At 61.6% G+C, this 230,686-nt stretch carries 200 protein-coding genes and 12 pseudogenes (2 of these 212 running past the window's edge); 81 read left to right on the top strand and 131 right to left on the bottom strand.

The genetic code is table 11. The features are described 5' to 3' along the window. Together BCA01S_RS05655 and fnr are read left to right on the top strand one after the other, a co-directional pair. Window positions 1–32, top strand: the final stretch of a protein-coding gene (locus tag BCA01S_RS05655; protein WP_027776099.1) for a response regulator. The gene continues 400 nt to the left of window position 1, outside the view; the window shows 32 of its 432 coding nt (coding positions 401–432); its start codon lies off the left edge, out of view; its stop codon occupies window positions 30–32. Further along, complete coding sequence (fnr, locus tag BCA01S_RS05660; protein ID WP_027776100.1) at window positions 25–813, top strand: fumarate/nitrate reduction transcriptional regulator Fnr; 789 nt, start codon at window positions 25–27, stop codon at window positions 811–813. The genes BCA01S_RS05655 and fnr overlap by 8 nt, the downstream gene beginning before the upstream one ends. On the opposite strand, the gene BCA01S_RS05665 is transcribed toward fnr, so the two are convergent. Further along, window positions 800–1,792, bottom strand: a complete 993-nt coding sequence (locus tag BCA01S_RS05665; RefSeq protein WP_027776101.1) for a zinc-dependent alcohol dehydrogenase family protein — start codon at window positions 1,790–1,792, stop codon at window positions 800–802. The two genes, fnr and BCA01S_RS05665, sit on opposite strands and share 14 nt — an antisense overlap. Window positions 1,793–1,852: 60 nt before the next feature. Further along, a pseudogene (locus BCA01S_RS36905) lies at window positions 1,853–2,044 on the bottom strand (DUF1488 family protein); the annotation flags it as partial. Window positions 2,045–2,190: 146 nt separating this feature from the next. Between BCA01S_RS36905 and BCA01S_RS05675 the strand changes: the two are divergent. Then, window positions 2,191–2,526 carry a c-type cytochrome gene (locus tag BCA01S_RS05675; protein ID WP_027776102.1) on the top strand — a complete coding sequence of 112 codons (336 nt, stop codon included), beginning with the start codon at window positions 2,191–2,193 and terminating at the stop codon, window positions 2,524–2,526. A 67-nt stretch (window positions 2,527–2,593) separates the two neighbouring features. Continuing rightward, window positions 2,594–2,968, top strand: coding sequence for a DUF3564 domain-containing protein (locus tag BCA01S_RS05680; protein ID WP_027776103.1), 375 nt, complete (start codon window positions 2,594–2,596; stop codon window positions 2,966–2,968). A 66-nt stretch (window positions 2,969–3,034) separates the two neighbouring features. Here the strand turns inward: BCA01S_RS05680 and BCA01S_RS36910 are convergent, their stop codons facing one another. The 3 genes and pseudogenes from BCA01S_RS36910 to BCA01S_RS05690 form a co-directional block, all read right to left on the bottom strand. Beyond that, window positions 3,035–3,181, bottom strand: a complete 147-nt coding sequence (locus tag BCA01S_RS36910; RefSeq protein ID WP_156955034.1) for a DUF2964 family protein — start codon at window positions 3,179–3,181, stop codon at window positions 3,035–3,037. Window positions 3,182–3,199: 18 nt separating this feature from the next. Further along, window positions 3,200–3,256, bottom strand: a pseudogene (locus BCA01S_RS39610) (type II toxin-antitoxin system YoeB family toxin); the annotation flags it as partial. 328 nt (window positions 3,257–3,584) lie between these two features. Beyond that, entirely contained in the window at window positions 3,585–4,544 is a 960-nt protein-coding gene (locus BCA01S_RS05690; protein ID WP_027776104.1) for a LysR family transcriptional regulator, read from the bottom strand. A 129-nt stretch (window positions 4,545–4,673) separates the two neighbouring features. Between BCA01S_RS05690 and BCA01S_RS05695 the strand changes: the two genes are divergently transcribed. Then, complete coding sequence (locus BCA01S_RS05695; RefSeq protein ID WP_027776105.1) at window positions 4,674–5,840, top strand: mandelate racemase/muconate lactonizing enzyme family protein; 1,167 nt, start codon at window positions 4,674–4,676, stop codon at window positions 5,838–5,840. Window positions 5,841–6,017: 177 nt separating this feature from the next. Continuing rightward, a complete protein-coding gene (gene dctA, locus BCA01S_RS05700) occupies window positions 6,018–7,382 on the top strand; it encodes a C4-dicarboxylate transporter DctA (RefSeq protein ID WP_027776106.1) in 1,365 nt (454 codons plus the stop codon). A 141-nt stretch (window positions 7,383–7,523) separates the two neighbouring features. On the opposite strand, the gene BCA01S_RS34510 is transcribed toward dctA, so the two are convergent. The 17 genes from BCA01S_RS34510 to BCA01S_RS34535 form a co-directional block, all read right to left on the bottom strand. Further along, entirely contained in the window at window positions 7,524–9,668 is a 2,145-nt protein-coding gene (locus BCA01S_RS34510) for a response regulator (RefSeq protein ID WP_042318003.1), read from the bottom strand. Between the two features lie 9 nt (window positions 9,669–9,677). After that, on the bottom strand, window positions 9,678–15,734 hold the full coding sequence (locus BCA01S_RS05710) for a hybrid sensor histidine kinase/response regulator (protein ID WP_027776107.1): 6,057 nt from the start codon (window positions 15,732–15,734) through the stop codon (window positions 9,678–9,680). Window positions 15,735–15,843: 109 nt separating this feature from the next. Beyond that, the gene (locus tag BCA01S_RS37850) at window positions 15,844–16,155 is read right to left on the bottom strand and encodes a DUF4142 domain-containing protein (protein WP_244145958.1); all 312 of its coding nucleotides are present in this window, start codon (window positions 16,153–16,155) and stop codon (window positions 15,844–15,846) included. Further along, window positions 16,152–16,502, bottom strand: a complete 351-nt coding sequence (locus BCA01S_RS34515; protein WP_156955027.1) for a hypothetical protein — start codon at window positions 16,500–16,502, stop codon at window positions 16,152–16,154. The genes BCA01S_RS37850 and BCA01S_RS34515 overlap by 4 nt, the downstream gene beginning before the upstream one ends. Before the next feature lie 272 nt (window positions 16,503–16,774). Then, window positions 16,775–17,533 carry a DUF3280 domain-containing protein gene (locus tag BCA01S_RS34520; RefSeq protein WP_341807722.1) on the bottom strand — a complete coding sequence of 253 codons (759 nt, stop codon included), beginning with the start codon at window positions 17,531–17,533 and terminating at the stop codon, window positions 16,775–16,777. Window positions 17,534–17,744: 211 nt separating this feature from the next. Further along, window positions 17,745–19,043 (bottom strand): TAXI family TRAP transporter solute-binding subunit, encoded by a 1,299-nt coding sequence (locus BCA01S_RS05725; RefSeq protein ID WP_027776109.1) that lies wholly within the window; start codon window positions 19,041–19,043, stop codon window positions 17,745–17,747. Between the two features lie 192 nt (window positions 19,044–19,235). Next, window positions 19,236–19,829 carry a PqiC family protein gene (locus tag BCA01S_RS05730; RefSeq protein WP_027776110.1) on the bottom strand — a complete coding sequence of 198 codons (594 nt, stop codon included), beginning with the start codon at window positions 19,827–19,829 and terminating at the stop codon, window positions 19,236–19,238. Beyond that, entirely contained in the window at window positions 19,826–21,445 is a 1,620-nt protein-coding gene (locus BCA01S_RS05735; protein WP_027776111.1) for a PqiB family protein, read from the bottom strand. Before BCA01S_RS05735 ends, BCA01S_RS05730 begins: the two co-directional genes overlap by 4 nt. Continuing rightward, a complete protein-coding gene (locus tag BCA01S_RS05740) occupies window positions 21,438–22,703 on the bottom strand; it encodes a paraquat-inducible protein A (protein ID WP_027776112.1) in 1,266 nt (421 codons plus the stop codon). Before BCA01S_RS05740 ends, BCA01S_RS05735 begins: the two co-directional genes overlap by 8 nt. Next, window positions 22,700–24,199 (bottom strand): efflux transporter outer membrane subunit, encoded by a 1,500-nt coding sequence (locus BCA01S_RS05745; RefSeq protein WP_042318005.1) that lies wholly within the window; start codon window positions 24,197–24,199, stop codon window positions 22,700–22,702. Before BCA01S_RS05745 ends, BCA01S_RS05740 begins: the two co-directional genes overlap by 4 nt. 1 nt (window position 24,200) lies before the next feature. Further along, entirely contained in the window at window positions 24,201–27,434 is a 3,234-nt protein-coding gene (locus tag BCA01S_RS05750; protein WP_027776114.1) for an efflux RND transporter permease subunit, read from the bottom strand. Window positions 27,435–27,447: 13 nt separating this feature from the next. Then, complete coding sequence (locus BCA01S_RS34525) at window positions 27,448–28,689, bottom strand: efflux RND transporter periplasmic adaptor subunit (protein WP_042318008.1); 1,242 nt, start codon at window positions 28,687–28,689, stop codon at window positions 27,448–27,450. A gap of 17 nt (window positions 28,690–28,706) precedes the next feature. Beyond that, window positions 28,707–28,901 carry a glycine zipper family protein gene (locus BCA01S_RS38945; protein WP_244145960.1) on the bottom strand — a complete coding sequence of 65 codons (195 nt, stop codon included), beginning with the start codon at window positions 28,899–28,901 and terminating at the stop codon, window positions 28,707–28,709. 219 nt (window positions 28,902–29,120) lie between these two features. Beyond that, on the bottom strand, window positions 29,121–29,693 hold the full coding sequence (locus BCA01S_RS05765) for a lipid-binding SYLF domain-containing protein (RefSeq protein WP_027776116.1): 573 nt from the start codon (window positions 29,691–29,693) through the stop codon (window positions 29,121–29,123). Between the two features lie 153 nt (window positions 29,694–29,846). Next, the gene (locus BCA01S_RS05770; protein WP_027776117.1) at window positions 29,847–30,233 is read right to left on the bottom strand and encodes a response regulator transcription factor; all 387 of its coding nucleotides are present in this window, start codon (window positions 30,231–30,233) and stop codon (window positions 29,847–29,849) included. Between the two features lie 160 nt (window positions 30,234–30,393). Further along, window positions 30,394–31,029: a response regulator transcription factor gene (locus BCA01S_RS05775; protein ID WP_027776118.1), complete on the bottom strand. Its 636-nt coding sequence runs from the start codon at window positions 31,027–31,029 to the stop codon at window positions 30,394–30,396. Next, complete coding sequence (locus BCA01S_RS34535; RefSeq protein ID WP_084166773.1) at window positions 31,026–32,582, bottom strand: sensor histidine kinase; 1,557 nt, start codon at window positions 32,580–32,582, stop codon at window positions 31,026–31,028. Before BCA01S_RS34535 ends, BCA01S_RS05775 begins: the two co-directional genes overlap by 4 nt. A 91-nt stretch (window positions 32,583–32,673) precedes the next feature. Here BCA01S_RS34535 and BCA01S_RS37855 point away from each other — a divergent pair, with 91 nt between their 5' ends. The 6 genes and pseudogenes from BCA01S_RS37855 to BCA01S_RS34545 all read left to right on the top strand — a co-directional run. Next, complete coding sequence (locus BCA01S_RS37855) at window positions 32,674–32,865, top strand: hypothetical protein (RefSeq protein WP_110403727.1); 192 nt, start codon at window positions 32,674–32,676, stop codon at window positions 32,863–32,865. 416 nt (window positions 32,866–33,281) lie between these two features. Continuing rightward, window positions 33,282–34,032, top strand: a pseudogene (locus tag BCA01S_RS39615) (patatin-like phospholipase family protein); the annotation flags it as partial. A 299-nt stretch (window positions 34,033–34,331) separates the two neighbouring features. Further along, entirely contained in the window at window positions 34,332–34,628 is a 297-nt protein-coding gene (locus BCA01S_RS05795; protein ID WP_027776120.1) for a hypothetical protein, read from the top strand. A gap of 46 nt (window positions 34,629–34,674) precedes the next feature. Continuing rightward, entirely contained in the window at window positions 34,675–35,547 is an 873-nt protein-coding gene (locus BCA01S_RS05800; RefSeq protein WP_027776121.1) for a DUF2092 domain-containing protein, read from the top strand. Between the two features lie 11 nt (window positions 35,548–35,558). After that, a complete protein-coding gene (locus BCA01S_RS05805; protein WP_027776122.1) occupies window positions 35,559–36,344 on the top strand; it encodes a hypothetical protein in 786 nt (261 codons plus the stop codon). 71 nt (window positions 36,345–36,415) lie between these two features. Beyond that, a pseudogene (locus BCA01S_RS34545) lies at window positions 36,416–36,976 on the top strand (IS3 family transposase); the annotation flags it as partial. A 97-nt stretch (window positions 36,977–37,073) separates the two neighbouring features. Here the strand turns inward: BCA01S_RS34545 and BCA01S_RS05815 are convergent. From BCA01S_RS05815 to BCA01S_RS05830, 3 genes are all read right to left on the bottom strand, one after another. Further along, a complete protein-coding gene (locus BCA01S_RS05815) occupies window positions 37,074–37,958 on the bottom strand; it encodes a 4-hydroxy-tetrahydrodipicolinate synthase family protein (RefSeq protein ID WP_027776123.1) in 885 nt (294 codons plus the stop codon). Between the two features lie 727 nt (window positions 37,959–38,685). Beyond that, window positions 38,686–38,940, bottom strand: coding sequence for a hypothetical protein (locus BCA01S_RS05825; RefSeq protein WP_244145961.1), 255 nt, complete (start codon window positions 38,938–38,940; stop codon window positions 38,686–38,688). Window positions 38,941–39,401: 461 nt separating this feature from the next. Further along, window positions 39,402–40,643, bottom strand: coding sequence for a hypothetical protein (locus BCA01S_RS05830; protein ID WP_027776126.1), 1,242 nt, complete (start codon window positions 40,641–40,643; stop codon window positions 39,402–39,404). Window positions 40,644–40,926: 283 nt separating this feature from the next. Between BCA01S_RS05830 and BCA01S_RS38960 the strand changes: the two genes are divergently transcribed. Then, window positions 40,927–41,385 (top strand): response regulator, encoded by a 459-nt coding sequence (locus BCA01S_RS38960; protein WP_027776127.1) that lies wholly within the window; start codon window positions 40,927–40,929, stop codon window positions 41,383–41,385. After that, window positions 41,282–41,698: pseudogene (locus BCA01S_RS36925) on the top strand (lysine decarboxylase); the annotation flags it as partial. The gene BCA01S_RS38960 and the pseudogene BCA01S_RS36925, both read left to right, overlap by 104 nt. A 58-nt stretch (window positions 41,699–41,756) precedes the next feature. Here the strand turns inward: BCA01S_RS36925 and BCA01S_RS34550 are convergent. The 11 genes and pseudogenes from BCA01S_RS34550 to BCA01S_RS37870 all read right to left on the bottom strand — a co-directional run bounded on the left by BCA01S_RS34550 (window position 41,757) and on the right by BCA01S_RS37870 (window position 52,938). Continuing rightward, entirely contained in the window at window positions 41,757–43,517 is a 1,761-nt protein-coding gene (locus BCA01S_RS34550) for a SulP family inorganic anion transporter (RefSeq protein WP_084166777.1), read from the bottom strand. A gap of 245 nt (window positions 43,518–43,762) precedes the next feature. Further along, window positions 43,763–44,509 carry a potassium channel family protein gene (locus tag BCA01S_RS34555; protein ID WP_244145962.1) on the bottom strand — a complete coding sequence of 249 codons (747 nt, stop codon included), beginning with the start codon at window positions 44,507–44,509 and terminating at the stop codon, window positions 43,763–43,765. A 296-nt stretch (window positions 44,510–44,805) separates the two neighbouring features. Beyond that, complete coding sequence (gene ppk2, locus BCA01S_RS05855; RefSeq protein ID WP_042318014.1) at window positions 44,806–45,627, bottom strand: polyphosphate kinase 2; 822 nt, start codon at window positions 45,625–45,627, stop codon at window positions 44,806–44,808. A 396-nt stretch (window positions 45,628–46,023) separates the two neighbouring features. Further along, window positions 46,024–46,347 carry a hypothetical protein gene (locus BCA01S_RS36465; RefSeq protein ID WP_027776130.1) on the bottom strand — a complete coding sequence of 108 codons (324 nt, stop codon included), beginning with the start codon at window positions 46,345–46,347 and terminating at the stop codon, window positions 46,024–46,026. A gap of 211 nt (window positions 46,348–46,558) precedes the next feature. Beyond that, window positions 46,559–46,813 (bottom strand): RNA-binding protein, encoded by a 255-nt coding sequence (locus BCA01S_RS05870; protein WP_027776131.1) that lies wholly within the window; start codon window positions 46,811–46,813, stop codon window positions 46,559–46,561. A 23-nt stretch (window positions 46,814–46,836) separates the two neighbouring features. Next, a complete protein-coding gene (gene fabI, locus BCA01S_RS05875) occupies window positions 46,837–47,628 on the bottom strand; it encodes an enoyl-ACP reductase FabI (protein ID WP_027776132.1) in 792 nt (263 codons plus the stop codon). A 12-nt stretch (window positions 47,629–47,640) separates the two neighbouring features. Further along, window positions 47,641–48,819 carry an acetate/propionate family kinase gene (locus BCA01S_RS05880; RefSeq protein WP_027776133.1) on the bottom strand — a complete coding sequence of 393 codons (1,179 nt, stop codon included), beginning with the start codon at window positions 48,817–48,819 and terminating at the stop codon, window positions 47,641–47,643. Between the two features lie 4 nt (window positions 48,820–48,823). Further along, window positions 48,824–49,870, bottom strand: coding sequence for a phosphate acetyltransferase (locus tag BCA01S_RS05885; RefSeq protein ID WP_425176143.1), 1,047 nt, complete (start codon window positions 49,868–49,870; stop codon window positions 48,824–48,826). Then, window positions 49,795–52,112 (bottom strand): annotated as a pseudogene (locus BCA01S_RS34565) (DUF3141 domain-containing protein). The gene BCA01S_RS05885 and the pseudogene BCA01S_RS34565 overlap by 76 nt, the downstream one beginning before the upstream one ends. Before the next feature lie 173 nt (window positions 52,113–52,285). After that, window positions 52,286–52,498 carry a hypothetical protein gene (locus BCA01S_RS05895; RefSeq protein WP_027776135.1) on the bottom strand — a complete coding sequence of 71 codons (213 nt, stop codon included), beginning with the start codon at window positions 52,496–52,498 and terminating at the stop codon, window positions 52,286–52,288. Window positions 52,499–52,743: 245 nt separating this feature from the next. Continuing rightward, window positions 52,744–52,938: a hypothetical protein gene (locus tag BCA01S_RS37870; RefSeq protein ID WP_156955028.1), complete on the bottom strand. Its 195-nt coding sequence runs from the start codon at window positions 52,936–52,938 to the stop codon at window positions 52,744–52,746. Between BCA01S_RS37870 and BCA01S_RS05900 the strand changes: the two genes are divergently transcribed. The 5 genes from BCA01S_RS05900 (at window position 52,937) to BCA01S_RS05920 (ending at window position 55,835) form a co-directional block, all read left to right on the top strand. After that, entirely contained in the window at window positions 52,937–54,070 is a 1,134-nt protein-coding gene (locus tag BCA01S_RS05900) for a sensor histidine kinase (RefSeq protein WP_027776136.1), read from the top strand. The genes BCA01S_RS37870 and BCA01S_RS05900 overlap by 2 nt on opposite strands. A gap of 117 nt (window positions 54,071–54,187) precedes the next feature. Beyond that, entirely contained in the window at window positions 54,188–54,367 is a 180-nt protein-coding gene (locus tag BCA01S_RS37875; protein ID WP_156955029.1) for a hypothetical protein, read from the top strand. Window positions 54,368–54,598: 231 nt separating this feature from the next. Beyond that, a complete protein-coding gene (locus BCA01S_RS37880; RefSeq protein WP_027776137.1) occupies window positions 54,599–54,784 on the top strand; it encodes a hypothetical protein in 186 nt (61 codons plus the stop codon). 278 nt (window positions 54,785–55,062) lie between these two features. Beyond that, window positions 55,063–55,476 carry a type II toxin-antitoxin system HicB family antitoxin gene (locus BCA01S_RS05915; RefSeq protein WP_027776138.1) on the top strand — a complete coding sequence of 138 codons (414 nt, stop codon included), beginning with the start codon at window positions 55,063–55,065 and terminating at the stop codon, window positions 55,474–55,476. Window positions 55,477–55,637: 161 nt separating this feature from the next. Next, the gene (locus tag BCA01S_RS05920) at window positions 55,638–55,835 is read left to right on the top strand and encodes a hypothetical protein (protein ID WP_027776139.1); all 198 of its coding nucleotides are present in this window, start codon (window positions 55,638–55,640) and stop codon (window positions 55,833–55,835) included. A gap of 574 nt (window positions 55,836–56,409) precedes the next feature. Here the strand turns inward: BCA01S_RS05920 and BCA01S_RS38965 are convergent. The 5 genes from BCA01S_RS38965 to BCA01S_RS05945 form a co-directional block, all read right to left on the bottom strand. Beyond that, on the bottom strand, window positions 56,410–56,616 hold the full coding sequence (locus tag BCA01S_RS38965) for a hypothetical protein (RefSeq protein ID WP_027776140.1): 207 nt from the start codon (window positions 56,614–56,616) through the stop codon (window positions 56,410–56,412). A gap of 54 nt (window positions 56,617–56,670) precedes the next feature. Further along, complete coding sequence (locus BCA01S_RS38430) at window positions 56,671–56,826, bottom strand: hypothetical protein (protein ID WP_167455765.1); 156 nt, start codon at window positions 56,824–56,826, stop codon at window positions 56,671–56,673. 287 nt (window positions 56,827–57,113) lie between these two features. After that, window positions 57,114–57,401 (bottom strand): DUF1488 family protein, encoded by a 288-nt coding sequence (locus BCA01S_RS05935; RefSeq protein WP_084166780.1) that lies wholly within the window; start codon window positions 57,399–57,401, stop codon window positions 57,114–57,116. A gap of 478 nt (window positions 57,402–57,879) precedes the next feature. Beyond that, window positions 57,880–58,416, bottom strand: coding sequence for a DUF1003 domain-containing protein (locus BCA01S_RS05940; protein ID WP_244217830.1), 537 nt, complete (start codon window positions 58,414–58,416; stop codon window positions 57,880–57,882). A gap of 196 nt (window positions 58,417–58,612) precedes the next feature. Continuing rightward, on the bottom strand, window positions 58,613–59,656 hold the full coding sequence (locus BCA01S_RS05945) for a zinc-dependent alcohol dehydrogenase family protein (RefSeq protein WP_027776143.1): 1,044 nt from the start codon (window positions 59,654–59,656) through the stop codon (window positions 58,613–58,615). 323 nt (window positions 59,657–59,979) lie between these two features. Here BCA01S_RS05945 and BCA01S_RS05950 point away from each other — a divergent pair, with 323 nt between their 5' ends. Continuing rightward, complete coding sequence (locus tag BCA01S_RS05950) at window positions 59,980–60,699, top strand: Crp/Fnr family transcriptional regulator (protein ID WP_027776144.1); 720 nt, start codon at window positions 59,980–59,982, stop codon at window positions 60,697–60,699. Window positions 60,700–60,754: 55 nt separating this feature from the next. On the opposite strand, the gene BCA01S_RS05955 is transcribed toward BCA01S_RS05950, so the two are convergent. The 3 genes from BCA01S_RS05955 to acs all read right to left on the bottom strand — a co-directional run bounded on the left by BCA01S_RS05955 (window position 60,755) and on the right by acs (window position 63,856). Beyond that, window positions 60,755–61,171: a phasin family protein gene (locus tag BCA01S_RS05955; protein ID WP_027776145.1), complete on the bottom strand. Its 417-nt coding sequence runs from the start codon at window positions 61,169–61,171 to the stop codon at window positions 60,755–60,757. A 63-nt stretch (window positions 61,172–61,234) separates the two neighbouring features. After that, window positions 61,235–61,834: an acetate uptake transporter gene (locus BCA01S_RS05960; RefSeq protein WP_174447013.1), complete on the bottom strand. Its 600-nt coding sequence runs from the start codon at window positions 61,832–61,834 to the stop codon at window positions 61,235–61,237. A gap of 48 nt (window positions 61,835–61,882) precedes the next feature. Beyond that, a complete protein-coding gene (acs, locus tag BCA01S_RS05965; protein WP_027776147.1) occupies window positions 61,883–63,856 on the bottom strand; it encodes an acetate--CoA ligase in 1,974 nt (657 codons plus the stop codon). Window positions 63,857–65,220: 1,364 nt separating this feature from the next. Here acs and BCA01S_RS39620 point away from each other — a divergent pair. Continuing rightward, a pseudogene (locus tag BCA01S_RS39620) lies at window positions 65,221–65,412 on the top strand (hypothetical protein); the annotation flags it as partial. A gap of 31 nt (window positions 65,413–65,443) precedes the next feature. On the opposite strand, the gene phaP reads toward BCA01S_RS39620, so the two are convergent. Further along, entirely contained in the window at window positions 65,444–65,947 is a 504-nt protein-coding gene (phaP, locus tag BCA01S_RS34575) for a TIGR01841 family phasin (RefSeq protein ID WP_052369416.1), read from the bottom strand. 645 nt (window positions 65,948–66,592) lie between these two features. Between phaP and BCA01S_RS36470 the strand changes: the two genes are divergently transcribed. After that, complete coding sequence (locus BCA01S_RS36470) at window positions 66,593–67,339, top strand: CBS domain-containing protein (protein ID WP_208459219.1); 747 nt, start codon at window positions 66,593–66,595, stop codon at window positions 67,337–67,339. A gap of 208 nt (window positions 67,340–67,547) precedes the next feature. Here the strand turns inward: BCA01S_RS36470 and BCA01S_RS34585 are convergent, their stop codons facing one another. Next, complete coding sequence (locus BCA01S_RS34585; RefSeq protein ID WP_052369420.1) at window positions 67,548–72,131, bottom strand: ATP-binding protein; 4,584 nt, start codon at window positions 72,129–72,131, stop codon at window positions 67,548–67,550. Window positions 72,132–72,528: 397 nt separating this feature from the next. Further along, window positions 72,529–73,018, bottom strand: a pseudogene (locus tag BCA01S_RS37885) (ESPR-type extended signal peptide-containing protein); the annotation flags it as partial. A gap of 93 nt (window positions 73,019–73,111) precedes the next feature. On the opposite strand from BCA01S_RS37885, the gene BCA01S_RS39625 reads away from it, so the two are divergent. Then, window positions 73,112–73,681, top strand: a complete 570-nt coding sequence (locus BCA01S_RS39625; protein ID WP_052369425.1) for a hypothetical protein — start codon at window positions 73,112–73,114, stop codon at window positions 73,679–73,681. 6 nt (window positions 73,682–73,687) lie between these two features. On the opposite strand, the gene BCA01S_RS34595 is transcribed toward BCA01S_RS39625, so the two are convergent. The 3 genes from BCA01S_RS34595 to BCA01S_RS06015 all read right to left on the bottom strand — a co-directional run bounded on the left by BCA01S_RS34595 (window position 73,688) and on the right by BCA01S_RS06015 (window position 77,130). Continuing rightward, the gene (locus BCA01S_RS34595; protein ID WP_084166786.1) at window positions 73,688–75,157 is read right to left on the bottom strand and encodes a DUF1254 domain-containing protein; all 1,470 of its coding nucleotides are present in this window, start codon (window positions 75,155–75,157) and stop codon (window positions 73,688–73,690) included. A gap of 28 nt (window positions 75,158–75,185) precedes the next feature. Beyond that, the gene (locus BCA01S_RS34600) at window positions 75,186–75,965 is read right to left on the bottom strand and encodes a hypothetical protein (protein WP_146221162.1); all 780 of its coding nucleotides are present in this window, start codon (window positions 75,963–75,965) and stop codon (window positions 75,186–75,188) included. Between the two features lie 103 nt (window positions 75,966–76,068). Further along, window positions 76,069–77,130 carry a DUF1254 domain-containing protein gene (locus BCA01S_RS06015; protein WP_084166788.1) on the bottom strand — a complete coding sequence of 354 codons (1,062 nt, stop codon included), beginning with the start codon at window positions 77,128–77,130 and terminating at the stop codon, window positions 76,069–76,071. Window positions 77,131–78,452: 1,322 nt separating this feature from the next. Between BCA01S_RS06015 and BCA01S_RS34605 the strand changes: the two are divergent. Next, a pseudogene (locus BCA01S_RS34605) lies at window positions 78,453–78,821 on the top strand (LysR substrate-binding domain-containing protein); the annotation flags it as partial. Window positions 78,822–78,849: 28 nt separating this feature from the next. On the opposite strand, the gene BCA01S_RS06025 reads toward BCA01S_RS34605, so the two are convergent. Further along, complete coding sequence (locus BCA01S_RS06025; RefSeq protein ID WP_027776151.1) at window positions 78,850–79,725, bottom strand: aldo/keto reductase family oxidoreductase; 876 nt, start codon at window positions 79,723–79,725, stop codon at window positions 78,850–78,852. 102 nt (window positions 79,726–79,827) lie between these two features. On the opposite strand from BCA01S_RS06025, the gene BCA01S_RS06030 reads away from it, so the two are divergent. Together BCA01S_RS06030 and BCA01S_RS06035 are read left to right on the top strand one after the other, a co-directional pair. Further along, the gene (locus BCA01S_RS06030) at window positions 79,828–80,724 is read left to right on the top strand and encodes a LysR family transcriptional regulator (protein WP_027776152.1); all 897 of its coding nucleotides are present in this window, start codon (window positions 79,828–79,830) and stop codon (window positions 80,722–80,724) included. Window positions 80,725–80,827: 103 nt separating this feature from the next. Continuing rightward, window positions 80,828–82,057, top strand: coding sequence for a sensor histidine kinase (locus tag BCA01S_RS06035; protein WP_027776153.1), 1,230 nt, complete (start codon window positions 80,828–80,830; stop codon window positions 82,055–82,057). 23 nt (window positions 82,058–82,080) lie between these two features. On the opposite strand, the gene BCA01S_RS06040 is transcribed toward BCA01S_RS06035, so the two are convergent. Together BCA01S_RS06040 and BCA01S_RS06045 are read right to left on the bottom strand one after the other, a co-directional pair. Then, entirely contained in the window at window positions 82,081–82,320 is a 240-nt protein-coding gene (locus tag BCA01S_RS06040) for a hypothetical protein (RefSeq protein ID WP_244145963.1), read from the bottom strand. A gap of 201 nt (window positions 82,321–82,521) precedes the next feature. Then, a complete protein-coding gene (locus BCA01S_RS06045; RefSeq protein WP_027776155.1) occupies window positions 82,522–83,580 on the bottom strand; it encodes a hypothetical protein in 1,059 nt (352 codons plus the stop codon). 505 nt (window positions 83,581–84,085) lie between these two features. On the opposite strand from BCA01S_RS06045, the gene BCA01S_RS06050 reads away from it, so the two are divergent. After that, a complete protein-coding gene (locus tag BCA01S_RS06050) occupies window positions 84,086–84,463 on the top strand; it encodes a DUF2917 domain-containing protein (RefSeq protein ID WP_027776156.1) in 378 nt (125 codons plus the stop codon). A gap of 116 nt (window positions 84,464–84,579) precedes the next feature. Here BCA01S_RS06050 and BCA01S_RS06060 read toward each other — a convergent pair whose 3' ends face one another. The 9 genes from BCA01S_RS06060 to BCA01S_RS06105 all read right to left on the bottom strand — a co-directional run bounded on the left by BCA01S_RS06060 (window position 84,580) and on the right by BCA01S_RS06105 (window position 93,930). After that, window positions 84,580–85,176 (bottom strand): hypothetical protein, encoded by a 597-nt coding sequence (locus BCA01S_RS06060; protein ID WP_027776157.1) that lies wholly within the window; start codon window positions 85,174–85,176, stop codon window positions 84,580–84,582. 247 nt (window positions 85,177–85,423) lie between these two features. After that, on the bottom strand, window positions 85,424–86,626 hold the full coding sequence (gene pcaF, locus BCA01S_RS06070; protein WP_027776158.1) for a 3-oxoadipyl-CoA thiolase: 1,203 nt from the start codon (window positions 86,624–86,626) through the stop codon (window positions 85,424–85,426). A gap of 366 nt (window positions 86,627–86,992) precedes the next feature. Next, a complete protein-coding gene (gene denD, locus BCA01S_RS06075; RefSeq protein WP_027776159.1) occupies window positions 86,993–87,973 on the bottom strand; it encodes a D-erythronate dehydrogenase in 981 nt (326 codons plus the stop codon). A 28-nt stretch (window positions 87,974–88,001) separates the two neighbouring features. Then, window positions 88,002–88,787 (bottom strand): 2-oxo-tetronate isomerase, encoded by a 786-nt coding sequence (otnI, locus tag BCA01S_RS06080; protein WP_027776160.1) that lies wholly within the window; start codon window positions 88,785–88,787, stop codon window positions 88,002–88,004. A gap of 78 nt (window positions 88,788–88,865) precedes the next feature. Continuing rightward, on the bottom strand, window positions 88,866–90,200 hold the full coding sequence (locus BCA01S_RS06085; protein ID WP_027776161.1) for an MFS transporter: 1,335 nt from the start codon (window positions 90,198–90,200) through the stop codon (window positions 88,866–88,868). Window positions 90,201–90,265: 65 nt separating this feature from the next. Continuing rightward, complete coding sequence (gene otnC, locus BCA01S_RS06090; protein ID WP_027776162.1) at window positions 90,266–90,928, bottom strand: 3-oxo-tetronate 4-phosphate decarboxylase; 663 nt, start codon at window positions 90,926–90,928, stop codon at window positions 90,266–90,268. Beyond that, window positions 90,925–92,235, bottom strand: a complete 1,311-nt coding sequence (gene otnK / locus BCA01S_RS06095) for a 3-oxo-tetronate kinase (RefSeq protein ID WP_027776163.1) — start codon at window positions 92,233–92,235, stop codon at window positions 90,925–90,927. Before otnK ends, otnC begins: the two co-directional genes overlap by 4 nt. 13 nt (window positions 92,236–92,248) lie before the next feature. Beyond that, window positions 92,249–93,139, bottom strand: a complete 891-nt coding sequence (gene ltnD / locus BCA01S_RS06100) for an L-threonate dehydrogenase (RefSeq protein WP_027776164.1) — start codon at window positions 93,137–93,139, stop codon at window positions 92,249–92,251. Between the two features lie 86 nt (window positions 93,140–93,225). Next, the gene (locus BCA01S_RS06105) at window positions 93,226–93,930 is read right to left on the bottom strand and encodes a FadR/GntR family transcriptional regulator (protein ID WP_020066540.1); all 705 of its coding nucleotides are present in this window, start codon (window positions 93,928–93,930) and stop codon (window positions 93,226–93,228) included. A gap of 217 nt (window positions 93,931–94,147) precedes the next feature. On the opposite strand from BCA01S_RS06105, the gene BCA01S_RS06110 reads away from it, so the two are divergent. After that, complete coding sequence (locus BCA01S_RS06110; RefSeq protein WP_027776165.1) at window positions 94,148–94,972, top strand: IclR family transcriptional regulator; 825 nt, start codon at window positions 94,148–94,150, stop codon at window positions 94,970–94,972. Between the two features lie 59 nt (window positions 94,973–95,031). Here BCA01S_RS06110 and BCA01S_RS06115 read toward each other — a convergent pair whose 3' ends face one another. The 6 genes from BCA01S_RS06115 to manD form a co-directional block, all read right to left on the bottom strand. Beyond that, complete coding sequence (locus BCA01S_RS06115) at window positions 95,032–96,222, bottom strand: M20 aminoacylase family protein (protein WP_027776166.1); 1,191 nt, start codon at window positions 96,220–96,222, stop codon at window positions 95,032–95,034. Window positions 96,223–96,319: 97 nt separating this feature from the next. Beyond that, window positions 96,320–96,871 carry a phosphonate metabolism protein/1,5-bisphosphokinase (PRPP-forming) PhnN gene (gene phnN, locus BCA01S_RS06120; protein WP_027776167.1) on the bottom strand — a complete coding sequence of 184 codons (552 nt, stop codon included), beginning with the start codon at window positions 96,869–96,871 and terminating at the stop codon, window positions 96,320–96,322. 80 nt (window positions 96,872–96,951) lie between these two features. Further along, window positions 96,952–97,794 carry a GntR family transcriptional regulator gene (locus tag BCA01S_RS06125; protein WP_027776168.1) on the bottom strand — a complete coding sequence of 281 codons (843 nt, stop codon included), beginning with the start codon at window positions 97,792–97,794 and terminating at the stop codon, window positions 96,952–96,954. 104 nt (window positions 97,795–97,898) lie between these two features. Further along, window positions 97,899–99,191, bottom strand: a complete 1,293-nt coding sequence (locus tag BCA01S_RS06130; RefSeq protein ID WP_027776169.1) for an MFS transporter — start codon at window positions 99,189–99,191, stop codon at window positions 97,899–97,901. Between the two features lie 105 nt (window positions 99,192–99,296). After that, window positions 99,297–100,343, bottom strand: coding sequence for an L-idonate 5-dehydrogenase (locus BCA01S_RS06135; RefSeq protein ID WP_027776170.1), 1,047 nt, complete (start codon window positions 100,341–100,343; stop codon window positions 99,297–99,299). A 103-nt stretch (window positions 100,344–100,446) separates the two neighbouring features. Beyond that, window positions 100,447–101,655, bottom strand: coding sequence for a D-mannonate dehydratase ManD (gene manD / locus BCA01S_RS06140; protein ID WP_027776171.1), 1,209 nt, complete (start codon window positions 101,653–101,655; stop codon window positions 100,447–100,449). A gap of 238 nt (window positions 101,656–101,893) precedes the next feature. Between manD and BCA01S_RS06145 the strand changes: the two genes are divergently transcribed. Beyond that, window positions 101,894–103,390, top strand: coding sequence for a mannitol dehydrogenase family protein (locus BCA01S_RS06145; RefSeq protein ID WP_027776172.1), 1,497 nt, complete (start codon window positions 101,894–101,896; stop codon window positions 103,388–103,390). A gap of 46 nt (window positions 103,391–103,436) precedes the next feature. Here the strand turns inward: BCA01S_RS06145 and BCA01S_RS06150 are convergent, their stop codons facing one another. Both BCA01S_RS06150 and BCA01S_RS06155 read right to left on the bottom strand, forming a co-directional pair. Next, window positions 103,437–105,236, bottom strand: a complete 1,800-nt coding sequence (locus BCA01S_RS06150) for a diguanylate cyclase domain-containing protein (RefSeq protein WP_027776173.1) — start codon at window positions 105,234–105,236, stop codon at window positions 103,437–103,439. Beyond that, the gene (locus tag BCA01S_RS06155; RefSeq protein ID WP_027776174.1) at window positions 105,236–106,381 is read right to left on the bottom strand and encodes an extracellular solute-binding protein; all 1,146 of its coding nucleotides are present in this window, start codon (window positions 106,379–106,381) and stop codon (window positions 105,236–105,238) included. The genes BCA01S_RS06150 and BCA01S_RS06155 overlap by 1 nt, the downstream gene beginning before the upstream one ends. A 604-nt stretch (window positions 106,382–106,985) precedes the next feature. On the opposite strand from BCA01S_RS06155, the gene BCA01S_RS06160 reads away from it, so the two are divergent. Both BCA01S_RS06160 and BCA01S_RS06165 read left to right on the top strand, forming a co-directional pair. Then, window positions 106,986–107,768 carry an ABC transporter substrate-binding protein gene (locus BCA01S_RS06160; RefSeq protein ID WP_020066551.1) on the top strand — a complete coding sequence of 261 codons (783 nt, stop codon included), beginning with the start codon at window positions 106,986–106,988 and terminating at the stop codon, window positions 107,766–107,768. Between the two features lie 252 nt (window positions 107,769–108,020). After that, window positions 108,021–109,136, top strand: a complete 1,116-nt coding sequence (locus tag BCA01S_RS06165; RefSeq protein ID WP_027776175.1) for a succinylglutamate desuccinylase/aspartoacylase family protein — start codon at window positions 108,021–108,023, stop codon at window positions 109,134–109,136. Between the two features lie 25 nt (window positions 109,137–109,161). Here the strand turns inward: BCA01S_RS06165 and BCA01S_RS06170 are convergent, their stop codons facing one another. Continuing rightward, window positions 109,162–109,977 carry a MetQ/NlpA family ABC transporter substrate-binding protein gene (locus BCA01S_RS06170; RefSeq protein ID WP_042318147.1) on the bottom strand — a complete coding sequence of 272 codons (816 nt, stop codon included), beginning with the start codon at window positions 109,975–109,977 and terminating at the stop codon, window positions 109,162–109,164. A 272-nt stretch (window positions 109,978–110,249) separates the two neighbouring features. On the opposite strand from BCA01S_RS06170, the gene BCA01S_RS06175 reads away from it, so the two are divergent. From BCA01S_RS06175 to arsH, 6 genes are all read left to right on the top strand, one after another. Continuing rightward, window positions 110,250–111,413 (top strand): porin, encoded by a 1,164-nt coding sequence (locus BCA01S_RS06175; protein ID WP_020066554.1) that lies wholly within the window; start codon window positions 110,250–110,252, stop codon window positions 111,411–111,413. 295 nt (window positions 111,414–111,708) lie between these two features. After that, a complete protein-coding gene (locus tag BCA01S_RS06180) occupies window positions 111,709–112,041 on the top strand; it encodes an ArsR/SmtB family transcription factor (RefSeq protein ID WP_027776177.1) in 333 nt (110 codons plus the stop codon). Next, entirely contained in the window at window positions 112,038–112,205 is a 168-nt protein-coding gene (locus BCA01S_RS37895) for a hypothetical protein (protein WP_156955030.1), read from the top strand. Before BCA01S_RS06180 ends, BCA01S_RS37895 begins: the two co-directional genes overlap by 4 nt. Next, complete coding sequence (arsB, locus tag BCA01S_RS06190) at window positions 112,202–113,272, top strand: ACR3 family arsenite efflux transporter (protein ID WP_027776178.1); 1,071 nt, start codon at window positions 112,202–112,204, stop codon at window positions 113,270–113,272. Before BCA01S_RS37895 ends, arsB begins: the two co-directional genes overlap by 4 nt. Before the next feature lie 9 nt (window positions 113,273–113,281). Next, a complete protein-coding gene (arsC, locus tag BCA01S_RS36940; protein WP_084166792.1) occupies window positions 113,282–114,109 on the top strand; it encodes an arsenate reductase (glutaredoxin) in 828 nt (275 codons plus the stop codon). Between the two features lie 12 nt (window positions 114,110–114,121). Beyond that, complete coding sequence (gene arsH / locus BCA01S_RS06205) at window positions 114,122–114,886, top strand: arsenical resistance protein ArsH (protein ID WP_027776179.1); 765 nt, start codon at window positions 114,122–114,124, stop codon at window positions 114,884–114,886. A 63-nt stretch (window positions 114,887–114,949) separates the two neighbouring features. Here the strand turns inward: arsH and BCA01S_RS06210 are convergent, their stop codons facing one another. Then, a complete protein-coding gene (locus tag BCA01S_RS06210; RefSeq protein WP_027776180.1) occupies window positions 114,950–115,738 on the bottom strand; it encodes a COG4705 family protein in 789 nt (262 codons plus the stop codon). A gap of 198 nt (window positions 115,739–115,936) precedes the next feature. Between BCA01S_RS06210 and BCA01S_RS06215 the strand changes: the two genes are divergently transcribed. Then, the gene (locus BCA01S_RS06215) at window positions 115,937–116,263 is read left to right on the top strand and encodes a DUF4148 domain-containing protein (protein WP_027776181.1); all 327 of its coding nucleotides are present in this window, start codon (window positions 115,937–115,939) and stop codon (window positions 116,261–116,263) included. A 39-nt stretch (window positions 116,264–116,302) separates the two neighbouring features. Here the strand turns inward: BCA01S_RS06215 and BCA01S_RS06220 are convergent, their stop codons facing one another. Both BCA01S_RS06220 and BCA01S_RS06225 read right to left on the bottom strand, forming a co-directional pair. Next, on the bottom strand, window positions 116,303–116,686 hold the full coding sequence (locus BCA01S_RS06220) for a VOC family protein (RefSeq protein WP_027776182.1): 384 nt from the start codon (window positions 116,684–116,686) through the stop codon (window positions 116,303–116,305). Between the two features lie 52 nt (window positions 116,687–116,738). Then, on the bottom strand, window positions 116,739–117,659 hold the full coding sequence (locus BCA01S_RS06225; protein ID WP_027776183.1) for a LysR family transcriptional regulator: 921 nt from the start codon (window positions 117,657–117,659) through the stop codon (window positions 116,739–116,741). Between the two features lie 109 nt (window positions 117,660–117,768). Here BCA01S_RS06225 and BCA01S_RS06230 point away from each other — a divergent pair, with 109 nt between their 5' ends. The 7 genes from BCA01S_RS06230 (at window position 117,769) to BCA01S_RS06265 (ending at window position 125,128) form a co-directional block, all read left to right on the top strand. Continuing rightward, a complete protein-coding gene (locus BCA01S_RS06230; protein ID WP_027776184.1) occupies window positions 117,769–118,863 on the top strand; it encodes a tartrate dehydrogenase in 1,095 nt (364 codons plus the stop codon). A gap of 163 nt (window positions 118,864–119,026) precedes the next feature. Continuing rightward, complete coding sequence (locus BCA01S_RS06235) at window positions 119,027–120,337, top strand: MFS transporter (RefSeq protein WP_027776185.1); 1,311 nt, start codon at window positions 119,027–119,029, stop codon at window positions 120,335–120,337. A gap of 87 nt (window positions 120,338–120,424) precedes the next feature. Then, complete coding sequence (locus BCA01S_RS06240; protein ID WP_027776186.1) at window positions 120,425–120,958, top strand: DUF4142 domain-containing protein; 534 nt, start codon at window positions 120,425–120,427, stop codon at window positions 120,956–120,958. After that, a complete protein-coding gene (locus BCA01S_RS06245) occupies window positions 120,951–121,301 on the top strand; it encodes a cupredoxin domain-containing protein (protein WP_027776187.1) in 351 nt (116 codons plus the stop codon). Before BCA01S_RS06240 ends, BCA01S_RS06245 begins: the two co-directional genes overlap by 8 nt. Window positions 121,302–121,314: 13 nt before the next feature. Continuing rightward, the gene (locus BCA01S_RS06250) at window positions 121,315–122,025 is read left to right on the top strand and encodes an RNA polymerase sigma factor (protein ID WP_027776188.1); all 711 of its coding nucleotides are present in this window, start codon (window positions 121,315–121,317) and stop codon (window positions 122,023–122,025) included. A 235-nt stretch (window positions 122,026–122,260) separates the two neighbouring features. Continuing rightward, window positions 122,261–123,271, top strand: coding sequence for an ABC transporter substrate-binding protein (locus BCA01S_RS06255; protein WP_042318028.1), 1,011 nt, complete (start codon window positions 122,261–122,263; stop codon window positions 123,269–123,271). 150 nt (window positions 123,272–123,421) lie between these two features. Further along, window positions 123,422–125,128: a GMC family oxidoreductase gene (locus BCA01S_RS06265; protein WP_027776190.1), complete on the top strand. Its 1,707-nt coding sequence runs from the start codon at window positions 123,422–123,424 to the stop codon at window positions 125,126–125,128. Here the strand turns inward: BCA01S_RS06265 and BCA01S_RS06270 are convergent. The 6 genes from BCA01S_RS06270 to BCA01S_RS06295 all read right to left on the bottom strand — a co-directional run bounded on the left by BCA01S_RS06270 (window position 125,125) and on the right by BCA01S_RS06295 (window position 131,484). Beyond that, window positions 125,125–126,552, bottom strand: coding sequence for an aldehyde dehydrogenase family protein (locus BCA01S_RS06270; protein ID WP_027776191.1), 1,428 nt, complete (start codon window positions 126,550–126,552; stop codon window positions 125,125–125,127). The genes BCA01S_RS06265 and BCA01S_RS06270 overlap by 4 nt on opposite strands. 29 nt (window positions 126,553–126,581) lie before the next feature. Beyond that, window positions 126,582–127,376: an ABC transporter permease gene (locus BCA01S_RS06275; RefSeq protein ID WP_027776192.1), complete on the bottom strand. Its 795-nt coding sequence runs from the start codon at window positions 127,374–127,376 to the stop codon at window positions 126,582–126,584. Next, a complete protein-coding gene (locus BCA01S_RS06280; protein WP_042318030.1) occupies window positions 127,373–128,284 on the bottom strand; it encodes an ABC transporter permease in 912 nt (303 codons plus the stop codon). The genes BCA01S_RS06275 and BCA01S_RS06280 overlap by 4 nt, the downstream gene beginning before the upstream one ends. Next, the gene (locus tag BCA01S_RS06285) at window positions 128,281–129,630 is read right to left on the bottom strand and encodes an NAD(P)/FAD-dependent oxidoreductase (protein ID WP_027776194.1); all 1,350 of its coding nucleotides are present in this window, start codon (window positions 129,628–129,630) and stop codon (window positions 128,281–128,283) included. The genes BCA01S_RS06280 and BCA01S_RS06285 overlap by 4 nt, the downstream gene beginning before the upstream one ends. A gap of 3 nt (window positions 129,631–129,633) precedes the next feature. Next, a complete protein-coding gene (locus tag BCA01S_RS06290; RefSeq protein WP_027776195.1) occupies window positions 129,634–130,344 on the bottom strand; it encodes an HAD-IA family hydrolase in 711 nt (236 codons plus the stop codon). 63 nt (window positions 130,345–130,407) lie between these two features. Continuing rightward, window positions 130,408–131,484 carry an ABC transporter ATP-binding protein gene (locus tag BCA01S_RS06295; protein WP_027776196.1) on the bottom strand — a complete coding sequence of 359 codons (1,077 nt, stop codon included), beginning with the start codon at window positions 131,482–131,484 and terminating at the stop codon, window positions 130,408–130,410. Between the two features lie 100 nt (window positions 131,485–131,584). Between BCA01S_RS06295 and BCA01S_RS06300 the strand changes: the two genes are divergently transcribed. Further along, window positions 131,585–132,556 carry a LysR family transcriptional regulator gene (locus BCA01S_RS06300; RefSeq protein WP_027776197.1) on the top strand — a complete coding sequence of 324 codons (972 nt, stop codon included), beginning with the start codon at window positions 131,585–131,587 and terminating at the stop codon, window positions 132,554–132,556. 135 nt (window positions 132,557–132,691) lie between these two features. Here the strand turns inward: BCA01S_RS06300 and BCA01S_RS06305 are convergent, their stop codons facing one another. The 9 genes from BCA01S_RS06305 to BCA01S_RS06345 all read right to left on the bottom strand — a co-directional run bounded on the left by BCA01S_RS06305 (window position 132,692) and on the right by BCA01S_RS06345 (window position 140,824). Then, window positions 132,692–133,018: a hypothetical protein gene (locus BCA01S_RS06305; RefSeq protein ID WP_027776198.1), complete on the bottom strand. Its 327-nt coding sequence runs from the start codon at window positions 133,016–133,018 to the stop codon at window positions 132,692–132,694. Window positions 133,019–133,111: 93 nt separating this feature from the next. Further along, on the bottom strand, window positions 133,112–134,671 hold the full coding sequence (locus BCA01S_RS06310; RefSeq protein ID WP_027776199.1) for a DHA2 family efflux MFS transporter permease subunit: 1,560 nt from the start codon (window positions 134,669–134,671) through the stop codon (window positions 133,112–133,114). Window positions 134,672–134,748: 77 nt separating this feature from the next. After that, window positions 134,749–135,990 (bottom strand): HlyD family secretion protein, encoded by a 1,242-nt coding sequence (locus tag BCA01S_RS06315; RefSeq protein WP_027776200.1) that lies wholly within the window; start codon window positions 135,988–135,990, stop codon window positions 134,749–134,751. A gap of 36 nt (window positions 135,991–136,026) precedes the next feature. Then, the gene (locus BCA01S_RS34615; protein ID WP_042318033.1) at window positions 136,027–137,553 is read right to left on the bottom strand and encodes an efflux transporter outer membrane subunit; all 1,527 of its coding nucleotides are present in this window, start codon (window positions 137,551–137,553) and stop codon (window positions 136,027–136,029) included. Between the two features lie 52 nt (window positions 137,554–137,605). Further along, a complete protein-coding gene (locus BCA01S_RS06325) occupies window positions 137,606–138,043 on the bottom strand; it encodes a MarR family winged helix-turn-helix transcriptional regulator (protein ID WP_027776201.1) in 438 nt (145 codons plus the stop codon). A 191-nt stretch (window positions 138,044–138,234) separates the two neighbouring features. After that, window positions 138,235–138,522, bottom strand: coding sequence for a DUF1330 domain-containing protein (locus tag BCA01S_RS06330; protein WP_027776202.1), 288 nt, complete (start codon window positions 138,520–138,522; stop codon window positions 138,235–138,237). A 164-nt stretch (window positions 138,523–138,686) separates the two neighbouring features. Then, on the bottom strand, window positions 138,687–139,235 hold the full coding sequence (locus BCA01S_RS06335; RefSeq protein ID WP_027776203.1) for an RNA polymerase sigma factor: 549 nt from the start codon (window positions 139,233–139,235) through the stop codon (window positions 138,687–138,689). Window positions 139,236–139,365: 130 nt separating this feature from the next. After that, on the bottom strand, window positions 139,366–140,136 hold the full coding sequence (locus BCA01S_RS06340; RefSeq protein WP_084166794.1) for an HD domain-containing protein: 771 nt from the start codon (window positions 140,134–140,136) through the stop codon (window positions 139,366–139,368). A 31-nt stretch (window positions 140,137–140,167) separates the two neighbouring features. Further along, window positions 140,168–140,824, bottom strand: coding sequence for an HD domain-containing protein (locus BCA01S_RS06345; protein WP_027776205.1), 657 nt, complete (start codon window positions 140,822–140,824; stop codon window positions 140,168–140,170). Window positions 140,825–141,018: 194 nt separating this feature from the next. Here BCA01S_RS06345 and pdxR point away from each other — a divergent pair, with 194 nt between their 5' ends. The 3 genes from pdxR to BCA01S_RS06360 all read left to right on the top strand — a co-directional run bounded on the left by pdxR (window position 141,019) and on the right by BCA01S_RS06360 (window position 143,446). Then, on the top strand, window positions 141,019–142,431 hold the full coding sequence (pdxR, locus tag BCA01S_RS06350; protein WP_027776206.1) for a MocR-like pyridoxine biosynthesis transcription factor PdxR: 1,413 nt from the start codon (window positions 141,019–141,021) through the stop codon (window positions 142,429–142,431). Between the two features lie 119 nt (window positions 142,432–142,550). After that, a complete protein-coding gene (locus BCA01S_RS06355) occupies window positions 142,551–142,967 on the top strand; it encodes a cupin domain-containing protein (protein ID WP_027776207.1) in 417 nt (138 codons plus the stop codon). A gap of 23 nt (window positions 142,968–142,990) precedes the next feature. Then, window positions 142,991–143,446, top strand: coding sequence for a carboxymuconolactone decarboxylase family protein (locus BCA01S_RS06360; RefSeq protein ID WP_027776208.1), 456 nt, complete (start codon window positions 142,991–142,993; stop codon window positions 143,444–143,446). 39 nt (window positions 143,447–143,485) lie between these two features. Here the strand turns inward: BCA01S_RS06360 and BCA01S_RS06365 are convergent, their stop codons facing one another. Both BCA01S_RS06365 and BCA01S_RS06370 read right to left on the bottom strand, forming a co-directional pair. After that, the gene (locus tag BCA01S_RS06365; RefSeq protein WP_027776209.1) at window positions 143,486–144,193 is read right to left on the bottom strand and encodes a pirin family protein; all 708 of its coding nucleotides are present in this window, start codon (window positions 144,191–144,193) and stop codon (window positions 143,486–143,488) included. 93 nt (window positions 144,194–144,286) lie between these two features. Continuing rightward, complete coding sequence (locus BCA01S_RS06370; protein WP_027776210.1) at window positions 144,287–145,051, bottom strand: SDR family NAD(P)-dependent oxidoreductase; 765 nt, start codon at window positions 145,049–145,051, stop codon at window positions 144,287–144,289. A 154-nt stretch (window positions 145,052–145,205) separates the two neighbouring features. Here BCA01S_RS06370 and BCA01S_RS06375 point away from each other — a divergent pair, with 154 nt between their 5' ends. Beyond that, complete coding sequence (locus BCA01S_RS06375) at window positions 145,206–146,123, top strand: LysR family transcriptional regulator (RefSeq protein ID WP_027776211.1); 918 nt, start codon at window positions 145,206–145,208, stop codon at window positions 146,121–146,123. Between the two features lie 147 nt (window positions 146,124–146,270). Beyond that, window positions 146,271–147,608 carry an MFS transporter gene (locus tag BCA01S_RS06380; protein WP_027776212.1) on the top strand — a complete coding sequence of 446 codons (1,338 nt, stop codon included), beginning with the start codon at window positions 146,271–146,273 and terminating at the stop codon, window positions 147,606–147,608. Window positions 147,609–147,732: 124 nt separating this feature from the next. Here BCA01S_RS06380 and BCA01S_RS06385 read toward each other — a convergent pair whose 3' ends face one another. Next, entirely contained in the window at window positions 147,733–150,666 is a 2,934-nt protein-coding gene (locus BCA01S_RS06385; protein WP_027776213.1) for a bifunctional diguanylate cyclase/phosphodiesterase, read from the bottom strand. Window positions 150,667–150,995: 329 nt separating this feature from the next. On the opposite strand from BCA01S_RS06385, the pseudogene BCA01S_RS34620 reads away from it, so the two are divergent. From BCA01S_RS34620 to dsdA, 4 genes and pseudogenes are all read left to right on the top strand, one after another. Beyond that, window positions 150,996–152,233 (top strand): annotated as a pseudogene (locus BCA01S_RS34620) (MFS transporter). A 61-nt stretch (window positions 152,234–152,294) separates the two neighbouring features. Continuing rightward, window positions 152,295–153,221 (top strand): LysR substrate-binding domain-containing protein, encoded by a 927-nt coding sequence (locus BCA01S_RS06395; RefSeq protein WP_027776214.1) that lies wholly within the window; start codon window positions 152,295–152,297, stop codon window positions 153,219–153,221. Window positions 153,222–153,310: 89 nt separating this feature from the next. Next, window positions 153,311–154,852: an amidase gene (locus BCA01S_RS06400; protein ID WP_027776215.1), complete on the top strand. Its 1,542-nt coding sequence runs from the start codon at window positions 153,311–153,313 to the stop codon at window positions 154,850–154,852. Between the two features lie 6 nt (window positions 154,853–154,858). Further along, complete coding sequence (dsdA, locus tag BCA01S_RS06405; RefSeq protein ID WP_042318038.1) at window positions 154,859–156,220, top strand: D-serine ammonia-lyase; 1,362 nt, start codon at window positions 154,859–154,861, stop codon at window positions 156,218–156,220. A gap of 346 nt (window positions 156,221–156,566) precedes the next feature. Here dsdA and BCA01S_RS06410 read toward each other — a convergent pair whose 3' ends face one another. After that, entirely contained in the window at window positions 156,567–157,571 is a 1,005-nt protein-coding gene (locus tag BCA01S_RS06410; protein WP_027776217.1) for a LacI family DNA-binding transcriptional regulator, read from the bottom strand. A 214-nt stretch (window positions 157,572–157,785) separates the two neighbouring features. Between BCA01S_RS06410 and BCA01S_RS06415 the strand changes: the two genes are divergently transcribed. From BCA01S_RS06415 to BCA01S_RS06440, 6 genes are all read left to right on the top strand, one after another. Next, the gene (locus tag BCA01S_RS06415; protein ID WP_027776218.1) at window positions 157,786–158,931 is read left to right on the top strand and encodes an ABC transporter ATP-binding protein; all 1,146 of its coding nucleotides are present in this window, start codon (window positions 157,786–157,788) and stop codon (window positions 158,929–158,931) included. A gap of 136 nt (window positions 158,932–159,067) precedes the next feature. Further along, window positions 159,068–160,351, top strand: a complete 1,284-nt coding sequence (locus tag BCA01S_RS06420) for an ABC transporter substrate-binding protein (protein ID WP_020067662.1) — start codon at window positions 159,068–159,070, stop codon at window positions 160,349–160,351. Between the two features lie 138 nt (window positions 160,352–160,489). After that, window positions 160,490–161,392 carry a carbohydrate ABC transporter permease gene (locus BCA01S_RS06425; RefSeq protein WP_027776220.1) on the top strand — a complete coding sequence of 301 codons (903 nt, stop codon included), beginning with the start codon at window positions 160,490–160,492 and terminating at the stop codon, window positions 161,390–161,392. Between the two features lie 38 nt (window positions 161,393–161,430). Then, the gene (locus BCA01S_RS06430; protein ID WP_027776221.1) at window positions 161,431–162,282 is read left to right on the top strand and encodes a carbohydrate ABC transporter permease; all 852 of its coding nucleotides are present in this window, start codon (window positions 161,431–161,433) and stop codon (window positions 162,280–162,282) included. A gap of 68 nt (window positions 162,283–162,350) precedes the next feature. Next, a complete protein-coding gene (locus BCA01S_RS06435; RefSeq protein WP_027776222.1) occupies window positions 162,351–164,324 on the top strand; it encodes a beta-galactosidase in 1,974 nt (657 codons plus the stop codon). Beyond that, entirely contained in the window at window positions 164,321–166,840 is a 2,520-nt protein-coding gene (locus BCA01S_RS06440; RefSeq protein ID WP_027776223.1) for a beta-galactosidase, read from the top strand. Before BCA01S_RS06435 ends, BCA01S_RS06440 begins: the two co-directional genes overlap by 4 nt. Before the next feature lie 31 nt (window positions 166,841–166,871). Here BCA01S_RS06440 and BCA01S_RS38980 read toward each other — a convergent pair whose 3' ends face one another. Further along, a complete protein-coding gene (locus BCA01S_RS38980; protein WP_027776224.1) occupies window positions 166,872–167,132 on the bottom strand; it encodes a hypothetical protein in 261 nt (86 codons plus the stop codon). 439 nt (window positions 167,133–167,571) lie between these two features. After that, window positions 167,572–169,032, bottom strand: coding sequence for an efflux transporter outer membrane subunit (locus tag BCA01S_RS06450; protein ID WP_027776225.1), 1,461 nt, complete (start codon window positions 169,030–169,032; stop codon window positions 167,572–167,574). A 76-nt stretch (window positions 169,033–169,108) separates the two neighbouring features. On the opposite strand from BCA01S_RS06450, the gene BCA01S_RS06455 reads away from it, so the two are divergent. From BCA01S_RS06455 to BCA01S_RS34625, 5 genes and pseudogenes are all read left to right on the top strand, one after another. Beyond that, entirely contained in the window at window positions 169,109–169,729 is a 621-nt protein-coding gene (locus tag BCA01S_RS06455; protein ID WP_027776226.1) for a TetR/AcrR family transcriptional regulator, read from the top strand. Window positions 169,730–169,812: 83 nt separating this feature from the next. Beyond that, window positions 169,813–170,928: an efflux RND transporter periplasmic adaptor subunit gene (locus BCA01S_RS06460; protein WP_027776227.1), complete on the top strand. Its 1,116-nt coding sequence runs from the start codon at window positions 169,813–169,815 to the stop codon at window positions 170,926–170,928. Continuing rightward, window positions 170,925–174,062 carry an efflux RND transporter permease subunit gene (locus tag BCA01S_RS06465; protein ID WP_027776228.1) on the top strand — a complete coding sequence of 1,046 codons (3,138 nt, stop codon included), beginning with the start codon at window positions 170,925–170,927 and terminating at the stop codon, window positions 174,060–174,062. Before BCA01S_RS06460 ends, BCA01S_RS06465 begins: the two co-directional genes overlap by 4 nt. Before the next feature lie 30 nt (window positions 174,063–174,092). Next, window positions 174,093–174,173 (top strand): annotated as a pseudogene (locus tag BCA01S_RS38985) (oxidoreductase); the annotation flags it as partial. A gap of 94 nt (window positions 174,174–174,267) precedes the next feature. Beyond that, window positions 174,268–174,684, top strand: coding sequence for a MarR family winged helix-turn-helix transcriptional regulator (locus BCA01S_RS34625; RefSeq protein ID WP_244145965.1), 417 nt, complete (start codon window positions 174,268–174,270; stop codon window positions 174,682–174,684). 470 nt (window positions 174,685–175,154) lie between these two features. Here BCA01S_RS34625 and BCA01S_RS06475 read toward each other — a convergent pair whose 3' ends face one another. Genes BCA01S_RS06475 through BCA01S_RS06525 form a run of 11 tightly spaced genes read right to left on the bottom strand, consistent with a single transcriptional unit; the run spans window position 175,155 to window position 185,715 of the window. Further along, window positions 175,155–176,063 carry an aldo/keto reductase gene (locus tag BCA01S_RS06475; RefSeq protein WP_042318042.1) on the bottom strand — a complete coding sequence of 303 codons (909 nt, stop codon included), beginning with the start codon at window positions 176,061–176,063 and terminating at the stop codon, window positions 175,155–175,157. After that, window positions 176,060–177,676 (bottom strand): acyl CoA:acetate/3-ketoacid CoA transferase, encoded by a 1,617-nt coding sequence (locus BCA01S_RS06480; RefSeq protein ID WP_027776230.1) that lies wholly within the window; start codon window positions 177,674–177,676, stop codon window positions 176,060–176,062. The genes BCA01S_RS06475 and BCA01S_RS06480 overlap by 4 nt, the downstream gene beginning before the upstream one ends. Before the next feature lie 51 nt (window positions 177,677–177,727). Continuing rightward, window positions 177,728–178,189 carry a MaoC family dehydratase gene (locus BCA01S_RS06485; RefSeq protein ID WP_020067565.1) on the bottom strand — a complete coding sequence of 154 codons (462 nt, stop codon included), beginning with the start codon at window positions 178,187–178,189 and terminating at the stop codon, window positions 177,728–177,730. 12 nt (window positions 178,190–178,201) lie between these two features. Beyond that, window positions 178,202–179,065, bottom strand: a complete 864-nt coding sequence (locus BCA01S_RS06490; RefSeq protein WP_027776231.1) for a sugar phosphate isomerase/epimerase family protein — start codon at window positions 179,063–179,065, stop codon at window positions 178,202–178,204. 14 nt (window positions 179,066–179,079) lie between these two features. After that, entirely contained in the window at window positions 179,080–179,565 is a 486-nt protein-coding gene (locus tag BCA01S_RS06495) for a MaoC/PaaZ C-terminal domain-containing protein (RefSeq protein ID WP_027776232.1), read from the bottom strand. Between the two features lie 36 nt (window positions 179,566–179,601). Next, entirely contained in the window at window positions 179,602–180,393 is a 792-nt protein-coding gene (locus BCA01S_RS06500) for an IclR family transcriptional regulator (protein ID WP_027776233.1), read from the bottom strand. Window positions 180,394–180,443: 50 nt separating this feature from the next. Next, a complete protein-coding gene (locus tag BCA01S_RS06505) occupies window positions 180,444–181,256 on the bottom strand; it encodes a shikimate dehydrogenase family protein (protein ID WP_027776234.1) in 813 nt (270 codons plus the stop codon). Further along, window positions 181,253–182,089 carry a fumarylacetoacetate hydrolase family protein gene (locus BCA01S_RS06510; RefSeq protein WP_027776235.1) on the bottom strand — a complete coding sequence of 279 codons (837 nt, stop codon included), beginning with the start codon at window positions 182,087–182,089 and terminating at the stop codon, window positions 181,253–181,255. The genes BCA01S_RS06505 and BCA01S_RS06510 overlap by 4 nt, the downstream gene beginning before the upstream one ends. A gap of 21 nt (window positions 182,090–182,110) precedes the next feature. Further along, window positions 182,111–182,782, bottom strand: a complete 672-nt coding sequence (locus BCA01S_RS06515) for a DUF4286 family protein (protein ID WP_027776236.1) — start codon at window positions 182,780–182,782, stop codon at window positions 182,111–182,113. Continuing rightward, complete coding sequence (locus BCA01S_RS06520) at window positions 182,769–184,091, bottom strand: MFS transporter (protein ID WP_027776237.1); 1,323 nt, start codon at window positions 184,089–184,091, stop codon at window positions 182,769–182,771. The genes BCA01S_RS06515 and BCA01S_RS06520 overlap by 14 nt, the downstream gene beginning before the upstream one ends. A gap of 22 nt (window positions 184,092–184,113) precedes the next feature. Beyond that, the gene (locus BCA01S_RS06525) at window positions 184,114–185,715 is read right to left on the bottom strand and encodes an acyl CoA:acetate/3-ketoacid CoA transferase (protein ID WP_027776238.1); all 1,602 of its coding nucleotides are present in this window, start codon (window positions 185,713–185,715) and stop codon (window positions 184,114–184,116) included. Between the two features lie 280 nt (window positions 185,716–185,995). On the opposite strand from BCA01S_RS06525, the gene BCA01S_RS06530 reads away from it, so the two are divergent. Together BCA01S_RS06530 and BCA01S_RS06535 are read left to right on the top strand one after the other, a co-directional pair. Beyond that, the gene (locus tag BCA01S_RS06530; RefSeq protein ID WP_027776239.1) at window positions 185,996–187,183 is read left to right on the top strand and encodes a porin; all 1,188 of its coding nucleotides are present in this window, start codon (window positions 185,996–185,998) and stop codon (window positions 187,181–187,183) included. 170 nt (window positions 187,184–187,353) lie between these two features. Beyond that, window positions 187,354–188,367 carry a Gfo/Idh/MocA family protein gene (locus BCA01S_RS06535; RefSeq protein WP_042318047.1) on the top strand — a complete coding sequence of 338 codons (1,014 nt, stop codon included), beginning with the start codon at window positions 187,354–187,356 and terminating at the stop codon, window positions 188,365–188,367. A gap of 407 nt (window positions 188,368–188,774) precedes the next feature. On the opposite strand, the gene BCA01S_RS06540 is transcribed toward BCA01S_RS06535, so the two are convergent. Next, entirely contained in the window at window positions 188,775–189,611 is an 837-nt protein-coding gene (locus tag BCA01S_RS06540) for a substrate-binding domain-containing protein (protein ID WP_244145966.1), read from the bottom strand. Between the two features lie 354 nt (window positions 189,612–189,965). On the opposite strand from BCA01S_RS06540, the gene BCA01S_RS06550 reads away from it, so the two are divergent. From BCA01S_RS06550 to BCA01S_RS36945, 3 genes and pseudogenes are all read left to right on the top strand, one after another. Continuing rightward, the gene (locus BCA01S_RS06550; RefSeq protein WP_027776242.1) at window positions 189,966–191,045 is read left to right on the top strand and encodes a M4 family metallopeptidase; all 1,080 of its coding nucleotides are present in this window, start codon (window positions 189,966–189,968) and stop codon (window positions 191,043–191,045) included. 100 nt (window positions 191,046–191,145) lie between these two features. Continuing rightward, on the top strand, window positions 191,146–191,451 hold the full coding sequence (locus BCA01S_RS06555; RefSeq protein ID WP_027776243.1) for a protealysin inhibitor emfourin: 306 nt from the start codon (window positions 191,146–191,148) through the stop codon (window positions 191,449–191,451). Between the two features lie 428 nt (window positions 191,452–191,879). After that, window positions 191,880–192,211 (top strand): annotated as a pseudogene (locus BCA01S_RS36945) (transposase); the annotation flags it as partial. 200 nt (window positions 192,212–192,411) lie between these two features. Here the strand turns inward: BCA01S_RS36945 and BCA01S_RS34630 are convergent. Then, a complete protein-coding gene (locus BCA01S_RS34630) occupies window positions 192,412–192,630 on the bottom strand; it encodes a hypothetical protein (RefSeq protein WP_341807723.1) in 219 nt (72 codons plus the stop codon). A 412-nt stretch (window positions 192,631–193,042) separates the two neighbouring features. Here BCA01S_RS34630 and BCA01S_RS06575 point away from each other — a divergent pair, with 412 nt between their 5' ends. After that, window positions 193,043–194,221 carry a porin gene (locus BCA01S_RS06575; RefSeq protein WP_027776246.1) on the top strand — a complete coding sequence of 393 codons (1,179 nt, stop codon included), beginning with the start codon at window positions 193,043–193,045 and terminating at the stop codon, window positions 194,219–194,221. Between the two features lie 182 nt (window positions 194,222–194,403). On the opposite strand, the gene BCA01S_RS06580 is transcribed toward BCA01S_RS06575, so the two are convergent. Continuing rightward, on the bottom strand, window positions 194,404–194,868 hold the full coding sequence (locus BCA01S_RS06580; RefSeq protein ID WP_027776247.1) for a hypothetical protein: 465 nt from the start codon (window positions 194,866–194,868) through the stop codon (window positions 194,404–194,406). A 1,076-nt stretch (window positions 194,869–195,944) separates the two neighbouring features. Beyond that, a complete protein-coding gene (locus BCA01S_RS37910; protein ID WP_027776248.1) occupies window positions 195,945–196,691 on the bottom strand; it encodes a hypothetical protein in 747 nt (248 codons plus the stop codon). A 1,306-nt stretch (window positions 196,692–197,997) separates the two neighbouring features. On the opposite strand from BCA01S_RS37910, the gene BCA01S_RS06595 reads away from it, so the two are divergent. Continuing rightward, on the top strand, window positions 197,998–198,564 hold the full coding sequence (locus tag BCA01S_RS06595) for a YSC84-related protein (protein WP_042318050.1): 567 nt from the start codon (window positions 197,998–198,000) through the stop codon (window positions 198,562–198,564). 547 nt (window positions 198,565–199,111) lie between these two features. Continuing rightward, window positions 199,112–199,738 carry a LysE family translocator gene (locus BCA01S_RS06600; RefSeq protein ID WP_020066606.1) on the top strand — a complete coding sequence of 209 codons (627 nt, stop codon included), beginning with the start codon at window positions 199,112–199,114 and terminating at the stop codon, window positions 199,736–199,738. Between the two features lie 38 nt (window positions 199,739–199,776). On the opposite strand, the gene BCA01S_RS06605 is transcribed toward BCA01S_RS06600, so the two are convergent. Next, window positions 199,777–201,192 (bottom strand): aminotransferase-like domain-containing protein, encoded by a 1,416-nt coding sequence (locus BCA01S_RS06605; protein WP_027776250.1) that lies wholly within the window; start codon window positions 201,190–201,192, stop codon window positions 199,777–199,779. A 292-nt stretch (window positions 201,193–201,484) separates the two neighbouring features. Between BCA01S_RS06605 and aptA the strand changes: the two genes are divergently transcribed. Then, window positions 201,485–202,813, top strand: a complete 1,329-nt coding sequence (aptA, locus tag BCA01S_RS06610) for an omega-aminotransferase AptA (protein WP_027776251.1) — start codon at window positions 201,485–201,487, stop codon at window positions 202,811–202,813. Between the two features lie 15 nt (window positions 202,814–202,828). Here aptA and BCA01S_RS06615 read toward each other — a convergent pair whose 3' ends face one another. Further along, window positions 202,829–203,353 (bottom strand): DUF6496 domain-containing protein, encoded by a 525-nt coding sequence (locus tag BCA01S_RS06615; protein ID WP_027776252.1) that lies wholly within the window; start codon window positions 203,351–203,353, stop codon window positions 202,829–202,831. Between the two features lie 149 nt (window positions 203,354–203,502). Here BCA01S_RS06615 and BCA01S_RS06620 point away from each other — a divergent pair, with 149 nt between their 5' ends. Beyond that, a complete protein-coding gene (locus BCA01S_RS06620; protein ID WP_006049586.1) occupies window positions 203,503–203,754 on the top strand; it encodes a hypothetical protein in 252 nt (83 codons plus the stop codon). 131 nt (window positions 203,755–203,885) lie between these two features. Here the strand turns inward: BCA01S_RS06620 and BCA01S_RS06625 are convergent, their stop codons facing one another. The 11 genes from BCA01S_RS06625 to BCA01S_RS06675 form a co-directional block, all read right to left on the bottom strand. After that, window positions 203,886–205,094, bottom strand: a complete 1,209-nt coding sequence (locus BCA01S_RS06625; protein ID WP_027776253.1) for an ABC transporter substrate-binding protein — start codon at window positions 205,092–205,094, stop codon at window positions 203,886–203,888. Between the two features lie 101 nt (window positions 205,095–205,195). Further along, window positions 205,196–208,819 carry a molybdopterin cofactor-binding domain-containing protein gene (locus BCA01S_RS06630; protein WP_027776254.1) on the bottom strand — a complete coding sequence of 1,208 codons (3,624 nt, stop codon included), beginning with the start codon at window positions 208,817–208,819 and terminating at the stop codon, window positions 205,196–205,198. After that, window positions 208,816–209,322, bottom strand: a complete 507-nt coding sequence (locus BCA01S_RS06635) for a (2Fe-2S)-binding protein (RefSeq protein WP_027776255.1) — start codon at window positions 209,320–209,322, stop codon at window positions 208,816–208,818. The genes BCA01S_RS06630 and BCA01S_RS06635 overlap by 4 nt, the downstream gene beginning before the upstream one ends. A 31-nt stretch (window positions 209,323–209,353) precedes the next feature. Further along, window positions 209,354–210,553: an amidohydrolase family protein gene (locus BCA01S_RS06640; RefSeq protein WP_020066614.1), complete on the bottom strand. Its 1,200-nt coding sequence runs from the start codon at window positions 210,551–210,553 to the stop codon at window positions 209,354–209,356. Between the two features lie 41 nt (window positions 210,554–210,594). Further along, on the bottom strand, window positions 210,595–211,308 hold the full coding sequence (locus tag BCA01S_RS06645) for an ABC transporter ATP-binding protein (RefSeq protein ID WP_027776256.1): 714 nt from the start codon (window positions 211,306–211,308) through the stop codon (window positions 210,595–210,597). After that, entirely contained in the window at window positions 211,305–212,114 is an 810-nt protein-coding gene (locus BCA01S_RS06650) for an ABC transporter ATP-binding protein (protein WP_027776257.1), read from the bottom strand. The genes BCA01S_RS06645 and BCA01S_RS06650 overlap by 4 nt, the downstream gene beginning before the upstream one ends. Next, window positions 212,111–214,051, bottom strand: a complete 1,941-nt coding sequence (locus BCA01S_RS06655; protein WP_027776258.1) for an ABC transporter permease — start codon at window positions 214,049–214,051, stop codon at window positions 212,111–212,113. The genes BCA01S_RS06650 and BCA01S_RS06655 overlap by 4 nt, the downstream gene beginning before the upstream one ends. 174 nt (window positions 214,052–214,225) lie before the next feature. Then, on the bottom strand, window positions 214,226–214,810 hold the full coding sequence (locus BCA01S_RS06660; protein ID WP_027776259.1) for an amino acid synthesis family protein: 585 nt from the start codon (window positions 214,808–214,810) through the stop codon (window positions 214,226–214,228). 71 nt (window positions 214,811–214,881) lie between these two features. Next, entirely contained in the window at window positions 214,882–215,472 is a 591-nt protein-coding gene (locus tag BCA01S_RS06665) for an amino acid synthesis family protein (protein ID WP_027776260.1), read from the bottom strand. Further along, complete coding sequence (locus tag BCA01S_RS06670; protein WP_027776261.1) at window positions 215,448–216,389, bottom strand: UPF0280 family protein; 942 nt, start codon at window positions 216,387–216,389, stop codon at window positions 215,448–215,450. The genes BCA01S_RS06665 and BCA01S_RS06670 overlap by 25 nt, the downstream gene beginning before the upstream one ends. Window positions 216,390–216,410: 21 nt before the next feature. Continuing rightward, window positions 216,411–217,994, bottom strand: coding sequence for a hypothetical protein (locus BCA01S_RS06675; protein WP_027776262.1), 1,584 nt, complete (start codon window positions 217,992–217,994; stop codon window positions 216,411–216,413). A 410-nt stretch (window positions 217,995–218,404) separates the two neighbouring features. Here BCA01S_RS06675 and BCA01S_RS06680 point away from each other — a divergent pair, with 410 nt between their 5' ends. Continuing rightward, a complete protein-coding gene (locus BCA01S_RS06680; RefSeq protein WP_027776263.1) occupies window positions 218,405–219,154 on the top strand; it encodes a TetR family transcriptional regulator in 750 nt (249 codons plus the stop codon). Window positions 219,155–219,213: 59 nt separating this feature from the next. Here BCA01S_RS06680 and pcaC read toward each other — a convergent pair whose 3' ends face one another. From pcaC to BCA01S_RS06705, 5 genes are all read right to left on the bottom strand, one after another. Further along, complete coding sequence (gene pcaC / locus BCA01S_RS06685; protein WP_027776264.1) at window positions 219,214–219,606, bottom strand: 4-carboxymuconolactone decarboxylase; 393 nt, start codon at window positions 219,604–219,606, stop codon at window positions 219,214–219,216. Further along, window positions 219,603–220,394, bottom strand: coding sequence for a 3-oxoadipate enol-lactonase (pcaD, locus tag BCA01S_RS06690; RefSeq protein WP_027776265.1), 792 nt, complete (start codon window positions 220,392–220,394; stop codon window positions 219,603–219,605). Before pcaD ends, pcaC begins: the two co-directional genes overlap by 4 nt. Before the next feature lie 5 nt (window positions 220,395–220,399). After that, window positions 220,400–221,779, bottom strand: a complete 1,380-nt coding sequence (locus tag BCA01S_RS06695; protein ID WP_027776266.1) for a 3-carboxy-cis,cis-muconate cycloisomerase — start codon at window positions 221,777–221,779, stop codon at window positions 220,400–220,402. Between the two features lie 123 nt (window positions 221,780–221,902). Beyond that, on the bottom strand, window positions 221,903–222,562 hold the full coding sequence (locus BCA01S_RS06700; protein ID WP_027776267.1) for a 3-oxoacid CoA-transferase subunit B: 660 nt from the start codon (window positions 222,560–222,562) through the stop codon (window positions 221,903–221,905). Between the two features lie 13 nt (window positions 222,563–222,575). Next, window positions 222,576–223,283: a 3-oxoacid CoA-transferase subunit A gene (locus BCA01S_RS06705; protein ID WP_020066627.1), complete on the bottom strand. Its 708-nt coding sequence runs from the start codon at window positions 223,281–223,283 to the stop codon at window positions 222,576–222,578. 438 nt (window positions 223,284–223,721) lie between these two features. Here BCA01S_RS06705 and BCA01S_RS06710 point away from each other — a divergent pair, with 438 nt between their 5' ends. Together BCA01S_RS06710 and folE are read left to right on the top strand one after the other, a co-directional pair. Continuing rightward, window positions 223,722–224,651, top strand: a complete 930-nt coding sequence (locus tag BCA01S_RS06710) for a LysR family transcriptional regulator (protein ID WP_027776268.1) — start codon at window positions 223,722–223,724, stop codon at window positions 224,649–224,651. 126 nt (window positions 224,652–224,777) lie between these two features. Next, window positions 224,778–225,416: a GTP cyclohydrolase I FolE gene (gene folE / locus BCA01S_RS06715; protein WP_027776269.1), complete on the top strand. Its 639-nt coding sequence runs from the start codon at window positions 224,778–224,780 to the stop codon at window positions 225,414–225,416. A 39-nt stretch (window positions 225,417–225,455) separates the two neighbouring features. On the opposite strand, the gene BCA01S_RS06720 is transcribed toward folE, so the two are convergent. After that, window positions 225,456–226,364: a DMT family transporter gene (locus BCA01S_RS06720; RefSeq protein ID WP_027776270.1), complete on the bottom strand. Its 909-nt coding sequence runs from the start codon at window positions 226,362–226,364 to the stop codon at window positions 225,456–225,458. A gap of 228 nt (window positions 226,365–226,592) precedes the next feature. Between BCA01S_RS06720 and BCA01S_RS06725 the strand changes: the two genes are divergently transcribed. Beyond that, entirely contained in the window at window positions 226,593–227,657 is a 1,065-nt protein-coding gene (locus BCA01S_RS06725) for a VTT domain-containing protein (RefSeq protein WP_027776271.1), read from the top strand. 66 nt (window positions 227,658–227,723) lie between these two features. Here BCA01S_RS06725 and BCA01S_RS06730 read toward each other — a convergent pair whose 3' ends face one another. Further along, complete coding sequence (locus tag BCA01S_RS06730) at window positions 227,724–229,316, bottom strand: GGDEF domain-containing protein (RefSeq protein WP_052369435.1); 1,593 nt, start codon at window positions 229,314–229,316, stop codon at window positions 227,724–227,726. A gap of 69 nt (window positions 229,317–229,385) precedes the next feature. Then, on the bottom strand, window positions 229,386–230,267 hold the full coding sequence (locus tag BCA01S_RS06735; RefSeq protein WP_027776273.1) for a CHAD domain-containing protein: 882 nt from the start codon (window positions 230,265–230,267) through the stop codon (window positions 229,386–229,388). 215 nt (window positions 230,268–230,482) lie between these two features. On the opposite strand from BCA01S_RS06735, the gene BCA01S_RS06740 reads away from it, so the two are divergent. Next, window positions 230,483–230,686, top strand: the start of a protein-coding gene (locus BCA01S_RS06740; protein ID WP_027776274.1) for an inorganic phosphate transporter. The gene runs 1,383 nt beyond the window's last position; the window shows 204 of its 1,587 coding nt (coding positions 1–204); it begins with the start codon at window positions 230,483–230,485; its stop codon lies beyond the right edge, outside the window.

Below are 230,686 nucleotides of genomic sequence, written 5' to 3' on the forward strand. Positions count from 1 at the left end.
CCCCTCTTCAATCAGGAGCAAATCATGTCTGACGTTGCCTCTTATCCGGCCAGCTCCCGCACATTCGTCCCACTGCACGTTGCACCGACGCCGGAACAGGGACGCACCACAGACCGCGCGACGCGCAAGGACGCGATGCGCTGCTCGTCGTGTTCGATGCGTGCGATGTGCATGCCGCAAGGCCTGACGCCCGAGGAGTTGCAGAGAATCGAAGCGCTGATCTGTCCGTCGCGCACTATCAGGCAGGGTGAAACAATTTTCCGCGCGAACGATTTGTTTGAGAGCATTTATACGGTGCGAGCGGGGTCGTTCAAGACCGTCGTCATGCACCGCGACGGCCGGGAGCATGTGACGGGCTTTCATCTCGCCGGCGATTGCCTCGGGTTCGACGGCGTGTGCTCCGGTCACCATAGCTGCGATGCGGTAGCGCTCGAGGACAGCAAGGTGTGCATCATTCCGTTTCATCTGCTAGAGACGATGTGCCGCGAAGTTAAGGCCGTTCAACAGCACGTGCACCGTATGATGGGCAGCGAGATCGTGCGCGAATCGTCGCAGATGATGCTGCTTGGCACGATGTCGGCGGAACAGCGCGTGGCTACGTTCCTGCTGAATCTGTCGGAGCGCCTTAGAATGCGCGGCTATTCGCCGGCCGAATTCCATCTGCGCATGACGCGCGAGGAAATTGGCAGCTATCTGGGGATCAAGCTCGAAACGGTGAGCCGGATGCTGTCCCGCTTTCAGCGCGATGGACTACTCGACGCGCACGGCAAGGACATCCGGATTCTCGATCACGACGGCCTTATCCGGGTTTGACGGCGAGCACCGCTGCGCCCGTCAGGCGGCCGTCGCGCAGGTCGGCGAGCGCGCGATTTGCGTCCTCCAACGCATAAGTCGTAGTTTCAAGCGTGAGCCGCGTCTCGCTCGCAATGCGCATGAAAGCCAGCCCATCGTCGCGGGTCAGGTTCGCGACCGAAACAAGGCGCCGTTCGCCCCATAGAAACGAATACGGAAACGACGGAATGTCGCTCATGTGGATTCCGCCACAAACTACTACACCGCCTTTCACGACTGCGCGCAAAGCCTGTGGAACGAGCGCGCCGACCGGGGCGAACAGCAACGCCGCATCGAGTTCGTCGGGCGGCGCCTCGTTGCTGTCACCAGCCCACGCCGCACCTATCCGTAGCGCGAGTTGCTGCGCCGCCTGATCGCCGGGCCGCGTGAATGCATAGACCGTGCGCCGTTGATGACGCGCCACTTGAGCGACGATATGCGCCGCGGCACCGAAACCGTAAATACCGATGCGCCGTGCGTCGCCCGCCATGCTCAAGGTGCGGTAGCCGATGAGACCTGCGCATAGCAGCGGCGCCGCTTCGATATCGGAGTACTGTACTGGCAGATGAAAGCAGTAGCGGCTGTCTGCAACTGTGCGTTCAGCGTAACCGCCGTCGATCGTATAACCGGTGAAACGGGCCTCGTCGCAGAGATTTTCCCGTGCCGAAAGGCAGTAGCGGCAGTGGCGGCATGTGTAACCTACCCACGGCACCCCCACGCGATCTCCGACAGCGAAACCCGTCACGCCGGCGCCCACTTCCGCCACCGTGCCGACGATTTCATGACCGGGAATAACAGGCCGCTTAGGACGATCGAGCTCGCGATCGACCAGATGAAGATCGGTGCGGCACACGCCGCACGCGTGAATATCGATCAGTACTTCTCCAATACCGGGCGTAGGATCCGGCACATCCTCTTCACGTAGGATCGGTGAGTCACCATCGAAAACCATTGCGCGCATAGGAACTCCCTTTGGTCAGTACCGAAACTTTGCCGCCCCAAAACAATAGACTTGTGGGTTTCAGTCACAAAAGCGGAAGTAACCACTGTGTAAGAGCATCGGCTTTGCGCCAATCTCGTTGAGCAGATTGCTTGCCGCTTGTTCAATGCGACGCCGATTCAATTCAAACGCAGCGAGCAGATCTTCTTCGCCCAGTGAAGCGGGTCCCAAGCGCAAATCTTCACGACAGCTACGTGATTGTATGGCGTATGCAGTCTCATCGCCGTGTGCCTGTCATCAGCATAGGATCTACGCGCTGCCGGTCAAATTCACACGTCTTACTCCGGTTGATCGAAGTCAACGGCGAAGCAGCGGCCGACCTTACACTGATCTCATTCCTTCGCACAGGAGCGCGCGCCATGAATGCCATATTCCGTCGCTGCCGCCTCGCATGTACCGCGTTTGTGCTGGTCGCTGCCGCCGTGCAGGCCGAGCCGGAGCCGGCCGCGCTGGTCGATCAGCACCACTGCATGTTTTGCCACACACGTGACGCGCCGTTCCTCGCGCCGTCGTTCGAGCAGATCGCCGCTCGCTACCGCGACGTTCCAAACGCGCAACTCATGCTTGAGCACAAGCTACGGTTAGGTGGCAAGGCGCATTGGGGCGACATGGCGATGCCGTTGCCAGCCGATCGTGGCGGGCCTATATCGGCAAAAGATGCACACACGCTGGTGCAATGGGTACTCAGTCAATGACCGCCCTGCGGAAACCACGGTTCCCGTAGTCCGGGTCAGTTGACGGCAGTTACGTTCGGAGATTGTCATGCGCCTCACAGTTCATCTCGACACATTCAATTGCGCCCATCCGATGGCTTTTGCGATCCTCTGGCTCGATGAAGATACGCGGCGATGGTCGCGCGAGGGTCACCTCGGGCTGGAACTGCCGGAATGGGGTTCGTTGCACATGGATTGCGGCAATACGCTCGTATGCGGCCTCAACGACGCCACACCGCTGTGCGTTCTCGAAGGGTTGGACCTCAACGGTTGCGACGGTCCCTTTGAAGGCGAAACCGGTCGGGCACAATGGTGCGCGAAGCGCGGCCGCGCGCTGATGACTGGGCACTGGCATGTCCAATGCATCGATCGCGAGCAGGCGCCACCCGAGCATGGCCTCTTCGCTGGTGGCGACGAAACTTGAACCGCTCGCGCGGTGACCGCTCGACAAGCGGCTGTCGATCAGCGAGCGGTCGGTAGCTCCCCGCGGTCAGATATCGGCGTCGCGCGTGGGATTGAGCAACTGCACAAAACACGCAACGCCGCCGACCACAGCAAAAACGCCATAGCGAAACACGGACGGCTCGTCGAAGAGCAAGCCCCGGATTGATGCCCCGTACCCGGCCGCTCGCAACAATGCAGTACGTCTATCCTGGGACCAAAAACCACTTAGGTTTTCCTTCAGCGGCTCCGGCTTACCGATGCCTTCGAACGATAGCGCTGCACGTCTTTGATAAGTTGATTAGTCTGCCTTCCTGTCCGGTAGCTTTGCTGAAGCCGGCGCTTGAATCTTGCGGCGCCCTTTGCCGGCTCGCATGCTGCGCCTATCAGACCGGATACGGGCCAGGAGCCGCCGGTCGAGGTCGCCCCCAATCGGATAGCCACGGTCTCGCCCGCCATCGCTCAATGGCCGGTTTCCGACGAGCGAATTGCCGGTGCTACTGCTTCAATCCGGCCATCAAGAGTCTTTCGAGGGGGGGCGACGCGAATGGCCGCAAGCCATACGTATAACGGACCGTCGCGCATACTGCGAGGAACGGTTATGACTTGCGGGGCGCTCTCTTTTTTTTAGCGTAAATCACAGCGCCTGTTTCAACCGGGATGAACGGCGCCTGAAAATGGTTGATCAGAAAATCAATGAAGGCTCGCGCGCGTGCCGTCTGGTTTCGCTGACTGGGATAGTAGACAAACAGGTCGGCGGACGGCAGTAATGTATCCGGCAACACCAGTTTCAACCGGCCGCTCTGAAGGTACTTAGCCAGATCCCATTCGGAACGGATCAATATCCCGTGCCCGTCGAGCGCCCAGCGCAGCGCGATATCGCCATCGTTGCTGGAAAGCGCGCCTTTTACTTTCAGCGCTTCGGTGTGATCGCCCTGTATGTACCTCCAGACGCCGTAGGCGTCGTCGTTCTGGCGATGAATGATGCAGCGGTGCCGAACCAGGTCCTCTACGCGCTCCGGTGTCCCGAAACGCTCAAGGTACTTTGGAGACGCGCAGAGGAAACGACGGTTGCTCATGATGCGCCGGGCACTAAGCCGGCTGTCGGGAAGCTCGCCGAAACGGATTGCCATATCGAACGCTTCCTCGACCAGATCGATGGGCCGGTCAGTCACTTCAAACTGGATTTCGACATTGGCATACCGCTTTGCGAAGTCAGACACCAGCGGCGCGATGGTCGTGCGTCCGAAGCCGAGCGTTGCGTTGATCCGTAAAAGGCCATGAGGGTCCGAGCTAGCCCCAGATATTTCGTCTTCCATCTGCCGGACCTGTCCGACGATTTGCGTCGCGTAGCGAAGGTAGGTCTCGCCTTCGGGCGTGAGGCTGACACTTCGCGTGGTCCTGTTGACCAACCGCGCCCCTAGCCGCTGTTCGATCATCCCGAGGCGTTTGGTCGCCGCAGGCGGGGTGAGATCGAGCGCACGCGCCGCTCGCGACATGCTTTTTAGTCTGGCGAGGAGGATGAAAAATTCGAAATCGGATGCCGCGTAAGTTGCCATCTCGATTGTTCACCGAAAGTAAAAAATGAAATGAATCCAAGCGAATTCTAACGCCTCATTTCGCGGATAACCTAGCTTCCATTGCAGCCAGACGCATGCAATGCGTGCCCAAATTCAGGAGACCGTGTCATGAGAATCGTTGAAATCCGCGAAAAGACCATTCCGATTAGCTCCCCGATCCGCAATGCCTACATTGACTTCAGCAAGATGACGCTGAGTCTCGTCGCCGTGGTGACGGATGTCATCCGGGACGGAAAACCGGTAGTCGGTTACGGCTTCAATTCGAACGGCCGCTATGGCCAGGGCAAGCTGATGCGCGAACGTTTCATTCCGCGCATTCTCGAAGCCGATCCCGCCATGCTCGTGAACGACGCCGGCGACAACCTCGATCCGCACAAGATCTGGGCGACCATGTTCACGAACGAGAAGCCGGGTGGTCACGGCGAGCGCTCGGTCGCAATCGGCACGATCGACATGGCAATCTGGGATGCGGTGGCGAAGATCGAAGGCAAGCCGCTGTTCCAGTTGCTGGCTGACCGTTACGGTAACGGCCAACCAGATCGCAAGATTTTCGTGTACGCGGCGGGTGGTTACTACTACCCGGGGCAGGATCACGAAAAGCTGAAAGACGAAATGCGCAGCTACATCGATCGCGGCTATACGGTCGTGAAGAAGAAGATCGGCGGCGCTTCGCTCGACGAAGACCTGCGCCGCATCGATTCAATTCTAAGCGTGCTGGGCGACGGACAGAAGCTTGCCGTCGACGCCAACGGCCGCTTCGACCTCGACACGGCAATCCAGTATGCAAAAGCGCTCTCGCAATACGATCTGTTCTGGTACGAAGAACCCGGCGACCCGCTCGACTACGAATTGCAGGCAACGCTGCGCAACTATTACGACAAACCGATGGCGACCGGCGAAGATCTTTTCTCGATGCAGGATGCGCGCAACCTGATCCGCTACGGCGGCATGCGCCCGGATCGTGACTGGTTGCAATTCGACTGCGCGCTGAGCTATGGCCTGGTCGAATATCTGCGCACGCTCGATATGTTGCATCAACACGGCTGGTCGGCCAGCCGCTGCATTCCGCACGGTGGCCACCAGATGTCGCTGAATATCGCGGCCGGCCTCGGTTTGGGCGGCAACGAATCCTATCCGGATCTGTTCCAGCCGTTCGGCGGATTCCCCGACGGCGTGGAGGTGGAAAACGGCTACATCACGATGCCTGATCTGCCCGGCATCGGCTTCGAAGGAAAGGCCGATCTCTACGCCGAAATGCAAAAGCTGTCCGCATAAGCCACTAACAGGCTAACTCGCGGCAAAACGCGCCGACAACACAGTCGGCGTGGCGTTCATAAAAATAGGCATAGGGAACGCAGGCGAAATCGGTTCGCACACTCCGCGGCGGTAACCAACGCTGTCGAGTGTACGAACCTGACTTTCATTAAAAGACGCCACGCATAGGAGACAGTCATGCGGGTTTCAAAGATCGGAAAATCTCTTTCCAGGCTTTACGTTCAGGTCCTGATAGGTATTATCGCCGGCATCCTCGTCGGCCACTTCTATCCTGACATCGGTTCTCAACTCAAACCGCTCGGCGATCTCTTCGTCAAACTGATCAGGATGCTGCTTGCCCCGATCATTTTCGCCTCTGTAGTGGTCGGTATTGCGCGAATGACTGACCTTCATGAGGCAGGCCGGGTCGGCGTCAAGGCAGTCGTTTACTTCGAAGTCGCATCGACGATTGCGCTGGTAGTGGGTCTCGTCGTCGTAAACATCGTCAGGCCCGGCAGTGGAATGAACATTGATCCCGCTCATATCGACAGCTCATCCATTGCTACATACACCCACTCGGCAAGTCAGCATGGAGTGCTCGAGTTCTTCATGAGCATCGTTCCGAACAGCATTGTCGGAGCATTTGCGAATGGAGATATCTTGCCGATCATCTTCTTCTCGGTGCTGCTTGCAATCGCGTTCGCCAAGCTTGGCCCCCGCACGGCGCCGTTCGTCGACATGCTCGACATGTTCCTTCACGGCATGTTTGGGGTTGTTCGGATCGTCATGTATGTGGCCCCAATCGGCGCCTTTGGGGGCATGGCATTCACCATTGCCAAATACGGGATCGGCACGCTGGCGTCGTTCGGGCAATTGATGGCTTGCCTCTATCTGACGTGTGTCATCTTCGTGGTTGTATTCCTTGGACTTGTGATGCGGCTGAGCGGGCTGTCGCTGTGGAAGTTCCTCCGCTACATCAAGGACGAAATTTTTATTACCCTCGGTACAGCTTCAACGGAAGCGGTCCTGCCGCAAATGCTCATCAAGATGGAGAAGCTCGGGTGCTCACGACCTGTCGTCGGGATGGTGTTGCCTACCGGTTACACCTTCAATGCCGATGGTACGGCGATCTACCTGACCATGGCCGCGCTGTTCATAGCTCAGGCGATGAACATCCACCTGACGATCTGGGACCAGGTGCTGCTGCTTGGCGTGATGTTGCTGACGTCCAAGGGATCTGCCGGTGTAGCAGGAGCGGGATTCGTCGCGCTGGCGGCAACGCTGGCCACCATGCACAAAATCCCTGTGTCCGGACTGGTGCTATTGCTCGGCGTTGACCGTTTCCTCAATGAGGCACGTGCAGTTACGAACCTGATCGGCAATGGCGTCGCGACCATCGTGGTAGCCCGATGGGAAGGGGCACTTGATATGAACAAGGCCCGCGCGATGCTCGATCGCACCGATACGAGCATTGACGCGCTGCAGTCGTTCGATGTGGCACCGACTGCTCCCACGCCTGCGAACGACGTCACACCTCGCCGGACAGGATCGACTACGAGTTAGTTTCTGCCGGGACTTTTTTTCCGCAGGTGCATTCATTGCCCGCGGCTGCGCTAGGTTCTGCCCTGGCGCCGAGCTCTCGGGTGCAGAAGCGGAATGCTATGGCATCGATCGTCGCGATCCCGGCAATCCGATATTCCGCCTCTAGCTAACCGCGACACCGTCGGGACCGCGTCGCTTGTCTGACATTGAAATGGAGTCGAGTAGCGCGGAAGGGTCGGCGGGTTTCACCAGATAATGGTCGACGCCGGCCTCGGTCGCCCGGCGGATATGTTCTTCTTGCCCATAACCGCTCAGCGCCACGATCAGACACTGTCCGCAGGCTGGATCCTGCCGCAATCGCCGGGCGACCTCATGGCCGCTCATGCCCGGCAGACCGATATCGAGGATGACCACGTCGGGTCGCATTTCGGCCGCGAGGCGCAAGGCTGACTCACCGTCACCCGTGCATTTCACGACGTACCCATGGATGGTGAGCAGCGCCTCAAGGCTTTCTGCCGATGCAACGAGGTCGTCCACGATGAGTACGCGCATCGCCGGCTTGCGGTGAAGATGCAAGACCGGGGCAAGCGTCGCGGGGCTGCGCTCGACCACGGTCGCCGGCAGGCGAATCACGAATTCTGCCCCCTTGCCGCGGCCCCCGCTCCTGCATTCGACCGATCCGTGGTGCAACTCCGTGAGATGGCGCACAAGTGTCAGGCCGATGCCGAGGCCGCCTTGCGGCCGGTGCAATGACGTATCGGCCTGAGCGAACAGCTCAAACACATGGGGGACGAAATCGGGGTCAATGCCTTCTCCGTCGTCGGAGACCGTAATCGACGCAATACCGTCGGCGAAACGTGTGGTGAGGGTAATGTGACCGCCTTGCGGGGTGAACTTCGACGCGTTGTTCAACAGGTTCGACACAACCTGTGCAAGCCGCACGACATCGCCGTCGACGACCGCGTTGGCCGCGCCCTCGTCGCAGTTCAGCGTTTGCGCCCGTCGGATGAAATGAGGACGGCTGGTTTCAACCGCCCGGCCGATCACCGTGGATAGGGATACCGTTTCCGTCCGCAAAACAACCGCCCCTCTCGCAATACGGGATACGTCCAGTAGGTCTTCTATGATCCGCACCATATGCTCGACTTGGGTACCGACGATCTCGCCCGCCCAACGAAGCACATCGGTATCGCCCGCCTGCGCGCTGCGCATCACCGCGGCTGCGTTCGCAATCGGTGCGAGCGGATTGCGCAACTCGTGGGCCAGCATCGCCAGGAATTCATCCTTGCGGCGATTGCCGTCCTGAATGGCGGAGAAAAGCAGTGCATTTTCCAATGCAATCGCCGCCCTGCTGACGAACTCCCGGCTGAGCAGAGTCTGCTCGTCCGGAATGGGATTCGCATACGAGCAAAGCAGGATCACCCCCTTCTGGTTGCCGGTGAGCATCGGAAACGCGGTGACGCTCTGCACGCCGAGCGCCGGCGCCTCCACAGCGGCGGTCTCGGTGAAACAGTCATTCGGCTCGACGCCGTCGTCCCCGCTACCGCCATGCATCAGCCGTTGGACAAAGCGGTTCACTGCCGGAAATGCCACGGACAGGGTTGCAGCCTGGAACTCGGCCAGATCCGGCGCATCCTCTCCGTCGCGCCGCGCCGAGCGCGACGCGACGCTGGTGGCGATCGCGCCAATGCCTACGACCGCGACGAATGCGATATCGGCCAGTTCGGCCGACGCGAGTTCGACGATGCGCTGAAGCGTCGCATCGAGTTCGAGCGAACGGGTCAATACGTGGCTCGCGTTGGCAAGAAAGTGGGCACGTTGTCGCGCTCGCTCCGCTAACATGCGACCCGCCTCGGCAAGCAAAAACGCCTCGCGTTCCGCTGCACGCGTCAGAAGTTCATTGTGCATGCGGTGCATTTCGACAAACACCTTGACCTTGGAGCGCAATATCTCCGGGACGACCGGCGACAAAATGTAATCGACAGCGCCCAGCGAATAGCCCCGCTTCATTTCCTCCTCGTCGATATATGCGGTGACGAAAATGATTGGCGTATTGGTGGTCCGCCGGTACGCACGCAACAGCGAAGCCGTTTCAAGTCCATCCATGCCGGGCATGTTCACGTCGAGAAGAATGACGGCGAAGGTCTGCTCCAGCACGGCTTTCAGCGCCTCGCGCCCCGATCCGACGGCGATGACGTTCTGCCCGAGTTCCTCAAGAATCGTACGCATGACCACGTGCTTTTCCGGCAAATCGTCAACCACCAGAATGTTGACGGGTTGCCGCGGGTCGGAGACGGAGATGTCCATGCCTGTCTCCTAGCGGTGCAGCCACGCGTGCAGCACGGCAAGCAGATCTTCCCGGTTGACCGGCTTCGAAAGATAGTCCCACGCGCCCGCTTCGATGCAACGCTCGCGGTCGCCTTTCATCGCCTTCGCCGTGACTGCGATGATAGGCAGGGTACGCCCGACCGGCCGCTTGCGGATTTCCCTTGTCGTCGTAAGACCATCCATCTCCGGCATCATGATGTCCATCAGCACGATATCGATCTCCGGATCCGTCTCGACCAGCTTTATCGCGTCATGGCCATTGTCCGCCCAGACGTGGCGCATTCCGTGGTCTTCAAGGACCGTTGCGAGCGCGAAAATGTTGCGCATATCGTCATCGACGATCAACGCCTTGCGTCCGGTCAGATCGGCGTCCGAGCGGTGCAAATCGTCGATGAGTTCACGTGCCTGATCGGACAAACGTTTCGGACTCAGGTGCAGCGACGCGGCAGCCGAGTCCAGCAGACGGCTCATGTCCGACGCCACGTAGCTGACGAAGCGTTCGCCGGCTCGAATGCCTTGCGCGGGCATATCCCCGTCAGGGGCATAGACGATCACAGGCAGCGGTGCAAAGGGGCTGCGCTTACCGAGCGCGGCCTCTATTTCATGGGGGCTTTTCTCCATCATCTCAGGCCCGACGATTACCGCAAAAAGATCTTCCTCGGCCAGCGCCTGGGTCAGTTGTTCGCCTGTCGCAGCGAAACTCAACACGACGCGGTCGCTCGGCAGCAATTGCGTCAATTGCTCGCGGTCGGGCCCTTCGGGCAGCGCGATCAGAACCTTGCGCTCCATTCTGTCGACGTAGCCCGCGATTGCCCGCAGCGCGTCGTCCAGGACTTCGCGCGACTGGATTGGTTTGGCCACGAAGGCGAACGCGCCAGCCTGCAAAGCGCGGTCGCGCGACTCGTCCGTCGAGATCACGCAGACGGCCATATGCCGGGTCGCCATATCGTGCTTGAGCCGGGCAAGCACCCGCCAACCGTCCATGTCCGGCAAAAACAGATCGAGCGTGACGACGTCCGGTTTGAACTGATCGGCGAGCGTCAAAGCAGCGGCGCCGAGCGGCGTGACGAGTCCCTTGAAGCCATGCTCGCGGGCCGCGTCGAGCAGGAAATGCGCGAAGGCAAGATCGTTTTCGACGATCAACAACACCCGCTCTCCGGGCACGATGTTCAAACGGTCGTCATCGGACGTCTGGGACAGTTCGCTCGTCTCGCTGACTACCGTGCTGACGAACTCCTGGGCAGCGAGGGCGTCCGTCCGCTCCGCTGCATCGATGGCAGCGGCCGGTTCGCGATCGAGCGTCGCCCCGCCCGTGTCCTCCCCGGTCACGGCGGCGCTTCGGCGCGCGACCCAGCCTGTCTCTCCTGACAAGGGGAGATATAGCGTGAACGTGCTCCCTTTGTTCGGCGAGCTCACGAGGCGGATCTCGCCGCCCAACAGCTTCGACAACTCACGACTGATGGCAAGACCCAGACCGGTCCCGCCATATTTACGGCTCGTGCTGCCGTCGGCCTGCTGGAACGCTTCGAAGATGATCTGCTGTTTGTCCGCCGAAATACCGATCCCGGTATCGGATACCGAGAACGCGATGACGTCCTGCGCCCGGTTAAGTCCTTCGTTATCCGCGCTCCAACCGCCGAACACTTCTTCGATGGACAGCGTGACATGCCCGTGGTGCGTGAACTTGAACGCATTCGACAACAGGTTCTTCAGAATCTGCTGCAGCCGCTTAAGATCGGTGTGAATCGACGCAGGAAGACGGGCGCCCGCATGGATGACAAAATCGACGCTGCGTGATTCCGCGACGTGCCGGAAGGTACGCTCGACGTAGGACGTGAGGTCCGCGAGCCGATGTGCGGCGAAATCCATCACGACGGTACCGGACTCGATCTTCGACAGGTCGAGGATGTCGTTGATCAACATCAGCAGATCGTTGCCGGACGAATGAATCGTTCTCGAGAACTCGATCTGCCTGGTCGAAAGATTGCCTTCCGGGTTCTTGCACAACTGGTCAGAAAGAATGAGCAGGCTATTGAGCGGCGTGCGCAGTTCGTGGGACATGTTGGCAAGGAATTCCGACTTGTACTTCGAGGTCAGCGCGAGCTGTTTCGCCTTTTCTTCCAGTGCTTGACGGGCCTGCTCGACTTCGGCGTTCTTGCGCTCGACTTCCTGATTCTGGTGCGCAAGAAGCCGTGCCTTTTCCTGCAGTTCCTGATTGGTCTGCTGCAGTTCCTCCTGACGGCTTTGCAGTTCGTGCGCGAGGGACTGCGACTGCTTGAGCAGATCTTCCGTCCGTGTATTAGCCTCGATCGTGTTGATGACAATGCCGATACTTTCGGTCAGCTGATCGAGGAACGCCAGGTGAGTCGGATTGAACCGTTCGACTGACGCCAGCTCGATGACGCCTTTGACCTGCCCTTCGAAGATGATCGGCAGGACCAGTACGTTATGCGGGACGACGCTGATCAGCCCGGACGTGATCCGGAAACTGTCGACGGCGGACGGCTCAAGCAGAATCTTGCGCCGCTCGACCGCGCATTGGCCGAGAAGTCCCTCGCCGAGTTGCACACGCTTGCCGTGCGACGGGTGTCCACTCGATGCATAACTCGCCATCAGGCGCAAGGCCGTTGCATCAGCGGTGGTGTCGAGCACGAAAAACTCCGCCTGCTGAACGCCGACCACAGGCGCGAGCTCGGACAGAATGAGTTGCCCGACCGCAACGAGGTCTTTCTGTCCCTGCAGCATCCGGCTGAACTTGGCGAGGTTGGTCTTGAGCCAGTCCTGCTCGGTATTGACCTGGGTCGTATCCTTCAGGTTGCGGATCATCTCGTTGATCGTATCCTTGAGCGCCGCGACCTCACCCAATGCCTCGACGGTAATCGATCGTGTCAGATCACCTTGGGTGACGGCTGTTGCCACCTCCGCGATCGCTCGCACCTGCGTGGTCAGGTTGGCGGCGAGCTGGTTGACGTTCTCGGTCAACCCCTTCCATGTGCCAGAGGCGCCAGGCACCTTGGCCTGACCACCGAGCTTCCCTTCCACGCCGACTTCACGCGCAACGGTCGTCACCTGATCGGCGAAGGTCGCGAGCGTATCGGTCATGCTGTTGATCGTGTCTGCGAGCGCTGCGATTTCACCTTTCGCCTCGACCGTCAGCTTGCGCGCCAGGTCGCCGTTCGCGACGGCTGTCACGACCTTGGCGATGCCGCGCACCTGGCTCGTCAGATTGCCCGCCATGAAGTTGACGTTGTCCGTCAGATCCTTCCACGTGCCCGCCACACCCTGCACGTCGGCCTGGCCGCCCAGCTTGCCTTCGGTGCCCACTTCGCGTGCGACGCGGGTGACTTCGGAGGCAAACGAACGCAACTGGTCCACCATCGTATTGATGGTGTTCTTCAGTTCCAGGATTTCGCCTTTGACGTCGACCGTGATTTTTTTCGAAAGATCACCGGCCGCCACGGCTTTGGTCACGTCCGCGATGTTGCGGACCTGACTCGTCAGGTTGCCCGCCATGAAATTGACGTTGTCTGTCAGGTCCTTCCAGGTACCCGCCACGCCCTGCACGTCCGCCTGCCCGCCGAGCTTGCCCAGCGTGCCGACTTCCCGCGCGACCCGGGTCACTTCCGATGCGAAGGAACTAAGCTGGTCCACCATCGTATTGATGGTGTTCTTCAGTTCGAGGATTTCGCCCTTGACATCCACCGTGATCTTTTTCGAAAGGTCGCCCGCCGCCACGGCTTTCGTCACGTCCGCGATGTTGCGGACCTGACTGGTCAGATTGCCGGCCATGAAGTTCACGTTATCGGTCAGGTCCTTCCACGTGCCGGCCACGCCTTGCACGTCCGCCTGGCCGCCCAGCTTGCCTTCGGTACCGACCTCGCGTGCCACCCGCGTGACTTCAGACGCGAAGGAGCGCAACTGGTCCACCATCGTGTTGATGGTGTTCTTCAGTTCGAGAATTTCGCCCTTGACGTCGACGGTAATCTTCTTTGAGAGATCGCCCGCCGCCACCGCAGTGGTCACGTCCGCGATATTGCGGACCTGAGCCGTGAGGTTACTGCCCATCGAATTGACCGAATCGGTCAGATCCTTCCATGTCCCAGCGACACCTTGCACATCCGCCTGACCGCCAAGCTTGCCCTCGGTACCCACTTCACGCGCAACGCGGGTGACCTCCGATGCGAAAGAACTGAGCTGGTCCACCATTGTATTGATGGTGTTCTTGAGTTCCAGAATCTCGCCCTTTACGTCCACCGTGATCTTCTTCGACAGGTCACCTGCGGCGACCGCCGTCGTCACCTCGGCAATATTGCGCACCTGGGCGGTCAGGTTACTCCCCATCGAGTTGACCGAATCCGTGAGGTCCTTCCAGGTGCCGGCGACACCCTGCACATCGGCCTGGCCCCCAAGTTTCCCTTCAGTACCGACTTCCCGCGCGACCCGCGTCACTTCGGAAGCGAAGGAGCGCAACTGGTCCACCATCGTGTTGATGGTGTTCTTCAGTTCGAGAATTTCGCCCTTGACGTCGACCGTGATCTTCTTCGAAAGATCGCCTGCCGCCACCGCCGTGGTCACGTCTGCAATGTTGCGCACCTGCGCCGTCAGGTTGCCGCCCATCGAGTTCACGGAGTCGGTCAGATCCTTCCATGTGCCGGCCACGCCTTGCACGTCCGCCTGGCCGCCAAGCTTGCCTTCCGTACCGACTTCCCGCGCGACGCGTGTAACTTCGGATGCGAACGAGCGCAACTGATCCACCATGGTGTTAATGGTGTTCTTCAGTTCGAGGATCTCACCTTTGACGTCTACGGTGATTTTCTTGGAGAGGTCACCAGCCGCGACCGCCTTGGTCACCTCCGCGATGTTGCGCACCTGACTGGTCAGGTTGCCGGCCATGAAGTTGACGTTATCGGTCAGGTCTTTCCATGTGCCCGCCACGCCCTGCACATCAGCCTGGCCGCCAAGCTTGCCCTCTGTGCCGACCTCGCGTGCCACCCGCGTGACTTCAGATGCAAACGAGCGCAACTGGTCCACCATCGTGTTGATGGTGTTCTTCAGTTCGAGAATTTCGCCCTTGACGTCGACCGTGATTTTCTTGGAGAGGTCACCGGCCGCAACCGCTTTGGTCACCTCCGCGATGTTGCGCACCTGGCTGGTCAGATTGCCCGCCATTGAATTGACAGAGTCGGTCAGGTCTTTCCAGGTTCCCGCGACGCCTTGCACGTCGGCCTGCCCGCCGAGCTTCCCTTCAGTGCCGACCTCGCGTGCGACGCGCGTGACTTCCGCGGCAAAGGTGCCGAGTTGCTCGACCATCGTATTGATGGTCTTCGCGGTTCGAAGAAACTCCCCCTGCAGCGCCCTGCCCTCTGCCTCGAGCGCCATGCTCTTCGAAAGATCGCCCTGTGCGACTGCGCCGATCACGCGCGCGACTTCACTCGTCGGGTGGACCAGGTCTGCAATCAGGGAATTGATCGCCTCTATCGAGTCTCCCCAGAATCCGCGGGCGTAGGGAAGTGCCGCACGCTCCTTCAGGCGTCCTTCCTTGCCGACCACCCTGCTAAGGCGGCCGAGCTCTTCCGACATCCCGACGTTCTGCTCAACGACATCGTTGAATACGTGAGACACCTTGCCATGCATGCCGGTCCAGTCGGGCGGCAACGACGCCACCTCGCCTTTCTGCAATGCCGTAAGTCCGGCCAGGATGGCCTTTGTGCATTCGTGTCCGGCTTTCGCACTCTCGAAGAGAGCGTTGACATGAGTCGCACTGTCAAGCCACGCGCCTGCGAGCGATTCACAGTTGACGGCTGCGCCCTGAGCGTCCGCCCCGATGCCGGGTAAACGCTGTGACATCCGCCCGAGGTCGTGCGTGATATGTGCCGTCTGTACCGCCAGCGCGTTGAATTCGGACGCGACCTTGCCCTGTTCGCCCAGCCAGTTATCAGGCAGACGAAAGGACGTGTCGCCTCGGCGCAGCGCGCTAAGAGCGCTCGCGATAAGCGCGTACGGATCATGGGATTGTTGCGACGATTCGACCGCGAACGTGTCCATGCGTTCCTCAACTGTCGTTATATAAGCAAATTTATTATTCGTACGCCTTGTCGAACTCGCGAGCTTCGACTGCGTTGAGCTTCGCAAGCTGGTCGTAGCTGGTGCTGCGTCAGCGCATCGCTAATCCAACTTCGTTGTCGAGTCTCCGCGAGTCTTTTTGCATCAATCCGGCGGTTTCCAGGTTGGCCTGTCCGTGCTCGTCAACCATGCGACTCGCGCAAAATTGTACGCTTCTCGACTGCGTTCTGCGCACGGCTATCTGGCCGGCCGCGATTTCCGCCTGGTCGCCACAAGGAGGATGCCGACGATTTGTGCATCCGTCAGACGCGCCTTCTGGGCAGATTGATAGTCTTACGAATGCGAAGTGCCGGTTCCTGTACCGGCGCTTGAAGATGCGCCCATGAATAGCCTGTTCCTTCATGGTCCGCCGAACCGCTCGGCGACGCCATTGGTCTCGCGTTCGGCGACGAAGGCGTAGCTCGGCGTGATGCCCCAGAACCTGATCTGATCGCGAAAGTCCTCTGCGACGTTTTGCGAGCCGTGATCCATTCTTGGCGACAATCCGCGGCCCGCGTCGGCGACTACCGAGCCAAACTCGCCCAGCAGCGCGTGGGAGATCGGCTCGAGGGTAGCGAAGCGGTCACCGATTGTCGCGGCATGGATGCCGGTGCACATGCCATCACAGTGGTCAACGCTCGAGAAAATCCATACCATGCCGTCGTCCACAGTAATCAACCGGAGCGACATATCAGATGATTCGGATTCCATTACATACTGTGCCGAATCCGCGATAAAGGACACGATGCGCAACTTGTGTCACGAGGGCAAGCCATGGTGTTACGCAAACATAGCGACGGCAGTTCGGTGCCTGCAGGCCTCCGTAGGCAGTGCGAAGGTCTTGGTACGCCTTATCTGATCGAGATCGATAACGCCGACGCCCTCCGTCTCGCTCGTCACGTTAGCGGTCGGCGCCGCAGCCAGCTGCCAGACTCGCGCTGAGCGTCGTTACCGATGCGAGCGCCAAATGCGCCGCCGCTTTATCAGCGAGTGGCGTTGGCGTCGTCGGCAAGACGATCGACCAGCGCCTTGACGCCGCGACGCCACGACAGATCCGTGTTACCGCGAATATCCACAGAACGCTGGAACACGGCGATCCCGGTCGTGACATCCTCCACGCGCAAGTTAATGTTGATGATCAGGTTGCTGACCTTCTGCACCCAGCACACGCCGATGCGCTCAACACCCAGCTTGCGGCCGACCTGCAGTTCGCAACCGTTACAGCTGTTCATGTCTTGCGTCGCCGTGAGCTGCGCGATCATGCTGCTCGCCGGCGCGTTGTCTGCCACATGAAATAACTGGCGGTCGCGCAACTGGGCACGCAGATCGTCGCTGATCAAGCCGATGCGAGTTTGCTGGGTACGGTTGGTATCGGCGTCGTTGTAGGAAGCGTTATCGTCGATTAGGGTGCAGTCCATGATGGCGATGGATCGCGCCGCGACCACCTGCGAACTCACAGTGGCAAGTACCAGACACAGCACAAGATTGAAAAGAAGATGCGATGAGCGCCCCGCCCGGGCGTGAGGCAAAACCCTTCGTAACTGCAGCATGACTGAATATCTCCCATGAGCCGATTGTCCCGCGGTGAATACGGATCTGCAGGGCATGGTGGTCGAACGCACGCAAGGACCACGCCCGGAATGGGGATAGGCAGTCAAGCTGGCGCTGACCGAAGGTGTCGGCGTTTCGGAGACGGCACGACGACCGAAATCCGGATAGCTGAGAAGATTCAGGCTCGTCATCGACGCGCCCTTTCCGAAGCGGGGGCCGGCGAATTTCGTCGAATTCGTCCTTTCCGTATTTGCTGAACCGCATGGATGAACCGACTACCGAGCCCCGAGCCGGATCGCACGGGCAGTTCTTATCCCGGCGAGGTGCGCCGACCGAATCTTTCGCCACATGTTGCGGGCCAGTTTTCTACTGGGGACCAACGGATGCTGCGCTCAGACTCCCCTATTCCTTCATCCTTCCGGCCACCTGGCCAATCCGGTCCCGCACGATACCAATCGCCAGCTTAAGCGCGTAAAGATCCGGGAAATAGCGCTGGGAAATCCGCATGCGGCATGCATGCGCGTCAATGTTCTCGATTTCGTCGCGCCATTGCGCGAGCTGTGCCGCGGTCGGCTGCGAGGTTCGCCATATTTCATCTTCCAGCGATTTGATTGCCCGATAGCAGACCACGAGCCGGTTCTTGAACCGCGCTTCGACCATGGCCGGCAACGCCTGTAGCAGACCGATTAGCAAGGCCGCAAAGGGAACGAGGATCAGCAGGCGCCGCTCGATAAAGCTGGCCAGCCAGAATGGCAGGTAGCGCTGCAGAAAGGGGCGGCCGGATTTGAAGAAGCGCGTGCTTTCGTCGGAGATCGGAAATTCTTCGGTGTCCAGGTTCGGAAACCTGCCCAGCGGCGTGAAGTAGTCTTCGCCGCCATGGACGATTCTGGCCGCATCCAGCAACAGGTAAACGAGCGCAGGATGCATCGTGTCTTTGGCCACGAGCAGAGCCGTGGCGGCCAGCAGGGTGACATCATCCGGAGGACGATCGTTGGCGATACTGGTCGAGGCACGCGGGAAAATGATCTTGGAGAGAGACGGGAATTTCTGCACCAGCGCATCAGCCTGGGCAAAACTCATCAGCTTGAGATCGCTATTCAGTAGCGTCGTCTGCATCGGCGCATCGGGCCTGCCGATAAAGAAAGCAGCATCCAGCTGGCCGTTTTCGAGGCCTTTATATGCTCGGGCTGCATCCATTTGAAGCAGTGCGGCGTTGTCGCCGGTGACGCCGCTGTAGGCGAGCAATAGCCGGGAGACGTTGAGCAGGCCACTGCCGGGAACACCGATGGAAATTCTTTTGCCACGCAGCTGTACCAGCCGGTTGATGGTGGCATCGCCACGATAGAACACCCAGATCGGTTCATAAGACACCGCAGCGATGGTCTGCAGATGGTCGCTCTCTTTCGGGCTGATGGTGCCTGACTGGATAAAGCCCGCTTCGTACGCGCTGTGGGGATCCCTCAGCCGCTGATAATTTTCGACCGACCCGGAAGAACTGCGGATATCGAGCGTGATGCCGTCGCGCTTGAGGACCTGCGCATAGCGATCCGCAAAGCCTCGATAAATGCCCCTGTCAGCACCAGTTGTGATGACGATCGTGCGCTGGAAGGCGGGCTTCAGTACGGCCGCCAGCCCCCAACCCAGCACGGCCAGCAGCAGTACCGCCGAGATGACGAGAAGCCGCCGGCGCCCCGGTGTCATTGGGGTGTTCTGGCTTCGATATACTGCCGGATGCTGCCTGGGCATGGTTCGGTCTCGCTCGTCGGACCCGTCGGACCCCGCAAATGCGTTCCCGCCCGCCGCCACCTCCAGGACAAGGGCGGCCGCAACCAATGCACCATGAAAGCATCTCCTCCGTCTCCAGCGTTCCCACAGGAGCCCTCCGTTCAGCCGTCAGTCAACGGCGGTCGGCGGATGGATGCTGGCCGCGATCGCGCGGCTCACGGTGGCGAGCGCCCTGCTCCAGGCCACCACCACTGCGTCATAGCCCGCACCTGCGCAGGGCTCGCTCGCGATGGTGCGGCCGGTTATCGGCGGCGCTTTGCCGGGTGGCAGCACCGACCACAAGACATCGACAGTGGCGGTATCGCCGAGCGAGGCGTCGAAGCGCTGGACGTCGACTCGCACTCGCCAGGCCACCGCTGCATCTCCACCCATCGGCGCAGTTGACACAAGAGGGCTGTTCAGCAACTGCGAGAGATTCGCGACCATGACGCGCGGAATCTGGCTCTTCAGCGGCTCGGCCCATCGAGCGAATTCGTCGATCGTCACATGGTTCGTGCCGGCGCGAACCACGATCTGCGGCCGGTCGACGAGTTCAGGCACGGCGATCGTGCCGATCACGACGACGACGGGCGCACCTTGACTGACGCTCTGGCGCGGCGCCTCCGCACTCAACGTGTAGAAGTCCGACTTGGGCGAGCCGGCGCAACCGGCGAGCGTCGCCATCGTCAGCGCAACGGCAAGGGATAGTGACAGGCCCTTCACTTTTTATCCTCCAGCTTGCCGCGAATGAGTGCCTCCGGATGGCGCTCCAGATAGTCCGCCAGCGTGCGGAAAGCAGCCGCCGTGCGCGCCAGTTCGTTCATGGCGTCCGAGGTGTTCTGCGCCAGCGCGGAATCGGGCTGTAGAGCACCGTTCGCGGAATTCAGCGCCGCCTGTGCGGCGACGAGTGTGTCCCGCGCCTGCGGCACCACGTCGGTGCGCAACTGCTTGAGGAGCGTATCCGCATCGGCTAGCGTCTTTTGCGCGTCCTTCCCGATCCCCCCGAATGGGATCTGGTTGAGCTTGGCGAGGAGATTCGTCACCGATTCCTGCATGGACTGCAGGCCGCCAGGTATGGTTGGCCACTCGGGCGGCGTGGTGGTCCAGTCGACCTTCGCTTTCGGCGCGTTCGGGAAAAATTCGAGCGCCACGTAGAGTTGCCCGGTCAACAGGTTCCCGGTGCGCAATTGCGCACGCAAGCCATGGTCGACCAGCGTTTGCGCAAGTCGCTGACGATCGTCGGTGATCCTGCCGCCAGCCCCGCCCTTGACATAGCGCGAAGTGAAGCGCTCAGGGAAGAGGCGTATCTCGACCGGGATGCTGAACTGCTTCGTGACGGGATCAAACCGCGTATTGATCGCTGCGACCTCACCCACCACGATTCCGAGAAAATCGACGGGCGCGCCGACCACCAGCCCCCGCACTGACTCCCTGAACACCAGCATATAGTTGTCGACGATCCGATCGTGGCGCTTAAACGCCTCCGCGCGATCGTGGAACAGCACAAACTCCGCATTCGCGTCGGCTTCAGATTCATCGGCCGTTTCATCGGGCGTCTGGAATGCGAGCCCGCCGATCAGTATCGCCACCAGCGATTCCGTATTGACCTTGACACCCGTCGTATCGAGCGACACGTCCAGACCGCTCGCCTGCCAGAACCGTGTATCCGGCTTCACAAACTTCTCGTAAGGGGCGTTGACGAAGGCATGCAACGTCACGCCCTTGCCGCTTTCGTCCAGTTGGTACGACGTGACCTGTCCGACTTGCAGCCGTCTGTAGTAGATGGGCGAGCCGACATCGAGCGAGCCCATGTCCGCGCCTTTCAATATGAACTCGCGACCCGGCACGCCGCTCGCGAACACGGGCGGTGACTCCAGGCCTGTGTATTCGCGCCTCGGTTTCGTCGAAGTGCCCACGTCCATGCCGATGAAGGAACCTGACAGCAAGGTGCCGATGCCCGAAACCGTGCCGCCAGAAATACGCGGACGTACGACCCAGAATCGCGTATCGTCTACCAGCAGCTTTGAGGCATCTTTGGACAGTTCGGCCGTGGCGATCACGCGGCGGTGGTCGCCCGACAACGTGACGCTCTTGACCACCCCGATGTCGACGTTCTTGAACTTGATCTTGGTCTTGCCCGCATCGAGCCCCTCGCCGGTGTCGAAGGTGATGGCGACTGTCGGGCCCTGTTCGAGGATCGTCTTCACCGCGAGCCAGCCGCCAATCAGAATGGCGATGAGCGGCACCAGCCACACGATCTGCATCCGCCAGCGTGAGCGCGAAGTGGCAATAGCTTCGGGAACGTCCGGTGACCCTTGTTGACCGGGAGGTTTAGCCATGATTTGACTCGTTCGCGTCCCAGATGAGGCGCGGGTCGAACGACATGGCCGCGAACATCGTCAACACCACCACCGCGCCGAAGGCAACCGCTGCCGGTCCCGCCTGGATGGTCGCGAGTGCATTGAACTGGACGAGCGCGACAAGAATGGTGATCACATAGATATCGAGCATCGACCACCGCCCGACGAGTTCCACCACACGATAGATGCGCGTTCTCTGCTGCAATAGCGCGACTGAGCGCCGCTGCGTCGAGATGACGAGGAACATGATCGCGAGGATCTTCAGCATCGGGACTGCGATGCTCGCGATGAACACGATAATGGCTAAAGGCCACGAGCCGGATGTCCAGAGGTACACCACGCCGCTCAGAATCGTGTCTTTCTCCGAGCCGAACAGCGAACTGGTGTTCATCACAGGCAGCATGTTCGCCGGGATATACAGCACCATCGCAGCAATCAGGAACGCCCACGTACGGGCAAAGCTCGCCGGTTTGCGTTCATGAAGATGCGCGCCGCAGCGCGGACAACTCGCTTCGTGGACGTGCGGGCCCGTTTTCGTCAGCAGCCCGCAGCTGTGACAGGTCATCAGGCCGCTGGCCATTGCCGTGCGTGCGGACGCCGCGGCGAGTTCTTCCGGGCCCGGCGCACTGCGGGAGTGGCCGCCTATGCGCTGCCAGAGCTCGTGCGGGTCGAACGCAGCGCTGGCAGCCGCGAGCAGCAGCATGAGCGCGGCGAACGTCCAGAGCGCGACGCCCGGCACGACGCTGGCGATATGCGCCAGCTTGACCAGCGCGACCAGCATCCCGAGGATCAGCACCTCCGTCATGCCCCACGGCCGCGCAAGATGCAGCATGCGAAAGACGATGTCGGCCCGATATGGAAGGCGCCGAAGCCGCAGCGGAACCAGCAGGTACGCTATCGCGGACATCTGCATGAGCGGCATGAGGAATGTCGTCACGAACACCAGCCCCGCGATCGGCCACATGCCGTCCGTGTACAGCGCGCGCACCGCGCCCAGCAAGGTGGTCTGGACGAGATCGCCGTTGACCGACAGGCCGACGATCGGATACGCGTTGCCGATCACGAACAGCACGATGCACGTGAGCGTATAGGCTAGCGCACGATCGAGGCTGTCCGGATGATGGCGGTACAGTTCGGCACCGCAGCGGCAGCAGCGCAGCACGCCTTCGCCTGTCAACGGCGCTTCCCGTTGCAGAAGGTCGCATTCGTGACAGGCAATGAGGCGCCCGGTGTTCATTGCGGCGGCTCCGTCGCGGCCTGTTCGGCAGCGGGCGCCGCAGGGCCATGCTGCATCACCCGCCCCGTCATGCGTTCCGCTTCGACGACCCAGCCGCCGCCCATCGCCTTGTAGAGGCTGATCAGCGAGTTGAATACCAGTCCGTTGGTCTGCGTGTAGCTCAGCTGCGCGTTGAAGAGGCTGCGCTCGGCGTCCAGCACTTCGATGTAGCTCGTATAGCCGCCCTCGTAGCGCAACCGCGCGAGCCGCGAATAGGTTCGCAATGCGTCGACCTGACGGCCTTGCACAACAAGTTGTTCGCGCGACTTCTGAAGCGCGATCAATGCGTCATCGACTTCCTGGAACGCGACCTGAATAGATTGCTGATACTGGAACAACGCCTGTTGCTGCTGCGCTTCCGCCTGGCTCACCTGACCGCTGATGCTGCCCGCGGTAAAGATCGGCACGGTCAGCGAGCCAGCGTACGACCAGATCCGCGCCGGTCCGGTGAACAGGTTCGAGAACTGGCCGCTTGCCGTTCCGAACAGGCCCGTCAGTGAAATCGTCGGGAAGTAAAGTGCGCGCGCGGCACCGATCAGCGCATTTGCGGCGATCAGGTTCTGCTCGGCCTGACGCAGATCGGGGCGGCGCTGCAGCAGATCGGAAGGCAGGCCCGCCGGCACCGGCGGCACCTCGAGTTCAGTCAGTTCGCGGCCCCGCAGGATCGGACCGGGATTGTGGCCAAGCAGAACGGAGAGCGAGTCTTCCTGCTGGGCGATCTGCGTCTCGATCTGCGGAATGGTCGCGAGCGATGCCTCGTATTCCGACTCGCTCTGCGCGAGTTCCATCTGCGACACATCGCCGCCTGCAAACCTCGCCTGAAACACCTTGACCGAACCCGCACGGCTTTCGGTCGTCGCCTTCGCAATCGACAGTTGCTGGTCGAGGTCGCGCAAGTTGATGTACGCGGAGGCGACCGACGCCACCAGCGACAGGATGGTCGCGCGGCGCCCCTCTTCACTTGCCAGCAGGCTTGCCCGCGCGGACTCGGTCTGCCGCCGCACCTTGCCGAAGAAATCGATCTCCCACGAGGCCATCAACGGTGCCTGAAACTCGTTGAACACGGGGCTGACGCCGGGTGGCAACGTCGGCACCCCAGCGACCGACACACGCTGACGGGACGCGTCGAAGCCCGCGTTGATCTGCGGAAACAATGCCGAGCGCGTCGTGACGAACTGGCCGAGAAACTGGTCGACGCGCGCGGCGGCAATTTTCACGTCGTTGTTGTCCGCCAGCGCGGCGGCAATCAGATCGTTCAGGACGGGATCCTTGAACTGCTCCCACCACATCGCGTTGGCCACCTCGGCGGCCTCGGTGGTTTGGAAGCGGAAGGTTGCCGGCGTCGGCACCGTGGGCCGCACGTAGTCCGGGCCGAGCAGACACCCGCTCAATGCAAGCCCTAGCACCGACAGCAGCAGTGCGGACAGCGGACGCAGAAGGAATGTGAAGCCGCGCATATCAGTCGGCCTCATGCGGGGCGGACGGTTTGGTGGTGGGCGCGCCCGGGCCGGGATGCACGGCGGGCGGCGGCCCATCGCCTGCGGCTCCGCCGCTCGGATCGGGTGTCTGCTTGCTGCTGCTCTTTTCCGACATCGTCTCGAGGACGTAGAAAAACATCGGAATGAAGAACACGGCGATCACCGTCGCACCGAGCATCCCGCCGATCACGCCGGTGCCGATCGAATGGCGGCTGTTGGCCGACGCTCCCGTGGCAATAGCAAGCGGGACGCACCCCAGGATAAAAGCAAGCGACGTCATCACGATCGGCCGCAGCCGCTCGGTCGCCGCCGTGACGGCGGAGTCGTAGACGGATGACCCCGTCTCCCGGTTCAGCACCGCAAACTCGAAGATCAGGATTGCGTTCTTCGCGGCGAGGGCGACCAGCATCGTCAGTCCGATCTGGAAGTACACGTCGTTCTCGAGTCCGCGCAGCACGATCGCGAGCAGCGCGCCGAAGAGGGCAAACGGCACGGCCATCAGCACGCCGACCGGCAGGCTCCATTTCTCGTATTGCGCGGCGAGAATCAGGAAGACCATGATGAGACCGAACACGAACACGAGGCTCGACGTGCCGCCCGACTGCTTCGCCTCGTAGGCCTCGCCGCTCCAGCCGATACCGTAATCCGACGTCGTCACCTCACCCGCAACCTCCTCCAGCGCCTGGATGACCTGCCCCGAGCTGTAGCCCGGCGCGCCGTTGGCCGTGATCTTGACTGCGGGAAAATTGTTGAAGCGCGTGATGAGATCGGGGCCCGTCACGTACTGAGAGGTCACCACAGCCTTGAGCGGCACCATGCTGTTGTTCTTGCTGCGCACGTAGAGCTGGTTCAGATCCTGCGGCGTCAACCGGTACGCTGGTTCAGCCTGGAGGATGACCTGCCACAGGCGGCTCGACCGGTTGAACTGCGATACGTATAGCGAGCCGAACATGGTTTGCATCGCGCTATACACTTCCTCGACGGGAACGCCGAGCGTCTCCGACTTGTCCCGGTCGACGTTGGCGAGCAATTGCTGCGACGACGCATTGAAGGTCGATGTCACGCGCGCGAGTTCAGGGCGTTTTTTTGCCTTTTCCAGAAAGTTGTTCACCACATCCGCCAGTTGCGCGATGGTGCCGTCGCCCTTGCTCTGAATCCACATCTCCGTGCCGCCGGTCGTGCCGAGCCCCGGTATCGACGGCGGATTCACGGGCAGGATGATGCCCTCCTTCACTTTCGACAGGTTCTCGTACGCGCCGATCAGCACCGCCCGCGCGTTCTGCGTGCGGATGTTGGACCACTTGTAGCGTTCGTCGAAACTCTTGAAGCCGATGAAGAACGTGCTCGCGTTGTTCTTGTTCTGGCTGTCGAGCAGGCTGTAACCATCGACGATCGTCACGCTGCCCACGGCCTCCTGCTTCATGAAGTAGTCGGTGACGTGCTGCGAAACGTCTCCTGTGCGATCGAGGCTTGCTGCGTCCGGCATGATGACCGCGCCGAGCAGATAGCCCTGGTCTTCGGGCGGCAGAAACGAAGTCGGTACCGAGCGCATCATGACGACCGCGAGCGCGATCATCCCCGCAAACAGCAGCAGTCCCACGACGAACCGCTTGATGACCAGCTTGACCGCGCGCGTATAGCTGTTCGTCATCCTCTCGAAGTTCCTGTCGAACCACTTGAAGAAGCCACGCTTTTCGTGATGGCCCGGCTTGAGCAGCAAGGCGGCCAGCGCCGGCGACAGCGTCAGTGCGACCAGGCCCGAGAACACCACCGAGATCGCAATCGTGATCGCGAACTGCTTGTACAACTGGCCAGTGATGCCGCCAAGGAACGCCACAGGGACAAACACCGCGCACAGCACGAGCACGATCGCGATGACCGGGCCGGAAACTTCGTCCATCGCCCGCTTGGCGGCGTCTTTTGGACTCAGCTTGTGCACGCTCATGTTGCGCTCGACGTTCTCTATCACGACGATTGCGTCATCCACGACGATGCCGATGGCGAGCACCATGCCGAATAACGTCAGCATGTTGATCGAGAAGCCGAGTGCGAGCATGCCCATGAAGGTGCCGACAATCGACACGGGCACCGCCAGCACCGGAATCAGCGTCGCCCGCAGGCTCTGCAGGAACGCGAACACGACAATCACGACCAGCACCAGCGCTTCGAAGAAGGTGTGCACCACATCGGAAATCGACGCGCGGGTGAACTCGGTCGTGTCCATCGCGATGCTGTATTCGAGCCCCTCCGGGAACGTCTTCTTCATCTCGGCGAGCGTTGCGCGCACCTGTTTCGACACGTCAAGCGCGTTCGCGCCAGGCTGCTGGTACACCGCCATGACCGTCGCCGGTTTGCCCTGATAGCGGCTGCGAATCGAATAGTCTTTCTGGCCGAGAGCCGCGTAGCCGATGTCCTTGAGACGCACGATCGCCGCGTCGCCGTTGGCCGCGCGAATGATGATGTTGTCGAAGTCGGAAGGTTCGTTCAGACGGCCGGTCGTCGTGACCGCGAACGACTGCTCGACGGGCGCACCGGTCGGCGACTGCCCGAGACGGCCGACAGCGAACTGCTGGTTCTGGTTGGCGACGGCTTTCTGCACGTCGCCTGCCGTGATGCCCAGTTGCGCCATGCGATCGGGCTTCAGCCATATTCGCATCGCGTAGTCGGGCGTCCCGAAGATGGCCGATTGATTGGCGCCCGGAATACGCTTTAACGCATCGAGTACGTAAATGTTCGCGTAGTTGGCGATGTACGTGGCGTCGTAGCGGTCGGTCGGCGAATAGATCGCGATCACCATCATGAACGCCGACGATTTCTTCTGCACCTGGATGCCTTGCGCCTGCACCGATTGCGGCAACTGCGGCAACGCGAGGTTCACGCGGTTTTGCACATCGACCTGCGCGAGTTCCGGGTTGGTGCCGATCTGGAAGTACGCATTGACGGTCAGGTTGCCGGTCGATGAACTCGACGAGCTCATGTAAATCATGTTGTCGGCGCCGTTGACCTGCTGCTCGATCGGCGCGGCCACATTGTTGGCGACCACGTCGGCGCTGGCGCCTGGATACGTTGCGGAGATCGTGATCTGCGGCGGCGTGATGTCCGGATACTGCGCGATCGGCAAATTAAACATCGCTACGGCGCCGCCAAGCGTGATGACAATCGATATCACCGACGCAAAGATCGGACGGTCGATGCAGAAATGGGAGAGATTCATTTCGCTGGCCCGCTCACTTCGAAGCCATCGTTTTGGATGGACCGGCCTTCGAACCGTTGCTGTCATCTGCCGGCGCGTCGTTTGCCGCACCCGGTGTGGGCGAAGCGACGATCTTCAACGGCGTATCGGCCACCACGCGGATCGCACCATCGACCACGACGCGCTCGCCAGGTTTCAGTCCTTGCGTAATGAACCAGTCGTCGCCGTGCCATTCGCCGGCTTCCACCACCCGCTGATGCGCCTTCGAGTTGTCGTCGAGGACCCACACGAAGTGACTCTTGGAGCCCTGCAAGACCGCGCGCTGCGGCACGAGAATCGCGTTCGGGCGCGTTGCGCCGGATACGCGCGCGCGCACGAACTGGCCGGGGCGCAGACTGCCCTTGGTGTTGGCAAACGACGCGCGGACAAGGAACGTACCCGTTTCCGTGCTGAACGCCGGATTGGTAAAGTTGATATGGCCCTGGACGGGGAACTCGCTGCCGTCGGCCAGCAAGACCGTCACGATGAAGTCGTCATTCACCGGAAATCGCAGACGCCCCTTGGCAATCTCGTCGCGGTATCTGAGCAACTCGTTCTCGGAGATGCTGAAGTTCACCCACATCGGATCAAGCTGATATACATACGTCAGCAAGCCGCCGGGTCCGGCCGTCACGTAGCTGCCGTCCTGCTGTCTCGCGAAGCTCGACAAACCGTTGAGCGGCGATTTGATCGTCGTGTAGCCGAGGTTCAGCTCTGCCGTCTGCACCTGCCCCTGGGCGGCGATCACGGCAGCTTCCGCGCTCTTTTCGTTGCCGGTCGCGTCGTCCAGATCCTTCTTGCTCAACGCGTTCTGCGCAGCAAGGGGTATCACACGGGCAAGGTTGGCCTTCGTCACATAGAGCCTCGCCTGCTGCTGCGCAAGTTGGCCCTTCGCGGTCTGCAGCGCCGCTTCGAACGGCTTGGGATCCATCAGGAAGAGCGTCTGCCCTGTATGCACCAGTTGCCCTTCCGTATACACACGCTTGTCGAGAAAACCGTCGACGCGCGCGCGAATCTCAACTTCGCGCGAACTCTGCGTTTGCGCAGTGAACTCGAAGTCGACTGGCGTATCGTGCGGCTCGACCTTCATCACGGTGACTTCAGCCGCTCCAGCCTGCGGCGGCGGAGCCGGCTTGTGGCATGCCACGCAGAGCGTCAGTGTGGTGAAGACCAGCACTCGCCGCAGATCGCGCACTGTCCACCGTTGAAGGAAAGCATCAAGCGTTGCGTGTCTCATCGGATCACCCGTCGCAGCTACATGGCGGTGCAAGCACCGAACAGCACCAGGGCGTCTTCACGGTTCACGAGCGTCACGCCTATCGTGCCGTCCACCCTGTCAAGCACGATCGTCGAGGCGACGACCGCGCCAACCGCCGCGCCCTTTCCCGCATCGCCCGCAATCGCACCAATGGCAGCACCACCCGCTGCCCCACGTGCTGCGCCCCTCACCCGCTCACCTAGGGCGGCGCGCCCGGTTGCGTTGAAGCCTGCTGCGCGAGCGCGACCGGGTCGACACCCGTGGTCTGCTTTGCCCACGTTTGACATCGCAAGCCCGAGGGAGACTCGCATCAGAGGTTGCACGGTGAAACGTCTCCTCAACAATCCGGATCCGGCACCGACTCACGCCAATCCGACGCTGACGTGAGAAGGCGTCGTGAAGTCACGGACTCATGGTTTGATCCTGGTGATCTTCTGGCCTTGCACGCCCATTCCCGCCATCAGGCCCTCCTGGCCAAAGATGAACGCGTAGACATCGGATTGCAACGTGGTCGTCGTCATAGACTTCGCCTTACCTTCGTCCATGACAACGACACTCGGCCCCATACCGACGGACCACCCGTCGCTGCTGTTCAGATAGTTGAGCGCTGCCGGCGTCATCAGGAAAAACGCCTGATGGAAGGTCTGTGCCCCAGCCTGCAGGCCGTATGACAATGCCGTGGCGTTGTAATAGCCAAGCACCTTGCCGTCCGGGCCGAACATCACGCCGTCCCCACCCTGCGCTCCGACGAGAAAGCCCGCCTTCACGATCTCCGGAAACACGAGGACAGCAGTGGCCTTGGTCGCCAGTTCCCCCGCCTTTGGCGTTGTCGCAACCAGCGTCCGATACGCATCACGTGCTTTCTGTTCCAGCTCAGGACGCGATGACCCGGACGACGTGGAGCTGGATGGGCCCATGCTCGAACAGGCGACTGCCGCGAGCAGGACTGGAATCATTGCCATCAGGCGGACAAACTTGAACATGATAGGACGCTCCATTCAAAAGGAGTCACTGCGTTATCGAGTCCCCTGAGCGGCGTGCGCCGCGCTTCAGGTATCCTCAGTATGGGTAGGGGAACTGATCGAGACAATAGAACTTTGGGGTAATAGCGGGTTGTTGCGCTTTGTGCGCGGGTGTCACGACGACTCTCCGCCTTCAAGGGCAGCGCGCACCGTCCGCACGAACAGCTCATCGTTGAAGGGCTTGCGGAGATAGGCCACAGCACCACCTGCAAACGCCTGCTCGCACACGCTGACGTCGTCGTGGGCTGTGATGAAAATGACAGGCAAGCCGCTCCCGGACAGGCGCCGCTGGACCTCGAGCCCACTAAGCCCAGGCATTTGCACATCGAGAATGACACAGTCAGGGCGATATGACGGCACGGACGCCATCATGTCGAGGAACCCATCGCCGCTTGCGAACGTGTCGGCGGCGATCCCGATTGAGCGCAGAAGTCTCTTGATCGCTCGGCTCACCGATTCATCATCATCAACGACGACAACGAATGGTTTGAGTTTTTCCATTGCACCTAGTCCGGTGTCCGGGATGCATGGTAACTGCACTCCCCGAACCATAGACTACGAGCCTGGAGGACAAGCCGATAGTGGACCTTGGTGCAATGCGGATGTCCCAACATCCGCAACGTGTGCGAGCGGCCGGCCGTTCGGGCCGGCTTGCAGCCGCCTAGCGCTGCGCGCGCGATTGCGCGACGCCAGAAAGACCAATTTTGTCGGCGATACGAATGAGCTGGGCGAGCGAGGTGGCTTCCATCTTGGCCATTACGCGTTTGCGATGAGCCTTGATCGTCTGTTCAACCGTCCCCAGTTCACTAGCCACCTGCTTGTTCAGAAGACCGGTCACGACCAGTGCCATCACTTCGCGCTCGCGTGGAGTCAGGCGCTCGACGCGAGCGCGCAGCGCGTCGAGTTCACGCCGGATCGTGCGCGCTTGCACTGCACGCTCGAGCGCCTGCGCAATCGCCCCCAGCAGGTCAGTATCGGACACGGGTTTCGACAGAAAATCGGTGGCCCCGGCTTTCATCGCGCCCACGCCCATCGCGATGTCGCCGTGTCCCGTGATAAAAATTATTGGCAGCGCGGTATCGAGTTCGCGCGCCAGTTCCAGCCCGCTCACCTCCGGCAACTGGATATCCAGCACGAGGCATGCGGGGCACGCATCGACCGGCATCCTGTCGAGAAACGCGCGTGCCGAACCGAATGTTTCCACCCGATAACCCGCTGACCGAATCAAGCGCGCCAGCGCGCGGCACACGGAGTCGTCGTCGTCGACGACGAATACAAGCGAAGCGGAATCTGTCATGGTCTCTGTCGCGACTCATCCTGGTCCGTCGCATCCCCAACTGGCAATGCAACAAAGAATGTCGCGCCTCGGTCGATGTTGTTTTCGGCCCAGAGTCGCCCATGGTGCATGCCGACGATGGTGCGGCTAATCGACAATCCCAAACCGAGTCCCTGGGGTTTTGACGTAAAGAATGGCTTGAATATCTTGTCCAGCTTGTCGGCAGGCAGTCCATGACCATGATCGGTGATGGCGATGCAAACCATACTCCTGCTCTCGCGCATCAGCTTCACCGAGACCACGCGATCGACGGCCGGCACATCCTTCATCGCGTCGAATGCGTTAAGGAGAAGATTGAGCATGACCTGCTGCAACTGGACCTTGTCGCCATGCACGGGCGGGACATCGCCCTCGATGTCGAGCGCCACGCTCGTGCCACGCACGATCGCATCGCTGCGCACCAGCATGACCACGTCGCGGACAATGCCCGCGAGGTCGAGCGATACCACTTCCAGATCGCCTTTCTTGACGACCGCACGAAGGCGCCGGATCACTTCGCTTGCCCGAAAGTCATCCTGCACAATGTCATTCAGGATCTCTCGTACCTCGGCCAGATCGATGCGGTCGGCCACGAGAAAGCGTTGCGCGGCCTGCACATTGCTGAGGATCGCGGTAAGCGGCTGGTTCAGCTCATGTGCTAACGACGACGCAAGCTGGCCCACCGTCGATATACGGGTCAGATGCGCAAGATCGCGACGGATGCGCTCCAGTTCGTGCCGCTCGGTTCTGTCAATCATGAATGCGAGCGTGACGTTTTCGTCACCGAAGTGAAACGCGTTGAGACCGATCTCCACCTGAAATTCCGTGCCGTTGTTGCGCCGCGCCGACAACTCGTGCAATGGTGTTCTGTCGTCACACTCCTGCGCGGCAAACATCCCGGCCTTATCGCGAACGTGACTACCGAAATGCAGCGCAGGCACGAGCAATTCGACAGGCTTCCCGATCAGTTCGTCGCATTCGTATCCAAACAGCCTGGCGGTTTGCGGATTGACCATCAACATCTGGCCTCGCTCGCCGAGCATCAGAATCGACATAGGCAGCAGCGCGAGCGCGTCGCGAAAGTACGAATCGCCGCTTGCTCTATCCGGAGCGCTGGCATGTGCATGGTTCAATGCCCCTGTTCGCGCGCCACTTTCATGCCGCTGGCGGCGAACTGAGCGGACGGAAGCGGCCGCATGCACTCTCTCCAGCATTGGACGCTCCGAGCGTGATGCGCTTTGAGCGGCGTCCGGCGCAAGCGGGCTTCCCTTCATCCGATGTTTGCCCAAGCGTCCTTCTCCTGACGCCCCCCCTCGCAACACCCCATCGGGCGGACCTGCTCCTGCAGACGGTATGGAAGTCTGCGCACGGCTTGCACGAAGACGGGTCATCGCTCGCCCTACATAATCCGGCGGACCTGGCGGATTAATACTTGAAATGGCTGACGCCAATCGCCGTTGCCGGGTAAACATCATCAGGAGCCAAAGAATAATGGCAGTTTCCAGAACGATGATCGCTAGCATAACGATGCCCATTGCGGCATTCCTCTCAAGGGCTCAAGCCTGGAGATGGGCTGATGAAAATGCACGCTCACAAATTTCACGGCGGATAGCGCGGCTACGTGATGTGAAACTGTTCAGAGGACTGTTGTTCGCCTTCTCGCGGCATTTTCACGCGGTGCTCTTTTCCGGCTATCGGTGCGTCATCGTACTGCTCGGCACTGGCCATACAGTGGATCGACCGGCACAAGACTACCTGCAGGCGTGGTCAGCCGACCAGTCAGGTAACTACTACACGCGAATGCTTATCGACCAGTAATTTATCGTAGTCGTGATGCACGCAATTGTAAATATCGAGTTCGTGCATTTTTCACTCTTCGCAATGCGAAGAGGATGTGCGGAACGCGGAACGTCCCGGGTTAAACCGAAGGCCAATTGTTCAGGCCGTGCAGCGCATGTAGTCTGAAACACGTGCGATTCGAACGGCAAGGCCTTGTATCGTCCCGGCGTATTTCGCGTTACTGATAAAACCTGTGTGAGTGGGAGTGGAGAATTCACTTGCGCATGGCAAACTGGGCGTCCTCTATCGCTCATTGCGAATCAAATCTGCTCTCACATGCCCGATTGCGCACAGTTGTGCACACGCACCTCCAACCTGGGACCGTCATGGCAAAGGCCTACCCAGTTGTACCTTCACTCGCGGCCTCGAACTGGGGCAAGTTCGACCATACCGTCATGGTCTTTCAGGGATCAGGCGCTTTGGGCGCGTACCAGGCGGGCATCTATGCGGGCCTCGCCGAGGCTGGCGTCGCTCCGGACTGGATCGCGGGCGTTTCGATCGGGGCGATCAATGCCGCGCTTATCGCAGGCAATCCGCCTGAGCGTCGCGTCGCGCGATTGCGCGAGTTCCCGGGCTTTTTACACCCCGGCTAACAGCGCCGTTTACCGCGAGCGAAGATCACCTGAACACGTTAAGCCTTTATGAAATTGATCGACTTCGATCTGATCAACAGCGAAGCCGTGCGCCTTTCACTGGGCACTGTTGACGTGCGCTCTGGCAACCCGGTCTATTTCGACAACGGCAAATCCCAGGATTGAGCCCGAGCACGCGATGGCGAGTGGTGCGCTGCCGCCTGGCTTCCCGCTGTGCAGGTCGACGGCGAGTGATACCGGGGTTGGCGGCATCTCGTGCAACACGCCGCTCTGGTATGCGGTGGACGAGGACTATCGAGTGAGTGCGTTGATCCTCCAGGTTGACGTATTCAGCGGCGCGGGCGAGTCGCCCAATACACCCACAGAAGCGCAGGAACGCACAAAGGACATTCAGTACGCGAGTAAAACACGTTTCGACACAACCTGTGTCAGCGCGATCGAAGCGCTCCGCAATTCGCTGCGCTGGGTTCTTGATAAGCTGCCACCTTCGCTTCAGGCCGACCCGCATGTGCAGAAACTCAGCGCGATCAGCACGCGAGGCGCGGTCGCCCTTGGGTATCAACGCGACGTCGCAACGCTTCCCGTGCAATGCCCACTTCGCCGAATGCACCGAACCGAACGGGGACGTTCGGGCACATCTGGCGATGCAGCGGGTTCCGCACACACATTAGACCAAGGTTCAATATCGGTGTCCGCACCGGTCCCCTATTCTCTCTCTTGGGGCAGGTGCGTTTGATTGCCCTTTCAGGACTCGGTCTGCGGAAATCAGGAGCCAGGTCATTGTTACGGTAGCGGTGATCACGACACTTCTCCTCGCTGATGACCGTTTGATGGCTATGTGAGGGCGATGTAATGAACAGGCGTCTCTTATGGTTTGCGATCGCACCGGCGCTGATGTTCGCGGGTACGGCCGCTGCGCAATACCCGGTTTTGGATATGGTTGCCGGCAAACTCGTTCAAAAGTATCAGCAATCGTCGTGCGAGCAGTTATGGCAGGAGAGAGCCCAGCAAAAAGGCCGGCCCAAGCCGGAGAAGGAGCAGCAGGCCGTAGAACTGCTGCGTAACGATCCGCAGATGCGCGCCGCGTTCATCGACAAGGTGGCGGCTCCGATTGCCAGCAAGATGTTCGAGTGCGGCATGATCCCGTGATCGTCTCCCGGTGTATCGCTTAACCGGACTACTCATCGAGGCCGCGATGATCTACGCGAAATTCTTGCGCTGCGTAACCCTCGCCGCGCTTGGCCTATCCCTGATCGCGAGCGGCCACGCCCAGCAGCCACAGAAAACACAACACACGGCTAAGGCAGCGGCCAGGCCCCCGAAGGCTGCCGCGCCGGCGTTCCAGCCAGGACTCGAACCGCGTGCGATCGACGTCCTCAAAGCGACGTGCGCCCGTCTGGCCGCCGCGCAATCGATGGCATTCACGGCAGTAGTCTCCTATGAGAGTCCGAGCCGCCTCGGTCCTCCCCTCGTCTATTCGACCAAATCGGAGGTGACGCTGCAGCGGCCGGACAAGCTCAAGGTCATCACCTTGGGCGACGGGCCGCCCTCGGAGTTCTATTACGACGGCAAGGCGATGATGGCGTTCGATCCGGCGGACAACCTGGTCGCCGTCGCGGACGCGCCACCGACTATCGACGCCGCGCTACAGGTCGCCTACGATTCCGCCGCGATCTATTTCCCGTTTACCGATGTGATCGTCGCAGATCCCTATAAGGACATTGCCGATGGACTGAAGGTCGCTTTCTATATCGGTCAATCGCGCGTGGTCGGCGATACGACGACGGACATGGTCGCGTATATCACCGGGGACGTGTTCGTGCAGATCTGGATCGGCACGCAGGACAAACTGCCGCGGCGCATCTTCGCCGTCTACCTTAACGACCGGACCAGGCTGCGTCATGTGCTGGAACTGTCCAATTGGCAACTTGATGCGGCGGTTCCCGCAGATGCCTTTACTTCGCCCAAAGCGGCCGGCGCCGCGCACATTGTGTTCGCGCGTCCGGACGCCAGCGACGGGCCTGGAATGAAGTCGCCGCCGAAAATGAAGCCGCCTGGGACTCAATGAGGAGACGCATCATGAAGTCCGTCGTCATCCGTCTCATGAGTGTGCTTATTCCAGCGTTCGCAGCGGGCCATGCCGATGCGTGGTCTCATGCGAACTATCGCGGAGGCAGCACATCGCACGCGCCCGGTTCGGATTCCACGACCCGCAGCAACGCATGGGGCGGCAGCGAAACGCACACATATGGGCAAGGCACGACTGCAACCGGTCGCTATGGCGATACTGCAACCCATCAGGAAGGGTCGGGGCAAACGACAGCTACCAATCGTTACGGCGGGAGTGCGACCCATACGTACGGTCAGGGCACCACCGCCACCAACGCTTATGGCGGCACAGCGACCCACGCAACTGGATCCGGCTATACGACGTACACGAACTCATCGGGCGCGACGGCATATCACAGCGCCTACTACGGTGGGAGATATCCTGCGTACCATCCACCGGTTGTCGTGAATAACTACGGGTCCGGCTGCTACAACTGCGGCGGCTGGTCCACTGCAGGCGCAGCCGCCGCAGGCGCTGTAGTCGGTGTAGCCGCCGGCGCGGCCATTGCTTCAGCCAACACGGCAGCCGCTACATCGAACGCATACTACGCCGGTGTGGCAGCCGGCAGCGCGTACAACGCCGCTCCCGTTGGCGGGACGACGTTCGCGATGGGCGCCGTCTACGCGGCCTTGCCCGCTGGCTGCATCTCGCCCAATGTTCAGGGCGGCACCTATTACCTGTGCGGCAATACGTGGTTTAAACCATCTTACGGTGCGAATGGCGTCTACTACCGTGTGATACCGGCGCCTGGGTAGGAGTTCCGGTGTGGACTTGAAACACTCGTATGGCGGAGTACCGGTCAAGTAGCGAACGCATCTTTAGGCCAATGCGCGCGGTGAAGTACGGCGTGATTGAACAGATGCGACAGGACTATCCGGTGCCACCGATGTGCCGCTTGTTAGGTGTTTCGGTTAGCGGTTATTACGCATGGCGCAAACGCACGCCCTCCAACCGGGCACGGCAGGAGGCCTGACTGGAAACGGAGGTTCTCGCTGCCCATCAGCGTACGCGGGAAAGCTGCGGCCCAGAGCCGCTGCAAAGGGATCTCTAACGGCACGTCGTTTGTGTCGGCATACACCGGATAAAACGGTTGCGCAGAAAGCTCGGCCTGGGGTGCAGGCAGAAGCGTAAGTTCAAGGCCACCACTAATTCAAAGCATGATTTGCCCGTTTCGCCGAACCTGCTGAACCAGCAATTCTCAGTGTCAGCGCCCGATCAGGCCTGGTGTGGCGACATCACGTACATCGCGACCGACGAAGGATGGTTATATCTTGCCGGCCTGAAGGACCTGTACAGCGGCGAAATCGTTGGCTATGCGATGAGCGAACGCATGACGAAAGACCTGGTGATGCAGGTGCTGTTTCGCGCCGTCTCAAGCCGACGTCCGAAGCCCGCAAGAGCGCAGTAAGTATGCTGACGCAGGGAATGCGATCGATTGGGGCAACATGGCATCCGCGTCAATGTACACGAAGAACTGGAATGCGCTAGTTCATCATCCCTGCGAATTCGGCTCGCAAATCCTGCAGTCTGTCGCGTGCGGTGCTCAAACGATCGACAAGCTGCGCCGACGCACGCGGGATCGGCATGCGTGTTTCGTCGCTAAGCGGATGATCAAAAGCCAGCATGGCTTTGATTGCGGACGGATTGGGCGCGGCGAACAGCAAGCGCAACACTGGCAGTAAGCGCGTGAACAGATTGCGCGCGTCCACCTCTCGTTCAGCGCCGAGAAGCTGCTGGTACGCGAGCAGCAGATCCGCGCAGACGTGGGCGCTGGCCAGAATGCCGCCGGTTCCGCCGTGGTGCAGGCAATCGTCCAAGGCTTCGTCCGTTCCGCACAGGACGTCAATGGGCAGCGCGCTCAACTTGTCGAAATGTGCTTTAACGCATTCCTTGATAGCGATTATGTTGCCGCACTCGACGAGGCGCGCGACCGTATCCGGCGCAATTGCCACGCCGGTTCGGCACGGCACGTCGTACAAGACGATGGGACGCTCGGTTGCAAGAGCAGCCTGTTCGAAGTGCCACTGCACGCCGGCCTGATCTGGACAGACGTATGACGGCGCGGAGACCAGATAGCCCGCGCAGTCCCAACGCTCATAGCGCTGAATATCGCGCAGGACCTCGCGCGTATTCGATCCGCCGACGCCGATCAGCAATGGGAAACGCGAACCGGTCACTTCGGTTAGAGCCTGCAATACGGTGAGGCGCTCGGCTTCCGTTAGCAGCGCGGCTTCGCCCGTCGTACTTAACGCGACGATGCCGCTGATCTCTGTGCGCGAGTAGTAATCCGCCAAACGCTGCAACGAGTCGATATCGAGTTCGCCGTTATGCAGCGGTGTAACGATGGGCAACCAGATACCAGAGAACATGCTTAGCGCCCCTTTGCTGCCGCACTGCGGCGCTTCAATGGGCCGATCGTCGCGGCGGATAGAGTCGAGATCAGCGTGTGCAGCGTGAAGTCGATGTCGTCAGGTGCGATGTCGAGGTGCACGCGTATCTCCTGGCGAACCGCTTCTGTGGCAACGACATAGACACCAAGGGGTGAATGAAGCAGGACCCGAAGCTGGGTAGCGGGAAGTTCGCATGACCGGTGAGGCAGGACCACCTGTAAGCGGACGCGCGTCGTGGGAAAGGGAATGACGTTGTTGCGTTGGGCGTGGGGTCCGCTGAACGGCCGCAACGGTAAGCTGCTGATTGATTGTGTGATAGCCATGTAATGTGGCGTTCGTCGACGCCATGTTGATCAGGACGGTTTTAGATTAGACGTCCGCATGTAAACGCGGTGCAAAAATTAAAGTGTTCGGCGGAAAAATCGTATGGCACCCTTGCCGTGAGATTGCTCGTCTCAATCCGAAACGCGCATGAGAAAAGGCAAGTCACATGACTTGCCCTTCGTAATCGCACAGTCGTGATTTGGCGGTTTAAACGCACGCGGCCGGTACCTTTCGAGGCCGGTGAACAGGGTCAATAAATTGCTTATCCAGCCTGCCGAGGCCAGAAGGTAAGCCCTGACTGCACCATGCAGCGGCTGAGCCAGGCTGCTAGCGGGCAGTCGTCCCCAATGCATGCGATCCGTTCGACCATGCCGGACATCAATTAGTCGCGCGGACGCGGGATCATGGTGGATTGCGCGCGGCCGAGCGTCGCGCGATCGAGCTTGACGGTCAGGAGGTCGATCACATCTGCGAGCGTGCGTGAGGTGACTTCCACGCGGAAGGTTACGCACTGGCAGTGTTGGTCGATGGTGACGACATAGAGACGCAGGTCGTCCCCGAACGCAGCATGCAGCGTGCGCCGTCCGTCGGCGGACGACGTCCCGGGCACGGTGACGTCAATAACGATGAGCGGCACGACAGTAGGCGTATGGGGAGCCGTGCGCGGCGCGTGTGAGATGCGCGACCTGCGAGTGACGGAGACATCGGACGTAGCGGCGGACGGGACCATAGGGTTACGCCGGCTCGGCGGCGCGGGTTGTTGGTACCCGTCCACTGTAACGACGCGAGTCTCAATGTCGCGTAAAAGCTGCCGCTCGGCGAATCAAAACCACGTTAACTTCGCGCTGCGGCTTGAAAGACCTTCGCGCGCCCGATGCACATGTCCCGCACACGTGCATCGGCTATTGAGGGCAATAAGAATTGGAGAGACCGTTAAAGGCCTGGGGCGCGTCGCTCCCTACCGCCTCCACCGATTCCGACCGACCTCACTTCCAGGGCAATCGCAATCGGGAGAAAGACAAGATGTACATTCACTATCATGTTTGGCCCCCTTGATTCCGGGGGCTGGTCACCGGATCCCCGCTGACCGCCGGCTTGTTAGAACACCAAACCGAATAATCTTTTCAGCAACTCCTCGACAGACATCATGGTGAGCGCTAACGGCACGATGGGCAGAAGAACGGCAGCGGCGAGCCGTAGAATTGCGTCCTTCGTGATGGGCGCAATTCGCATGGTTTTGACGACGTCAAAGCTGTTCGCAAGGTCAGCCAGCGACTGGATATCTGCGCTGCCAACTAGCGGTTCGTCCTTCGATCCACCATTTCGTAGCCACTTTTCATCGAATTCGCGCACGTAGCGCTGGGCCAGAGAGCCATATTCGCCCAGCCCTGTGCGTTTGGCACTCGCGAGTTGAGGGGCAAAAACCAGCAGCGGTCCAAAGACTATACAGAGAAGAAACAGAACCATCGCCCCAGTCTCCACCTTGAATTCGGTGAACGCTGCGCCCGTAAACAGGATTCGATTTGCGAATTGCGCTGCCAACATGGCACCGTGCGCTACCAGCAGGACGGTGAACGCATAGACCGTGTTTGCCAGGAATCCGAGTCCCCCGACCCGGTCGGGGTGGGTCGGGACGAGGCTGAGCTTGATACGTGAGACCTTCCAGAGAAACCGGGTCCAGACGAACAACCGGAAATACCAGCGAAGCAGCAGAAACTGGAAGATTGGAAGGCTCACGTAGCCGTACCACATTCCGGCGAGCGATAACTTGAGATCGTCCTGCGAGGCCGTCGCATACCAGGTGCTCGCGTGGAGTGCGGTGTAGTGGCGCCAGATGACAAGAACGCCGATGCCATAGACGAATGCAAGCATCAGTACCTCGGCAAGTATGGAATTGCGCAGGCGGAATGCCGACCTGATTGCCTCATCGAACCGTGCCGACGACGCTTCGGGAATAATTTTCCGGTCGATGAATGCTCGTGCAATGGGGCGGAGCCTCCGATGGACGACAAGCTCGGCGATTATCAATAGCGGTACTGCGACAAGGAGCCTGATATGGACTTCGAAGTCGTACAGGAACGGCACGGCGATGCTCCGGTCCAGCAGATGCCCTTCAAGCGCGGCAAGCGCAGCGAGAGGCACCCACGTCAGCAGCGCGATGACGGCGATACGCTGACGTATCAGATCCAGCGTATCGTTGGCCATGTGCGCGCGACAGAGCAGCTGGAAGAAGGGACCCCCAAGGACTACCGAAAAATCATCGCTATCCTTGAGAATCTCTTCGGCGGACGGTGCTGCAGTGACTGTCGCCCGCTGATGTACGTCCAGATTGCCAGACATTTTCACTTCCTCGCTGGTCGCTCGTGAGCCGACCATGTCGGCGGGTGGCATAAAGACCCGTCGTCGCATACAGGTAGCCGGAGCCCTATTGTCGGGAGAACCCGCTTCGAAAGCACATACGAGAGTTACCGCAGTCGCAAGGATGACGAGTTCATGACAGAAGAGTAGGAGCAGGCTGAGAACCGAAATTGATCTGAGTCATGGCGGCGCCTTTCTCGGCGGCGAACAAATCCGCACTGACCATGGCTTTTCAGGCGACTCGGACGTTCCTGCGGCGTTATCGATGCCGAAAGCCGACGGTCGCCTCGCGTTGATTGCTCATCGAATACGGTGCAGGGACGACGTTAATCCAGGCGGTCTGAAGGTAATTGCGGCTAGCGACTTTACGGACGGTGCTGCACGGATCGTTTCGCATCCGGAGATCGGCGTGATCGTCATGAACCACAGCACGATCGCGCAAATCCCCTCCGATGACATGGTGCGAGCCGTGAAGCGCTTCCGCGGTCGCTATCCCGGCGTCGGCATCTTTCTCGACTCGTCAATCGATGTGCTGGAGACCGTGCCGGTCGAACTCGTCGCGCAATTCACCGGCTTCATTTACAAGCTTGAGGACACCGCCGCGTTTATTGCGGGCGTTTCGCTCGGACTTATCGGTGTCCGTGCCGGAGCTCGGATCGCTGCTCGAACACACGAGCGTCGTAGGCGAGGCGGAGAGAGAAGCCGCGCTCAACTTCGGAGCTGATCGCACCTACTTCGTTACCAACGGTACTTCCACTTCGAACAACATGGTATGGCACGGCTGTGTGTCGCGCGGCGACGTGGTAATAGTCGACCGCAATTGCCACAAATCTATACTGCATTCACTGATCATGACCGGAGCGGTACCGGTGTATTTCCGCCCAACGAGAAATCCGTACGGCATCATTGGTCCGATACCCGCGGCTGAGTTCACCGTGGAAGCCGTCCAGAAGAAAATCGACGAGTCGCCGCTGATCGCCGACAAAAAGAGCAAGCCGCGGCTGGCCGTCGTAACCAATTCGACACACGACGGCCTCTGTTCCCATCGGCGTCGTGCATCAAGCAAACCGAATTTTGCTGGGCCGGCTATTTAAATCAGCAGCGTAGACCGAGATGTGGCGGACTTTTTACGAAACCCGGCCGCCCCTGCGCATGGCCCCTGGGTGGTTGCTGCTTCTGCCATGCCGCGACCGCCCGATCGAGATTGAAGAACATCCGCTCGCGCCCAAGCGTCTCGCCGAGCGGTGAACGCTGCACCATCCTCAGTACGCCCGGGTTGAGACCCACGAGCCATAGCGTTATGCCCCGCTTGCGCAGCTCTTTTTCCGCTTCCGTCAGCATTTTGAGCGCTGTGTACTCGAGATCGAACACGGCGCGCAGATGGAGCACGACGATCTGGGGATGAGTCTGCGCGATCAGCGTGCGAATCTTCTCGCCGACGCGCTCGGCGTTGGCAAAAAAAATGGGGCCTTCCGGCCTCAACAACAGGAGGTCGGGAAAAGCCTCATCGTCGGGGTGCTCCGCGGACACAGGGCGGAACACGTTCGTGCCAAGCTTCCTGCGCAGTACATATACCGGTGGATCGGACGTCTGGTGAGCAAGCGCAAGGAGCGACACGACAATAGCGACGAGGATGCCCAGCAGGGTGCCGAACAGCACGACGCCTGAGGCTGCAACCAGCGCCCACACGAACTCTGTGCGTCGCACAGCGACAATCGCGCGAAATTCCGCGGGCTTGATCAGGCCGATCGAATAGACGATAACAACCGCCGCCAGTGTGGCCTGCGGCATCAGTCCGATGAAGGGCGCAAGCAGCAGCATCGTGCCCAGCGTGACGGCAGCCGTGACCAGTTCGGCAAGCTGGCTGCGGGCACCCGAGAGACGGTTCACGGCTGTCTGCGTCGTCCCTCCGCCCGCCGGCATGGAGCCCAGCAGCGCGCCTCCCACATTGGCAAGACCGATCGCCAGCAACTCCCGATTCGCCTGTGGCTTAGGTTCCCCTCTTTCAACGAATGCCCGTCCGGAGGCGATAGTTTCGGTAAAGCTCATCAGGGCAATGCCTGCGGCAACTGGCCCAAGCGACGTGACAAGCGAAAGGTCCGGCATCGTGACGGAAGGGAAGCCCGTCGGCACATGGCCGACAATGTCGACCCCGTGAGACTGCAGGCCGAGCAGGCTCATGCCGCCGATCCCGCAGGCCACCGCGATCAGCGGCGCGGGTGCCCGTGGAACGAAATGCTCGATTGCCACCAGAATGCCCACCGTAATCGCACCCACAGCGACTGTCGCCGCTGACGCGTGTGGAATACCCGTGACGATGGCCAGCACGTTGTGGAAAAACGAACCCTTGAGAAAGTGAATGCCGAGCAGCTTCGGCAACTGATCCAGCATGATGACGACCGCGACACCGGCCTTGAATCCGGTCAGCACAGGATCCGAAATGAAGTTGGCAACGAATCCCAACCGCAGGAGCGCGGCGAGTGTGAGGATGGCCCCGACCAGTAACGTCAGCGTTGCAGAAGCTGTCAGCAGGTCTGCGGTCCCTGCGTTCGGGACCACCCGGGAGAGGGCCGCTGCGGTGAGGATGGCGATCGTTGCGCTGGTGCTGACGCTAAGTGGCCGCGACGATCCCAGGAACGCGTAGATCACCATCGGAAGGAAGGCCGTATACAGCCCGACCTGCACGGGCAGCCCAGCGACAGTCGCGTATGCCAGGGCCTTCGGAAGAACGACCGCCGCAGCGGTCACGCCGGCAACGATGTCCGGCTTGATCCACTCTTTCTGATAATCGCGGACCCACTCCAACACCGGAATGTGAAAGCCGCCAGTGGAATGCGCTGATGAATCGTGTCCCATAATAGTCGCCCAGATTCCCATCGTCATCAAATCCTCAGGCCCCCATATGCTTGCGCGAATCCGGTGCCGGAGGAGACCATGCCATCGTCGATAGAGGGAGCAAGAGAATCACGGCGAACGTTCGGGCACATAGCGCGAACGTCCGCTACCCCCAAAGCCGTGAGGCCAGACGGTGCCGCAGGTGTGCGACCGTACCGGTATGGGCGGCGGACCAGCGGCGGATTGCGCCTGCCGAGCACCCGGCTTCATGTCCGTTGCGCCCACAGCGCATCGATCTGCCCGACCATGGCACGCGCGACGATGTCGTTCTCGTCGATAACCGTCGTTGCGCCAGCCTTCTCGAGCAACATTCTGCGCAGATCGCTCTCACCCGACACCACGATCCGCAGCCCGGGATTGAGCGTGTGCGCCACCAGCGTGATCTCCAGATTGCTGTTCGCATTGCTACCCGTCACAAACAGCGCACTGGCGGTATCCAGTCTGGCACGCTCGAGTACATCGTCGAACGAGCTGAGATCGCCCAGGATGACCATGTATCCCAGTCCGGATGCTTTTTCGGCATGCTTTACGTCGGTTTCCAGCACGAGCACGCTCGCTCCCGCATCTCGAAGATGGGCGGCGACCAGCTGGCCGACCGAGCCAAACGGGCAGACCGCGACGTGGGCGCTCAGCGTTTCCAGCTTATTCTCCATGGCCCTGTTCTCCCAGAAGACCATCACGTCATCGCCCGATAGCATCCCCGTCAACTGGCTCAACGCGTAGCCTGCAACCACCATCGTTGCAAGTATGGCGCCCAGCATGAATATCTTCTGGTCGGCGTTAAACTCCGAGAAGTCGCCCAAGGTCGAGACAAGATTGACCGCGTCCCACACGGCCGTGAACATCTTCGTGCTCAAAGGCGCATCCGAGTGGTCGAGCAGCCCAATCCCCAGCGCCGATCCCAGCAGCACCAGAAGCAACAGGCCAACCCGAAATGCGCGCGGCGCCGCCATTCCTTGATACGCAGCCCGCCAAGCCGCGGCTCTTCGATCCGGTACATCTCCATCGTTCCTCGAATCCGCTCTTCATCCGCAGTTCGAACCATTCTGGGCTAGCACGATCGCACGACATGCTCGGCAGCCGCCACGCTTCCCCGATTACATCATGTCACTCGGGCACGCTTGCAGAATTGGACTTTGGTTCCGCGTGTCGAAGTCGCAGGAACAAAAAGGAGCATCCGCGCTCGTCAGTGCCGTTCTCAGCCAGCGCTGCGCAATCCTTTTGCCTGTCAGACGCAATGCGGCATTGCTCAGAATTTCTCGGGCACATACCTGAAACAATGCTCCGATTCGCGATACGCCCCCGCCTTCTGTCGTTGAGGCAACGACACCTTCGTCCGCGGCACAGCGACGTACGGCACCTTGCTGAGCAAATGGCTGATGACGTTGAGGTGCGCTCGCTTCTTGTTGTCGGCCCGTGCGACATACCACGGTGAGAACTCCGTATCGGTCATACCGAGCATGTCGTCGCGCGCCCGCGAATAGTCGTACCATCGGCGATAGGACTCGAGATCCATCGGCGAAAGTTTCCAGATTTTGCGCTCATCGTGAATCCGCGCTTCGAGCCTGCGCGTCTGCTCTTTGGCGCTGACTTCGAGCCAGTATTTGAGGAGGATGACTCCAGAGTCTATGACGGCCCGCTCGACGAGCGGCGTCGCGAAAAGGAACTCCTGCACCTGGCGGTCCGTGCAGAAACCCATCACGCGCTCGACGCCCGCGCGGTTGTACCAGCTACGGTCGAAGATCACGACCTCGCCGGCCGCCGGCAGGTGCGGAAGATAGCGCTGCATGTACATCTGGCTCTTCTCGCGGTCAGTCGGCGCGGGCAGCGCGATGACCCGGAAAATGCGTGGGCTCACGCGATCGGTGATCGCCTTGATCATTCCGCCCTTGCCCGCGCCGTCGCGCCCCTCGAATACGATGCAGATCTTCGCGCCGCTCTGCACGACCCATTCCTGCATTTTGACCAGTTCGACATGGAGACGACACAGTTCCTTCAAATACGCCTTGTTGCCGAGCTTGCCCACGGGCTTCGAATCGCTGTTCTTCATTTCCTTCGGAGTTTCGGACATTGCTCCTCCCTGAAAATGCGCGTTGGCACACCTCACGCGAGCAAGGTATTGCACTTCAAATTTGATCGCGCCCGCCTATCCCGCGCATCCGCGCACCCGATAGCAGTCTCATCGTCTTTGAGCTAGCAGGTCGTGCGACCGGTGCCGGCGACGACGTCACCGGCGTACTCACCGAGGTAGCAAAACCGCATCGGAAGGCCCCGGCGCCAGGTTCTGATGACGCTCGCCGCGTGACTGCACCGGCCCTCGAAAGTGATCGACAGCGCATTCGGCCTGCTTACGACGCGCGGCGGATCTAGTGTGCGCAATCAGGCTTCCTCTCCAACTTTCCGTCCGTTTAACTACAGGCTGTCACATGATCCAATTGAACGATTGATACAAATCAAGCAATTCAAACTATTTAGACCTACACATTGTGACCGTGGCCGGCTGAACCGTGCACTTCCGAATTCCATGCAGCGCGCTGAAATTCACGGTGGTTCGCTGCACGTCGGTGCGCGCGGCCGAGCCATGTTGCTGAACGCCGATTGTCAGCCGCTCGGTCATCGCCATGCCGAGCACGGCAAAGACCTCGTTTGCCAGAGGGTTGACGGCGAAGTGCGCACGCAGTTCGCTCGAATGACTCAACGCCCGCGGCACGTCTTCCGGGGTGGCGAAAAACGCCTGGATATGCGGGTCCGTCGCCCAGGCCGATGCGCTCGCCTCGCGAGCCTGCGGCATATCGCTCACCGATGCCCCGACATAGGCGAGCGAAGTCCTGACCGAGGCGTAAGACGCTCCTGATAGCGCTACGCGAGCCTCAACTGCGGACTCAATCTTGCTATGCGCTCAATGGCGTCACTCGCCTGTCCGGAACCCGGGGCGCTCTTCTCCGATGCGCCCTCGCGACCAAACAGCCTGTCCAGAATGCTCATGGATGCCTCCTTGAGGCTCAATCTTGCCTTTCCGGCAGGATCTGCGCACTGATCGTGTGGTCCTTCCAGAACATGTTGTGAATCCTCGAACGAAGCAGGTTCAGCGCCTCAGACGAGAGGTCGCTGAACCTGACCAGCGCGATGGGTTGTCCGCTTCCCGCGGGCACGCGCTCGATAGAATCGAACTGAGGGAATCCGTATCTCTGCAGGAACTCGTCGAGTTCCTCGTCAGACACGGTTTCTTCGACATTACCAAGTAAAAGTTGAGTCATGGTGTTTCCTTTCCGAAGCCATGTCAGGCCATGATGTTGACGCCCCCGTCGACATACAGCGTTTCGCCCGAAACCCGTCGCGCGTAGGGGGTGGCGAGAAACGCGCAGGTGTAGCCGACGTCCATGATGTCGACCAGCTCGCCGAGCGGCGCGCGTTCGGCCGCCTCGTTGAGCAGCAGGTCGAAGTTCTTGAGGCCGGAAGCCGCCCGCGTCTTGAGCGGACCCGGCGAAATCGCATGCACGCGAATGCCCTTCGGGCCAAGCTCGTAAGCGAGATAGCGCGCACAGGCTTCGAGCGCGGCCTTTACCGGCCCCATCACGCTATAGTTCGGCACGACCTTGTTCGCGCCGTAGTAGCTCATCGTGAGCAATGTGCCGCCTTTGTCCATCAGCGGCGCGGCAAGCGCCGCCATGCGCACGAACGAATGACACGAAATGTCCATCGCGCGCGCAAAGCCCTCGCCGGAGCAACGCAACAGTCCGCCTTGCAGATCGTCTTTCGGCGCCCATGCAATGGAGTGCAGCAGGACGTCGAGACGTCCCCAGCGCTGCTGGATCTGCTCGAATACCGCCTCCAGCTGCGCCGCGTCGCCGACGTCGAGCGGCAGGAACAACTCTGCTTCAAGCTCGCTCGCCAACGGCTCGACATAAGGCCGGGTCTTTTCCGTCGCGTAGGTGATGGCCAGATCCGCACCAAGCTCGCGAAACGCTTTCGCGCAACCGTATGCAATCGAGTGTTCGTTGGCAATGCCGGTGATCAGCGCTTTCATGCCCGCAAGTACCGGACGTGATCGATCAGTGCCTTCGGGTGACATGGCATTTCTCCTTCATTCGAGGACCGCACGCGTATGGCGCGCGATCGTCAGCTCTTCATTGGTCGGGATAACCCACGCCGCTATCCGGCTCGACGCGGTGGTGATGAGGGGACCGCCCTTGGCGTTCGCTTCGGCGTCGATCTCCGCGCCGAGCCACGCCGCGTGCCGCACAACGCCCTCGCGGATCGCCGCCGCATGCTCGCCGATTCCCGCCGTGAAAACGAGCGCTTCGATGCCCTCCATGGCCGCGACAAGCGAGCCGAGTTCGCGCGCTATGCGGTAGATATAGAGTTCAATGGCAAAACGGGCGTGAGGATCGTCGCTCGCGAGCAGCGTGCGCATGTCACTCGATACGCCGGACACGCCGAGCAACCCCGAACGGCGATAGATCAGATCCTCGACGGCACGCGCGTCCATGCCGAGTTCTTCCATCAGGTAGAGCACCACGCCCGGGTCCAGGTTGCCGCAGCGCGTGCCCATGGGCAATCCGTCGACGGCCGTGAAGCCCATCGTGCTAGCCACGCTCTTGCCCGCGACGAGCGCGCACATGCTCGCGCCATTGCCAAGGTGCGCGACGACAGTGCGTCCGCTGGCTGCTTTCGTATCGACGTCAGGCAGCACGCTCGCGATGTACTCGTAGGACAGCCCATGAAAGCCGTAGCGGCGCACGCCCCGGCTGGTGATCGACGCAGGCAGCGCGAACGCCTGTGCCACCTCGGGTTGGGTGCGATGGAAAGCCGTGTCGAAGCACGCCACCTGCGGCACGTCCGGTTGCATCTCTTCGAGGATGCGGATGGGCTTCAGGTTGTGCGGCTGATGCAGCGGCGCAAGCGGCGTGAGCTTCGCCAGCTCGTCCACTACCGCGGGCGTGACTCGCACCGGACCGCTGAAGCGCTGGCCGCCGTGCACGACGCGATGGCCGACCGCGACGAGTTCGTGTCCTTCGCGGTGCTCGCTCAGGAACGCAGCGATGTGCTCAAGGCCTTCGCGATGATCCAGCTCGCCGCCGTCGCTCCATTCCCTCGCATGCTCCTCGCCGTGACCGTCGACGGCTTCGAACCGTGCGCTTGCCGTGTACAGGCCGCCGACCTGCCCATGCACGACCAGTTCGAGCGCGTCGCCCTGCTCTTCGAATGCGGAAAACTTGATGCTCGACGAGCCGGCATTCAATACCAGAATCACGTCTGCCATGACGTCACCCGACGATCTTTGCGGCGTCGCGCCGCGCAATCGCGACGAGCACCGCCACCGCGCACGACGCGAGCCGCGTAACGAGCGAATCGGCGCGGCTCGTCAGGATGATCGGCACGCGCGCGCCCAGCACGATGCCGGCCGCGTCCGCGCCCGCCAGGAACGAGAGACTCTTGGCGAGCATGTTGCCCGCTTCGAGGTCCGGCACCATCAGGACGTTGGCGCGCCCGGCGACGGGCGAATCGATCTGCTTGATGCGCGCCGCCTCGGGGTCGATGGCGTTATCGAGTGCAAGTGGGCCGTCGACGAGCGCTCCCGTGATCTGCCGCCGGTCCACCATCTTGCACAGCGCGGCGGCTTCGATCGTCGAAGGCACTTTCGGATTGACGGTCTCCATCGCCGAAAGGATCGCTACCCTTACCTCCGGAAACTGAAGCGCGTGCGCAAGGTCGATCGCGTTTTGCAGGATGTCGACCTTTTCCTCCAGCGTCGGCGCGATGTTCACGGCGGCGTCGGTTACGATCAGCGCGTCCGCGTGGGCGGGCACGTCCATCACGAAGCAGTGGCTGACGCGCCGGCCGGTGCGCAACCCCGCATCGCGCCGGACGACCTCGGCCATGAGCTCGTCGGTGTGAAGGCTGCCTTTCATCAGCGCCTCGGCCTTGCCTTCGCGCACTAGCTGCGTGGCCGCGGCTGCCGAGGCCTCGCTGAACGGCGCGTCCACGATCTGATAGTCGCTGATCGAAAGCCTGCACTCGGCGGCAAGCGATTCGATGCGAGTGCGCGGCCCGACGAGGATCGGCACGATCAGGCCGCTGCGCGCCGCTTCCACCGCGCCTTGCAGCGAACTCCTGTCACAAGGGTGAACCACGGCCGTGGGCATCGGCGCCAGCGCCTGACAGTGGGCAATGAGCTGGCGATACTTCGCGTGTCTGGGTTCCACGAATGATTCCTCAATGGAAAAGATGGGCACGCTCATGACAGAGCATCCGCGGGCCGCACTGCGGGAGCAGCGCCGAGCACCGCGCGAATGCGTTGCAACGCGTCCCATTGCTGCGCGGTCGGCGGCACTCTTTGCACGCGCGTGTCGGCCAGCAGACCGTCCAGCAAAGTGAGCAGCCGCTTTCGGTCTTCCGGTTTGGCGAGAAGAGCGGGAAGCGTCGCGATGGCCTGTTGCGGTTCGAAAGTCGCGATGAGTTCCTGTTCGCCGCGAACGCGCCGCCACTGATCGGGGGGCAAGCTCGGCAGATACTCGGCGTAGGCTTCAACCAGTTCGCGCCGCGTCGCAAGCCGGGCAAGCGGCAACGGCTCGCCGCTGCGCCCAAGCAGGAACGCCGCGCGGGCGACGGCTTCGTCGTAGCCGCCCTGCGCGATCGACGCCAATGCCTCCTTCACGAAAGGCAGTTCGCGCGGGTCGGTAGCCGTGGACACGGCAATCTCGCGACTGCGATACCGTTCCGCGAAATGGAGCAGAAAGGGCGCGGTGTAGAGGTTAAAGAACAGCGACTCGGCGCCGGCGTCGCGCATCGCCCGATAGTGGTCGAGCGAGGCGCTGACGATCTCCGAGCCGCGATGTTCGAGCGCGCGCCAGGGCGCGATATCGTCGGCATGCTGCCGGTTCGCTTTGACCGCTTCAGCCGCCGGGCGCAGCCAGGCAAGCCATGGATTCAGATCCGAAAAGGCCCAGCGCTGAAATCGTAACGGATGAAATTGGCGCAGGCATCGCGCGGTGGTCTCGTTCGACATCCACTGAACGTAGGGCTGCATGAACAATTCATAAGCGCGCTGGTTGAATTCGGAAAGCTCGGCAACGGCCTCGAACGGCTTTTCGTCCTCGCGCTTGAACCGGTTGAAATGCTGTGCGATCTCTTCGAGACGATGCTCGACGAATGTCACCTCGTAAGCGACCTTCCCGTCTGCGCCGTTCACCTCGTCGATCAACATCGCGTAGAGGCCCGGCGCGAGCGTCTCGATCATTTCGAGCACGTTGACGATCTGCGCATGCTGCTTCTTCGCCACCTTGCCCGACACGAAAACGCCAAGATGGCCGGCATCCTGGTCCATCAGTCCGATGATGACCTGGCCGCGCGCCTTGATTTCCTCGGTGCTGCCATAGAGATCGGTCACCCAGTTGAAGGCCTGCTGCGGCGGCGTGATGTTATCGACCATCGAGGCGAACAGGATGATCGGCGAGCGGATATCGCGCAGGTCGAACGCCTTGCCCGAAACGCCGCTCACTTCGCCCGACCAGAGCTTGTTGCCGATGAACAGATTGCGCGTGATCCACTCGATCTCTTCGCGGTTCATCAGGTAGTAGCCGCCCCACCAGCGCTCGAACTCCAGAAAGCGTGGCGGCTCCGTGTCGATGTTGTCGTACACGTGGTAGTACTTGTCCCACAATGTGTTGGCTGGGTTCAGGTACTCAAAGTTCTGCACGAGATAGGCGCCGTCGAACTTGCCGTTGCCGAGATCGGACGAAAACGACGCAAGCCAGGTGCCGCCCAATATCCCGCCCGCATAGCGCATCGGATTGTCGCCTGCGCCATCGCTCCACGCGCCACTCCAGTACGACATCGGCGCGCCGTTGATGACGACGGGACCCGTATCCTCCGCCGACGAACTAGCGAGCATCATCGCGGCCCAGCCGCCCTGGCAGTTGCCGATGATGGCCGGTTTCGCGCTGTCGGGATGCAGCGCACGTACTTTCTTGACGAACTCCTGTTCGGCGGCGCACACGTCGAGCAGCGTCTGACCGGGTTCGGGGTTCTGGAAGAACACGACGAAGTACACGGGGTGGCCTGCACGCAGCGCGACGCCGACCTGCGAATCGTCTCTAAAGCCGCCAATGCCCGGACCGTGGCCGGCGCGCGGGTCGATGATCAGATAAGGCCGCTTTTTCGCGTCGACGATCACGCCTTCGGGCGGCTTGATATACAGCAGCGCGTAATTGACGGGGCGCGGGAAGTGCCTCGCGTCGAGCACGATGTCGTAGTCGAAATGGAGCGCGGGAGTTCCTGTGAAGCGCGTTCGACGTATTGCGTTCCGCGCTCGCGCATCGTGTCCCAGAACAGCAGCGAGCGCTGCGCGACGTCGATCGCGTAATGCCATGCGCTCAAGGGGTTGAGTTCCGCCGCGAATGGGGCAGCGCTCTGATCGCTGCGGGGGGCGCCATCGACGGCTGCGCGCAACCGTCTCCCGTATTGCTCCATTGCGTTCTGCGTACGCTTTTGCAGCACATACGCGACCTTCCCGGCAATTTCCTGACTGCGCGCCAGTTGCGTGGCTGCGTCCATGACACCGTCCTCCATTGCTACATTGATTGAGCCGCGCTAGCGGCTGCCCCGCGGCTGCTGGCGGGCTCGATAATTCGTGCGCGCACCGATAACGCATGCAACTCGTGCAGCGTACGCGTGCGGGTTTGCCCTGTTGTGACCTAGATCAATCATGCGGCTGCCGATAGACGAGGTCAGAATGCCGCACCAATGCGGTGCCTTCTAACGGGGCGCGGCCAGGCCTCAGAGCCCGCTTTGAAAAACTCCGCAGCGTGGTCAATCGACAGTGCCCGTCCGATGTACGCCAGACGAACCTCCGCAGCCGTATCCGCGGTCTCGAACCCTTCCAGCAGACGAACGAGCCGCCCGGCCTTGAGGTCCTGCTCGACGAAAGTGATGGGCAGCACGCCGGCACCAAATCCCTCGAGCAGTATTTCGCGGTTGAAAGGAGGGTTGTTCGAGGTGATCTCATGGTTGATCGCGAACTCGACCTCTTAGTGGATATTCACTGCCTGCCGAGATCGACTGTACGCGAGCCTTTGAGCAGCGCCCACTTCGCCACCGCCATCGCGCCTCGTCCTCCTCAGTCGCAGCATTGCGTCGGAACGCCCTGACGAGCCGTACGGCAGCGTACCGACAACGACGCGCATTGTCAGGACAATCGTCGAGCGTTTTGGCTGATGCCGGCGCGTGTGATTCCAAGGGCCGCGGCAAACGCTGCGGCTTCTTTTTCTGTGAGGAATCGCGAGCGATGCAACAAAAACATATCGCCAAACGCTAACGCGCCTGACAACGTCGGCGTGCCATGTCGTAAACGCCGGGCTAAGGCGATCTGGGGGCGTTTCATGATGCACGTTTTTCTCGCAAACAATCGCGATGCGTTGATAGAACGGTGCCGCGCGAAGGTGGCGCAGAGGCCGGCGCGTCAAGCTACCGCGCAACAACTGCAAAATGGCATCCCGCTTTTCCTGGATCAGCTCATCAGGACCCTCAGGGCCGAGCAGACGTCGCAGCCCATGGACAGTCGCAAGATTTCGGGTCCCTCGGGCGGAGGAGCGTCCCAATCTGAAATTGGTAAGTCAGCGGCAGAGCACGGACGGACGTTACTGACACTCGGCTTCTCGGTCGATCAGGTCGTTCACGACTACGGTGACCTGTGCCAGGCGATTACGGACCTCGCGTTTGAGCGCGATGCCCCATTTCTGACCGACGAATTTCGCACTCTCAACCGATGCCTGGACAATGCCATTGCCGATGCGGTTACTGAATTCAGTTACCAGCGCGACTTTGCTATTGCGGATCGTCAGGCTATCGAAATGCATCAACGGCTCGGGTCCTTCGCGCACGAACTGCGTAACTTCCTGCAAACCGCAACACTGGCATTCACAGCCGCAAAAACCGGAAATCTGAACCTCTCCGGAGCTACTGGCGCAGTTCTGGAGCGAAGCCTGGACGGATTGCGCGATCTGATCAGTCACTCGCTGGACGAGGTTCGTAAGGCAAGCGGGATTTCAGGGCAATCCGGACTGTTCTCCGTCACTGATTTCATAGCTGAAGTGAAGTATGCCGCTGACCTTGCGGCCCAGATTCGCGGTTGCGTGCTGACAGTTTCGGCGGTGGACGCGCGGCTTGCCATTAGCGGAGACCGTGATCAGCTCTATTCGGCATTAGGAAACCTGCTGCAAAACGCCTTTAAATTCACGCATCCTCACACAGAGGTGACGTTGGAAGCCTATGCGCTATCTGACCGCATCCTGATCGACGTGAAGGATCATTGCGGTGGTCTGCCGCCCGGAGATGCAGAAAGAATGTTTGTGCCGTTTACGCAGAACAGCGAGGACAGGACAGGCTTGGGACTAGGTCTTTCCATATCGCGGCGTAACGTGGAAGCAAATGCGGGTACTCTCAGCGTCCGCGACGTGCCGGGCGTCGGCTGCGTCTTCACCATTACACTACCGCGATTCGCTTTGGGGGGGTGATGAGTATGTCCACCTGTTGTTCGCCAGACAAGAATCGCGGGAAAGCGGCAGACTGACAGGCGCCCAGGACTTTGAATCTTTGAATTGCTGTGCGTTAATGCGATGTACGGCACATGAATGGAACCTGCGGCCGCGGCGCGTCTCCTCGTTGCTCGCGAATTCGATGTGCGCCGGATTCGATCACCCTTTCGTGAAGCCGGCTTCAATGCCGATCATTTCGCTGCCATCAACGTCGAGCTCGCCTCGTTCGATTGTGCCGCTTCGCTGATCGCCACAACTCGAAAAACGTGCCGCTGACTTCAGCGCTTCGAGCCAGAAAGATTTTTTCAACACAATCCGTCGATCAACGGATTAACAGCGCTTCCAGAATCCGGCGACGTTGCGTTGGACCCGCGCAGTAACGCGGCTGTTACCGAGACAGCGAAGCACGTGCATGACCAATAGAACGCGACAGCTCCGTGTTGTTCTCGCGGACGCTGTCTTTAACCCAATGCGCCCTGCAATCGGCTGCGTGATGCGGGCACGGGCATGAAGCAGGAAGCCGTCAAGCTCGCGCCGGCACTCGCACCCCGTAGTGATGCGCGGCTCGCGTGCAAGCACGAAAACGATGCCCTGCATGAGCAGGTCGTCTCGGCGATGCTGGCACGACGCGAGCTTTCCCATTCACTACGTTACGATTTAGTTTGCTTTTCGACGGCCTTGAGCGCATGGTGAAAAGATCCAGATGTACCTGACCGCCCCTTTTCGCATCCGGACAGGTATCGGTTCGTGACGGTCAGTATCGCGCAAGGAGCGCACTGTCATGACCATCCCCACTATCGAATACAGAGGGTACGAGCTACGTGCTTACTCTCACCAGGTATTACCCCTGCATCGTGATCCGTTGCCAAAGGATCCAGGCAGTTCTCATCGTTCGTACTGGTAGACACCATTCCGTCCAGCGAAGTCAAGGCCCGGCGCTTGAGTCGGCCCGCAACTGAGGGGGGCAGGTCATGCAATATCCGCTTTATGTGCACCGTGATGGATTTGCCGGCTTTCACGCCAGTTTTCCCGATCTTCCTAGAGCGGTTGCGCGCGGCCATTCGTTCGATGAACTCAAACGCAACGCGCAAGAGGTTGTCGAACTGATGTATGACCGCAGCGAGCAACTCATACCCGCTCCCACCTGCAGCACATCGGAATTGCAATCGCTCGACATGGACGATGGGCAAGGGATCTGGATGTTCATCGAAATCAATCTGACGCGGGTTACCTCGAAAGCCGTGAGCGTTCAATTCAGTCTGCCCGAGAGTCTGATGCAGAGAGTAGATGCTGCAACAAAAGAGCGGCACTCGACGCGCTCTACGTTCTTTACGCTGGCTGCTGTGCACGAACTTGGAAACCTGGTTGAAGGGCAATTGCCCTAGACGCCAGTTTCCGGTGGCTATTCGCGGACGGCTCACATGCCGCGCCACGAGCGCGTCAGTATTCGAAATCCGACCTCACGATATGTCGCGTGGTCCCGGCTATCGGGGACAGCGCCAACCGCCTGTTGGCGAATCAGTTTTTTCCATAGCAGGAGTGCATCATGATTGATGACCAGGTAAATGCCGAAGAACTGGCAGAAAGCAGGAAACAGAGAGAGGCCGCGGCGAATGCGACGGATGATGGCATGCCGGTGGCCCCCGAAGATGAAAAGCAGATCGTCGACGGGACTGGGTACAGACGGCCGAAGCAATGGGTCAGGCATGCAAGGAAATTGCTGGGCGTGAGGCCGCGCGCGTGAAGCCACCAATGGCTCGTGCGACAAATTCGGGGCGCTCCACATGTCAGCCCGGCCGATACAGAGCTGATCGCAGACACCGAATCACCTTTCAAGGATCCTGATGTCGCGCTACCAATTCGAAGGAGACCTGACGCATCTTGAGCGGATCATTCCGTTACTTGTGCATGGAAATCCCCTCGCGCTATCGTACTGGCGGCGTCGGGTTTCGTCGCTATCGCCGCAGCAAGGTCTGCTTCCTGACGGAACCAGGCGCGTAATCCGACTGCTTAACATATTCGATGAAGTCGAGCGCGCATTGATGTCAGGCAAGGCCACAGTTCGACGGTCAGCAGGATGAACTGCGACGAGTTCACGTCCCGGTCACAGCCTCTTCAAACCCGGCAACAGGCGCTCGACTTCCCGCTTCATCGCGGTGCAGCGTTCCAGACATGCCTAAGGTAGCGGGATGCTGCGGTGACGCCTTTCAAGACCGCGTAGATGCGTTGCGTCCCATGGTGCGGGAGGGGCGGAGTGGAGTCTGCTCACGATGGCGAGCGAAGTGAATTTCCGCCTGCATCGCATCGGCGAGGCCCCATCACTCCTTTCCCCCACCGTTGATCCCGCTTCCACTTCGCCATACCTGCTTTCCCCGCTCGGAGAGCTCGCCGCAACTATGCGCCGCGTCGGCCTCCGTCCCTTCTATCGCCATTTCGCCGCCGGCCTGTTCCTGTGCCCTTTGCTTCTGCCTGTGCCGCGCTGCCACGGCTTCATCGTGCGACCTGCCTGCGTAATTCATGGTCATTTCGCCACTCCTCTAAAAAGTAGTCTTTGCAACGTGCCATCTGCCAAGCGCGTGTCATTTCTGCAGCGACAATCCCAGTTGCTTGCGTAGCCTGTCCAATACATGGTTGTCAGCCATCCAACGGATTTCCCGCTTGCGCAGGACGCTGCGCCTGTACCGCCGCAGCGACACGCTGAACATCAGCGCCAGCCCGATCACGATTCCCCACATTGCGTACGTCATATCGTCCTTTTCAATCTTTTCTCGCCTTACATCAGGCCACAGACCGCGCGATAGAGAAATGCCGCGCGCGCGGCCCAGCAGACGCTGCCGTTGTGGCACCGCCTGACCAAAGGCCGGATTCAGGGTTCCTTGCTCTTAGATGCAGCACAGGCGACGGTGGCACTTCTGATCGCTGTCCGAAGCCAGACGGCATTGCCCCCGTTAAAAGGTGTACAGGGCGCTCCACGAGGCCGGGAACTGACAGATCAGGAAGCATTGTCGCGGCAGAGCGGTACTCATGAAATCGAATACCGATTCTGTGGCCCGGCGACATACTGCTTGTTGGCGAGTTCGAGAACCTTTTCACGGAACTCGTCGAAGGCGCCAAGCACCGAGCGCTCGTCGGTTCCAAGACCAGGCTGCAGATTTCTGAGCAACGCGTCGTCGACCATGAAGGTGATTTCACGCGAATTGTCATACCCCCAGAAACACACGCAATGTCGGGAGGTATCGTAGCTACGGCTGGGGTTGGGAAAATTAAGCACCGCGATCAGCTTTTCTCGTACACGGCCGAGTAGCGCCACTTAGTGGCGTTGGAGTCAATCGTGGCGTAACTGGCGCGTCTTTTCTCCGCTCTCGCAGCGTCCGCAGTGACGAGTATGTGGGCACGTGCCCTGCGTTCTACGGCGTCTGGACCCTCGCTGCGAATTGCATCCGGCCTACGTTTAATTTGCGATTGCATGATAGCGTCCTGAAACTGTAGGCCACGAATGGGCGGCCCGTCTCCCCACTGTATACCCTTTAGCTCGCAATAACGTCTTTATCTACCTGGACTGGTCGACGTTCAGTTTTCGGTTATGCAGGCGCTGATGCCTGGACGGCGACAAATACCGTAGACCGGAAGAATTTTTCAGGAGCTCCTCGAATGGTTGTGCGGACCAAACACTTGATGCATGACTAATTCGCTTAATATGGCGCGGTCTCCGCAGGCGCAATGGTTTTTCGAAAATGCACTCTACGAGCGTTACGCAAAAGCCCTAGACCACATCACGGCGTCAAATCTCACTGCACGAGCTTCGCGTGTAACTCGGCCGTCAGTACTTCGACCCGCTGAATTAACTTTTGAGCAAGCTCCGTTAGCTCCGTATTTCGCTGCAGCAACTCCATCATTTGTGCTGCGTTCTGGCCCGCGATTTCCTGCCGCTGTTCGTTCGCGACGGCAAGCGCCTCCCTGTGTTGTGCGTCAGCCTCGGCATGCACGGTATCGCGCGCAGCTTGTCGCGTCTGGGCCAGCAAGATGAGCGGCGCTGCATACGCCGCCTGGAGACTAAATGCCAGATTCAGCAGAATAAATGGATAGACGTCAAACTTCGTAACGCCGAATACGTTGATGCTGATCCATATAACGACGATAGCGGTCTGCGCGCCAAGAAAAAGAGGCGTTCCAAAAAAACGCGCAAACGCTTCTGCCTTGAGCGCGAATGTGTCATTTCCAAACGTTGAAGCGAGGTGCGCATGAGGACGATGGAAGCGGAAGTGATCAACTGTCGGATTATCGAGCGCAGCGGTAGCGGAATCGAGCTTTATGGTTTCCATCATCCCCTCCAGTGCCTGATCATGGCGGCAAGCCGCCAGTCAGGAATGCGGCACGAGACGCGAAGCGGATGCGAGGCGAAGGACATAGCGAAACTCGTCACCGCACGTTCGTTCTAGTCAAGCATGAAGCGTGGCAACAGATCGAGATGACTGCTCGTTCCGGCTTGGCGTGAACCTGGATCTACGTTTTGTATATTAGTCACCCGGACGCCTCGATGATGACCTTTAGCGCATGGGAATCGGCAGCGTGGCTGAAGGTATCGTAGGCGTTCATGATGTCGCCGAGGCGAAAGCGGTGGGTGATCAGTTTGCCGGGCTCGAGCCGGCCCGAGCGCACCGTCCTGAGCAGCATCGGCATACTGACGGTATCAACAAGGCGCGTCGTGATCGTGATGTTGCGGTCCCAGAGCGCTTCGAGATGCAGGTCCGCCTTGACCCCGTGTACGCCGACGTTCGCAATCGTGCCGCCGGCCGCCACGATCGACTGGCACAGCTCGAACGTCTCCGGCACCCCCACCGCCTCGATCGCGCAATCGACGCCTGCGCCATCGGTCAGCTTCATGATCTCAGGGACGGCCTCCGCGCGCCCGATATCGATACACGCCGTCGCGCCAAATTTGCGCGCGACTTCGAGGCGGTTCGCGTCGCGGTCGATCATTACGATCTGAGCGGGCGAGTAGAACTGCGCTGTCAAAAGCGCGGCGAGGCCGATCGGTCCCGCGCCGACAATCGCCACGGTCGAGCCGGGCTGCACCTTGCCATTCAGCACGCCGCACTCGAAGCCAGTTGGCAGGATGTCCGAGAGCATGACCAGCGCTTCCTCGTCGAAGCCAGCGGTAATCGGATACAGACTCGTTTCGGCGTGGGGAATGCGCACGTATTCGGCTTGCGTGCCGTCGATCTTGTTGCCAAGTATCCAGCCGCCCGTTGCGCAGTGAGAATACATGCCGCGCCGGCAGAACTCACATTTTCCGCACGACGAAATGCACGAGATCAGCACATGATCGCCGGGCTTGAACGACGACACCGCCGCGCCCGCGCGCTCGATCACGCCGACGCCTTCGTGCCCGAGGATGCGGCCTGGTCCGCAGGTGGGGACGTCGCCCTTGAGGATATGCAGGTCGGTGCCGCAGATCGTGGTGCGTATGACCCTCACGATGGCGTCAGTCGAGGCGGCGAGTTCCGGCATCGGCCGCTCGTCGAGCGACTTCGTGCCGGGTCCGTGATATATGAGTGCCTTCATCGAAACCCTCCCTTTACGCGGTTGCTTGATCGCCGATGATCGGAACTCGCGCGGGGTGCCTCCTGCCGACCAACCACATGGTACGCATGACCTTTTTTCCTCACGCCTGAAGGCCATCGCATACCTTCGCGCCCACATGACGTCGCCACGGTTCCGCGCGATCGCTAACCACCCTGGTCCTTGTCGTACGATCCATGTACGTAACCGGGTCGTCGAATGGCTGGGTGAATACGGCCAGGCCCGCCCCGCTTGCGTCGTCGTGTCGCCCCGCGGCACGCGGAGACTATACTTTGAGAGCAATTCCGGCAATTGGAGGACCTGCTGTGCCTGACGATCCACGCTTCAACGAAAACCATCTGCTTTCAGTTTTGCCAGAAGACGAAAGGGCCCGCCTTGCGCCGCATCTGGTCGCGATCGATATGACATTGGGGCAGGTCGTGTACGAATCGGGCGACCGCCAGCACTTCGTTTATTTCCCTACGACTTCCATCGTATCCTTGCTCTACGTGATGGAAGATGGCGCGTCCGCCGAGATCGCGATCGTCGGCAATGAGGGAGTCATCGGCATCGCGCTGTTTATGGGCGGAGAAACGACGCCAAGCCGCGCAATCGTGCAAAGCGCTGGGGCGGCTTTCCGGTTAGACGCACGGATCCTGAAACAGGAATTCGGCCGCGCCGGCCCTGTGCAAAGGCTATTGTTGCGCTATACACAGGCCTTGATCACCCAAATGGCTCAGACCGCTGTATGCAACAGGCACCATTCGATAGACCAGCAACTGTGCCGGTGGCTGTTGCTCAGCATGGACCGCCTGCCGTCCAACGAACTGAAGATGACGCAAGAGCTGATTGCGAACATGCTCGGCGTGCGGCGTTCCGGTGTGACGGAGGCAGCGCTGAAGCTTCAGGACGCCGGGCTGATTCGCTATAGTCATGGACACATCCAGGTGCTTGACCGACCAGGGCTCGAAAAACGCGTGTGTGAGTGTTATCGCGTCGTGAAGCGCGAGTTCGACCGTCTGCTGCCCGATTTGAAGGCCATATAAATCGGCTCTAACGGGCGGCGCATCTCCGCCCTGCCCGATCTGAAGCCCCTGTCGCCTACGTGCGGTTCGACTGCGCCTTAAGCTCCCGCATCGTCTGTTCGGCGCGCTTGCTGATCGCCGCCAACGCTTCCGTCTGCGACTTCTGTGCCATCTCGGCAAGCTCGCGCATGTTCTCAAACGCCGTCTTCAGCGCTTGCTGAACGAAGTCTCTCCGTTGTGCCATCGACTCCATCGGATTCTCGCCGCTCATCCGACCCGCTGTGGCCTGGATCTCGCGCGCGCTCGCATTAAGCATTTCCGTTTGCTTTCGAACTAGTGCCTGCATTCCTTCATACGCGAGCGTGTTGGCCTCCGCGAGAGCTTCGACGTCCTTTCGCCGCGCTTCCAGCAACGACGTCATATCGACGCCGGGCAATTTGAAGCTCTCCAGCATCTTGCTGAAATCCGTGATCTGGGGAAAAGGTGTTGCCATGGTGACTCTCCTATCGACATACTCGTGAACAACCAGTAACGAGGCACTTTCCGGCACTGTCCGCTACAGAGTAACCGCGTGCCGGCTGAACGTCCTCGCCTCACCGATCGGAAGCACCTTCCGCTGATATACTTCGTTGATGACATCGGCGCCAGACAGATAGAACGCGAGCACGGCTGTGAGCAGCCCTCCGTATCCGCCCGCCATGCGAAGCGCTAATGAGCCCGTCCATTCGCCGCCGGCGAGCAGGAGGAACGTTATCCACAACGCGAGAAAGATGAATTGGAGTACGCGCGGCGAGCGGAACGTGGCGAGCCACATGTAGAACGTGAAGACGCCCCAAAGGAACAGATACCAGCCAATGAAGGCAGCAGGCACCTTGCCATGAAAGAACACGATAAACAAAGCAAGAGACCACCAGAACGCCCCATAGCTCAGGAACGCCGTCGCACCGAACGTATTGCCTCTCGGCAGTTCCATCACGCCTGCGATCGCTTGCGCGGTGCCGCCGTACGCGAGCGCGCAGGCCAACACGAGGCCCATCGAATCGCCCGAAAACCAGCCCGCGTTAATCATGCTCAGCAGCCAGGTGGTCAGCGCGAATCCCGCTAGCCCAAGCGGTGCCGGGTTCGCCAGTTTCATTTGAATCGATGCGGTACTCATGCTCTGCTCCTGAAGGTATTGCGTACGCCGCGACGAACGCTCCCGCGCTCAACGAAGCTGGTCCAGAATGGCGGGATTTTCGAGCGTCGACACATCCTGTGTGATCTCCTCGCCCGCTGCAAGCGAGCGAAGCAAGCGGCGCATGATCTTGCCCGAACGAGTTTTCGGCAAGTTCTCGCCGAAACGGATCTCCTTGGGCTTCGCGATCGGCCCGATTTCCTTGCCGACCCATGCGCGCAATTCATTCGCGATTTTTTCCGCTGCGTCGCCTTCCGGACGCGGGCCTTTGAGCACTACAAACGCCACCACCACTTCCCCGGTTGTCTCGTCCGCACGGCCGACGACAGCCGCCTCCGCCACCATCGCGTTGGCTACCAGCGCCGACTCGATCTCCATCGTGCCGAGCCGGTGGCCGGACACGTTTAGCACATCGTCGATGCGACCGGTGATCGTGAAGTAGCCGGTCTCCTTGTCACGGATCGCGCCGTCACCGGCGAGGTACAGCTTGCCGCCGAGATCTTCGGGAAAATAGCCCTTTTTGAAGCGCGCCGGGTCGTGCCAGACCGTGCGCAGCATCGAGGGCCAGGGGCGCTTGATGACCAGAATCCCGCCCTGCCCGTTCGGCACGTCCTGCCCGGTTTCGTCGACGACGGCCGCCAGGATGCCCGGCAGCGGCAGCGTGCACGACCCAGGCACGAGTGACGTCGCGCCCGGCAGCGGCGTGATCATGTGGCCGCCGGTTTCCGTCTGCCACCATGTGTCGATGACGGGACAGCGCCCGGCGCCGACGTTCTCGTAGTACCACATCCATGCTGCTGGATTGATCGGCTCACCGACCGTCCCGATGATCCGCAGCGTCGAGAGATCGAAGCTCTTGGGATGGACCGACGGATCTGCGTCCGACACCTTGATCAGCGAGCGAATTGCCGTCGGCGCGGTGTAGAAGGTTGTGACCTTGTGCCGGGCGATCATGTCCCAGAAGCGGCCTGCGTTAGGATAGGTCGGCACACCTTCGAACACGACCTGCGTCGCGCCGATCGCGGTCGGGCCATAGGCGATGTAGCTGTGCCCAGTGATCCAGCCGATGTCCGCCGTACACCAGAACACGTCCGCAGGCTTCCAGTCGAAGGTCCACTTCATAGTCTGCGCGGCCCAAAGCAGGAAGCCGCCGGTGCTGTGCTGCACACCCTTTGGCGTTCCGGTCGAACCGGACGTGTAAAGGATAAAGAGCGGATGCTCTGCCCCGACCCATTCAGGCTCGCACGTGTCGGCTTCGCATTCGGTGATTTCATGGAGCCACAGGTCGCGCTTCGGATTCCACTGAACTTTGCCGCCGGTGCGTCGGTAGACGATCACGCTCGAAACGGCTTCGCAACCGCCCGAGGCAAGAGCATCGTCGGCGATGCTCTTCAGCGGCAACGCCTTGCCGCCGCGCATCTGTTCGTCGCAGGTGATCAGCGCCGTTGCACCGACGTCTACTATCCGCTCGTTCAGCGACTTCGCCGAGAAGCCCCCGAACACGACCGAATGCGTGGCTCCAATACGGGCGCAGGCCTGCATCGCGACAACGCCTTCGATCGACATAGGCATGTAGATGACGACGCGATCGCTTTTTTTCACGCCCCGCCTTTTTAGCGCGTTTGCGCACCGGCACACACGTTGCAGCAGGTCGCGGTAGGTCACATGTGTAACCGTGCCGTCGTCGGCTTCGAAAATCAACGCAACCCTTTCGCCGTTGCCTGCCTCGACGTGTCGGTCAAGGCAGTTATACGATGCGTTCAGTTCGCCGTCTTCGAACCAGGTATAGAACGGCGCATTCGTCTCGTCCAGTGTTGTCGAGAACGGCTTCCTCCAGGTCACCGTTTCCCTTGCGAGGCGTGCCCAAAAGCCTTCGTAGTCGCGCCCGGCTTCGGCGATCAGCGACTGGTAAGCATCCATTCCGGAGATCTCCGCCCGAGCGGCAAGATCAGCGGGCGGGGGAAAGACAAGTCCTTCGTGAACAGTCGATTCAATGAGTGACATTTTGCATTCCTGTGTTCGCGAGTGTCAGCTGCCGAGAATCCAGTTCGTCGCCGCCGATCGCTATGAAAGTTGGTCCGACAGGACCCGTCCGACAGCCATCGTTCGCCTCGAGGACTGCTGGCTAGAGCTTCCGCCAACAACTAGTCGTGACGGAGGGAGCGCTGCGTTGCCGCTCCACTCACTCGCCGCAACGGAGACAGCGGCGGCAAATAAGGTGATCTTGATGGGAGGCATCGTGGCCGTGCCTTGACTGAAGCAAGGCCGCTGATGGAAGCGATCGACGATGATCGCGCTGCGCCACGCTGTCTCAGGCACGTCTCAGGCACCTTCCCACGGAGAGCGTGGCATCCATGACATGCTGCGCGCACATCGAGGAGAGAGTCGGTACGGTAGCGTACGGGTTTGACTGTCCATACATTCGCTTCCGGCATCGCTGCCGACTAAAGCAAGTCACGATCAAGGAGACCGGGGGCGTCGCGGCCTTGCCGGCGAGCGAGGCAGACATGACACGCACAGGCTCGATTATCTTTGGTCATGCGAACTTTCACGTGGTGACACAACGCCCATGAGACGCTTTCGCGTGAGTCAGCTCTCAAGGCCGATCCTGCCGCAGCGTCTGATCCCGGGCGGGACGGGCGGCGGCCCAGCGTGGCGCGGTCGGGGACGTCGCATCGTCGGCTTTGTTGAGTTGACGGCTGTAGACTAATTGTTTGGCCCATGCATAGTTATCCTTATCAGATAACTTTCTGGAATGTGGACGTGACAGTCCAACCAAGCCATCTGGCTAAGCGTTTCTGGAGTACGGCGCGATGACATGCTGCGTTCAATTGCCAGTGATTGTCAGCGTCCGCAACGGGGGCCCGTGAGCAAGGCACAGGCAAGCAGGGCCGCTACTAGCCTTGGAGCTCGAAAAGTTTCAATCAGCCGGGGGCTGTAAATGTGCCGTCGTTTTTTCATGGCGCCCTAAGGGTAGCGGAAATCTGGAACGCGAATCACAAGGTAGCGATGAAACGAGTTTCAAAGGCGCACACGCGCAACGCGCCGGCGGCCCCGGCTATCACCTGATCGCCGAGGGCCGGCGAGCACTCGAGCGGACGATCGGATTCCGTGCGCCCGTGCGTCTGCGGATCACGCGCCTTAACGTCCGCCTCGGCATCGGCGGCTACGTCGGCACGATCCTGACGCTCGCCCTGACGTTACTGGCGCTCGCGTTGTGGGCACTGTCCACACTGGCGCCGCGCGGTCCCGAAGCTTCGGTACTCGTGTTGTTTGCCCTATGCGGATTCCTGCCCGTCACCGAGGTCGCGACCGCGCTAATCGATCGCGCGGTGACATGGAATTTCGGCGCAATCACGTTGCCGGCCGTCGGCCAGGAAGGGTCGCTGCATCAGCGCGTCTTCTCGGGCCCCGGCGGGACGGACCCGTACGCGGCGGCCGTGTCCGATGTCTATCAGGACCTGTTCGGCGAAGGGTCGTATACCGGCAAGGGCATTTACGACGTCGATGCGGCGCGCGCCGGGCTAGCGTCGGATGTCGAGGTGGTCGAGGAAGTGCCGATAATTGCCAAGCTCTCCTGACGGTCGACCTTTATTCCGAGAGCGGAATGCCCGTTTCGAGCGGAGCGTTCTTAGCAAGATTTTCGACGAACACATGCGCTCCACGCTGATACTGCTGGAACTGCGACTGCGCCGTTGAAGAGAGCCCGCCTTGAATTCCCGACAGGATTTCATAGACCTGACGACTGTATGCCGAGACCTTTTCCGCCATCGGCTTCGCGAGACTCGTTGACAGCACGAACAGCTCCTCCGGCCGCGCGGACACCGCCTTCATCACGATGGCCTGGTTTTCAGCGAGAGTTACCTTGATGGCCTGCAGATTCAGCGCGGTGAGCTTCTCGAGTCCGGCAAATGCGCTGTTCGACAGACCGAACAGCTGCTGGACGTTGGGGCTCTGAGCTTCTACAAATTGGTGGGGAATGACGGTGTTCATGACTGCTCCTGTTACGAAGGGCGGCGAATGCAAGAAATCTGCTTCAAATTCCAACCACGCGCCGAGGCCGAAGGCCGTTTGCTGCGCTGCAACAAAATTCATTGTACGGCCGATTTCTGGGAAGTCAATCGATTCCCGGGCACGGCATCCCCGGGGCGGTCGAGCCAGGAGAAACTGTTAAATGATTGACAGCGATGACATCTACACCTTTCGGAGGCGTTCATCTCACCCATGTTTACCTTCGCAAAAAGCTGCAGATTGCAACGTCAGCGCGAGCGTACGGCTCCGACGCGGGAGCGCCGCCCAGGCCGTCTGCCCGAAAAGGGCAGGCACCGATCCGCGCGCCTTCGAGTGTCATTGTTGTCAGCCGCCGACATAAGCCCGGACACAACAGTGCGGCTGTGACCACTGGCGCAATGAAGGCCTTCACTGCATAAGCAGGCGCGGCAGGGACGAACTGAATATAGGTGGTTTTCGCCTGTTGATAAGGAGTACGCTAAGGACGTCAGCGGCGCTGTGAGGCAACAGCGATGAGGCGTCCGGAAGGTACCGCCATCGCGAACAGTTTCAGCCCGCACATTCCAGGCGAACACCGACCTGTTCGCGCTGACTCGTCCACGTGTCGGCTCCCGCGCGTCGCGCGCAGGCGTCCCAACTGCGAACTCAGTCCGCCTGTCCGCTCTGGCCAACTTTGAGCAGGCGCAGGCGCGCCTAACTACTTACGATTCACCTTGATAGGGGCATACCATGCTGGTTAGAGAGCGGATGAAAGATGCGGTCTGCGTTACACCGGACCAGACGTTGGCTGCGGCAGCGCGCATTCTTAAGCGCGAAAATATTGGCTGTCTTCCAGTGTGCCAGGACGACACGGTTCTCGGGATGATTACTGACCGGGACATCGCAATGCGCGGCGTGGCCGACGGTTTCGACTCAAACGTGATGAAAGTCAGCGACGTCATGTCGTTGGACATCATCCGTTGCGGCGAAGACGACACGGTCGAGTCAGCAGTGCTGACAATGCACGCGGCTCATGTGCAGAGGCTCGCTGTTACCGACGGCGACGGACGTCTGGTCGGCGTCATCTCCATGAGCGATGTGGAAGGCGGCGCTTCAGAAAGGCGCCCATACGAAGTTGTCTTCTACAGGGAAGTTCTGGACCATGCGGGGATGCCGCATCACAGCGAGCTAATGCGCGTGGCGGTGGCCCAAGGAACGAAGCAGGAGGCCGTGGAAGCAGCAATCGTTCAGTTTGAGAAGGTTCGGCAGGTGTCCAATTGGGCGACGATTGCCAACGGGTACGATGTCGTCACGATGTCTATCGATTCAGACGGCGGGCGCGTCGAGGACGTCGAGTGCACCTCCGAGCGTGACGCCCATATTCGCCCCCGCGCACGGACATTGTGGGAAGAAGCCGGTGCTCCTGAAGGACGGGATGTGCAATTCTGGGAGCAGGCAGCAAACGAAGTGGATGCGGACCGTCGACGAGCGAAATAATGGATATTAACAAGATGGTGTTCGCAGGACGATTCAACCTGCTCCGATATGTCGCGGAGCGCGCTTCCGTCTTTCCCCCCGCCGGTCGCTGCGAGCTTATGCCCCTGAGAATGCGTTTGTCCCCGGCCGTGAGGGGTCTTCGCCGCTAATCGCTTCGTGGTGCGACTCACCGTTGGGTCACCGCCAGGAACGCTGAGGTGTATAAAACTCAATCCGTCAGCGTGCGTCGTGTTGAGGTTAAGTGACTCATAAAGCGCTCCAGCTTGTCGAGCAGAACGTTGCCCTTCGCCTGGATCCTTTCCAGTTCCTCGTCTTCCAGCCCCTGGCGGAATGCCTGAAGCGCATTAAGTAGCGGTGGATACTGCAAAACCATGGCCGAACCGGCGACGCGGTGATGCCACTCACGCAAAGCGGCGAGCTCAGGGTGACGCAGCAGGATGCGAAACGCACTAATGTCGGCCTCGGTGCTCTGAACAAATACGTGGAGCAAGGTCCCGACGTCGGACCATGATCCCATCGTCTGCCTAAGCCCTTCGAGATTCAGGGGCGGCAGGCTTGCGTCGGTGCTCGCCGGTATCCCCACATTCAAGTTTTCGATTTCGGCCGATCGTGCCGCATCCCCGACCGCCCATGTCTCGGACAGCATGACGGTCTCTGGGAGCCATTTCTGCAGACATGCGTACAGGAGATCAAGTTGGGCAGGCTTGATCAAACAATCATCCATGCCGGCATCACGGCAACGCTGAGGTTCTTCAGACTCGATGCTGGCGGTGATTCCGATAATCGGCAAGCGTCGCGCGTCTCCGCGCGCCCGCTCACGCTCACGCACCGAGCGCGCGAGCGCGTAGCCGTCCAGTTGTGGCATGTGACAGTCAGTGAAAAGCATCGCATAGTCGTGGGTGTCATAGGCATCGAGCGCTTCCAGTCCATTCGCCGTGGCGTCGCAGGCATAGCCCAGCAGGTGCAACTGTCGCTCGATCAATTGCCGGTTGATGGGGTTGTCCTCGGAGACGAGGATGAGCGTGCCGTCACGCTTCGCCTGCTCGCGCGAGCGCGCCGCGGCCGCGAGTGGCACGGTTGGCACCATGTCATTCGGCAGCGGGGCGCCGACGACGGCGGCTATGCAGGCTGCCCGCAGTCCGCGCCACGAAAGGGGATTGATGCTAAGCCGAATGTCGCTCCCGGTTAGACGATAGCCTGCTGACTTGGGTCGCTCCGTGATATGAATCACTGGCGCGTGACCAAGAGCCGCCGGCAGCGGCTCATCGTCGTCTAGAAATACCGCGTCCACTGCGGCCACCGCACGAAGCTCCTTGGCGCTGACGGTCCTCGGGTCCAGCAGTACAGCTTTGACGCCGAGTGCAGCGAGTCCGTCAGCAATGGCCGACACGGCCTCAGCGTCACGCAGCAGCACCACCATCTGGGCGCCGCCCAGGACCTCGTCATCGTAGGCTCTGCGCTCGACGGGCAGACTCAGGAGCAAGGTGACACGCGTTCCAGCACCGAGCTGACTATGCAGTTCCAGTGTGCCGCCCATGCGTTTTATGAGTCGATCGCAGATGCTCAGGCCCAGGCCAGTGCCGCCGAAGCGGCGGGAGGTGGTGGAGTCCGCTTGCACGAACGGCTCGAAAAGCGTGAGCTGTATGTCTTCCGCGATGCCGATCCCTGTGTCAGCGACCGTAATGGCAAGGGTCTGCATTTCAATGGGGGCAGTCTCGAGGCGGTCAGGCTCCAGACTGCCCACAACCAAAGAGTTCTCGTCCATGTTGTGGGCGATGGGTAAGTCGTCTCGTGGGACAGGCGGGTCAGGGCGACGCGAGGCGACGTCGATGAACACCGAAACTTCGCCCTGCTGCGTGAACTTGATCGCATTGCTGAGCAGATTAAACAGAACCTGCCGCAATCGAACGCTGTCGCCGCGCAGGCTGGCGGCGACAGCGGCGGTGACATGCAAGCGCAGTTTCAGGCCCTTTTCGTGAGCTTTGGATGCGAGCAGCCCGAGCGCCAGATCGCACGTCTCGCGCATGTCAAACGGCGAATCCTCAAAATCAAGCTTGCCCGCCTCGATCTTGGAGTAGTCGAGAATGTCATCCAGAATCTGGAGTAACGCGCCCGCGGAGTCTTGAATCATGCGAAGCATGGCTGCCTGTTCGCCGTGCAGCCCGGTTTGGCCTAGCACTTCAACCAATCCCAGCACACCACTCATTGGGGTGCGAATCTCGTGGCTCATCATTGCCAGAAACTGGTCTTTCGCGCGCGAAGCACTCTCGGCGACGTCGCGCGCAGCCGAGAGCTCCTCGGCTCGCAAGTGCTCGCTTGTGACATCGATACAGTACCCGCTCCACAGCGTACTGCCATCCCCCTCGCGTTGGGGAATGGCCCTCGTCTGGATCCATCGGTACCCTTCGGCATACTTTGAGCGAAACTCTTTGGCGAGCGGCTGCAAGGCGTGTGCGGATTCCTCAATAGCCGCCAACAGCAGCGCTCTATCTTCGGGATGAGGGTAGCTGTCGAGAAACTCCGCGTCCTGCCGCAGGTCGTCCAGTTCAATCGCCGACAGCAGCTCCAGATTGCCGCCCACGTAGGGAAGGCTGAGCTTGCCAATCGGGTCCCGCCTCATCTGTAGCACCAGGGCGGGCAGATTGCGGGTGACGTCCTCCAGGCGTTGCTCGGTGTCATGTACTTTACGCTCGGCCTCAATTGCGGAAGTGATGTCGACGACCGCCCCGACCGCTCCCGTGACCTCGCCACGTTCGTTCAGAAGAGGGCCGTGCCAGTACAAACCGTGCCTCGACGTACCGGACGCATCCAGATAGTCGACGCGGACGCCCTTATGCCAAATGCCGCGCTGCGTTGCATGAGCAATCGCCTCTATCAGTTTGCCCCTCTGACCAGGAAACAGGCTACATTCTTCCACGGTCTTGCCCAGCATGTCCTCACGACGCAGTCCAACCAACTGTTCGAAGGCGGAGTTGACCTCGATATAGCGGTCGGCCTGGTCACTAACGCCAATTGGAATCGGCGCCATATCCATCAGCATTGTGCGAAAGCGCAACTGGAATGCGAGCTGCTGTTCGGTCTGTTTCCGGTGGCGCACCTCGCGTCGAAGCCTGAAGAATGCATGCAGAAGCACAATCAGGCCCGCGGTGCCTGCCAGCAGGAAGGGAGCGATCTTGCGTGCGACCTCGTACCACGTCGGCGTGAAGTGGTAGTTGACGGCGAGGTAGCGGTTACGTATCGCGCGTCGCTGCTCCTCATTCATCACCCCGAGCGCCCGGTCGATGAGAGGAATCAGCGGCTCGAACCTGGGGGCCACCTGGAAGCCAATAGACTGGCTATAGCCGGCGGGTCCAAGCACCTTGAGCACGCCCGCGTATTCGCCCTGAATGGGCAGATCGACTACCGCCAGGTTGCCAACTAGTGCGTCGGCTTTGCCCTGATGCACGATGCGCATCGCCTCGAGAATCGCGTGGGTATGCACCAGCGTGATAGAGGGTACCCGCCTGCGTAACTCGGTATCGTTACCCGATCCGTCAACCACAGCCACCTTGAGGCCAGCCAGATCCGTCAGGGCCATTACGGAGGCAGCGTTCTGGGGACCCACGACCACAACGGGATAGGTCTCGACGGGGCGCGTAACATGGGGCAGATCGACTTTCGCAGCACCAGCGGCCGCGACCATGAGCACATCGATCGCGCCAGAAGCGAACGCGTCCCTCGCCGCTACGGGGCCGTCGTAGGGATGCGGCTTGAAACGGAGCCCCAACGTCCTGGCAAGATAGGCCCAATACTCAGGCAGGATGCCCGTCGGGCGTCCCGTCTCATCCAGGTAGCTAAATGGGTCCCAACGCACATCCACAGCTACTCTGAGGGGCGGCAGCGCAGCCAGAAACTCCCGCTCGCTCTTGCTGAGTACGAAGCTCGTCGAATTGGCAACCGGGCTCGAACCGACCTGAACCGATTGGCTCAGCAAGCCAATGCGTTCCTCCCGGCTGATCTTCTGGAGTGCTTCGTCGATACTCTGGTGCAACGCGGTGCGTCCGCGCGGAAAGGCAAAGCGCAACTCACCCATGGGTTCGGCATGTGCCTCCAGCATGACAAGGTTGCTCAATGACGCCTTGTTTATCTCATACTCGACCGCCGGGCGCAGGCCGACGTAGATATCGGCCTTATCTCCGGCCACCGCCCGCAGTGCCTGCGCAGTATTGGCAACATAGACGAAGGACGCGGCAGGGTGCCGCTCCCGCAGCTGGTGAGCCATGAAAAAGCCTTCCTCGACCGCGTATCTTGCCGTGGTGGCATTCGACGGAGACGCGGCGCCCTGATCGTCGTTGCGGGTGACGATGACGGCCTGTCCCTCGTAGTACGGTCGTGAAAAAACCAGGCACCTCTCACGCTCCGGAGTTCGGGAAACGTCCGTGATGATATCGACCTCGCCGCGGCATGCCGCCTGAAGCAGACTGCGGTTGTCGTCATACACGCGAGGCCGGAGCGTCACATTACGGGGGCGCAATGCGTACGCGAGGTAGGCCGCGCTCAGGCCGGTCAGCTTGCCGCCAACCACTTGATTGAACGGTGCCCAACCTTCCCGCGTCACCCCAACCACTACTTCACGATGGGCAGCAAACCATACGGACTCCTTCGCGAGGAGCGCGGTCGTCTTGGGGGATTCTTGCTTTGGGGCCGGGGGCGTCTGGGCACTCCCCGGCAGCGGCATCAAACTGGCCAGGATAGCGGTGAGCAGAACTGCGATGCCGCGCAGTCGGCGCGTCAATTGATTGATGTCGGCCATTGTCGTGTATCGAACCTGTTAAGCTAGCACTTCGCGCTGGTCAATGGGTCGGCACGCGCGGTCACCGCAGCAACAACCTTTGTCCGACACCGATGGCTACTCGTGACCCGCACCGGCCCTATCCGTGCGGCCGCACGAGATGCATTTTACTGCCGCAAGCGCGTACACGGTTTGCTGTCTCCAGCAAACTGCGTCTCAACACTTTTGTGAAGAGAAACGCCGCTGCTTCAGCGTTTCCTCGCTACGGGGGCCGCCTGGAACTCGTAGCCCACCTGCACACGCACGCCCGCGTGACCCGTTGATGTGACGAACGCCGCCACGTTGGTCAGCCACCTGCTGTTTTCCGAACGGTACGTCGCACCGAAGCAACTGCAGCACCACTTTTGTACGCGCCCGCGCCGGCCGCGACGTCGGTGATCTGACGCTCCGTGCCAGCCGCGCCCACGGACACCGTATTGGCGGCCACCGAGTTCGCACCCAGCGCCACCGGGTTGGCGGCCGACGCCTTCGTTCGCGCTCATCGCCGTCGCATGCGTGCCACCTGCGACCGCCGCTGCGGTATCGCGGTTGCCGTCCGCCGTGAACATCGGGTTCGACGCGTTGTTGGCGATGTTCGCGACGGTGGAGAGCGCCGGGTTCAACTGGCCGACGTTCACCGCATCGGTTGACGTCGTGCCCGTTGCAACATTGTGGATCGTCGTACCGCCCGCCATTGCATCGCCTATCGTGACGTTGCGGTAGTCAGTCGAACCGTCCGCGTTATGGTCGTACGTCACCGCGGCATTCGTGGTGCCGTTCGGACCGACCAGACCCGTCGCCTTCAGCTGCGCGACATTGACCGCATCCGTGTCCGCCATCCCGGCCGCCACGTTGGTAATCTGACCTTCCGTGTACGTCGGTGCCGTGATCGATCCACCTGGGTTCACCGTCGAGCCGCCGCCAATCGCGTTTGCCACTGGCTGGCTCACGCGTGCAAGACCATGGTGGAGTTGCTGAGCCTCGCCCACGAGCGCGCCTGCGAGGCGCAGCTGGCGCAGGCGCTGGTGCAGTATCTGGCCGACGGGCAACCGCCCGATCTGGACGAACTGCGTTGGCGTTTCGCGCCGGATCCGGCGACTGTGTCCCAGGTGCACGTGCGACTGGCTTCGTTGCGCGACTACGAGGCCCTGCTTCACCTGGACATGGAAGACGACATCATGAGCAACGATATCGATGCCACGCGCCTGTCGCTACTGCTCAACGATTTGCGGCTACCCGCCGTCAAGCAGATCTGGCCGAGCTTCGCCGAGCGCTCCGACAAGGAAGGCTGGCCCGCGGCGCGACTGCGCTTGCGTGCGTCAATCAACGTCGGCATCATCAACCTCGCCGCGACATTCTCATCGTGTTTGTCGCGCGTCTCTCGTCCAGATCGCTGCGCCATAGTCCGGAACGGTTGCAAGCAGTTGACGCGCATGGACCGTATCCCCGGCCGCCCCTCGATTTTCGATCTGCTGTTTTCCCACAAGATTCGCGGAACAGCTTCTTTGTTCGAGGGGCTTTGCGACGCGTGACCTGCTTTACTGCACACGCTGCATCGTCGGCGCTTTCCATTGACCGTCCAACGCGGGGGCCTTAGGCCAGTACAGTCGCATCACCGAGAAGAACGAGCCCTCGGGAGCGGGGAGCCAGTTGGATTCAAGTTCCTGACCCGGCGACGTGTGCTGGATGTAAAGCGTGATGCCGCCGTCCGCATCGCGTTTGAGCGTGGGCAACATGGACGAATTGATGAGATATCGGTTCAGCGAGTTGGCATAGAGCAGGCTCGATGGCAATTCGTAAAGCGTCAGTGACCAGAAAGCATTGACTGGTGGCAGCTTTCCCGGTGGAAAGTGAAGCGTATAGCGATGCGAGCCGTCCAGCTTTTCGCCGCCGCCATCAACAAAGTAGGCCGGATATAGCGCTTCCTCCTTCGAATTGCCGTAGATGCCCAACACTGCTGAGGCCATGCGGGCCATGTAATTGTTCTTCAGATAGGTACGGGTTCCGAAACCGTCCGCACTCGACAGTTTTCCCGTGTCGAGCTCACTTTTCTTGTAGTCAGCGAGTTCGGTCCATGCATCCGACATGCCGTCCTGCAACGCCTTCTGCATGTCCGGTGAGAGTGTATTGACATCAAGAGACTTGCCAGCCCCTACGCCGATTTTCGCGAAACGCGCTATCAGCGCCTTCTCACCAGGATGGGGCGGGCAGTATTGGAGTACGAAATTCAATATGTTGAAGAAGCGTAGGGACTTGCGTTCTTCTTCGGCGGTAAGCGGTTTGATGAATTCGGTAGTCGCTGACGCTGGCGCGGCGGCTTTGCCAAGGTATTCCGACAAGGTTTGGACCTTGTATCCGGCCTGAACACCCTTGACGTTCTCAATGTCCGCGGAACCGAACAATTGCGTCCGATAAAGAACGAAAGCGAAGTCCGTCTCCGAACGGATTACCGATTTTATGCTTTTGGGCACCGTACCTTTCCAGTGCGGACCAGCAAGCAGATATTTGCCTGCTCCATTACCTGTAGCCCGGGTACCGACGTATGCAAAATTGAACGTGTACATGTCGATGAATTGGAGCGAGTAGTATCGCCCGTTCTCGACCTTCGGTACGGTCAGAACCAACGGTTCGGCACGCAGGTCAGCACCCAGAAACGAATAAGGCGTATCCGAATTAGGTGTCTGGATGGCCTTGTCCTCGGGGGTAAACACGCGTGCGGTATTTGAAATCGTGTTCCATGGAGCCTTGTAATCGGCATTGTGCTGATCGATGAAGTACGAGTACTGAACCCGATAACTATCAACCAGAGGGAACCCATAAATGGTGGCTTCTTTGGCGATCGCTCTCGCTTCCTCAGTGGTAACCGGCTCCGCGTGTGCAACGGTGACCGTGAAAAGCGTCAATGAAACGGCCGCGGCAAACTTGCGAAACCATGAGAAGTGACTCTCGCCGTAAGATCGAACTGGCCGCGTTACGAATTGTTCGCGGACATTTGCCACAAAACGCATACATGTCTCCTAGGAGTTTCTTCATTGGTTAGAAGCTGAATTTGGCACTCACCATGGGTCCCTGCTGACTCACGTTGTACAGAAAGCCACCATTTCGGTGATGCACGTCCAGATACCGGTAACCGGCGTAAGCGGCCAACCAGCTTTTGAACTGATAGCCAATGCCGCCATAGATCTGCCATGTCCAGTCGGAGGAAATGCCAAAGCCTCCCAGGTCGGCGTAGCCGTTGAAAAGGAATCCGTTCGCAAACGGCACGGTCACCCGTGCGCCGATGACCGGCGTCGCCCACGTGTCTCCGATGCTGTTGCTCCTGGGTGGCAGGATCCCTCCGCTCAGGTCGATCTGGTTGTCGATATGAAAAATCCGCACACCTACCAGCGTGTCGACCGAGGCAACCGGTGAATCGACAACCCGATAAGCGCCACTTATCGTGCTATTGAAGTTCCATTGCTTCAACGTGGCATTGCCGTACAGGGGACCGGGCGTTGATGCATCCGCTTTGATCGTCAGGTACTGCACGTCACCGAGGATGCCGAACCGGCCTTTCCACGCCTCGGCCGCCACAAAGGCTGTCGGCCCGTCGAGATGGCTGAATATATCCCCGAACGCGACATCGATCGACGAAGGCGGCAGATTGGTATAGGCACCTACGTCGCCCTTGATGCCTGCCATCCAGAAATACGGGGACACGCTGAAATGCCACGTGTTTGATGCCGGCGCGTCCGGCGTTTGCGCCAAGGCTCCCCGCATGCCGGTTATCGATATCAGGAAGATAAGCACTCGAACTGCGAGAAGCCTGCGTAACATCCCTACCTCCATTAACTGCTGAATCAAACAGGCTGACGCAGGACCGACGCGATGCAAGCAACGCAGTTACCCCGGTCGGTCTGGTGAACTTAAAACCTCTTGTTTAACTGACAGGCTGGGCGTCAGGGAACTTCCACTTCGCGTCGAGCACCTCCTTCTGCGGACGATAGAGCCGAACCATGTAGTTCCATCCTTTCGTGATGGGCAGGCAGTTCGGCACCTTGCCATCACATCCGCCAAACTGGATCGAGACAGATCCGTCGGGATTCTTGCTTGCGGTCAGGTTATTGAGCGAATACGCCTTATACGTGTTCGCCTTGAAATAGCCATTCTCGTCGTAGACGCTTACTGACCAGAAACCGTTAACAGGGACGTGCTTGACGTTCAGCTTGTAGACCGTGTTTCCGTCATTGCGCGGCGGCTGTACGTTGAGATAGAGAGCCTGCTCGGGAGGATTGGCGCCCCAGCCAAGGGCCGAGCCGATCAGAAACCGCACAGGGTCAACGTCGGAGCGCGAACCGTACATGCGTTTGGTATCCGGCAGCGTTGAACCCAACGTCAGCAGTGCATCACGCACTTTCTTCTGGCTGGCCATGTCCCAATTCGGCACTTCAAACCGCCCGGGCTCATGTTGCGTGGTCTTGATCTGATCCTGCTGCTTGCGCACTTCCTCGAGATCCTTGGGGTTCGTCGGGTCGACAAGCGTTCGCACAGCCGCGAGGACGTATCGGGTACCGATCGCCTTACGCGTCAAAGTATGGCTTCCAGCTCCGTAGAAGACGCCGTGGGTGTACTGATCCTCATCGATCACCTGAAGCGACATGAATCGTTTGCCTGCATCGGGCAATGTGATCGTCACCGGCCCTGCATCCAGATCGAATACCGCCGAGGAATAAAGCGTATCGCGGTTCAGCCGGATAACAGTCTGGTTATCGATTGGCGCCGGCTCACGCGTATGATTGAATTTTCCGAAGCCATCCATCTTTACGACACCGCTGAAATACATATCGGATTCGGCACGCGCGAAATTATCCGGCGTGACGGGAATGACATGCGCGGCGGAAGGCGAAGAGGCAGGAGTGGACTGTGCCACGGCCAACGTGGCGGTAACACAGGCCGAGATGAAAGTAATGACCTTTATTGTGGCTTTACTCGCGTTCTTCATGGAGGCTGTCCCCAAGGGTGAAACGTACCGTATCAAAACCTGCCATTTCTGGCACCAAAGTGCTCGGGTTCTCAATGCGAGAGAACCCTAGAGCATCAGTAATTCCGGGACTGCACGGACAGTTGCTTTTGCCGCCGACCCTGCTTGGACTTCCCGAGCACGCGGCGCACGTCTTGCCCCAGCTCCCTGTCGGCGCGGCTTTGTGCCTTCCGATCATTTTGCAGCTCGCTGCTCGATGCCGACCCGGCCGCACTGCCGCGCGTGAATCACGGTCGCAACGACAATACACGATCCAATGATAGCAATCCTAATCACCTTTCGCGGAGTCACTAACTCTTAACCGATTTGATGTCTTGAGGCAATTGGCAACCACCTGGCCCGAGCCAGGAACGAATCAAACCCACTACGCCGGCCGGCCTCTTGCAGCCCGCCAAAGCCGGCATACTACGCTTGATCGGAACCGGTGCCGAATTTCAGCCATCAAACCAGATTGCGTCTCCTTCCGCGTCAGACCCACTCCATTGATACCCTGCAACTATGCGACGACGGGTCCGCCGTGGTATTGCGAATAGGCATCCTCAATGTACATGCCAGGAAGTTTAGACAGATTATAGCCAGCGATCAATTCAAAGCGCGAAGTGTCGCCGTCCTTCTGTTGGGTCTCCCCTTTCTGCAGGTTGCGCCAATGGGATCGAAACGCAACGAGTGCGCATATTTTATTCGCGCGACTCGTCAGACGGTGAACATTCGAGAGCGAGGGCTCTCGATGTGACCTACGTGCGGCAAAGCATGCAGCTTCATGCCGGCCATTTGCCGAACAGGCTTGACCGGAACACTCAGTTAATTCGAAAATGGCCTGTTCACCGCTACCGCTCCGGCAGCGTTGGAGTTCACGGACTTAAGTTCGCGCCCGATGCTCGCCTTCGGCCTTACCCGTTCGTTCGGCTCCCCGCCGCGCGCGTCGTTGAAGCGAATTCGTCGTGAGTCCGCGCATGAATCCCGGCGGCGTGAGGCGTGAACGGCGTCACAATACAATTCTTGTTCGAGGGTGGATGGATGCTCTGACGTCGTACTTCTCAATGATATTTTCTCTATCATATTTCGGGCTACAAAACGAATGAAACGGCCATCCGTTGGAGGCGCTTTGGACGCCCGAGTCGCCTTGGAAAAGGCAGCATAACTGTTACCACGTTCATTCCGAAGAGCGTTCGCGATGTTACGAAGCCCTCTTCAGCACAACGAGTTCGTCCGACCTGGCTAATATGCGTGGACGACCCGTGCGAATTGGTTAGTCAATGAACTGCCCGCAACAGCCTTGGGCGGTGCACCGTGCCGGTCACCCACGCCTGAAACGGCGGCCGACGCTCGCGCAATTCTCGAAGTTCGAGCACGTAATCGTGTCGCCCGGCGGCGGCGGATTTGCCGGCGCGACCGACGAAGCGCTCGCCAAGGCCTGCCTCTCGCGCTGATTCGTGCTCTCCGTGCCGCACTTTCTGTTCATGATTTCCGCGCTTGCCAACACCGACCTCGTGGCGAAGGTGCCCGAGCGGCTGGTCCGCGACAACGCCGCACTATGCGTGTTCGAGCCGCCCGTCGAGGTGCCGGGCTACGAAATGGCGATGCTGTGGCACGAACGGTCGCATCGGGATCCGGCTCACCAGTGGTTGCGAGCGCATATTGCGGATTCCGTTTGGAGCGCCGTGGCGTTAGCACGTGGCATTAACCGTTGGCGCCGCCAATTGCATCCAGTTTCGCGAGGATTTCGTCGTTCAACTCGAGCTGCGCGGCGTGCAGGTTTTCGCGCAAATGCCCGACGGACGACGTGCCCGGAATCAGCAGGATATTGGGCGCGCGTTGCAGAAGCCATGCGAGCGCCACTTGCATTGGCGTCGCGCCAATCGTTGCCGCGATATGGGTCAGCGCAGACGACTGGATCGGCGTAAAGCCGCCCAAAGGAAAGAACGGCACATAAGCAATGCCCTTGGTTGCCAGTTCGCCGATCAGCGCGTCGTCGGCGCGGTGCACCAGGTTGTAGTGGTTCTGCACACAGACGATCTTTGCGATGCGCTGCGCTTCGGCAATCTGCGTCGGCGTCGCGTTGCTCAGGCCGATATGGCGGATCAGTCCTCGCTGTTGAAGCTCGGCGAGCGCGGTGATCTGCTTTTCGAGGGATCCTTCGCTCGGCGCGTGCACGTCGCCCATCATCCGCATATTCACCACTTCGAGCGTGTCGAGCCCGAGGTTGCGCAGATTGTCGTGTACGCCGCGCTCGAGATCCTCCGGCTCCTGCGCCGGCAGCCAACCGCCGTCGCTATCCCTCACCGCGCCGAGCTTCGTGACGATCACGAGATCGTCGGCATATGGATGCAGCGCCTCGCGAATCAGCTGGTTGGTGATATGCGGGCCGTAAAAATCGCTGGTGTCGATGTGATTGACGCCGCTAGCCACCGCTTCGCGCAGCACGGCGATCGCGGCGTCACGGTCTTTCGGCGGCCCGAACACGCCCGGTCCCGCGAGTTGCATGGCGCCATAGCCCATGCGCCGCACCTCGCGGCCGCCGAGCAAAAATGTCTTTGTCATATCGAGGTTTGTCATGGCGCTCTCCTGTCCTGGTAGGTGAGCCCAGTATGGCGGGGATTGCACCGTTAAATAAAGCGGGCTAACGTGCACGGGTTGTTCAATTTTGTGAACAGTGACATGGAACTAAACGACCTGACCGCTTTCATTTCCGTCGCGCGCGCGGGCGGCTTTCGCGACGCTGCGCGCGCGAGCGGCGTTTCCGCGTCGAGCTTGAGCATTGCCGTGCGCCGCCTCGAAACCAGGCTCGGTCTGCGCCTATTGAACCGTACGACCCGCAGTGTCGCACCGACCGAAGCCGGCCTGCGTCTGCTCGAAAAACTGACGCCGCTCTTCAGCGAAATGGAAGCGGCGCTCGACGTGCTGAACGTGTTTCGCGACCGGCCGAGCGGCACGCTCAAACTGAACGTGCCCGCGAGTGCGGCGCGCATGGGACTGCCCGGTGTGATAGCACCGTTTCTGAAAGCCTATCCGGACATACGGGTGGAAGTGGTCGTCGAGGACGGCTTTGTCGACGTGCTTTCCATCGGCTGCGACGCGGGCATCCGTTACGACGAGCGGCTCGAGCAGGACATGATCGCGGTGCCGATCGGCCCGCGCGTGGAACGCGTCGCCACCGCCGCCGCGCCAGAGTACCTCGATACCCGCGGACGCCCGCAGCATCCGCGCGACCTGCTTGCGCACGCTTGCCTGCGCGTCCAGTTTGCCGGCGGCGCGACGCCGACGTGGATCTTCGAGCGCGACGGCGAAGTGGTGCAACTGAATCCGTCGGGACCATTGCTCGTGCGTCCCGGCGCGGCGCTCGACCTCGTGATCAGCGCAGCGCTCGCGGGCGTGGGTGTGATTCACCTATTCGAAGACATGCTGAAGCCGCACCTCGACAGCGGCGCATTGCAGCCTGTTCTCGAACCTTGGTGGCAAAGCTTCTCGGGGCCCTTTCTCTACTATCCCGGCCACCGTCACGTGCCGGCGCCCTTGCGTGCGTTCGTCGATTTTTTGAAGGACCGCAACGGTTGAGTGGGCAGAGCCGCAAATTCGACGCCGCGCGGGCGATTTGCTGTGATAATGGGCTGCCGCCACCGGAGCGCACGCACATTCTCGAACCCAGATCCACCGCACCATGAAGAACGACACACGCGTTAGCCCCCTGCGCAACTTCGCCGAATTCGTTCGCGCCGAGCGGGTTCGTTTGACCGAACAATGGATGAACGCAGTTTTTGGCGACGTCGATCTCGTGGAAGCCGATAAGCTCACGTATCAGCAACTCGCCGATCATCTGCCGGAAATTCTCGAAGGCCTGTGTGCGGCGTTGGAGGTCGAAGATCTGGAACACGTCGAACCGGCGATCGAACGCGACGCGCGCAAGCACGGCATAGTGCGCTGGCGTCAAGGCTACCGGATCGAAGAACTGGTGCGCGAACTGGACCTGTTCCACCTGGTTCTCGCCGATGTACTCGACGAGTACGCGACGCGCGACAACGGATTCACCCGCCGCCACGAAAAGCGCGCGCGCCGCCTGATTGCAGAAGCACTGAGCATGGTCACGCTCACGTCGATCAAGGAAGTGGTCAGCGAACGCGACCGCAAGATCGACGAATACACCGGTCGGCTGGAGCGCGCCAATCACGAATTGACGCTGAAACAGCGGCTCGTCAGCGAGTTGTACGAGTCGCGCATGCACATCACGCGCAGTGTCGTGCACGATTTGCGCAACTTCCTGAATTCGTTCTCAATGGCGCTGCAACTGATCGCTCGCGTGCCCACCAAGGCCGACACGGCGTTGCAGCTAGCAAACCGGCAGGCGGCGGACATGAAGGCGCTTGTCGAACAGATGGTGGAGTACTCGGTCATCCTCGGCGACGGTACGCCGCTTACGCTCGAACAGGTCGATCTGCATGAACTCTACGAGGAACTCGTGGCGTCGTCGCGGCTGTCCATCGAAGAGAAGGGGCTGAGGCTGCACGCGGCGTTCGATCCGGCGCTGCCCGCCGTCACGTCGAACCGCCTGAAGCTCAAGCAGATCGCCGTCAACCTGCTTTCCAACGCGACCAAATACACCAAGTCGGGACAGGTCGAGTTGTACTTCCTGACGGCCGGTCCGCAGCACTGGTCGATCCGCGTGTCGGATACCGGCGTGGGCATCGCGCCCGCCGATGCCGACCGGGTGTTTGCCGAATTCGAACGCGCCGCCGGCGAGGAAATTCCCGGCACCGGGTTGGGTCTCGCCATCGTCAAGGAAATGTGCCGCGTTCTCGACGGGCACATCGACTTCGCGTCACGCGAAGGCGTGGGCACCACCTTCACGATCCGCTTTCCGTTGACGCTCGCGGAACCGGAAGAAGAGGCGTAACAGCAGGCGCGGCAGACTGCCGACTATCGTGTCGCTGCGCTGCTGGTCATACGCGGGCATGCGCTCATCGCGCCACCGCCGTTGTTCAAACCGTGCATCACAACCTCGGAAGATGTCCCGTCGCGGCGCGCGAGTTCCGCGAGATCGAGCAAGGCGGCGTAGCGCGCGGGGCAATCGGCAGACGGCACGAGTTCAGGAAGTTCGCGCGGCAACTCCGGATTTGCCATGAACCTCTGCACGGCGATCACCAGTGCGGTCGCCACGATGATCGTCGCCCATACGCTTGCTTTGCGAACCGTGAATGCATCTGAGGCCCGCAACCGCCCCCGGTGTGACACGGCAACACGTTGCTCGTCCGCCTTCGCGCTGCCCGGCCGCATCCCTCGTGCGACTTTGAAGCGGCTCGGCCGACTCGCTCGGCTGGCTAGAGTAAAACGCATTCTTGATGACATGGCGTTCGCTCTTCACGCCCAGTGTGCCGGCACATACACATTGCCGACCCAATGGCCCGGCACCCAGACTGCCGGACGCGGCGCGGGCGCAAGATAAACGCGGCGCGGCGCTACGTAGACAACCGGCGGCGCATAGACCACTGGCGGAGCGACATAAGCAACGGGCTTCGGCGCGATCACGACAGCCGGCGGGGGCGGCGGCGGTGCATAAACCACGGGCGGCGGCGCCACTACGACAGCGGGCGCGGGCGGCGCGACATAGACGACCGGCTTGGGTGCAACGACGACGGTCGGCGGCGGATACACCACCGGTTTCGGCGCGACGACGACGGTCGTGCCGCCCATCGCGACAACGCCCGTGCTCACCACGGTTCCGCTCGAACTCACCGTATTACCGTGCGTGCCGGTCACGCTGGTGGACGTCGTCACTACTCCCGGCGCCACACGCGTCGCCGTGCCGGAATGCGCGACCGTGTTTCCATCGGATCCCGTTACCGTTCCCGAACGCGAGCATGAAGAACCGGCGCAGTTGGTTGACGCCGAGTGATCGACCGTATCGCCGTTGGAACGCGTCACCGATCCCGACGACGAGTACTGCCCCGCGCCCGTCTTCGTCACTTCGCCAGAGGTGGTGGCCGTCTTGCCATCCGGTCCGGTAAGCGCGCCCGTATGCGAACAGGTGCCGCTCGCGCAGCTGGTGTCACCAGAGTGCTGCACCGAGTTTCCGTAGCGGCCCGTCGCGGTGCCCGAGTTCGAAAACTGTCCGGGCGAATTGCGAGTGACCGTGCCGGTGTTGGTCGCGGCGCCGCCATAAGGACCGACGACTCCGCCTGCATGCGAGCAGCCGCCGCCGCCGCACGAGCCGTAGTGTCCTTCGTTATAGACGCCGCGCGACGTGTAAGCGGTTCCGTGCTGCGACCACGCGAATGCCGAGGCGCTGCCCAGTGCGAGCATTGCCGTCGTCGCAGTCAGCGCGAGCTTGCGCAGCGTGCGGCGAGCGGAAGGAGGAAAAGAATTGACGGCCGCAGATGAAGCGCCGCTGACCGGGACTGCGAACGAATGAGTTTTCACGGGTATGTCCTTCGTGGAATCAGGCCACGTCGTGCGACTGCTGCTGCGCTGTGTGGCGATGAACGGACTATAGGCGGACCCGCCGTGACAGTCAGCAGTGAAGATATGTCACGCTGTTTCATCGTGAAAGAAGCCCTCTGGGCAAGGCTTCGCGAGCATTTTGCAAACGCGGTGACATACGCCGACATACTTTGCATCGGCGGAAAACCCATCGTGCCGCACGACCACCGAGCGGCCACACGCTGCAGTGTGGCTACGGGAAATAGCGGCCGATTTCCGTTGACAACGCGTTCGGCAAAACGGCACACTCAATTCATGTTGACGCACATCTCCATCGCCGTAGCGATTAATCACCCGAAGCGAGCCATCATCGGCTGGCCTATGGGAGCATGTTTGCGTTAGCAGTCTGAATCTGCAAAGCAAGACCCCAAGGCCCCGCCGGTAACGGAAGGGGCCTTTTGTTTTGTGGGCGCCTCCGTCGGCCGGCTCCAAAACGGAGAGCAAGATGGATCAGGCAAGCCCGCAGTGCATGGAAGACGACGCGCATCGTTATGCTTATTACCAGGACGATCGTCTACCGAAGGTGGTCGTGCATTTCCCGGTCGCGCCAGGCGCGACGCTGACATGGCGTGTCGAAGCGGACAGCACGCTTACGGTGAAGGGTGCCCGCCTCTGGCTGACCCGCATCAGTTCTCCGTACGATCACTGGATCGCGCCGGGTCAAACGTTCGGCCTGCAGCGCGGCGAACGCATATGGCTCAGCGCTGACGGCGAACGAACAGCGCATGTTTCGCTGACCTCCGCGCTGCCCGAAAAAGGCATTCTCGCGCGCTGGCTCGGTCGGCTCGCCGGTTTGAGCCTGGGGCCGCCGAGCCCGCGCTGACATGCGTTGTCAGGCTCCACGCATGTCGCGTGAACTCGCTGCATGCGCAGCGCGAGCCTGAAAAAACAACGGCGCGATGGCCGGCAAGGCCATCGCGCCGCGCAACGACATACGCTTCATTGAGGCGTGCTTTGCGCCGCCTCTTGCGGCGTAACTTGTACTGCCGCGGCCGAAACGAATACCGCGTGAATCGTGTCGCCCACCTTCACGTCTGCAAGGTCGACTTGTGGACCGACTTCGAGCGTTTGGGTCTGATACGCGCCGCGCAGGGTGACAAGGCGCCGCTTGCGGTCGATCTTTTGCACGGTGGCAAGCACTTCGACCTGACGCGCCGATTCGAAGCCGCCCGACGCAGGTGTATAGACCTGCGTATCGACACGTTCACGAATGCCTTTGCCTTTGCCCATCACCCGCTCGGCCTTGACCAGCAGCGCGTTTTTATACAGCGCATCCACGTGGTCGCCCACCTTCAGTTTTTCGAAACCGGCGACTTGCTGGCCCACGAGCACGATCACAACGTTGCCGTTCGCCCCCTGTAGCGTGAGCGAGCGGCTGCCGGGATCGATGCCCACGATGGTGGCCTTCATATGCACAGGCTCCACGGCACTGACAACACCTTGCGCGCCGCTCGCCAACGGCTCTTGCGCCCACACCGGCTGAGCCGCGGCGAGCACCGTTGCCGTCAATGCTGCTCCTATCGTCGTTGCATTCATTTACGCTCTCCTTGATAAATCGCCCCTGCCATAGTTGCCCATTTCGCATAGTGTCGAATGGGAAATATTCAGGACGCTTGACTAAAGATGTAGCGCAACGATTGTATATGCTTTACAAGGAGCCTCAATTGCGAGCCGGTACGACGCCTGCCGATGCGCGACGCAAAAAGAAACAGCCTCTTCGCGGCAGCGAAGAGGCTGTTTTGTAACGCGAAGCGCGGCATGCGCACGCATGCGCGCTAGATCATCACACGCGTTCGATTGCGATTGCGATGCCCTGCCCCACGCCGATACACATCGTGCATAGTGCGAAGCGACCCTGCGTGCGTTGCAGTTGGTACATCGCGGTCGTCACGAGGCGCGCCCCGCTCATGCCGAGCGGATGACCCAGCGCGATTGCGCCGCCGTTCGGGTTCACACGTGCGTCGTCGTCTGCCACGCCGAGCGTGCGCAGCACCGCAATACCTTGAGAAGCAAACGCCTCGTTCAACTCGATCAGGTCGAACTGATCGATGGTCATGTTCAGGCGCGCCATCAATTTTTGTGCGGCCGGCGCCGGGCCCATGCCCATTATGCGCGGCGCGACACCCGCCGTCGCGATGCCGAGCACGCGGGCTCGCGGTGTGAGGCCAAACCGCTTTGCCGTCTCTTCGTTGGCCAGCAGCAGCGCCGCTGCGCCGTCGTTCACGCCCGATGCGTTGCCTGCCGTCACGGTGCCGTCCGGGCGCACGACGCCCTTCAGTTTCGCGAGCGCCTCCAGGCTCGTCTCACGCGGATGCTCGTCTTGCGACACCGTGATCGGATCACCCTTCTTCTGCGCGATCGTCACGCCGACGATTTCCTGCGCGAGCGTGCCGTCCTTCTGAGCACGCGCGGCTTTCTGCTGACTGCGAAGTGCGAACGCGTCCTGATCGGCGCGGCTGATGTTGTAGTCGGTCGCGACGTTTTCGCCGGTCTCGGGCATCGAGTCGACGCCGTACATCTGCTTCATCAACTGATTGACGAAACGCCAGCCGATCGTCGTGTCGTAGATGTCTGCCTGGCGCGAAAACGCGCTCGTCGCCTTGCCCATGACAAACGGTGCGCGGCTCATGCTTTCCACGCCGCCGGCCACCATCAACGCTGCCTCGCCGGACTTGATTGCGCGCGCGGCGATGCCGACCGCGTCCATGCCCGAGCCGCACAGACGGTTCACGGTCGAGCCCGGCACGTCTTGAGGCAGCCCTGCGAGCAGCAGCGACATGCGCGCCACGTTGCGGTTGTCTTCGCCAGCCTGATTCGCGCAGCCGTAGATGACGTCGTCGATGACGCTCCAGTCGACGTTCTTGTTGCGCTCCATCAGCGCCTTAAGCGGCACCGCGCCCAGATCGTCCGCGCGAACCGACGACAGCGAGCCCGCATAGCGGCCGATGGGGGTGCGAATCGCGTCGCACAGGAATGCTTCGGTCATGTCATGTCTCCAGTGATGTGCTGCGCGCGCCGTGCCGTCAGCATGGATGCGTGGCACGGGCGGATGCGTCGAGCATCGGCCGGGCGGCTGCCGGCCAGCCGTCGCGTGAATTCAGCTTAGCGCAGGATGGTGAACGATGCGTTCGAGTCGCCGGCCGTTTTGTTCTTTGTGCGAACATGCGGTCACATATCGAACATCAAGGCTCGATAATAGGCGCGTGGCGGAAACGCTGTCAAGCGCGCACCGCCCGCCATCAGGGAATACGTGAGAGGCGTCAGCCGCGCCGAGTAAGCGTCTGACAATTGATGCGCCCGCGCCGCGCTGCGGGCCGCAACGCGTGGCCTGGCGGGCGTTTTAGGTGACCTTCTAATGAACCTTTACGCCCTCGTCTGCGATATAGGCGCGGATCACGTCGGCAAAGGTTTGCTCGCCGCGCAGGCCCAGTTGTTCGGCGCGCGATGTGTCCCAACGTCCCGGCCAGCTGCCGACGATTTTTTCGATGCGCGCGTCCGGCTGCCAGACGATTCGCCTCGCGACCTCGTCGCCAGCCACTTCGCGCAACGCCGCCACCATCTCGTCGACGCTCACTGAAATGCCCGGCAGATTCAGCACGCGCTGGTTGCCCAGTGCGGCGGCATCGAGTTCGAGCCCGGCGATCAGGCATTCGATCGCTTTGCGCGGCGACAGCAGCCACAGCCGCGTGGAGCCGTTGACGGGACACACAGCCTCTTCGCCGTTCAGCGGCTCGCGGATAATGCCGCTCGCAAACGACGACGCCGCCGCGTTCGGCTTGCCGGGCCGCACGCTGATTGTGGGTAGCCGCAGCACGCGTCCGTCGACGAAACCGCGCCGCGAATAGTCGTTGAGCAGCAACTCGGCAATCGCCTTTTGCGCGCCGTACGACGATTGGGGATTCAGCGCAGTATCGTTCTGCACGATGTCGGGCAAGTCGCCGCCGTACACCGCGACCGAACTCGTGAACACCACGCGCGGCCGGTGTCCGCGTTCGCGGCAAACATCGAGTAGCAGGCGCGACGCGTCGAGATTGATGCGCATGCCGAGATCGAAGTCTGCTTCCGCCTGACCGCTCACTATCGCGGCAAGGTGAAAGATCGCCGCGGTGTTGCTGTCGATTGCACGCTCGAGCACACTGCGCTCCGCGATATCGCCTACTTCGGTGCGCACGCGGCTATCGCCGAAATCGTTCGCTCGCACGACGTCGAGCAAGATGAGTTCGGTGATGGCTTGCGGCGCGCCCTGCGCGTCGTTCAACGAACCGCGCGAGAGCAGTTCGCGCGCAAGGCGTTGGCCGAGAAATCCCGCGCCGCCGGTTATCAGTACTTTCATGATTGGCTTGTGTCCTCTTATATCTTGATCAAGCGGCGTTCAGATACGGTTTGAGCCAGCCGAGCCCCGCGGAAGTCGCGGCCCGCGGACGGTATTCGCAGCCGATGTAGCCGTCGTAGCCGAGTGAGTCGATTACATCGAAGAGATACGGATAGTTGATCTCGCCCGTATCCGGCTCGTGCCGCTCGGGTACTCCTGCAACCTGAATGTGACCGATGCCTGCCTGATCGCGCTTGAGTTTCACCGCGAGATCGCCTTCCACGATCTGACAGTGGTAACAGTCGAACTGCACCTTGAGATTCGGCTCGCCGACTTCCGCGCAGATTGCTTGCGCCTCGTCCTGCCGATTCAGAAAAAATCCCGGCATGTCGCGTGTATTGATCGGTTCGATAACAATCATGATGCCCTCGGCTTGCGCGGCCTTCGCGGCATACGCGAGGTTTTGCAGATACACCTCGCGATGCCGCTCGCGCGGCTGATCTGCGCCGATCAGACCCGCCATCACATGTAGCTTGCGATTGCCGATCACGCGCGCGTATTCGAGGGCCGTCTCGATGCTGCGGCGGAACTCGTCCTCACGTCCGGGCAGCGTTGCGATGCCACGCTCGCCGCTCGCCCAGTCGCCCGGCGGCGCGTTGAAAAGCGCTTGTGTCAGACCGTTGGCGTCGAGCCGCGCCTTGATTTCCGCGGCGCGAAAATCGTACGGAAACAGAAACTCGACCGCTTTAAAACCGTCTGTTGCGGCAGCAGCGAAACGGTCCAAAAAAGCGTGCTCGTTGTACATCATCGACAGATTGGCGGCGAAGCGAGGCATGGCGGCAACTCCTTTGAAGCTGTGTTCGGCGCGCGGCAACAGAAGCTGGAGCAGCAACGTATGAGCCGCGCGGCGCTTTTAGCGATTGACCAGTTTGGCCGGCGTGAGCCACGTAGCAATCGCGCCGATCACCAGCATGCCGGCCAGCACATACATGCCGGTCTGCGTGCTATGCGTGAGATCCTTCAGGTAGCCGATCATGTAGGGACTCGCGAAACCCGCGAGATTACCGATCGAATTGATGATCGCGATGCCGGCCGCAGCGGTCGCGCCCGACATGAACGCCGTCGGCAGCGACCAGAAGAGCGGCGCGCAAGTCAGCACGCCGGCAGCGGCGAGCGACAGAAACGCGATGGACACCACCGTGTTGCTCGCGAACGAAGCCGCGACCGTGAAGCCCACGGCGCCGAACAACGCCGGTACGATCAGATGCCAGCGACGCTCACGGCGCTTGTCCGCGCTATGTCCCATCAGATTCATCACGACGATCGCGCAGACGAACGGAATGGCGCTCAGCAGACCGATGTTGAATGCGCCGCTCACGCCCGTTGATTTGACGAGCGTCGGCATCCAGAACGTCAAGCCGTATTGCCCGGTGACGAACGCGAAATAGATCAGCGACATCCACCATGTACGCGGATCGCGGAACACCGCGCGCAGCGAATGAGCGTTTGCTTTTTCCTTCGGCTGCGATGCGGCGATTTCATCGGTCAGCAGGCGCTTTTCGCTTTCGGTCAGCCACTTTGCGCTCGCAATTCCGTTGTCGAGATACAGGATCGTGGCGATACCGATCGCCACCGCTGGAATTGCTTCGATCAGGAACATCCATTGCCAGCCCTGGAGACCCGAGCTGTGATGGAACGCCTGCATGATCCAGCCGGACAGCGGATTGCCGAAGATGCCCGACACCGGAATGGCCGACATGAACACCGCAATGATCTTTGCGCGCCGATGCGACGGAAACCAGTAAGTCAGATACAGGATCACGCCCGGATAAAAACCTGCTTCGGCGAGACCAAGTAGAAAGCGCAGGATGTAGAACTGGGTCGGCGTCTTCACGAACACGAATAGCGCTGACATCAGACCCCAGGTAATCATGATCCGTGCGATCCAGATGCGCGCGCCGAGCTTGTGCATCAGAATGTTACTCGGCAATTCAAACAGGAAGTAGCCGATAAAGAACACGCCTGCACCAAGGCCGAATACCGTTTCGCTGAACGCGAGGTCTTGCGACATTTGCAGCTTTGCAAAGCCGACGTTCACGCGATCCAGATACGCGACCACGTAGCAGAGCATCAAAAATGGCACGATGCGCCAGAACACTTTCTTGTATGTACGCTCGACTTCCGCGGCGCCGGGTTGACCCGCGGCCGCCGCGAACGGCTGGCTGGATACGGCCTGATACGAACTCATGCAATGTCTCCTGGGATGGGCATATGACGCGTCGCCTTGGGCGATCTGATTGATGTGAGCGGTTGCTACCAGCGCGCACCGAACGCACTGCGCAGTTCTTCGAGCGACGCTTCGTCGAGCGGCGCCGGTCGCGGATCAGTCATGAGCCACAAACGCGCGGTCTCTTCGAGTTCTTCAAGTGCATACGACGCATGCGCGACCGAACGTTCCCAGACCACTGGGCCGAGGCGCTCGAGCAGCACCGCGCGAACGCTATCGGCGAGCGCGGCGATCTGCGCAGCCACTTGCGGATCGCCGGGCCGGCGGTAACGAATCAGCGGCACGTGGCCCACTTTCATCACGTAGTACGGCGTGATCGGCGGCAGTACGTCGGCCTCACTCCACGCGCCCGCCAGTGTCAGCGCGACCAGATGCGTCGAATGCGTATGGACGATGCCGCGCGTTTCGCCATTGCGCGCATAGATGCCCCGATGCAGCGCGAGCGTTTTCGACGGCTTGCCGCCCGAGACCGCATTGCCGTCGAGGTCGACCTTGGCGATGTCGGCCGGATCGAGCCGGCCGAGGCACGCATCGGTCGGCGTGATCAGCCAGCCGTCATCGAGCCGCGCGCTGATGTTGCCTGCGCTGCCGACCGTATAGCCTCGTTGATAAAGACTCGCGCCAGTCACGCATATTTCCTCGCGCACGCGCGCTTCGTTCGTGGTGTGGACTGCGGGCGCGTTGCTCATTGCGCGGCTCCGTTCAGATGACGCAGCGCTTTTTCGAAGAAATTGATCGTGCCGAAGTTGCCGGATTTCAGTGCCAGTGCGAGCGGTTGCGCGCCCACGGTTGCAGTCGCCGGAACGCCGGGATCGATCTGCGCGCCGATGCGCAGCGTGCGAACGCTCAGCGCCTGCACGACCGCGCCTGAGGTCTCACCGCCCGCCACGACGAACTTGCGCACACCGCGCTCATGCAGGCCGCGAGCAATCGCCGCCAACGTCGATTCGACCAGATGTCCTGCCCGATCCACACCGAGTTCGCGTTGCACCGCTTTCACTTCGTCGGGCGTGGCGGTCGCGTAGATGAGCATGGGCTCGGCTTTGTCGAGATATGTTTGCGCGAAGGCCAGCGCCTGTTCGACAACCGCTTCGCCGCGCGCGGCCGCAAGCGGGTCGATGCGAAACGCAGGCCGTGTTTCGCGCCAGGCGGCGACTTGCGCATTGGTCGCTTTCGACGCGCTGCCGGCGAGCACTGCCGACATTCCTTCGACGTTCGGCAGTTGCGCGGCATCAGCTTGCGAATCGAGCAGGCCCGCGCGACGGAAGTTACCCGGCAAGCCCAACGCAATACCCGAGCCGCCCGTGATCAATGTCAGATCGGCGCAGGCTTCGCCAAGCACGTGGAGGTCGGCGTCGGAGACCGCGTCGGCGATCGCCATGCGCACGCCCTGGTTACGCAATGCGTCGAACGATTCGCGCACGGCCGATACGCCTTGGGCCACCGCGTCGTAACGCACGAGCCCGACTTTCGATTGCGTCTGACGTTGCAACACGCGCACGAGGTTGGCGTCGCGCATCGGCGTGAGCGGATGGTTCTCCATGCCCGACTCGTTGAGCAACGTATCGCCGACAAAGAGATGACCGCGAAAAACCGTGCGGCCGTTTTCGGGGAACGCGGGGCAGGCAATCGTGAAAGCATTGGCAGAACCTTGCGCGGATAGCGCGTTCAGCAACGCATCCGTCACCGGCCCGATGTTGCCTGCGTCAGTCGAATCGAAGGTCGAGCAATATTTGAAAACGAACTGGCGGCACCCTTGGGCGCGCAGCCAGTCGAGGGCGGCAAGCGATTGCGCGACTGCGTCGGCTGCGGGGATCGTGCGCGACTTCAGCGCGACCACGAGCGCGTCGGCTTCGATCGTTTCTCCCTTCTCCGGCACGCCGATGGTTTGCACCGTGCGCATGCCGCCGCGCACCAGCATGTTGGCGAGGTCGGTTGCGCCGGTGAAATCGTCGGCGATACAGCCGAGCAGCGCGCGTTGTGTCGTAGCGGTCATGACGCGCTCCTGTTCACTTTGCCGCCGGCACGTCGATGCCGGGGAAAATCTTGATGACCGCGGAGTCGTCCTCGCCGCCGTGACCGGCTGTGGACGCCATCATGAACATCTGGTGCGCCGCCGCCGATAGCGGCAGCGGAAATTTCGAACGGCGCGCGGTATCGAGCACGAGGCCGAGGTCCTTGACGAAAATATCGACGGCCGACAGCGGCGTGTAATCGCCGTTGAGTATGTGCGGTACGCGGTTTTCGAACATCCACGAATTGCCCGCGCTGTGCGTGATCACGTCGTAAAGCGCGTCTGGATCGACGCCTTCGCGCAAGCCGAGCGCCATCGCCTCCGCAGCCACGGCGATATGCACGCCGGCCAGCAACTGGTTGATGATCTTGACTTTCGATCCCGCGCCATGCGCGGAGCCCAGGCGATACACCTTGCCCGCCATTGCGGCGAGCACGTCCTCACAGGCCGCGTAAGCGGCGGCGGGACCGGACGTCATCATCGTCATCTCGCCCGATGCGGCGCGCGCCGCGCCGCCCGAGACCGGCGCATCTAGCATCTGCAAACCTGCTGCCTCGATGCGCTTGCCAAGTTCGATTGCGAAGTCGGGCGCGACCGTCGCGCTCGCGATCACGACGCCGCCCGGCTTCATCGCCGCGACCGCGCCCTGCTCGCCGAACAACACCGCCTCGGTTTGCGCGGCGTTCACGACCAGCGTGATGACCACGTCACATTGCGCACTGAGTTCGGCGGGCGACGCGCAACCCACGCCGCCTTCCTTCACGAACGCCTGCAGGACTTCGCTGCGCAGATCGCACGCGTGGACCCGCAAGCCCGCACGCAGCAACGAGCGCGCGACGCCCAAACCCATTGCACCGAGACCGATGACACCGACATTTCTGGACATGCTGCACCTCTATGGAATCTGTTACGCGCTTGTGGGAATTGCACCGCGTGCGCCGACTTCGCAACACTCGCCGGCGTATCTCGGCATCAGCGAATGCCCGCTTCCGCGAGCCGCCTTGCCGCGTTGTACATGTGCGTTTGCGCCGCGTTGCGCGCGGCCATGGGATCGCCGGCACGAATTGCGGCTGCAATGGCCGCGTGCTCTTCGCGCACCTGACGCGAGAAGTCTTCGCGCAGTGCCTCGTTGCGGCGCGTGACAACCGTGCCGGCTTCCAGATACTGATTCAGGAACGTCAGCGTCTTGAGGAAATACGGATTGCCGGTTGCTCCCGCGATCGCGCGATGAAACGCGACGTCTTCGGTCACGCCGTCCTCGCCTTCCGCGACGGCTTCGTCGATCTTCGCGAGGGCGGCGTCGATGGACATCATGTCGGCGTCGGTGCGACGCATCGCGGCCTCGGACGCGACTTCCGCTTCAATCGCCCGCCGCAACGCGAGAATCTGCACGACCGAACCCGGCTCGACCGCTTCGGCGTAGTCGATACGCAGCGGCCGGATCGCGCCGTGCGCCGCGATGAAGACGCCGCTGCCCTGGCGCGGCTCGACCACACCTTCGTTCTTCAGCCGCGAAATCGCCTCGCGGATCACCGTGCGGCTCACGCCGAATTGCTGCGCGAGCACGGCCTCGGTGGGCAGCTTGCCGCCGCGCGCGAAGGTGCCCTTGTCGATCTGCTTGAGAAGCTGCTGCGCGACGGTGTCGCTCAATGCGCGGGCTGGAATCTTGTCGAACATCGAATCTCTCGATTGTCATGTCATCGGGTCATCATACAAATTTTCAGTGCGGGTTACATCCACGCAAACCCTGGGTTTTTTGTCCGAAGACCCGTGAAGTTGGCGAAACAGAAGGCTTAAGCTATCGTCACGCCTTTGCGCACCGTCGCGACGATCGAGTCACCGCGAACGGTATCCAAGCCTTACGAACGCACGTTTCGCACACATTTCCAGGTCCATGAGCAAAGCCCCGCCGCCGTCCCCCGACGTTTCCGCCAGCGCCGAACCGGCCCCGGACAAACCGGGCGACTCATACGTGCAGTCGTTTGCGCGCGGCCTCGCGGTGATTCGCGCATTCGACGCGACACGCCCCGAGCAGACGCTTACCGACGTCGCCGCTGCCACGGGCCTCACGCGCGCGGGCGCGCGGCGCATCCTGTTGACATTGCAGACGCTCGGCTACGTCGAAGCCGAGGGCCGCCTGTTTCGCCTGACGCCGAAAATTCTCGACCTCGGGTTCGCGTACCTGACGTCGATGCCGTTCTGGAATCTGGCTGAGCCAGTCATGGAAGAACTGTCCGCACAGGTGCACGAAAGCTGCTCGGCGGCCGTGCTAGACCGCACGGAGATCGTCTACGTGTTGCGGGTGCCGACTCACAAGATCATGACGATCAATCTGTCCATCGGCAGCCGCCTGCCCGCGTATTGCACGTCGATGGGCCGCGTACTGCTCTCCGCACTCGACGACGAGGCGCTCGAAACCACGCTGAATTCATCGCCGCTCTACGCCCACACGCCGCGCACGGTAACCGACAAAGAAGAACTGAAGAAACTGATCGCGCAGGTGCGCCGCCAAGGATGGGCGATTGTCGATCAGGAACTGGAAGGCGGTTTGATTTCGCTGTCGGCGCCGATCCGCAATCGTCAGGGACGCGTGATCGCGGCAATGAATATCAGCGGCAACGCGCAACGCAATTCAGCCAGGCAGATGGTCAAGGCGTTTCTCGAGCCGCTGCAACAGGCTGCGCAAACCGTATCGGAGATGGTGGCAAGGCGCGGTTGAATCAGCGGCAGTTTTGCCACCGCTGTTCGAGTGCACACACCCCGCGCCCGCAACTGCGGTCAGCGGCTGAGATACCGCTCCACCAGCCGCGTCCAGAATGCCGCACCAACCGGCAGGTTCCGGTCGTTGAAGTCGTAATGCGGGTTGTGCACCATGCAGCCGTCCTCGCCCACTCCGTTGCCGATGCGTAGAAACGTGCCCGGCCGCTTCTGCAGCATGAACGCGAAGTCCTCGCTGCCCATCAGTATGTCGGTCTGCGCAACGACCTTGTCGTCGCCTACCAGTTCGCGCGCCACTTCTACCGCGAAATCTGTTTCGTCATCCGAATTAACGACGACCGGATAACCTTCGATATATTCGACCACGGCCTTGCCGCCATAACTCGCAGCCTGCGTTTGCGCGAGTTCGGTAATGCGCTTTTTGAGCAACGCACGCACTTCAGGGCTGAACGAACGCACGCTCAGTTCGAGTCTCGCCGTGCTCGCGATCACGTTGTTTGCTGTACCCGCATGCATCGAGCCGACCGTCACGACCGCAGGCTGCGACGGATCGACGTTACGCGCAACGATGGTCTGCAACGCCATGACGATGCTTGCCGCCACCACCACCGGATCGACCGTCAGATGCGGGCGCGCCGCGTGGCCGCCCACGCCTTCTACCGTGATGATCGCCTTGTCGCCAGCCGACATGAACGGCCCCTTGCGGAACAGCAGCACGCCCGGCTCCGCGCCTGGATGATTGTGCAGGCCGAACACGGCGTCGCACGGAAAGCGCTCGAACAGACCGTCTTCGATCATTTTCTTCGCGCCGCTGTCGATGCCGCTTTCTTCGGCCGGCTGGAAGTACAAGTGCACCGTGCCCGAGAAATTGCGCGTGGCCGCGAGACGTTGCGCGGCACCGAGCAGCATCGTCGTGTGGCCGTCGTGGCCGCATGCATGCATCTTGCCGTGCGCGCCGCTCGCATAAGGCAAACCGGTTTGCTCGATGATCGGCAGCGCGTCCATGTCGGCGCGAATGCCGATGCTGCGCTTGCCGTCGCCTACTTTGAGCGTGCCGACCACACCGGTTTGACCGACACCGCGCGTGACCTGCCAGCCCCATTGCTCGAGCTTCCCGGCGACGAGCGCACCGGTTTGCAACTCCTCGTAGGCGAGTTCGGGATGGTGATGAATGTGATGGCGAATTTCGCGCAGGCTTTCGGCGGCAGGGATCAGATCGGCGACTTCGGTGTAACGCGCGCTTTCGCTCATTTGCAAGAGACTCCGTGAAGTGAAGCTGTATGAAAGCGGACGCCAAGGCAGCAGTAAGACTGCCGCCTGCTTACCGCTGATGCAGCGAAGGCGAGAACTATAGCCCGGCTTTGGCTTCGAGGAATGCGATCAGCGCATGGCCCGCCTCTTCCAGTTCGCCTGAATTGTCGATTGATTTGCAGCGAACGCCGTCGGGCAAAGAAAAAGGCGCGTGCCGTGCGAGCCGCGCGGCTACTTGCTCCGCCGATTCCCGCGCCCGCGCGCCGAGACGCGCTTCGAGAATATGCGGCGCAGCGTCCACATGCACGACTTCGGTACGAGGATAGCGCGCAAGCACATGATGCAAGTACTGGCGCGAGCCATTGACGACAACCGTGCAACCGCGCGCGAGCCATGCGTCGAGTTCGATACCCACGCCATAGCGCAGCGAATGACTCGACCATTCGAGCGCGAAGAGACCCAGCAACGAACGAGCGGCGAATTCCTCGACGCTTAGCGCGATATGTTCTTCGCCGTTCCCGCTTGGCCGCGTAATGTAACGATGCGCGAAGAGAATCGGCTCGCCCGCAAGGCGCTTGCGAGCGAAACCCAGCAACGCGTCTTTACCCGCGCCGGACGGCCCCATCACATAGACCAGGCGACCTGTCATTGGCCCCTCACCTCGTGGCATTGAAACGGCACACTTTGCCACAACGCGACGCTTTGCGGGACCCGCTCAGCGCGACGTTTTCACGCGGACAGCGGCACGCGCTCCGGTTCGTCTGTTTCGAACCAGGCGGGGTTACGCGCGGCGATGGGACCGAGCGACACGAGGATTTCACGCAAGTGGCTGCGCATGGCGTCTTCGGCGGCGATGGGATCGTGTGCGCGCAAGCCGGCAAGGATCTTCGCGTGTTGCCTTATCAGCAGATCGAGGGGCGACACGTCCGGCAAACTCAAATAGCGCACGCGATCCATTTGCGCCTTGATGTCCTGAATGGTTTCCCACGCGGCAGTGCAGTCTATCGCCTGCGAAATCGCGTAGTGGAATGCTTCGTCGAGCGCGAGGAACGCGGCCGTGTCATTCGATTTCGCCGCGAGCTTCTGTTCGCGCAGATTGTCGGCGAGCGCCTGCAATTGCTCATCGGTAATCGACACTGCCGCTTTGCGCACTACCGCCGTCTCGATCGCTTCGCGAATAAAGCGCCCTTCGCGCACCTGGCGCGGAGAGATGCGCTTCACGAAGGTGCCGCGTTGCGGCAAGACCTGCAGCACGCCCGCTTCGACCAGTTTGATGAATGCCTCGCGCACCGGTTGCCGCGATACCTGGAACATGTCCGACACTTCCTTCTCCGAGAGCGGCGTGCCGGGCACCATCTGGCCGACGAAAATGGCCTGTCGCAATGCGCGGAAGATCTGCTTGCCGATAGGCTCGTGCGAGTCGAACGATACGTTCTCAGTCAGATCGGGCAGTGGGACATGCACGCCAGCTTGCGCGCCCGCACGACGCCGCGCACGAGGTTCAGCGAGCGTGGCGCTCCCGGCGTTCGCTGCAATGGGCGGCTTGCTGGGGGAGAGATTCCTGGTCGACATTTTGCAAACTACGAAAGAGCATCGAGTGGATAGCTGCCTCGGCGCATCGGTGCGTAGCCGTTACTAATGCACGCTGAATGCACGCCGCGAAGCTGTGCACCATACTACCATGCACGTTCCACCGCCAGTGTGCTTGTGCGCGGCTCGCGAATCCACACGAGGGAGCACACCGCGCCGAGTACCGCGATCCCTCCCGCCAGCACGAATGCGCTGCCATACGCGCCGTGGGTCGCCTGAACGATGAAGCCAGTCACAGCCGGCCCGATCACGCCCGCAAGATTCGCCAGCAAATGCACGAAGCCGCCGACGCCGCCCACGTGTTCGCGCGGCACCGTGTCCTGAATGACGGCCCAATAAACGGCGCCCGTCACATACAGGAAGAAGATCGACACCGACATGAGCGCGACCGCGCTTTCCGTGCTGGCGACGCGGCCCGCCAATGCAACGCACACCGCCGCCGCGCCAAGACATGTCCCCAGTACGATCTTGCGCGACAGCAGCGGCTTGCCTGTCAAACGCAGAATCAGGTCGGAGATAAAGCCGCCGGCTGCAAGTCCGATGCTGCCGAGCACCCACGGAATCACGGTGGCGATGCTCATGTCATGCAGACTCAGGTGGTGCGCCTCGGTCAGATAGGTCGGGAACCACGAGAGAAAGAAAAACAGCACATAGTTGTAAGAGAAGAAGGCAAAGGCAGTTGCGAGAATAATCGGCTTGCGCAGAAAGTGGCCGAGGCCGAGCTTGGAGCCGTCGGCGGAATGCGCGAGCGCGTGTTCATCGGCCTGGCCTGCGAGAATCAATTGCATCTCATCGCTTGTGACGCGCGAATTCTGTTGCGGATGCTCGGTCGTGGTCGCGGCCCAAAAGACGAGCCATAGCAGCCCGAGCAACATGATCGCGACGAACGCCCAACGCCAGCCGAACTGAACCGCCATAAAACCCACCACCGGGCCCGCCAGCGCGCCGCCAAGCGGCGTGCCGGAACTGATCACGCCGATCGCGCTCGCTACTTCCTTGCGAGGAAACCAGTTGTTGACCATCTTGCTGTTCGACGAGCTGAACGGCCCCTCGCCCATGCCGAACAGCACACGCAACACGATCAACGAACCGATGCCGGTCGCGAGCGCGGTGGCGCCGCAGAACAAAGACCAGACGCCCATCGCAGTGCCGAACACGCGTTTCGCGCCGACCTTGTCCGACAGCACGCCGCCAACGAAATTGAACAACGCATAGCCCACGAAGAAACTGCTGAACACAACGCCCATTTGCGCGTGCGAGAAGTTCAGGTCTTTCTGGATGAGCGGCGCGGCGATAGATAGTGCCGAGCGGTCGAGATAATTGATGACGCCCGCCAGAAACAGCAGTGCGACAACAAACCAGCGTTGACTCTTTATCATGCGATGTCTCCTTCATTGCGCCTCTTGACGGGCGTTTGAAACGGCTTGTGAATGTGTTGCGCCCATCGAGGAACGTGTTTGCAACGCGCCTGCGGGCGTGCGGGTTCAGTCGAAATTCAGATGTACCTTCATGGACTGCGAGCGGTCCAGAGCGACCTCGAATGCCTGGTTCGCATCGCTCATTGCAAATGCGTGTGTCATCAGCGGGCGCAGGTCGACCTTGCCTGATGCGATTTCATCGGCGGCAATCGCATATTCGTCGGTGAAGCGAAACGAACCTTGATAGCAAAGCTCCTTCGACATCACAAGATTGGCCGCAACTGGCGACTGTCCCGCAGGCAAATTACCGACCTGGATTACCGTGCCGCCGGCACGCGCTGACCGCAAAGCCGTTTCGAGTCCCGCCGGACTGCCGGACGCCTCGATCACCACATCGAACGTGCCGCGCTGTGCGGACCACTGATCGATCGCTGCGCTGTCGGCGGCATTGACCGTCTGGTCCGCGCCGAGTTGAGCGGCAACCTGCAAGGCCCGGCTCGACAAATCCACGGCGACGACCCGATGTGCGCCGGCGCGTCGCGCGACTGAAAGCAGGATGCAGCCGATCGGGCCGCAGCCGATCAACAGCACGCTTGCGCCGACGAGCGAGCCTGCCCGTTTCACCGCGTGCAGCGCGACGGCGAGCGGCTCGGCCATCGACGCCTGCGCAAAGTCGACGCTGTCCGCCACTGGAATGCACTGGCGCGCGGCCACGACAATGTACTGGCGGAACATGCCCTGCGTGTGAGGAAACGTCGACGCGCTGCCCATGAAGCGCATGTTCAGACAATGATTAGGCATCCCTACCGTACAGTACTTGCATGTTCCGCATGCAAGCCCTGGGTTCACGGCAACGCGCTGACCTGGCACGAGGCGCGCATCGACACTCACGCCTTCACCAAGCGAATCGATTTCGCCCGCCACTTCGTGCCCCAGCACGAACGGCTCACGCACCGCGAAATCGCCGCTCTTGCCCTTGAAGTAATACGAGAGATCGGAACCGCAAATGCCGCCGGCGCGCACGCGCACTCGCACCTGACCGGGGCCCGGCTCCGGCGGATCGACCTCGTCGATGCGAATCAGTTTGGGTTCGTGAAGCACGGCTGCAAGCATGGTGGACTCCGGTATGACAGATGCGGTAACTCGATTGATTCAATTAAGCGCGGCAAAAAGCGGCGTAAATAAGACCTGAGCGGCGGCGCTCATCACTCGTTGGTCACCAGTTCCATAGCGTGCCGTCCTCGAGACGTGCAACGGGCAAATAAGCCGGGTCGTAGGGGAAACGCGCAGCGGCGGCTTCGTCGATGTCGACCCCATGGCCAGGCGCATCGCCCGGATGCATCATGCCCTGGTCGAAGCGCCATGCATGAGGGAACACTTCGAGCGCCTCTTCGGGGAAGCCCATATATTCCTGCACGCCGAAGTTCGGCACCCACAGGTCGAAATGCAGCGCCGCACCCATGCAGACCGGCGACAGATCCGACGGCCCATGACAGCCCGTGCGCACCTGGTAGAGCGAAGCAAAATCAGCAATGCGCCGAAGATGCGTAATGCCGCCCGCGTGCGTCAACGTCGCGCGGATATAGTCGATCAGTTGCTCCTCGATCAACTGCTTGCAGTCCCAGATACTGTTGAACACTTCGCCGACCGCAATGGGCGTGACCGTATGCTCACGTATCAGCCGGAAGCCGGCCTGGTTCTCGGCGGGCGTGGGGTCTTCCATCCAGAACAGACGATACGGCTCAACCGACTTACCAAGGCGCGCCGCCTCGATCGGCGTCAGGCGATGGTGCACGTCGTGCAGCAGATGTGTGTCGAAGCCGAACTTGTCGCGCACCGCTTCGAAAAGTTTCGGCACGAAGTCGAGGTACTTTTCCGACGACCAGCTTTGCTCTTCAACGGCGCCCTTCGTCGCCGGCTCGTACATGCCGCTGCCTTTCGATACGCCATATACCGAGCGCATGTTCGGCACACCGCATTGGATGCGAATCGCCTGATAGCCGGCCTCGATGTGCTCGGCGTAACGGTCGAGCGCTTCTGGAATGTCCCGACCCGTGGCGTGTCCGTACACCATCACGCCTTCGCGCGACGCCCCGCCGAGCAGCTTGTACAGCGGTATTCCCGTGACCTTGCCGAGGATGTCCCATAATGCCATGTCGACTGCCGCGATGGCCGTCATCGTGACTGGACCGCGGCGCCAATACGCGCCTTTGTACAGATACTGCCAGGTGTCTTCGATACGGCCCGCGTCGCGACCGATCAGTAGCGGACAAACGTGATCTTTCAGATACGAGGCAACCGCCAGTTCGCGACCGTTGAGCGTGGCGTCGCCGATACCGTGCACACCTTCATCGGTGACGATCTTGAGCGTGACGAAGTTGCGGCCGGGGCACGTGACAATCACATCGGCGCGAACGATTTTCATGTTTCCTTCCTTGCTTCAATCAGGTCTGGCGTGGCACCGAACGAGAGCCTGACGCTGAATTCGTGGCTACGGTGTCATGGCGCTTTCAACGAAGCATGCGACTGCATATCCGGCTTCAGCCTGCTTGCCTCGAAGCGTTTGAACGATGCTACCATACAAGTATATTGAAACGTCAAATCAGGGTTTTCCCGCTGATTGACGGCGTTTCAAGCCTGTCACGTCATCTGGACTTCACACCATGAGCACGCCAGCTTCATTGCCTCGCCTTACCCGTCATGCGTTGTCCGCCCTGAGTCAGCATTTATTGTCACCGGGGCATGCTGCGTGGCGCGAGCCGTCCATCGGCATCGTGCATCTCGGCATCGGCAATTTTCATCGCGCGCATCAGGCGCTTTATACGGAAGAAGCGATGCTCGCCGAAGGCGGCGACTGGGGCATCTGCGGCGTTACGCTGCAAGGCGACGTGGCGAAGCGCAATGCCCTGATGGAGCAGCAAGGTGTGTACAGCATTGTCGAACGTGGACCCGAGGGCGCGAAGGTGACCGTTGTGCGCGCATTGCGCGAGGTGCTCGCAATGCCGCATGACCATGACGCATTGTTCGCGCGGCTCGCTGAACCGTCCGTGCGGATCGTTTCGTTGACGGTCACGGAAAAAGGCTATTGCCGCAATGCGAAGACCGGCGACGTCGCACTCGACAATCCCGCCGTCGTACACGACCTATCGCATCCGCATGCACCGCGCAGCGTTCCTGGCATTCTGGTTGCCGCGTTGCGCCAGCGCCGCGATGCAGCGAGAGAACCCTTCACCGTGCTGTCGTGCGACAACCTCGCGCACAACGGCGCCGCTCTGCGCCAGGTGGTGTGTTCTTTCGCTCGTGAGTTCGATCCGGCACTCGCTGACTGGATCGAAGCGGAAATTGCGTTCCCGTCGACCATGGTCGACCGCATCGTGCCGGCCACGACCGACTCCGAGCACGCCACCGTCGCGGCGGCGCTCGGCTATCGTGACGCCGCGCCCGTGCCTTGCGAGCCGTTCCGGCAATGGGTGATCGAAGATCGTTTTCCCTCGGGACGTCCTGCATGGCATGCGGTGGGCGCACAACTCGTCGACGACGTCACGCCGTTCGAGCTGGCGAAGCTGCGCATGCTCAACGGCACGCATTCCACCCTCGCCTATCTGTCGATGCTTGGCGGCTTCACCACGATCGACGAGGCGATCGCCGACTCCGCCATGCGCAATCTCATCCACGCGATGATGACCGAAGAAGTCGCGCCGACGCTGAACATGCCAGCGTCGTTCGATGTCGCCAACTATCGCGATGCACTGCTCGCGCGCTATGCGAACCCGGCGCTCAAGCACCGCTGCGCGCAGATTGCGATGGACGGCAGCCAGAAGATTCCGCCGCGCCTCTTGGGCACCATTGCGGCCAGAATCGACGCGAGGCAGCCGTTCACTCGCCTCGCACTAGCGGTCGCGGGATGGATGACGTTCTTGCGCGGTTATGCAGACAACGGTTCGCGCTACGACATCAGCGACCCGCTCGCCGAAAATTTGAAGGCGCTCGCGGCATCGGCTAATGGCGATCCTCAGGCGCTGATGGATGCGCTGCTTTGCGTGCGCGAAATATTCACCGCGGAGTTGGCCGCGCAGCCCGCGTTCAGAGCGGCGCTGCTTCATGCGTTGCAGTTGCTGCAAGACAATGGCGCACGCGCAGCGGTAGCGGCGTTGCAATAACGCGCCGCATTTCGTATGTCAGTCACGCCGTGGGCTCGGCCTCATGTCACTCGGTTGCGCTTTCGCCGGCTTGCACGTGCACGACTTCGGTCTGGTCCCCCTGCTTGCGCCGGCGTGCCTCGAGCACGTCGCGATAACGCAGATATGCGCAACGTCCCCCCGATTTCGCTGCATACATCGCGGCGTCTGCGTTCAGCAGCAGTTCCTCCGCCGTGCCGCTGTCGTCGGGGAACTGGCTGATGCCGATGCTCGCGCCCACCGTCATGCCCTGGCCGTCCATCACGATCTCTTCGTTGAGCGTGGTCATGATTCGCGAGGCGATGCCCGGCGCCGCTTCTGCTGAGCGCGGCCCCTCGATCAGCACGATGAATTCATCGCCGCCGAGACGCGCGACGACATCCGCGGAATGCAGCACCTGCTTGAGCCGCAGCGCCACCGCAACAAGCACCTTATCGCCGACCGAATGGCCGAACTGGTCGTTGATCTGCTTGAAGCGGTCGAGGTCCACGAACAACACCGCGAGTCCTTCGCGGCGGCGCGTCGCATCGTCGATCGCACGCTCGAGCTTCTCCATGAACAGCATGCGGTTCGGCAGTCCGGTGAGCACGTCGTGCGTGGCGAGATGCACGAGTTCGCGCTGCTTCACATGCAACGCGTCCATCTGCGACCTGATCTCGCGGCGCAAACGATCGAAACAACGCGCGAGTATGCCGATCTCGTCCGTCCGTTTGACGGGCAATGTCTCCATAGCGTGTTCGGCGAAAAGATGCGTGGCCGCATACGCGAGGATATGCAACGGCTTGGTTAGCGCACGTGCAAAAAGAATTGCGAGAAGCAGTGCGAGCGCGCTGAAGATCAACACCATGCGAATGATGCTGCCGCCCAGCAATTGCGCGCCCGACAACACGTCTTCAAGCGGCTTGCCAAGCCCGATCACGATGAAGCGATTGCCCTCGGACGCGCCGAACGGCCTGCGCACGAAGGCGAGTACTTGCCCCTCGGCCTGACGCGGTCGCGCGAGGCCGTTCACAAGTACTTCGCTTTCCTTCTGTTCGAAAAGCGGTTTGGTGACGGCAAAGCTATCTTGCATCAGCACGCGGCGGCCGCTATCGAAACCGAACGTTTTGGACGCATCGGGATGAACCAGAAAGTCGCCCCATTCGTTGGAGAGATAGACCTGATAATCGCTTGGCAAGTCGCTCTGCAGGCGCTTGAGCAGATCGGCGAGATTGATATCGATCACGACGACGCCGATCACCGAGCCTTGCGCGTTAGCGACGGGCGTGCCGACCCGCAGCGTCGGCTTGCCCTGCGCCGCGTGCGCGCCGTATTCATGATTGACGGCAATCGGCGACGTGTAAATGCGTCCGGGCGAAAATGTGAGCGGCTCGAACACATACGGGAACTGCGCTTTCTCCTGCAGATCGCCGCCGTCCACGCGCATCAGTCCGTCGGCGTCGCGGTCAAAGCGAATGATTTCGAGGCCGTGATGCGCGCGGCTGATAAGCCGGATCTGCAGGTATTCGACGTGATGGATCATGAAGCTCGAGTACACCTGCGCGAGCCGTTCGCGCGACGCGCTCGCCGCAGATCCGTCGCCGGTCGCCAAGACCTCGGCCGACGAAGGCAAGCTCGCGAGCACCAGTGCGTCGGCGCCCACGTCGTCGATGGATGCGGAAAAACGCTGACCCAGCAATTCTGTGGACGTCAGCAAGCTGTGGCCGGCTTCCTTCACCAGCATCGCGCGGTTCGCGTGATACGCGTAATAACCGGTCGCGCCGGATGCCAGCACGCCAATGCAGGCGAGCAGAACAGACAGCTTGAAGGTGAGGCCGGGGCGGATCATCAGAAGCGCTCCGAGCGGTCACCGGAGACGATTCTGGCCCACAGGTCCTCGCGCCGTTGAATGTTTTCGACCGGACCGATCCACACGATGCGAGCGATATCGCTATGCGCAACCGGATCGGTCAATGTGTTTGCGAGTCCTTGCCGCTGCGTCAGTAACCGGCTCACCTCCGGTTCGAGCATGTAGTTGATCCATGCGAGTGCGAGCGCCGGATCGGCAGTTGCACGCGTCATCGACCAGCAATCGAGCCACGCCAGCACACCTTCGTCGGGAATGACGTAGCCCACGTCGGCGCCGGCGCGGCGCAGTAATTCCAGTTGCTGCGTGCCGTAGTTGCCGAACATCAGCGCGACGTTATGCTGGATGAAAAACGCGGTCGCCTCTTCAGGCAGCGTGTAATAGGTCAGCAGGTTGCGGCGCAGATCGACGAGCTTGTGAGCAATCGCGCGCATCTGCGTGGCGTTGAGATTGAACGGGTCGGGATAACCCAACGCGAGCGCCGTGAACGAGAAATTGTGCTGCGCACTATTGAAGTCGAGCACCTTGCCGCGGTATCGCGGGTTCCACAGTTCGCGCATCGAGCGCGGCGCGACTGCAACCTGCTTGCGGTCGTAAATGAGGCCCATCGACGAATAGGTAAACGGAATCGCATAGACCTTGCCGTCCGACATGATTCCTTCAATCGCCGAGCGCGCCTGAAAACGCGGCAGTTGTCTTGCGGCATTGGGCAGACTTTGCAGATCCAGCGGCGCCAGCAGATTGGCGCGGGTATAGCGCTGGATTTCCGCGGTGTTCGCCGCGAGCACGTCGAAGCGCGGCGCGTTCCTGGCATGTAGCTGGGCCCATAGCGCTTCGTCGGAATCCACGAGCGTCACTTCCACCTTCACGTCGTAACGCAACTCGAAGTTCCTCACGACGTCGGCATCGGCGTAACCGGGCCACGCAAGCACATGCAAGACTTTTTTCGCGACCTCGGCCGACGCGCTCGATAGCAGCCCGAAACTGAGAAACACGCCGACAACGAGTCGCAAGAAAACCGCGCACCCGCTACGCGCTAATGGCGCACGCGAGGACGCAAGCGCAATTTGCCGCTGACCGTGCTGCTTAAAACAGCGCACTCCATCTGCCGTCGAAATCATGTGCATATGCAACACCGTTTTGCGGAAGGCAGTTCCCGCGAGCAGAAGCCCGCGTAAATGACTCGCGAATCAATACTGGAGACGTTTCCTCTGACCAGAACTGTTCTGTGCGCTGCGTGGAAGCGCGAGGAGCAACGATGATAGCGCCAAGCAATATGTTTTTGGTTTCATTACCGCGTCAATGCCTGGAAATAACTGACCCTCGGCGGGACACGACGGGCATTCATCACGTGATAACGGCAGGCGCTTAACGTTCTTTAATTAATTCGACGAATTAAATGGAGACGTGATTGCTAAATCTTTTTAACGATTCGCATTACGACCGGGTTACTACGTTATTACGACATGCGCAGAGAGCGGGCGATTCGATGCGGCTCGCATCGTCGTGCGACCATGTTCTCCACCGGGCGCCTCTACTGCCAAGGCATCGCTCATGCGCCATCCGGTATTTCACTAACTACCCAACATTTTTGAACTGATAAGCTTGGCGCGCGCTGCTGGCCGCCCCGGCCGGCAGCTTCAACCCAGGCCCGGTCGTGAGTCGCGCCGGGTTTCCCGTAGCGGCACAACCGCGTGCGGGAGTATTTGAACTACACCGAGGAGTAAAACAGTGAAAAAACTGCTAGCGGCTTTGACGGTTGCTCTGCTTGCCACCGTCTCGATTGGCGCCCACGCTAAAGATTGGTCCACCATCCGTTTTGGCGTCGATGCCAGCTATCCCCCGTTCGAGTCCAAAGGCTCCGACGGCAAGCTCGTTGGCTTCGACATCGACCTCGGCAATGAAATCTGCGCGCGCCTGAAGGCCAAATGCGTGTGGGTCGAAAACGACTTCGACGGCATGATCCCGGCCCTGAAGGCTAAGAAGTTCGACGGCGTGCTGTCGTCGATGTCCATGACGCCGCAACGTGCCGAACAGGTCGCGTTCTCGTCGAAGCTGTTCAATACGCCGACGCGCCTCGTCGCAAAGAAGGGTTCGGGCATCCTGCCGACGGCTGAATCGCTGAAGGGCAAGACGGTCGGCGTCGAACAGGGCACGATCCAGGAAACCTACGCAAAGACGTACTGGGAACCGAAGGGTGCGAAGGTCGTGCCGTATCAGAACCAGGACCAGGTGTATGCCGACTTGCTGTCGGGCCGTCTGGACGCAGCGCTGCAAGATGCGGTGCAAGCTGAAATCGGCTTCCTGAAGACGCCGCGCGGCGCCGGCTTCGACTTCGTCGGCAAGAACCTCGACGATCCGAAGATTCTCGGCAACGGTGCGGGCATCGGCATGCGCAAGGAAGATACGGATCTGAAGGCGAAGGTCGACAAGGCGATCGCCGACATCATCAAGGACGGCACGTACAAGAAGCTCGAGAAGAAGTACTTCGACTTCGACGTGTACGGCAGCTAATACGCCGGCTTGTGTCAGCCAGGGCCGCCACGCGCGTCTAGCGGCGCGCTGAACGGCTCGCCGAAACGGGCCCCGCCATGCGCGGGGCCCGTTTCGTTTTTGAAGCGGCACGACCACGCACCGCGCCGTATCGGCTAAGATCGTGCGATCGATATGGCGCCGGGCGATTGTGAACGACTGGCGTCATCCAGGCTTTTCCCCTCAAATCAACGAGATAGCGGCGCGCCGCACTTTCCCGCGAATTCGACAACCATGCAAACTCAATCCCATCCGCTGATTGCCCCGACGCTCGGTACCGCCCGCAACCTGACCAGTTTCCATTACGGTCCCGGCGGCGGACAGAAGATCTACATTCAGTCGTCGCTGCATGCCGACGAATTGCCGGGCATGCTCGTCTCGTGGGAACTTCGTCGCAAGCTTGCCGCGCTCGAAGCAGCCGGCAAGCTGCGCGGCGAAGTGGTCATCGTGCCGGTGGCGAATCCCATCGGCCTGAACCAGCACTTTCTCGGTCACCTGACCGGACGCTTCGAAACCAACACCGCGCAGAACTTCAACCGCAATTTCCACGATCTGTCGGCACTCGTCGCGCCGGTGATCGAAGGGCGCCTCACGGATAACATCGACGCCAATCGCACGGCGATCCGCACCGCGATGCGCGAGGCGCTCGACGCGCAGACGCCGGCCACCGAACTCGAATCGCAACGTCTCGCGCTCCAAAAACTTTCGTACGACGCCGACGTCGTGCTCGATCTGCATTGCGACTGGGAAGCCGCCATGCACCTGTACACGAACCCTGACCTGTGGCCCGAAGTCGAGCCGCTTGCGCGTTATCTCGACGCAAAGGCGTCGCTGCTTGCGCTCAATTCGGTGGGCAATCCGTTCGATGAAATTCACAGCTTCTGCTGGTCAGACTTGCGCGGCCGTTTCGGCGAGCGTTTTCCGATTCCGAATGGCTCGATTTCGGTCACGATCGAATTGCGCGGGCAGCAAGAAGTGTCTTACGAGTATGCGGAGCGCGACGCGCAGGCGATCGTCGAATATCTGACCTCGCGTGGCGTCATCGAAGGCACGGCCGCGCCGCTGCCGCCGCTCGAATTTGCTGCCACGCCGCTTGCCGGCGCCGAGCCGATTGTCGCGCCGATCAGCGGCGTGCTGGTGTATCGCTGCGAAGTGGGCACCTGGGTCGACGTCGGCCATGAAATCGCGGACATCGTCGATCCGTTGACGGATCGCGTCGTTACGCTCAAAAGCAACGTTGCCGGCGTGCTGTATGCGCGGCATCTGACGCGTTTCGCCACGGCCGGCCTCGAATTCGCGCGCATTGCCGGCGCGACCGCGTTTCGAAGCGGCTCGCTGTTGAGCAACTGATTCGCGGCCTTGACGCTAAAGCCCTTTAAAACGCGGGGATGATCGCGCCTTTGAACTGCGTGTCGATGTACTTGCGCACTTCATCGGATTCGTAAGCCGCGACCAGTTTCTTCACCCAAGGCTGATTGCGGTCCTTCTCGCGCACCGCGATGAGGTTTGCGTAAGGCCCCTTGAGGTCTTCGATCGCAATCGCGTCTTTGGTGGGCTGCAAGCCCGCCTTCACTGCATAGTCGGTATTGATCGACGCCGCGTCGAGGTCATCAAGCGCGCGCGGCAATTGCGCGGCGTCGAGTTCCACGAGCCGGATTTTCTTGTGATTCTCAGCCACGTCGAGCGGAGTCGCATTGACGCCGTTCGTCCCGACGCCCGGCTTCAGCTTGATGACACCGTACTTCTGGAGCAGGAGCAACGCGCGGTTGCCATTGGACGGATCGTTCTGAATGCCCACCTTCGCCCCTTCTGGCAAGTCCTTCAGCGACTTGAACTTCTTCGAATAAAAGCCCATTGGCGATACATACGTCAGCCCGACATTCGCGATCTTGTAGCCGCGCTGTTTGATCTGGCTATCGAGAAACGGCTGGTGTTGAAAACCGTTGGCGTCGAGATCTCCGGCGTCTAGTGCTGCATTCGGCTGCACGTAGTCGTTGAACTCGATCACTTTGACGTTGAGCCCCTCGCGCGCCGCCACTTTCGTCACGACCGACCAGATCTGCGCATCGGGTCCGCTCATCGTGCCGACCTTAAGCTGCGGGCCGTCTGCATGCGCAAACGTTGTCGTGAGCGAGAGAGCGGCGACACTGGCCAGCGCGAGCAGAGTTCTGATGATATTGCGGCGTTGCATGCGTTTCCCCATAAGCGGTTTGATTGACAGGCGCGCATCGTCGCATGCAGCGGCGGCCGCCTGAAACCAATCGTTTTTCACACGCTTATATGAGCGGGCGCGAAGAAGCTTATGCGCGAGATCGCCATTGACTGTCGCTTGCGCGCGACAGATTTCAAAATCAATGCGCCTGTCACATACCTTACTCAGCGTTCCCTTAAATTTCGGCCCGTCGCACGACCTTGCCGAAGAGCATCGCATTGCGATCGCTTAATTTTTAATCGGAGAACATTTTGAACAAAAAACTATTGACCGCCGCTACCCTCGCAGTCTTCGCCAGCGCCGCACACGCACAAAGCAGCGTCACGCTGTATGGCGTGATCGATGCCGGCATCAGCTATGTGAACAACTCGAAGACCGCCACCGGTCACGACAATCTCTTCAAATATGACGACGGCGTCGCGCAAGGCAGCCGTTGGGGCCTGCGCGGCACCGAAGATCTGGGTGGCGGCCTGAAGGCGCTGTTCGTGCTGGAAAACGGCTTCAACAGCGGTAACGGCACGCTCGGCCAGGGCGGCGCGTTGTTCGGCCGCCAGGCGTATGTCGGTCTGTCGCAGAACAATGTCGGCTCGCTGACGTTCGGCCGCCAGTACTCGTTCTCGACCGACTATCTCGGCGGCAGCTACTCGACCGGCGGTCAAACGGTCGCGGGCAACTACGCTTACCACATCAACGACGTCGATCAGTTGACGTCGAGCCGTATCAACAACTCGGTCAAGTTCAGCAGCGCGAATTTCTCGGGTCTGACCTTCGGCGCGATGTACGGCTTCTCGAACCAGGCTGGCGCATTCGCCGGCGCGCCCGCAACGGGCACGGCCGCAGCACCGGTCGCGGGTTCGTCGCGCGCTTACAGCTTCGGCCTGAACTACGCTAACGGTCCGTTCGGCGTGGGCGCGGCATACACGGATATCCGCTACCCGAGCCAGGCAACGCCGGCATTCTCGACGACCATCGCGAACGTGACGACGGGCAACATCCGCGATCTGCGCACGTTCGGCGTGGGCGGCCGCTACACGATCGCCGCAGCGACGCTGTGGGCGTTGTACACGAACACGCGCCTCGAGACGGTCACGGGCGGTGCGACGACTTTCGCCGCGTATGAAGCGGGCGCGAAGTACGCGTTCACGCCGGCACTGACGGCAGGCGCGGGCTACACGTACATGCACCTGAGCAACGCGAACCGCGGCCACTGGAACCAGGTCGACCTGAGCGTCGACTATGCGTTGAGCAAGCGTACCGACGTGTACGCACTCGGCATCTATCAGATCGCAGCGGGCCGCAATGGCACGCAGGATCTGCAGGCGCAGATCGGTTCGAGCACGAGCTACTTCAACACGTCGGGCACGGGTGCGGACAACCAGTTGGCATTCCGCGTGGGCGTGCGTCACAAGTTCTAAAGCGCAATCGCGCCGGCGCAGACCTTAGCGCCTCGCCGGCGCTATATGTTGAAACGCCGCTGCTTTCGAACCGCGTCAAGTTTGTAGCGGAGTCGATTGCCCGGCGTTGCAGCTGGACATTGCGCAATCACGCAGTTATTCCCCTCGGTAAGACGCTGGCGCCGCTGGCGTCTTATTGCTTTCGCCTACTCCCTTCGCAGCGAAGCCCACCGATATCGATTCGTTCAGCCGCATCCGCACGCCCGTCATTTCAAGAATACTTGAATTATTGAATCGACAGTCCTATCATGCTGCGATGGACTCGAACCTCGTTGTACGCGCGCTTGGCGCGCTGGCTCATGAATCGCGACTCGCCATTTTCCGAGCGCTGGTTGTAGCAGGTCCCGAGGGCATGGCCGCAGGGGACATCGCGCAGCAGGTCGGACTGTCACCGTCGAGCCTGTCATTCCATCTGAAGGACCTTTCGCACGCCGGGCTGGTTACAGGTCAGCAGGAAGGGCGCTTTATCTACTACTCGGCCAACTTCGACGCGATGAGCGGACTCGTCGGTTTTCTCACCGAGAACTGTTGTGCGGGTGCGGGCTGTGGAGTTGGAGCCGCGCCGCACTGTAAAGGAGCGGCGACATGAACGTTGCCAACGTTGCCAACTTCGCCATCTTGCCGCAAGGCATCCAGGCTGGAATCGACCACCTCGGTATTCAGGTCGAGACTGATCAACAAATTTCGCCAGCAAATGCGACTCCATGTTGCACCTCAGCAGTCGCCACTATTCCATTGCGGATTCACCCATGAGCAGTCTCGAGCAAACGGCTCGTCATTCGCAGGCGCCTCGTATCGGTTTCTTCGAGCGGTATCTGACGGTGTGGGTCGCGCTTTGCATCGTTACAGGTATCGCGCTCGGGCATTGGCTGCCGATGGTGTTTCAGGCAATAGCCCGCATGGAAGTGGCGCACGTCAACATTCCCGTCGGCGTGCTGATCTGGGTCATGATCGTGCCGATGCTCATCAAGATCGACTTCGGTGCGATGGCGCAGGTGAAGGAGCACTGGCGCGGCATCGGTGTCACGCTGTTCGTCAACTGGCTTGTGAAGCCATTGTCGATGGCGCTGCTCGGCTGGATCTTCGTGCGCCATGTCTTTGCCGCATGGTTGCCGTCGGGCCAGCTGGACAGCTACATCGCAGGGCTTATCCTGCTCGCCGCTGCGCCGTGTACGGCGATGGTGTTTGTCTGGTCACAGCTTTGCAAGGGCGATCCGTACTTCACGCTATCGCAGGTCGCACTGAACGACGCCATCATGATCGTCGCTTTTGCACCGATCGTTGCACTGCTGCTCGGCCTGTCCGCGATCGCGGTCCCCTGGGACACGCTTATCGCTTCAGTAGGGCTTTACATCATCATCCCTGTTGTCATTGCGCAGATCGTGCGTCGCCGGCTGCTTCGGTATGGCGACGCGCGCTTTCAACGCATGGTCGCCCGAGTAGGCCCCTATTCGATTTGCGCGCTGCTCGCCACGCTCGTGCTGTTATTCGCGTTCCAAGGGCAGGCGATTGTGAGCGAGCCGCTGGTGATCGCGATGCTGGCCGTACCGATTCTGATCCAGGTGTTGCTGAACTCCGGCCTCGCCTATCTGCTCAACCGCAAGCTCGGTGTCGCGCACTGCGTGGCCGGCCCGTCGAGCCTGATCGGTGCAAGCAACTTCTTCGAACTCGCAGTGGCAACCGCCATCAGCGTGTTTGGGTTCCAGTCGGGCGCAGCACTCGCCACCGTAGTCGGTGTACTCATCGAAGTGCCGGTCATGTTGCTGGTCGTCGGCGTCGTCAACCGGACGCAACATTGGTATGAAACCCGAACATATTGAGGACAAACGATGCGCGTGACCATCTATCACAACCCCGACTGCGGCACGTCTCGCAACGTGCTCGCGCTGCTGCGCGAAGCCGGTGAAAACCCGCTCGTGATCGAGTATCTGCAAGATCCGCCCGATCGTGCAACGCTCGAACGCCTGATAGCCGACAGCGGAATGGCGGTCCGGGACATGCTGCGCAAGAAGGGCACGCCGTACAAGGAACTCGGACTCGACGATCCGGCAGTGAGCGACGCTGAACTGATCGACGCAATGCTCGCCCATCCGATACTGATCAACCGGCCGCTAGTCGTGACGCCGCGAGGCACACGCCTGTGCCGCCCTTCCGATGCAGCGGCCAGCCTCCTTGCAAGCATGCCCGAACGCGAAATTCTGAAGGAAGAAGGTGCGCCTTTTATCGTGGCCCGGCGCATCGCAGGTGACAACGCTGAGTTTGTGCAGGCACTGCGCGATGCGAAACTTCCCATTAACGATCTGAGCGGGTCTGGCCGCTCGTTCTTCGCCTTCTCCACGCTGGCAGGTTGCCATCTTGGCTATGGCGGATTCGAGCAATACGGGCGCGATGTATTGATCCGGTCACTTGTCGTGGCGCCTGAGCAGCGGGGCAAAGGCATTGGCCGTAACGTGCTCGCCGTTTTGTTGCGCGAAGCTTTCGATGCGGGCGCCCGCACCGGGTGGCTGCTCACCACGAATGAATCGGCGTTCTTCGAGAAGTCTGGCTTCAGGCCGGTCAGCCGCGACGCGGCCCCGGCATCGATCCTCGCCACACGTCAGGCTACCGACTTGTGTCCGTCGAGCGCCGTCCTGCTTTCGCGTGCCATCACCCTTTAAGCGCCACAGCCAATGCCGACCGATCTACCGAACATCAGCCCTCTTCATCTCGACATACCCGATCTTACGAAGCTCGAACCACGCGCGGTATCGCAACACCCGCCGCGCATTCTTCTTCTATACGGCTCGCTCAGGCCAACGTCGTACAGCAGATTGCTGACGCTGGAAGCAGAGCGGATTCTTCAGCAGTTCGGCGCAGAGACAAAGGTGTTCGATCCGCACGGTCTTCCGCTTGCCGATAGCGTCCCGCCGGACCATCCGAAGGTCGCGGAACTGCGCGCGCTATCGATATGGTCCGAGGGACAGGTGTGGTGCAGCCCGGAGCGTCATGGCGCACTAACAGGCGTTTTCAAGAATCAGATCGACTGGTTGCCGCTCGATTCCGGCAGCATCCGTCCCACGCAAGGGCGCACGCTGGCAGTCATGCAAGTGTCCGGCGGCTCGCAGTCGTTCAATGCAGTCAACGCGCTGCGCGTACTGGGCCGCTGGATGCGCATGGTGACGATCCCGAACCAGAGTTCGGTCGCCAAGGCATTTCAGGAGTTCGACGAGAACGGACGGATGAAGCCGTCCTCGTACTACGATCGGGTGGTCGATGTCATGGAAGAACTCCTCAAGTTCACGCTGCTCGTACGCGACCGTTCCGATTACCTGACCGACCGCTACAGCGAGCGCAAGGAGCGGGCACCGGCAAACGTAACGGCGCTCGCGAGTGCCGCCATGAGTCACGAACAGAATGCTCAAATTGCCGACACGGACGAAAGCGAGGTTGAGTAACGCTCGCTGCCATCGGAGTGAATGGCCATAGCGCGTCCCAGTTCGCCTCGCATCGACGCATCGTTAAACAGCGGGTGCGCGTCTCGCGGAGCGTTGCGGCAAAAGCACGATACAGGCGACGATAAACACAAGCAGAATAGCCGACGCGTATAAGCGGCTGATGTGCAACCCGCCGTCCGCAACAGGCTTGTCGAGCAGATCCCCAAGCGTCGCGCCGAGGGGACGCGTCAGAATGAACGCTGCCCAGAAAAGCGCCGTGCGAGACACGCGCGACCAGAAATACAGGGCGGCCACCACGAGCAAGCCCGCGCCGAAGATCATTGCTCCATATTCGTAACCCACACCGAGTCCGCCGCGATCTTCGCCCGCGACCCAGTCTCCAAGAGCGGTGCCGAGCGTTTGCGAGAACAGGATGGTGACCCAGTAAAACCACTCCGCTTTAGCCGTGACGATACTTTCGACTGACACCGTGCCTTGCGAGCGATACCAGGCCGCGAGGCTCGCCGCTAGCAGTGCGACGACTAACGCGACGCCTCCGGGATAACCGATACCGAGCGATCTATCCGCGAAGTCGGCCATTGTCGTGCCAAGCGTCGTGGTCGCGATGATGGTCGCCCAATAAAGGAACGGATGGAAGTCGCGCGCCTTGATCTGCGCGGAAACGAGCGCGACGAAGAATACGAGGAAGATCGCCGAGCCAATCAGGTAACCGAGGTTCAGCGACATCGACACCCAGTCCCCGCCCGTTTCACCCAGCGTGGTGGCCGCGACCTTGATTACCCAGAAGCCCAACGTCACTTGCGGCACTTTGCTGACGGCCTCGTCAGCGAAGTTCATGGCGCTGTCTTTCATCAGTCACTCCTTTCCTAGTAGGTGCATGAACACGCCAATTTAAACGCCTGAGGTTAACGCTTGCTTAAGCGTGGCGCAGTTATTGACATTCGCAGCCGGGAATAAGTTACCCGCTACACCGGTTAACCGATGCAGAGCACGTCAAAACGAACTCAAACCGGGTTCGGTCGATACGCTCTTACATCCAGGAGCACTGCCATGAAACGCACGTATGCAGACCGCGCAGTATCGCGCTCATTCATCATGATGGTGGAGAGCACCGCGCTGATGATCACATCGACATGGGCGCACGCACAAGCATCGCCCTCCCCCGGCTCGCATGAACTTACGCGTGCTGAAGTCATGCATGAACTCGAAGAACTCGAAGCCGTCGGATATAACCCGTCTGTAGGCGACGATCCCAACTACCCGGCTGACATTCAGGAAGCAGAACGAAAAGTTGCCGCGATGCATGCGGCCCAGCAGAACGCGTCCGTCGACAGGCAACCGGCAATGCAGTCAATGCCGGCGATGCCGATGCAGTGAAAAGAACAGTCGCCGATCTAACCCACGCTACGAGAGAACCTATGCGCCAACCTTGTAAGGCCGCGTCATCAACTCGAGAAAGTGACCATCGAGGTCGTCGAAATAAAGTCCGCGGCCACCGTTGTGCGTGTACGTTTCCCTAGCGCGCCGCTTGCCGGGATCGGCCCAGTATTCGAGGCCTCGCTCGCGTATACGCGCGAACGCCCGCTCGAATTCTTCTTCGCTGATTAGAAATGCGTAGTGCTGCATGGCGATCGGATCATCGCTTTCATAGAAATCAAGCGACACGTCATTGGCCATTTGCACGACCAGCATTTCCCCGAACGGAATCGGAGCCGGAAGGCCGAGAATGTCCCCCAGAAACTGGGTCGACGCCTGCTTGTCCCGGCACCAGACAATAGTATGGTTTAGCTGCACGCTCATGCTGCGCCTCCATCCAGTAGGTACGCATTGAATCAATATAGTCGAAGCCTCATTAACCAACCGCTCCGTCCTGCAAGTCGTGGGCTATGAAGTCGACAAACGCGCGAATGCGGTTCGACATCTGATGCCGCTGCGAGTACACGGCGAAGATATCCGCGTTCGGCGTCTCGTGATCGGGCAGCACCACAACGAGCGAGCCATCGGCCAGATACTGTTTGATGTCCCACTCAGCACGCAGCAGAATGCCGTGCCCTTCGAGCGCCCACTTCACCGCGATCTCGCCGTCGTTGGTGGTCAGCGTGCCCTTGATCCGCACCGCTTCCGTCTTGCGCGACGCACCCTTGCCCGACGTCAGTCGCCACACGCCATACGCTTCGTCGCCCTGGCGAATGCCGATACAGTTGTGCCGCGTGAGATCGTGCGGCGTCATCGGCAAGCCGTGCGAGGCGATATACGAAGGGGCCGCGCACAGCAGACGCCGGTTGCCTGCAAGGCGGCGCGCGACCACCCGCGTATCGGGCGGCTCGCCAAAGCGGATACAGACGTCGAATGTATCGTCTGTGAGCGGCGGCGGCGTGACCGACAGCTGAAGCTGCACCGACACCTGCGGGTACTTCGCGACAAAACGCGAGATAGCAGGCGCCACGTGGCTGCGCCCGAACCCGAGCGTCGCATTGACGCGCAGCAGCCCTTTCGGACTCTTCTTCGCCGAACCGAGCATCTCCGCGAGTTCGTCAATCTCGTCGAGAATCCTGCGCGCATGCTGCAAGTACAACTCGCCTTCAGGCGTAAGCATCATCCGGCGAGTGGTGCGATTGACGAGCGCCACGCCGGCGCGGCTCTCCATCTGCGTGAGCCGCTTGCTCACGGCCGCCGCGGTCAGCCCCAGCTCACGTGCCGCCGCGCTCAGGCTGCCGGACGCGGCGAGCGTAGAGAAAAAGCTCAAATCGGCCGGCTGGACGGTGTCGCGCATCAGCGTCACTTGTGAATGAAAGTTAAAGATGCTTTGAGTCTAGCACCGGTTTTTGTGTCCAGATATCGATAGAGTCACTCACATCTACAACATCTGAAGGACCGGAGACATGCAAACCTATCGCATCGCAACCATTCCCGGCGACGGCATCGGCAAGGAAGTCGTGCCGGCAGGCGCGCAAGTCCTCGAAGCGCTTGCCAGAACCACCAAGTCGTTCGCGTTCGAATTCGAGAACTTCGACTGGGGCGGCGACTATTACCGCAAGCATGGCGTGATGATGCCGGCAGATGGACTCGACGCGATTCGCGGCAAGGACGCTATCCTGTTCGGCTCCGCGGGCGATCCGGACATTGCGGACCACATTACGCTGTGGGGACTTCGTCTGAAGATCTGCCAGGGCTTCGACCAGTACGCAAACGTGCGCCCGACTCGCATCCTGCCCGGCATCGACGCACCGTTGAAACGTTGCAAGCCCGAAGACCTGAACTGGGTGATCGTGCGCGAGAACTCGGAAGGCGAATATTCCGGCGTGGGCGGCCGGGTTCATCAGGGTCACCCGATTGAAGCTGCCACCGACGTGTCGATCATGACGCGTGCCGGCGTCGAGCGCATCATGCGTTTCGCTTTCCGCCTCGCGCAGTCGCGTCCGCGCAAACTGCTGACGGTGATTACGAAAAGCAACGCTCAACGTCACGCAATGGTGATGTGGGACGAAATCGCGCTACAGGTCTCGAAGGAATTCCCCGACGTCACATGGGACAAGGAACTGGTGGATGCGTCGACCGCCCGCATGATCAATCGTCCGGCGAGCCTCGATACGATCGTCGCCACCAATCTGCACGCGGACATTCTCAGCGATCTCGCCGCCGCTCTCGCCGGCAGCCTCGGCATTGCGCCGACCGGCAACATCGACCCGGAACGCCGCTTTCCGTCGATGTTCGAACCCATCCACGGCTCCGCGTTCGACATCATGGGCAAGGGTCTCGCGAATCCGGTCGGCACCTTCTGGTCGGTCGTGATGCTGCTGGAACACCTCGGCGAACAGGATGCCGCAACCCGCGTGATGCAGGCAGTGGAAGCCGTCACCGCCGACAAGTCGCTGCATACCGGCGACCTCGGCGGCACGGCGACTACCGCGCAGGTAACCGCTGCCGTCTGCGCGTTCATCGAGGGAGCTGCGGCGCCCGCTGCCGACGCCGCGTAAGCCTGGATCACGCGACACCAGTTCGCGCCGCAACAAGCGCCTCATAAGCGCCCCACAAGCGCCCCAGAACAGCCGCCCAACAGCCGCATCCGACGGCTGCGGCGCGCGCGGCACTGCGCTGCGTTCGCAAGCGAGCACAGCCCACGCCTCCAAGGAGGAGACAATGATGACCGACCTCGAAAGCCGGGTGTCCCGCAAGCTCATGCTGCGGATCATCCCGTTTGTAATGCTGCTGTACTTCGTGAGTTTTCTGGACCGCGTCAACGTGGGTTTTGCCGCGTTGACCATGAACAAGGCCATCGGTCTTTCACCGACTGCATTCGGATTCGGCGGCGGCCTTTTCTTCATCGGCTACTTTCTGTTCGAGGTTCCGTCGAACCTGATTCTTCACAAGGTCGGCGCGCGCCGGTGGATTGCGCGCGTAATGGTGTCCTGGGGCATCGTCTCGCTGGCTTCCGCATTCGTCGTCGGGCCCAACAGCTTCTATGCGCTGCGCTTTCTGCTCGGCGTGGCCGAAGCGGGCTTCTTTCCCGGCATCATCCTGTATCTGAGCTTGTGGTTCCCGACGCGTCAGCGCGCGGTCGCCGCCGCATGGTTCATGGCGGCCGCGCCGATTTCCACCGCCATCGGCTCGCCGATTTCCGGCGCGATCATGAAGCTTCCATCGATAGCCGGTTTCGCGGACTGGCAAATGCTCTACATCCTGGAAGCGCTGCCCGCCGTCGTCCTCGGCTTCTTCGTGCTGAAGTATCTGACCGACACGCCGTCGAAGGCGCAATGGCTTGCGCCGGAAGAGCGCGACTGGCTGATCGCGAAACTGAAGACGGAAGCCGACGCGCGCCAGTCGCACGCGGGCCACACGGCCGGTGCGATGAGAGCACTGCGCGATCCACGCGTTCTCGCTCTGGCGCTGATCTACTTCGGGACCTCGGCAGGTTTGTACACGCTCGGCTTATGGGCGCCGCTGATCATCAAGCAGTACGGTTTCGGCTCGTTCGAAACGGGCCTGCTCGCCGGCATCCCCAGCATCGCCGCCGTGGTCGCAATGATCCTGTGGGCGAGGCATTCGGACCGTACAGAAGAGCGCACCTGGCACGTCGTCATTCCGTGCGCGCTGGCCTGCCTTGGCTTTGTGTTCGCAGGTAACGCCTCAACAGCATTGATGATCGTGCTCGCCCTCGTCATCGTGAACGTCGGCATCAGTGCGGCCAAGGCGCCGCTGTGGGCAATGCCGAGCATGTTCCTGTCGGGCGCAGGCGCGGCCGCGGGAATCGCAATGATCAACTCGATCGGCAATCTCGGCGGATTCGTCGGTCCGTTCGCGATCGGGTGGCTCAAGAACGTGACGGGTGGTTACTCGGCGGGGCTTTATGTGGTCGGCGCAACGCTGGCTCTGTCCGCTGTCGTCACGCTGATGCTGAGCCGGCAGTCGAAGCAGACACCGGTGGCGGCCGGCGAGCGCCACGGCCACTGACGGTATACGGTCGTCTGGGAACAGGATTCTCCGTCGTGACATCCAACGTCGTATGCAACGAAACGTTGGTTGAACGGGAGAATCCGCATGAAACTGATCCACCTTCACTGGCTTGGCGCGCTGGCGCTCGTCAGCCTCGCTAGCTGGGCTCGAGGCGCCGCTCCGACCGATCCGCAGATCGCGGCGATCGTCGTCACGGCCAATCAGGTCGATATCGACGCCGGCAAGCTCGCCGAGTCGCGCTCGAAGTCGAGCGACGTCAAGGCGTTCGCGCAACAGATGGTCACCGATCACAGCGCGGTCAATCAATCAGCCAGCGATCTCGTACACAAACTGAATGTGACGCCCGAGGACAACGGCACGAGCCAAAGCCTGAAGCAAGGCGGCGATGCAAACCTCGCGGCTCTGAAGAAGCTGAAAGGCTCGGCCTTCGATCGCGCGTACATCGATCATGAAGTGACTTACCATGAAAACGTGCTCGCTGCGCTCGATAAAACGCTGATTCCAAATGCGAAGAACGAGGAGCTGAAAGCGCTGCTCGTAAAGGTCCGGCCCGCCTTCGTCGCGCATCTGGAACATGCGAAGCATCTGCAGGCGTCGCTGGAGAAAAGCAGTGGTTAAGCGGCGGTGTGCGCCCAGCGCCGCCGTTCGGGGATGTACGGCGCTCGCTTGTGCGATGCTGGCATTGCTTGCGTCAAACGCGATTGCGGCGCCGAAGACATATGTGGTCGCGATTGAGAACATGCAATTCAATCCGCCGGATTTGACCGTGAAGCGAGGAGACCGCGTTGTATGGATCAACAAGGACATCTTTCCCCATACCGCGACCGCCGAGACTCGTGCATTCGATTCCCGCAGCATTGCCGCGAGCGCCTCATGGTCGTACGAGCCGGGCAAGGCCGGCACGTTTCCCTACGGATGCACGTTTCACCCGACCATGCACGGTGCACTGACCGTTCGATGAGAGGCTGCTCGCAATGACCGAGACAGCCACTGTGCCGTCGATGTCCGGCGCCGACGACGACCTCGCGATCGTACGGCGCATCGTCGCTGGGGATCGGCCCGCATTCGAGTTGTTGATGCGCCGCCATAATCGGCGGCTTTACCGGCTCGCGCGCGCCACGCTGCGCGACGACGCTGAAGCCGAAGACGCCCTGCAGGACGCGTACCTCCGCGCGTATCGTTCGCTGAGTCAGTTTCGCGGCGACTCCGCGTTGTCGACCTGGCTTTCGCGCCTCGTGCTCAACGAATGCTACGGCCGGCTGCGCCGTCATGCGCGCCGCGAGAATGTCTTTCCGATAGTCAGTTCGAACACTGCCGACCTCGATCTCGAAGCCATGCATCCGTCCGACTCCGAATCCCCCGACCGCGCAGTGGCGCGCGCGGAGATGCGTGCGCTGATCGAGCGCAAGCTCGACGAGCTGCCAGAATCGTTCCGCACGGTATTCGTCCTCCGTTCAGTGGAAGAGCTGAGCGTCGAGGAAACCGCGCAATGCCTCGACATTGCCGAAGCCACCGTGCGTAGCCGGCATTTCCGCGCGAAAAGCCTGCTGCGCGAATCACTGGCGCAAGACATCGACCTCGCAGGGAGCGAACTGTTCGGGTTCGCCGGCGCGCGTTGCGACAGGATCGTCGCGAATGTGATGTCGCGAATAGACACGCGCGGCGAAAGCAGTTGGACCGACTAATGCGACGCAAGCGCAGCAAGCGACGCCGGCAGACATAACGCCATGTCATGGCCGCTCCAACAATTGCGGCGTTGCCCCGGTCAAATTGACTCACTATATTTCCATTCAAGCCAGCGCTATTTGCCCCTCCGGCAGCAAGCCGCAGGCGCATTCGCGCCGACCTGGATGATGTCTTTCGCTTCAACCGTATCGAGGAGAAGTCGTGATAAGCATGCCAAGGTTGCGCCCGTTTGCCATGACTCTTGTGTTGAGCGCAATGAGCATGGCGCCTGCTCTCGCCGCAGGAAAAATCACCTTCGTGTCGCAAGGCGGCACGTATCAGGAAGCCCAGACCAAAGCGATTCTCGACCCCGCGGCGAAGGAACTGGGCATCACCATCAACCAGGACAGCATTCCCGACGCGTGGCCGCAGATCAAGGCCCAGGCCGCTACCGGCAAGCCGATCTGGGACGTAGTGGATACGCCCACCTCCAACTGTCTGCGCGGCGGCCGCGAGGGGCTGCTCGAGAAGCTCGACTTCTCGAAGATCCCCAACGCTGCCGCAATGCCGGAAAAGTACCGCACGCCGTACTCGGTCGCGTATGAGTTCTATTCGACTGTGATCGGCTACAACAAGAAAACGCTGAAAAAGGCACCGCAAAGCTGGGCCGACTTCTGGAACGTGAAAGCGTTCCCCGGCACGCGAGCCTTGCGCAACGATCCGCAAACGGTACTGGAAGCCGCCCTGCTCGCCGACGGCGTGCCGCGCGACAAGCTGTATCCGCTCGACGTCGACCGCGCGTTCAAGAAGCTGCAACAGATCAAGCCCGACATCACCGTGTGGTGGACTTCGGGTGGCCAGTCCGCGCAATTGCTGCACGACGGCGAGGTGGACATGACGATGATCTGGAACGGCCGCGCGAGCGCGGTGCGCAAGGACAACCCCGATGTCGATTTCACATTCAACGACGGCATTCTGCAAAACACACAGTTGTGCGTGCTGAAGAATGCGCCGAATCTGACCGACGCCATGCGCTTCCTCAACGCTGCAATGTCGCCCGAGTTGCAGGCCAACCTGCCGCTTTACATCGACTACGGTCCAGGGAACCCCGCGGCGTTCAAGACCGGCAAGATCACGGCCAAGCGTGCAAGCGAATTGCCAAGCTCGCCTGAGAACGCCGCGAAGCAGGCACTGATGTCTGAAGATTGGTGGGCGTCGGATGCAGGCATCCAGGCAAAAGCGCGGTGGCTGAAGTTCATGCAATAGCCGCCGCACTCCTCGCCATACGATTGAAGCGCCCGCGCGAACACGGTTCATCGCGGGCGTTTTGTATCTTGCGGCGCTCATTGCATCCAACGCATTCATCGCATGGATCGCACTCACAGCCACGAGCCCCACAGTCTTTATTTATCCAACGTGATCGATTATCTGATTCTTGGCGGCGGATCGGCGGGTTGCGTGCTCGCTGCGCGTCTTTCCGAAGACGCCAGCAAGACCGTGTGCCTCGTCGAAGCGGGTCGCGACATCTCGCAGGCGACAATGCCAGCCGACATTCGCAGCCGCTATCCCGGTCGCGCCTACCTCGACAGCACGAACATCTGGCAGCAGTTGAAAGCGCGCATGAGCGCGCCTGCCGCATTGCGCCGCTATGAACAGGCGCGACTGCTCGGTGGCGGCTCCGCAATCAATGCATTAATGGCCAACCGCGGCGCGCCCGCCGATTACGACGAATGGCAGGCACTCGGCGCACAAGGCTGGAACTGGGAAGCGTGTCTACCCTACTTTCGCAAGCTCGAAACGGACTCCGATTTCGGCAATTCCAGCGACGTCAGCATCAGCGCCCTGCACGGCGCGAGCGGCCCGCTGCGGATCCAGCGCACTGCCTGGCCGCGCATCTCGCCGTTCGTGAAAGCCGTGCTCGATACGTTGAAACATGACTATCCGTTACGCGCCGATCAGAACGGCGCGTGGGAAGACGGCACCTTCATCGGGTCGATTGCAGTAAGCGCGAGCGGCGAACGCATCCCCACATCCGTTTGCTATCTGGACGAAGCCGTGCGGGCGCGATCCAACCTTGCCGTTTGCACCCGCGAAACCGCCGACCGCATTCTGTTCGATGGACGGCGTGCAGTCGGCGCACGCATGATCCGGCCTGACGGTACGCATCACGACATTCGGGCCGGCTGCGTGATCGTGTGCTCCGGTGCTATTCACTCGCCGGCGCTGTTGCTGAGAAGCGGCATCGGGCCCGCCGACGAACTTGCCGCCCTGGGCATCGACGTGCTCGCACACCGCGAAGGCGTGGGCCGCAATCTGATGGAGCATCCGTCTATTGCGGTGTCCGCCTATCTACCTCGCGCGGCGCGCACGCCCTTTCGCCACGAGCATCACGAACAGGCAATCGTGCGCTTTTCGTCGGGCTTGCCCGGCACCGTGCCGGGCGACATGCACGGCGCAATACTGTCGCGCTCTGGCTGGCACTCGGTCGGCTACCGTCTCGGCACGATGTTTTTCTGGGTCAACAAATCGTATTCGCGTGGACGTCTGAAACTGAAATCGTCGAGCGCGTTCGATGAACCCGAGGTCGACTTCGCCATGCTGTCCGATCCGCGCGATCTCGAACGGCTGAAGCTCGCGCTGCGTTTAGGCGCACAGACTCTGTCCACGCCGACGATGGCCGCGCATCTCGGCACAGTATTCCCGTCGAGCTATTCGCCGCGGGTCGCAGCCGTTGCAGTGCCAGGCGCATGGAACGCGTTGCAGCGCGGCGCGCTGAGCTTGCTGCTCGACATCGCTGGCCCGTTGCGGGCGTCGCTCGTGCGGCGCGTTGTGACTCAAGGGGTGACGCTGAACGAACTGCTCGCCGACGACACCGCGCTCACGCAGTTCATCACGCGCTCGGTGGGCGGCACCTGGCATCCGTCGGGGACCTGCCGCATGGGCGCCGCCGACGATCCCCTCGCTGTCACCGATGCGCGCGGCGCGGTCTACGGCGTCGAACATCTACACGTGTGTGACGCGTCGTTGATGCCGTCTATTCCGTGCGCCAACACGAACGTGCCGACCATCATGATCGCCGAGCGCATTGCCGACCTGCTGCGCGGCCGTTCGAGTGCCTCCTAATCGCCGTAGCCGACGATACCCTTCACTTCGAGAAACGCCTCGAGGCCCCACTCGCCGTACTCGCGGCCGTTGCCTGACTGCTTGTAGCCGCCGAACGGCGAGCCTGCGTCCCACGACGGATAATTCACATAGACGCTGCCCGCGCGCAGACGGAACGCCACACGCCGGGCGCGCGCCAGGTCCGCGGACTGCACGTAGGCGGCGAGGCCGAATGGCGTATCGTTCGCGATTGCAATGGCATCTTCGTCGTCGCGATACGGGATGATCGCGAGAACGGGACCGAAGATTTCCTCGCGCGCAATCGTCATCGACGGGTCCACGTTCGCGAACACCGTGGGCCTCACGTAGTAGCCGCGCGTCAAACCGTCGGGCCTTCCGGGGCCTCCCGCCGCCAGTTGCGCGCCTTCCTCGACGCCCTTCTCGATCAGCCGTTGCACGCGAGCGTATTGCACGTCGCTGACGACCGGGCCCATCGTCGTCGTTTCGTCGTCTGCGGGACCCACGCGGTGCGCGGCCGCCGCGCGCTGTGCAATGCGCACGGCCTCTTCGTGCCGCGCGGCCGGCACGAGCATGCGCGTCGGCGCGTTGCACGACTGGCCGCTGTTGCCGAAGCACGAGTTCACGCCCGACGTCACAGCCGCTTCGAAGTCGACATCGTCGAGAAGAATGTTCGCCGACTTGCCGCCCAGCTCCTGATGCACCCGCTTGACGGTCGGTGCGGCGAGCTTTGCGATCTCGACGCCCGCCCGCGTCGATCCGGTGAACGACACCATGTCGACATCCGGATGGCTGCACAGCGCAGCGCCGACAGTCGGGCCGTCGCCATTCACGAGATTGAACACGCCGGGTGGCACGCGGGCTGCGTCGAGAATCTCGGCAAACAGCACGGCGTTGAGCGGCGACACCTCGCTCGGCTTGAGCACCATCGTGCAGCCGGCCGCAATTGCCGGGGCGACCTTGCAGACTATCTGATTGATCGGCCAGTTCCATGGCGTGATCAATGCGACCACGCCAACAGGCTCATGATTGACGAGCGTCGTCCCTTTCTTGCGCTGCCATGCGAACGTCTCGCATGTTACGAGCAGCTCTTCGAGGTGACGCTTACCGAGCGCGGCCTGCCACGCATGCGAAAGCGATTTTGGTGCGCCAATCTCGCGCGAGATGATGTCGGCCATGTCGTCGTAGCGCGCCATATAGGCGTCGAGTATCCGGCGGATCAGCGCGATCCGCTCGGTAGGCCCCGTCAGCGAGAACGACTCGAACGCGCGCTTCGCGGCGGCCACGGCGCGCTCGACATCGTCCGCATTGCCTAGCGCGACTTCATCGAAGCCTTCTTCCGTGCAAGGGTCGATCACGGGCAGACGTGTGGTGCCCGACGGCTCGACCCAGGCGCCGTCGATATAAAACTTCAGTGCGTTCGACATCCGCTTCCCATAGAGAGAGTTCAAAGACATCACGCCCGCGCCGCCGAAGAACGGCGGCTCACGACGACGATCATCACGAGACACAACGTCAACGCGGTCAGCATCGTACTGATCGCGGCGATGGTGGGATCGATCTCGTCGCGCAGCGTGACGAACATGCGGCGCGTGAGCGTCTGGTTCGTGCCGCCCGAGATGAACAATGCGACCACCGTTTCGTCGAGCGCCTGAATGAAGACGAACACCGCCCCCGAAATCACGCTCGCCTTGATCTGCGGAAGCGTCACCGCAAGAAAGCTGCGCAGGCGATTCATCCCGAGGCTGCGCGCGACCATCTCCTGCGTGCGGTCGAACGTGCGCAAATCGGCGCCCACGGAGATCAGCACATACGGCAGGCCGAGCATCGTATCGGCAACGATCAGGCCGCCCAGCGTATTCACATAACCGGCCTGCGTGAATACGAAAAACACGCCCACCGCGACGATGATGATCGGCACCATCAGCGGCAACATGAGCAGCGTGCGCAGATAGCGCATCGACCAGTGCGTGCCGTGCTGGATCGCATAGGCCGCGGCGATGCCGAGCGGCGTCGCGAGCACCGCTGCGCATACGGACGCCACCAGCGTCGTGCGAGCCGCATCGATCCATGCCGGGTTGTCGAAGAACGCGTGATACCAGCGCAACGAATAGGCGGGCGGCGGGAACGTCATGAAGCGCGTGTCGGAGAACGACAGCGGCACGACGATCAGCACCGGCAGCATCAGAAACACGAGAATCAGCACGACGAGCACGCCGAGCACGACTCTGCCGAACGAGATCTTGTTCATTTCGCGCCCAGAGTCTTTTCCAGGGGAATCACGCGGCTCGCGGCATAGAAGATCGCGAACACGCAGAGCAGCAGCACGACACTGACCGCGCTTGCAGCGCCCCAACTGTTATAAATCTCGACGTTGCGACTCACCACCATCGACACCATGATGGACTTGCCCCCACCCATCAGTTCGGGCGTGATGTAAAAACCGAGGCACAGTACGAATACCAGCGTGGCGCCTGCCACGACGCCGCTCATCGATAGCGGCAGGAACACGCGCCAGAACACGTGCAGCGGCGAGCCGCCGAGACTTGCGCCGGCCTGCGAGAGATTAGCGGGGATTTTCTGCATCGCCGAATACAGCGGCAGCACCATGAAGGGCAACAGAATGTGCACCATCGCGAGAATGGTGCCGAACTGGTTGTATGCGAGTTGCACCGGCCGATCGACAAGACCCGTCGCGAGCAGCGCCTTGTTGATGAGGCCGGTGCGCTGCAGCAGCACGAGCCATGCATAGGTACGCACGAGCACGCTGGTCCAGAACGGCAGGATCACCATGCCGAGTATCAGCGCACTCCATCGCGGCGATACCGACGCCGCAAAGTACGCGACCGGATAGCCCAGCAGCAACGTCACGCCCGTCACGATGACGCTGAGCTTGAACGTCATAAGGAACGTGTCGAGATAGGTGCCCGTGAAAATGCGCCGGTAATTGACGAGCGTGAAGCCGCCGTCATGCCAGATGGACTGCCACGACAGCCACGCGAGCGGCACCACCAGCAGCACGACCACGACGAACAACGCGGGCGCGAGCAACAGCAGCATCGCGCGGTCTTCGCGTTGCTGGTGGCGCACCGACGGGTCCGTGGCGGCTGTTTGCATCAGGGCGGGGTCCTGGAAAATCCGTTTGGCTGTCGTCATCATGCACCCACGGCGTCGAGAAACTGGTACCACGCGGCAACGACGCGAACGCCCGGCGCGCGCAACGAATGGAACGGCATGGGCCGCAAGCCCTGCTGGCCGAGCAACGCAAGCTCTGGCGTCTCGCCGAGTGCGAGCGCTGCGGCATGCTGGCCGAGCAGGCTCGCCATCGCGACGCCCGCTCCGTTATACCCCAGACAAAACGTTGTGGCGTCGTCGCTGCGGCCAACATGCGGCAACGCATTGAACGTCATGCCGACATAGCCGGACCACTGATATTCGATACGCAGATCCGCGAGATCGGGAAATAGCGCGACCATCGCGCGTTGCAATGCGTCGAAGCCGGTCGCCTGGCCTTCCTTGCCGAACGCGTCGCGTCCGCCGAACAGCATACGGCCGTCGACCTTGCGAAACCACTTCATCATGCGCCGCGTTTCCGTATAGCTGCGGCGCTGCGTCATGAGCCGATTATCGAGTTCCGCGGGCAGGCGTTCGGTCGCAATCATCGCGCTGCGAAACGGCACCAGTTCACGCTGATAGGCAGCGGTCGCGGACGTGAGATCGGAGTACGCGTTAGTCGCGACAATGACTTGTCTCGCGCGCACCGTGCCGCCCGGCGTTCGCAGCACGACGCCGGCGGGCCCGCCTTGCGAACGCGTCATTTCGACAACCGGCGTGGCTTCGTAAATCGGCACGCCGCGCGCAGTGAGGCCTCGCGCGATACCGTACACGTATTCGAGCGGCAGGATCGTGCCTGCGTCCGCGCTCAATACGCCGCCCACAAATTCGCTCGATCCCGTCTCGCGCGTCACTTCTTCGCGCGACTGCACTGTCATCGAGGTGTCGCCCAACTGCGTCCGCACCCAGTCGGCTTCCGCACAGATCGCGGCGAACGCGCGCTCGGTGTGCGCGCAGCGCAGGCTGCCTGTATGCTCGAAGTGCGCTCGTTCAAGCTTGAACTCGTCGATGAACGATTCGACCACTCGCACGCCGTCGTGCGCGAGCCGGTGCATGCGCTTCGCGGTATCGAGTCCGTGCAGCTTGTCGATCTGCGGAAACGACAAGCGGAATTTCGACGACACCACCCCGCCGTTGCGCCCGCTCGCGCCCCAACCGACCGGGTTCGCATCGAACACAGCGCAATCGACGCCGCGCTTTTGCAGCGCGTACGCGGCCGACAGGCCCGAATAACCCGCGCCGATCACGGCCACATCGACCGCCAGATCGCGCGCGAGCGGCGCGCCCATGCTCGTGGGCGCCTGCCGTTGCGCTGAGCGGGCGGCCATCGCACGCCATAGCGAGTCGGGCTGCGGCCTCTGCAAGTCGTTGTGGGGGGCGGGCGCGAGCATGGCTTAAGCAGCGCGCGCTTCGGCTTCGACCGCGTCAGCTAGCGCGCCGAGCGTTGCAAACCTGAACGTGGGCGCGGTGACGGCTTCGGGCACCGGCGTCGCGCCGAAACCCTTCATGCCTTGGCGGCGCTCGATCCAGCAGGTCGAGTAACCCAGCTTCGTCGCGATGCCGATGTCGTGATACTGGCTCTGCGCGGTGTGGAGGATCTCGTTGAACTTGAAGCCGAATGCCGCCTGACGTCCGCGGTTATAGGCAAAGAACTGCGGGTCCGGTTTGGCGACGCCCGTTTCGTCACAACACACGGTGTCGTCGAAAGGGTCGCCCAGGGTATGTGCGTAGGCCGACAACGCGACGCGGTCCGCGTTGGTCATCGCCACGAGGCGATAATGTTTGCGCAGGCGCTTCAGGGCCGCGACCGAGTCTTCGAATGCAGGCCACTCCAGCACGTCGCGCTGAAAGGCCGCCGCGGATTGCGCGTCGTCGGGCAGGCCTAACTCGCCGGCAAGATACAGATACACGTTCGCCATTTCGTGGCTCGAACGACCCGGATACTTCGCGCGGCCGCGCATATACGGCTCGAAGATCTGGTCGTCGGTGAGATCTTTCGCCGCCGCGCCGCCAAGGCGCCGCACGGACGCAAGCACGCCCTGTTCGAAGTTGATCAGCGTGCCGACGACGTCGAACGTCAGGACCTTGAAATCGGTGAGCTTCATTGCATCATCCTTTTGCGGGTTGCGTTAATTTCGTAAGACGTATGCCCGGGCGGGCGGGGGGAGTCAGGCGGGCACGACGATCGTGTCCTGCGGATCGAGCACAACGGTCATCTGTTCGCCCGGTGACGGAATGCGGCTGCGTGCGTTGTGATTGCCGGGCTGGCGCAGACTGATCGAGGTGCCGTCAGCCAGTGTCGCGAACACGCGCAGGCTTTCTCCCTGGTACAGCACCTCGGTCACGCGGCACGAGAGCCGGTTGGCGGCAGGCTCTGCCGGGCCGGCGTCGATCACGAGCTTTTCTGTCTGCACGGCAAGCAGCAAACGCTCGCCGCGCGGCAACGGATGAGCGGTTCGCAACACCGCGTCGCCGAGGCGAACGGCGTCGTCGCCGGCGCGGCTCACATGGAGCAGCGTCGCCTCGCCGATGAAGCTCGCGACGAACGCGTCGCAAGGCCGGTCATAGAGACGCTCGGGCGTATCGATCTGCACGAGCTTGCCGTTCTTCAATACGGCCACGCGATCGCTCATGGTCAGCGCCTCGCGCTGGTCATGCGTCACGTAGACAATCGTCGCGCCGAGCTTGCGATGCAGACGCCGCAACTCGATCTGCATCGTTTCGCGCAGTTGCTTGTCGAGCGCGGAAAGCGGCTCGTCCATGAGGATCAGTTGCGGCTCGAAGACCATCGCTCTTGCAAGCGCGACGCGTTGACGTTGACCGCCGGAAAGCTGGCTGATGCCGCGGGCTTCATAGCCGCTCAGTTCGACCATCGCAAGCGCGTCGGCCACTTTCGCCGCCCACCCCGCTTTCGGATCGCGGCGCGCGCGCAGCGGGAACGCGACGTTCTCGCCCACCGTCATGTGCGGAAAAAGCGCGTAGTTCTGGAACACGATGCCAATGTTGCGTTTGTGCGGCGGCGCAAATGTAATGTCCCGCTCGCCCACCCACACCGAGCCGGAACTCGGCTGAACAAAGCCGCCGAGGATGCCGAGCAGCGTTGTCTTACCCGACCCGGACGGTCCGAGCAGCGACACGAACTCGCCTGGCTCGATGTCGAGCGAGACGTCGTCCAGTGCGATCACGGGTCCATAGCGCTTTGCTGCCGACCGGATGGAGACTCCTGTTTTCGCTCGTGCGTCCATTGCGTTTGCTCTCGCTGAAGGGCCTGCATTAGGGAAAATATAGGTGTCAAATTTTTTGGCGGCAATTCCCAAATTGTTGGATCGGGCATAACATCAAGTCATGCCGAATCTACGCAAAAAACTGCCGAGCGCGAATGCGCTCTTCGTCTTCGAAGCTGCCGCTCGTTGCGGCAATTTCACGCGTGCCGCGCAAGAACTGTATGTGAGCCAGCCCGCCGTGAGCCGCATGCTCGCCCGCATGGAAGACCACATTGGAGTGCGCCTCTTCGAGCGCGTGCGCGGCGGCATTGAACTCACCGAAAGCGGGCGGATTCTGTACACCAAGATCTCCGAAGGATTCAACGGCATCGAAAGCGCGATACGTGAAATAGAAGCGCGCGCTACGGGCGTGGAATCGGTCACGCTGTCCGTATCCACGGGCTTTACGACACACTGGCTGATGCCGCGCATGAGCCGCCTGAACGAAGCGTTCCCGTCAATCGATTTGCGGTTTCAGCTCATTTCCGGGCGTATTGGTGGACCGCTCGTCGATGTCGACCTGGGCATGCGCTTCATGCACGCCGGCGACATCGACGAAAACAGCGTGCTGGTTATGCCCGAAACCCTGTTGCCCGTGTGCAATCCGCGCTATCAGGAAACGTCGCTGACAGACGCTGGCCGTGAGCACGGCGACACCGTCATCGTGATGGACGACGAGGAGCGCGGCTGGCACCACCGTTTTGGAGCGTTCGAGCAGCACGGCCGGCGCGTCGCGAGCATGCTCAGCTTCAACGACTACGCGATAGTCGTGCAGGCGGCGCTGCTCGGCCAGGGCATCGCGCTTGGCTGGCTGAACGTGGTGTCGCACTGGCTGTCGCAGCGCGCACTCGTCCCCGCCGAAGAAGAGATCCTCGTGACGAACCGGCGCTGCTGTCTGGTGTCGCCCGCGAACCGGCCTTTGCGACCCATTGTCGCGAACGTGCGCGACTGGATCGTCGAGGAGATGCGCGCCGATCTGCGCACGTTGGAGAGTGCGTACCCGCAGCTGGGGTTGCGCGCGGCGTTCAAGGAATGCGGCGTCGCTATCGCGTGACGGAAGGTCATGCACTGCCGCGGCCACGGCGCTGCACGAGAACAAGCGGTGCGCGGAAACTCCGGCCGCAGTGTGCGCGGGCCAATTCCGGAATCGCCTGCAAGCAGCAAGACAACGCGATGGACCAGCGGCTTTTCAAAGCCCGTTTTTCATCGTGTGCATCAAGTCGCCGAACGACTGACGCGTATTGACGGCGTTGACGATGTCAGCGAGAAACCAGGGAAGAATCAACTGCGTGTCGGGATCGGTGACACCGACGCTCAGCGCCGGCGGCCGTGCTGCCGGCGGGGCTGCCGCGGATGGCTTTGCGCCCTGATAAGCGGACGAGGTGCGGGTTTCGGTGGTGGCCGAAACGTGTGAGGCGACTGGCTCGCCAGGCGGCGGCCACGCCGACGAACAGCCGGCAAACAGCATAGTGGCGGCGGCAACAACGGCAGCAGCGGCAACGTAGAACGGCTTCATGATCAACTCCAGCCTACGTTGCTTGGACAGAACTGCCTGGCGGGAAGTTCGTCGACTTCGGCACGCCGAATGGCAGCGTGGGCGTGCCAGTTCCTAGTGCCCCGCTGCAGCGGCCGCCGCGGCATTCGTCTTGCCCGGCTTCGTCACCCAGATCAACGGAATGATCAGTACGAAGATCACCGCGGACAACCAGAAAATATCGTTGAGCCCAAGCATGGCGGCTTGTGTGTTCATCGAGTGTTCGAAGAAAGCCATTGCTTGAGACCGGCTGCCTCCCAGTGCAGCTTGCGCCGAATCGAGTGCCGCGGTGAAAACAGGGTTGGTGACGCCCGTCTGCTCAGCCAGTCTCGCGTGATGCAAGATGGTGCGATCGTTCCAGCCGGTTGCGGCAAGAGACGTTCCCACTGCGCCCGCAAACACCCGCACGAAATTCGACAAACCGGCCGCGGCGGGAATCTTCTCGGGCGCGAGGCCGGAAAGAATAATCGCTGTCAGCGGCACGAAGAACAATGCGGTTGGTATGCCCTGCAACAAGGTGGGCAATACGAGCGTCCAGGTATCCACACCGGTCGTGTAGTGCGAACGCATGAAGAACACGCCCGCAAAGCCGACAAAGGCCAACGTTGCAAGCACGCGCGCGTCCGAGCGCGGCATGATCTTCGCCATCACAGGGGCAAGGATCACCGCGAATATGCCGAGCGGTGCCGTGGCGAGACCTGCATCGACGGACCGGTAGTTCAGGTAACCCTGCATCCACTGCGGCAGCAAGACGAGGTTGGAGAAAAACACCGCATACGCAACCGAAATCGCAACCGTGCCGCCAAGAAAATTGCGGCCGCCAAACAACCTCAAATCGATGACCGGGTTCTTCTCGGTCAGCTCCCAGATCACGAAAAATGCGAAGCTGATCCCTGCAAACACAGTCAACGCGACGATTACCGGGGAATTGAACCAGTCTAGGTCCTTACCCTTGTCGAGCATGATCTGCAGCGAACCGACCCACGCGATCAACGAGATCAGCCCGATCTTGTCGATCGGCGAACGCTTCGTTGGGGACTCGCGCGTGCGGTAGATAGCCCATGTCACACCCGCAGCAAAAAGCCCCACCGGAATGTTGATGTAGAAGATCCACGACCACGAATAGCTGTCCGTAATCCACCCACCGAGCGCAGGCCCCGCAATCGGGCCGACAGTCGCTGTCATGGCCCACAGCGCCAACGCATGCGAACTCTTCTCCTTCGGATACGAGCCCAGCAGAATGGCCTGCGAAAGCGGAATCAACGGTCCCGCTACCGCGCCCTGCAAGATACGCGCGGCGAGCAGAACCGGCAGATTCGGTGCTATTCCACATAACCATGAGGACATGACGAACAACAGTATCGCCCACACGAACAGCTTGATCTGTCCCACACGCTGCGTGAGCCAACCCGTCAACGGAATCGAAATTGCGTTGGCTGCGGCGAAGAGCGTGATGACCCATGTTCCTTCATCGACCGATACGCCGAGGTTGCCCGCGATAGTCGGGATAGCCACGTTCGCAATCGAGGAGTCGAGCACATTCATGAAAGTGGCCAGCGCTACGGCGAGCGTTGCGAGCACAAGCTTGCCGCCCGTCAAAGGCGGAAGCGTCGCAGGTCGCGTCGATTGATTCATTTCATCACCTGTCGAATGTCGCTAATATCTGACTTGTCAGCTAATCGCACAAAAAAATGGAGAACACTTCCGCGTATTCAGCCTGCTTTGCGCGTAGCGCTTTTTTGCCCCCCAGCCGTTGCGGCTGTGCGTGCCATTGGCATGTTCTGCGCGATGATCCGGGCGATCTCCGCATCTGCATCCGCGCCGTACTGCGCAAAGACATCGGTGCGATAGGTAGTATTCACCGCCGCGCCGAGCTGGGTTCCCGACTGGTCGCGAGTTTCGACTTCGACCTGCATCGACAACCCAATCCGCAGCGGATGTGCGTCCAGTTCCTTCTGATCGAGCTGGATACGCGCGGGCAGACGCTGTACGACCTTGATCCAGTTGCCGGTCGCATTCTGAGCGGGCAGTACGGCGAACGCCGAGCCTGTTCCCGCAGAGAAGCCGACCACGCGGCCGTGGTATTTGACGCTCGAACCATAGACATCGGCGGAAAGCGTGACGGGTTGGCCGATACGCATGCGCTTGAGTTGGCTCTCCTTGAAGTTCGCATCGACCCACACCTCGTTGAGCGGGACGATCGCCATCAACGGCGTGCCAGGCGCGACTCGTTGACCGACCTGTACAGAACGGCGTGCCACATAGCCGGTAACCGGAGCAGGCAAGGTGTTGCGCGCGTAGTTCAGATAGGCGTCGCGTACCTTGGAAGACGCCGCCAGAACATTCGGATGCTGTTCGATCGACGTGCGGTCGGTCAGTGCATGGTTTGCTTCGGCCTGCTGACGCGCGGCGTCGAGGGCGGCTTGCGCGGCGCTGACCGCATCGCGCGCGTGTGCCACGTCCTCGCCGGACACCGCGCCCGTTTCCGCGACCGCCTGACGTCGCTTCAGATCACTGACGGCGCGCGCGAGATCGGACTCGCGCTGCGCGACCGTTGCTGCATAGTAGTCATTGTTCACGTAGAGACCGCTGACTTGCCGCACGGTCTGCCCAAGCGTTGCTTCGGCATTGGCAAGCGCGTCTTTGGCATCCGCGTTGTCGAGCGTCACGACCGGCGCGCCTTGCTTGACGATCTGCGTATCGTCCGCGTTCACTGCAACAACGGTGCCGCTGACCTGCGGCGTCAGGTGGACGAGATTGCCGCTGACGTATGCGTCGTCGGTAGCCTCGTGATATTGACCGGTCGTCACGTAGTACACGCCGTAAGCTGTGCCGGCTGCCACTATCGCGGCGGCCAGCAACGCGAGCAGCAGTTTGCGCCGCGTGGTGCCTTGCGTTTGTTGGGGTTGATCTGCGTCCGCCTTCGCCCGGGCGGCGTTGATGCTATCGCTCATTGTGTGACTCCTGACAGGATCTGAAATACGTCGCGCTCAACGCACGGCGACGACTGGATTGAGTTTGACTGCAGGCGCGGCACCGGCACTCTGCCGGGCGGCGTCGGTATCGGCATCGGCATTGTCGGAATAGCCGCCGCCCAGCGCCGCTGCCAATGCGATCTGCTGATCGCGCCGGTTCATCTTCAGATTCGCAACCTGCTCGTCGGCTTGAAGCGCCGTGGTGTCGGCGTTCAACACCGTGAGTTGATTCGCGAGTCCCGCCTTGTATTGCACGAGCGCCAGTTGATCAGCGCTGCGGGCGGCTTCCTGCGCGGATAGCGCGTCGCTGAGCTGCTCGTCGGTGGAACGGATTTGCGCGAGTTGAGTGGCAACTTCGGACAGTGCGGTGACGAGCGTCTGGTTATATGAAGCGACGGCGTAGTCGAAATCGGCGTAGCGGCCTTTAAGTTGCGCCCGCAACTGGCCGCCGTCGAAAATCGGCAGATGGATCGCCGGACCCACCGACGCCGTGCGGCTCGCCGCATTGAGGAAGCGGCCGAAGCCGAACGCGTCTAGACCGATAGCTGCACTCAGGTTGATGTCGGGATAGAACTCGGCCTTGGCCTCCTTCACGTCGTGTACGAGCGCGTCGACTCGCCATTTCGCGGCGACCAGATCCGGGCGCCGGCTGACGAGGTCAGCGGGCAGATTGGCCGGCAGACGCACTTCATCGCCGATACCCAGCGACGGGCGGGCAATCGCAAGACCTCGGTCAGGGCCTGCGCCGAGCAATGCGGCAAGCTGATATCGCGTGGTGAGAATGCTGCCGTCCAGCGACGCCAGCGCGGCCCGGCTGCTGGCGAGGTTCGCCTGCGCGGTCTTGCGCTCGACCTGCGTGTCGAGTCCAGTTGCAATCCGGCCGGCCGTAATGCGGTCAATCTGTTCGCGCTGCGTCACCTCCTGCTGCGCGATGTCGCGCAGCGCAAATAGACGCGCAAGCTGGTTATACGCGCGCGCCGTGGCAGACGTCAGCGACAGTCTGACGACTTCCGCATCGGCCTTGCTCGCTTGCAACTGCGACAGCGAGGCTTTCAGTGCTTCGCGATTCTTGCCCCACAAATCCAGGTCATACGATGCGGACAGCAAACCCTTGTTCTCTGATTGCCATGACCCGGCGTACGGTGGCGGCACGAGCGCAGTGCTCGAATACTGCTGCCGTGTGAACGAATAAGTCGCACCGACTTGCGGCATGGTGCTCGCCTTCGCCGTCTCGCTGTAAGCAGCGGCGGCGGCGACGCGTGTGCGCGCCTGTTCGATCGACGGGTTGCCTTTCAATGCTTCCTCGAGCAACGCCTTCAGTTGGGCGTCGCCGAACTGATCGGCCCAGTCGACGGCGGGCCACTGCCCGTTGTCGGCTGGAATGCTTTGCTGCGTCGCATAGGTATCCGGCGTCGCAAGCTGCTTGTCGCTCGAGATGCCTGCATAGTTCGCGCAGGCCGATAGCACTGCCGCGAAAATCACCGTCATGCCGGATTTCGCAATTCGCGATCCGCTCATTCGTCGATTTAACTGTCTATTCATTTTCTGACCTGTCAGATATATGGACAAAAAATTTTTCGTGCGAACGCTTCGCTCAATCTTCGAGAAACTTGAACAGCAGACGGCGCAGCTCATGGAATTCCGCCTTGGTAAATTTCTTCAGCCGCTTGTTCAGCACGACCGGCACCCTGTCGGGCAAGTGGCTCGCCACTGCTTCGCCCTTCTTCGTCAGCTTCAGATTGACGACCCGGCGATCTTCAAGACTGCGGGAGCGCTGAAGCAAACCCTTCGTTTCGAGTTTGTCGAGCATGCGCGTCATCAGGCCGGTGTCTATACCGAGCAACGTGGACAGTTCGAACGGAGTGCTCGCAATGTCCTGACGCATGGACAGAAGAATGCCCATTTGCTGGGCCGTGATGTCGAGATCCTTGAGTTCTGCGTCTATCTCCGTCACCAGAAGGTTGCGCGCCTTGTTGATGGCAAATCCCACGCTCTCGGTCACGGTGAAATTGTCGCTCGTGTAGTGGTTCATCTTTGCTCCTTGCTTGGAGAGCAATATATCTGCATTGTCAGATATCTCCAAGCACAATGCTGCACATCAATGTTTCAAATATTGCGCTAACCGGAGACTCCGGTCCTGCGGCGAAGAGGAATTGCCGCGCGCCCGCATCACTCGCGGGCGGGGTCGCGCTCAATTCAACGGGCCGGGCATCGCCGCCCTTCTCACACGCCTTCAACGAGAACGGCGCGATAGCGCGCGCCTTTGAACCGGTGCTGCGCGACTTCCTGATATGCGGGACCGTCGTACCAGGCACGCGCTTCCGCGGTCGATGGAAACTCCACGATCACGACACCCTCTGGCGCTTCGCCTTCCAGAACCTGTTGAGGTCCGTAGGCAGCGAGAATCTTGACGGGATGGCCTTTGAAAGTGTCGCCGACCTTGCTCTGATAAATGTCGAGTTCCTGCTGATCCTGAGTGCTTTCCTTCGTGAAGACGATATATGTGGCCATGACATACGCTCCTGCGTTGGTGGGAAGGTGCGTACGATGATGCCATGAAATCGCACCGTGCTTCGGCGCACAGCGTCGCTGCCATGTGGTCCGTCACACTGGCACGTCGTGACCGCTGCCATTGCCTAGCGATGGTCTCGCCTGGCGCGCAACCGCGCCGCGCTTCATTGCGTCGCTCGCCCGGTTCTGAGCGACCGGGCGTCGGCAGTCGCGTGCTGTGTGAATTGCGCGCCGATGGTCTGCCGCGCGCGCGAAAGCCGGCTCATGACGGTGCCGATCGGCACGCCGACCACTTCGGCCACTTGCGAATAACTGAGCCCTTCAACCGCGACCAGCAGCATCACGATCCGTTGCGCTTCCGGCAAGCGGTCGACGGCCGCGATAATCAGGTCGAAGCCTTCTCCCGGATCGCTCTCTCGGGAATCGCGCAGAGTAACTGAAAAGTCGTCATCGCATTCCATGATGGAACGGCCTGGCAGCTTGCGAGTGCGCAGTTCGTCGATCCACGTGGAATGAATAATCGAGAACATCCAGCTTAGCGGCGCAGTGCGGGGCTCTAACTGGTCGGCGCGCTCGAGTCCCCGCGCACAGGCGTGCTCAAGTACGCGTTCGGCGTCGTGCCGGTTACGGCAGAGGCGGACAGAGAACGCCCAAAGGCGCGGAAGCATGCCTGGCAGAAGACTATGCAGCTTCCCGGCATCTGCTGTTGGCATGATCGACTGGGGTGAAAATGGGTTGCCGGACGACGCGCCCGCCGGGAACCGGCGATGATTACAGGCCGACGGAAGTCGCGGTCGAACTGTGCCGCGACCACCGCGACCACCGCGACCACCAACACGCGGGTTATTTCCCAGTAGCCCAATGCGAGTTGCGCATCAGCTTGCTGAAGTCTCTGCGGACGAAACCAGGGTCCTTGTAGGCCATGACATCGGCCAGACCTGTTCCCTGCGTGGTCTCCGGACGATGCTTCAGGCTATCGTAGAGGGCCTGCATGAAGTCCTCAGCGAATTGCGGCGGATGCGGATGAGCCGCCTCGACGGCGCTCCGCTGCCCGGCAGTGAAGTCGTCATAACCTGCGCCCACGAGATCCATGTTGGCGCCTTCGGCAACCAGGGCGGCCATCGGGAACAGATTTGCGGAAATTCCATTGGTCGTGTGCAATGCAATTGCAAGCCAGACCATCTGGCTATTGGCCTCGGAAACGCCATGACTTCGCAAAAAGTCACGTGCGGCGTTCGCGCCATCCACTTCATAGCGCAAGTGGCTTTGCCCATAGCCGGCCGTCAGGCCGAAATCATGGAACATAGACGCAACGTAGAGAAGCTCCGGGTCGAAAGCGAGACCTTTGCGCTTTCCTGCCAGGGCAGCCCAATAATAGACACGCGTGGAATGCTGAAACAGAAAATCGCCCTCCGATTCGCGAATGAGTTGCGCTGCGTCGCGCGCCAATTTGCTGTCGGGGATTTTTACGCCAGGAACCTCGTCGCCGGCATTCGCCGTGGATTGATTGAACGTGGGCTGCACTTGCGCGTGCGCGTCGAGGGCCGGGACGATTCCCCCAACCGCAAGAGCAACGGCGGCGCAAATTGCAGCGACAGAACTGCGGGACTTCATGATGTTCTCCTTCTCGCAAAGAAATGCAGCCTTAGCGGCTAGTTCGCTGTTCCCAATTCGAATTGAGAATGATGCTGCAAACGTTCGTTCGCACGAATTCCGGGTCCTTGTAGGCGAGGAAGTCGTCGTTGAATGTGCCGAAGGTGCTGCCGGGGCGATGCTTCATACCGTGATAGAAAGCATCGATGATCTTGTTTCCAAAGCCGGGATCGCGGGGATACGCAGCGGTCACCGCGTCGCGTTCTTCGTCGGTGAATTCTTCGAAGCCGCGCCCCGCTACGTCCATTCCTGCGCCTGCCTGCAACAGGGCAATTTCTCCGTGCATGTGTTCCGGGATGCCAGGCGTCGTGTGCAAGGCTACGGCATTCCAGACCTTGTGGATATCCGCCTCGGCGATGCGGTGGCTTCGCAGAAAATCCCGCGCGGCGTTCGCGCCATCCACTTCGAAGCGAAGCTGGCTCTCGTGATAGATCGACGTCAGGCCAATGTCGTGGAACATAGCGGCGACATAAAGCAACTCCGGATCGAAGATCACGCCTTTGCGTTCCCCGAGCAATGCACCCCAGAGGTACACGCGAGCGGAGTGCATGAACAGCAGTTCATTTTCCGTGTCCCGAATAAGCTCGGTGACCTCACGCGCCAATTTACTGTCAGGTACTTTCACGCTGTATTTACCGTTCGTCTGCATCGCTCTTCTCCATTCATCTGGTCCTGCATTTACGGGCACCTCGCAACGGCTCCTGCCGGTCGCTGGCTCGCACACCGACTGCGAACTCCAATGAAACTGGAACTGTTGAGCCGCTGTATAGGGAGGAAGTTACGCTCCTATCGGGCCACGATACAGACCCAAGATTGACGATTCTGGATGTACCATTGACGGCTATGACGACGCTCCCAATTGGCCTGGATCGCTCCGCGAGCACATCGCTGTCCACACAAATCTACGGCGCGATTCGACACGCCATAGAGACGGGGCAGCTTGCCGCCGGCGCGCGGCTGCCATCGTGGCTGGATCTGGCCGCGCAGATCGGCGTCTCGCGGGGCACGGTTCGTGTGGCCTATGAGCGTCTGATCGATGAACAGTTCGCGGTCGCTTGTGGAGCGGCCGGCACCCGGGTTGCCGAGCGCCCACCCTTGCCTGCAACGCCCGCCCGGTCTCCGGAAGCGCCGCCGTTTCCCGATCTGTTCCACGAATTCGGCGCGACTCCTTTGGCGTTTCAAATGGGCGTGCCTTCCGAGGACGCCTTTCCTTTCAAGCTATGGTCGCGTGTGCTCACGCGCGCGGCGCGGCGGGCCGCGGCTGCTCCGGTCGGCTACCCCGATCCGCGGGGCGATCCGGACTTCCGGAAGGAGATTGCAGCCTATCTGGGCGTAGCACGAGGCTTGCGATGCAGTCCATCTCAGGTTCTTGTCACTGCGGGTTTCTCGGCTGCACTGGGCCTCGCAATCAAGGGGCTCGGGGTTGAAGGCGAAGAAGCATGGATAGAAGATCCGGGTTTTCCGCTCACGCGTACCGCGCTCGATCTGGCGGGAATGACTGTGAGAGCCATTCCAGTCGATGCAGACGGGCTCGACGTGGACGCCGGCACCCGGAGTTCTGCTGAAGCCGCTCTGGCAGTCGTGACACCGGGCCAGCAGGCGCCCCTCGGAATGGCCATGTCGCTCCCCAGGCGGCTAGCGTTGCTCGCATGGGCTCGACGAAACGACGCATGGATCATCGAAGACGATTACCTGAGCGAGCTCCAGTTGAAGGGTCGCGCAGCGCCGGCCTTGGCATCGCTGGATCCAGACGGACGGGTGTTGCATATCGGCAGCTTCAGCAAAACTATCAACCCGGCGCTCCGACTTGGCTTTCTGGTGGTCCCGGTTGAAATGGCTCGCCGCTTTGGCGACATCGCAGCGTGCCTGATGCCGGCGCCGGCGTCGTTCGTCCAACACGCCGTGGCAGAGTTTCTGCGCGATGGGCACTATCTTCGGCACCTTCGGCATATGAAGCGTCTTTACGCCACGCGGCGCGATAGCCTGCTTCGTTGTCTCAACGAGTTGGCGCCGGACTCGATAAAAGTGCATGCGGCTGCGGGTACGGCCATCGTGACCACGCTTCCCCGCTCTATATCTGACGTTGACATTGCCATGCGAGCATTGCAATCCCGCTTGGCGCCTGCGCCTTTGTCGCCATGGTATCTGCAGTCTTCTGGCCCACAGGGCTTACTGCTGAGCGTGACCAACCTCGATGAACGCAAGATAGTCGAACACTGTCGCCGGCTGGTGGAAGTGGTTCGCAAGGGTAGCTAGGCGACAGGCAATGCGGGTGTGCTGTCCGCTGAATGGTACATAAAGAATGTTCATTCTTGGTTCTTTCTTGTGGTCCAGGCCGGACCCACAATGTGAGGACACCAAGGAGATACACCATCATGAACATTCGATCTATCGCTGGTGCTGTCGCCGCAGGCATTGCTCTTTCCATTGCCGTACCGGCTACCGCGCATGACACGGCTGAGACCGTCACACCGAACTTCCAGCACGCGATTCCCAACATCCCCGGCAAGTCGTTGATTGCGGTCGTTGTCGACTATGCGCCCGCAGGCGCGTCGCACGCACACGAGCATGCGAAGTCGGCTTTTATCTATGCATACGTCGTGTCGGGCGCCATCGAGTCGCAAGTCGACGACGGCCCGAAGCGGATCTACCACGCCGGCGAAAGTTTCTTCGAGGAGCCCGGCGCGGTTCACCGTGTCAGCCGCAATGCAAGCAAGACCAAGCCGGCGAAGTTGCTGGCGGTGTTCGTGGTGGACAGCAACGACAAGGCCCTGACCACCCCGGTCGAGTAATCAGTACATCAAGGAGTAAAAGTATGAGCATGCGTCTGGACTACAACCACATCGCACCTGCGGGCGCCAAAGCCCTCGGTGGTGTTTACGGCTATGTTCTGCAGAGCGGCCTCTCGCCTGTTCTCGTGGACCTGGTCTACCTTCGCGTTTCGCAGATCAACAACTGTGCGTACTGCCTCGACATGCATACACGCGATCTGCTGAAAAAGGGCGTGAAAGTCGAAAAGCTCGCGCTCGTGCAGGCCTGGGAGGAAGCGGGCAATCTGTTCGACGAACGTGAGCGTGCCGCACTTGCGTGGGCCGAATCGGTCACACGCGTTGCACAGACCGGCGTACCCGACGAAGCCTACGAGGCAGCCCGTGCAGTGTTCGACGAGCGCGAACTGGTCGACCTCACGATCGCCATCGGACTCATGAACATGTATAACCGCATGGCGATCAGCTTCCGGAACACGCCTCAAGCCGCAGTAGGACGGTGATCACGCTCGCATCGATCCGGACACATAGCGACGGCGTCGTTAGCCGACCAGTTCGACCATCACGATGTCGGTGTCGTCTCGCGCTGTCATCGTAAGCTGCGATTCACCGGTAACCACGACTCCATCGCGCGGCGCGAGCCGAACCTCTCCCACGTCGAGCCGGCCGTGATCGGTAACCAGATACGCGTGGCCTGGCGGACGCAACGCGTGATGCAGCGTTGCGCCTTCGCGTATCGTCGCGATGCGCACGCGAGCGTCCGCATTGATAGGCAACGCGCCTGCGCGCACGTCGTCCGGATCGCCGCTCGCCAGCGTGACGAAGCGGCCTTCGCGACACTCGCGCGAACAGACACGCGTCGCCCAACGCGGCGTGCCACCCAGCGTGCGCGGGTGCAACCAGATCTGAAACAGCCGCGCCGGCGAACTCTCCTCGTTGCGCTCGGCGTGATGTACCGCGCAACCCGCGCTCATTGCCTGCACGGAGTCGGCGACCAGACGTGCCCGATTGCCGGCGTCGTCTTCGTGCGTAATTGCGCCTGATCGAACCCACGTCACGATCTCGACTTCACGGTGAGCATGAAGGCCGAAGCCCGAGTGTGCCGCGAACTCGTCGTCGTTCCATACGTAGAGCGCGCCGAGCGGCACATGATCGGCGCGTCCGCACTCGCCAAAGCGGAAATGCAGCCGCGCTTCCAGCCAGTCGCGACTGATTACATCGAGCGACAGAAAAGGACGATGTTCGATCATGATGTGCCTGAGTTGGATCGCGCGCACGCGTGCGCGCGCCGGTGCAATCGTCGAAGACTGCACCAGACGCGCCCTCGCGCGCTCAAGGACCGTTTAGACCTGCTGCTGGCCGCCGTCGACGAACAGCTCGGCGCCGTTCACGAAGCTCGCGTCGTCGGAGGCGAGGAACAGTGCCGCACTCGCGATCTCGCCGGGCTCGCCGAGGCGGCCCATCGGGATCTGGGCGGCGAGGTAGTCGGCCAAGCCTTGTTGCTGCGCTGCGTCCGGACCGGCGAGGTCGAGCAGGCCGGGAGTGCGGGTTGCGCCAGGGCTAAGCGTGTTGACGCGGATGCCGCGGTCCTTGAGATCGAGGATCCAGCTGCGTGCGAAGGCGCGCACCGCGGCCTTCGAAGCTGAATAGACGCTGAATGCGGCCGTGCCCGCGCTGCCAGCCGTCGAACCCGTGAGGATCACCGACGCACCTTGTGCGAGCAGCGGCAGCGCTTTCTGCACGGTGAACAGCACGCCCTTCACGTTGCGGTCGAAGGTGTCGTCGAACTGTTCTTCGGTGATGCTGCCCAGCGGCAGCATTGAACCGCCGCCAGCATTGGCGAACAGCACATCGAGACGCCCTTTCTCCTGCTTGATCTGCGCGTACAGCGCGTCGAGTTCATCGAGCTTCGCAGAATCGACGCGTACGCCGGTCACGTTGCCGCCGGCTCCGCGAATTCCCTTCACTGCGGCGTCAAGTTCGGCCTGACGGCGACCGGTGATGTAGACGTGCGCGCCTTCCGCTGCAAAGCGTTGAGCAGTCGCGAGGCCGATGCCGCTCGTTGCGCCCGTGACCAGTGCGATCTTGTTGTCGAGTTTGCGTGCCATGGTGTTTCTCCTTCAATTCGATAAGTGGATGACTACGTGGGGAAACTGCGTTGAGCGTTTCGTGCTGCGATGTAAGGAGAATATCGACGCAAGCGCCTTTTCTAAATAGAATTGATTGAAATTTAACGTTGCAAAAACGAAATGATGAGGCGAGATGGCGAAACTGCCTGATTTCGAGGGACTGGCCATGTTCGCGAAGGTCGCCGAGGAAGGATCCTTCGCGGCTGCGGCGCGCGCAGTGGGTGTTTCGGTGGCGACGGTGTCGCGCGGCGTCGCGCGCCTGGAAGACCGGCTGGGCGCGCGGCTTTTCAACCGCACATCGCGTCAACTGGCGCTCACCGAGTTCGGCCGGACGATCTGCGAGAAAGCTGGCCAGATTTACCGGCAGGCCGAGGAAGCAGAAAATGCCGCCCGTGAGATGTCGGTGCAGCCGCGCGGGCTCGTGCGTCTCGCGGTGCCGATGTCGTTCGGGCTGCGCTGGGTCGCGCCGCTCCTGCCGGCATTTTTTCGCGCTTATCCGGAGGTGTCGATCGACCTGCATCTGTCCGACGCGCCGGTCGACCTGGTTGCTGACGGCTTCGACGCCGCGCTGCGCATCGCCGCACTGCCCGATTCGTCGCTCGTGGCGCGACGGCTGTGCGCGGTAACGCAATACGTAGTCGCGTCACCGGGCTATCTGAAGCGCGAGGGACGGCCTATGCATCCGCGCGAACTGGTGGACCGCCCCTGCCTTTCGTATGCGTATCGCGCGCGCAGCGATGTGTGGCGCTTCACGAACGACGCGGGCGAGGAGGAACCGATCATGCCGATCGGTCCACTGCGCGTGACGAACTCCGACGCGCTGTTGCCCACGCTGCTCGATGGTCTGGCGATTGCCGAGCTGCCCGAGTTTATTGCCGGCGAATATCTGGCCGATGGCCGCCTGGAAGCGATCCTCACCGACTGGTCTTTGACGAAAGGCGGCCTTTACTTCGTCACGCCGTCGGCGCGCGCCCGGCCCGCAAAAGTGAGCGCGCTGTCCGACTACTTCGCGGAACATCTTTCCGATCCGTCGTGGCGATGGCCCAAGTGATCTGGTGCAGTCCACATCCGCTAACCTGACAGACGTTCATCATTGCATGGGTGCAACGACGCATCCCGGTTCCGCTTAGCTTTCGCCGAATACAATGCGAGACGAAGAAGGGTCGCTTTGACCGACCTCTATAACGCACAGTGATCGATGAAAGTCCCCAAAACGTCTGCTAATGCTGAGCCCACGGCGACCGACCGCGGCAAGACCGCACGCCCGGTCGCGGGCGCCATCGCACCGCAACATCCGGGCGAACCGCACGATGCGCACGATGCGCACGATTCGCGCGCTCGCAGCATCGCTCTCGCGGCGAGCCTCGCCTTGATCGCCTTTTCGCTGCGCACGCCGATCACGAGCGTGGGTCCGATCCTGCTCGAAGCAGTGCGGGCCACCAACCTTTCGCGCGCGGGCGCGAGCGTGCTGACGACATTGCCGTCGCTATGCTTCGGTCTCTTCGGGCCGCTCGCACCGCTACTCGCGCGGCGCCTCGGCAGTGAACGCGCATTGCTCGCGTTGCTGTTGCTGCTCACGCTGGGTACTGCGTTGCGCGTATTTCCCGTATGGGAGGCGTTGTATCTCGGCCAGATTGTGGCCTGCTTCGCCATCGGCTTGATGAATGTGCTGTTGCCAGGTGTAGTGAAGCGCGACTTCCCAGACCATGTTCCGCTGATGACTGGAGTCTACAGCGCGGCAATGTGCGTCGGCGCCGCCGCGGCGGCGGCCGGGACGGTCCCGGCGGCCCATGCGATCGAATACCTGCTGGGCAGCGCGAGCGGCAACTCGTGGGCATGGGCATTGGCGCTGTGGGCGTTGCCTGTCGCATTGGCCACGCTGGTCTGGGGCGTGCGTCTGCCAAAGAAGTCGATCCATGCAGGAAGACACGCGCAAGTCGTTCGCGGATTGTGGCGAGATCCGCTTGCGTGGAAGGTCACGCTGTTCATGGGTTCGCAATCGTCGCTGGCGTACATCGTGTTCGGCTGGCTGCCGACGGTGCTTCGCACGCGTGGCATGAGCGCGGTCGATGCCGGTTTCATGCTGTCGCTCAGCGTGGTCACGCAGGCCGCGTCGTCGCTGCTGCTGCCGTTTCTGCTGGCGCGACTGCGCGATCAGCGCGCGGTGAATGTGGGCGCGTTGCTGTCGACTGGCGTGGGTCTGATGGGCTGTTTCTTCGCGCCTGCGTCGACCATGTGGATCTGGGCGCTGCTTCTTGGCGCCGCGCAAGGCGCGTCGTTCACGCTCGCCCTCACCGTCATCGGCTTGCGCTCGTACGACTCGCACGTGGCCGCGCAACTCTCCAGCATGGCTCAGGGCATCGGCTATCTGATCGCGTCGTGTGGGCCGTTCATTGCCGGATCGCTGCTCCATGCAACTGGCTCGCTTTCCAGTCTCGCTGCTTTGTGCGCGGGTATCTGCGTCGTGTCTGCGTGGTTCGGCTACGCGGCGGGGCGGCGGGAACACGTCAACGCGCATCTCGAGTCGGCGCATTGAAGGCGCAATAAATTCGCTGCCGCCGCCTGCAACGGCCCCTTTGTAGCCGACATGCGCCGTGACAACCACGCGTCATGGCAACGGATCGGGAAGGCTCGACACGGTCTGCTCTATTGCGGCGCGGTCAATTGACCTGCTGCTCAGCGGGTAAGAGCCATTGCCTCGCCTTGCCCGCGCTCAACGCCTCGGCCAGTTCGGCGAGCGGCATGGGTCTGCCGATGTAGTAGCCTTGCGCCTCGGTTGCGCCGATGTCCCGCAATGCAGCCAGAGCGACCGCATCTTCGACACCTTCGGCCACCACGCCCAGACCGAGCGATTCCGCCATCCGCACGATCGCCCGGACGATGACGCGCGTGCGCGGACTCGACGTCAAGCCGACGATGAACGATTTGTCGACTTTCAGCGCACTGAAGTGATACTGGTGCACATAGCTGAGCGATGAAAAGCCGGTGCCGAAGTCGTCGAGCACCACCGACACACCGTTGTCGGTCAGGTGCTGCATCGTCTGCCGGGCGACTTCCGGCTCCGCGATCAACGCGCCTTCAGTCAGTTCCAGACGCACGCGCGACGGTGCGACGCCGTGCTGTTGCAGCAGCGCGAGTACGTCGCCCGCGAACTCCGCCCGGGTCATGCTGTAGCTCGAACAATTGACATGGACGGGAGGCCAGCCGGCATGCGCGGGCTGCGCGAGAATTGCCGCGACGCAATTGAGCATGTACAGATCGAGCCGGCCGATCAGCCGCAGTCCTTCCATCGCCGGCAGGAATTCTCCCGGCGCGAGCAGGCGGCCATCCTGCTGCCGCCAGCGTACCAATGCTTCGAGCGAGGTCAGACGGCCTGTGATCGTGCAGATGATCGGCTGGAAGAACGGGATCAGTTCGTCGTCGCGTTTAAGCGCATTTCGTAGTGCGCCTTCGCGCCGCATCCGGTCCGAGACCTCGTGACGCAACTCCTGATTGAACACCACGTAACTATCGCGGCCACCGTTTTTCGCGCGATACATGGCCGTGTCGGCGTCGCGCAACAGGTCGGCCGGTTCCTTGTGGAATTCATGCTCGGCGGTCACGATGCCAATGCTGCATGACGAGAAAACGACGTGATCGTCGATATGAAACGGCAGGTCGAACACCGACAATATCCGCTCGGCGATGGTGACTGCCGCTTCGAGCGACGCTTCGGGCGAGAGGATTGCAAACTCGTCTCCCCCGAGACGCGCGAGCATATCGGTTCTGCTCAGGCAGTCGCGCAGCCGTTTCGCCGCCGACACCAGCAGCTGATCGCCGAAATGATGGCCAAGACTGTCGTTGACAACCTTGAAGCGGTCGAGATCGAGGAACATCACGACCAACCGTCTTCCGGAATCCAGATGCCGGATCCATTCCGCGTCGAGCCGCTCGAGAAGGTGGCTGCGATTGGGCAGCCCGGTCAACGAGTCGTGGAAGTTCTCATGCAACAGTTGCGCGTTGGCCCTATCCAGTTCTCGAGTGCGCTCCTGCACGCGCGCCTCCAGTTCGAGGTTCGCGGCATACAGCGCATCGGCGGCGCTTCGTCGCGACAATGCCGTATCGATGTGACGCGAGACGAAAGTCAGCAACTCCTGGTCACGGGGCGTGTACTGTACGTCGGTCGAATAGCTCTGCACCGCGAGCATGCCCCGCACCTTACCCGCTTCGAAAAGCGGCACACCTAACCACGAACGCAGATTCAGGTGGTCGTGGTCGAGTTCTATCTTGCCGTCGCGGATCAGGCGCTCCGCATCGGTACGATTGAAAAGACACGGTCGACGCTGTGCAATAACGTATTCCGTGAAGCCGCGTTTATACCGCCTCGGAGCCGGCTGCTCGTCAACCAGTTCATCGACGTAATAGGGGAAAGAAACCGTTGCTGTCGCCTCGTCATACAGTGCGATATAGAAGTTGTGCACGTACAGCAGCTCGCCCAGAATGCGATGCAGACTGCGGAAAAACTCGACCATGTCCCCCGACGCGCTCGACAACTCTGCAATACTGAAAAGCGCACTTTGCAGATGTTCCGCCCGTTTTCGCTCGGCGACTTCCTGCCGAAGTGCGTCGTTCAGTTCCGAGAGTTCCGATGTCCGGCGCGCTACGATATTTTCGAGGTTCGCCCGGTGAAGAATGCGATCGAGGGCCATTGCCACATGACGCGCGACCACGAGAAACAGCGCCCGGTCGTCGGCGCTGTATATGCGCGATACGTCATAGACCTGCATGGCGAGCATGCCGAACACTTCGTCGGACGCGTTCTTCAACGGCGCGCCCATCCAGAATTCGGGGCGATCTCCAACGCAAAAGAAGCGGCCTGCCGCTTCCGCCTCCTGAATCCCGGCGGCGTCGATCAATAACGGCTGCCCGGTCGTCAAGACCTGTGCGGTCAGCGACAAGCGATGCGGATCGAGCATGTCATAGCTTTCGGATTCGAGCGCCTCGACGTCGATCACATCCACATAATACGGATACGTGATACGTCTGCTTTCCGGTTCATACAGCGCGAGATAAAAGTTCTCTGCATCGATTATCGTGGCCAGTTGCTGATGAACGGCATGCAGGAACGCGGAACGCTCGCTGGTCGAACTGGCCAGGTACGCGATTTCGTGGAGCACGCGCTGCGTGTGTTGCGCGCGCACGAGCGCGTCGCCAAGCAGTTGCAGTCCCAATGTGTTGGCGAACGCCGCGAGCGCTTCGTCGTGCGCGTCCTTTTGCGGCGCGAGCAGCCAGCCCAGCGCTTTGTCGGCGGTTCCGGTCGGCCAGCAATGTAATGCTTGCGACTCGCAAAACGGGACTAACGCGTCGTTCGCGAGGGCGTCGGGCCACACCGTTTCGGCCCCGGAATGTGCTGCAAGGCGCAGCTTGTCTCCCGCGCGATACCATGCCCAGTCCCGCCCGCGCATTCGATCGCCGGAGGTTTGAAGCAGTGTATCGATCCGCGCTGTCGTCGCTATCGACGTAGTCAGGTCCGACTCTGGATTTGCGACAGCGGTGGTCTGGTTATCGCTCTGACCTTTTCCCCAGTCGCGTCGGTGTCCGGAAACAATATTCATCAACGCTCCATGCATCTCTCATTCTGCATGCATTAAATCAGGTAGCGACCGGCCCCGGTCCGCGTGCCCTTTGCAATTCGCCTACCCGCTATGTGATAACGGCATCAAGGCCTCGATACTTTATCCCAACCCGTTTCCGGCCCATTCAGAGCGCGGTCGTTACCTTCCCTGATCAATGCGCGACGCGTGATTTTTCGGAAAGCAAGCGTTCGGAATATGTCACTTGCCCATGCATTTGTGGCTACCTAGCATCAGTCCGACTAGTCGCAGTGGGAGCGCTCGGTGCAGCCGGAGCGGGCCCGATCTTTCCTCTCAGACAGACTCTCACGATGATCGACCCCAATAAAAGCAGGCGCGCCAGTATCGCGGTATTCGCGCTGCTCTATCTCGGCTACTGCATTTCGTACATAGATCGCGCGGCGATTGCGCTGTCGCTCGTCGCCATCGGCAAGGAATTCAACGTTGGATCGGCGGCGCTCGGCGTCGTCATGAGCACCTTCTATATCAGCTACGCCGCGATGCAGATACCCGGCGGCTGGATCGCGGATCGCTGGGCAGCAAAAAGGTCATCGTCGTATCGGTGGCATTCTGGTCGCTGTTCACGCTGATGACGGGTCTTGCATGGTCGCTGGCCTCGCTGATCGCGATCCGCTTTATCTTTGGTCTCGGCGAAGGCGGTTATCCCGGCGCCGCCGTGAAGGGCGTCACCGAATCGTGCGCGCGCGCCGATCGCCCGAAAATGTCTGCATTGCTGATGTCGTCGAACTACGTGGGCAGCTTTATTGCTCCGCTTGCGATCGCGCCTCTCATTCTGTACCTGGGATGGCGTCACGCGTTCGTCGTGGCGGGCATTGCCGGCGTCGTGTTCGCGCTGTTCTACCTGTTCGCCGTCAAGGACACCCATCAGAAGCGCGATGCGTCGGGCCGTGCCACACGCATCGACGGTGCGGCGACCCGCGCGCTCCTCAAGATGCCGCTGATGTGGAAGATCCTGCTCACGTGGTTCGGCATGGGCATCGTCAACAAAGGTCTGGATGCATGGATGCCCGCGTATCTGCTGACCGAACGTCATCTCGATCTGAAAGCGGTCGGCATGTTGACGCCGCTGCCCTTCGTCGCCGCGAGCATTTCGACGGCGCTTGGCGGCTGGATCCTCACACGCTGGTTCGATGGCCGCGAGAAATGGCTGATGGCCGCGTGCTGCGTGATCTCCGGCTTTTTCCTCTACGAGATGTATACGGCCGAAACCGTGACCGGCGTGATCGCATATCAATCGATCGTGTATTTCTTCAAGTCCTTCGTATTCGCGGGTGTCTTCGCGCTGCCCACGAAGTTTCTCCCGCAGAAGCTGATCGGCACGGGCGCGGGCATGGTGAACTTCGGCGGCCAGGTGGCGGGTTTCGTCGCGCCGGCGGTCATTGGGCTGCTCGTGTCCATGACGGGCAACTACAACGCCGTGTTCGGCTTCCTGATCGCGGCGACGGCGCTCGCGGCGGTCACGAGCCTGTCGATCGGTCTCGCAAGCGAAAACGATGCGCGCCGTCTCGGGACCGCTGAGGAAGCCTGATTGCATCATCGCAGTGTGCGGGCGCTATGATGCGGACTACGCGTCACTACATCGATCCAGCATGAACGCCCGCATTCTTCAGGAAGCCGCTGTCCGATACTTTCTCGAAGTCGTCAACACCGGGTCCATCGCCGACGCCGCGCATCGGCTGAACGTCGTGCCGTCGGCGGTGAGCCGGCAGATCACGCGGCTCGAAGGCGAACTCGGCATGCCGCTCTTCGTGCGGCAATCGCGCGGCATGGTGCCGAGCAAAGCGGGAGAAATGCTCGCAGCCTATGCGCGGCGCTCGCAACTGGACGCCGAACAGATTTCGCTCGAAATCGACGCGCTTCGCGGCGAGGCGGCCCGCAGGATTCGCATTGCATGCACCGAAGGTTTCGCGGCAGCTTTCCTGCCGCGCGCAATGGCCGATTTCCGCCGCACCGTCGCGCCCGCATCGTTCGAAGTCGTGGTGGATACCGCCGCGGGCGTCACCCAGCGTGTCCGCGAAGCCGCAGCCGATGTCGGCCTGACCTTCAGCTTCGGTCCCGCGAAGGACATTCATGTCGCGTTCTCAGCGCCTTCGCCCATGTTCGCGATCGTTGCGGCGTCGCATCCGCTCGCGTCATCGGCGCAGGTTTCGTTTCGCGAATTGCTTGCCTATCCGCTCGCGTTGCCCGGCGCTCATTCGACGCTGCATACGCTCATCGATATCTATTGCAGCCGCGAAGGCGTAGCTTGCAAGAGCGTGCTGAGCAGCGCGACGCTAGAAACGCTGCTCGGCTTCACGCTCGCAAGCGACGCGGTCACGTTCAGCGGCGAACTCTTCGTGCGTCCGCGTCTCGCGACGGGGGAACTGGTCGCGTTGCCTGTGCCCGAGTTCGCGACGAGCGAACGCGCCATCGAAATACAAACGCTCGCGCGGCGCGAATTGCCGCCGCTTCTGCAGTCGTTCGTCGAGCGCTTGAGCGATGAACTAACGCCGCCTGCGAGCGTTGTCCAAAAGTAAAGTCAGCGTTCGATAAACATCACTAGCCGCTCAATTTCTCGTCGTCTACATTGAGCGCACTCTTTGTATCATTGCCAAAGGATCGCTCGATGACCGACCGTCACGAACTCACGCGTCATAGCGCCGTCGCGCTGCGTGCGCTCTTGCAGGCGCGCGAAATCTCCGCCGTTGAATTGCTCGATGCCTGCATTGCGCGCATCGAATCGCTCAATCCGTATGTGAACGCGATCACCGCAACGAGCTTCGAGCGCGCTCGCCTCGAAGCGCGCGCCGCCGATGCCGCGTTCGCGCGTAGCGCCGTGCTGGGGCCGCTGCACGGCCTGCCGATCGCCATCAAGGATCTCGAAGAGACCGAAGGCATTCTGACGACGTATGGCTCGCCGCTTTATCGCGCGAACGTGCCCGCACGCGACAACACGCTCGTCCGACGTTTGCGCGCGGCGGGTGCGATCGTCGTCGGCAAGACGAATGTGCCCGAATTGGGCGCTGGCGCCAATAGCTTCAATCCCGTTTGGGGCGCGACAGGCAACCCGTTCGATCCGCGCCTGAACGCCGGCGGATCGTCTGGCGGATCGGCGGCTGCGCTTGCACTCGACATGGTGCCGCTTGCAAGCGGATCCGACACGGGCGGCTCGTTGCGCATTCCGGCGGCGAAGTGCGGTGTGGTCGGATTGCGCACATCGCCGGGACTCGTGCCGAGCGACCGCAAGCCGCTGGGCTGGACACCGATTGCTGTCGTCGGGCCGATGGGACGTAATGTCGAAGACACGTGGCTGCAACTCGCGGCGACGGTCGGGCAATCGGACAGCGATCCGCTCGGCTATCCGTTCACGATGGCGCCGACGATGGACGGCCGCGCGCTCACCGACTTGTCGAAGCTGCGTATCGGCTACACCGAAGACTTTGGCGTCTGTGAAGTCGATGATGAGATCCGCGCCGTGTTCCGCCGCAAGATCGAATTCCTGCGCGGCCATGTCGCCGTTTGCGAGCCGGTCGAAGTCGATTTCGAAGGCGCGCACCGCTGCTTCGACGTACTGCGCGCGGAAGCTTTTGTCGCGGGCCTGCAAAAGGCCTACGAAACCAATCCTGAACTGCTCGGGCCGAATCCACGTGCGAACTACGAAATGGGCATCGGCATGGGACTCGCCGATTGCGTGCGCGCGCACGCCGATCAAACCCGCCTGTTCCGCCACTTCCAGACGCTGTTCGATCGCTACGACCTGATCCTGTCGCCAACCACGCCCGTGTCTCCGTTCCCCTGGACGCAGCCGTATCTGAAGTCCGTGAACGGCGTCGAACTGGAAAACTACTATCGTTGGCTCGCGTTGACCTATGTGGTGACGCTCGCGACAAACCCGGCCTTGTCCTTGCCATGCGGCGTCGATCATCGCGGCATGCCGTTCGGGCTTCAGATGATTGGTGCGTTCCGCGGCGATCTCACGTTGCTCGATGCGGCGCGCGCATTCGAAACGCTCTTCGCGTCGTCCGATGAAACGCGCCGTCCGATCCCGGATGCCACGAAACTGCGCACATCCGACGTCGATCTCAAGTCCATCGTCACGCATCCACCCGTGTTCGATGCCGTGGCTCCTTCGAACACTTCCGCTTCGTCTTCAACGTCCGCCGTCTGACCGAACATGATCGATTCCATTTATGGCAAGCCGCTCGACGCGTGGCTTCGCGACTATCCGCTCTTGCGGCCGCTCATGGAGCTTCAGCCCGTCGAATGGTTCAACCCGGCCGTCGCGCCGCTGGTCGATGCGATGGGCGACATTCCGCTCGATGCGTCCGATGTCGCCGATGCGAGCGCACGCCTGCAACGATTCGCGCCGCTGCTCGCGCAGACTTTCGACGATGTGCGCGAAGCGGGCGGCGTCATCGAATCGCCGTTGATTGAAGTGCCCTTGTTCGCGGACGCATTGAGCAGGCGCTACGAGGTCGAGGCACCTCGTCGTTTGCTACTCAAACAGGATAGTCATCTGCCGGTTTCCGGTTCGATCAAGGCGCGCGGCGGCATCTACGAAGTGCTCTTTCATGCTGAGCAACTCGCGATACGCCACGGCCTGCTGAATGAAGGCGACGATTACCGCATGCTCGCCACGGACGCGTGCCGCGCGCTTTTTCGCAAGCACAGCATCGCGGTAGGCTCGACGGGTAACCTGGGCATGTCGATCGGCATCGCGAGCGCGACGCTCGGCTTCACAACTACCGTGCACATGTCCGCCGACGCACGTCAATGGAAGAAAGACCGTCTGCGCGCGCACGGCGTGACAGTCATCGAATATGCGGGCGACTACGGCGAAGCGATCGAGAGCGGCCGGCGTCTCGCGTCGAACGATCCGCTGTGCCACTTCGTCGACGATGAGAATTCCACCACGCTGTTTCTGGGTTACGCGGTCGCGGGCGAACGCCTCAAACGTCAGCTCGATCTCGCGAACGTACCTGTCGATGCCGGGCATCCGCTTTTCGTCTATTTGCCATGCGGTGTCGGCGGCGGTCCAGGCGGCGTCGCGTTCGGCCTGAAACTCGCGTTCGGCGATGCAGTGCATTGCGTCTTTGCGGAGCCGACGCACTCGCCATGCATGTTGATGGGCGTGCTCACCGGTTTGCACGAGAAGCTCGCAGTACAAGACTTCGGTATCGACAACCTGACGGCGGCCGACGGCCTCGCGGTGGGCCGTCCGTCGGGTTTCGTCGGCCGCGCGATGCAGCGGATGATCGACGGCTACTACACGATCGACGACCGCGAGTTGTACGCCCTTCTCGCTTTGATGGCGGACACTCAGGCCATTCGTCTGGAGCCGTCCGCGCTTGCGGGCGCGCCGGGTTTCGCGCGGGTATCGAAAGAAGCGCGAGGCTATCGCGCGCGCATGGCTCTCGACGACGCAGCCATGCGCAACGCGACGCACGTCATCTGGGCGACGGGCGGCGGCATGGTGCCGGAGGCTCAGATGTCGGCTTATCTGCAAACCGGCCGCGCCGCGTTGCACGGCGCGTAGACATCTGGCGGCGCGGTTTCCGGCGCCGCCACTACCTCTCACCATGACCGTAAGACGGCATAATTCGCAGGACAGGTGAGATGTTCGGGCAGAACTTCGCTGTCTGCCACCCAGCAATTTTACTCGTTGGTTTCGTAAGCTATCCTTCGCATATCACCTTTGCTTGACCCGCTTTCCTTACAGCGACAGAACCCATCCGGACCGTTCCCCGGCGGATCACCCGGTCAGCCGCGCGCCCGATCAGTGCGGTCTCGACACCGGCGAGATCGCCGCATGCCGCGACGAGCCGGTTGCTTCACGCGAACTCGAAGCGATCGCCTCCCGGTCACAGCGTCGAGTTCAGCGCTCAGGTCGACTGCCGGCGCACCAGCGTCGGCAATGGCGCGACGACGGAAGGCGGCGGCGCAGCGGCATCCGGCGCATGAATCAGCCGGATCAGCAACTCGATCGACGCCTCCGCGATGGCTTGCGTGTTGATTGCCACCGTCGTCAACGAGGGCCGCACCTGGTGCGCCAACTGAATATCGGTGATGCCGATCACCGACACGTCGTCGGGCACCTTGCGTCCGAGCGTGGCAAGCGCCTGCAACGCGCCGATGGCCAGCAGATCGTTGGTCGCGAACAGCGCGCTCAGATGCGGCTCGCGCTCCATCAATTCGATGCAGGCGGAGAAGCCCGCGTCGATCGTGTCGGGAATCTTCAGCACGGCGGCGTCGTCGGGTTCGAGGCCCGCATCGCGCATCACGGATCTGAAACCGTTCGCGCGCGCGTCCTGCAAGCCACCGCAACCGTCTCCCACCAGCATGCCGATGTCGCGGTGCCCCAGTTCCAGCAGATGACGCGCCGCCAGCGCGCCCGCATGCGCGAAGTCGACGGCGACACACGGCAAGGCGGGCAACTCCTCGGGATGCTCCCATAGGCTCAACACGATTGGCGCGCCGACCGCCGCGGACGCGCACAGTTCGTTGATCGCGATGTCCGTGTTCAGCACGAGCACACCTTCGGCAAGCGTGCCGGCGATTTGCGTGAGGTACGCGCGCCCGGTCTCGGCGTCGTCGTCGGTGTTGCACACCATCAGGAAATAGCCGGCGCGACGCGCGGCGCGTTCGGCCGCCAGCACGAACTCCGGATAGAACGGATTGGCGATGCTGGAAAGCATTAGCGCGAGCGTTGGCGAACGGCCCTCCGCTAGCGCGCGGGCATTGAGATTTGGACGATAGCCCAGTTCGCGGATCGCGCGCATCACCCGCTCGGACGTCTGTGGCCGCACTTTGTCGGGATTGCGCAGCACGTTCGAAACGGTCGCCGCCGTCACATTCGCGCGACGCGCGACATCACTCAATGTGGCCATAAGCAGAAGATTAGGAAATTTCCCATATTCAGGGAGCGCCCATCAGATGTTGCGCGACGCATCCGGCTTGCGCTACCTTTTCTCGAAACGATCAGGAGACAGTCATGGGCACTCTGCCGCGCATCCCCGAATTTAACCGCTTAAATCGCCGTACCGCAAGCGTTCCGGCGTTTTTTGTCGCGCCGTTTTTAAGCGCTTAAACGGAGGGCGGATCATGGCGGCCATTTCCCTGCGCGGCATTCAGAAGACTTTCGGCGGCAACGCGCCGGTCCTTCGCGACCTGAACCTCGAGATCGGCGAACACGAGTTCTGCGTGTTCCTAGGCCCTTCGGGCTGCGGCAAGTCGACCTTGCTGCGCATCGTCGCCGGACTCGAAGATCAGACCGACGGCGACGTGACCATCGGCGGTCGCACGATGAACAGCGTGCCGGCTGCCGAGCGCGGCGTCGCGATGGTGTTTCAGAGTTACGCGCTGTTCCCGCACATGACGGTCTACGAAAACATGGCCTTCGGTCTGAAGCTGGCGAAAACACCGAAAGCAGAGGTCGACCGCAAGGTGCGCGAAGCGGCGCACGTACTGCAACTCGACGCCCTCCTCGCGCGCAAGCCGCGTGAACTGTCGGGCGGGCAACGCCAGCGCGTGGCGATCGGCCGCGCGATCGTCCGCGAGCCGGGCGTGTTCCTGTTTGACGAACCGCTGTCGAATCTTGACGCCGCGCTGCGCGGTCAGACGCGTATCGAAATCGCGCGGCTGCATCAGCGTTACGCACAGGCGAGCGTCGTCTATGTGACGCACGACCAGATCGAAGCGATGACACTCGCCGACAAGATCGTTCTGCTGCACGCAGGCGCGGAAACGCAGCGCTTGGGCAGCATCGCGCAGATCGGTGCGCCGCTGGAGCTTTATCACCGGCCGCGCTCGAAGTTCGTTGCAGGCTTCATTGGGTCGCCGCGCATGAACTTTATCGACGGCGTCGTCGAGCGCATCGCCGACGACAGCGTGGAAGTCAGCATGGCCGGCACCGCGTTGCGCGTGCTGGTCGACGGCAGACGCCTCAAGCCAGGACAGCGCGTCACGCTCGGCATTCGTCCCGAACATGTGCGGCTCGACGGCGACACGCAGACGCTCGCCGTCAACGCATTGCTGACCGAGCAACTCGGCGAGCATAGCTATCTTCACGCCGACCATGCGGGCGGCACGCTGATCGCGAAAGCGCCCGGCGACCTGCATGTGCGCACCGGCGAGCGGCTCGCACTGCATCTGCCCGCCAATGCGTGTCACCTGTTCGACGAAGACGGCATTGCGCTGCACCGGACCATCGTCGGCAACGCGCAAGCCGTCGCGCTACAGACGGCATGAGAATGCGGCGCGCAAGGCTCGCATTAGGCCTTGTCGCGCGCGAAACGCCGCAGCCGGTCATAGAGCCGTCGCGGCTCGCAGCAACCGCCGTTCGCGGACGCGGGCGGCCGACAACGCAGTCACAGGAGACAACACGATGGCCTTTACGCACACGAGCCGCTTTGCACGGCTTGCCTCATTCAGTCCGCGCGCCGTCACGGTGGCGCTCGCGCTCTCGGCAACGGTGCTGAGCGGTTTCGCGACGCAAGCCGACGCCGGTCAGTTGAACATCAACGTGTCGGCGCGCGGCAATCAGCGCTCGACGTGGCAGGACGCATTCGACAAGTTCAAGAAAGCGAATCCCGACGTCGACCTGAAAGTGACGTACATCACCGAGGAGGCGTACAAGGTGCAAATGGGCGGCTGGCTCGCGACCGATCCTCCCGATGTCGTCTCCTGGCACAACGGCGAGCGCATGGCGTACTACGCGAAGCGCGGCTTGCTGGAAGATCTCTCGGGCGACTGGAAGAAGAACGGCTGGGACCAGCAGTATGCGTCCGTCAAACAGGCATCGACATACGCTGGCAAGCAGTATTCCGCGCCGCTCGGCTACGACGCATATGGCTTTTTCTACCGCAAGGATCTGTTCGAGAAAGCGGGCATTTCGAGCGAACCGAAGACGTGGGACGAACTGCTCGACGCCTGCAAAAAACTGAAGGCGAGCGGCGTCGCGCCGATTGCCGTGGCCGCGCGCGATAGCTGGACGCTCGCCGCGTGGTTCGACTATCTGGACTTGCGCATCAACGGCAACGCGTTCCACCAGAAGCTCATGGCAGGTGAGGTGCCCTACACCGATCCGCGCGTGAAGAAGGTCTACACGACCTGGAAGACGCTGATGGACGACCATTACTACATCGACAACGCGCTTTCGTACGACCTCGATTCGATCGGGCCATTCCTCGTGAACGGCAAAGCCGCAATGATGCTGATGGGCACGTTCTTCTCGGCGGGCCTTCCGTCGAGTGTGAAAGGACAGATCGGCTTCATGCGCTTCCCCGTGATCGATCCCAAAGTGCCGGTGGCGGAAGACGGCCCGGTCAACGTGCTGCTGATCCCCGCAAAAGCGAAGAACAAGACTGACGCGCGCCGTCTGCTCGCCTTCATGGAGACGCCCGAGATCAACGCGGACCTCGCGCGCGGCTGGGGCCAGTTGCCGTCGAACAGCAAGGCAACGGAACCCGCCGATCCGATTTCCCGAGTCGGGTTCCAGACGCTCGCCAGCACGACCGGCGGCATCGCGCAGTTCTACGACCGCGACATGACGAAAGAAATGGCCGACGAAGGCATGAAGGCGATGCAGCAGTTCTACAACGACCCATCGCAACTCGACTCGCTGCTCGCACGTCTCGAAGCGACGCGCAAGCGCATTTACCACAACTGAGTCTGCTGGCGGCAGTGTGTGCGGCGTGGTCGTTATGCAGACGGCCACGCCGCCGCAGGGCTTCACACCGGCGCGGCTCGCCGGCAATCGTGCGCCACGCCACGCTGATCCGCTTCTGCATCGAAAGAGGGTTTCGTCATGTCCACGTCCATTGCCCGTCTGCCGACGGCGCGCGGCCGACGCGCGTCCGCCTCGGGCCGCGCCCGCCATCGCGCCGCGTTCTTTTTTCTGCTGCCAGGCTGTGCGCTGTTCGCGCTCTGCGTGATCTATCCGATCTTCTCCAGCATCGCGCTCAGCTTCTACAACTGGGACGGCATGACGCCCAGGACCTTCATCGGTCTTGCGAATTACGTCGAGTTGTTCCACACCGACACGTTCTATCTCGCGCTGAAGAACAACCTGATCTGGCTCGTGTTCTTCCTGCTCGCTCCGCCGCTCGGCTTGCTTTTCGCGTTGTATCTGAACCAGCAGATCAAGGGCATGCGCGTGGTGAAGTCGCTGTTCTTCGCGCCGTTCGTGTTGTCGGGCGTGGTGGTGGGACTCGTGTTCAGCTGGTTCTACGATCCCGCTTTCGGTCTGCTCAAGCTGATCGTCGGACACGGCATTCCCGTGCTCGGGGACCCGCGCACCGTGACCTTCGGCATCGTCTTCGCCGCGCTGTGGCCGCAAACGCCCTACTGCATGGTGCTGTATCTGACGGGCCTGACCTCCATCAATCCGGAGGTCGTCGAGGCCGCCCGCATGGAAGGCGCGAAAGGCTGGAGCCTGCTCTGGCACGTGATTCTTCCGCAACTGCGCCCCGCCACCTTCATGGCGGTCGTGCTGACGGTAATCGGCGCATTGCGCAGCTTCGATCTGATTTCGGTGATGAGCGGCGGTGGTCCGTTCGACAGCTCCACCGTCCTCGCGTACTACATGTACGACCAGGCCATCAAGTACTACCGCGAAGGCTATTCGGCGTCGATTGCGGTCGTGCTGTTCGCGATCATGCTCGTCTACATCGTGTTCCATCTGCGCCGCATGCTGCGCGAGGAACGCTAAGCCGCGCGCTTCCCGATAGAGCGAAAAAGGAGACTCACATGTACCCGCTTCCCGTCGAACACTGGAAACCGTGGAGCCGCGCGCTGTACAAAGCGTCGCTGCCCATCGCGCTGTTCATGTGGCTGCTGCCGATGCTCGCCGTCCTCGTCACGTCGATCCGTTCGTCCGACGAGTTGTCGCGAGGCGACTACTGGACCTGGCCCAAGCACTTCGCGCTCATCGACAACTACGGCGCGGCGCTCACGCAAACGCCGATGCTGCACTACTTCGCCAACAGCATGCTGATCACGGTGCCGTCCGTGCTCGGCGCGATCCTGCTCGCGTCGATGGCTGGCTTCGCGCTCGCCACGTATCGCTTTCGCGGCAACATCGTCGTGCTGTTCACGTTCGTCGCGGGCAACTTCGTGCCGGTGCAGATCCTGATGATTCCCGTGCGCGACATGGCGCTCAAAGTGGGCCTGTTCAATACCGTCTGGGCGCTCATCATTTTTCATGTCGCATTTCAGACGGGCTTCTGCACGCTGTTTCTACGCAACTTCATCAAGCAGTTGCCTTTCGAGCTGATCGAGGCCGCGCGCGTAGAAGGCGCAAGCGAATGGACCATCTACGCGCGCATCGTCTTGCCGCTGATCCGCCCCGCCCTCGCGGCCCTCGGCATTCTCGTCTTCACCTTCGTCTGGAACGACTATTTCTGGGCGCTGTGCCTCACGCAAGGCGACGACGCTGCGCCGATCACCGTCGGCGTCGCCGCGCTCAAAGGCCAATGGACGACCGCCTGGAACCTGGTCGCGGCGGGCTCGGTGCTGGCCGCGCTGCCGTCGGTGCTGATGTTCTTCGCGATGCAGAAGCACTTCGTTGCCGGACTCACTTTCGGCGCCAGCAAGGGCTGAGCGGTCACTCATCGTAGACCGCGTGCAAGCGCAGCGCGGCACAACACCGATCTCTGGAGATTACGACAATGCAACTGGGTGTTTGCTACTACCCCGAACAATGGCCCGACACGATGTGGGCCGACGACGCGCGACGCATGGTCGACATGGGCATCACGCACGTGCGTATCGCCGAATTCGCATGGAGCCGCATGGAGCCGCGCGCGGGCGTCTATGAATGGGCATGGCTCGACCGGGCGATCGACACGCTGGCCGGCGCGGGCCTCAAAATCGTGCTCGGCACGCCGACGGCGTCGCCGCCGAAGTGGCTCGTCGAAGCGATTCCCGACATGCTGCCGGTGCGCGCCGACGGCACGACATGGAAATACGGTTCGCGCCGTCACTACGACATTTGCAGCGAGCCGTACCGGCGCGAATGCGTGCGCATCACCGAAGCAATGGCCGCGCGCTACGGCGCACATCCGGCCGTCGTCGCGTGGCAGACGGATAACGAACTTGGCTGTCACGAGACCGTGCCGAGCTATTCGAACTCGGCTCGCCAGCGGTTTCGCGGATGGCTCGCGCGCCGCTACGAGACCGTCGGCGAACTGAACACGCGCTGGGGCAACGTGTTCTGGAGCATGGAGTATCCGTCGTTCGAGTCGATCGAATTGCCGAACCTCACGCCGACGGACGCGAACCCGGTTCATCTGCTGGACTTCCGCCGTTTCATGTCCGACGAGGTGACGAGCTTTCATCGGGAACAGGCCGAGGTAGTGCGGCGGCACGCGCCGCATGCAGACGTGCTGCACAACTTCATGGGCTTCTTCACCACCTTCGATCACTACCGCTTCGCCTCGAACGGCAGCATCGACGTGGCGACGTGGGACAGTTACCCAATCGCCCGCACCGAAGTCATTGCGCTCGCGGAAACCGACAAGGCCCGCTATGCGCGCACCGGACATCCCGACGTATCGGCGTTCGATCACGACCGCTATCGCGGCATCGGCCACGGCCGTTTCTGGGTGATGGAGCAGGAAGCGGGACCGGTGAACTGGGCGCCGTGGAATCCCGTGCCCGCGCCCGGCATGGTGCGGCTATGGGCCTACGAAGCGTTCGCGCACGGCGCGGAACTGGTGTCGTATTTCCGCTGGCGTCAGGCGCCGTTCGCGCAGGAGCAGATGCATTCGGGCCTGCACCTGCCCGACAACACGCCGTCGCCCGGCGGTCGCGAGGTGGCGCGTGCGGCGCAGGAAATCGGGAAGTCTGCGGAACTCTCGGCACTCGCGCAAAGCGGGCCGGCGGGCCGCGCACCCGTCGCTCTCGTGTTCGACTACGAGACGCAATGGATGTTCGAGATCCAGCGCCACGCCAAAGACTTTGACTATCAGACGCTCGCCTTCGAGTACTACCGGACCTTGCGCGAGATGTCGCTGGACGTCGATATCGTATCGGCGCACACGGACCTGGAAGGCTACGCGCTGATTGTCGTGCCGGGGCTCGCGGTCTTGCCGCCCGGCTTCGTCGACACGATTCGCCGCTCGGGCGCGCAGTGGGTGATCGGACCGCGTACCGGCTCGAAGACACTCGACTTCGCGATTCCTTCCGAACTGCCGCCGGGACCGTTGCAGACGCTGCTGCCGTTCAAGGTGCTGGAGGTCGACTCCTTGCGCCCGAGTCTGCAACCATCCACCACGCTCGGCGGCGTGTCCGGGATCGCACTGCATTGGCGCGAGCATCTGGAAACGCGCGACGGCGTCGAAGTGCTGGCGCGCTTCGACGACGGCTGGCCGGCTGTCGTCGCGCGCGATCGCGTCCGCTACGCGAGCGCATGGTTCGATCCGCCGTTGCATCGCGCGTTGCTCGAAGCGGCGGCACGCGATGCGTCGCTGAATCCCGTTCACCTGCCCGAAGGCGTGCGCATTCGCAGGCGCGGCCCGCTGACTTTCGCGTTCAACTTCGGCGCGCAAGCCGTCGAAGCGCCTGCACCGGCAAACGCCCGCTTCGTGCTGGGCAGCCGCACGCTCGGCACCGCGGACGTGTGCGTGTGGACGCAGGCATGATGAGCGTGACCGCTCACGCCGACGCCGACGCAAACACCGGCAGCGCGGCCGGCGGCCATGCAACGCTCACGCTGAGCATCGACGCCAGCGCGCCCGCCACTGCGCCGTTGCATCACACGCTGCGCGTCGGTACGTCGACCTCGCCCGACGGCAGCACCATCGGCATCAACAGTCGCTATCTAACGCGCGACGGCGAGCCGTGGCTGCCGGTGATGGGCGAGATTCACTACGCGCGGCTGCCGGCCAGTCAATGGGACGACACGCTTCTCAAGATAAAGGCGGCTGGCGTCGATATCGTCGCGTCGTATGTCGTGTGGCGCCATCACGAGCCGCGCGCGGGCACTTTCGACTGGAGCGAACGCCTCGACTTGCGACGCTTCGTCGAAACATGCGCGAAGCGTGATCTGCTCGCGTTGATTCGTGTAGGGCCGTGGGTGCATGCGGAGGTTCGCTACGGCGGGCTACCTGGCTGGGTCGTCGATCAGATGCCCACGCGCGGCGACAACCCGCTTTATCTGCACTACGTGGCAAGACTTTTCTCGCAGATCGCCGCGCAGCTGCACGGCCTGTTATGGAAGGACGGCGGCCCTGTCATCGGCATCCAGCTCGAGAACGAGTACAACCTGAGCGGCCCGCAGCAGGGGCCCGCGCACATCGCGACGCTCAAGCGCCTCGCGCGCGATGCGGGGCTCGACGTGCCGCTGTACACGGTGACGGGCTGGGACAACGCGGTCTTTCCGCGCGGCGAAGTCGCGCCTGTGTTCGGCGGCTATCCCGATCTACCGTGGGGCGTGTCGCCGCACATATCGCCGCCGAACGAGGTCTATGGATTCCGCTTCGCCAGCCGGGTGGGTGGCGATCTCGGCGCTCAGACGCACAGCGACGCGCCGGGCGACGCCGACGCCGTCGCGCACGAAACACCCTTTCTCGGCGCGGAGTTCGGCGGCGGCGTGCCCGCAATGTACCGGCGGCGGCCGGTCCTCGACGCCGACGACATCGCCGCGATGCTGCCCGTGCAGCTCGGCTCGGGGGTCAACCTGTACGGCTATTACATGCTGCACGGCGGACGCAATCCGCCCGGCGACATGGACGGCCAGGAATCGACCGCGAGCGGCGGCTACAACGACGTGCCCATCGTCAATTACGACTTCCAGGCTCCGTTCGGCGCGAATGGCGAGGCGCGCGAAGTGCTCGGCAAGCTGCGGCCGATTCACCTCTTCCTCAGGCAGTGGGGCGCAGTGCTTGCGCCATGTAATGTGTATGCACCCGACATCGTGTCGCACGGTCCCTCCGACCTTGCGACGCCGCGCTTCGCCGTACGCGCGAACGGCGACCAGGGGTTCCTGTTCTTCAACAATCACGTCCGCGAACATGCGATGCCAGCACATCGAGGCATGCGTTTCTCGGTGAAGCTTGCGAGCGACAGCGTCGCGTTGCCTGCGGAGCCCGTCGACATTGTGCCAGGCACATCGTTCATCTGGCCGATCGGCTTGCGATTCGGCAGCGTGCGGTTGCGTTACGCGACCGCACAGCCGGTGACGCAGATATCGGGCGACGATGGCGATGTTCATGTGTTCGCGGCCACCGATGGCGTCGCGCCCGAGTTCGCGTTCGACTCCCACAGCGTAGCGACGATCGCCGCGCTGGAAAGCAGTATGACGCCCGCGCCTCGCGGCGAGCCGGCGTTTAGCCAGCATGAAGCCGCCGGCGTGCTCGTCGTGCGGTCGCACAACGGCGCGGCGTTCGTCGTCACGGATCGCGGCGGCGCGCGCCTCGTCTTCGTCACGCTATTGCGAAAGGACGCGGAGAGACTGAGCGTGTTGCAGTTCGACGGCCGGCGCAGACTCATATTGAGCGACGCGTTTGCTTTCGAACGCGACGGCCATCTCGTGCTGCGCTCGAAAAGTGCTTCGGCGTTCGATGTCGATGTCTATCCGCCGCTGCTTCAGTTGCCGTCCGCATTACAGGTGGATCACGCAAACATCGACGCATCGAGCCAAGGCATGTTCCAGCGTTTGCGTGTGCACGTTCCGCATTCGGCATTCGACGTGCGCGTCACGCCGCTTCGCGCGTCGCAAACCGTGCCGCCCGTCATGCGCGGCGGCACGGCCAACGCCGCTGTCGCGCCGTTGCCGGAAACGTTCGGCAAGACCGCAGCCTGGCGTATCGATGTGCCTCTCGACGCGCTCGACGCGCATGGTCTGGGCAACGCTTACCTGACGATCCGCTATCGCGGCGACGTGGCGCGCCTTTTCGGCGGGACGCAACTGATCGACGACCACTTCTACAACGGTTTGCCGTGGCGGATCGGCGTGCGCAATGTGGCGATCGATCCGGACGCGCCGCTCATGCTGACCATTCTGCCGCTGCGCGCCGATGCGCCAATCTATCTCGCTCCTCGTCATGATCCGCGTCCAGGCAGCGGCGAGCAGATCGCCGAACTGGACAGCGTGACGTGGGAGCCCGAGTACGAAGTGATTCTGGCGCCGATTCCGCCCTCGCGCGACGTTGGATGAAACCGGGTGCGAAGGCGTCGGTCGCTCGTTGCTAGCGTCGAGCGTGCAGGTCGCGAGAGGGCGCCCGGTACCTCCCTGCGGAGCCGTCCACCTCGTGCGGCAGACGCAGACTCTCCCACGGCACGATGCTGCCACGGTTGCTGGTCGCAATGAGCGCCCTCGCCCGCTCCGTCAGCGCTGGATGGGCGGTGAAGAACACCTCGGTCCGCTTTGCGCTGATCGCGCCAAGATCAGGAATGCTCACCGTGAGATCGGCCAGCGTGACGATCGCCTTCGAGTGCAACGCGCGCACTGACCTCGCCGGAAACCACCGTTAAACGGGGTCGGGGATCTCTGGTTCGGGTGGTTGCGAGTGTCGCAGGGCCTTGATCGCCAGCGCAACCGCTTCGCGTGGCGCACGCGTTCGCCGACGGCGATGGTGCAGCAGCGCGGCCAGATCGTCGCGTTGAGCGCGCGCCGGATCTGGCCCGACACACCTGCATCGAACGCCTGTCCTCTGCGTTCCTCGGCAGATAGCGGCCGACTGCGTCTCGCGAAGGGAGACCGGCGTACCAGGCGTGCAGCGCGACAGGCTCGTCTGCATCAGCAAAATCCCAGTTATCGACGGACAATCACTTGCGCGTCGTGCGCACTGCGCATCTCCAGGCGCCGAAAACAAAACGTCGAGCTTGACTATCGGAGAAAGCCTCTGCAACCGAAAGGCCCACTGCAGCCGGCCGGGAGCGGTGAGCCTATCGGCTTGCAACGGCCCCAGAATCGGTAGGTTGCCACCCTCCTCCGAGCGCCTTGAACGCGGCGACGGCTGCGCGCGCTGATTCCGTTTGCGCCTGGACCCGCGCATCCGAGGCGCGTAGCAGGTTGTCGTCGGCCTGCAGGACCTCAATCAGGCTGACGACACCTTTTTGATAAGCCGCAAACGAGGCGGCTCGCGCCCGGCCGAGCGAGCTCACACCCTGCGCGAGAACGGCAGCCTGCTCCTCGCGCTTCACGAGTGCAGAGAAAGAATTCTCGACGTCCTCCGTTGCGTGCAATGCGGCAAGCCGGTATGCGGCGAGCAACTCGGCGTCCTGACCTTTGGCTTCATTGATCTGGGCATTGATGCGGCCGAAGTCGAACAGACGCCAGCGCAGACCCAGCACACCAGCGGCCTGACTGGCGCCGCTACTGAACAGGTTTCCGCTGGCCACAGAGGTGGCGCTTCCAATCAGTCCTCTGAGCGACAGCTTGGGGTAATACTCAGCGATTGCCACGCCTATACGCGCGTTCGATGCAGCGAGGCGCCGCTCGGCCACGATCAGATCGGGGCGACGCCTGAGCAACTCGCCTGGCGATCCGGTTCCTGCGATTCGCGGAGCGGCCGGGATATCGCCGCCCTCGAGGAGCTCCGCCCGATACGTGCCGGGCTGTGCACCCAGCATCACGTCCAGCGCGTTCATGGCCGCATCGAGACCGGCCTCCAGCACCGGGATGGATGCCTTCACCTGCGCCAGCGCGCCTTCGGCCTGGCTCACCTGAAGATCGGCCGCCAGCCCCTTTCCGTACAAAAGGTTGATGGTCGAGAGCAAATCCTGCTGCGTTTGCAACTGCTTGCGGGCCACCTGCAGACGAGCCTGTAATCCGCGAATGGTGATGTAGATGTCGGCAGTCTGTGCTGCCACAGCCAGGCGCGTGGCCGCTTCGCCCGCCTCTGAAGCCTGATAGTCGGCAAGGGCTGCTTCCCGCCCGCGGCGCAGGCCGCCAAACACATCCAGTTCCCAGCTCGCGCTGACATTGGCTTCGTAGTCGTTGCCGTAGCGATCGAAACCGGCCGTTGAATTCAGGACACGTCCCAGCGGAGTTTCAACCGACTGGTAGATCCGGGCCGCCTGGCCGCTGACATTGCCAGAAGGCAGCAGCGCCGCATTCGCTGCCCCGAGTCCCGCGCGCGCCTGCGAGACGCGCGCGGCGGCTTGCGCGAGGTCCAGGTTCTGCTCCAGCGCGAGCGTAATGAATTGTGCAAGCTGCGGATCGCCGAAACCCGTCCACCACGTGACCAAGTCTGCACTCGCGGCCGCCTGACGGTGATCTACCGCGGCCTGGCCCAGAAAATGGTCCGGCATGGCTACATCGGGCCGGCTATAGTCGGGACCGACAGCGCAGCCCGCCGAGAGGCTGGCAGCGATGAGCGCGGCGAGAAGATGTTTGGGTAGCATGAGCGTCTTTGCGAGATCCTAACCGTGACTATAATACCAAATAGTCACTAGTTGTCCACTCCTGTATGCTTCGTCCATGAAAAACATTCCCACGCCCTCCGCAGTTCCCGCGCGCGGCCCGGCTGATCACGAAGTACGAGACCAGATCGTTGCCGCCGCTACCGAGCACTTCAGCCGGTATGGCTACGAGAAAACAACGGTCTCCGACCTTGCCAAGGCAATCGGGTTTTCCAAGGCCTACATCTACAAGTTCTTCGAATCGAAGCAGGCCATTGGCGAGATGATCTGCATCAACTGCCTGCGCGAAATCGAAAGGGAGGTGCGTGCAGCCGTCGCAGAGACCGATCTGCCGCCTGAGAAGTTAAGACGGATCTTCAAGGTCTTCACCGATGCTAGCCTCAGGCTGTTTTTCCGGGACCGCAAGCTGTACGACATCGCAGCGTCGGCCGCCACGGAAAACTGGCTGGCCGTGCAAGCCTATGAAGCACGTGTTCAGCAGCTGCTCCAGGAAATTCTGCAGGAAGGCAGGCAAAGCGGAGACTTCGAACGCAAGACACCGCTGGACGAAACCGCGATGGCGATCTATCTGGTATTGCGCCCTTACCTCAACCCGTTGCTTCTGCAGTACAACCGCGACACCACCGACGTCGCGCCTGCACAGCTGTCCAGTCTGGTACTGCGAAGTCTGTCGCCCTGATGCGATCGCGCGTTGTGACTCTTGACTGATTTGGTCACTCGAACAATAATGAAGTCCTTCATCACCTCACCGATGGGACTTTCATGTTCTCGCGTCGCCTCGCCACTTCCGCACTCGCCTGTGCGCTGCCGTTTGCGCTAGCGGCCTGCGGCGAAAAAGCACCGTCTGATCCACGCACCGAGGTGCCGCTGGTGCGCACCGCCATCGTTCAGCGCGCCGTGCCCGCGTCCCGCACATTCACGGGGACCGTCGCGGCACGCGTGCAAAGCGACCTGGGTTTCCGTGTTTCCGGCAAGGTGCTGGAACGGCTTGTGGATACCGGCCAAACCGTCAGGCGCGGCCAGGTGCTGATGCGTCTCGACCCCATCGATCTCAAGCTGGCCGCACAGGCCCGGCAGGAGGCGGTCACCGCTGCCCGGGCGCGAGCGCAGCAGACCGCGCAGGACGAGGAGCGGTATCGAGACCTGCGCGGCACGGGTGCGATTTCCGCTTCGGCCTACGACCAGGCCAAGGCGGCCGCCGATGCAGCCAAGGCGCAGCTCAGCGCGGCCGAGGCTGACGCCGACGTGGCGCGCAATGCGACGGGCTACACCGATCTGGTGGCGGACGGCGATGGCGTCGTGATGGAAACACTGGCCGAACCGGGCCAGGTCGTCAGCGCCGGACAGCCTGTGGTGCGACTGGCCCACGCGGGCCGCCGCGAGGCTGTGATCCAGCTTCCGGAAACTCTGCGTCCTGTCATCGGGTCGGTCGCCCAGGCGGCCCTGTTCGGCGACAGCGGCGCCAGCGTGTCAACCACGCTGCGCCAGCTCTCGGATACGGCAGATCCGCGTACCCGCACCTTCGAAGCACGTTACGTGTTGCAGGGTGCGCTGGCCGACGCGCCGCTAGGCGCGACCGTCACGATCGAGATACCGGACGCACGCGTGGCGCTCCAGGACGGCATGCAGGTGCCGATCGGCGCGGTGCTCGACGCGGGCAAAGGGTCCGGCGTGTGGGTAGTCAACGGCGAGCCGGCCAGGGTTGCATGGCAGCCGGTGACGGTCCTTCACCTGGGCGACGACAGTGCGCGCGTGTCCGGTAAGTTGAAGCAAGGCGATCGCGTCATTGCCCTCGGAGCCCATTTGCTGCGCGAAGGCGAGCAGGTTCGCGTGTCCGGCCAGGCCGTCGCGATGGCGAACGAAGGAGCACGTCCGTGAGCGAAGGCCGATTCAATCTCTCGGCGCTCGCCGTGCGCGAGCGTTCCATCACCCTGTTCCTGATCTGCCTGATATCGCTGGCCGGGCTCCTGTCATTCTTCAAGCTGGGCCGCGCCGAAGACCCGGCGTTCACAATCAAGGTGATGACCATCGTCAGTGTATGGCCGGGCGCCACCGCGCAGGAGATGCACGATCAGGTCGCCGAGAAAATCGAAAAGCGCATGCAGGAGCTGCGCTGGTACGACCGGACCGAGACCTACACGCGGCCCGGCCTGGCGTTCACAACGCTGACGTTGCTCGACAGCACACCTCCGGCGCAAGTGCAGGAGGAGTTCTACCAGGCCCGGAAAAAAATCGGCGACGAGACAGCCAACCTTCCGGCTGGCGTGATCGGCCCGATGGTCAACGACGAATATGCGGATGTCACGTTTGCCCTCTTCGCACTGAAAGCGCGGGGCGAACCGCAACGGCTGCTCGTGCGCGATGGCGAGACGCTGCGCCAGCGGTTGCTCCACGTGCCGGGGGTGAAGAAAGTCAACATCATCGGCGAGCAGGCCGAGCGCATCTACGTCCAGTTCTCGCATGAGCGCCTGGCAACGCTCGGGGTCAGCCCGCAGGACGTGTTCGCCGCGCTCAATGGCCAGAACGCCCTGACGCCAGCCGGCTCGGTGGAGACCAAAGGTCCGGAAGTGTTCATTCGCCTGGACGGCGCCTTTGACAACCTGCAGAAGATCCGCGACACGCCGGTCGTCATGCAGGGCCGCACGCTGAAGCTGTCGGACATTGCCACCGTCGAGCGCGGTTATGAAGATCCGGCGACATTCCTGATCCGCAACAACGGCGAGCCCGCGCTGCTGCTCGGCATCGTCATGCGCGACGGCTGGAACGGGCTCGATCTCGGCAAGGCACTGGACAGCGAGGTCGGCGCAATCAACGGCGGGCTGCCGCTGGGCATGAGTCTGACGAAGGTCACCGATCAGGCCGTCAACATTCATTCGGCGGTCGACGAGTTCATGCTCAAGTTTTTCGTCGCCCTGCTAGTGGTCATGTTCGTGAGCTTCGTGAGCATGGGCTGGCGCGCGGGCCTGGTGGTTGCCGCCGCCGTGCCGTTGACGCTGGCCGTCGTGTTCGTGGTGATGGCCGCGACCGGCAAGAACTTCGACCGCATCAGTTTGGGATCCCTAATCCTGGCGTTGGGCCTGCTGGTGGACGACGCGATCATCGCCATTGAAATGATGGTGGTGAAAATGGAGGAAGGCTACAGCCGTGTGGCCGCCTCCGCCTATGCCTGGAGCCATACCGCCGCACCCATGCTGTCGGGCACAATGGTGACGGCGGTCGGCTTCATGCCCAACGGCTTCGCGAGGTCCACGGCAGGCGAATACACCAGCAACATGTTCTGGATCGTCGGCATTGCACTGATCGCATCGTGGGTCGTTGCCGTGGTCTTCACACCCTATCTCGGTGTGAAGATGCTGCCCGACTTCAAAAAGGTCGAAGGCGGGCATGACGCGATCTATGACACGCCGCGCTACAACCGCTTCCGTCAGCTGCTTACGCGCGTGATCGTGCGCAAATGGCTGGTCGCCGGTTCGGTCGTTGCCCTCTTCGCCCTGGCCATCCTCGGCATGGGCGTGGTCAAGAAGCAGTTCTTCCCGATCTCCGACCGTCCCGAAGTGCTGGTCGAAGTGCAGATGCCCTATGGCACATCGATTTCACAGACCAGCGCCGCCTCGCAAAAGGTGGAGGCATGGTTGTCTGATCAGAAGGAAGCCAGGATCGTCACGGCTTACGTCGGGCAAGGTGCGCCGCGCTTTTTCCTGGCCATGGGACCGGAACTGCCCGATCCATCGTTCGCGAAAATCGTGATCCGCACGGACAGTCAGGAGGAACGCGATGCATTGAAGGCGCGACTGCGGCGAGCCATCGCCGACGGTCTTGTTCCCGAAGCACGCGTGCGCGTCACGCAACTCGTGTTCGGGCCGTATTCGCCGTTTCCGGTCGCCTATCGCGTCACCGGCCCGGACCCGGACAAGCTGCGTGGAATCGCGGCTGAAGTTGAGCGGGTGATGCAGGCGAGTCCGATGATGCGCACGGTCAATACCGACTGGGGCACGCGCTCACCAGCGTTGCATTTCGTCTTGCAACAGGACCGCTTGCAGGCGGTGGGACTGACGTCCAGCGCCGTCGCACAACAGTTGCAGTTCCTGCTCACCGGCACACCTGTCACTGCGGTGCGTGAAGATATCCGTACCGTACAGGTGATCGCCCGTTCGGCCGGCGATGTGCGTCTCGACCCTGCCCGGCTCGGCGACTTCACGCTTGCCGGCGCGAACGGGCAGCGTATTCCGCTGTCGCAGGTGGGTAAGGTCGATGTACGCATGGAGGAGCCAATCTCGCGTTGGCGAGACCGCGTGCCGACAATCACGGTACGCGGCGACATTGCCGACAACCTGCAGCCACCGGACGTCTCAACGGCTATCACGACGCAGCTTCAGCCGATCATCGCGAAGCTGCCCAGCGGCTATCGCATCGAGCAGGCGGGCTCCATCGAGGAATCGGCCAAGGCAACAACCGCCATGTTGCCGCTGTTTCCGATCATGCTGGCGATCACGCTGGTCATCATCATCCTTCAGGTGCGTTCGATCTCCGCGATGGTGATGGTGTTCATGACCAGCCCACTCGGCCTGATCGGCGTGGTGCCAACATTGATCCTGTTCGGACAGCCGTTCGGCATCAACGCGCTGGTCGGTCTCATTGCGCTCTCGGGCATCCTGATGCGCAACACGCTGATCCTGATCGGGCAGATTCACCAGAACGAAAATGCCGGACTGGATCCGTTCAACGCGGTCGTCGAAGCCACTGTGCAGCGCGCGCGCCCGGTGATCCTCACGGCGATGGCGGCGATCCTGGCCTTTATCCCACTGACCCATTCCGTGTTCTGGGGAACCCTCGCCTACACGTTGATCGGCGGCACGTTCGCCGGGACGATTCTCACACTCGTGTTCCTGCCGGCCATGTTCGCGATCTGGTTCAAGATCCGCCCCGGTAGCCCCGCGGGTTCGAACAAGAGCCGGGATCACCTGTCATCGCGTTATGAACCGATGACGCAGGATGCGCTCGACGCGCGTTAAACACCCTCAGTTCACCAAACGGAGTTGTTCATGTCGAATTCCACGGTTGTGGTTGTGACCGGCGTGTCATCGGGTATCGGACGCGCCACCGCCGAAAAGTTTGCAAGGCGGAACGAGCCTGATCGGTGCCGTGGAGGAAACGTCGACTGCCGCGGCAGAACGGAACTCTTTGCAACCCAGTCCGAACGCATCCGGAATCGCAGATATGGAAAATCAGAATTGCGAGTCGTCGATGCCCGCAATCGGAGATATCTCCGACCTCGCGCTCAACCACTTTTTCGCCCAGCGCGCAATGCGCGCATTCTGGGCTCATTTCGACGACGCACTGCGGCATACGGACGTCAACGCCTCGCAGTTCTGCATGCTCGCCTTGCTACATCGACGCGAGCCACTCGTTTTCGGCGACATGGCAGCGCAACTGGAAATGGACCGATCAAATCTGTCGGCCATTCTGGCGCCACTGTTCCGCCGCGGGCTTATCTCCGCGATCCCCACGAAGGAGATCGACGGAAACGCCAGCTCGGGTGTCCTGATAGGCGCGCATCCAGGGGATCATTGCTGTAGCCACAGCCTTTTCGGCCTTCGGTCGTCACGACGCTCCTGGCGGCCGATCCCTGCCTGACGCGTCCGGCTCAGTTCGACCCGCAAGCGGTCTTCCAGTCTTCCCGCTATCAGTCATTCGTCGGGCACGAGTTGTAGCTGGACGTCCTCGATCGTCGCAACATGCTCATCGGTCCGACTCGGGCGCGCGACTCGCGGCCCGAACCGAAAGCCTCAGGCGGAACGGTCGCAAGACACGAGTTATCAGTTTCAGACGACGCGTCGCGCCGTGCAGCGGTTATTCATGAGCTTTCGTGGCGAGCAGTTAGCATGCGGCGCTATACCGCGGCCATAGGAGGGGCGCACGGCGTCGGCCGCGGGGCGTGTGGGAGCAGAGCCGTCATCGCGCGGACCAAATGGTGCGTCACCCGCTTGTTTGACGCGTAGTACAGCAACATCTCGCATGCGACCAAGGCGCGCGGACCTCCCCAACTTCTCAAGAGTGCGCAACGCAGTCAGAACAGAACCATGCGGATCAACGTCAGCGAATGGTCAGGCTACAGAGTGCCCCCGCGCTGCTTCGAGGACATAGAACCATTCTTCGCGCGTCAACGCGATGCTGGCGCCACGCGTCGCGTCGCGGATCCCGTCGACGCGGCCTGTTCCCGTCAGCACAACGGGACGGCTCGGCAACCGAAAGACCCATGCGTAGGCGAGCGGTATCCAGTCCGGCAGCCCGCGATCCCGCTGTATCCGTTGCAACGCTTCACGCACACGCGAGCCGGTCTTGTTGGACTCGTCGAAAAACCGTCCGCCACCGAGCGGTGACCAGATCATCGGCACGACGTCCGTGGCATTCATCGCCGTCAACGTGCCGTCGTCGAGCGGCGCCGTGTGGAATGGCGAAAACTCGATCTGATTGCTTGCTAGCGGCACACGCGCTCCCAGCCAGTCGAACTCACGCGCGGAAAAATTCGACACCCCGAATGCGCCGATCTTGCCTTGCGCGACCAACTGACGGGCCAGCTCCGCCAGTTCGTCCCGATCGAGAAGCGGATCGGGGCGGTGTAGCAGAAACAGGTCGAGCCGCTCACGGCCCAGCACCGACAACGCTTCATCCACGCTTCGCCGCACGTGAGCCGCGCTGCTGTCGTAGTGCTTGACGCGCGCCCCGCCGCCGTTGGAAGAAGGCAGCCGAATGCCTGCTTTGGTGATGATCTGGATGTCGTCGTTGTTGCCGCCGCGCGCAGCCAGCGCTTCGCCAAAAAACGCTTGCGCGGCACCCCCGCCATAAATATCGGCAAGATCAAAACTCGTCACACCCAGAGCCACACACTCGTCGATGAAGCGCGCCAGCCCCTCGCGCGACATGTCCCAGCGCATCGCGCGCCACATGCCCGCGACGACCTTCGAGACCACGACGTCTCGCGCAAGCGCGACGGCGGGCACGCGTTCGATCATGCGCGTGCGCCCCGCTCGGCATACCACTGCGCCACACGTTCCGAACGATAACGCCGCCCGCGCGCGGTGATTTCATCGCGAATACGAAGCGGTTGCGGATCGAAGAGACGCGCGTCCATCGTCCTCAGATCTCCGGCGACGCGGGGGCGAAACGCCATCTGCCCGATCACGTCGCGCTCCAGATCGACACCTGGCGCAATTTCGATCAACTCGAGGCCTTCGTCGCCGAGCCGGAACACGGCGCGCTCGGTCAGATACAACGCGGTCTGCCCACGCTCGCGCGCGAACGCTGCGCTGTAGCAGACCTGCTCGATCGATTCGACGAATTTACGATGCCGCCCTTCACTGCGGATCACGGTCCGGCCGCCTTCCCAGCCGACATCGAGACCGCCCGCCGTCAGCGTGCCGCTGAATATCACGCACTTCGCGTTCTGGCTGATGTTGATGAAGCCGCCAACCCCGATGATCTTGTCGCCGAAACGGCTGATGTTGACGTTACCTTGCGGGTCGACTTCCGCAAACGACAGAAACGCGAGATCGAGGCCGCCGCCGTCGTAGAAATCGAATTGCGACGGCTGCTCGATCATCGCGGCAAAGTTCTGGCCGCCACCCGAATCGCGTCCGGTGAGCGGAGCGCCGCCGATAATGCCCTGCTCATTCGTCAGTACGACCGCGTCGAGCAGACCTTCTTCAGCAGCGATCGTCGACAGCCCGGTCGAAACGCCCGCGCCAAGATTGCACACCGCGCCGGGATAGAGTTCGAGCGCCGCGCGCCGCACGATCACCTTGCGCGGCCCGAACGGCAAGGGCTTGATCTCCGATAGCGGCACGCGCAGTTCGCCCGCGTAACTCGGATCGTATGATGTCGCGTACGTCTGCGGCTGATCCGGCACGACCACGACGAAGTCGACCAGAATGCCCGGCACCTTCACCTGTTTGGGCGGCAAGGTCTCGCGCCGCGCCACCCGTTTAACCTGCACGATCACGACACCGCCCGCGCGGCGCGTTGCCTGCGCCATCGCCAGCATCTCACCAAGCACGGCTTCTTCTTCCATCGTCACGTTGCCGTCTTCGTCGGCGGTCGTGCCGCGAATGAAGGTCACGTTCAGCGGCAACGGCTTGAACCGCAGATATTCCTCGCCGTCGAGTTCGATTACTTCAACGAAATCGGCCGGCGTGCGCGGACTTTGCCGCGCGCCCTGCTGCCGCGGATCAACAAAGGTATGCAGGCCTGTTCTGGTAATCAGGCCGGGACGCCCCGCCGCCATCTCGCGCATCAGCTGCGACATCACGCCCTGCGGCAGCGTATATGCCTCGATCTTGTCCTCCGCCGCGAGCGTGACGAGACCGGGCGAATCGACCAGTGCACTTGTGATCGCGCGCCGCAGCAGGCCTTCTTGCGCGAGATGGCTCGCACCCAGGGCCGCGCGATCGCCGACGCCGACGATGCTCATCGAGGTGATACCGCGCGGCGCACCTTCGCGTTTGAACCGTTCGCCGACCGCCGCCACCAGCGCGTCGGGCACCGCGTGCCCGCCCCCCGATCCGCTGATGAGCACCGTGTCGCCGTCTCTTACGAGCGAGGCCGCTTCTTCTGCTGTAATGATCTGCATGATGTTGTCCGATGATCCGCTGCAATGCGCCGTTATGCGCCTTCTGCCTGCTCACTCGCCCTTCAGTTTCTTCGCCCAGCGCATGACGTGTTCGCCGACCGCGACAAGTTCGCCGCGCTGGTTGAACACTTCGTTCTTCGCAATGCTGCGGCCTTTTTCCTTGTCGATCCTGATCACCTCATAAACGACGGTGATCGTATCGCCGAGCGCGACCGGTTTCAGGAAACGCAGCTTGTCGTAGCCCGACGAGACGGGGAAATCGCTGAGATTCTCTTTGTGAATCACATGTTCGATCGACAGCGTCGAAGCGGTCGACATATAGCCCACCATCAGTGCGCCATGCGCGATGCGTCCGCCGAGATTCGACTTCTCGCGCGCGTACTGTTCGTTGACGTGTGTCGGGCTGAAATCGCCCGTGATGCCGGCGAACAGCATCACATCGGTTTCCGACACGGTCTTGCCGAAGGTATAGCGTTGACCGACTTCCACGAAATCGAGACCTGACTGCTCCATGCTTTAACTCCTTTACACCACAGTTCGATAACGTGCGACACAGGTGTCCAGCACGTCGTCGCCGTCGCGCTTCCACCAGTTGTCGCTCGAGAAAATTTCCACTTCGATGAAACCGTCGAATCCCGCCTGTTCGATCTGGCCGCGCAGCCGCGCGATGTCGATGACGCCGTCGCCCATCATGCCGCGATCGTTGAGCATGTCGCGGGTCGGCACGAGCCAGTCGCAAACGTGAAAGCCAAGCAGCCGTTGCTTGCCGGCACGCGCGATCTGCGCATCGACTTTCGGGTCCCACCACACGTGATAACAATCCACCGCGACGCCGAGATCGCCTTGCATCGTCGGGTCGAGTGCGTCGCACAGGTCGAGCGCATGTTCAAGCGTATTCACGCATGCGCGATCGGCGGCGTACATGGGATGCAGCGGCTCGATCGCGAGCGGCATGCGAAGCGACTTCGCGTAGTCGAGTGTGCGTGCAATGCCGTCCTTCACCTGCTCGCGCGCGCCGGCCAGATCGCGGCTTGTCGGCTCGCCCTCCATCGCCCCCGGCAAGCCGCCTACGACGAGGACCACGCAAGGCGCATCGAGTTCGCGCGCGGCGTCGAGTACACGCTGGTTACGCTCGAAAACCGCATCGCGTTCGCTGGCCTGCGCGACCGGAAAAAGACCGCCGCGGCAATAACCGCACAACTGAATCTGCGCCTCGCGCAGCAGGCGTTTCGTCTGTGCCACACCGACGCGCTCGACGTCGGCATGCCACGGTGTTATCGCGCGAATACCGCGACGCGCGCAGCCCTCGATGATGCGCTCCAGCGGCCATTGCCTGAGCGTCGCGGTGTTCAGGGCAAAGTGCTCGGGATGCTGTGAAAGATCGCGCATAACCAGTGCTTTCCTCATGCGAGCGTAGTCGGCATCATCATCAGCGTCTCGCCTTCCTGCACGACTTCACCGCGCTGATTCAGCACCTTCAGGCGCAACGTCGCGATCCCCCGATCGGGCCGCTTCGTCGGACGCTTGCCGATGACTTCGATATCGACATGAATGCGATCGCCGATCATCAATGGCGCGCGAAACGACCAGTTCCAGCCGAGTGTCGCGAGCCCTTTGAGCAGCACCGGGCAACGCGTCTTCAATCCGTCGGCGAGCGACAAACCGAGCAGGCCGTGCGCGATGCGCCCAGGAAAGCCGGCCTCCTGGGCGGCGACGTCGTCAACGTGAATGTCGTAATAGTCGCCCGAGACGCCCGCGAAATTGACGACGTGCGTTTCCGTCACGGTGATGCCCGCGGTGAGGTAATAGTCGCCGGCCTCGATGTCGTTCAATCCGTAAATGCCTGGCTTCAGCAGACGCCGCGTGTCACTGGCGACAGAGTCGCTCATTTTGATCTCCTTCCCGTTAGAGGACATTGAGTGCGTTCATCCGTGCAGATGCGCCGGCGGCATGGCAAAGGTGGGGGCATTGACTTCCGACAGTGCCGCCGTTGCGCGCATCAGCAGCGGCGCGAGTTCCTGCATGCGCTTCGCGGTCAAGCGGAACATCGGCCCCGCAATCGTCAGCACGCCAATCGGCTCGTCGTCCTTGCCGCGAATCAACGCGGCCATCGCCGAAGTGGCCGCCTCGACACTATTGGTCACCGTTGCGTAGCCGTTCGCGCGTGCACGGCGCAACTGCTTGAGAAACTCCTCCGGGGTACGCGGTGCGTTCGGGCCGTAATCCTCGTCCCGGCCGAAACCGGTCTTCATCACCCGCGCGAGCGCTTCTTCGTCGCTCATCGTGGCGAGCCAGACCAGCCCGGACGCCGAGCAGAACAACGGGGCTTCTGCGCCGCTGTCCGGGTCGTAGCGCAGACCTACCCGCGTGCCTAGCGACTTGGACACCCACACCAGCCGCTCGCCGTCGATCAGGCCGAGCCGCGACAGTTCACCCGAAACGCTCGCGAGTTCGTCCATCAGCGGCCGCGCGAGGTCGATCAGATTGTTCTTCGATACGAAACGGATGCCGAGCGACACGGACTTCAGCGACAGGCAGTACTGCCCCATCTCCCGTGTCTGATGCACGTAACCCATTTCGATCAGGCTGGTCAGCAAGCGATGCATTGCGCTTACCGGAATATCGAGTGCCTCCGAAAGCCGGCTCAGCTGCATGCCGTTGCGATCGGTCGACAGCAACTCGAGGATGGCCATGCCACGTTCCAAAGCGACGCTCATACGTTACCTACTCATTGCATGTGAATTGAATGGTTCGCACCGGACCGCGTTTATACACGATGCCCAAAAAATCCGGCCAGCGCGCGAGCCTGCCCTTCAATCATGCGCTTGCCGCCGATCGTGGTCACGCCTTGCGATTGCGCGGCGCGCATCAGCGCGGTCACGTCAGGCTTCGGCACGATGTCGAAAAGCACGTGCTGCGCGTTCATACCCGCGATGTCGACGGGTAATACGTCGTCAGGCTTCATTCCGAGCGGCGTCGCGTTGACCACGAGGTCGTGGCCGTCGAAAGTCGGTTCGGACGCTCGACATACGCACGACGGTGCGGCATTTGCCACCGCCTCAACGACCTGCCGGACGCGTTCGCCGTCAATATCGCTCAACGCAATCTCGCGCACGCCGCTTTGCGCGAGCGCGATTGCGATCGCGCGTCCGGCGCCGCCCGCACCGACCAGCAGCACGCGCTTGCCGGCCGGCGGATGACCGGCATCAGCGAGCGCGCGCACGAGACCGGCGCCGTCGAACATGTCGCCTTCCCATCGATTATCGGGCAGACGGCGCATCGCGTTCAACGCGCCCGCCGCTTGCGCGCCAGGCAACACATGGCTGACGAGCGACATCGCATCGACCTTGAACGGCACGGTGATGACGATACCGCGAAGATTACCGATCGCCATCAGCGAGCGCATCGTCTCACCAAAGCGGTCGCGCGGAACGTGCATCGGTACCAGCAGCGCGTCGATCTGCGCCTGCGCAAACAGCGCATTGACGACCTGCGGCGAACGCACCTGCGAAACCGGATCGCCGACGATCACGTACAGCGCCGTCGCGCCGGTCACCGGGATGGAGGACGCCGTGTTCATACGACGCGCTGGGTCTGCGTGCCCAGCCCTTCGACGCTCAGGCGAACCGTGTCGCCGCGCTTCAGATAGCGCTCCGGTTTCATGCCGAGGCCAACGCCGGGCGGCGTGCCCGTCGTAATGAGATCGCCCGGCATCAACACGACGAACTGGCTCACGTACGACACGATGGTACGGATCGAAAAGATCATGTCGCTCGTGTCGCTGTTCTGCACGCGCTCACCGTTCACCTCGAGCCAGAGCGGCAGTTTCTGCGGATCGGGGATTTCTTCGGCAGTGACGAGATACGGACCGATCGGACCGAACGACGGCGCGCATTTTCCCTTCACCCACTGGCCGCCGCGTTCGAGCTGGAATGCGCGCTCCGAAACGTCGTTGCACACGCAATAACCGAACACGTGCGATAGCGCGTCGGCCTCGCTGACGTAATGCGCGCGTTTGCCGATCACAAACGCGAGTTCGACTTCCCAATCGGTTTTTTCGGAGCCACGCGGCAAGACGATGTCGTCGTCCGGACCAACGATACAGCTCGGCGCCTTATTGAACAGAATCGGTTCCTCCGGCAGCGGCGCGTTGGTCTCTTTCGCATGCTCGACGTAATTCAGACCGATCGCCAGAAAATTGCCTGGCTGCGCAATGCACGGACCGAAACGTGTGCCCTTCGGTACTTCAGGCAGCGTGGTCAGATCGAGGTTGGCGAGCTTGCTTTCGAGGCTGGCAGCGATCGTTGCGGGATCGATGTCGGCAATCACGGCAGACAGATCACGATGCGTTCCGTTCCTGTCGACGACACCGGGCTTTTCCGCACCTACGGGACCAAAGCGAAACAGTTTCATGCGATTTCCTTTTGTTGAACATCAGCGCGAGGCGCTGAGGCTGTATTGCAGTTGATAGTTGCCGCGCGCGATCGCGCTGACGCCCGCTTGACGCAATGAATCGTCGGCCAGTTCACGTTCGGCGAGTGAATCGAGTGTCGCTTCGTCAGCGGCTTCGATCAGCAGCACGCCGTCGATCTGTGCATCGGGCGTGCCGCGCAATTCGAGCTCGCGCGTCGGCTTCGTTTGCCGCTGCACGCCGTCGAGCAGATGCGCGCCGACCAGGGCTGTACGCGCCGGCAAATCGTCGAGTATCCCGATCAGCGTGCTGATCGCCTGATCACGCGCGACAGACGGAAACGCAAAGCGGATTGTCTGCATCCACGCGCCCTCGCCGATACCTCGAGTGTGCGCGACGCGGCACATTGTTCGCGACGTGTCGACGAAGGTGGCGACTACCCTGGCGGTCCACGGCGTCGGATGATCGAGCCGGTCCCGATAGACCGGCGATTCGAGCACACCGAGCGATTCGGTTTCGTAGAAGTTGAAATAACGAGGCGAGCCGCGACTCGCGACGTAGCGACGGCCGCGCAGAAAACCCGGCAGACCGACACGCTCGGGGATATGTTCCGACACATGCCATGCAAGAAATTCCGCGTCGCCACCCGGTGCGATGCCGTTCCAGAATGCGAGCGCTGCGTTACCAAGCATCACGACGAATACCCTCCTGTTGTGGTTGCGCGGACTCGTCGTCTTGCGCGCCCGCATGTTCGATCGGAATGCCGCGTGTTTCACGGGTTGCCAGATAGATAATCAGTACGCCGAGCACATCGCCGAGCAGCGTGTAGAAGAACATCCCTTTCGGCAACGCAACCTTGAAATAATCGAGCGAGGCCAGCACGATGAACGGCGCAATGCCGCCGCCGATCACGCCAATGTTGTACATCAGTCCGACGCCGGTTGCGCGCACGTTCGATGGCAGATTTTCGGCCAGGATCGTCGGATAGATGCCGGATGCGCCGACGATCCAGAAGCCCGACAGGAACGCGAACGTGCAGCCGAGCGCGATCGAGACCGGCGCGAGATTGACGAGCGCGAACACGCAACAGCAGCCGATCGCGAGCATCATCGCAATTGCATTCTTGCGGCCGACGCGTTCAGCGATAAAGCCGGAACAGAAGAACCCGCAGATCTGTCCGATCGCACCCGCGCTGGTGATCATGCTCACCGACGCCGGCGGCATATGCAATTCGCGCAGATACGTCGCAAGCAGACCCTGCAGTGGCCATGAGCCGAATTGCAGCAGGAATTGCACGAGGCTCAGCACGAGCACGAGCTTGAGATGCTCGCGAAACAGCGTTGCGGCGGGCGATTTGCGCTTCGACACGAGACCTTTCTCGCGCGCCTTCAGCCACACCGGCGATTCCGGCACGAAACGCCAGATATACAATCCTACGAGCAGGCCCGGAATGATCCCTGCAAAAAACAGCGGACGCCAGCCGAAGTGCGGATAGATCAAACCGTAAAGCGTTGCCGCGAGCACGCTGCCAAAACCCCAGCCGGTGTCGAGAATGCCGATACCGATCGCGCGGTATTTCTCCGGCCAGACCTCGGCGATCATCGTCGAGCCGAGCGTAAGGATCGGTGCCATGCCGAAACCGAGCAACAGCCGGAACACGAACACCGCCGTGAAACTCCACGCGAGGCCGGTGAACGCCGCGCCCGCCGTGAACCACACGAGCGCGATCAGCATTGGAATCTTGCGGCCGATACGATCGCTCAGATTGCCGAACAGCATGCCACCGAGCCAGCGCACGCCGAAGGTCGCGAGAATCAGCAGCGACGCAGTGTGCAACGTGACATCGAAGGTTTTCGCGATGTCGATAAGCACGAAAGTGATCAGCAGAAAGTCGACGGCGTCGAGCGCCCAAAGGCACCACGCGCCCGCGAGCGTCAGCCATTGTGCGCGATTGATTTCCTGATACCAGCGCCGCTTTGCGGGCGCCGTTGCCGGTTGGTTCACGTTTGTCTCCTTGATTTGTCTATTAGTGGTTCAGCAACGCTTTGACTTTCGGGTGCATCGGCAACGGCTCGCTTTCGAGCCGCGCCTGCAAACCGAGCGAGCGATCGGAAAAGACTTCGGCGGGCATCGTTTTCAAATCGGGCGACACGTCGATCTCGAACGGAATGCGGTCGAGCACATCTTTTTGCAGGTCGATACCCGGTGCGATTTCAATCAACGTCAAGCCATCGCTCGAGAGCGAAAAGACGGCCCGTTCGGTGACGTAGAGCACGGTCTGCCCACCTTCGCGCGCGTTTTTTGAACTGAACGAAATCTGCGCGAGTGACTCGACGAACTTCGAATGGCGCCCTTCGGCGACGATCCTCAATTCGCCGTTCTCGACCGCAACCTGCAGACCGCCCGCGGTAAACGAGCCGCCGAACACCATCTTTTTGGCGTTCTGGCTAATGTTGATGAAGCCGCCGACGCCGACCAGGCGATCGGCGAAACGCGTGATATTGACGTTACCGGTATGGTCGATTTCGACGCAGGACAGGAATGCGATGTCGATGCCACCGCCGTCATAGAAGTCGAATTGATACGGTTGATCGACCATTGCCGCATAGTTGCGTGCCGCGCCCGCGTCGAGTCCGTTAGCAGGCGCGCCACCCGTCAGGCCCTGTTCGTTGGTCAGGGTGACGAGATCCAGAACGTCTTCGCGCGCGGCGACCAGACCGATCCCCGTACACACGCCCGAGCCGATATTGCAGACGGCGCCGCGCCGCAATTCCAGCGCGGCGCGCCGCGCGATTACGCCGCGTTCGTCGAGCGGTAGGTCAGGGAACGTGGCGAGCGGCGTCTTCAGTTCGCCAGCGAAGGAGGGGTCGTAAAAAGTCTGGTATGTCTGCATCTGGTTCGGCTCGACGACGACGAAATCCACCAGATTGCCGGGAATCTTTACGCTTTTCGCGGGCAGCATGCCCCGCTTCGCAAGCCGCTTGACCTGCACGATTACCACGCCGCCGCAGCGCCGCACCGCTTGCGCCATCGACAGCATTTCGCCAAAGATTGCCTCGTGTTCGTGCGAAATGTTGCCGTCCTCGTCGGCAGTCGTGCCGCGCAGCAACGCCACATCAGGTCTGAACGACTTGTAGAACAGCCACTCGCGCCCGTCGCGTTCGAGCAGCTCGACCAGATCTTCAGTTGCAATCGAACTTTGTTTGCCGCCCTGATGACGCGGATCGACGAATGTATTCAACCCGACATGGGTTGTCAGACCCGGCCGCCCACCCGCGATTTCGCGGATCAGTTGCGATAGCACGCCCTGCGGCAACGTGTACGCCTCGATGCGATTGGCCATGGCCAGTTTCGCGATCGGCGGTGCGTCAACGATAGTCCCGCAAACCACGCGCTTGAGCAGCCCCTCATGCGCGAAGTGACTCGCACCCAGCTCATCGCCGCGATTACCGAGACCCACCGGGTGAATCGCCGTGATCTTGCGCGGTCCCCCCTCTTCCTTGAAGCGTCGCTCGATTGCTGCGAGCAGTGCCTCGGGCACCGCCATGCCGGAGCCGGAGCCCGTGATCAATACCGTGTCGCCATCGCCAATCAATCGTGCGGCCTGATCCGCCGTACCCAGCTGCATGCTCGTCTCCGCTCTAATGTTGGAAATGTTTTCCAGAAAATGTTTTCAGGTTACGACAGGGAATGGGATTCGTCAACGTTTCGGCGCGTTTAGACCGGCGCAACGTTGTCCGGACAAACCCTGGCAAAAATCCGCTTGCCTTCCGGTCCGTAGACCACCCTATAATTCTTGGAAATTTTTTCTGGAATAGTTTTCCAGTTTTTGGACGACGCTGAACCACACCTGCGTTTCCAGCCGGACACCTCACCTCGCGACAACCACAATCAGGAGTTGGAGAGACATGAAAAAGCACGCGATGACCGCTGCGTTGACGTTGCTGTGCGCCTCTTACGCACATGCGCAAAGCTCGGTGACGCTGTATGGGGTGATCGACGAAGGACTGCAGTTCGTCAACAACAACAAGAACGTGGTGAATGGCCACAACGTCGGTGGGCGGCAATGGACGCTCGACTCGACGAATGGCATCAACGGCAGCCGCTGGGGCCTGAGAGGATCGGAAGACCTGGGTGCGGGACTGGCCGCTATCTTCGCGCTGGAGTCGGGTGTGAACCTGAACAATGGCGCGCTCGGACAAGGCGGTGCGGAGTTCGGCCGGCAAGCCTTCGTTGGAATTTCTAGTGCGACGCTCGGCGCGATAACGCTCGGCCGTCAATACGACTCAATCTTCTGGTACGTGCAGCCCGTGACGACGCTTGGCTACCTCGGCAGCGCCGCCTTCGCTCACCCGGGCGACCTCGACAACACGAACAACTCCCTGCGTTTGAACAATACGATCCGGTATGCCAGCGCCAACTATCGCGGCCTGACCTTCGGTGGAGAATTGAGCCTTGGGGGACAGGCGGGCAACATCACTGCCGGCAGCGGATACAACGCGGGTGTCGCGTACACGAACGGCCCGCTCGCGCTCGGCGCAGCCTACGAGTACTTCAAGAATCCGACCGGCGCGACAGGCAGTACCGGCTTCTTCACCGGAAATCCGAATGGCGCGACTCAGTTGAGCGGTGTGTTGAACAGCGGCTATGTGAGCGCGACGTCGTATCAGGTCATCGCCGCAGGCGCGACATACAGGATCGGCAACGCGATCATGAATATCGGCTACTCGAATGTCGAGTACGGGAACATTACGGCACTCCGGGGCAACAGCGCGAAGTTCAACACTGCTGAAGCGGGCATCAAATATCAGTTCACTCCAGCTTTCTCCGCTGGGCTTGGCTACACGTACACAAAGGGCAACGCGGTCGACAACGATACGGGCGGCACCGTCGGCAACCAGCACTTCAATCAGTTGGCGGCGCTTACGGATTATTTCGTGTCCAGACGGACCGACTTCTACGCGGAAGCGTCTGTTCAGAAGGCGTCCGGCGTATCGTCGACCGGGGGCGCTGCGGTCGCGGACATCGGCAACCTGGGCGACTCATCGACGCCGCGCCAGGTCGTGGTCAGGCTTGCGATGCGGCATCGATTCTGATCATCGTCGGATGCGTACACCGTCGCGCCGTCGCTAGCCACCGCCTCGGAAAACCGCGACGATGATTCGGCTCACATCAGAGCAAACGATGCAGCGGCGCAGCGACTTCAGGGTGCTCCTGAGTTGCTGTCGTACATTGATTCCAGAATGTCTATCTCCATTGAATGATGATGCAAACAATCGACCATGCTGGACAACGCAATCAAAGAGTTGGTCTTCGGTGGGGCATACTCGGCGCAGCCACGATTGCGGACTCAGTGATCATGCCCTCGATTCGGCGGATTGGCAGTCGCATCACCATTGTCGCTAGCAGAGACATTGAAAAAGCCACGCTTCTTGCTCGTAAGCATGCGGTGAATCACGTGACTGCGAAGTATGAAGACGTCCTTTCGAATCCTGAGGTCGACGCAGTGTACATTCCGGTTCCGAACGCGTTGCATTTCCCGTGGACCATTGCAGCGCTCCAGGCTGGAAAACATGTTCTTTGCGAAAAACCGATCTGCATGCATGCCTCGGAGGTACGACAGCTAACAGAAGAACGTGATCGCAGCGGCTTGATCTGCGCGGAGGCAATCATGATCGTCCATCACCCGCAGTGGGAGAGCGTTCGTCAGGCGATCTGCTCTGGTGAGATCGGTGATATTCGGCAAGTTGGAGGCGCCTTCACATACTTTCGTGCGGACCCTGCATCGATTCGCAATAACCTGTCTCTTGGCGGTGGAAGCCTCCGGGATGTCGGCATGTACCCAATCGTGGGGACAGCATTCGCAACCGGGCGGGATCCAGTTGGAGCACAAGGAGATCTGAGCTTCAGTGCGACGTCAGGAACCGATATCGCCTCCGACTGTGTTATTGATTTCGGCGACTTCAGGCTTCGGTCGTTCTGTAGCACGCTGATGGGCCGGAGGCAGTCAATGCTCTTTCATGGAGAGAAAGGCTGGATCGAAATGACAGCACCATTCACCACAAATAACTACCACGACGCGAACGTGATAAAGCATATCGATGGACACGATCAGCTACACGTTGAACACTACGGTAGAACGCAAGAACAGTATGAGCGGATGTTGCTTGATTTTGAAAAGTCCGTTGAGACTGGCGCACCAGTGGCCTATCCGCTGGAACGCTCGCTTACTGTTCAAACTCAGCTTGACGCTTTATTAAAATTTAAATCACACCAGTGATTGCCCTGATTGTGAAAACCTTTCCCGCCGCTCGTCTTTGAGAACGAGCGCGAGCCGACTATAGTCAACAAGACGACGTAATTTCGAAAGAGTTCGCTTACAGACCGAGCGGCCCGTCGCCCGTTAAGATAGGCAAGACCGAAATCCCCGCTAGTTATAACAAGGGTGTCGAGTCCCGCTTCGTAGGGAGCCATCTCAATCGGGCGGGCAATCGCAAGGCTCTCGCCATACTCAGCAGCGTAAGCCATCATCGTCCAGGAACGTTCAAACCCACGTCGCATTAGGAACTGGGCTGATTGGTAGGATTGTCGACGATTCACGCACCCATGTCGAACGGCCGCCCCTGGCCGTTCCCTGAAGATCCGGCCGTCAACTAGCCCAGCGGCGCGCTGGGCTCACAGCTTCGCTCAGTTCGACGTCTTCGACGTTAGCGGTTCGAGCCCGGTCCCCTCAATCGCGGGAGCCGCGTCCGGCGTTGACAGAAAACGGATCAGGGCCGCTGCGCCCGCTGGATTTTTGGCATTGGTGGCGATGCCCCCGGAAAACACCGTGTACCTTTGGACCTCCGCGGGCAAATTGCCGACCACCGTCACCCCGTCCACCGGCAACAGTTCGACGATCTGCTGAAATCCGATCTCCGCCTCGCCGTTCGCGACGACATTGGCGACCCGCTCGGATGGGATCATGCGGCTCTTGTTCGCCACCTGCTTCTCGATACCGAGACGCCGGAATAGTTCGCTGCCGATATAGACGCCATTCGCGTCGTCCGGATAGACGATCGACTTCGCGGCGAGCAGCGTGCGCCGCAGTGCGTCAACCGAGCTGATATCCGGCTTCGGCGCCCCCTCGCGAGCCGCGATGCCAATTGCCGAGCGTGCGAAGTCCACCTTGCTGCCAGAGACGACCTTGCCAGCGTTGACCTGATCGTCGAGTGCATAGCCGACCACGATCAGCACGTCAGCCCATTCGCCGCGCGCGAGTCGCACAGGGATGGCATTCGCGGCCGTGCCCACCGCAGGCCCCCAGACAGTGACCAGCGTCTCGCCGGCCGCCTGCTCGAATTGTGGGCCCAGTGCGCGATAGGCTGACGCAAACGCGCCCGAAATCATCACCTTAACTTCATCTGCCGAGGCCGCGACGCTGCCCAACAATGCGCCCGTGACGCAGAATACGAGTACATGAACCCTCAGCTTGCGGCAAATCACGGCCCGCTCCATGTCGATCGGATGACCCAGCCCAGACACGCATCAAGTCTGGACGCCAATCAGGATGTTAGCTAGCAGCGCGGCATCGCGCGCAGCACCGATGCCGCGCCAATTCGGCATCCAGGAATCGTTCCACAGCGTGGGCGCCATTTTCCATGTCCTGCGCCACGATAAGACCTATTCCTAGCCGATTATTCCGCACGAATGACGTATGATTACTATCAGGAGTGCATATTCTTCTTTTCAAGAACCGAACGATAACAACCGGTCACGCTGGACCGTTCGTTAGCAGAACGCAAATTCGAACACCACCTCTATTGCTCGCACGACGCTGCCGCCCCTTCCTCGCGCGTCAATCCCGCTGCTACGCTCACTCTCACAAGGAAGAACATCATGTGCAATCGCGACCGGCACGACCGGGTTCGTTCGATCTACTGCATTCTGCCTCCGCATATGCTGAAAGAAATCGCCAAAAATGGCACGCCTCAGCAGCGCGCGCTCGCCATTGACACGTTGGCGACCGACCACACCTTCCGGCAGATACGGTCCGTCCAGGCGGCGATGCTCGGGCCGAGCCGCCGTGCTTCAGTGCCGGCTGTGACGCCTATCCCTTCCGCACAGCGAAGCATTTACACGGCCAACAATACACAGACGCTGCCCGGCAATTTAGTACGATCAGAGGGCGGTCCGAAGTCTAACGATGAGAGCGTGGACGAGGCCTACGAGGGGCTTGGCGCGACGTTCGAGTTTTACCTGGAAATCTTCCACCGCAATTCAATCGACGATGCCGGCATGCCCCTGATCGGCACGGTGCATTTTGACAAGGAGTATGACAACGCCTTTTGGAACTCGCAACAGATGGTGTTCGGCGATGGCGACGGCATGTTGTTCAACCGCTTCACCATCGCGATCGACGTGATCGGACACGAGCTCACGCACGGTGTCACAGAGCACACAGCAGGTCTCGCCTACTCAGGGCAACCGGGTGCGCTCAATGAATCCGTGTCAGACGTATTCGGTTCGCTCATCAAGCAATACGCCCTGAAGCAGACGGCGGATAAGGCGGATTGGCTCATCGGGGCAGGACTGCTTGCTAGCGGCGTTAAGGGCGTCGCTCTGCGCTCCATGAAAGAGCCCGGAACCGCCTACGATGATCACGTGCTCGGCAAGGACCCTCAGCCGGCAGACATGACTCACTATGTCCACACGATGCAAGACAATCAGGGAGTTCACATCAATTCTGGCATACCAAATCGGGCGTTCTGTCTGGCAGCGCTCAACATTGGCGGCTACGCGTGGCAAAAGGCGGGGCGCATCTGGTACGAAACCCTGAACGACTCGCACATCAAGCCAAATAGCAACTTCAAGACGTTTGCGAAACTCGCCGTCTCCAACGCCAATCGCCTGTACGGTTCGAGCAGCGCCGAAGCGAACGCGGTTGACAATGCCTGGGAAACGGTTGGTGTATTGTAAGTTGAGTGACTGGCGTATGGTCCGTCTGCTTGCCGGGCTCATCTGCACGTGTCTTCTGACGTCTCCTTGTGCTTCCGATCCCCAGCAGGAGGAGCTGCCAATGCGCGCTGAACTGACGATTGATGGGGGTGTCGGTTTTTTTCCCGGACTTGCCCGCCCTATCGCGCTCGACGAAAGCGATCTGTTGCCCGACGAGCGCGAGGAGTTTACGCGACTGGTTTCCGCAGCACGCGCTCTGCCGGGCACCGCGCCCGGAGCGGCTGTGAGAGCCGTGCCGGACGGGCGAACGTATCGCATCACCATCGCATCGGGAGACGGAAACTTCGAACTACGGTGCGCTGATGCTGCCGTTCCACCAGCGTTTTCGGCGCTAATGATGTTCATCAAACAGCATGGGCATCGTTGAACAGGCGGCGTGTGAGCCGAGTTCACTGTCGCCTCAACGCCACAGTCTTAGCGTTTGGTGGAAGCTTGTCGCGCGCCTTGCCCCCGCGTACGCGTACGCGTACGCGCTTACATCTTTCTGCAACTGGGCCTTAGGGCGCCCCCCAATTGGCGAACCGACTGGCCCCTTTCGGAGTGCGGACATATCAGACTCGACAGACGAAATGTCGGCTGAGGCTGATGACGCGAGTAACACCTTCGTCGGGGAACGTTCGTTACCTGGGGCCGAGCCGATGTTCGAATGTCCGCCCGAGAGCGCGGTCGAATGGCCGTTGGTGGCCGAGGTTGTGTAAAAACTCAGATGATCATCTAGACTGAATCAACCTGCTGGACCGAGAGGCGCAGATGGGGTGATTTGTCGGAGGTGCGGAACGCAGTCAGACGACACTCCTGCCGGAATGTCTCGATGACTCTATCGCTGAAGACAATCCTGTGCGGATTGTCGACGCATTCGTCGAAGAACAAAGATCTATATCTACGGCTATCTCAATCGCGTGCAGTCTAGCCGACGCCTGGAGTGGGAGTGCCTGCGCAATGTCGAATTGATGTGGCTGACCGGCCGGCTTGCGCCGGACTTCAAGACGATTGCCGAGTACAGGCGGAGCAATGGCGAAGGCATTCGCAACGTGTGCCGTCGCTTCGTGATGATATGCCGTGACCTGAAGCTGTTCACACAAGCGGTCGTAGCCATCGACGGTAGCAAGTTCAAGGCGGTCAACAGCTCACTTTCCATTGGTGGCCAAAAATACGGGCGTCGCTATCACACGGACGGTCTTGATCCACTATGGGAACCGAGACCGCTCATTTTGGCGCGGTTCCTGCCTGCGAGGCATCGATGTTGCCCGAGTTGAATTGCATGCATGTCGGTGAAGAACGCGTCCGCTTCTGCAGCCATGGTGGAGTTGTGCATCACGCGAAACGCTCAACTTTCGAAGCTTGCCCCAAGGAGGAGGTCGCACACGTTCGGGATCTCCAGACCCGGCACCGGACGGCGCCCAATGTCGGCCAGACCGGTTCCGCTGGCGCTGTGCGGCTTCTGCCTGGCGACCTCGGCTAGTGCCTCCGTGAACGCTTTCTTGAAGCCGAGTCGCGAATAGAGCGCGAGCGTATCGTCGATCAGTTGGGGAGAAATCTCGTCCATCCTGAGCCCCATGACGTCCACATGAGCGCCGAAGTGGACGAGCGCGACTTCCGGCGCCGTGCGATCGGCACACAGTGCTAACTTGCCGATAGGCGCGATCTACGCAACGCTGCCCCCGGGCTGTGCGCAGGCCCCTGTGCAGGGCAGTATGTACTACACGTGCGGTGGTTCCCGGTTCAGGCCTTCATACGGCGCCAATGGCGTGTACTACCGCGAAGTTGGCGCAACGTGACTCATATTGCCGATCGCGTTGTTGCCATCGAGCGACACCTCCCCTCACGCCATAGCTGCCGGTACTCGAATGGATTAACGTCTAAAAGCGACGGTAGAAGTATTCACAGTAAGCATGTCGCTAATACGAGGCGTGAAGTGTTCCAATGAACCCTGTGAGCAGTTCAATCCGGAGTCTCTGATGAAAAAGTCCCTGATAGCCGGCGCTGCGCTAACCGCCTTGGCAGGCGTCGCGCACGCGCAGAGCAGTGTCACACTGTATGGTCTGATCGACGCAGGCCTGACCTACACGAATAGCCAGATCAGCGGGACAGGATCGGGCGGCCACAGCAACTGGCAGATGACCAGCGGCGGGATCCAGTACAGCCGCTGGGGGCTGCGTGGTGCGGAAGATCTCGGCGGAGGATTGAAGGCGATCTTCAATCTGGAAAGCGGCTTCAATTTGAACAACGGACAGATGGCGTCCAGCAATCGGATCTTTAATCGTCTCGCTTACGTGGGACTGTCGAGTCACGACTTCGGCACACTGACGCTGGGACGTCAAACCGATGGCATGGTCGACTTCGTGGCGCCGCTCGCATTGACCGGCACCGAGTACGGCGGGATTCACTTTGCCCATCCGTTCGATGTCGACAACCTCAACGATTCGTTCCAGATCAACAACTCGGTCAAGTATGTGAGTCCCGAATATGCCGGATTCAAACTGGGCGCTTTGTACGGTTTTTCGAATCAGGCTAACGGCTTCGCAAATAATCGGGCGTACAGTGTCGGTCTTTCGTATATCTGGGGGCCACTGAACTTCGGCGCTGGATATCTGCACCTGAACAATTCCGCCGCAACGCCGGCGCAGATCAACACCGGTGGTGCGGTCACCGATACGACCGGCTCCACGCTGTCCGGACTGTTGACGCCGACACCTGTTCCGTTGGGTGCACTGGCTAGCCGCCAGCAAACATGGGGAGCGGGCATCAACTACTCGTTCGGTCCGGCGGTAGCCGGCTTCGTGTACACCCAGACGAATTTGACCCAACTGTTCCTGACCGGCTTCAGTACCCACTTCCAGAACTATGAAGGGAACTTCCGCTATGCGTTGACGCCCGCGATAGAACTCGCGGCCGCTTACACGTACTCGCGCGCGGGCGGCAACGGCGGTAGCGGCGCCCCGCACTGGAATCAGGTGAGCGCGCTGGCGGACTACAGCCTGTCACGACGCACGGATATCTATCTTCAAGGAGCTTGGCAAAGTGTGAGCGCCAGCACGAACTCGCCACTCGGCGTGGCGTGGATCAACGGTGTGAGTGCTCCATCTTCCACGACTAACCAGGTACAAGCGACCGTCGGCCTGCGCCACCGTTTCTGAGCGGAAGCATCGATCCCGTCTGCAGCGAAAACGGGTCAGGGAGCAGAACGCGCGCCACGCGCGAGTGCACGCACGGCGAACCGGCAGCGTCACAGCAAGCCGGCCGGCTGGCGGCACTCGCGCGCCCCGGTTGTCCTGAACTGGTTGCGTTCGGTTGCGATCGCGCGCGCCGGCCGATGGTATTACGGTGGTCTGCACACCACGGCGGTCAACAAGAATGGCACCACCGTACGTACGGTCGCTTTGCTACCTGCTTCGCGCACGCGGGTTTCGATCGTCTCTCGCGGGCCCGATAGTACGGCGCCGTATACAGGACCGGAAATTGCCTGTCGACCGCCTTTCCTGAACATCTGATCGTGGAGCTCATAGCCGAGCACCGCGTAGACCGGAAAACCGAAGGCACTCAGATCGCTTCCGCAAATGGAGCGAAATGCGTTCACGGAATTTGCTTCTACATGCATTGGAGTGGGAGCGATCGCGTGCGCATTGACTAGCTCCGTGATGAACTCGTGCGGCGGCTGTGCGCAGTCGAATTTTGCGTCAAGCGCTTGTGCGCCGAAGACCGACGCGAAGAGCGCCGCATTGGACAGAAGCGCGACGCCGACAGCATTGCGCCAGTACCTTGCACTGCGAGAAAGATGGAACATCGTCGCCGCCTCGATCGAAAGTATGGACCAGGCTGGTGCAAGCGGGTTGGTCTGTCGGAGATCGGATCGGCACGCGGAATCCTGCTTCGTGCACGGTGCGAGCAGCTTGCGCAAACGAATTGGATCGTCGGAGCGAACGCCGGTTCACGACGGCAACGCTGAAAAACGCACGCGAGTTCGCTCTTCATCGCCCTGTCACACGGCGTGTTCCTTCGCTCTCGCTTCGGTGGACAGTTTTCGCAACATTAGTGTTACGGTTCTAACCCAGCCAGTCGGGCAGTCATGCACCATCCACCACCAGGATGGCAGCGGCTACGGCCCGGCCGACGCAAATGTTAACGTCGTCTGTACACCAAACAGTCATACGTTGGGTGGCACACTGAATGGCCTCGCACCGGGTACGACCATCACGCTGCAAAACAACGACACGAATTCCCTCGCTCTCGCAGCTAACGGCAGTTTCAACCTTCCCACGAAGGTGCGATACGGTGATGTTATTCGGTTACGGTCCCGGCGCAGCCGATCCCACCAACGCGGACCTGCTAGTGACGAATGGCACCGGCACTGTGCCCGATGGCGACATCTCCAATGTGACTGTGACGTGCCAATAGTGCTGCGATGATGCAAACGTCCAATCGCGTTGGTTGCACGCAGCGCGCCGCCGGCGAGCAACGCTGACGGCGACCTGGATCTGCCCGTCTTTGTCGGCCGCAATCCTTACCGCCCTTCCCGGCACGGTGGCCTCTCACTGTTGCGATCCATATCCTTGCAAACAGCATCGGCCGACTCCTGTCTTTTATATATTCAGCATAAACCTACGCAGGGCCGTGGCATAGCCGAGCGCAATCAGGAGCGGGAGAAGCAGACTCGCGATGATCTGCACCAGCCGTTGGTTTCGGCGTAACCGACGAGATGGAAAAGCTTGACCGTCTGAAATCGGCAGGGACCATTTCGGAAGCGGAATATTCCCGCGCCTGCGAGCCCGGCTCGTGCAGTAGTCAGGGTTTACGGGTCGACCCGAAGATCCTCTGCCTGGCGGGGGCGGGCGTGGAACCGATCCTGGCCCGCGCCCTTCGCTATTGCGAGACCTGATAGATCATGGGCCCTTGGCGGTACGGACGGGGAAATGAACCGGCCCAGTATCCCGCCCGGTAGACCGGATAGGCAATGGGACTGGCAACGGCGACGACCGGCTGCACCACGGCCTGAACCGGGTATTCCTGCACCTCCTCCTGGGAATAGACCGGAACGTACTGGACAGCCGGTGGAGGGGCCGCTGCATAGGCCTGTTGCACGTACACCGGCTGCGAATAGTTCGACGGACCGCTTTCAAAAACCGGCGCTTGCGCATAGACGGGCGCCTGCTGGTAACGCGTCGGCGGTGGCGCGTACTGCAGCTGCTGCGTACCCATCTGGTACCCGGGCTGGGCCGGCAATGCGCGCTGGGCGACGTGCGGTGGGGGGACGGGGACGGGCGCCTGCAAGGCCTCGTCGTCTGGCATGGCGGACGGGAGCGGCGGCACATCGTGCGACTGGACCTGCTTAGCCGGACTCTTCAACTGATCCCGCAAAGAAGCGTACGTCTCGGCGTCCTCCTTCGCCCGAGCAACGTATCCACTATGGTAGGCATTGCTCAGGTCTTTCTGACGTGCCTGGTTTTCCTCATCGGCGGTCATACGTTCGTCACCGGGGTCGAGCGACGCATCCGTCCCGCCGTTGTCATAAGCGGACTTCGGACCATCGGCCCATGCTGGAATGGATTGCAGCGATGGCGCAAAAGCCACCGAAGCAACTGCAATGCCTAACAACGATTTAATTCTCATGGTTTCACCTCGCAGCTAGAGAGAAATGGAAGCGCTCCAGTCACCTCCCGGTGGGCCTCGTGCCGATACGCAATGTCGTGCGGAGCACCAGAAGGCGACTTCCTCGTGCCTGCGCAGCGCTAGCTCGTAGTCCTGACTTTTGAGCATTTCCCGGCCTCTTTCAGAACGGCGCAGTCTGGCTAACTAATGGATTAGCGGTCGCAAGCCGTCCGTAAATGGCGCTTAATAGGGCCGCGGCGCTAACTTTCACATTTCGCCAATCGCAACACGGCTATCCATTTCTCATTTGCAACTGCTTCCCTCTGAAACAGTCGTGCGGGGGGCAGGCGTCCAGCGGCGCACCCGCCCGAAACCACGCCAGAAATCACATGGTGTTCGCTCGAAAGGGGAAACTCCGTGCGGGAATACTCATATCCAGTCGACAGGCATACTTAGGAAAATCAGGGATCGCAGACGATGACAGTGGCGTGACGCATCACCCCGCCCGGGCGGACCCAACGGCCGGTCCGGACGGTCAGGAAGCGAGGTCTGTTGTCGCTTCTGGTGCAAAGCGGAACGTGCTGGTCGTCGCGCTTCGTTTCAGAACAGTTCGCCGGATCTGCTGATCCAGCATGCCGAGATCGAGCGCCGGGACCCGAAATGACGGGCCGCCGGGAAAGCGCGCATGCCTTGGCTTCGCGAACAGATCGAAGGGCGGCCTCGCCCGCCATTGCCTGTGCGAGCCCGCGACCCGCGGTGCCCGTCAGCGCCACGACGCGACCGATATGATCCGCGCACGAACGTCCGGTGTCTGTAGTGGAACCGACGTTCGAATGTCCGTGTGAAAGCGCGGGCGAATGGCCGTAGATGGCAGAACTGAGCCCGACGACGACCGGCTCTGAGCGACCGTTCCCAGTCATACGATGGCGATGAAACTCTACGACCGCTCGGGAGGGACTACGGTCGTTGGCAAGTGCGCACGGATCGTTTCCGCCTTGAAACGGCGCGCCCGGGATCGCCTCCTGGCGATCCGTCATCGGTTCGACGGGCTCGCTTACCGGCCAGATCGTGCCGTCCGATCCGGCAGCCTGATGGGCAACCCCGGTTGCCACGACATCAACCCGGCGATGCGAACTGATTCTAGCGTTTGACGGTGGCGGAGCGCGGTCTATCGCCGAGGCACACGACGATCCTGCGCTCGATGAATTGCTATACGCCGGAGCAATCCTGCAAAGTATTTTTGCTGCCGCTGGCGTGATCGACAATAATGGACGGGGGGGTGTGTCACGGCAGTGCTTGAACGCGAATAATCCATGGAGAACATATCATGCTCAAACGTCTGATATTGACGCTGACGGTCTTGCTGATGTTGCCTATTTCCGCTGCTCGGGCCGACGAATATACGGCGACCCTCAACCTATTCAAGAATGCGGGGGAAAGCGGCAGTCTTCTGCATAGTGCCTATGGTTACGCTGTATTTCCGAAGATTGGCAAGGGAGGGGTCGGTATAGGCGGTGCCCATGGGAAGGGTCGAGTCTATGAGAAAGGGAAATATATTGGCGATACGTCGATGACTCAGGTCACTGTGGGCTTGCAACTTGGCGGCCAAGTGTACAGTGAACTCATCTTGTTCGAGGATGAACGAGCCCTCAGAGAATTCACCAAGGGTAACTTTGAATTCGGCGCAGATGCCAACGCGATCGCGATCACTGCGGCGGCCGGCGCACAGGCAGGCACTGCGGGCGGCACGTCTACTAACGTAAGTGGCGGCAAGAAAGATGCCAAAACGACAGGCGCCTATCGAAAAGGCATCGCTGTGTTTACCGTGGCCAAGGGCGGGCTGATGTACGAGGCAAGCGTTGGCGGCCAGAAGTTCTCTTACAAGCCTCGTTGATTTCGCCAAGTGTTAAATGTAGGCCAAGGCTGTCCAAAAAACTCTTTATATGGGACGCGCTGATTGTTAGCACGGTTTGTGGCGGACGACATTCCTTCATATAGCGTCGAAACGAGCCGAACATCGCCTTGTAGAGCTTGGTCGAGTTGGGCGCAAAGCCCTTCTCATCCAACTGTTCAATCCAGCGTCGGAACGCCGCATCAGGTTGATATATCCACGTCCCGAGTTTTATATCTTCCGCCATATTTTTTAGGGGTTGCGCGTGATAGCCACTTTTTAGCGTGGTTTTTATTGAATACTTCATGACACCCCCAACCCTAATAATTTTGAATATGGACCAAAAAATCCCATTTAATATGCCGAAAATCTCATTTTTGATGTCGTAAATCTCAACATTGGTGTCGTCTTACGTCACGACGTCGTCACGCGCGGCCCACGCCGCTCACAGGCGTCTGTACCGGACACCATCCTCAAATCCGTACAGGTACTGTACCGGCAACGCTCGCTAGAATGCTCCAAAGTCCTCTGCCAGTCTTTGGAGTCAGCCATGTCTTATTTCACGCTCAGCGCGCTGCCAGCCGGCATCCTGTTCGCGCTCGTCACTACGATCACGCCAGGTCCGAACAACACCATGCTGCTGGCTTCGGGCGTCAACTTCGGTTTTCGCCGCACGTTGCCGCACCTGTCGGGCATTAGCGCCGGCGTGGTGCTGTTGATGCTGTCGGTCGGCATCGGTCTCGGCGAAGCCTTCATTCAGTTCCCGGTGCTCTACACGGTGCTCGAAGTTGCGAGCGTCGCGTACCTGCTTTACCTCGCGTGGAAAATCGGCACGTCCGGCGAATTGAAAGTGAAGCAGGGCGAGCGCAGGCCAATGAAATTCTATGAAGCCATCGCTTTCCAGTGGGTCAATCCGAAGGCATGGATGATGGTATTGACCGCCGCCACGACGATCCATTTGAGCGAGAGCTACAGCATGAACGCGATAGCAATGGCGGCGCTGTTCTATGTGATCGGCTTTCCGTGCATCTGCCTGTGGGCCGGTTTCGGCACCGCAATGCGCCGTGTGCTGTCCGACCCGAAGCGCCTGCGCGTCTTCAATATCGCAATGGCGCTGCTGCTGGTTTGCTCGCTTTATCCGATCGCACTGAAGCTGATCGACACCATCCGCGCGTGAGCGCGTGGGCGCCCTGTCATCCGGACACCTGCGTGCGGCTAGATCACGCCATGCCCAACCTGCTCGATGAAGCGCCACAACGCGTCGTCGGTTGAATACGGGGCGTTGAAGCGGAACCATGCGCTCGGCGCGTCGTCGGGACGGAAGTAGGAGCCGGGTGCAAGCCAGATGCCGTGCGTGAGCGCGGCGGTCGCCACGTCGCCGGCGCGCGCGGCGTCGATCGGCAAACGCGCCCATAGAAAAAGCCCTGCGCGCGGGCGATGAAACACTTCGAGCCCGAGCGAATCCAGCCGCTCCTCGACGGTTGCGTGCGCGAGCTTCAGCCGCTCGTTCACGGCTTCCACGTGGCGCGCGTAGCGCCCTTCGAGCAGCACTTTGTCCACAATCCGCTCGATCGCTTCCGACGACGTCAGCCCCACCGCCATCTTCGTGCGCGCCAGCTCACGCAGCACCGCGCGCTCCGCGACCACATAGCCGCAGCGCAGCCCCGGCGTTACCGTCTTCGAAAAACCGCTGACATAGAGCACGCGCTGCAAGCCTTCCATTGCGGCGAACAGCGGCGCACCGGACGGCGCCAGCTCGCGGCTCACGTCGTCCTCGATCACCCACATGCGCTGACGCTCGGCGATCTGCAGCAAGCGAAACGCGGCCGACATGCCGAAGGTCGCGCCGGTCGGATTCTGCAGCGTCGTGTTGACGAAAATGGCCTTGGGCTTGTGCTGCGCGACGAGCGTTTCGAGTACATCGGTATCGACACCGGCGGGCGTGCGCGGCACGCCATGCACGACCAGTCCCGCCAGCTTGAGAATCTGCAGCAGGTTGCAATAACCCGGATCTTCGACGATCACCGAATCTCCCGCGCGCAGCAAGGTACGCACGATCAGGTCGAGCCCCTGCGTCGCGCCTTGCGTGAGCAACACGTTCGACACGTCGACCGGCAAGCCGCGCCGGTCGAGCTGCTCCGCGATGCGCTCGCGCAACGACGCGAACCCGTATGGATGACCGTAATCGCCGAACCGCGCCGCAGGCACGCGGCTCATCGCACGCAGCGCGTGCTGCAGACCCGTTTCGTTGATCCACTCGTTCGGCAGCCAGCCGCCGCCCGCCTTGATCGGCACCGAATGATCGGCGAACACGTCGGACAGGAGCCAGGTCGCGGTGAGGCTCGGCGGCTGCCAGTCGGTCACCGCAGGCCGCCTGGACGACGAGCGCGCCGCCACGCGATATCCGGAGCCGCGCCGGGCGACCACGAGCCCCATCGACACGAGACGGTTGTACGCTTCCGTCACCGTGAACGTACTGAGTTCATGACTTTGGGCCAGTTGCCGGACGGAGGGCAGCAACGCGCCCGCGCGCAGCGATTGAGCCTCGATCGCCAGGGCGAAGCCTTGCACAACCTGTTCGACCAGCGTCGGAGCGGCGCGCCGGTCGCGCTCGAGGTTCAATTCGATCATGGTCAGGACGAAAAAGGCGGCCGCGGCGAACGGCCTAAATGAATGACGCGGAAACGGCGCGCCGCAACCTGCCGTTCGACGCGTGATCCAGGCGATGCGGTCGACACAGTTGCCGCGAATCCACCAACACAGTTAGCGCGACACCGCGTCAACTGTTTATGCCGCCATTAAACCGCGAACGCTACAGTTTTGGCTATGCCCACGGGAAGTGCCCTCGGGGTGCCTCTATGGAAATGCGTCAGGGGGCGCCCCAACGGAAGTCCCTATCGGGAAACCACTTCGAGGAGAACCCATGACTTCGCGCCCCGTCATCGACGATCTGTCGTCTTTCTGGATGCCCTTCACCGCCAACCGCCAGTTCAAGGCCGCGCCGCGCCTGCTAGAGTCGGCGAAAGGCATGTATTACCGCAGCACGGACGGCCGCGAAGTGCTCGACGGCTGCGCGGGTCTCTGGTGCGTCAACGCGGGACACAGCCGCGACGAGATCGTCGCCGCGATTACACAGCAGCTCTCCACGCTCGACTTCGCGCCGACTTTCCAGATGGGCCATCCGCTCGCGTTCGAAGCGGCCACAAAAGTCGCCGAACTGATGCCCGAGGGCCTCGACCGCATCTTCTTTACGAACTCGGGCTCCGAATCGGTCGACACCGCGCTGAAGATCGCGCTCGCCTACCACCGCTCGCGCGGCGAAGGGCAGCGCACGCGCCTGATCGGCCGCGAGCGCGGGTATCACGGCGTGGGTTTCGGCGGCATTTCGGTCGGCGGCATCGCGCCTAATCGCAAGACTTTCTCCGGTGCGTTGCTGCCGGCGGTCGATCATCTGCCGCACACGCACAACCTCGAACACAACGCTTTCTCGAAGGGCCAGCCGGCTTGGGGCGCGCACCTCGCAGAGGAACTGGAGCGCATCGTCACGCTGCACGACGCGTCGACGATTGCCGCGGTGATCGTGGAACCGGTCGCCGGATCGACGGGCGTGCTGATTCCGCCGCAAGGCTATCTGCAGAAGCTGCGCGAAATCTGCACGAAGCACGGCATCCTGCTGATTTTCGACGAAGTGATCACCGGCTTCGGCCGCGTCGGCAAGGCCACGGCAAGTGAATATTTCGGCGTGACGCCGGACCTCATCACGATGGCCAAGGCGATCAACAACGCGTCGATTCCGATGGGCGCGGTCGCGGCAAGCCGCACGGTGCACGACACGATCGTCAACGCGGGCGCGCAAGGCGCGATCGAGCTATTCCACGGCTACACGTATTCGGCGCACCCGGCGGCCGTCGCCGCGGCTATCGCTACGCTCGATCTTTATGGCCGCGAAGGACTCTTCGAGCGCGCCGCGTCGCTCGCGCCGACGTTCGAAGCCGCCGCTCACTCGCTGCGCGGCGCGAAGCACGTGAAGGACATCCGCAACCTTGGCATGATCGCGGGCATCGAACTCGAACCGCGCGACGGCGCGCCCGGCGCACGCGCTTACGAAGCATTTGTCAAATGCTTCGAAGCGGGCGTGCTGGTGCGCTTCACCGGCGACATTCTTGCGTTCTCGCCGCCGCTCATCATCAACGAAGAGCAGATCGCGCACATCTTCAAGACTGTCGGCGACGTACTGGCCACCGTGCAGTAAGGTCCACCCCGGGGCTCAATGATGCGCGCGAGCCGCGCGCGTCTGAGCCGCCTTCCTGGCCGCCGCCGAACGGCCCGCTGCACCTTTGGTCGCAGCCGCTTTCTTGGCGGCCGCCGAGCGGCTCGCCGCCGGACGCTTCGCTGCGGCGGTCTTTGCCTGCTTCGACATCGCCGAATGCGATGCGCCTGCCTTGCTCTCGCGCTTGAGCGCATTGGTGGAGGCGCGCGAGCGCTTCGCCGTCGACTCCTTGCTGGCCGTCTTTTTTGCGGTGCTCTTCTTCTGCCCCGCAGCGCTGTCCTTCTCGGCTTTCTTGCGCGTGGCCTCGCTTGCGGCGCCTTTCTTCGGCGCCTTCAGATCCACGCCCGCGCGACGCGCTTCCGAGAGGCCAATGGCGATCGCCTGCTTCGGCGACCTGACGCCGTGCTTGCCGGCGCGCACCTTGTCCACCTGCTCCTTGACGAACTCTCCAGCTTGCGTGCTTGCTGACTTGCCGGCGCGTTTGTCGGCTTCGGCACGCTTCACGGTTTTCTTTTCGGGCATGACGGTTCTCCGGTTGAAAGTGGCTCTTGTCGCTGAGCAATGCGTGTGCCGGGGTTGTCATCCAAGCTGTCGGGACTCGCGCCGTTCACGTCGACGGCGTATGGTGTCATCAAGAGTTGGCACTTGACCGGCTCGAACGGGAGACATCCATGAAGATTCCCACCGTGCGCGCGGGTGCGCACATCGAAGGCGTGCATTGGATTGCCGAATACGCGGAAGACGTCCACGAGATTCGCATCTTCCGCGAGGGGCAGGAAATCGACGTGCACGACGCGCCTTCGTCGCTGTTCGGCGACGAGGAGAACGCCGGCTCAAAAAGTACCGCCGATCATCGCGCGGTCGAGGCAGCCGTGCTGGCGTATCTGAGGCGTTTCGTGGCCGAGCACGACGCCGAAGAATAGCGCCTTCGGCTCAAGCGAGCCGGCCGGATGTTCCGCCGGCGGCCCGGCGCCTCATCAGCGCCGGCATGGATGGACGCCTGCGGCATGGGCCGCCGCAGGCGTGGCGGCACGCTCGCGCCGCGACAGTAAGCTTACTCGGCGGGCCGCAGCTTCTTCACCTCGGCGTCCGACGGCTGAACGCTCGCGCCGTCGACATAGCGATACGACGTCATCACGCCTTTGCCGTCCTTCAGACCGGTCACGCCGACGTAAGCACCCATCGTCGACTGATTGTCCTGCGCGCGATAGGTGATCGGCCCGAACGGCGTTTCCACGCCAAGTCCCTTGAAAGCCGCCGCGAGCTTGTCGGTATCGACGGAACCCGCCTTTTTGATGCCGGCCGCAATCGACATGAGCGCCGAATAACCAACCACCGAGCCGAGCCGCGGATAGTCGTGATACTTCGCCTGATACGCGTCGACGAATTTCTTGTTGGCCGCCGTATCGATCGAATACCACGGGTAGCCCGTCACGATCCAGCCGGCCGGCGCTTCGGCGCCCAGCGGATCGAGATAATCCGGCTCGCCCGTCAGCAGCGACACGACGCTGCGGTCCTTGAACAGGCCGCGCGTATTGCCCTCACGTACGAACTTGCCGAGATCGGCGCCGAACAGCACGTTGAAAATTGCGTCGGGCTTGGCGTCGGCGATTGCCTGCGTGACCGCGCCCGCGTCCACGTTGCCGAGCGGCGTGGCCTGCTCGGCAACGAACTGCACGTCAGGCTGCGCGGCGCTCAGCAGTTTCTTGAAAGTCGCGACCGCCGATTGTCCGTACTCGTAGTTCGGATAGACCAGCGCCCAGCGCTTCTTTTTCAGCTTGGCCGCTTCGGGCACGAGCATCGCAACCTGCATGTACGTGGAAGGACGCAGACGATACGTATATTTGTTGCCGTCCGCCCAAACGATCTTGTCGGTCAGCGGCTCGGCGGCAAGGAAAAAGATCTTCTTCTGCTTCGCGAAGTCGGTGAGCGCGAGCCCTGTGTTCGACAGGAAACCACCGAACAGCAGTTGCACCTGTTCCCGCGCGGTCAGTTCCTGCGCGACGCGGATCGTGTCGCCGGGGTTGCCGTTGTCGTCGCGCGAAACGACTTCGAGCTTTTTGCCGAGCACGCCTCCGCCAGCGTTGATCTGTTCCAGTGCAAGATTCCAGCCGTTCTTGTAAGGACCGAGAAAGGCCGGCTGCGCCTTGTAGCTGTTGATTTCGCCGATCTTGATGGTCTGCTGTGCATTCGCGGCGAAGGCGGCGAACGACAGCACCGTCGATAGCGTCAGGCGAGAGATCCATCTTGCGCGCGTGGTCATGCGTTTCTCCGTATCAAAGGGATTGCGGGAATGCTTTGGTTTTCTGTCCGGCATTGCAGCGGCGATCGAGCGAACGGTTGACCGGTCGCTGCGTAGCACGCTCACTCGGCGACCGGCGTTGCGCGAATCCGCGCGACGCTTGCGGCAACGTCCTGCCAGGCCGGCTTGCCGCCCGCGAACTGCTGCCGCAGATACGACACCAGTTCGGCGACCTGGGCGTCGTTGAAACTGTCGCGGTAAGCCGGCATCGTACCGAGTTCAGGCCGCGCAGGCGAGCCGATACCGTCGAGTATCACGCGGATCAGATTATCGGGCGTCGCGCCGTGCAGATTCGTATTGAGCGCCAGCGACGGATGCGCGCCGAACAGCTGCGGCCCGCTGCCCGTGTGGTGACAGGCGGCACATGCACCGTCGAAAAGCCGAGCGCCGAGGCCGGCCGGCGTGCCGGTGATCGCGCTTGCGTGTTCGTATTGACGCGCCATCGCGGCGGTATCGACATTCGCTTCAATGGGATTGAGCGACGCAAGGTAGTTTGCCATTGCGCGAATATCGCTGTCGGGCAACGCAGCGAGATCCGCGACGACCGGCGCCATCGGCCCGGCCGCGACCCCATGCAGCGGCGCGTGCCCGAAGCGCAGATAGCTGAACAGTTCGTCTTCGCTCCACGGCACAGGAGAGTTAGAAAGCGACGACAACGCAGGCGCTTCCCAGCCTTCCGCGCTGCCGCCACCCATGAACGCCGCACCGGTCTTCTCGGCGCCGAAAGCGTTGCGCGGCGTGTGGCACGCGCTGCAATGTCCGAGACCGTTGACGAGATACGCGCCTCGATTCCACTGCGCGCTTTGCGTCGCGCTCGCAGCGAACGTATTGCGTCCGAGGAAGAGGCCGTTCCATGCGGACATCAGCGGACGCGCGCTGAACGGAAACGGCAGCTTCGTTTCCGGCGAACGGAAGCGAACCGGCGTTTGCGACATCAGGTACGCGTAGAGCGCCTTGAGGTCGTCGTCGGAAGTGTTCCTGAACGACGTGTACGGAAACGCCGGATACAGCCGATGGCCGTCGCGGCTAATGCCCTCGCGCATCGCGCGAACGAACGCTTCGAGCGACCATGAGCCGATGCCCGTCTGCGCGTCGGGCGTGATGTTCGTACTGTAGACGGTGCCGAACGGTGTCTCGAGCGGCTTGCCGCCGGCGTTCGGCACACCGTTGCGTGCCGTATGGCACACCGCACAATTGCCGAGCGAGGCCAGCAGCTTGCCGCGCGCGACGAGTTCCGGCGCGAACGAACTGGCAAGCGGCGGCGCAATCGGCGCAATGGGCGGCGGCGCCCACGCCGACGCACCGAGCCAGCCCGCAGCGCTCGCGGCAAATGCACCGAGAAAACCCAAGCGCCAGCGCTTCTTGCGGCGCGACGCGGCGTCTGCGGCCTGCGCATCGGCGAGCGCGGCGCGGATCGTTTCGGGCGTGAAAGGCGGCTTGCGAAAACGCACGCCGGTCGCGTCGTACAGCGCATTCGCAATCGCCGCCGCGCCGGGCAGCGACGCAGACTCGCCCGCGCCCATCGGCGGCTCGCCGTGGCGCGGCATCATCACGACGTCGATCACGGGCACTTCACGGAACGTGAGGATCGGGTATGCACCCCACTCCTGACTCGTCACCGCGTTCCGGTCGAACGTCACGCGCTCTTTCAGTGCGCGGCTCGTCGCCTGAATCACGTTGCCGTGAATCTGATGACGCACGCCGTCGGGGTTGATCACGGTGCCGGTATCCTGGCCGACCACCACGCGCGTCACCGCGAGTTCGCCGCTTCGGCGGTTCACTTCGACGTCGGCGACCCACGCGCACCACGCCGCGCCGAAGCCGGGAAACTTGCTGTGCACATAGCGTGCGTAAGCAATGCCGCGGCCGCGCGCGATGTCGCCTTCTTCTTTAGGCTGGTCGGTTCGCGGCTCTCGCGGTTGCCAACCCGCACGCTCGGCGACCGCCTTCACCAGTTCGACGGCACGGGGGTCGCTCAAATGTTTCAGGCGAAATTCGACCGGATCGACGCCCGCTTCGGCCGCGAGTTCGTCGATGAACGACTCGTGCGCGAACGTGTTCGGCAACGCGGACACGCCGCGCAGCCACGACGCACGCACGATGGGCGGCGTGTCGTCGCAAACCACGCGCATCGACCGATAATCGTATGGCGGCACCGCCGTTCGGTCGCCCATTTCGAAGACTTGCGGCTGCGCGGACAGCACGCCGGTCAGCAGCAGCGCCAACGTAGGCGCGTCGTTCGACGGATAACGCGTCGCGAAGTCGTAAGCCGCCAGTTCGCCTTCGGCGCTCAACGCGCCGCGCACGTCCATCAATTGCGCCGCGCCCTTCGGCTCCCACGCGTGCTCGTCCTCGCGTGACAGTTGCACGCGCACCGGGGCGCCGGTCGCGCGCGACAGCAGAGCGGCGTCGGCGGCGACATCGTCCGCGCAATTGCGACCGTAGCAGCCGGCCGCATCCATCCGCACGATGTCGATGAGCGCCTCGTCCATCGACATCAGCAATGCAAGGTCGGCGCGCAGCGAATGCGGATTCTGCGTGCCGGACCACACCTTCAGCGCGCCCTGGCGATAATCGGCAACCGCGCACGAAGGGCCGATCGACGCGTGCATCTGAAACGGCCACACGTAGGTGCGATTCAGCGTGCGACTGGGGTCGTGCGAAAGCGCCGCGTCGACATCGCCGTCGATCACGAGGTCGCGCCGTTTCGCCGGATTTGCACGCAATGCGGCTTCTACTTCTTCACTGGTTTCTAGCGGCGGCAACGGTTGGGCGGCTTTCCACTGCACATGGAGCCGCTTCGCCGCTTGTTGCGCGACTTCCTCACGTTCGGCCACGATGCCTACAAAGTCGCGTATGACCACTACTTTGACGATGCCGGACAAGTCGCGAATCGATTCTTCGTCCACATGCAGCAGGCTGTTGCCGACAAAATCGCCCTGCGCGATCCCCGCATACGGCGGGCGCACTACGCGGCCGTGCAGCATGCCGGGCACACGCACGTCGTGCACGAAGCTCAATTCGCCCGTTGCCTTCGCGGGAATGTCGACGCGCGGCGCGCTCGTGCCGACGATCTTGTAGGCATGCGGCGATTTCAAAGGCGCGTCGGTAACCAGCTGCAATTCGACTCGCTGCCCTGCGATCAACTCGCCGTAGCCGATGTGCCTTGCTTTCTCTACCGCGTTGTCGCCGTCGTGTTCGAACACCATGCCGTCACGTACAGCGAGCTTTTCCACATCCACGCCGAAGCGCGCCGCCGCCTGCGCGAGGAGCCATTGACGCGCCTGCGCTGCCGCATGCCGCAACGGCACTGCCGTTATCTGCATCGTGGCGCTTGCGATAGTCGGCCCCTGATTCGGCGTTTCGTTCGTGTGACCGAGCACGATCGACACGCGCGTCAAAGGCAGATCCAGTTCTTCCGCGACGATCTGCGCAAGCGCGGTGCCGATGCCCGTGCCGAGATCGACATGGCCGTTGAACGCGATCGCGCTGCCGTCGTCGCGCACGGCGAGAAACATATCGGGCTCGCCTTGAACAAACGACGACCGCGAGCCGGGTTGACCGACAGGCGGCTTGACCGGCGCTTGCGGCGCGCGCATGACGATCAGCACGCTCTGCGCGTCATACAACTGCTTGCGCGACGGCACAGTGGCCCGGCGATCGACGCTGAAATCCGGTCCTGTCATGCGCGCGCCCCTTCGGAAGCATTCTTTTGCGACGCGAGTAGTTCTGCGGCGCGCTGCACAGCACGCACGATCTCCACATGTGTGCCGCAGCGGCACAGGTTGCGCGACAACTCGCGTCGGATCGTTTCCACACTGGGATGCGGATCGCGATCGAGCAACGCCTTCGCCGTCATGATCATGCCGCTCAGGCAATAGCCGCATTGCGCGGCCTGCTCTTCGATAAAAGCCTGTTGCACTGGATGCAGCGCGGCACGTGTACCCAGTCCTTCGAGCGTGGTGATCTCGCGGCCTAGTGCAACTTTGGCGGTCGTCACGCACGCACGCGTCGGCACGCCGTCGAGCAGCACCGTGCATGCGCCGCACTCGCCCAGTCCGCAGCCGAACTTCGGACCGTTGAGCGCGAGGTCGTTGCGCAACAGATAAAGCAACGGCGTGTCGGCGGCGGCGCTGACAAGATGCGTCGCGCCGTTGACTTTCAGCGCGAGCGGCGCGGGCCCGTTCACGAGCACACCGCGCGCGCTAACCGTTGCGCGCTCACAGCACGACCGGCACTTCGGTCGCGGGCGGCGTATTACGACTGCGCCTGCAACGGATCAAACCGTCGATCATCACCATGCCAACGCCCGGAATGTCGCCGAGCTGCACGCTTTCGAGCAGCGTGTCAGCCGCCGTATGTTGCGCGCGGTCCATGAAGACGAGGTCGGCGGGACGTCCCACCTCGATCAAGCCCTGGCGTAAGTTCCGCTGACGCGCGGTATTGCCGGTCGCGAAGCAGAACGCGATTTCAGCGGGCACATCCGCGAGACTGGAAATGAGCGCGATCATCCGCAAAATGCCCAACGGTTGGACGCCGGAGCCGGCGGGACTGTCGGTGCCGAGAATGATCCGGTGCGGGCATTTCAGTTCGACCGCATGACGGGCCGTCAGCAATGCGATGCGTTCGTTGCCGTTATGAACTATCTCGAGTGCGCGGCTCGACTGCTCGCACAAATCGCAAACATGCCGGTAAGACAGCGACGTATGTCCGCCGTTGATGTGGCCGATTACGTCGGCATCGGCCTCCAGCACCACGTCGCGGTCGATCAGGCCGGAGCCGGGAATGGAGGGGCCGCCCGTATGAATCGTGCTCTGAATGCCGTACTTACGCGCCCACGCAACCATCTGCGCGGCTTCCTCGCCGGCCTTCACGCTGCCGAGACCGACTTCGCCGAGCAGCTTCACGCCCGCTTCGGACAGCTCCTTGAAATCCTCCTCGACCATGCCCTTCTCGATGACCGGCGCGCCCGCCATCACCTTGACGCCGCCGCCGACTCCCGCGCCGCGCATGCCTTCGAACGAACGCTGCGCGGTGATCGCCAGTGCCTTCACGCCGAGCACATCTTTCGGACGACCAGGTAAATGTACTTCGCCGGCTGAGATCATTGTTGTTACGCCGCCGTTCAGATTCGATTCGATCCAGCCCATCTGGTTCTGGCGCGGCGTCCAGTCGCCGAATACCGGATGCACGTGCGAGTCGATCAGGCCGGGCGCGACGGTCGTACCCTTGCAGTCCACCGTGGTGCGCGCGCCCTCAAGGTCGCAGTCTTTCTCTTTGCCCACAGCAACGATCACGCCGTCGTCGATCACCAGCGTGTCGGCGTCGAGAATCGGCTGATCGATGTCGCCGGATAACAGCAGCCCGATGTTCGTTACCGCGACCTTGCCCGACAAGCCTGTCAACGTCTCTGCTGCCATCTGCCTCTCCTTTCGCAACGACTGTCCTAATCACACGCGAATCAAACGCTAAGGTAAGCGCGCCTCACTGTTTCGTTACTTGCCAGTTCGCCGATCGTGCCGCTAAAACGGATCTGCCCTTTTTCGAGCACATATGCGCGGTCGCTGACCAGCTCCGCGAAGTGCAGGTTCTGTTCGGATAACAGAATGGATAGCCCTTCGCGCTTGAGTTCGAGAATCATATTGGCCATCTGCTCGACGATCACGGGTGCCACGCCCTCGGACGGTTCATCGAGCAACACGAGATACGGGTTACCCATCAACGTGCGCGATACGGTGAGCATCTGCTGCTCGCCGCCGCTCATCTGACCGCCGGGGCGTTTCGGCATTTCGCCGAGGTTGGGGAACAGACGGAACAGCTTCTCCGGCGTCCATTGCGGCGCGCCTTCGCGCGGCGGCTGGCGGCCAGTGTCGAGGTTCTCCATCACTGTCAAATCGGCAAAGACACGCCGGTCTTCTGGAACGAAGCCCATGCCCATGCGAGCGATCTTGTAGGGTGCCAGCGCAGCAATGTTCTGGCCGCGAAAGGTGACTTCTCCCTGGCGGCGCGGCAGCAGACCCATTACCGCTTTCATGGTGGTCGATTTGCCCGCGCCGTTGCGGCCCATCAACGCGACAACTTCGCCGCGGCCCACTTCCAGGCCGACATCGAACAGAATGTGAGCGCGGCCATAAAACGCGTTGAGGCCTGTTACTTTCAGCATCGGCTCGCTCATTGCAGCGCTCCCCTTGCAGCATGGTCACCTGCCATGTCGTGCAGCGCCGCGTGCGGCTGAAACGTCTTGCCGGTGCCGAAATACACTTCCTGCACGCGCGGGTCGTTGCGGATCGTGTCACCGTCGCCCTCGGCGATCAGCTTGCCGCGCGCGAGCACGATCATCCGGTCGGCGTAAGCGAACACCACGTCCATGCTGTGCTCGGTGAACAGCACGCCGATTTTCTGCTCCGTGACGAGCCGCCTGGTCAGCGCCATCAGATCGTTGCGCTCCTTCGGCGCCATGCCCGCAGTGGGCTCGTCCATCAACAGAAGCTTCGGCCGGTTCGCGAGTGCAATGGCAAGCTCGACACGCTTCACGTCGCCATACGCGAGAACGCCGCATGCGCGGTTCGCGTCGGCGGCCATGCCGACCTGTTCGAGCAGCGCGAACGCTTCATCTGCATAGCGCGAGGCCGCGGGCTTCCACACGCCGAAGGTTTTGCGTTCGCGTGAGACAAGGGCCATCTGCACGTTTTCGAGCACCGTCATTGAGTTGAAGGTTGCCGCGATCTGGAATGTCCGGCCCACGCCGAGCCGCCAGATGTCGCGCGGACGCATGCCGACGAGTTCGTGTCCGTCGAAACGGATAGAGCCTGACGAAGGCGGTAATTGTCCGTTGACCATGTTGAAGCAAGTGGATTTGCCCGCGCCGTTAGGCCCGAGCAATGCGAGAAGCTGGCCGGCTTCGAGCGTGAATGAAACGTCGTCGACCGCTTTCAGACCGCCGAACGATTTGCAGAGGCCGGATACGTGCAGCAAGCTCATAGCCCCTCCTTGATCGCCGTGCGTTGCGACGGTTGCGGGCCGTTGTTCTCAGCGTTGGCGGCCGTGTCATCGCCAAAACGATCGCGGATAAAGCCGACGAGGCCCTGCGGAAACGCGATCACCAGCAACAGAATCGTGAAGCCCAGCAGCGCCTGCCAGTAATCGGTCTGCCGCGCGACGGTGTCCTGCAGCCACGTGAAAACAGCCGCACCGACTATCGGCCCGGTGAGCGTCTGCAAGCCGCCGAGCAGCACCATCACGAGTCCGTCGACGGAACGGCTCACGCTGATCACTTCCGGCGATATCGTGCCCTTGGAGAATGCATACAACGAACCCGCGAGACCGCAGAACAGCGACGCGATCACGAAAGCGGCCCATTGCACGCGCTTCACGTCGATGCCGATCGCCTCCGCGCGCAGCACCGAATCTCGCGACGCGCGCATTGCATATCCGAGCGGCGAGAACAACATGCGGCGCAGGAGCCATACGCCGATCACCGCACACGCAAGCGTCAGGTAATAAAACGCCACCGGCGACGACAGCCAGTTAGACGGCCACAAGCCGAGAATGCCGTTGCTGCCGCCCGTCACATCGTCCCATTGGAAAACGACCGACCACACGATCTGTGCGAACGCGAGTGTCAGCATTGCGAGGTACACGCCGGAAAGGCGCACACAGAACCAGCCGAACACCAGCGCGCCTGCAACGGCCAGAAGCGGTCCGAGCAGCAAGGCGGCTTCCATCGGCAGATTCAACACCTTGAGGAAGAGTGCGGCGCCATATGCGCCGAGCCCGAAATACGCAGCATGACCGAACGAATGCATGCCACCCGGCCCCATGATGAAATGCAGACTCGTCGCGAACAGCACTGCGATGAGAATTTCAACGAGCAGCACCGGCATATACGGGAACGCATTCGCCGTGAGCGGCGCGAGCAACAGGATCAGCAGTGCAATCGCGGCAAGCCATTTGAGCCGCTTTCCCGCTGGACGCAGAGGCGCTTCCGGCGCGGCCATGCCGCGCACTGCAGCACTTGCGCGGCCGAGCAAACCCCAAGGCCGCACCACGAGCACGACGGCCATCACGACGAATTCCGCAACCAGCGTAAAGCGGCTCAACGAGAGACCGACACCGAATAACGTCACATGTCCGATGCCGATGCACAGCGCCTTGATCTCGGCGATGATCAGCGCCGCGACGAACGCGCCCGGAATCGAACCCATGCCGCCGACCACGACGACCACGAACGCATTGCCGATCGTCTCCAGATCGAGCGAGAGGTTCGCCGACATACGCGGCCCTTGCAGCGCACCGCCCAATCCGGCGAGAAATGCGCCGACGAAAAACACGCCTGTAAACAGCCACGCCTGATTGATGCCGAGCGCGCCAAGCATCTCGCGATCATGAGTGGCCGCGCGCACGAGCGTGCCCCAACGCGTGCGCGTCAACGCATACCAGAGCAGGAGCAAAACCACCGGGCCGATTACGATCAATGCGATGTCATACGTCGGCAACGGATGGCCGAGAAAATCCACTGCGCCCGCAAGATGCGGCGCGCGCGGTCCGAACAGATCTTCGGGTCCCCATAGCCACAACGCGGCGTCGCGAAAGATCAATACGAGTGCAAACGTGGCAAGAAGATGGAACAACTCCGGCGCCTGATAAATGCGCCTGAGCACGATCACCTCGACGAGCGCGCCGAGCACCGCCACGATCAGAGCGGCGGCCAGCACCGAAAGCCAGAAGCCGCCCGCGGTGTGTCCGAAACGGCTGGCGATGCTGTAGGCCACGTAGATGCCGAACATGTAGAACGAGCCGTGCGCAAAGTTGACGATGCGCGTTACGCCAAAGATCAACGACAAGCCGGCGGCGACGAGAAATAGCGTCGACGCATCGGCGAGTCCGTTGACCAGTTGTACCAGCAAATTCGAAAGCATCGAGACCCTCGGCAGCTTGCTGACGATCCACGCGCCAAACGGCAAGAGGCTCGACCAGCAGACGTTGCGGCGCGTACGGCACCGTGCTCGCACGCATCAACGGCAGCACACTACCTGAAAGAAAGCCCTTGCGGGAAGCCGTGAAAAAATCGCATGCAAATCCCTGTGCAAGCGTCAGCGCAAACCATCCTCGCCCTTGATTTCACTTGCCTGCAAACCGCCGATACGCGGCAACGGCCGGCCCGACGCGGTCACGGCCACCGCGACCACGATCTCGTTGGCACGCGGCGCATCCGACACGCGCGCCTCGATCGCGTCGAAATGACTGCGCACGAAAGCGGCGTCCTTATGGCCGAGTGGCACGTCGATCGCGGTGCCGAGCGTGCCCATTTTTTTCGCCGACGGCACGAGCGCCGCGCCCTTTTCGACCGCCGCGCGCAACGGCGCGCCGAGCTTCGGGTGCAAAATCGCGGCGGCGTGTTCGAGTTCGCCTGCCTCGCCGACAATCGCGGCCTTGCCGTAACTTTGCGCGTCGCCCGGTTCGATGCCGAGCGCTTCGACGCACCTCTTGCCGAGCAGCGCGCCCAGTTCCTCGCCGGCCTCGATTAGCGCGTCGAGCTTCGCTTCGTAGCGGCCCGCGTACGGGTTGTCGATCACCGCGATCGCCACCGCGCGACGTGCCGGCGGATCGACGTTCTGGCCCATTTCAATGCGTGTTTCGTCCACTTGCACGACTAGCTTGCGAAGCCTGATTGCCATTTCGCTCTCCGTGTTTCCATGCCTGCGTTGCTCTGTGTTGTCCGTGCGCCCGTTGCAACCTTAAACGTGGTTCAGCGCAGGCCGTCCTTGCCCACAATCGCCTCTTTCGCGAGCCCGCCGACGCGCGCATGCACGCGCTGACCGGTGCTCATCGCGAGGATGTACACCACCTCGTCGGCGGACGGTGCGCCGGGCACGCGTACTTCGATCGCGTCGAAATGACTGCGCACGTAGCTCGCATTCACATGCGTAAGCGGTACGTCGAGCGCGGTGGAAGGCGCGCCGACCTTTTTCGTCGACGGCACGATAGCGTTGGTGGGCACGCCATTTTTCTCCAGCAACTCGCGCATCGCATAGCCGCCTGGCACATGCCACAACGCGCCGTGTTCGAGTTCGCCACGCGAGCCGACAATTGCGCCCTTGCCATAACTTTCGATCGACGCGTGCGGGACCGCCATCGCCGCGAGCAGCCGCTGCGCCATGTCGAAGCCAATGGGCTTGAGCGCTTCCATCGCGTGTTCGATGTTCGCTTCATAGCGGCCGGCGAACGGGTTCGTCATCACAGCGGCAATGGCACCGCGCCGCAACGGCTCCGCGGGCGCTGGGCCGAACTCGTGGAAGATGTCTTCGACGTGCGTCAGCACGCGGCGTATTTCGAACACGGAACCTCCGTTGTTGTTTGAGCGCGATGTGAAAGCAACGCGCCCGTGCCGTGCATACCGGCGACTCGCACTCGCCCTTGCAAGAACAATGCGGCGCCGTCAATCATCTCTCTATCGAGCAAACGCCGCGCGGCTTCAACGCCGCGTGCAAGTGCAAAATCGATGAGCGGCTGTGGCAGCGAAGGCACGTTGGCGGTAACAAGCCGGTCACCCAGATCGGTGTCGTCCTTCAGCGACGAAGCCGGTACACGTACGATGCCTGCATGATTGAGATTCACAGCGTTGGCGATCATCGTCGCGGCGGCGTCGGCGCTTGCCGCATTGCGTGCGAGCACCGTCACACTGTCCGCGATGCCGAGACTGAAACTGCGGCCGCGCCAACCGCTCGTGGCAATGCCGCGAATGGGCGTGTTCGCATCGAGCGTGAGATTGGCGTCGAGCGCGTCGCCGCCTCGGCGCTGCACCTTCGCGAGCGACTGCGAGACGTCCGCAAATACACCGACGCGATATTGCCGGCCTTCCGTCAAATAAAACGCTATGTCGCCGCCATTGTTGATGAACGCGCGAGAGATGCCTTCACGCGCGAATGCATCTATCAACTCGTCGGCGACGCTGCCTGCAACGGCCGCCATTGGCGTGATAAAGCGGGCGCGGTGAGGATGGCACGCGGACCACATGCGACGCGCAACACGGCCTTGAAGCGCGCAGTCATCAGGCGACGCGTCGGCGCCAATGGGTCGCCGAAGCCTTTTTAATTCATCGACCAGTTCAGGCAATACGTCGACAAAACGCGTCCAGCACGCATCAAAAGCAGCTTGCAGCGCGGCGGGTTCTCCGTCGGCGCCGAGGATCAGATCGATCGGCCCGTGCTGCCAATGCCAGCGGGTTGCGTCGATGCGGATGCGGGTTGGCCTCATTGCGTTGTCGTGACAGTCCGGTTAGCCGAGCATTGGCGGCATGACGGGTGGCCACGGATTAACCGGATTGGCGGCCACCATGCGGCGCGCAAGCGGCGCGCCTTCGATATGTTCGGGACCGTTGATCAACACGTTTTCCAATGAACGCACTGCATCCAGATGGCCGCCGAGATCGCGATAGGCGTCGTACGTCATGGTGAATTCGATCGGCGCAACAATCGCGGGCGTCGGTACAGTACCGAACGACCGGTCAGGCATGCGCGATACGTCGACCATCACGGTGATGCCGCCGCCTGGCCACACATAAGCCGGCGCGCCGCCGCATGTCACGTTGACGAGCTTCTGCTTGATCGCGCGCGTGAGCAGAACCGGGTTCTCGGTCGCGCCCGCGCGCAGACTGCCGCCCGCGCCGCCGAGAAATAGCACCGTGGCAAGCGACGGCTCGCAGTTTTCGCCGATTCGCTCCACTGTTCTGCGCACCGCATCGGGCATCTCGGCCACGCGCGGAACGAGATCCTGATCGAGCTCATACCACTGCGCGTGCTCGCCGGTGGTCGACACCATCAGCAGGCGCATGCCGGGTTTCGCAACTGCAGGGTCGAAGCCTTCGATAATCGCAAGGGGGTCCTGAATGTCGGTGCCGCCCCAGCCAATGCCAGGATTCGCCACCTGAAAGTAGCGGCCGGGCGTCGACTTGCGTCCGCGAATCCGGATGCCGGAGCGTGTCATGCCGAGGCAGCGCCCCGCCTGATGTTCGGTCAGCACGCCGGTGATGTGATCGTCCACTACGACGACTTCGTCCGCGTGCCCGAACCATTGCTTAGCGAAGATGCCGATAGTCGCCGACCCGCAACCCACGCGCATGCGCTGCTCTTCGACACCGTCGACAACCGGCGCGGCACCGGCGCGAATCGCGAGGCTCGCGCCGCCGTCTATGCTCAACTCCACCGCCTGTTTATTGCCGAGCGCGAGCATCATGTCGCAAGTCACGCGGCCTTCTTTCTTGCTGCCGCCGGTCAGATGATGCACGCCGCCGAGACTCAACATTTGCGAGCCGTATTCGGCCGTCGTCACATGCCCGACGATCTCACCCTGACAGCGCACGTTGGCCTGCTCGGGACCGAGAAAACGGTCAGTGTCGATTTTTACCTTGAAGCTGCAATAGCTGAAAATGCCTTCGGTGACGACCGTGATCATGTCGACGTCGTCGCGCTTCGACGCAACGATAAAAGGCGCGGGTTTGTAGTCGGGGTAAGTGGACGATGCGCCGACACCGGTCACGAACAGCGCCTGCTCGGTGGAATCCTCTTGAGCATCTGACGATGTACCGAATTCGACCGTGGAGTCCGCTCCGTTTGCGCGAGAGAGAAACACCACCGGATCGACGCGAATGAGCCGTCCGCTTGCATTCGCATAGCGATCGCATGCACCGGTGCGGCCTTCCGATATCTGACACAGCACCGGACAGGCATTGCATTCGATCTTGTTCGACGCCATCCGCTCGCTGCGCGGCGCCGCCTTCTCGAGCACGGTGGGGCCGGGCGTCGAGGCGGTTTCGCCGTCCACGCGCTCTGCACCGAAATCGACCTTCGTATGTTCTGTCATGGTGGGGTTCCCATACGACGACATTACAATCGGTCCTGCCCGGTTGACGAATAGCCCTTGTTTCAAGGGACGTTTCGTGTGACTCGCCAATTTCATGTTGCGGTCACTTACCGTTCGTGTAGTATCCGCTACACCAAAGTTCTTGCAAATCTACTCGATCAAAATAGACTGCGCAATGTGTTTCCCGTGCGTATGCGGATGGTGCAACGCGGCATTCAAAGAGCGCGCGTTTGATCGATCTTCCAGTTTGCGCGGAAGCTGTCGCACCCGCAGCACTCATAACACCCGCAGCACTCACACTATGCAAGGCCCGCTGTATGATGAGGACGCGCATCTGCCCTGGCGAACAGCGGACGCAAAGTCGCAAGGTGCAAATCGTTTAACGACGCCAAAAGAGATACTGGACCGCCATGAGTTCCACTGCCGCTCGCAAACCGGGAGCCACCGGCATCCGTGCGAAACAGGCGCAAGACACGCGCGCCAAGATACTGAAAGCGGCAATCAAGGTCTTCGCGAAGCAAGGCTATGCAAGCGGGCGCGTGGAAAGCATTTCGAAGGCTGCGCGCTCGCACGACCGAATGATCTACTACTACTTCGGCAGCAAGGAACAGTTGTTTATCGAAGTACTGGAAACGATCTACACGCAGTTCAACGAAGCGGAGAGCAAGCTCGATCTCGATCTGGACGATCCGGTACACGGCCTCGAACAGATGGTCGAGTTCGTCTGGCAGTACTACCTCGACCATCCCGAGTTCGTTACGCTGCTGTCGAGCGAGAATCTGCATCAAGGCAAGCACGCGAAGAAGTCTTCGAAGCTGAAGGAGATTTCTGGCTTTGCGATCTCCGTGGTGCAAAAGCTTCTGGATGCAGGCAAGGCGCAGCGCGTTTTCCGCGCCGACGTAAAGGCGCGCGACGTGTATTTGCTAATCGCATCGCTCGGCTACTTCTATAACGCGAACCAGTACACGTTGGGCGCGTTTCTCGGCGAGCCGCTAATGGACAAGGCGGCGCTCGCGCATTGGCGCGAAGTTATCAAGGACACCGTATTGCGCGCTGTCCGGATCGACTCGCCAGCTCAGGCGCGCCCGAATGCAGATGCCGTGACTGACGTTGATGCTAATTCACGTCGCGAAACCGAGCCCGCACGGCCCACCATGTAAAAACGCGCGCCGTATCGGGCGCGCGTCGTAGGGTTGAAGCATGACTGCCGCGAACCAACTCACTGCTTCGCTGCGGCGTCGTCCTCGCGGAACAGTTTGTCGGCGAGATGAAACGCGGAGTTGGCCGCCGGCACCCCGCAATAAATCGCGGTTTGCAGCAATACCTCTTTGATCTGTTCTCGCGTCACGCCATTGTTTTTCGCCGCGCGCAAATGCAGCGCAAGTTCTTCGCTGCGATTCAACGCGACCATCATTGCAATGGTCAGCAGGCTGCGTGTGTGCCGCGGCAAGCCCTCGCGTGTCCAGATTTCACCCCACGCATAACGAGTGATGAAATTCTGGAACTCTTCAGTCAACTCTGTGCGATTCGCAAGCGAGCGGTCCACGTGCGCATCGCCCAATACTGCACGGCGCACGCCCATTCCGGCTTCGTATCGGTCTTCGTCGTTCATTTGGGCTCCGTCAAAAAGTCGATGACTGTCTTCGTGAAAGCATCGGCCTTCTCGATGTTCGAAATATGCGACGCGTCCAGCTCGACGTAACGCGCGCCTGGAATCGCCTGCGCGAGTTCGCGTCCTTGCGCAGGCGTGGCCGCGACGTCGTGCGTGCCGCTGATCACGAGCACCGGCAGCTTGATGCCGTGCGTTTCGGGGCGAAGATCGGTGGCGTCGATCGCATCGCAATTCGATGCATAACCTTCCTTGTCCGTGTGCACGAATACGTCGCGAATCATGGCGAGCACCACCGGCTCCCGCTCGATGTAGTCGGCGGTGAACCAGCGCGGCAACACCGCATCCGACAGCGCCAGCATGCCTTCCGTGCGAGCCCGCGCGGCGCGCGGCACCCACACTTCAGGCGAGCCGATTCGCGCCGCCGTATTCGCGAGCACGACGCGCTCAAAACGATTCGCATGACGAGCGGCCAGCGCTACGCCTGTCAGCCCGCCCATCGACACGCCGCAAAAATTCGCGCGCGCGATCTTCAGCGTGTCCATCAGGCCCAGTACGTCGCTACTCAGTTGCTCGATCGTGTACGGACCTTTCGGCGCTTCGGAATGGCCGTGACCGCGCGTGTCGTAGCGCAACACGCGGAAGTGCTTCGACAGCGCCGCGACTTGCGGCGTCCACATGGACAGGTCACTGCCTAGCGAATTCGACAGCACGATCCACGGTGCATTACCGTGACGGTCGCCGTCGATCCGATAGTGAAGCTCCGTGCCGTTGACTGCGGCGTAAGGCATGCCGGTTACTCCTTCGAAGGGGCGCGCTGTGAACGCGCGGTATGAAGCGCCAGCGCTGCGTCCACATATGCGTGCGCCTGGCCGACGTATTGAGCGGGGTCGAGCAGTTGTTTCAGACGCTCGACCGAAAGATGCTGGGTCACGGCCGCGTCCGCGGACAGCACATCGAAAAGCGTCTGGCCGTCGCGGATCGCGGCTTTCGACGCGCGCTCCACGAGATGATGCGCGTCCATCCGGCCGATGCTGTCCCCGAGCGCAAGCATGACCGCTTCGCCGAGAATCAGGCCGTGCGTGACGTCGAGATTCGCGGCAAGGCGCGGCACGTTCACGTTGAGTCCAGCCGCGATCTGTTCGATGTTGGCGAGCGCGCCGCCAGCAAGCCGTGCAAGATCCGGCAGCGCGTCCCATTCGGCCTGCCAGCCGCCGAGCGCGCGCTCGTGTTCCTGCACCATGCCCGCAAATACCGTGGCGACGAGTCCGGGCGCACGCGTGGCCGCCGTGAGAACCGCCGCGCAGCCAACCGGATTACGCTTGTGCGGCATCGTCGACGATCCGCCTTTGCCCGCAGCGGCAGGCTCGGCGAGTTCGTCGATCTCGGTTTGCATTTGCAGCGAGATGTCGCGCGCGATCTTTCCGAGCGTGCCGATCAGCATGCCGAAGAACGATGCGCTCTCCGCAATCCGGTCGCGCTGCGTATGCCACGGCAATGTAGGCACCGTGAGGCCGAGTTCTTGCGCGAGCGCTTGCGTGACTTGCGGCGCAGCATCGCGAAGGCTCGCCAGCGTGCCGGCCGCGCCACCGAATTGCAGCACGAGCGCGCGCGCACGCAGCGCATCGAGCCGCTCGCGGTGACGCAACAACGCATCGAGCCATTGCGCGAATTTCAGGCCAAGCGTGATCGGCAACGCCTGCTGCAACCATGTGCGGCCGATCATCGGCGTCGCGCGATGCGTGGCCGCAAGTTTCGCGATTGCGTCGCAAGTGGCTTGCAAGCCGCTGTCCAGCAGGTTGAAGGTATCGCGTAGTTGCAGCACCGTTGCGGTGTCGATGATGTCCTGGCTCGTCGCGCCCCAATGCACGTATTTCGACGCTTCGGCGTCAGCCGCCTTAACGCGTGCGGTGAGTTGCTTGACGAGAGGAATCGCGAGATTGCCGCCGAGCGCCGCGTCGCGCGCTAGCGCGTCGGCGTCGAGTTGATCGGCGTGGCAGGCTGCTTCGATTGCCGGCACCGCCGTTTCAGGAATCACATGGTGCGCTGCCGAAGCCCGTGCAAGCGCCGCTTCCACGTCGAGCATGCGTTGCAACGTGGCACGCGGCGCCCAGATGTCGTTCATCGGCTGCGTGCCGCAAAGAAGGCCGGTGAGGCGACCGCTGGAGTCGAGCATGATGACGTGGATGGCCGGATGATTTTATTGAATGTAGCACTGCTCGGCGAAACGCGGGGCGCGCGGCAGCATGCGTGCCGCACGAAGCCACATCGACGCACCCCGCGCCGCGCCACGCCACGCTTACGCGGCGCGCGCGTCCTGCGTACCGTCGATAAGCGGCACACCCGTGAGTTTGAGCAGCGCGTCGAAGTCGATATCCGAAAAAATCTCGCGCACCAGGAGGCCCTGATCGGTAACGTCGATCATGGCCAGGTCCGTGTAAATGCGATCGACGCAACCGACGCCCGTCACCGGGTACGTGCATTCAGCGGCGATCTTGCTTTCGCCCTGCTTGGTCAGATGCTCCATCATCACGTAGACCTGTTTCGCGCCGATGGCGAGATCCATCGCGCCGCCGACGGCGGGAATCGCGTCCGGTGCGCCGGTGTGCCAGTTTGCGAGGTCGCCCTTCGCCGACACCTGGAACGCGCCGAGCACGCAGAAGTCGAGGTGGCCGCCGCGCATCATCGCAAACGAATCGGCGTGGTGGAAAAACGCGCCGCCCGTCAGCAGCGTGACATGCTGCTTGCCGGCGTTGATCAGTTCGTCGTCTTCCTCGCCCTTCGCGGGCGCGGGGCCCATGCCGAGCAGGCCGTTTTCGCTGTGCAGGAAGATTTCCTTGTCGGCTGCCAGGTGGTTCGCCACCAGCGTCGGCACGCCGATACCGAGGTTCACATACGCGCCTTCCGGAATATCCAGTGCAACGCGCTTGGCCATTTCATCGCGGGTCAGTTTCTTCATGTCGGTCTCCGGTTCAGGCGGCAGCGTCGCGGGGATTGGGCAGCGGAGCATGTGCCGCTTGCGGCACTTCGATCACGCGTTGCACGAAAATGCCCGGCGTCACGATGTTTTCCGGATCGAGCGCGCCGAGCGGTACGACTTCCGACACCTGCACGATCGCGGTTTTCGCCGCACTTGCCATGATCGGCCCGAAGTTGCGAGCCGTCTTACGATAAACGAGGTTGCCCCAGCGGTCGCCCTTATACGCCTTGATGAGCGCGAAATCCGCATGCAGCGGCGACTCGAGCACATAGTGCCTGCCGTCGATCAGACGCGTTTCCTTGCCTTCAGCGAGCTTCGTGCCGTAGCCGGTCGGCGTGAAAAATCCGCCGATGCCCGCGCCCGCCGCGCGAATGCGCTCGGCCAGATTGCCCTGCGGCACGAGTTCGAGTTCGATTTCGCCGGCGCGATACAGCGCGTCGAACACATACGAATCCGTCTGGCGCGGGAATGAGCAGATGATCTTGCGCACGCGCTTCGCCTTGAGCAGCGCTGCAAGGCCAATGTCGCCGTTACCGGCGTTGTTGTTGACGATGGTGAGTTCGCGCGCGCCTTGCTCGATCAGCGCGTCGATCAACTCCGACGGCATGCCGGCCGTGCCGAAGCCGCCGATCATGACAGTCGCGCCGTCGTGGACGTCGGCGACCGCCGACTGAAGTGACTCGAAAATCTTGTTGATCATGTCGAATTTCCTTGTGAGGCGCTACGCACGCCGGGCATCGCCGTGACGGCAGCCTACGCGGGCGGTCTCCAGACAGATGCGAGCTGTGGCAAACCGTGGGGGCTGCTTCCGCCCGCTCTCCGCCGCCTGGTTCCATTGAGTCCGGGCGGCGATCCTATTTGCGACGAGTCGCCTGCCAGCTCGCTAGTTTTGTTCGCAGAGTGAACAGTGATTCGTTTAGCGAACGATTCAGCGATTATGGTTGCGCTTTAACTGCATTGTCAAGGCACGGACTTTCCCTTAATCATAGGTTGCCGACGTTCGAGGTGCGCGCCTGTTGGGCTCGCGCGCCCTCTTCCGGCTCGGCGAGCAAAGAAAACCCCACTATTCCGCATGGTGATTCTTCGGCTACCCTTTATCGATATATCGAATAGCACACACGGCCGCCGGCCGAAAAGCATGTCGGACACCAACCTCGATCTGAATCTGATTCCCTACCTCGTCGCGATGGAGGACACCCGCAACGTCAGCCGCGCGGCCGAGCAACTCGGCGTGAGCCAGCCGCGTGTAAGCACTGCGCTTGGGCGGCTGCGCGAATATTTCGACGACCCGCTGTTCGTGCGCACTTCCAAAGGTATGGAGCCCACGCCTCGCGCGCTCGCCATTCTGCCGGCCGCGCGCGACGCGCTTTTGCGGATCGAGAAGGGCATGCTCGACGCGCAGGAGTTCGACCCGGACACGAGCACGCATACGTTCTCGATCGCGCTTTCGGACGTCGGTGAGATCGTCTTTTTGCCACGGCTTTTGCAACTCTTCGCCGAGCGCGCGCCGCATGCGAACCTGCGCTCCGTATCGCTGTCGCCGGCGCATGTCGAACGCGGGCTCGAATCGGGCGACGTCGATCTGGCCGTCGGCTACTTTCCGGACCTGTCGGGTAATAATTTTTTCCAGCAGCGGCTCTTCACGCACCGCTTCATTTGCCTGATGCGCGCCGGTCATCCGCTTTCAAAGGCGCCGCTCACGCTCGCGCAATTCGTCGCGTCGGGGCACGCGGTGGTGCGCGCGGAAGGACGCAGCCAGGAAGTCCTCGAACAATATCTGGTGAAAAAACGCATCAAGCGGCGGGCGGTGCTGGAGACGCCGCACTTCATGAGCCTGCCGTTCATCCTCGCGCGCACGGATCTGATCGCGACCGTGCCGCATGCAATCGGCTTCGCGTATGTGTCGGAACATGCGTCGATCACGCTCGTCGAGCCGCCTCTGCCGCTGCCGCGTTTCGATTTGCGGCAGCACTGGCATCGCAAGTTTCATAACGATCCGCGCGGAAGCTGGCTGCGCAGCGTGGTCGCGCAGCTCTTCAACGACGCAATGGACGAGTGGCCGAAATGAAACCGTCAGCCCCGCGACGTCGGAAGGGGCATCGGCACGATCCGGCGTAAAACATGGAACAATGACCCCACTCATGAACCCGCGCGCTCCATCCTGGCCCGACGCGCGATCCCGGAGGAGCGACGGATGACCAGCAGCAAGACAGAACAAACCACACCGGCGGCCACGAACGGCCGTCCGAGCCGTGAAGAAGCAGAAGCAGCCGTGCGCGTGCTGCTGCGTTGGGCCGGCGACGATCCGCAGCGCGAGGGCCTGCTCGACACACCGGCGCGCGTGGTGCGCTCTTACGAAGAGTTCTATGCGGGCTATCAGGTCGATCCGCGCGAAATCCTCGCTCGCACGTTTTCCGAGGTGGACGGCTACGACGAGATGATCGTGCTGAAGGACATTCGCTTCGAAAGCTATTGCGAACATCACATGGTGCCGATCATCGGGCGCGCGCATGTCGCGTATCTGCCGCAGCATCGGGTCGTCGGCATTTCAAAGCTCGCTCGTCTCGTCGACGCATTCGCGAAGCGCCTGCAGATTCAGGAAAAGATGACCGTGCAGATCGCCGACACGTTGAACGACGTATTGCAACCGGCGGGCGTGGGCGTCATTCTCGAAGCCGCGCATCAGTGCATGTCGACACGCGGCGTGCACAAAGCCGGCGTGACAATGGTTACGTCGCGCATGCTCGGCACGTTCCGCACGGACCCGTCCACGCGCCGCGAGTTTCTGTCGATCGTCGGCAATCCCGGCGCCGTCGCGGTGCCCAACACGTAAGAGCACGTTTCTAGCCGAACGCGCGGCACCACGCGTGCCTCACGCCGCCTTGCGCGTGCTGCGCGGTTGCCCGAACGTCGCGAGCATCACGGCGCCGAGCACACAGGCAACGCCCGCGAGTTGCGCCGCGCTAACCGGCTCGTGCAATAGCAGCGCGGCCAAAGCCAATGCACTGACCGGCACGAGCGCGGTCGTCAAGCCGGCCTCCGCGCCGCTCACGCGCGCGGCGCCTTCATACCAGAGAACGAAGCCGGCCACGGTCGGCACGAGCGCGTAATACAGCACGCCGCTCAGAGCGCCGGCGTCGAGCGGCATGCTCCAGGGTCTTTCAAAGCACGCAGGCACGACCGACACCGCGAAGCCGACGCCGCACATCAACGCCGACAACGGCAGCGGCGCAACCGGCGTGCGCAGCTTGCGATTAAGCAGAATGAAGAGCGCCTCGCAGACAATCGCCGCGAACACCAGCGCGTTGCCCACGATAGAAGAACCGCCTGCATGCGGCGCAACGCTTTCGCCGGGATGCACGGTGCAAGCAAGCACGCCCGCCGTGGCAAGACAGACCGCACCGAGCAGCGAAGGCGACGGCCGCTCGCCCAGCGCCAGCATCGCGACTACCGCCGACACTGCGGGCAACGTGCCCGCGATCACGCCTGCATCGCCGGCGGAGGCAAGTTTCATCCCGCTGATGAGCAACACCGTATAGCCGACGCTGCCCGCCGCGGCCTGCGCGACCACGAGCGCGGCGTCGCGCCGGTCGAGACGCGGCCACCGAACGCCGCGCCAGCGCATGATCAGCACAAACAACGGAAACGCAATTGCGAAGCGCAGCGCGGTCGCGCTGAACGGCGGCAATCCCGCCGCGATCGACTTGCTCACCACCACCGTGCTGCCGACGCCGACCATCGCCAGCGCGCAGCACATATAACCGATGTACCGTGAGTTCATCCGGCATCTCCGAGGCAAAGGTACGAGCACGCAGCTTAAACATGCGTCGGCAGGCGGTCTTGAACGAAATTGCAGCGCGTCGCGCAGTGGCCCTGCGGGAGATCGATCGAGTATCCTGATTGAAGGAAGAAGCCCGGGCGCGACGGGAACGGTCTTTGCATCGGCAGTCGAGCCGGGCAACAATAGGCGCGCTTTCAACTTCCCAACAAGAACCCAGGAGCCGCTCAATTGGTAGAGTTTCCGTCGTCGGCGGTATCCACTTGGGGCGGCGCGGTCGTCTTCGGCAACGTGCTGCTGACGCGACTCGGAGTGCCGATTCCCGCCGTCCCCGTGTTGCTGTTTGCCGGCTCCGCGATCGCGGCGGGCACGCTGTCGTTCTGGCCGGTGCTGTGCGCCGCGGTGCTCGGCGCATTGATCGGCGACGGCCTGTGGTTCACGGCCGGCCGCCTTTACGGCAGCAAGCTGATTGGCGTGCTCGGTCAGCTGGTGCCCGCTCTCGATGCCCGGGTCGAACAGGCTCGCTCGATGTTCGAGCGCTTCGGCGTACCGCTGGTGTCGATCTCGAAGTTCGTCCCTGGCCTCGCGCTGATTACGCCGCCGCTGATGGGCACCACGGCCGTCGACGCGCGCATCTATGCAATCTGGGACCTGACTGGCGCAATGGCGTGGGCCACTTTCTGGCTTCTCGGCGGCGCGGCAGCGGAACGGCAACTGCATATGTTGTTCGAGTTCGTCAGAGCGCGAGGCGGCACGGTGATCGATTTGCTGCTGGGCGCCGCGTTGCTGTATCTCGCCTATCGCCTTTTTCTGCAGCGGCGGGCACGCCGGCAATCTGCGCTCGCCGATGGCGGCGCGCAACCGCAAGCGTCGAGCCGCGCGGCGGCCCGCAAGCCGACGCCCAAGGTACTCGACGCACGTCCACCGGGCGCGGCGCTCGACACAGCGTCGCCGATTCCGGGCGCGTTCGCACTCGACCCGCATTCGCCCGAACAGATCGACTTCGCTCTGCGCGCTTACGACATGGTGATTTACTGCGTGTGCCCGGACAGCGCGACGGCTGCCGAGATCAGCATGCGCATGCGCAACTACGGCTATACGCGGATTCGCGCGCTTCGCGGAGGGCTGGATGCATGGCAGCGGCGCGGCTTCCCGGTGGGAGCGCTGCTGGCCGACGAGCCGGGCGCAAGCCGGCCAGCGCAGTCAGTTGGCGGATTGCGTGGCGGCTTGGATCGAGACGCACAAAACGCCGTGACCCTGCGCGGCCTCGCGCCGCGAAGCCGCGCAAGCGCATGAGTGCCGGCTGCGCTGTCCAGGTTAACCTCGCCTCGTGTGCTTCAAGCTAATCAATAGCAGCGAGTACTACGTCATCGAACGCATGGGCGACTGCGCCGCAGAGACGCGATTGCGGCCCGCCGCTTTCGCCACATAAAGCTGCCGGTCGGCCGCGGCGAGCAGGTCGAATGCGTTTGCACCTTGCGCAGGCACACAGGTCGCGCAACCGACGCTCACCGTGACCGCCACTGTGTCGTCGCCGCCCTGCAGAATGTCTTGCGCCTGCACTCTTCGGCGAATCTTTTCGGCGACCGTGAGTGCACCGTCGGCCGACGTGTCCGGCAGTATCACGGCAAACTCCTCGCCGCCATAGCGCGCGACCACATCGACTGAACGGCGCACCGTGGTCGATATGCATTCGGCCACCGCGCTCAGTGCCTCGTCGCCGCTTGCATGCCCGTGTGTGTCGTTGAAGTGCTTGAAATGATCGATGTCGATAAAGAGCGCCGACAGCGGCTGGCCCGTGCGCCGCGCGCGGCGCCACTCTTCGTCGAGCCGATTGTCGAGCACACGGCGGTTGCCAAGTCCGGTTAGCGGGTCGGTGGCGGCGAGGCGCGTCAACGCAGCCTGCGCGCGCAACTTGCCGCGCAGCGCAAACGCCAGTAGCCAGGATACCGCCACGAAGACTGCGCCGAACGCGAGCGTCAATGCGCCGCTAATCGTCGCGCGTCGACGCCACGGCGCCAGCACGTCGTCGACGGCGGGCGAAACGACCGCAATCAGCGAGGTGCCCGGCACGTGCGCGTAGGTGAACATGCGCTCGACACCGTCGACCGCGGAAGGCGCCACATAGGAACCGGCGTTGTGCGCGGCCATGCGGACGAAGCTCGGGGACCTCGCAATGCTTGCACCGATATCTTGCGGCAAGTACGGCTTGCGCGCGATGAGCGTGCCGTCGTCCATCGCGATGAATACCGAGCCCTGCTTGCCAATGTTGATCCGTTCGAGCAGGCGTTGGAAGTATTCGATGCGAATCGCAAGCAACGCAACGCCGGCAAAGTTGCCATTGGCGTCGTTGATCCGCCGGGTGAGCCCTATCGACAACTTGCCGTCGCGCAAGCGGGAGCGGAACGGATGCGACAGATAAAGACCCGCCGTCGCGTTGCGCCGATGGACCATGAAATAGTCGCGGTCAGTAAAGCGAACGTCCCGGTTGATGTCGCCGCTTTGCGAAGCGATCACGTCGCCCTGCGCGCCCACGATATACGCGCCGCCGAGATACGCGGCCGTCGTAGCACGGTCGAACAGCACCGCTCGCTGCGCGTCCGGAGGCAGCCCGGCACCCAGGTGATGCTGCGCGCCATCGGCCATTGCCTGCAACGAGAGGTTATAGATTTCGACGTTCCTCTCCAGATCGCTGGAGATGATCGACACCAGGTTCTGCGACGTTTCGCGCGCATGGTTAAGCGCGTCAGTGCGGCCGCTGAGGAGCGTCAGCAACGTGAGCGCCGCCATCGCCACCGCGACCAGCGTACCGGCCACACCCGCCAATACCGGACGATTGCCTACGTAACGCGCGACGCTGCCTGCTCCATGCCGGAAAGTCCTGCGCCAGCGACGCCTCTGCAAATGCGCTCGATTTGCCACCTGCGCGTTGCCTCCATTGCACGCGGACCGCATGAGCGTGCGGGCCGCCATTCGAAATTATGCGGGGGTGTATTGCCTGCCGCGTGTCAGGCCGCGTTCGCGCTATAGCTTGCGCAACAGTCCTGCCGCCGAACGCATGCGGCGTTTGCGCTCCTTGTGCAACCACTGCAGCACGGCGTCGGTGTTGCCCGATCCGGCAAACAAGGACGCATTGTCGCGCAGCAACATTTCGCTCGCGACAATATCGTTTAGCGTTCCGAAACGTTTTTGCACCTGCTTGAGCCGCTTGAGCGTGCGCTTGTGGCTGCCGCTCAATACCGGCTGAAAAAATTCGAGCAGATAGCGAAGCTTCTTGCCGGCTTTCCTGACGTCGTGAAAAGCGGCGTAATTAGAAGGTTTCGCGCGGCGCGCGCGCCTCGCGCGCTTGAACAACGAACGCTCCGACGCTGCCACCCGTTTGCCCGCGAATTTGCTCAGCGGTACGCGTTCGTGCGTCGTGTTGATCTCCGTGGATGCGCTCGTCAACGCCTCGCGCAGCAGATGCTTGACGTCCGCGTTCGACAGCGTCTCGCGGCTCGTCGCGAGCGCATTGCCGCGCGCCTGCTCCAGCTTCGGCGCGAGGCTGCGTGCACCGCTATCTTCCTGGCCGAGGAGTTCGATCAGGATGTCCCAGTCGCGGGTTTTGCCGGCTGCAGTGGCCAGATACTTGTACAGCGCGCGTTGCCGCGTGTTTTCGCCCTTCTCGAGGAGCGGCGCGAAGGCCCACCACAACGACCGCAAACGGCGGAGCGAAACCCTCAGCTTGTGCAGCGCTTCCGGCGATGGATCTTCGCGTACTGCAGTCGCGAACGCTATCGCGTCGCTCACGAGCGGGGCCGCATACGACGCGAACGCCGCGTGCGCTGTGGGCTCTTGCGCAACCGGATCGGCGACCGACGCGCCTTCGTCCGCCTTGCGGCTTTCCTTGCGACTGTCGCGCGCCATCGAATTTCCCCCGAAAGGTGTACCCGCATCCTCAGCGTAGCAAAAACGATTCCTGCGCGCTATGCAGCGCTGGCTTGGGCCGTGAGCCAAGGCGCCGCCCGCCAAATGCCCGTGGATGCCCGCTCATACGCATCCGCCGATGCACGTGTCATCGTACAGACACATATGCCCCGCAGGATCGGCAATTCACCGACATTCCTCCAGGGGCACACGTCATGCCGGAACTTTCGTACCCGCAACCCAGCGCGGCCAGTGGCAAGGGGCGCAATCTAGGTCTCGTGATCTTCCTCGCCGTGATCGTAGTCGGCGTGGGCTATTGCGGTGTGCAGCTCGCGGGCGATCTCCAACCGGTGCGAGAGGGTTCCATCCTGCCGTATCTGCTGCTCGGCGTCGCCCTGCTGATCGCACTTGGATTCGAA

The organism is Paraburkholderia caledonica NBRC 102488 (assembly GCF_000685095.1).
Taxonomy (GTDB): domain Bacteria; phylum Pseudomonadota; class Gammaproteobacteria; order Burkholderiales; family Burkholderiaceae; genus Paraburkholderia; species Paraburkholderia caledonica.

Bases quoted from the DNA above. Each gene is read 5' to 3' on its own strand.
- BCA01S_RS06015 (WP_084166788.1), bottom strand. From the start codon at position 77,130: ATGAAGAACGCGAGTAAAGCCACAATAAAGGTCATTACTTTCATCTCG.
- otnC (WP_027776162.1), bottom strand. From the start codon at position 90,928: ATGAGCAACGCGCCCGCAGTCCACACCACGAACGAAGCGCGCGTGCGC.
- BCA01S_RS06640 (WP_020066614.1), bottom strand. From the start codon at position 210,553: ATGGCAGCAGAGACGTTGACAGGCTTGTCGGGCAAGGTCGCGGTAACG.
- BCA01S_RS06275 (WP_027776192.1), bottom strand. From the start codon at position 127,376: ATGAACAAGATCTCGTTCGGCAGAGTCGTGCTCGGCGTGCTCGTCGTG.
- ltnD (WP_027776164.1), bottom strand. From the start codon at position 93,139: ATGTCCAGAAATGTCGGTGTCATCGGTCTCGGTGCAATGGGTTTGGGC.
- BCA01S_RS06530 (WP_027776239.1), top strand. From the start codon at position 185,996: ATGAAAAAGCACGCGATGACCGCTGCGTTGACGTTGCTGTGCGCCTCT.
- BCA01S_RS06580 (WP_027776247.1), bottom strand. From the start codon at position 194,868: ATGTTCCATCTTTCTCGCAGTGCAAGGTACTGGCGCAATGCTGTCGGC.
- BCA01S_RS06720 (WP_027776270.1), bottom strand. From the start codon at position 226,364: ATGAACTCACGGTACATCGGTTATATGTGCTGCGCGCTGGCGATGGTC.
- BCA01S_RS34625 (WP_244145965.1), top strand. From the start codon at position 174,268: ATGGAAAATCAGAATTGCGAGTCGTCGATGCCCGCAATCGGAGATATC.
- BCA01S_RS06145 (WP_027776172.1), top strand. From the start codon at position 101,894: ATGAGCACGCCAGCTTCATTGCCTCGCCTTACCCGTCATGCGTTGTCC.
- BCA01S_RS05770 (WP_027776117.1), bottom strand. From the start codon at position 30,233: ATGGAAAAACTCAAACCATTCGTTGTCGTCGTTGATGATGATGAATCG.
- BCA01S_RS05960 (WP_174447013.1), bottom strand. From the start codon at position 61,834: ATGAGTACCGCATCGATTCAAATGAAACTGGCGAACCCGGCACCGCTT.
- BCA01S_RS06370 (WP_027776210.1), bottom strand. From the start codon at position 145,051: ATGGCACGCAAACTCGACAACAAGATCGCACTGGTCACGGGCGCAACG.
- BCA01S_RS06355 (WP_027776207.1), top strand. From the start codon at position 142,551: ATGAACATTCGATCTATCGCTGGTGCTGTCGCCGCAGGCATTGCTCTT.
- BCA01S_RS05675 (WP_027776102.1), top strand. From the start codon at position 2,191: ATGAATGCCATATTCCGTCGCTGCCGCCTCGCATGTACCGCGTTTGTG.
- BCA01S_RS05765 (WP_027776116.1), bottom strand. From the start codon at position 29,693: ATGTTCAAGTTTGTCCGCCTGATGGCAATGATTCCAGTCCTGCTCGCG.
- BCA01S_RS06050 (WP_027776156.1), top strand. From the start codon at position 84,086: ATGGATCAGGCAAGCCCGCAGTGCATGGAAGACGACGCGCATCGTTAT.
- BCA01S_RS05880 (WP_027776133.1), bottom strand. From the start codon at position 48,819: ATGGCAGACGTGATTCTGGTATTGAATGCCGGCTCGTCGAGCATCAAG.
- BCA01S_RS06035 (WP_027776153.1), top strand. From the start codon at position 80,828: ATGAAGAACGACACACGCGTTAGCCCCCTGCGCAACTTCGCCGAATTC.
- BCA01S_RS06600 (WP_020066606.1), top strand. From the start codon at position 199,112: ATGTCTTATTTCACGCTCAGCGCGCTGCCAGCCGGCATCCTGTTCGCG.
- BCA01S_RS06365 (WP_027776209.1), bottom strand. From the start codon at position 144,193: ATGATCGAACATCGTCCTTTTCTGTCGCTCGATGTAATCAGTCGCGAC.
- BCA01S_RS06710 (WP_027776268.1), top strand. From the start codon at position 223,722: ATGTCGGACACCAACCTCGATCTGAATCTGATTCCCTACCTCGTCGCG.
- BCA01S_RS06345 (WP_027776205.1), bottom strand. From the start codon at position 140,824: ATGCAGACGAACGGTAAATACAGCGTGAAAGTACCTGACAGTAAATTG.
- BCA01S_RS06250 (WP_027776188.1), top strand. From the start codon at position 121,315: ATGACCGAGACAGCCACTGTGCCGTCGATGTCCGGCGCCGACGACGAC.
- BCA01S_RS06680 (WP_027776263.1), top strand. From the start codon at position 218,405: ATGAGTTCCACTGCCGCTCGCAAACCGGGAGCCACCGGCATCCGTGCG.
- BCA01S_RS06220 (WP_027776182.1), bottom strand. From the start codon at position 116,686: ATGAGCGTGCAGCTAAACCATACTATTGTCTGGTGCCGGGACAAGCAG.
- BCA01S_RS06460 (WP_027776227.1), top strand. From the start codon at position 169,813: ATGTTCTCGCGTCGCCTCGCCACTTCCGCACTCGCCTGTGCGCTGCCG.
- BCA01S_RS06400 (WP_027776215.1), top strand. From the start codon at position 153,311: ATGACCGACCGTCACGAACTCACGCGTCATAGCGCCGTCGCGCTGCGT.
- BCA01S_RS06330 (WP_027776202.1), bottom strand. From the start codon at position 138,522: ATGGCCACATATATCGTCTTCACGAAGGAAAGCACTCAGGATCAGCAG.
- otnI (WP_027776160.1), bottom strand. From the start codon at position 88,787: ATGCCTCGCTTCGCCGCCAATCTGTCGATGATGTACAACGAGCACGCT.
- manD (WP_027776171.1), bottom strand. From the start codon at position 101,655: ATGAAAATCGTTCGCGCCGATGTGATTGTCACGTGCCCCGGCCGCAAC.
- BCA01S_RS06325 (WP_027776201.1), bottom strand. From the start codon at position 138,043: ATGAACCACTACACGAGCGACAATTTCACCGTGACCGAGAGCGTGGGA.
- BCA01S_RS06730 (WP_052369435.1), bottom strand. From the start codon at position 229,316: ATGCGGTCCGCGTGCAATGGAGGCAACGCGCAGGTGGCAAATCGAGCG.
- BCA01S_RS06505 (WP_027776234.1), bottom strand. From the start codon at position 181,256: ATGAACACGGCGTCCTCCATCCCGGTGACCGGCGCGACGGCGCTGTAC.
- fabI (WP_027776132.1), bottom strand. From the start codon at position 47,628: ATGTCACCCGAAGGCACTGATCGATCACGTCCGGTACTTGCGGGCATG.
- BCA01S_RS06030 (WP_027776152.1), top strand. From the start codon at position 79,828: ATGGAACTAAACGACCTGACCGCTTTCATTTCCGTCGCGCGCGCGGGC.
- BCA01S_RS36470 (WP_208459219.1), top strand. From the start codon at position 66,593: ATGCTGGTTAGAGAGCGGATGAAAGATGCGGTCTGCGTTACACCGGAC.
- BCA01S_RS06240 (WP_027776186.1), top strand. From the start codon at position 120,425: ATGAAACTGATCCACCTTCACTGGCTTGGCGCGCTGGCGCTCGTCAGC.
- BCA01S_RS06455 (WP_027776226.1), top strand. From the start codon at position 169,109: ATGAAAAACATTCCCACGCCCTCCGCAGTTCCCGCGCGCGGCCCGGCT.
- BCA01S_RS05885 (WP_425176143.1), bottom strand. From the start codon at position 49,870: ATGGGACGCGTTGCAACGCATTCGCGCGGTGCTCGGCGCTGCTCCCGC.
- BCA01S_RS06415 (WP_027776218.1), top strand. From the start codon at position 157,786: ATGGCGGCCATTTCCCTGCGCGGCATTCAGAAGACTTTCGGCGGCAAC.
- BCA01S_RS05940 (WP_244217830.1), bottom strand. From the start codon at position 58,416: ATGATGGAAACCATAAAGCTCGATTCCGCTACCGCTGCGCTCGATAAT.
- BCA01S_RS06615 (WP_027776252.1), bottom strand. From the start codon at position 203,353: ATGCCCGAAAAGAAAACCGTGAAGCGTGCCGAAGCCGACAAACGCGCC.
- pcaC (WP_027776264.1), bottom strand. From the start codon at position 219,606: ATGAACGACGAAGACCGATACGAAGCCGGAATGGGCGTGCGCCGTGCA.
- pcaF (WP_027776158.1), bottom strand. From the start codon at position 86,626: ATGACCGAAGCATTCCTGTGCGACGCGATTCGCACCCCCATCGGCCGC.
- BCA01S_RS06485 (WP_020067565.1), bottom strand. From the start codon at position 178,189: ATGGAGCAGTCAGGTCTCGATTTCGTGGAAGTCGGTCAACGCTATACC.
- BCA01S_RS06410 (WP_027776217.1), bottom strand. From the start codon at position 157,571: ATGGCCACATTGAGTGATGTCGCGCGTCGCGCGAATGTGACGGCGGCG.
- BCA01S_RS34630 (WP_341807723.1), bottom strand. From the start codon at position 192,630: ATGGACGAGATTTCTCCCCAACTGATCGACGATACGCTCGCGCTCTAT.
- BCA01S_RS34525 (WP_042318008.1), bottom strand. From the start codon at position 28,689: ATGAGACACGCAACGCTTGATGCTTTCCTTCAACGGTGGACAGTGCGC.
- BCA01S_RS06150 (WP_027776173.1), bottom strand. From the start codon at position 105,236: ATGATCCGCCCCGGCCTCACCTTCAAGCTGTCTGTTCTGCTCGCCTGC.
- dsdA (WP_042318038.1), top strand. From the start codon at position 154,859: ATGATCGATTCCATTTATGGCAAGCCGCTCGACGCGTGGCTTCGCGAC.
- BCA01S_RS34555 (WP_244145962.1), bottom strand. From the start codon at position 44,509: ATGGCGGCGCCGCGCGCATTTCGGGTTGGCCTGTTGCTTCTGGTGCTG.
- BCA01S_RS06290 (WP_027776195.1), bottom strand. From the start codon at position 130,344: ATGAAGCTCACCGATTTCAAGGTCCTGACGTTCGACGTCGTCGGCACG.
- BCA01S_RS06495 (WP_027776232.1), bottom strand. From the start codon at position 179,565: ATGAGCGACTCTGTCGCCAGTGACACGCGGCGTCTGCTGAAGCCAGGC.
- BCA01S_RS06375 (WP_027776211.1), top strand. From the start codon at position 145,206: ATGGCGAAACTGCCTGATTTCGAGGGACTGGCCATGTTCGCGAAGGTC.
- BCA01S_RS38960 (WP_027776127.1), top strand. From the start codon at position 40,927: ATGCCGAAAGCCGACGGTCGCCTCGCGTTGATTGCTCATCGAATACGG.
- BCA01S_RS37850 (WP_244145958.1), bottom strand. From the start codon at position 16,155: ATGAAGGAACAGGCTATTCATGGGCGCATCTTCAAGCGCCGGTACAGG.
- BCA01S_RS06525 (WP_027776238.1), bottom strand. From the start codon at position 185,715: ATGCAGCTGGGTACGGCGGATCAGGCCGCACGATTGATTGGCGATGGC.
- BCA01S_RS06420 (WP_020067662.1), top strand. From the start codon at position 159,068: ATGGCCTTTACGCACACGAGCCGCTTTGCACGGCTTGCCTCATTCAGT.
- BCA01S_RS06510 (WP_027776235.1), bottom strand. From the start codon at position 182,089: ATGAAACTGTTTCGCTTTGGTCCCGTAGGTGCGGAAAAGCCCGGTGTC.
- BCA01S_RS06165 (WP_027776175.1), top strand. From the start codon at position 108,021: ATGCAAACTCAATCCCATCCGCTGATTGCCCCGACGCTCGGTACCGCC.
- arsC (WP_084166792.1), top strand. From the start codon at position 113,282: ATGCGCGTGACCATCTATCACAACCCCGACTGCGGCACGTCTCGCAAC.
- BCA01S_RS06500 (WP_027776233.1), bottom strand. From the start codon at position 180,393: ATGAGCGTCGCTTTGGAACGTGGCATGGCCATCCTCGAGTTGCTGTCG.
- BCA01S_RS34615 (WP_042318033.1), bottom strand. From the start codon at position 137,553: ATGAATAGACAGTTAAATCGACGAATGAGCGGATCGCGAATTGCGAAA.
- BCA01S_RS06225 (WP_027776183.1), bottom strand. From the start codon at position 117,659: ATGCGCGACACCGTCCAGCCGGCCGATTTGAGCTTTTTCTCTACGCTC.
- BCA01S_RS06300 (WP_027776197.1), top strand. From the start codon at position 131,585: ATGCCGAATCTACGCAAAAAACTGCCGAGCGCGAATGCGCTCTTCGTC.
- BCA01S_RS06115 (WP_027776166.1), bottom strand. From the start codon at position 96,222: ATGAGCGAAAGCGCGCGTTACACCGAAGTCGCCGATCTGATCCCTGCC.
- BCA01S_RS06450 (WP_027776225.1), bottom strand. From the start codon at position 169,032: ATGCTACCCAAACATCTTCTCGCCGCGCTCATCGCTGCCAGCCTCTCG.
- arsH (WP_027776179.1), top strand. From the start codon at position 114,122: ATGCCGACCGATCTACCGAACATCAGCCCTCTTCATCTCGACATACCC.
- BCA01S_RS36465 (WP_027776130.1), bottom strand. From the start codon at position 46,347: ATGCCGCAGGCTCGCGAGGCGAGCGCATCGGCCTGGGCGACGGACCCG.
- BCA01S_RS37880 (WP_027776137.1), top strand. From the start codon at position 54,599: ATGAAGCAGGAAGCCGTCAAGCTCGCGCCGGCACTCGCACCCCGTAGT.
- BCA01S_RS06395 (WP_027776214.1), top strand. From the start codon at position 152,295: ATGAACGCCCGCATTCTTCAGGAAGCCGCTGTCCGATACTTTCTCGAA.
- BCA01S_RS06475 (WP_042318042.1), bottom strand. From the start codon at position 176,063: ATGATCGAACGCGTGCCCGCCGTCGCGCTTGCGCGAGACGTCGTGGTC.
- pcaD (WP_027776265.1), bottom strand. From the start codon at position 220,394: ATGCCTTACGCCGCAGTCAACGGCACGGAGCTTCACTATCGGATCGAC.
- BCA01S_RS06435 (WP_027776222.1), top strand. From the start codon at position 162,351: ATGCAACTGGGTGTTTGCTACTACCCCGAACAATGGCCCGACACGATG.
- pdxR (WP_027776206.1), top strand. From the start codon at position 141,019: ATGACGACGCTCCCAATTGGCCTGGATCGCTCCGCGAGCACATCGCTG.
- BCA01S_RS06335 (WP_027776203.1), bottom strand. From the start codon at position 139,235: ATGCCAACAGCAGATGCCGGGAAGCTGCATAGTCTTCTGCCAGGCATG.
- BCA01S_RS06695 (WP_027776266.1), bottom strand. From the start codon at position 221,779: ATGCTCGACTCCAGCGGTCGCCTCACCGGCCTTCTTTGCGGCACGCAG.
- BCA01S_RS05740 (WP_027776112.1), bottom strand. From the start codon at position 22,703: ATGAACACCGGGCGCCTCATTGCCTGTCACGAATGCGACCTTCTGCAA.
- BCA01S_RS06625 (WP_027776253.1), bottom strand. From the start codon at position 205,094: ATGACCACGCGCGCAAGATGGATCTCTCGCCTGACGCTATCGACGGTG.
- BCA01S_RS37910 (WP_027776248.1), bottom strand. From the start codon at position 196,691: ATGAGAATTAAATCGTTGTTAGGCATTGCAGTTGCTTCGGTGGCTTTT.
- BCA01S_RS34520 (WP_341807722.1), bottom strand. From the start codon at position 17,533: ATGACGAGCCTGAATCTTCTCAGCTATCCGGATTTCGGTCGTCGTGCC.
- BCA01S_RS06550 (WP_027776242.1), top strand. From the start codon at position 189,966: ATGTGCAATCGCGACCGGCACGACCGGGTTCGTTCGATCTACTGCATT.
- BCA01S_RS06735 (WP_027776273.1), bottom strand. From the start codon at position 230,267: ATGGCGCGCGACAGTCGCAAGGAAAGCCGCAAGGCGGACGAAGGCGCG.
- BCA01S_RS39625 (WP_052369425.1), top strand. From the start codon at position 73,112: ATGGTGGAGTTGCTGAGCCTCGCCCACGAGCGCGCCTGCGAGGCGCAG.
- arsB (WP_027776178.1), top strand. From the start codon at position 112,202: ATGAGCAGTCTCGAGCAAACGGCTCGTCATTCGCAGGCGCCTCGTATC.
- BCA01S_RS06170 (WP_042318147.1), bottom strand. From the start codon at position 109,977: ATGCAACGCCGCAATATCATCAGAACTCTGCTCGCGCTGGCCAGTGTC.
- BCA01S_RS34595 (WP_084166786.1), bottom strand. From the start codon at position 75,157: ATGCGTTTTGTGGCAAATGTCCGCGAACAATTCGTAACGCGGCCAGTT.
- BCA01S_RS06130 (WP_027776169.1), bottom strand. From the start codon at position 99,191: ATGATAAAGAGTCAACGCTGGTTTGTTGTCGCACTGCTGTTTCTGGCG.
- BCA01S_RS06110 (WP_027776165.1), top strand. From the start codon at position 94,148: ATGAGCAAAGCCCCGCCGCCGTCCCCCGACGTTTCCGCCAGCGCCGAA.
- BCA01S_RS05915 (WP_027776138.1), top strand. From the start codon at position 55,063: ATGCAATATCCGCTTTATGTGCACCGTGATGGATTTGCCGGCTTTCAC.
- BCA01S_RS06210 (WP_027776180.1), bottom strand. From the start codon at position 115,738: ATGAAAGACAGCGCCATGAACTTCGCTGACGAGGCCGTCAGCAAAGTG.
- BCA01S_RS37870 (WP_156955028.1), bottom strand. From the start codon at position 52,938: ATGAAACGCCCCCAGATCGCCTTAGCCCGGCGTTTACGACATGGCACG.
- BCA01S_RS06575 (WP_027776246.1), top strand. From the start codon at position 193,043: ATGAAAAAGTCCCTGATAGCCGGCGCTGCGCTAACCGCCTTGGCAGGC.
- BCA01S_RS06295 (WP_027776196.1), bottom strand. From the start codon at position 131,484: ATGGACGCACGAGCGAAAACAGGAGTCTCCATCCGGTCGGCAGCAAAG.
- BCA01S_RS06085 (WP_027776161.1), bottom strand. From the start codon at position 90,200: ATGAGTTCGTATCAGGCCGTATCCAGCCAGCCGTTCGCGGCGGCCGCG.
- BCA01S_RS06340 (WP_084166794.1), bottom strand. From the start codon at position 140,136: ATGAAGTCCCGCAGTTCTGTCGCTGCAATTTGCGCCGCCGTTGCTCTT.
- BCA01S_RS05900 (WP_027776136.1), top strand. From the start codon at position 52,937: ATGATGCACGTTTTTCTCGCAAACAATCGCGATGCGTTGATAGAACGG.
- BCA01S_RS06605 (WP_027776250.1), bottom strand. From the start codon at position 201,192: ATGATCGAATTGAACCTCGAGCGCGACCGGCGCGCCGCTCCGACGCTG.
- BCA01S_RS06180 (WP_027776177.1), top strand. From the start codon at position 111,709: ATGGACTCGAACCTCGTTGTACGCGCGCTTGGCGCGCTGGCTCATGAA.
- BCA01S_RS05775 (WP_027776118.1), bottom strand. From the start codon at position 31,029: ATGACAGATTCCGCTTCGCTTGTATTCGTCGTCGACGACGACGACTCC.
- BCA01S_RS06270 (WP_027776191.1), bottom strand. From the start codon at position 126,552: ATGTCGAACGCACTGAAGTTTTATATCGACGGCGCCTGGGTCGAGCCG.
- BCA01S_RS34600 (WP_146221162.1), bottom strand. From the start codon at position 75,965: ATGTTACGCAGGCTTCTCGCAGTTCGAGTGCTTATCTTCCTGATATCG.
- BCA01S_RS06655 (WP_027776258.1), bottom strand. From the start codon at position 214,051: ATGCTTTCGAATTTGCTGGTACAACTGGTCAACGGACTCGCCGATGCG.
- BCA01S_RS06675 (WP_027776262.1), bottom strand. From the start codon at position 217,994: ATGACAGAACATACGAAGGTCGATTTCGGTGCAGAGCGCGTGGACGGC.
- BCA01S_RS06235 (WP_027776185.1), top strand. From the start codon at position 119,027: ATGATGACCGACCTCGAAAGCCGGGTGTCCCGCAAGCTCATGCTGCGG.
- BCA01S_RS06705 (WP_020066627.1), bottom strand. From the start codon at position 223,283: ATGATCAACAAGATTTTCGAGTCACTTCAGTCGGCGGTCGCCGACGTC.
- BCA01S_RS34515 (WP_156955027.1), bottom strand. From the start codon at position 16,502: ATGGAATCCGAATCATCTGATATGTCGCTCCGGTTGATTACTGTGGAC.
- BCA01S_RS38965 (WP_027776140.1), bottom strand. From the start codon at position 56,616: ATGACCATGAATTACGCAGGCAGGTCGCACGATGAAGCCGTGGCAGCG.
- BCA01S_RS06305 (WP_027776198.1), bottom strand. From the start codon at position 133,018: ATGAAGCCGTTCTACGTTGCCGCTGCTGCCGTTGTTGCCGCCGCCACT.
- BCA01S_RS06700 (WP_027776267.1), bottom strand. From the start codon at position 222,562: ATGAAGAAACTGACCCGCGATGAAATGGCCAAGCGCGTTGCACTGGAT.
- otnK (WP_027776163.1), bottom strand. From the start codon at position 92,235: ATGACCGCTACGACACAACGCGCGCTGCTCGGCTGTATCGCCGACGAT.
- BCA01S_RS06125 (WP_027776168.1), bottom strand. From the start codon at position 97,794: ATGTCGACCAGGAATCTCTCCCCCAGCAAGCCGCCCATTGCAGCGAAC.
- BCA01S_RS06360 (WP_027776208.1), top strand. From the start codon at position 142,991: ATGAGCATGCGTCTGGACTACAACCACATCGCACCTGCGGGCGCCAAA.
- fnr (WP_027776100.1), top strand. From the start codon at position 25: ATGTCTGACGTTGCCTCTTATCCGGCCAGCTCCCGCACATTCGTCCCA.
- BCA01S_RS06215 (WP_027776181.1), top strand. From the start codon at position 115,937: ATGAAACGCACGTATGCAGACCGCGCAGTATCGCGCTCATTCATCATG.
- BCA01S_RS38430 (WP_167455765.1), bottom strand. From the start codon at position 56,826: ATGTGGGGAATCGTGATCGGGCTGGCGCTGATGTTCAGCGTGTCGCTG.
- BCA01S_RS37895 (WP_156955030.1), top strand. From the start codon at position 112,038: ATGAACGTTGCCAACGTTGCCAACTTCGCCATCTTGCCGCAAGGCATC.
- phaP (WP_052369416.1), bottom strand. From the start codon at position 65,947: ATGAATTTTGTTGCAGCGCAGCAAACGGCCTTCGGCCTCGGCGCGTGG.
- BCA01S_RS06385 (WP_027776213.1), bottom strand. From the start codon at position 150,666: ATGAATATTGTTTCCGGACACCGACGCGACTGGGGAAAAGGTCAGAGC.
- BCA01S_RS05690 (WP_027776104.1), bottom strand. From the start codon at position 4,544: ATGGCAACTTACGCGGCATCCGATTTCGAATTTTTCATCCTCCTCGCC.
- BCA01S_RS05725 (WP_027776109.1), bottom strand. From the start codon at position 19,043: ATGACACCGGGGCGCCGGCGGCTTCTCGTCATCTCGGCGGTACTGCTG.
- BCA01S_RS06630 (WP_027776254.1), bottom strand. From the start codon at position 208,819: ATGACAGGACCGGATTTCAGCGTCGATCGCCGGGCCACTGTGCCGTCG.
- BCA01S_RS05830 (WP_027776126.1), bottom strand. From the start codon at position 40,643: ATGTCTGGCAATCTGGACGTACATCAGCGGGCGACAGTCACTGCAGCA.
- BCA01S_RS37875 (WP_156955029.1), top strand. From the start codon at position 54,188: ATGGAACCTGCGGCCGCGGCGCGTCTCCTCGTTGCTCGCGAATTCGAT.
- BCA01S_RS06155 (WP_027776174.1), bottom strand. From the start codon at position 106,381: ATGCACATGATTTCGACGGCAGATGGAGTGCGCTGTTTTAAGCAGCAC.
- BCA01S_RS06490 (WP_027776231.1), bottom strand. From the start codon at position 179,065: ATGCGCGATCTTTCACAGCATCCCGAGCACTTTGCCCTGAACACCGCG.
- BCA01S_RS06480 (WP_027776230.1), bottom strand. From the start codon at position 177,676: ATGCAGATCATTACAGCAGAAGAAGCGGCCTCGCTCGTAAGAGACGGC.
- BCA01S_RS06025 (WP_027776151.1), bottom strand. From the start codon at position 79,725: ATGACAAACCTCGATATGACAAAGACATTTTTGCTCGGCGGCCGCGAG.
- BCA01S_RS05695 (WP_027776105.1), top strand. From the start codon at position 4,674: ATGAGAATCGTTGAAATCCGCGAAAAGACCATTCCGATTAGCTCCCCG.
- BCA01S_RS05795 (WP_027776120.1), top strand. From the start codon at position 34,332: ATGAACAGGCGTCTCTTATGGTTTGCGATCGCACCGGCGCTGATGTTC.
- BCA01S_RS34535 (WP_084166773.1), bottom strand. From the start codon at position 32,582: ATGGGCATCGTTATGCTAGCGATCATCGTTCTGGAAACTGCCATTATT.
- BCA01S_RS06440 (WP_027776223.1), top strand. From the start codon at position 164,321: ATGATGAGCGTGACCGCTCACGCCGACGCCGACGCAAACACCGGCAGC.
- BCA01S_RS05955 (WP_027776145.1), bottom strand. From the start codon at position 61,171: ATGGCAACACCTTTTCCCCAGATCACGGATTTCAGCAAGATGCTGGAG.
- BCA01S_RS06595 (WP_042318050.1), top strand. From the start codon at position 197,998: ATGCTCAAACGTCTGATATTGACGCTGACGGTCTTGCTGATGTTGCCT.
- BCA01S_RS05800 (WP_027776121.1), top strand. From the start codon at position 34,675: ATGATCTACGCGAAATTCTTGCGCTGCGTAACCCTCGCCGCGCTTGGC.
- BCA01S_RS06255 (WP_042318028.1), top strand. From the start codon at position 122,261: ATGACTCTTGTGTTGAGCGCAATGAGCATGGCGCCTGCTCTCGCCGCA.
- BCA01S_RS05815 (WP_027776123.1), bottom strand. From the start codon at position 37,958: ATGTTCTCTGGTATCTGGTTGCCCATCGTTACACCGCTGCATAACGGC.
- BCA01S_RS05680 (WP_027776103.1), top strand. From the start codon at position 2,594: ATGCGCCTCACAGTTCATCTCGACACATTCAATTGCGCCCATCCGATG.
- BCA01S_RS05750 (WP_027776114.1), bottom strand. From the start codon at position 27,434: ATGAATCTCTCCCATTTCTGCATCGACCGTCCGATCTTTGCGTCGGTG.
- BCA01S_RS06620 (WP_006049586.1), top strand. From the start codon at position 203,503: ATGAAGATTCCCACCGTGCGCGCGGGTGCGCACATCGAAGGCGTGCAT.
- BCA01S_RS06425 (WP_027776220.1), top strand. From the start codon at position 160,490: ATGTCCACGTCCATTGCCCGTCTGCCGACGGCGCGCGGCCGACGCGCG.
- BCA01S_RS06230 (WP_027776184.1), top strand. From the start codon at position 117,769: ATGCAAACCTATCGCATCGCAACCATTCCCGGCGACGGCATCGGCAAG.
- BCA01S_RS05745 (WP_042318005.1), bottom strand. From the start codon at position 24,199: ATGCGCGGCTTCACATTCCTTCTGCGTCCGCTGTCCGCACTGCTGCTG.
- BCA01S_RS06430 (WP_027776221.1), top strand. From the start codon at position 161,431: ATGTACCCGCTTCCCGTCGAACACTGGAAACCGTGGAGCCGCGCGCTG.
- BCA01S_RS06670 (WP_027776261.1), bottom strand. From the start codon at position 216,389: ATGAGGCCAACCCGCATCCGCATCGACGCAACCCGCTGGCATTGGCAG.
- dctA (WP_027776106.1), top strand. From the start codon at position 6,018: ATGCGGGTTTCAAAGATCGGAAAATCTCTTTCCAGGCTTTACGTTCAG.
- BCA01S_RS06060 (WP_027776157.1), bottom strand. From the start codon at position 85,176: ATGAATGCAACGACGATAGGAGCAGCATTGACGGCAACGGTGCTCGCC.
- BCA01S_RS06135 (WP_027776170.1), bottom strand. From the start codon at position 100,343: ATGCTTGCAGCCGTGCTTCACGAACCCAAACTGATTCGCATCGACGAG.
- acs (WP_027776147.1), bottom strand. From the start codon at position 63,856: ATGTCACTCATTGAATCGACTGTTCACGAAGGACTTGTCTTTCCCCCG.
- phnN (WP_027776167.1), bottom strand. From the start codon at position 96,871: ATGACAGGTCGCCTGGTCTATGTGATGGGGCCGTCCGGCGCGGGTAAA.
- BCA01S_RS34585 (WP_052369420.1), bottom strand. From the start codon at position 72,131: ATGGCCGACATCAATCAATTGACGCGCCGACTGCGCGGCATCGCAGTT.
- BCA01S_RS05945 (WP_027776143.1), bottom strand. From the start codon at position 59,656: ATGAAGGCACTCATATATCACGGACCCGGCACGAAGTCGCTCGACGAG.
- denD (WP_027776159.1), bottom strand. From the start codon at position 87,973: ATGAAAGTACTGATAACCGGCGGCGCGGGATTTCTCGGCCAACGCCTT.
- BCA01S_RS06105 (WP_020066540.1), bottom strand. From the start codon at position 93,930: ATGTTCGACAAGATTCCAGCCCGCGCATTGAGCGACACCGTCGCGCAG.
- BCA01S_RS06535 (WP_042318047.1), top strand. From the start codon at position 187,354: ATGCAAACAATCGACCATGCTGGACAACGCAATCAAAGAGTTGGTCTT.
- BCA01S_RS06315 (WP_027776200.1), bottom strand. From the start codon at position 135,990: ATGAGCGATAGCATCAACGCCGCCCGGGCGAAGGCGGACGCAGATCAA.
- BCA01S_RS06650 (WP_027776257.1), bottom strand. From the start codon at position 212,114: ATGAGCTTGCTGCACGTATCCGGCCTCTGCAAATCGTTCGGCGGTCTG.
- BCA01S_RS06280 (WP_042318030.1), bottom strand. From the start codon at position 128,284: ATGATGACGACAGCCAAACGGATTTTCCAGGACCCCGCCCTGATGCAA.
- BCA01S_RS06645 (WP_027776256.1), bottom strand. From the start codon at position 211,308: ATGAGCGAGCCGATGCTGAAAGTAACAGGCCTCAACGCGTTTTATGGC.
- BCA01S_RS06660 (WP_027776259.1), bottom strand. From the start codon at position 214,810: ATGGCAATCAGGCTTCGCAAGCTAGTCGTGCAAGTGGACGAAACACGC.
- BCA01S_RS06380 (WP_027776212.1), top strand. From the start codon at position 146,271: ATGAAAGTCCCCAAAACGTCTGCTAATGCTGAGCCCACGGCGACCGAC.
- BCA01S_RS05735 (WP_027776111.1), bottom strand. From the start codon at position 21,445: ATGGCTAAACCTCCCGGTCAACAAGGGTCACCGGACGTTCCCGAAGCT.
- BCA01S_RS34510 (WP_042318003.1), bottom strand. From the start codon at position 9,668: ATGGACATCTCCGTCTCCGACCCGCGGCAACCCGTCAACATTCTGGTG.
- folE (WP_027776269.1), top strand. From the start codon at position 224,778: ATGACCAGCAGCAAGACAGAACAAACCACACCGGCGGCCACGAACGGC.
- BCA01S_RS06555 (WP_027776243.1), top strand. From the start codon at position 191,146: ATGCGCGCTGAACTGACGATTGATGGGGGTGTCGGTTTTTTTCCCGGA.
- BCA01S_RS05805 (WP_027776122.1), top strand. From the start codon at position 35,559: ATGAAGTCCGTCGTCATCCGTCTCATGAGTGTGCTTATTCCAGCGTTC.
- BCA01S_RS34550 (WP_084166777.1), bottom strand. From the start codon at position 43,517: ATGGGACACGATTCATCAGCGCATTCCACTGGCGGCTTTCACATTCCG.
- ppk2 (WP_042318014.1), bottom strand. From the start codon at position 45,627: ATGTCCGAAACTCCGAAGGAAATGAAGAACAGCGATTCGAAGCCCGTG.
- BCA01S_RS05870 (WP_027776131.1), bottom strand. From the start codon at position 46,813: ATGACTCAACTTTTACTTGGTAATGTCGAAGAAACCGTGTCTGACGAG.
- BCA01S_RS06310 (WP_027776199.1), bottom strand. From the start codon at position 134,671: ATGAATCAATCGACGCGACCTGCGACGCTTCCGCCTTTGACGGGCGGC.
- aptA (WP_027776251.1), top strand. From the start codon at position 201,485: ATGACTTCGCGCCCCGTCATCGACGATCTGTCGTCTTTCTGGATGCCC.
- BCA01S_RS06285 (WP_027776194.1), bottom strand. From the start codon at position 129,630: ATGCTCGCGCCCGCCCCCCACAACGACTTGCAGAGGCCGCAGCCCGAC.
- BCA01S_RS05710 (WP_027776107.1), bottom strand. From the start codon at position 15,734: ATGGACACGTTCGCGGTCGAATCGTCGCAACAATCCCATGATCCGTAC.
- BCA01S_RS05920 (WP_027776139.1), top strand. From the start codon at position 55,638: ATGATTGATGACCAGGTAAATGCCGAAGAACTGGCAGAAAGCAGGAAA.
- BCA01S_RS05665 (WP_027776101.1), bottom strand. From the start codon at position 1,792: ATGCGCGCAATGGTTTTCGATGGTGACTCACCGATCCTACGTGAAGAG.